General features: G+C 66.3%; 175 protein-coding genes, 8 tRNA genes and 2 pseudogenes (1 of these 185 running past the window's edge). 68 read left to right on the forward strand and 117 right to left on the reverse strand.

Annotated elements, in window-relative coordinates; genetic code table 11:
• From AC0N04_RS14220 to AC0N04_RS14250, 7 genes are all read left to right on the forward strand, one after another.
• Positions 1-636 carry the 3' portion of an ABC transporter ATP-binding protein gene (locus AC0N04_RS14220; protein ID WP_474282754.1) on the forward strand. It extends 474 nt beyond the left edge of the window, so the window shows 636 of its 1,110 coding nt (coding positions 475-1,110); its start codon lies beyond the left edge, outside the window; its stop codon occupies positions 634-636.
• A 38-nt stretch (positions 637-674) separates the two neighbouring features.
• Positions 675-1,583, forward strand: a complete 909-nt coding sequence (locus AC0N04_RS14225) for an ABC transporter permease subunit (protein WP_474282756.1) — start codon at positions 675-677, stop codon at positions 1,581-1,583.
• Positions 1,580-2,428, forward strand: a complete 849-nt coding sequence (locus tag AC0N04_RS14230; RefSeq protein WP_474282758.1) for an ABC transporter permease subunit — start codon at positions 1,580-1,582, stop codon at positions 2,426-2,428. The genes AC0N04_RS14225 and AC0N04_RS14230 overlap by 4 nt, the downstream gene beginning before the upstream one ends.
• Before the next feature lie 40 nt (positions 2,429-2,468).
• On the forward strand, positions 2,469-3,893 hold the full coding sequence (locus AC0N04_RS14235; RefSeq protein ID WP_474282760.1) for a DUF3138 family protein: 1,425 nt from the start codon (positions 2,469-2,471) through the stop codon (positions 3,891-3,893).
• Between the two features lie 129 nt (positions 3,894-4,022).
• Complete coding sequence (locus AC0N04_RS14240) at positions 4,023-5,516, forward strand: aldehyde dehydrogenase (RefSeq protein WP_474282762.1); 1,494 nt, start codon at positions 4,023-4,025, stop codon at positions 5,514-5,516.
• Positions 5,509-6,849 (forward strand): type III glutamate--ammonia ligase, encoded by a 1,341-nt coding sequence (glnT, locus tag AC0N04_RS14245; protein WP_474282764.1) that lies wholly within the window; start codon positions 5,509-5,511, stop codon positions 6,847-6,849. The genes AC0N04_RS14240 and glnT overlap by 8 nt, the downstream gene beginning before the upstream one ends.
• Positions 6,850-6,948: 99 nt before the next feature.
• On the forward strand, positions 6,949-7,806 hold the full coding sequence (locus AC0N04_RS14250; RefSeq protein WP_474283072.1) for a DMT family transporter: 858 nt from the start codon (positions 6,949-6,951) through the stop codon (positions 7,804-7,806).
• Position 7,807: 1 nt separating this feature from the next.
• Here the strand turns inward: AC0N04_RS14250 and dusA are convergent, their stop codons facing one another.
• From dusA to hemN, 4 genes are all read right to left on the reverse strand, one after another.
• Positions 7,808-8,830, reverse strand: a complete 1,023-nt coding sequence (dusA, locus tag AC0N04_RS14255; protein ID WP_474282766.1) for a tRNA dihydrouridine(20/20a) synthase DusA — start codon at positions 8,828-8,830, stop codon at positions 7,808-7,810.
• Positions 8,831-8,844: 14 nt separating this feature from the next.
• Positions 8,845-9,762, reverse strand: coding sequence for a ribosome biogenesis GTPase YlqF (gene ylqF, locus AC0N04_RS14260; protein ID WP_474282768.1), 918 nt, complete (start codon positions 9,760-9,762; stop codon positions 8,845-8,847).
• A gap of 114 nt (positions 9,763-9,876) precedes the next feature.
• On the reverse strand, positions 9,877-10,572 hold the full coding sequence (locus tag AC0N04_RS14265) for a sulfite exporter TauE/SafE family protein (RefSeq protein WP_474282770.1): 696 nt from the start codon (positions 10,570-10,572) through the stop codon (positions 9,877-9,879).
• A gap of 2 nt (positions 10,573-10,574) precedes the next feature.
• On the reverse strand, positions 10,575-11,984 hold the full coding sequence (hemN, locus tag AC0N04_RS14270; RefSeq protein WP_474283073.1) for an oxygen-independent coproporphyrinogen III oxidase: 1,410 nt from the start codon (positions 11,982-11,984) through the stop codon (positions 10,575-10,577).
• A 160-nt stretch (positions 11,985-12,144) separates the two neighbouring features.
• Between hemN and fnr the strand changes: the two genes are divergently transcribed.
• Positions 12,145-12,879: a fumarate/nitrate reduction transcriptional regulator Fnr gene (fnr, locus tag AC0N04_RS14275; protein ID WP_474282772.1), complete on the forward strand. Its 735-nt coding sequence runs from the start codon at positions 12,145-12,147 to the stop codon at positions 12,877-12,879.
• Between the two features lie 72 nt (positions 12,880-12,951).
• Here the strand turns inward: fnr and AC0N04_RS14280 are convergent, their stop codons facing one another.
• From AC0N04_RS14280 to AC0N04_RS14320, 9 genes and pseudogenes are all read right to left on the reverse strand, one after another.
• Complete coding sequence (locus tag AC0N04_RS14280) at positions 12,952-13,194, reverse strand: hypothetical protein (protein ID WP_474282774.1); 243 nt, start codon at positions 13,192-13,194, stop codon at positions 12,952-12,954.
• An 80-nt stretch (positions 13,195-13,274) separates the two neighbouring features.
• Positions 13,275-13,550, reverse strand: coding sequence for a nitrogen fixation protein FixH (locus tag AC0N04_RS14285; protein WP_474282776.1), 276 nt, complete (start codon positions 13,548-13,550; stop codon positions 13,275-13,277).
• Positions 13,551-13,570: 20 nt separating this feature from the next.
• Positions 13,571-15,058, reverse strand: coding sequence for a cytochrome c oxidase accessory protein CcoG (ccoG, locus tag AC0N04_RS14290; RefSeq protein ID WP_474282778.1), 1,488 nt, complete (start codon positions 15,056-15,058; stop codon positions 13,571-13,573).
• 14 nt (positions 15,059-15,072) lie between these two features.
• A complete protein-coding gene (gene ccoP / locus AC0N04_RS14295; protein WP_474282780.1) occupies positions 15,073-15,990 on the reverse strand; it encodes a cytochrome-c oxidase, cbb3-type subunit III in 918 nt (305 codons plus the stop codon).
• Positions 15,991-16,038: 48 nt separating this feature from the next.
• Entirely contained in the window at positions 16,039-16,212 is a 174-nt protein-coding gene (locus tag AC0N04_RS14300; RefSeq protein ID WP_474282782.1) for a cbb3-type cytochrome oxidase subunit 3, read from the reverse strand.
• A 15-nt stretch (positions 16,213-16,227) separates the two neighbouring features.
• Positions 16,228-16,851 carry a cytochrome-c oxidase, cbb3-type subunit II gene (gene ccoO, locus AC0N04_RS14305; RefSeq protein ID WP_474282784.1) on the reverse strand — a complete coding sequence of 208 codons (624 nt, stop codon included), beginning with the start codon at positions 16,849-16,851 and terminating at the stop codon, positions 16,228-16,230.
• A gap of 21 nt (positions 16,852-16,872) precedes the next feature.
• Positions 16,873-18,315, reverse strand: a complete 1,443-nt coding sequence (ccoN, locus tag AC0N04_RS14310; RefSeq protein WP_474282786.1) for a cytochrome-c oxidase, cbb3-type subunit I — start codon at positions 18,313-18,315, stop codon at positions 16,873-16,875.
• Positions 18,316-18,410: 95 nt separating this feature from the next.
• A pseudogene (gene ccoS, locus AC0N04_RS14315) lies at positions 18,411-18,545 on the reverse strand (cbb3-type cytochrome oxidase assembly protein CcoS); the annotation flags it as partial.
• An 8-nt stretch (positions 18,546-18,553) separates the two neighbouring features.
• Positions 18,554-20,683 carry a heavy metal translocating P-type ATPase gene (locus AC0N04_RS14320; RefSeq protein WP_474282788.1) on the reverse strand — a complete coding sequence of 710 codons (2,130 nt, stop codon included), beginning with the start codon at positions 20,681-20,683 and terminating at the stop codon, positions 18,554-18,556.
• 233 nt (positions 20,684-20,916) lie between these two features.
• Here AC0N04_RS14320 and AC0N04_RS14325 point away from each other — a divergent pair, with 233 nt between their 5' ends.
• Entirely contained in the window at positions 20,917-21,381 is a 465-nt protein-coding gene (locus AC0N04_RS14325; protein WP_474283074.1) for a DUF192 domain-containing protein, read from the forward strand.
• A 51-nt stretch (positions 21,382-21,432) separates the two neighbouring features.
• Here AC0N04_RS14325 and AC0N04_RS14330 read toward each other — a convergent pair whose 3' ends face one another.
• The 3 genes from AC0N04_RS14330 to AC0N04_RS14340 all read right to left on the reverse strand — a co-directional run bounded on the left by AC0N04_RS14330 (position 21,433) and on the right by AC0N04_RS14340 (position 23,770).
• A complete protein-coding gene (locus tag AC0N04_RS14330; RefSeq protein ID WP_474282790.1) occupies positions 21,433-22,014 on the reverse strand; it encodes a Fe-Mn family superoxide dismutase in 582 nt (193 codons plus the stop codon).
• An 84-nt stretch (positions 22,015-22,098) separates the two neighbouring features.
• Positions 22,099-23,466 (reverse strand): exodeoxyribonuclease VII large subunit, encoded by a 1,368-nt coding sequence (gene xseA / locus AC0N04_RS14335; RefSeq protein ID WP_474282792.1) that lies wholly within the window; start codon positions 23,464-23,466, stop codon positions 22,099-22,101.
• Positions 23,456-23,770 (reverse strand): hypothetical protein, encoded by a 315-nt coding sequence (locus tag AC0N04_RS14340; protein WP_474282794.1) that lies wholly within the window; start codon positions 23,768-23,770, stop codon positions 23,456-23,458. The genes xseA and AC0N04_RS14340 overlap by 11 nt, the downstream gene beginning before the upstream one ends.
• Here AC0N04_RS14340 and AC0N04_RS14345 point away from each other — a divergent pair.
• The 9 genes from AC0N04_RS14345 (at position 23,757) to AC0N04_RS14385 (ending at position 30,676) form a co-directional block, all read left to right on the forward strand.
• Positions 23,757-24,389: a MotA/TolQ/ExbB proton channel family protein gene (locus tag AC0N04_RS14345; RefSeq protein WP_474282795.1), complete on the forward strand. Its 633-nt coding sequence runs from the start codon at positions 23,757-23,759 to the stop codon at positions 24,387-24,389. The two genes, AC0N04_RS14340 and AC0N04_RS14345, sit on opposite strands and share 14 nt — an antisense overlap.
• A gap of 12 nt (positions 24,390-24,401) precedes the next feature.
• Entirely contained in the window at positions 24,402-24,842 is a 441-nt protein-coding gene (locus AC0N04_RS14350; RefSeq protein ID WP_474282797.1) for an ExbD/TolR family protein, read from the forward strand.
• Between the two features lie 15 nt (positions 24,843-24,857).
• Positions 24,858-25,907 carry a tetraacyldisaccharide 4'-kinase gene (lpxK, locus tag AC0N04_RS14355; protein WP_474282799.1) on the forward strand — a complete coding sequence of 350 codons (1,050 nt, stop codon included), beginning with the start codon at positions 24,858-24,860 and terminating at the stop codon, positions 25,905-25,907.
• A gap of 13 nt (positions 25,908-25,920) precedes the next feature.
• A complete protein-coding gene (locus tag AC0N04_RS14360; RefSeq protein ID WP_474283075.1) occupies positions 25,921-26,112 on the forward strand; it encodes a Trm112 family protein in 192 nt (63 codons plus the stop codon).
• Complete coding sequence (kdsB, locus tag AC0N04_RS14365; protein WP_474282801.1) at positions 26,109-26,864, forward strand: 3-deoxy-manno-octulosonate cytidylyltransferase; 756 nt, start codon at positions 26,109-26,111, stop codon at positions 26,862-26,864. The genes AC0N04_RS14360 and kdsB overlap by 4 nt, the downstream gene beginning before the upstream one ends.
• A gap of 147 nt (positions 26,865-27,011) precedes the next feature.
• Positions 27,012-27,665 carry an adenylate kinase gene (gene adk, locus AC0N04_RS14370; protein WP_474282804.1) on the forward strand — a complete coding sequence of 218 codons (654 nt, stop codon included), beginning with the start codon at positions 27,012-27,014 and terminating at the stop codon, positions 27,663-27,665.
• A gap of 185 nt (positions 27,666-27,850) precedes the next feature.
• Positions 27,851-28,609 (forward strand): 3-hydroxyacyl-CoA dehydrogenase, encoded by a 759-nt coding sequence (locus tag AC0N04_RS14375; protein ID WP_474282807.1) that lies wholly within the window; start codon positions 27,851-27,853, stop codon positions 28,607-28,609.
• Positions 28,610-28,734: 125 nt separating this feature from the next.
• Positions 28,735-28,983, forward strand: coding sequence for a hypothetical protein (locus AC0N04_RS14380; protein ID WP_474282809.1), 249 nt, complete (start codon positions 28,735-28,737; stop codon positions 28,981-28,983).
• Positions 28,984-29,158: 175 nt separating this feature from the next.
• Positions 29,159-30,676 (forward strand): tetratricopeptide repeat-containing sulfotransferase family protein, encoded by a 1,518-nt coding sequence (locus AC0N04_RS14385; protein ID WP_474282811.1) that lies wholly within the window; start codon positions 29,159-29,161, stop codon positions 30,674-30,676.
• A 198-nt stretch (positions 30,677-30,874) separates the two neighbouring features.
• Here AC0N04_RS14385 and AC0N04_RS14390 read toward each other — a convergent pair whose 3' ends face one another.
• The 11 genes from AC0N04_RS14390 to guaB all read right to left on the reverse strand — a co-directional run bounded on the left by AC0N04_RS14390 (position 30,875) and on the right by guaB (position 47,240).
• Positions 30,875-33,571 carry a TonB-dependent receptor gene (locus AC0N04_RS14390; protein ID WP_474282813.1) on the reverse strand — a complete coding sequence of 899 codons (2,697 nt, stop codon included), beginning with the start codon at positions 33,569-33,571 and terminating at the stop codon, positions 30,875-30,877.
• A gap of 266 nt (positions 33,572-33,837) precedes the next feature.
• A complete protein-coding gene (locus AC0N04_RS14395; protein ID WP_474282815.1) occupies positions 33,838-35,691 on the reverse strand; it encodes an ABC transporter ATP-binding protein in 1,854 nt (617 codons plus the stop codon).
• Between the two features lie 11 nt (positions 35,692-35,702).
• The gene (locus tag AC0N04_RS14400) at positions 35,703-37,157 is read right to left on the reverse strand and encodes an ABC transporter permease (RefSeq protein ID WP_474282817.1); all 1,455 of its coding nucleotides are present in this window, start codon (positions 37,155-37,157) and stop codon (positions 35,703-35,705) included.
• 18 nt (positions 37,158-37,175) lie between these two features.
• Positions 37,176-38,159 (reverse strand): ABC transporter permease, encoded by a 984-nt coding sequence (locus AC0N04_RS14405; protein WP_474282819.1) that lies wholly within the window; start codon positions 38,157-38,159, stop codon positions 37,176-37,178.
• Between the two features lie 19 nt (positions 38,160-38,178).
• On the reverse strand, positions 38,179-40,422 hold the full coding sequence (locus AC0N04_RS14410) for an ABC transporter substrate-binding protein (protein ID WP_474282822.1): 2,244 nt from the start codon (positions 40,420-40,422) through the stop codon (positions 38,179-38,181).
• 219 nt (positions 40,423-40,641) lie between these two features.
• Complete coding sequence (locus AC0N04_RS14415; RefSeq protein ID WP_474282824.1) at positions 40,642-41,544, reverse strand: LD-carboxypeptidase; 903 nt, start codon at positions 41,542-41,544, stop codon at positions 40,642-40,644.
• 7 nt (positions 41,545-41,551) lie between these two features.
• Positions 41,552-42,151: a tRNA adenosine(34) deaminase TadA gene (tadA, locus tag AC0N04_RS14420; protein WP_474282826.1), complete on the reverse strand. Its 600-nt coding sequence runs from the start codon at positions 42,149-42,151 to the stop codon at positions 41,552-41,554.
• Between the two features lie 43 nt (positions 42,152-42,194).
• Positions 42,195-42,779 carry a 2'-5' RNA ligase family protein gene (locus AC0N04_RS14425; RefSeq protein WP_474282828.1) on the reverse strand — a complete coding sequence of 195 codons (585 nt, stop codon included), beginning with the start codon at positions 42,777-42,779 and terminating at the stop codon, positions 42,195-42,197.
• A gap of 12 nt (positions 42,780-42,791) precedes the next feature.
• Positions 42,792-44,405, reverse strand: coding sequence for a glutamine-hydrolyzing GMP synthase (gene guaA / locus AC0N04_RS14430; protein ID WP_474282830.1), 1,614 nt, complete (start codon positions 44,403-44,405; stop codon positions 42,792-42,794).
• 14 nt (positions 44,406-44,419) lie between these two features.
• Entirely contained in the window at positions 44,420-45,757 is a 1,338-nt protein-coding gene (locus tag AC0N04_RS14435) for an MFS transporter (protein ID WP_474283076.1), read from the reverse strand.
• A 10-nt stretch (positions 45,758-45,767) separates the two neighbouring features.
• Positions 45,768-47,240 (reverse strand): IMP dehydrogenase, encoded by a 1,473-nt coding sequence (gene guaB, locus AC0N04_RS14440; RefSeq protein WP_474282833.1) that lies wholly within the window; start codon positions 47,238-47,240, stop codon positions 45,768-45,770.
• A gap of 143 nt (positions 47,241-47,383) precedes the next feature.
• On the opposite strand from guaB, the gene AC0N04_RS14445 reads away from it, so the two are divergent.
• Positions 47,384-47,887, forward strand: coding sequence for a DUF4124 domain-containing protein (locus tag AC0N04_RS14445; protein ID WP_474282835.1), 504 nt, complete (start codon positions 47,384-47,386; stop codon positions 47,885-47,887).
• 36 nt (positions 47,888-47,923) lie between these two features.
• On the opposite strand, the gene AC0N04_RS14450 is transcribed toward AC0N04_RS14445, so the two are convergent.
• Together AC0N04_RS14450 and AC0N04_RS14455 are read right to left on the reverse strand one after the other, a co-directional pair.
• Positions 47,924-48,244, reverse strand: coding sequence for an RnfH family protein (locus AC0N04_RS14450; RefSeq protein WP_474282837.1), 321 nt, complete (start codon positions 48,242-48,244; stop codon positions 47,924-47,926).
• Positions 48,231-48,686: a type II toxin-antitoxin system RatA family toxin gene (locus AC0N04_RS14455; protein WP_474282839.1), complete on the reverse strand. Its 456-nt coding sequence runs from the start codon at positions 48,684-48,686 to the stop codon at positions 48,231-48,233. The genes AC0N04_RS14450 and AC0N04_RS14455 overlap by 14 nt, the downstream gene beginning before the upstream one ends.
• 54 nt (positions 48,687-48,740) lie before the next feature.
• Between AC0N04_RS14455 and smpB the strand changes: the two genes are divergently transcribed.
• Entirely contained in the window at positions 48,741-49,208 is a 468-nt protein-coding gene (gene smpB, locus AC0N04_RS14460) for an SsrA-binding protein SmpB (protein ID WP_474282840.1), read from the forward strand.
• Complete coding sequence (gene pip / locus AC0N04_RS14465) at positions 49,205-50,170, forward strand: prolyl aminopeptidase (RefSeq protein WP_474282842.1); 966 nt, start codon at positions 49,205-49,207, stop codon at positions 50,168-50,170. The genes smpB and pip overlap by 4 nt, the downstream gene beginning before the upstream one ends.
• A 22-nt stretch (positions 50,171-50,192) precedes the next feature.
• Here pip and AC0N04_RS14470 read toward each other — a convergent pair whose 3' ends face one another.
• From AC0N04_RS14470 to AC0N04_RS14485, 4 genes are all read right to left on the reverse strand, one after another.
• Positions 50,193-51,383, reverse strand: a complete 1,191-nt coding sequence (locus AC0N04_RS14470) for a PLP-dependent transferase (RefSeq protein WP_474282844.1) — start codon at positions 51,381-51,383, stop codon at positions 50,193-50,195.
• A gap of 12 nt (positions 51,384-51,395) precedes the next feature.
• Entirely contained in the window at positions 51,396-52,790 is a 1,395-nt protein-coding gene (rimO, locus tag AC0N04_RS14475) for a 30S ribosomal protein S12 methylthiotransferase RimO (RefSeq protein ID WP_474282846.1), read from the reverse strand.
• A gap of 39 nt (positions 52,791-52,829) precedes the next feature.
• A complete protein-coding gene (phaR, locus tag AC0N04_RS14480; RefSeq protein WP_474282848.1) occupies positions 52,830-53,411 on the reverse strand; it encodes a polyhydroxyalkanoate synthesis repressor PhaR in 582 nt (193 codons plus the stop codon).
• A gap of 159 nt (positions 53,412-53,570) precedes the next feature.
• Positions 53,571-54,620: an ornithine cyclodeaminase gene (locus AC0N04_RS14485; protein ID WP_474282850.1), complete on the reverse strand. Its 1,050-nt coding sequence runs from the start codon at positions 54,618-54,620 to the stop codon at positions 53,571-53,573.
• 142 nt (positions 54,621-54,762) lie between these two features.
• Between AC0N04_RS14485 and AC0N04_RS14490 the strand changes: the two genes are divergently transcribed.
• Both AC0N04_RS14490 and AC0N04_RS14495 read left to right on the forward strand, forming a co-directional pair.
• Positions 54,763-55,194 carry an Lrp/AsnC family transcriptional regulator gene (locus tag AC0N04_RS14490; RefSeq protein WP_474282852.1) on the forward strand — a complete coding sequence of 144 codons (432 nt, stop codon included), beginning with the start codon at positions 54,763-54,765 and terminating at the stop codon, positions 55,192-55,194.
• Positions 55,195-55,284: 90 nt separating this feature from the next.
• Positions 55,285-56,556 (forward strand): sensor domain-containing diguanylate cyclase, encoded by a 1,272-nt coding sequence (locus tag AC0N04_RS14495; protein WP_474282854.1) that lies wholly within the window; start codon positions 55,285-55,287, stop codon positions 56,554-56,556.
• Between the two features lie 36 nt (positions 56,557-56,592).
• Here AC0N04_RS14495 and AC0N04_RS14500 read toward each other — a convergent pair whose 3' ends face one another.
• The 3 genes and pseudogenes from AC0N04_RS14500 to AC0N04_RS14510 form a co-directional block, all read right to left on the reverse strand.
• Positions 56,593-57,795 carry an MFS transporter gene (locus AC0N04_RS14500; protein WP_474282856.1) on the reverse strand — a complete coding sequence of 401 codons (1,203 nt, stop codon included), beginning with the start codon at positions 57,793-57,795 and terminating at the stop codon, positions 56,593-56,595.
• A 492-nt stretch (positions 57,796-58,287) separates the two neighbouring features.
• Complete coding sequence (locus AC0N04_RS14505; protein ID WP_474282858.1) at positions 58,288-59,190, reverse strand: hypothetical protein; 903 nt, start codon at positions 59,188-59,190, stop codon at positions 58,288-58,290.
• A gap of 173 nt (positions 59,191-59,363) precedes the next feature.
• Positions 59,364-59,604 (reverse strand): annotated as a pseudogene (locus tag AC0N04_RS14510) (glycine zipper 2TM domain-containing protein).
• A gap of 219 nt (positions 59,605-59,823) precedes the next feature.
• On the opposite strand from AC0N04_RS14510, the gene AC0N04_RS14515 reads away from it, so the two are divergent.
• A complete protein-coding gene (locus tag AC0N04_RS14515) occupies positions 59,824-60,138 on the forward strand; it encodes a BON domain-containing protein (protein ID WP_474282860.1) in 315 nt (104 codons plus the stop codon).
• Between the two features lie 10 nt (positions 60,139-60,148).
• Here AC0N04_RS14515 and AC0N04_RS14520 read toward each other — a convergent pair whose 3' ends face one another.
• From AC0N04_RS14520 to AC0N04_RS14535, 4 genes are all read right to left on the reverse strand, one after another.
• A complete protein-coding gene (locus AC0N04_RS14520) occupies positions 60,149-60,889 on the reverse strand; it encodes a S1 family peptidase (RefSeq protein ID WP_474282862.1) in 741 nt (246 codons plus the stop codon).
• Positions 60,890-61,025: 136 nt separating this feature from the next.
• Positions 61,026-61,102, reverse strand: a tRNA-Val gene (locus tag AC0N04_RS14525).
• A 69-nt stretch (positions 61,103-61,171) separates the two neighbouring features.
• Positions 61,172-63,448 (reverse strand): RelA/SpoT family protein, encoded by a 2,277-nt coding sequence (locus AC0N04_RS14530; protein WP_474282864.1) that lies wholly within the window; start codon positions 63,446-63,448, stop codon positions 61,172-61,174.
• Entirely contained in the window at positions 63,445-64,326 is an 882-nt protein-coding gene (locus AC0N04_RS14535) for an alpha/beta fold hydrolase (protein ID WP_474282866.1), read from the reverse strand. The genes AC0N04_RS14530 and AC0N04_RS14535 overlap by 4 nt, the downstream gene beginning before the upstream one ends.
• A 69-nt stretch (positions 64,327-64,395) precedes the next feature.
• Between AC0N04_RS14535 and AC0N04_RS14540 the strand changes: the two genes are divergently transcribed.
• Positions 64,396-65,166, forward strand: coding sequence for a 3-hydroxybutyrate dehydrogenase (locus tag AC0N04_RS14540; RefSeq protein ID WP_474282868.1), 771 nt, complete (start codon positions 64,396-64,398; stop codon positions 65,164-65,166).
• A 40-nt stretch (positions 65,167-65,206) separates the two neighbouring features.
• On the opposite strand, the gene AC0N04_RS14545 is transcribed toward AC0N04_RS14540, so the two are convergent.
• Positions 65,207-65,947 carry an SIMPL domain-containing protein gene (locus tag AC0N04_RS14545; RefSeq protein WP_474282870.1) on the reverse strand — a complete coding sequence of 247 codons (741 nt, stop codon included), beginning with the start codon at positions 65,945-65,947 and terminating at the stop codon, positions 65,207-65,209.
• A gap of 147 nt (positions 65,948-66,094) precedes the next feature.
• Here AC0N04_RS14545 and ompR point away from each other — a divergent pair, with 147 nt between their 5' ends.
• Both ompR and AC0N04_RS14555 read left to right on the forward strand, forming a co-directional pair.
• A complete protein-coding gene (ompR, locus tag AC0N04_RS14550; protein ID WP_474282872.1) occupies positions 66,095-66,832 on the forward strand; it encodes an osmolarity response regulator transcription factor OmpR in 738 nt (245 codons plus the stop codon).
• The gene (locus AC0N04_RS14555) at positions 66,829-68,160 is read left to right on the forward strand and encodes a sensor histidine kinase (RefSeq protein ID WP_474282874.1); all 1,332 of its coding nucleotides are present in this window, start codon (positions 66,829-66,831) and stop codon (positions 68,158-68,160) included. The genes ompR and AC0N04_RS14555 overlap by 4 nt, the downstream gene beginning before the upstream one ends.
• Positions 68,161-68,224: 64 nt before the next feature.
• On the opposite strand, the gene ispF is transcribed toward AC0N04_RS14555, so the two are convergent.
• Complete coding sequence (gene ispF, locus AC0N04_RS14560) at positions 68,225-68,728, reverse strand: 2-C-methyl-D-erythritol 2,4-cyclodiphosphate synthase (protein ID WP_474282876.1); 504 nt, start codon at positions 68,726-68,728, stop codon at positions 68,225-68,227.
• Positions 68,725-69,519 carry a 2-C-methyl-D-erythritol 4-phosphate cytidylyltransferase gene (ispD, locus tag AC0N04_RS14565; protein ID WP_474282878.1) on the reverse strand — a complete coding sequence of 265 codons (795 nt, stop codon included), beginning with the start codon at positions 69,517-69,519 and terminating at the stop codon, positions 68,725-68,727. Before ispD ends, ispF begins: the two co-directional genes overlap by 4 nt.
• A 79-nt stretch (positions 69,520-69,598) precedes the next feature.
• Here ispD and mfd point away from each other — a divergent pair, with 79 nt between their 5' ends.
• From mfd to AC0N04_RS14580, 3 genes are all read left to right on the forward strand, one after another.
• Complete coding sequence (gene mfd / locus AC0N04_RS14570; protein WP_474282880.1) at positions 69,599-73,090, forward strand: transcription-repair coupling factor; 3,492 nt, start codon at positions 69,599-69,601, stop codon at positions 73,088-73,090.
• 88 nt (positions 73,091-73,178) lie between these two features.
• Positions 73,179-73,889, forward strand: coding sequence for a phosphoserine phosphatase SerB (serB, locus tag AC0N04_RS14575; protein ID WP_474282882.1), 711 nt, complete (start codon positions 73,179-73,181; stop codon positions 73,887-73,889).
• 59 nt (positions 73,890-73,948) lie between these two features.
• A complete protein-coding gene (locus tag AC0N04_RS14580) occupies positions 73,949-75,052 on the forward strand; it encodes a hypothetical protein (protein ID WP_474282884.1) in 1,104 nt (367 codons plus the stop codon).
• Positions 75,053-75,076: 24 nt separating this feature from the next.
• Here AC0N04_RS14580 and hrpA read toward each other — a convergent pair whose 3' ends face one another.
• Together hrpA and AC0N04_RS14590 are read right to left on the reverse strand one after the other, a co-directional pair.
• Positions 75,077-79,000, reverse strand: a complete 3,924-nt coding sequence (gene hrpA, locus AC0N04_RS14585) for an ATP-dependent RNA helicase HrpA (RefSeq protein ID WP_474283077.1) — start codon at positions 78,998-79,000, stop codon at positions 75,077-75,079.
• 146 nt (positions 79,001-79,146) lie between these two features.
• Positions 79,147-80,247, reverse strand: coding sequence for a TIGR03790 family protein (locus AC0N04_RS14590; RefSeq protein WP_474282886.1), 1,101 nt, complete (start codon positions 80,245-80,247; stop codon positions 79,147-79,149).
• A gap of 140 nt (positions 80,248-80,387) precedes the next feature.
• Between AC0N04_RS14590 and argA the strand changes: the two genes are divergently transcribed.
• The 13 genes from argA to AC0N04_RS14655 all read left to right on the forward strand — a co-directional run bounded on the left by argA (position 80,388) and on the right by AC0N04_RS14655 (position 96,108).
• Entirely contained in the window at positions 80,388-81,728 is a 1,341-nt protein-coding gene (gene argA / locus AC0N04_RS14595) for an amino-acid N-acetyltransferase (protein ID WP_474283078.1), read from the forward strand.
• A gap of 42 nt (positions 81,729-81,770) precedes the next feature.
• Positions 81,771-82,043: an oxidative damage protection protein gene (locus AC0N04_RS14600; RefSeq protein ID WP_474282888.1), complete on the forward strand. Its 273-nt coding sequence runs from the start codon at positions 81,771-81,773 to the stop codon at positions 82,041-82,043.
• A gap of 134 nt (positions 82,044-82,177) precedes the next feature.
• A complete protein-coding gene (locus tag AC0N04_RS14605; protein WP_474282890.1) occupies positions 82,178-82,483 on the forward strand; it encodes an H-NS histone family protein in 306 nt (101 codons plus the stop codon).
• Positions 82,484-82,659: 176 nt separating this feature from the next.
• A complete protein-coding gene (gene dnaG / locus AC0N04_RS14610; RefSeq protein WP_474282892.1) occupies positions 82,660-84,540 on the forward strand; it encodes a DNA primase in 1,881 nt (626 codons plus the stop codon).
• Between the two features lie 279 nt (positions 84,541-84,819).
• Positions 84,820-87,063 carry an RNA polymerase sigma factor RpoD gene (gene rpoD, locus AC0N04_RS14615; RefSeq protein WP_474282894.1) on the forward strand — a complete coding sequence of 748 codons (2,244 nt, stop codon included), beginning with the start codon at positions 84,820-84,822 and terminating at the stop codon, positions 87,061-87,063.
• Between the two features lie 34 nt (positions 87,064-87,097).
• Positions 87,098-88,027, forward strand: a complete 930-nt coding sequence (locus tag AC0N04_RS14620; protein WP_474282896.1) for an adenylate/guanylate cyclase domain-containing protein — start codon at positions 87,098-87,100, stop codon at positions 88,025-88,027.
• A 70-nt stretch (positions 88,028-88,097) separates the two neighbouring features.
• Positions 88,098-89,210: a ferrochelatase gene (gene hemH / locus AC0N04_RS14625; protein WP_474282898.1), complete on the forward strand. Its 1,113-nt coding sequence runs from the start codon at positions 88,098-88,100 to the stop codon at positions 89,208-89,210.
• A gap of 4 nt (positions 89,211-89,214) precedes the next feature.
• Complete coding sequence (locus AC0N04_RS14630) at positions 89,215-89,661, forward strand: RNA-binding S4 domain-containing protein (protein ID WP_474282900.1); 447 nt, start codon at positions 89,215-89,217, stop codon at positions 89,659-89,661.
• A 130-nt stretch (positions 89,662-89,791) separates the two neighbouring features.
• Positions 89,792-90,328 carry a nucleotide exchange factor GrpE gene (gene grpE / locus AC0N04_RS14635; protein ID WP_474282902.1) on the forward strand — a complete coding sequence of 179 codons (537 nt, stop codon included), beginning with the start codon at positions 89,792-89,794 and terminating at the stop codon, positions 90,326-90,328.
• A 97-nt stretch (positions 90,329-90,425) separates the two neighbouring features.
• Positions 90,426-92,360 (forward strand): molecular chaperone DnaK, encoded by a 1,935-nt coding sequence (dnaK, locus tag AC0N04_RS14640; RefSeq protein WP_474282904.1) that lies wholly within the window; start codon positions 90,426-90,428, stop codon positions 92,358-92,360.
• A gap of 116 nt (positions 92,361-92,476) precedes the next feature.
• Positions 92,477-93,628: a molecular chaperone DnaJ gene (gene dnaJ / locus AC0N04_RS14645; RefSeq protein ID WP_474282906.1), complete on the forward strand. Its 1,152-nt coding sequence runs from the start codon at positions 92,477-92,479 to the stop codon at positions 93,626-93,628.
• Between the two features lie 209 nt (positions 93,629-93,837).
• Positions 93,838-95,484, forward strand: a complete 1,647-nt coding sequence (locus AC0N04_RS14650; RefSeq protein ID WP_474282908.1) for a tetratricopeptide repeat protein — start codon at positions 93,838-93,840, stop codon at positions 95,482-95,484.
• Between the two features lie 12 nt (positions 95,485-95,496).
• The gene (locus tag AC0N04_RS14655; protein WP_474282910.1) at positions 95,497-96,108 is read left to right on the forward strand and encodes a histidine kinase; all 612 of its coding nucleotides are present in this window, start codon (positions 95,497-95,499) and stop codon (positions 96,106-96,108) included.
• 6 nt (positions 96,109-96,114) lie between these two features.
• On the opposite strand, the gene AC0N04_RS14660 is transcribed toward AC0N04_RS14655, so the two are convergent.
• The 7 genes from AC0N04_RS14660 to ppsA all read right to left on the reverse strand — a co-directional run bounded on the left by AC0N04_RS14660 (position 96,115) and on the right by ppsA (position 102,914).
• Positions 96,115-97,221 (reverse strand): PA0069 family radical SAM protein, encoded by a 1,107-nt coding sequence (locus AC0N04_RS14660; RefSeq protein ID WP_474282912.1) that lies wholly within the window; start codon positions 97,219-97,221, stop codon positions 96,115-96,117.
• Positions 97,222-97,351: 130 nt separating this feature from the next.
• Complete coding sequence (gene dnaB, locus AC0N04_RS14665) at positions 97,352-98,773, reverse strand: replicative DNA helicase (RefSeq protein WP_474282914.1); 1,422 nt, start codon at positions 98,771-98,773, stop codon at positions 97,352-97,354.
• Positions 98,774-98,919: 146 nt separating this feature from the next.
• Positions 98,920-99,372: a 50S ribosomal protein L9 gene (rplI, locus tag AC0N04_RS14670; RefSeq protein WP_474282916.1), complete on the reverse strand. Its 453-nt coding sequence runs from the start codon at positions 99,370-99,372 to the stop codon at positions 98,920-98,922.
• 12 nt (positions 99,373-99,384) lie between these two features.
• On the reverse strand, positions 99,385-99,669 hold the full coding sequence (gene rpsR / locus AC0N04_RS14675; RefSeq protein ID WP_474282918.1) for a 30S ribosomal protein S18: 285 nt from the start codon (positions 99,667-99,669) through the stop codon (positions 99,385-99,387).
• A gap of 34 nt (positions 99,670-99,703) precedes the next feature.
• On the reverse strand, positions 99,704-100,006 hold the full coding sequence (gene priB / locus AC0N04_RS14680; protein WP_474282920.1) for a primosomal replication protein N: 303 nt from the start codon (positions 100,004-100,006) through the stop codon (positions 99,704-99,706).
• A gap of 37 nt (positions 100,007-100,043) precedes the next feature.
• Entirely contained in the window at positions 100,044-100,406 is a 363-nt protein-coding gene (gene rpsF, locus AC0N04_RS14685) for a 30S ribosomal protein S6 (protein ID WP_474282922.1), read from the reverse strand.
• A gap of 108 nt (positions 100,407-100,514) precedes the next feature.
• Positions 100,515-102,914, reverse strand: coding sequence for a phosphoenolpyruvate synthase (gene ppsA, locus AC0N04_RS14690; protein ID WP_474282924.1), 2,400 nt, complete (start codon positions 102,912-102,914; stop codon positions 100,515-100,517).
• Positions 102,915-103,164: 250 nt separating this feature from the next.
• Between ppsA and ppsR the strand changes: the two genes are divergently transcribed.
• Positions 103,165-103,989, forward strand: coding sequence for a posphoenolpyruvate synthetase regulatory kinase/phosphorylase PpsR (gene ppsR / locus AC0N04_RS14695; RefSeq protein WP_474282926.1), 825 nt, complete (start codon positions 103,165-103,167; stop codon positions 103,987-103,989).
• A 30-nt stretch (positions 103,990-104,019) separates the two neighbouring features.
• On the opposite strand, the gene AC0N04_RS14700 is transcribed toward ppsR, so the two are convergent.
• The 16 genes from AC0N04_RS14700 to rpsB all read right to left on the reverse strand — a co-directional run bounded on the left by AC0N04_RS14700 (position 104,020) and on the right by rpsB (position 119,092).
• Entirely contained in the window at positions 104,020-104,793 is a 774-nt protein-coding gene (locus AC0N04_RS14700; RefSeq protein WP_474282928.1) for a TrmH family RNA methyltransferase, read from the reverse strand.
• Complete coding sequence (rnhB, locus tag AC0N04_RS14705) at positions 104,790-105,419, reverse strand: ribonuclease HII (protein WP_474282930.1); 630 nt, start codon at positions 105,417-105,419, stop codon at positions 104,790-104,792. The genes AC0N04_RS14700 and rnhB overlap by 4 nt, the downstream gene beginning before the upstream one ends.
• The gene (lpxB, locus tag AC0N04_RS14710) at positions 105,388-106,509 is read right to left on the reverse strand and encodes a lipid-A-disaccharide synthase (protein WP_474282932.1); all 1,122 of its coding nucleotides are present in this window, start codon (positions 106,507-106,509) and stop codon (positions 105,388-105,390) included. The genes rnhB and lpxB overlap by 32 nt, the downstream gene beginning before the upstream one ends.
• Before the next feature lie 44 nt (positions 106,510-106,553).
• Complete coding sequence (lpxA, locus tag AC0N04_RS14715) at positions 106,554-107,348, reverse strand: acyl-ACP--UDP-N-acetylglucosamine O-acyltransferase (RefSeq protein ID WP_474282934.1); 795 nt, start codon at positions 107,346-107,348, stop codon at positions 106,554-106,556.
• 13 nt (positions 107,349-107,361) lie between these two features.
• A complete protein-coding gene (gene fabZ / locus AC0N04_RS14720; protein ID WP_474282936.1) occupies positions 107,362-107,805 on the reverse strand; it encodes a 3-hydroxyacyl-ACP dehydratase FabZ in 444 nt (147 codons plus the stop codon).
• A complete protein-coding gene (gene lpxD, locus AC0N04_RS14725) occupies positions 107,802-108,857 on the reverse strand; it encodes a UDP-3-O-(3-hydroxymyristoyl)glucosamine N-acyltransferase (RefSeq protein WP_474282938.1) in 1,056 nt (351 codons plus the stop codon). Before lpxD ends, fabZ begins: the two co-directional genes overlap by 4 nt.
• A gap of 14 nt (positions 108,858-108,871) precedes the next feature.
• Positions 108,872-109,387, reverse strand: a complete 516-nt coding sequence (locus AC0N04_RS14730; RefSeq protein WP_474282940.1) for an OmpH/Skp family outer membrane protein — start codon at positions 109,385-109,387, stop codon at positions 108,872-108,874.
• Positions 109,387-111,690, reverse strand: a complete 2,304-nt coding sequence (gene bamA, locus AC0N04_RS14735; RefSeq protein ID WP_474282942.1) for an outer membrane protein assembly factor BamA — start codon at positions 111,688-111,690, stop codon at positions 109,387-109,389. Before bamA ends, AC0N04_RS14730 begins: the two co-directional genes overlap by 1 nt.
• A gap of 8 nt (positions 111,691-111,698) precedes the next feature.
• The gene (gene rseP / locus AC0N04_RS14740) at positions 111,699-113,060 is read right to left on the reverse strand and encodes an RIP metalloprotease RseP (protein WP_474282944.1); all 1,362 of its coding nucleotides are present in this window, start codon (positions 113,058-113,060) and stop codon (positions 111,699-111,701) included.
• 13 nt (positions 113,061-113,073) lie between these two features.
• Entirely contained in the window at positions 113,074-114,261 is a 1,188-nt protein-coding gene (gene ispC / locus AC0N04_RS14745; protein WP_474282946.1) for a 1-deoxy-D-xylulose-5-phosphate reductoisomerase, read from the reverse strand.
• 40 nt (positions 114,262-114,301) lie between these two features.
• Positions 114,302-115,138 (reverse strand): phosphatidate cytidylyltransferase, encoded by an 837-nt coding sequence (locus tag AC0N04_RS14750; protein WP_474282948.1) that lies wholly within the window; start codon positions 115,136-115,138, stop codon positions 114,302-114,304.
• Between the two features lie 7 nt (positions 115,139-115,145).
• Complete coding sequence (gene uppS / locus AC0N04_RS14755; RefSeq protein ID WP_474282950.1) at positions 115,146-115,898, reverse strand: polyprenyl diphosphate synthase; 753 nt, start codon at positions 115,896-115,898, stop codon at positions 115,146-115,148.
• Positions 115,899-115,904: 6 nt separating this feature from the next.
• Complete coding sequence (gene frr / locus AC0N04_RS14760; RefSeq protein ID WP_474282952.1) at positions 115,905-116,465, reverse strand: ribosome recycling factor; 561 nt, start codon at positions 116,463-116,465, stop codon at positions 115,905-115,907.
• A 12-nt stretch (positions 116,466-116,477) separates the two neighbouring features.
• The gene (gene pyrH / locus AC0N04_RS14765; RefSeq protein WP_474282954.1) at positions 116,478-117,188 is read right to left on the reverse strand and encodes a UMP kinase; all 711 of its coding nucleotides are present in this window, start codon (positions 117,186-117,188) and stop codon (positions 116,478-116,480) included.
• Between the two features lie 97 nt (positions 117,189-117,285).
• Complete coding sequence (tsf, locus tag AC0N04_RS14770) at positions 117,286-118,212, reverse strand: translation elongation factor Ts (protein ID WP_474282957.1); 927 nt, start codon at positions 118,210-118,212, stop codon at positions 117,286-117,288.
• A gap of 133 nt (positions 118,213-118,345) precedes the next feature.
• Complete coding sequence (gene rpsB, locus AC0N04_RS14775; RefSeq protein WP_474282959.1) at positions 118,346-119,092, reverse strand: 30S ribosomal protein S2; 747 nt, start codon at positions 119,090-119,092, stop codon at positions 118,346-118,348.
• Between the two features lie 317 nt (positions 119,093-119,409).
• Between rpsB and AC0N04_RS14780 the strand changes: the two genes are divergently transcribed.
• Both AC0N04_RS14780 and AC0N04_RS14785 read left to right on the forward strand, forming a co-directional pair.
• Positions 119,410-120,705: an FAD-dependent oxidoreductase gene (locus tag AC0N04_RS14780; RefSeq protein ID WP_474282961.1), complete on the forward strand. Its 1,296-nt coding sequence runs from the start codon at positions 119,410-119,412 to the stop codon at positions 120,703-120,705.
• Positions 120,706-120,737: 32 nt separating this feature from the next.
• On the forward strand, positions 120,738-122,288 hold the full coding sequence (locus AC0N04_RS14785; RefSeq protein WP_474282963.1) for an NAD(P)H-hydrate dehydratase: 1,551 nt from the start codon (positions 120,738-120,740) through the stop codon (positions 122,286-122,288).
• A gap of 56 nt (positions 122,289-122,344) precedes the next feature.
• On the opposite strand, the gene rnr is transcribed toward AC0N04_RS14785, so the two are convergent.
• Entirely contained in the window at positions 122,345-124,612 is a 2,268-nt protein-coding gene (gene rnr / locus AC0N04_RS14790) for a ribonuclease R (RefSeq protein ID WP_474282965.1), read from the reverse strand.
• A gap of 103 nt (positions 124,613-124,715) precedes the next feature.
• Here rnr and AC0N04_RS14795 point away from each other — a divergent pair.
• Both AC0N04_RS14795 and AC0N04_RS14800 read left to right on the forward strand, forming a co-directional pair.
• Positions 124,716-124,800: transfer RNA gene (locus tag AC0N04_RS14795), tRNA-Leu, on the forward strand.
• Positions 124,801-124,982: 182 nt separating this feature from the next.
• Positions 124,983-125,067 (forward strand) — tRNA-Leu (locus tag AC0N04_RS14800).
• A 128-nt stretch (positions 125,068-125,195) separates the two neighbouring features.
• On the opposite strand, the gene AC0N04_RS14805 is transcribed toward AC0N04_RS14800, so the two are convergent.
• From AC0N04_RS14805 to AC0N04_RS14900, 20 genes are all read right to left on the reverse strand, one after another.
• A complete protein-coding gene (locus AC0N04_RS14805) occupies positions 125,196-125,717 on the reverse strand; it encodes a phosphoribosyltransferase (protein WP_474282967.1) in 522 nt (173 codons plus the stop codon).
• A gap of 48 nt (positions 125,718-125,765) precedes the next feature.
• Complete coding sequence (locus tag AC0N04_RS14810) at positions 125,766-127,103, reverse strand: adenylosuccinate synthase (RefSeq protein WP_474282969.1); 1,338 nt, start codon at positions 127,101-127,103, stop codon at positions 125,766-125,768.
• A 44-nt stretch (positions 127,104-127,147) separates the two neighbouring features.
• Positions 127,148-128,311: an ATP phosphoribosyltransferase regulatory subunit gene (locus AC0N04_RS14815; RefSeq protein ID WP_474282971.1), complete on the reverse strand. Its 1,164-nt coding sequence runs from the start codon at positions 128,309-128,311 to the stop codon at positions 127,148-127,150.
• 82 nt (positions 128,312-128,393) lie between these two features.
• Positions 128,394-128,582 carry a DUF2065 domain-containing protein gene (locus AC0N04_RS14820; RefSeq protein WP_474282973.1) on the reverse strand — a complete coding sequence of 63 codons (189 nt, stop codon included), beginning with the start codon at positions 128,580-128,582 and terminating at the stop codon, positions 128,394-128,396.
• Between the two features lie 22 nt (positions 128,583-128,604).
• Positions 128,605-129,495, reverse strand: a complete 891-nt coding sequence (gene hflC / locus AC0N04_RS14825; RefSeq protein WP_474282975.1) for a protease modulator HflC — start codon at positions 129,493-129,495, stop codon at positions 128,605-128,607.
• 24 nt (positions 129,496-129,519) lie between these two features.
• The gene (gene hflK / locus AC0N04_RS14830) at positions 129,520-130,719 is read right to left on the reverse strand and encodes an FtsH protease activity modulator HflK (RefSeq protein ID WP_474283079.1); all 1,200 of its coding nucleotides are present in this window, start codon (positions 130,717-130,719) and stop codon (positions 129,520-129,522) included.
• A 169-nt stretch (positions 130,720-130,888) separates the two neighbouring features.
• Positions 130,889-132,088, reverse strand: coding sequence for a GTPase HflX (gene hflX, locus AC0N04_RS14835; protein ID WP_474282977.1), 1,200 nt, complete (start codon positions 132,086-132,088; stop codon positions 130,889-130,891).
• 67 nt (positions 132,089-132,155) lie between these two features.
• Positions 132,156-132,398, reverse strand: a complete 243-nt coding sequence (gene hfq / locus AC0N04_RS14840; RefSeq protein WP_474282979.1) for an RNA chaperone Hfq — start codon at positions 132,396-132,398, stop codon at positions 132,156-132,158.
• A 91-nt stretch (positions 132,399-132,489) separates the two neighbouring features.
• Complete coding sequence (gene der, locus AC0N04_RS14845; RefSeq protein ID WP_474282981.1) at positions 132,490-133,824, reverse strand: ribosome biogenesis GTPase Der; 1,335 nt, start codon at positions 133,822-133,824, stop codon at positions 132,490-132,492.
• A gap of 31 nt (positions 133,825-133,855) precedes the next feature.
• A complete protein-coding gene (gene bamB / locus AC0N04_RS14850; RefSeq protein ID WP_474282983.1) occupies positions 133,856-134,998 on the reverse strand; it encodes an outer membrane protein assembly factor BamB in 1,143 nt (380 codons plus the stop codon).
• The gene (locus AC0N04_RS14855) at positions 134,995-135,669 is read right to left on the reverse strand and encodes a YfgM family protein (protein WP_474282985.1); all 675 of its coding nucleotides are present in this window, start codon (positions 135,667-135,669) and stop codon (positions 134,995-134,997) included. Before AC0N04_RS14855 ends, bamB begins: the two co-directional genes overlap by 4 nt.
• A gap of 73 nt (positions 135,670-135,742) precedes the next feature.
• Positions 135,743-137,065, reverse strand: coding sequence for a histidine--tRNA ligase (gene hisS, locus AC0N04_RS14860; protein ID WP_474282987.1), 1,323 nt, complete (start codon positions 137,063-137,065; stop codon positions 135,743-135,745).
• A gap of 54 nt (positions 137,066-137,119) precedes the next feature.
• The gene (gene ispG / locus AC0N04_RS14865) at positions 137,120-138,406 is read right to left on the reverse strand and encodes a flavodoxin-dependent (E)-4-hydroxy-3-methylbut-2-enyl-diphosphate synthase (protein WP_474282989.1); all 1,287 of its coding nucleotides are present in this window, start codon (positions 138,404-138,406) and stop codon (positions 137,120-137,122) included.
• Positions 138,407-138,413: 7 nt separating this feature from the next.
• Positions 138,414-139,301 (reverse strand): helix-turn-helix domain-containing protein, encoded by an 888-nt coding sequence (locus AC0N04_RS14870; RefSeq protein ID WP_474282991.1) that lies wholly within the window; start codon positions 139,299-139,301, stop codon positions 138,414-138,416.
• On the reverse strand, positions 139,294-140,136 hold the full coding sequence (pilW, locus tag AC0N04_RS14875; protein ID WP_474282993.1) for a type IV pilus biogenesis/stability protein PilW: 843 nt from the start codon (positions 140,134-140,136) through the stop codon (positions 139,294-139,296). The genes AC0N04_RS14870 and pilW overlap by 8 nt, the downstream gene beginning before the upstream one ends.
• Positions 140,137-140,157: 21 nt before the next feature.
• Positions 140,158-141,300: a dual-specificity RNA methyltransferase RlmN gene (rlmN, locus tag AC0N04_RS14880; RefSeq protein WP_474282995.1), complete on the reverse strand. Its 1,143-nt coding sequence runs from the start codon at positions 141,298-141,300 to the stop codon at positions 140,158-140,160.
• Between the two features lie 21 nt (positions 141,301-141,321).
• Positions 141,322-141,747 carry a nucleoside-diphosphate kinase gene (ndk, locus tag AC0N04_RS14885; protein ID WP_474282997.1) on the reverse strand — a complete coding sequence of 142 codons (426 nt, stop codon included), beginning with the start codon at positions 141,745-141,747 and terminating at the stop codon, positions 141,322-141,324.
• Positions 141,748-141,903: 156 nt separating this feature from the next.
• Entirely contained in the window at positions 141,904-143,655 is a 1,752-nt protein-coding gene (locus tag AC0N04_RS14890) for a pseudouridine synthase (protein WP_474283080.1), read from the reverse strand.
• Between the two features lie 284 nt (positions 143,656-143,939).
• Complete coding sequence (gene scpB, locus AC0N04_RS14895) at positions 143,940-144,722, reverse strand: SMC-Scp complex subunit ScpB (protein ID WP_474283081.1); 783 nt, start codon at positions 144,720-144,722, stop codon at positions 143,940-143,942.
• A 319-nt stretch (positions 144,723-145,041) separates the two neighbouring features.
• Positions 145,042-146,025 (reverse strand): RluA family pseudouridine synthase, encoded by a 984-nt coding sequence (locus AC0N04_RS14900; protein WP_474282999.1) that lies wholly within the window; start codon positions 146,023-146,025, stop codon positions 145,042-145,044.
• A 63-nt stretch (positions 146,026-146,088) separates the two neighbouring features.
• Between AC0N04_RS14900 and AC0N04_RS14905 the strand changes: the two genes are divergently transcribed.
• Positions 146,089-146,898, forward strand: a complete 810-nt coding sequence (locus AC0N04_RS14905) for an outer membrane protein assembly factor BamD (protein ID WP_474283001.1) — start codon at positions 146,089-146,091, stop codon at positions 146,896-146,898.
• Between the two features lie 10 nt (positions 146,899-146,908).
• Here AC0N04_RS14905 and AC0N04_RS14910 read toward each other — a convergent pair whose 3' ends face one another.
• On the reverse strand, positions 146,909-148,918 hold the full coding sequence (locus AC0N04_RS14910) for an ATP-dependent DNA helicase (protein ID WP_474283003.1): 2,010 nt from the start codon (positions 148,916-148,918) through the stop codon (positions 146,909-146,911).
• A gap of 105 nt (positions 148,919-149,023) precedes the next feature.
• Here AC0N04_RS14910 and AC0N04_RS14915 point away from each other — a divergent pair, with 105 nt between their 5' ends.
• Positions 149,024-149,794, forward strand: coding sequence for a PP2C family protein-serine/threonine phosphatase (locus AC0N04_RS14915; protein ID WP_474283005.1), 771 nt, complete (start codon positions 149,024-149,026; stop codon positions 149,792-149,794).
• Between the two features lie 36 nt (positions 149,795-149,830).
• Here AC0N04_RS14915 and zapE read toward each other — a convergent pair whose 3' ends face one another.
• The 4 genes from zapE to AC0N04_RS14935 form a co-directional block, all read right to left on the reverse strand.
• Positions 149,831-150,943, reverse strand: a complete 1,113-nt coding sequence (gene zapE / locus AC0N04_RS14920) for a cell division protein ZapE (RefSeq protein ID WP_474283008.1) — start codon at positions 150,941-150,943, stop codon at positions 149,831-149,833.
• A gap of 75 nt (positions 150,944-151,018) precedes the next feature.
• Complete coding sequence (gene lpdA / locus AC0N04_RS14925; RefSeq protein ID WP_474283010.1) at positions 151,019-152,461, reverse strand: dihydrolipoyl dehydrogenase; 1,443 nt, start codon at positions 152,459-152,461, stop codon at positions 151,019-151,021.
• A gap of 102 nt (positions 152,462-152,563) precedes the next feature.
• Complete coding sequence (gene odhB, locus AC0N04_RS14930) at positions 152,564-153,814, reverse strand: 2-oxoglutarate dehydrogenase complex dihydrolipoyllysine-residue succinyltransferase (protein WP_474283012.1); 1,251 nt, start codon at positions 153,812-153,814, stop codon at positions 152,564-152,566.
• A gap of 114 nt (positions 153,815-153,928) precedes the next feature.
• A complete protein-coding gene (locus tag AC0N04_RS14935; RefSeq protein WP_474283014.1) occupies positions 153,929-156,787 on the reverse strand; it encodes a 2-oxoglutarate dehydrogenase E1 component in 2,859 nt (952 codons plus the stop codon).
• A 258-nt stretch (positions 156,788-157,045) separates the two neighbouring features.
• Between AC0N04_RS14935 and AC0N04_RS14940 the strand changes: the two genes are divergently transcribed.
• Positions 157,046-157,387, forward strand: a complete 342-nt coding sequence (locus tag AC0N04_RS14940; protein ID WP_474283016.1) for a hypothetical protein — start codon at positions 157,046-157,048, stop codon at positions 157,385-157,387.
• A gap of 58 nt (positions 157,388-157,445) precedes the next feature.
• Here AC0N04_RS14940 and AC0N04_RS14945 read toward each other — a convergent pair whose 3' ends face one another.
• The 4 genes from AC0N04_RS14945 to AC0N04_RS14960 all read right to left on the reverse strand — a co-directional run bounded on the left by AC0N04_RS14945 (position 157,446) and on the right by AC0N04_RS14960 (position 161,964).
• The gene (locus tag AC0N04_RS14945) at positions 157,446-158,399 is read right to left on the reverse strand and encodes an NAD(P)H-dependent flavin oxidoreductase (protein WP_474283018.1); all 954 of its coding nucleotides are present in this window, start codon (positions 158,397-158,399) and stop codon (positions 157,446-157,448) included.
• Entirely contained in the window at positions 158,399-160,189 is a 1,791-nt protein-coding gene (locus AC0N04_RS14950) for an acyl-CoA dehydrogenase (RefSeq protein WP_474283020.1), read from the reverse strand. Before AC0N04_RS14950 ends, AC0N04_RS14945 begins: the two co-directional genes overlap by 1 nt.
• A 94-nt stretch (positions 160,190-160,283) precedes the next feature.
• Positions 160,284-161,213 (reverse strand): electron transfer flavoprotein subunit alpha/FixB family protein, encoded by a 930-nt coding sequence (locus AC0N04_RS14955; protein ID WP_474283022.1) that lies wholly within the window; start codon positions 161,211-161,213, stop codon positions 160,284-160,286.
• Between the two features lies 1 nt (position 161,214).
• Positions 161,215-161,964, reverse strand: a complete 750-nt coding sequence (locus AC0N04_RS14960; protein WP_474283024.1) for an electron transfer flavoprotein subunit beta/FixA family protein — start codon at positions 161,962-161,964, stop codon at positions 161,215-161,217.
• A 197-nt stretch (positions 161,965-162,161) separates the two neighbouring features.
• Here AC0N04_RS14960 and murI point away from each other — a divergent pair, with 197 nt between their 5' ends.
• The gene (gene murI / locus AC0N04_RS14965; protein ID WP_474283026.1) at positions 162,162-163,001 is read left to right on the forward strand and encodes a glutamate racemase; all 840 of its coding nucleotides are present in this window, start codon (positions 162,162-162,164) and stop codon (positions 162,999-163,001) included.
• 42 nt (positions 163,002-163,043) lie between these two features.
• Here murI and AC0N04_RS14970 read toward each other — a convergent pair.
• From AC0N04_RS14970 to AC0N04_RS15010, 9 genes are all read right to left on the reverse strand, one after another.
• Positions 163,044-163,132: transfer RNA gene (locus AC0N04_RS14970), tRNA-Leu, on the reverse strand.
• A gap of 91 nt (positions 163,133-163,223) precedes the next feature.
• A tRNA-Gly gene (locus AC0N04_RS14975) sits at positions 163,224-163,299 on the reverse strand.
• Positions 163,300-163,312: 13 nt separating this feature from the next.
• Positions 163,313-163,386: transfer RNA gene (locus tag AC0N04_RS14980), tRNA-Cys, on the reverse strand.
• A 75-nt stretch (positions 163,387-163,461) separates the two neighbouring features.
• Positions 163,462-163,537: transfer RNA gene (locus AC0N04_RS14985), tRNA-Gly, on the reverse strand.
• Between the two features lie 164 nt (positions 163,538-163,701).
• Positions 163,702-166,134 (reverse strand): endopeptidase La, encoded by a 2,433-nt coding sequence (gene lon, locus AC0N04_RS14990; protein ID WP_474283028.1) that lies wholly within the window; start codon positions 166,132-166,134, stop codon positions 163,702-163,704.
• Between the two features lie 97 nt (positions 166,135-166,231).
• Positions 166,232-167,500: an ATP-dependent Clp protease ATP-binding subunit ClpX gene (gene clpX, locus AC0N04_RS14995; protein WP_474283030.1), complete on the reverse strand. Its 1,269-nt coding sequence runs from the start codon at positions 167,498-167,500 to the stop codon at positions 166,232-166,234.
• A gap of 124 nt (positions 167,501-167,624) precedes the next feature.
• The gene (gene clpP, locus AC0N04_RS15000; RefSeq protein ID WP_474283032.1) at positions 167,625-168,233 is read right to left on the reverse strand and encodes an ATP-dependent Clp endopeptidase proteolytic subunit ClpP; all 609 of its coding nucleotides are present in this window, start codon (positions 168,231-168,233) and stop codon (positions 167,625-167,627) included.
• 162 nt (positions 168,234-168,395) lie between these two features.
• A complete protein-coding gene (gene tig, locus AC0N04_RS15005) occupies positions 168,396-169,703 on the reverse strand; it encodes a trigger factor (RefSeq protein WP_474283034.1) in 1,308 nt (435 codons plus the stop codon).
• A 44-nt stretch (positions 169,704-169,747) separates the two neighbouring features.
• Positions 169,748-169,834 (reverse strand) — tRNA-Leu (locus tag AC0N04_RS15010).
• Positions 169,835-170,032: 198 nt separating this feature from the next.
• Between AC0N04_RS15010 and hpnC the strand changes: the two genes are divergently transcribed.
• From hpnC to AC0N04_RS15030, 4 genes are all read left to right on the forward strand, one after another.
• A complete protein-coding gene (gene hpnC / locus AC0N04_RS15015; RefSeq protein ID WP_474283037.1) occupies positions 170,033-170,872 on the forward strand; it encodes a squalene synthase HpnC in 840 nt (279 codons plus the stop codon).
• Complete coding sequence (gene hpnD, locus AC0N04_RS15020) at positions 170,869-171,717, forward strand: presqualene diphosphate synthase HpnD (protein ID WP_474283038.1); 849 nt, start codon at positions 170,869-170,871, stop codon at positions 171,715-171,717. Before hpnC ends, hpnD begins: the two co-directional genes overlap by 4 nt.
• Positions 171,717-172,994: a hydroxysqualene dehydroxylase HpnE gene (hpnE, locus tag AC0N04_RS15025; RefSeq protein WP_474283039.1), complete on the forward strand. Its 1,278-nt coding sequence runs from the start codon at positions 171,717-171,719 to the stop codon at positions 172,992-172,994. The genes hpnD and hpnE overlap by 1 nt, the downstream gene beginning before the upstream one ends.
• A gap of 99 nt (positions 172,995-173,093) precedes the next feature.
• Positions 173,094-173,876 (forward strand): IclR family transcriptional regulator, encoded by a 783-nt coding sequence (locus AC0N04_RS15030; RefSeq protein ID WP_474283040.1) that lies wholly within the window; start codon positions 173,094-173,096, stop codon positions 173,874-173,876.
• Positions 173,877-173,966: 90 nt separating this feature from the next.
• On the opposite strand, the gene pbpG is transcribed toward AC0N04_RS15030, so the two are convergent.
• The 7 genes from pbpG to AC0N04_RS15065 all read right to left on the reverse strand — a co-directional run bounded on the left by pbpG (position 173,967) and on the right by AC0N04_RS15065 (position 183,090).
• Positions 173,967-175,058 carry a D-alanyl-D-alanine endopeptidase gene (gene pbpG / locus AC0N04_RS15035; protein WP_474283041.1) on the reverse strand — a complete coding sequence of 364 codons (1,092 nt, stop codon included), beginning with the start codon at positions 175,056-175,058 and terminating at the stop codon, positions 173,967-173,969.
• Between the two features lie 130 nt (positions 175,059-175,188).
• Complete coding sequence (locus AC0N04_RS15040) at positions 175,189-176,730, reverse strand: 2-isopropylmalate synthase (protein WP_474283042.1); 1,542 nt, start codon at positions 176,728-176,730, stop codon at positions 175,189-175,191.
• A complete protein-coding gene (gene leuA, locus AC0N04_RS15045) occupies positions 176,727-178,424 on the reverse strand; it encodes a 2-isopropylmalate synthase (RefSeq protein WP_474283082.1) in 1,698 nt (565 codons plus the stop codon). Before leuA ends, AC0N04_RS15040 begins: the two co-directional genes overlap by 4 nt.
• A 209-nt stretch (positions 178,425-178,633) precedes the next feature.
• Positions 178,634-179,464 (reverse strand): CDP-diacylglycerol--serine O-phosphatidyltransferase, encoded by an 831-nt coding sequence (gene pssA, locus AC0N04_RS15050; protein ID WP_474283043.1) that lies wholly within the window; start codon positions 179,462-179,464, stop codon positions 178,634-178,636.
• A 106-nt stretch (positions 179,465-179,570) separates the two neighbouring features.
• Positions 179,571-180,587 carry a ketol-acid reductoisomerase gene (gene ilvC / locus AC0N04_RS15055; protein WP_474283044.1) on the reverse strand — a complete coding sequence of 339 codons (1,017 nt, stop codon included), beginning with the start codon at positions 180,585-180,587 and terminating at the stop codon, positions 179,571-179,573.
• Positions 180,588-180,646: 59 nt separating this feature from the next.
• Positions 180,647-181,138, reverse strand: coding sequence for an acetolactate synthase small subunit (gene ilvN / locus AC0N04_RS15060; protein WP_474283045.1), 492 nt, complete (start codon positions 181,136-181,138; stop codon positions 180,647-180,649).
• Positions 181,139-181,302: 164 nt separating this feature from the next.
• On the reverse strand, positions 181,303-183,090 hold the full coding sequence (locus AC0N04_RS15065) for an acetolactate synthase 3 catalytic subunit (protein ID WP_474283046.1): 1,788 nt from the start codon (positions 183,088-183,090) through the stop codon (positions 181,303-181,305).
• A gap of 174 nt (positions 183,091-183,264) precedes the next feature.
• Here AC0N04_RS15065 and AC0N04_RS15070 point away from each other — a divergent pair, with 174 nt between their 5' ends.
• The 5 genes from AC0N04_RS15070 to AC0N04_RS15090 all read left to right on the forward strand — a co-directional run bounded on the left by AC0N04_RS15070 (position 183,265) and on the right by AC0N04_RS15090 (position 186,423).
• Positions 183,265-183,903: an RNA polymerase sigma factor gene (locus AC0N04_RS15070; protein WP_474283047.1), complete on the forward strand. Its 639-nt coding sequence runs from the start codon at positions 183,265-183,267 to the stop codon at positions 183,901-183,903.
• Positions 183,900-184,352, forward strand: coding sequence for a DUF3619 family protein (locus tag AC0N04_RS15075; protein WP_474283048.1), 453 nt, complete (start codon positions 183,900-183,902; stop codon positions 184,350-184,352). The genes AC0N04_RS15070 and AC0N04_RS15075 overlap by 4 nt, the downstream gene beginning before the upstream one ends.
• A 1-nt stretch (position 184,353) precedes the next feature.
• Entirely contained in the window at positions 184,354-185,124 is a 771-nt protein-coding gene (locus AC0N04_RS15080; protein ID WP_474283049.1) for a DUF3106 domain-containing protein, read from the forward strand.
• On the forward strand, positions 185,121-185,669 hold the full coding sequence (locus AC0N04_RS15085; protein ID WP_474283050.1) for an RDD family protein: 549 nt from the start codon (positions 185,121-185,123) through the stop codon (positions 185,667-185,669). The genes AC0N04_RS15080 and AC0N04_RS15085 overlap by 4 nt, the downstream gene beginning before the upstream one ends.
• Before the next feature lie 157 nt (positions 185,670-185,826).
• On the forward strand, positions 185,827-186,423 hold the full coding sequence (locus AC0N04_RS15090; RefSeq protein ID WP_474283051.1) for an LOG family protein: 597 nt from the start codon (positions 185,827-185,829) through the stop codon (positions 186,421-186,423).
• Positions 186,424-186,457: 34 nt separating this feature from the next.
• Here the strand turns inward: AC0N04_RS15090 and AC0N04_RS15095 are convergent, their stop codons facing one another.
• A complete protein-coding gene (locus AC0N04_RS15095; RefSeq protein WP_474283052.1) occupies positions 186,458-186,796 on the reverse strand; it encodes a P-II family nitrogen regulator in 339 nt (112 codons plus the stop codon).
• Between the two features lie 45 nt (positions 186,797-186,841).
• Entirely contained in the window at positions 186,842-188,545 is a 1,704-nt protein-coding gene (locus AC0N04_RS15100; protein WP_474283053.1) for an NAD+ synthase, read from the reverse strand.
• On the opposite strand from AC0N04_RS15100, the gene AC0N04_RS15105 reads away from it, so the two are divergent.
• Positions 188,544-189,731 (forward strand): GNAT family N-acetyltransferase, encoded by a 1,188-nt coding sequence (locus AC0N04_RS15105; RefSeq protein ID WP_474283054.1) that lies wholly within the window; start codon positions 188,544-188,546, stop codon positions 189,729-189,731. The two genes, AC0N04_RS15100 and AC0N04_RS15105, sit on opposite strands and share 2 nt — an antisense overlap.
• A 25-nt stretch (positions 189,732-189,756) precedes the next feature.
• Here the strand turns inward: AC0N04_RS15105 and ppa are convergent, their stop codons facing one another.
• Complete coding sequence (gene ppa / locus AC0N04_RS15110; protein ID WP_474283055.1) at positions 189,757-190,299, reverse strand: inorganic diphosphatase; 543 nt, start codon at positions 190,297-190,299, stop codon at positions 189,757-189,759.
• Between the two features lie 223 nt (positions 190,300-190,522).
• Between ppa and AC0N04_RS15115 the strand changes: the two genes are divergently transcribed.
• The 6 genes from AC0N04_RS15115 to AC0N04_RS15140 form a co-directional block, all read left to right on the forward strand.
• Complete coding sequence (locus AC0N04_RS15115; RefSeq protein ID WP_474283056.1) at positions 190,523-192,973, forward strand: sodium-translocating pyrophosphatase; 2,451 nt, start codon at positions 190,523-190,525, stop codon at positions 192,971-192,973.
• 116 nt (positions 192,974-193,089) lie between these two features.
• Positions 193,090-193,869 (forward strand): leucyl/phenylalanyl-tRNA--protein transferase, encoded by a 780-nt coding sequence (gene aat, locus AC0N04_RS15120; protein ID WP_474283057.1) that lies wholly within the window; start codon positions 193,090-193,092, stop codon positions 193,867-193,869.
• Positions 193,866-194,600 (forward strand): arginyltransferase, encoded by a 735-nt coding sequence (locus AC0N04_RS15125; protein ID WP_474283058.1) that lies wholly within the window; start codon positions 193,866-193,868, stop codon positions 194,598-194,600. Before aat ends, AC0N04_RS15125 begins: the two co-directional genes overlap by 4 nt.
• A 167-nt stretch (positions 194,601-194,767) precedes the next feature.
• Positions 194,768-195,001 carry a hypothetical protein gene (locus AC0N04_RS15130; protein WP_474283083.1) on the forward strand — a complete coding sequence of 78 codons (234 nt, stop codon included), beginning with the start codon at positions 194,768-194,770 and terminating at the stop codon, positions 194,999-195,001.
• Between the two features lie 64 nt (positions 195,002-195,065).
• Positions 195,066-195,419, forward strand: a complete 354-nt coding sequence (locus AC0N04_RS15135; protein WP_474283059.1) for an H-NS histone family protein — start codon at positions 195,066-195,068, stop codon at positions 195,417-195,419.
• Positions 195,420-195,900: 481 nt separating this feature from the next.
• Positions 195,901-197,303: Ig-like domain-containing protein (locus AC0N04_RS15140; RefSeq protein WP_474283060.1), on the forward strand; the 1,403-nt coding region annotated here is incomplete at its 3' end.

Here is a 197,303-nt window from a genome sequence, read left to right on the forward strand (position 1 = left end):
GAACCCAAGCTGCTGCTGCTGGACGAACCGCTGGGCGCGCTGGACCGCAAGCTGCGCGAGCAGACCCAGTTCGAGCTGAAGAACATCATCAAGCGCGTCGGCGTGACCTGCGTGATGGTGACGCACGACCAGGAAGAAGCAATGACCATGGCCGACCGGATCGCGGTCATGAGCGCCGGCAAGTTCCTGCAGGTCGGCCAGCCGCAGGACATCTACGAAACCCCGAGCAACCGCTTCGTGGCCGACTTCATCGGCAACGTCAACCTGTTCGACGGCACGCTCGAAGAAGACCAGCCCGACCATTGCACGATCGCATCCCCCCACGGCAGCTTCTATGTCGGCCACGGCGTGACCGGGGTCGAAGGCATGCCGATGAGCGTGGCCGTGCGCCCCGAGAAGATCGAGCTGATCCCGCGGGCGGGCGCCGGGACGGTGCCGCCGCACAACGCCTTCGTCGGCACCGTCGTCGAGCGGGCGTACTTCGGCAGCTCGTCGCTGTACCGGGTGCAGTTGGCCTCCGGCATGAAGCTCCAGGTGTCGGTGCCCAACGCCGACCGGCATGGCGACCAGATCGCGGTCGGGGCCGAGGTCATCGCCAAGATCACGCCGCTGGACATCGTGGTGCTCGCCAACTGACGGATCGGCAGGACAACTCCATGGCGCAATCCATTCCCATGTCAACCGCCGAGCGGCAGCAGCGGCGCGGCCGCCGCTTCGTGATCAGCGTGCCCTACGTCTTCCTGCTGCTGTTCTTCTCGCTGCCCTTCCTGGTGGTGCTGCGCATCAGCTTCTCGGACATGGAGGGCATCCGCTTCACCGACCTGCTGAGCTACGTCGACGGCGTGATCGATCTGAAGGTCAAGATCTCGAACTACCTGTTCCTGACATCCGATCCGCTCTACATCGAAACCTACTGGTCCTCGATCAAGTTCGCCGCGCTGAACACGGTCATCTGCCTGATCATCGGCTACCCCTTCGCCTATTTCATGGCACGCTCGCCGACCGCCTGGCGTCCGGCGCTGCTGATGCTGGTCTCGCTGCCGTTCTGGACCTCCTACCTGCTGCGGGTCTATGCATGGCGCGGCCTGCTCGACGACCACGGCATCATCAACGACGTGATCGTGGCACTGCACCTTCACGACGGGCCGGTGAAGATGATGTACACCTCGTTCTCGATGATGATCGGCATGGTCTACACCTACGTGCCCTTCATGATCCTGCCGCTGTACTCGAACCTGGTGAAGATGGATCTTCGCCTGCTCGAAGCGGCCAACGACCTCGGCGCCACGCCCTGGAAGGCCTTCTGGCTGGTGACGGTGCCGTTGTCCAAGTCCGGCATCATCGCCGGCTCGATGCTGGTGTTCATTCCCAGCCTGGGCGAGTACGTCATCCCCGAACTGCTCGGCGGACCCTCCACGCTGATGATCGGCCGCGTGCTCTGGGACGAGTTCTTCTCGAACAACGACTGGCCGATGGCATCGACGGTCGCCGTCTCGATGGTGCTGCTGATCCTCATTCCGCTGATGATCTTCAACAAGTACCAGAACGAAGCCGAGGGCCTCGACCGGGGGAGCAAATCATGAATTCACGCTTCGGCCGCGCTTGGCTGATCGCCGGATACTTCTTCCTCTACGCGCCCATCGCCTGGCTGGTCGTCTACTCGTTCAACGCCTCGAAGATGGTCTCGCTGTGGGCCGGCTTCTCGCTGCACTGGTATGCCGACATCCTTCAAGACACGGAGGTGCTCGACGCCTTCAAGCTGTCGCTCAAGCTCGCGCTGCTGACCGCCACCTCCTCGGTGATCCTGGGCACGATGGCCGGCATGGCGATGGCCAAGTACAAGGTGTTCCGGGGGCGCACGCTGTTCATCGCCCACATCAACGCGCCGCTGGTGGTGCCCGAGGTGATCACCGGCCTGTCGCTGCTGCTGTTCTTCGTCGCGCTGCAGAACCTGCATCTGCCGATCGAGAAGGGCCTGCTCACGATCTGGATCGGCCACACCTCGATCTTCGCGTCCTATGCCGCGGTGGTCATCAATTCGCGTCTGCTGGAGATGGACACCTCGCTCGAAGAGGCCGCGATGGATCTGGGCGCCCGGCCCTTCCAGGTCTTTTACCTGGTGACCTTGCCGATGATCGCCCAGGCCATGATGTCGTCCTGGTTGCTGACGCTCACCTTGTCGCTGGATGACGTCGTGACCTCGGCCTTCCTCTCCGGCCCGGGCTCGACCACGCTGCCCATCGTCATCTTCTCGCGTGCCCGTCTCGGCCTGAACCCGTCGGTCAACGTCATCGCCAGCCTGACCGTGGGCATCGTGTCGATCGGCGTGCTGGGTGCCAGCCTCTGGATGGCCCACCAGGAGCGCCGCCGCGAACGCGACCAGGCGCTCGCCTACCGCGAAGCCATGGCCGGCGCCACCGCCAGCTGATCCCCCTTTCTCACCGCAAACCATCCAACAGGAGCGCAGCATGAAGTTCACGACCCGCGGCCTAGACAAAGCCGCCTTGAGCGCGATGGCGATCGCCGTCCAACTCGCGATGGTGCCCAGCGCCCATGCGCAAAGCGCCGACGACCTGAAGAAGGAGATCGCCGACCTGAAGGCACGCGTCGAGCAACTCGAAGTCCAGGCCAAGGCGCTCGACGACGCCGGCGGCCCGATCGACAAGAGCGAGTTCTATCGCGTCAAGACCAAGGCGGAGGCCTTGGAAGATCAGAAGGCGGCCTCGGGCTTCAGCAACTTCAAGGTCAGCGCGGGTCTCGATCCCGCGTACATCTACAGCCGGGCCAAGAACACCAGTTCGTTCAGCTTCCTGAACAACTTCACCAGTTTGAACGGCAGCGGTGAGTCCTACAGCTACGACAACGGCTACTTCGGCCTGGGTTGGATCGACTTCCAGAAGGAACTCGACGGCGGCACCAAGTTCCGTCTGACGCTGGCTCCGAGCAAGTCGGCGGGTTCGCAGTACAACGTCGGCAACATCGTTCACGAGGCGTCGGCATCGATTCCACTGGCAGATGCACAGACCCGACTGATGGTTGGCCAGATGCCCGATTTCTCGGGCTATGACTCGTACTTCAGCACCACCGCTTCGAACACCACGCTGAATCAGAACCACACGATCACGCGCAACATGCTGTTCGATTACACGGCCGGTACCTTCTATACCGGCGTGGGCCTGGACTTGCTGCGCGACACCTGGGAATACAAGTTCGTGCTGGGCAACTTCAACAGCCCGCGCAACGACGTGAACAACACCAACAATTCGCACATCAAGACGCCGACGTTCATCTACAACGCCACCTACGCGCCGAGCGAGTTCTACGTTCTCGAGTTCACCGGTTACGAAGGCATGCTGCCGACCCTCAACGGCAACACCGGTCGCGTGGACCAGTTCGAGATCGACGGTTCGATGTTGCGCGGTCCCCAGAGCATGTATCTCGAATTCGTGCTGGGCCAACAGCAGAACGGCGCCTACAACGGCGGCAAGGCCAGCTGGTTCGGCACCTCGGCACAGTACGCCTACAAGTTCACGCCGAAGGTCGAAGGGTCGGCCCGGTTCGACTATCTTGCCAACTCGAAGAACGGTGGTGGCACGTACAACCTGGTCAACACCAACTATGACGCCAACGGCAATCTCCTGCAGACCGGCGACTTCATCAATGGCTTCGGCCCCGGCGACGCTGCAACGATGGGCGCCAGCTACGACCCCAACAAGGGCGCCAACCGCTCGTCGTTGGCCTTTGGCCTGAACTACAACTACGCGCTGAACGTGTCGTTCCGCGCCGAGCTGCGCTACGACATGTCGACCAAGCCGACGTTCTACTACTACAGCGACGGTTCGTATCGCAAGACCAATCAATTGTTCGGCGTGCAGACCATCGTCTCGTTCTGATCCACGCCAGGATGCGTCGGCCGCTCTCGGCAGGCGCATCACCCCCTTTGAAGCTGCTGTTTCCACCCGGGTGGCGGCAGCTTCTCTTACTTTGATTTCCGGCGGTCACCGGATGAGCGGAAACTACCCATGAATGCCCCTAGCGACACCTGGCACGGCCGTGCCCAGACCCTCCAGGCCAATGGCCGCATCCTGATCGACGGACAACGCCGCGACGCGCGATCCAGCGAGACCTTCGCCAAGCACTCGCCGATCGACGGGCGCAAGCTGGCGGACGTTGCACGAGGCGCGGCCGGCGACATCGACGCGGCCGTGAAAAGCGCCCGTGCCGCCTTCGACGACCGGCGCTGGGCCGGCAAGGCCCCGGCGCAGCGCAAGAAGATCCTGCAGCGCTTTGCCGAGAAGATCCTCGCCGCACGCGACGAACTGGCCTTGCTGGAGACGCTGGACGTCGGCAAGCCGATCCAGTATTCCCTCGCCGTCGATGTGCCCTCCACCGCCCGCTGCATTGCCTGGTATGCGGAGGCCGTCGACAAGATCTACGACGAGATCGCGCCGACCCCCGACAGCGCACTGGCGCTGATCACGCGCGAGCCGATGGGCGTGATCGGCGTGATCGTGCCCTGGAACTACCCGATGATCATGGCGGCCTGGAAGCTCGGCCCCGCCCTGGCCGCCGGCAACTCGGTGGTGCTCAAACCCAGCGAGAAGAGCCCGCTGACCGCGCTGCGCCTGGCCGAACTGGCGATCGATGCGGGTCTGCCGCCCGGCGTCCTGAACGTGGTGCCCGGTTACGGCCACGAAGCCGGCGAAGCGCTGGCGCTGCACATGGACGTGGACGCGATCGGCTTCACCGGCTCGACGCGCGTCGGTCGGCGCATGCTGGACTACGCCGGCCGCTCCAACCTGAAGCGGGTCTACAACGAGTTGGGCGGCAAGTCGGCTTTTCTGGTCTTCGACGACCACGAGGACATCGCCCGGGCCGCGCGTACCGTCGCCGGCAGCATGTTCTTCAACCAGGGCGAAAGCTGCAATGCGCCGTCGCGGGTGCTGGTGCACGACGCCATCGCCGACGAATTCGTGCGGCTGGTGGCCGCCGAAGCCCCGAAATACGCGCCCGGCGATCCGCTGGACCCGGCCACCGAGCTCGGCGCCCTGGTCGACGAGACGCAGATGAACACCGTGCTGGGCTACATCGACGCGGGCAACACCGAAGGCGCGCGCTGCGTGGCCGGCGGCCGCCGCGTGCGGACCGAGACGGGGGGCTATTACGTCGAGCCGACGGTGTTCGACGGCGTGGACAACGGCATGAAGATCGCGCGCGAAGAGATCTTCGGCCCGGTGATGGGCATCCTGCGTTTCAAGACCGAGGCCGAAGCCATCGCGCTGGCCAACAACACCAGCTACGGTCTGCAGGCCAGCGTCTGGAGCCACAACCTGAACCGCGCCCACCGGGTTGCCCGGGCGCTGCGCGCCGGCACCGTGCATGTGAACCAGTACGACGAAGACGACATCACGGTGCCGTTCGGGGGCTTCAAGCAGAGCGGCAACGGGCGCGACAAGTCGCTGCACGCCTTCGACAAGTACACCGAGTTGAAGACCACCTGGATCCGCCTTGACTGAGGCCGTCAAGAAGGCACTGGCCGAGCAAGGGGTCCACACCCTGCTCGCGCAGTTCACCGACCTCCACGGCGTGGCCAAGGGCAAGTATGTGCCCCTGGACAAGCTGGGCGAGCTCGTTGCCACCGGGGCGGGTTTTGCCGGCCCGTCGATCTGGGGCACCGCGCTGCCCCGCATCGGCCCCCGAGCCGAGTACTACGCGCGGGCCGATGCCCGGACGATCCGGCCGCTGCCGTGGATGCCCGGTTATGCGCGGGCGGTGTGCAGCGGCTTCGTCGACGGGCACCCCTTCGAGGGCTGTTCGCGCCAGGTTCTGCAACGTGCCAGCGACCGCCTGGCGGCGCGCGGCTGGCAGCTCAAGACCGGCATCGAACCCGAGTTCTTTCTGCTCAAACAGCAGGACGGGCGATGGCTGCCGGCCGACGATGCCGACCGGCTGGACAAGCCCAGCTACGACCTGAAATCGCTGCCGCGCCAGGCCGGTTTCCTGCACGCGCTGCAGTCCACGCTGCAAGCCTGGGGACTCGACGTGCTGCAGCTGGACCACGAGGACGCCCACGGCCAGTACGAGGTGAATTTCGCGTTCGACGACGCCCTGGCCAGCGCCGACCATGTGATGGGCTTCAAGCTGGCGGCGCATGCGCTGGCCGAGGCCCGCGGCATGGTGTTCTCGATGATGCCCAAGCCCTTCGCCAATCAGCCGGGCAGCGGCCTGCATTTCCACATGTCGCTGTGGGATGCGTCGGGCGCCTGCCTGTTTGAACCGGACGCCGCGGCGCGCGCCAGCGATACGCCGCTCTCGGCGCTGGGCCGCCAGTTCATCGCCGGCGTGCTGGCCCACTCGCCGGCGCTGTGCGCCCTGGCGGCGCCCACGGTCAACAGCTACAAGCGCCTCGTGGTGGGTGAATCGCTGTCCGGCACCTCCTGGGCGCCGGCCTACGTAGCGCACGGACCGAACAACCGCACCGCCGTCGTTCGCACCCTGCCCGGCCGCTTCGAGTGGCGGCTGCCCGACGCCAGCGCCAATCCCTATCTGGCCACGGCCGCCGTGATCGCAGCCGGGCTGGACGGCATCGACCGCGGCCTGGCCTTGGGCCCGGCCTGCACCGACGACCTGTTCCAGTTGCCGCTGGCGCAGATCGCTGCGCGCGGCATCCCGGTGCTGCCACAGTCGCTGGCGGAGGCCGCCGCCGCGCTCGAGGCAGACCCGGTGGTCTGCGGCGCGCTCGGTTCCACCCTGGCCAGCGAGTTCGTGCGCCTGAAGCGGGCCGAGGCGATCGCCTACGCGCGCCATGTGAGCGACTGGGAGTTGCAGCGCTATGCGGCCACGTTCTGAGCCTGCCGGTCGGCCGGCGAGGTCCGGGTGTCGTCGGGGGACGGTGGCTTGAAACACGCCCCGGTGCCCTGGCTGGCCTATGCCAGCCTGTCGGCCAGCATGGCCCTGGTCGGCAGTTATGTAGGCCTGTCGCGCCTGCTGGTGGCGAGCTTCCCCGTCTTTCTGCTGGCCTGGTTGCGTTTCGGCATCGCGGCCGTGGCGATGCTGGGCTGGGTGCGACGCCAGGCGCACGAACCAGCCCTGACGCCGCACGACCGCCGGCTGCTGTTCTGGGAGAGCTTTCTCGGCAACTTTCTGTTCTCGATCTGCATGCTGTTCGGCGTGCAGGCCACCTCCGCCGTGGCAGCGGGCGTGATCATGGCCGGCATCCCGGCCGCGGTCGCCCTGCTCTCGCGGGTGTTCCTGCACGAACAGATTCCCCGCCGGGTCGCGTGGGGCATCGTCCTTGCGGTCGCTGGCATTGCGTTGCTGTCGCTCTCGAAGACCGCCGGCGACGCCGGTCGCGGCGCGTGGTGGGGCTACCCGATGCTGGTGGTGGCGGCGTTCTGCGAGGCCGCTTACGTGGTCATCGGCAAGCGGCTCACCGCGCAGGTGTCTGCGCGGCGGATCAGCGCCTTGATCAACCTGTGGGGGCTGGCGCTGGTCACGCCGCTGGGGCTGTGGCAGGCCAGCCGCTTCGACTTTGCCCAGGTCCCCGCACCGACCTGGGCCTTGCTGCTGTTTTACGCGCTGGCAGCCAGCGTGGCCACCGTCTGGCTCTGGATGCAAGGGCTGCGCCGCGTGCCGGCCCCTCGGGCAGGCGCTTTCACGGTGCTGTTGCCGGTGACGGCTTCCGCCGTCGGCGTGGTGTTCCTGCACGAACGCATGACCGCATCGCAGGGCCTGGCGCTCGGCTTGGCCGTGCTGGGCCTGCTGCTGGCCACCTGGCCGCCACGCCTGGCCACCGCGAGCGCGTGACTCAGGCCGTCGCGGACGATGCCGTCATCGCCGTGCCGGCGGCCGCAGGCACCGCGTCCCGGGCATGGTGCCAGACCTCGCCAGCCGTCAGGCCTTTGAGGCGATGGTCGCTCCAGACCTGGCGCCAGCGCCTGGCCCCTGGCAGGCCGTTGCGCAGGCCCAGCATATGGCGGGCGATGTGCGCCCAGGGAACCTGGGCCCGCTCGAACTCGCGGGCCATGTAGGCCACCATCGCCTCCTCGACCGCCTCGCGCGACCGCGCCGGAGCCTGCGTTGCGCCGAAGAAGCGCGAGTCCCAGTCAGCCATCGACCAGGGATTGTGATAAGCCTCGCGACCGACCATCACGCCGTCCACCCGGGACAGGTGCTCGGCGATCTGATCGGCAGCCGCGATGCCGCCATTGACGACGATGGTCAGATCCGGAAAGTCGCGCTTGAGTTGCGCGGCCACCTCGTAGCGCAGCGGCGGGATCTCGCGATTCTCCTTCGGGCTCAGGCCTTTCAGCCAGGCGCTGCGGGCGTGAACGATGAAGACCTCGCACCCCGCCCGCGCGACCGTGCCGACGAAATCGCGGACGAAGCCGTAACTCTCGGACTGGTCCACGCCGATACGGTGCTTGACCGTCACCGGGATCGACACGGCGTCGCGCATCGCCTTCACGCCATCGGCCACCAGGGCCGGCTCATTCATCAGGCAGGCACCGAAGGCACCGCGCTGCACCCGCTCGCTGGGACAGCCGCAGTTGAGATTGACTTCGTCGTAGCCCCAGCGTTCGGCCAGCTTGGCGCAGGACGCCAGCTCGGCCGGCTCGCTACCGCCCAGTTGCAGCGCCAGCGGATGCTCCTCGGGATTGAAATCGAGGTGCCGGCCCTGGTCTCCGTGCAGCAAGGCGCCGGTGGTGACCATTTCGGTGTAAAGCCGGGCGTGCCGGGTCAGCAGACGGTGGAAATAGCGGCAGTGGCGATCCGTCCAATCGAGCATCGGAGCGACCGACAGGCGCCAGGGGGAGCGAGCGGTGTTCATCGGGGAAGGAGCCATCATGTGCCTCGCACGACGCGCTTGGAACGGCGTTCCGGACGCTGGGCCTGCGCCGCTTCGGCCGCCGTCTGCCACGCGGCGAATTCCATCGGTGTCTCCAAGGTGATGCGCCCCATCGCCCCGGAGCGGAAATCGTTGAGGACGATCTCGGCCGCCTTTTGGAGATGAATGCGCCCGCCCGATTGCATCGCGCCACGCTGGCGGCCGATCGCTTCCAGCAAGGCTTCGGGCACCAGGGCCGCCGCGCCACTCACGCGGTAGCGGGCTTCGAGTCGGTCGGCAGCGTGGCGCTGCAGGGACTCCAGCAGTGCCAGAGCCACTTCTTCCTCGTCGTAGGCGTTCTTGCCCACCGCGCCGCTGGCGGCAAGGTGGTAGCCACCTTGCTCGACGCTGAGCTTGGGCCACAGCATGCCCGGGGTGTCGAACAGGATCACGTCGCTGGCCAGCGCAATGCGCTGTTCGTTCTTCGTGACGCCGGCCTCGTCGCCGGTCTTGGCCGACTTCTTGCCGACCAAGGTGTTGATCAGCGTCGATTTGCCGACGTTCGGAATGCCGCAGATCAGCACCCGCAGCGGCTTGGCCATGCCGCCACGCAGCGGGGCCAGGTCACGGCAGGCGACGACCAGTTTCTGAGCCGGGGCGGTTTCGCCGGCATCCAGCGCGAGTGCACGGGTTTCCGGCAAGGCATTGAAATGTGCCAGCCACAGGGCCGTGCTGGCCGGATCGGCCAGATCTTGCTTGTTGAGCAGCTTCAACGCCGGCTTGCCCTGGGTCAGCGACGCCAGCAAGGGGTTGGAACTGGACCCGGGCAAGCGCGCGTCCAGCAGTTCGATCACCACGTCGACGCCCTGCTTCATGCGCTCGGCAATCGCCTTGCGCGTGGCATGCATGTGGCCGGGAAACCATTGAACGGACATCGGGAAGGCGCGCTGCGCGGCAAGAACAGTCCGCCATTGTCGCCGCAGCGTGGGCTGGCACGCCTCGGACGCGTCTCAAAGGGGTGCGGCCTTCTTCGGGAACCGCGGAGGGGTTCAGGTCGCGCAATAGGCCGCGACGCGCATCCACACGTCGTGGCCCAAGGCCCAGGCCGATGCACCGGCCAACGCCGCGCCCGACAAGCGAATGATCAGCACGGTGGCCCGCCCGCCCCCGCCACGCCACCGCATCCACAACGCCGACCCGCCGGCCAGCGCGAAGGACGAGGCCACCGCAAAGGCAGCCATCACCGAGGCGCCTGCCCAGGGCCCATTGGCCAGGGCGGCGACCATCAAGGCCGACTGCAGCAGGCCGCACGGCCATGCGAACCAGACACTCCCGATGGCGGCAGCGCCGACGGGACCCCGCATGCGTTGCCAGCCGTTGCCATCCGGCGCACCCAGGTGACGGTCCGTGCGGCCCAAGCTCTCAAGCCACTCCGGTTGCCGACCCTTCCAGAGCAACCACAGGCCCAGGCCCAGGGCGGCCATGTGCGCCAGGACCCAGAGCGGGCGCAGAGCGGGACTCCACTGCCCGAGTCGCGCCAGCAGCGATACGCTGGAAGCCACCACCGCCCCCGCGGCGGCATAGCCCAGCACGCGCCCCAGATGAAAGGCCCAGGCAGCGAGAAGGGGGCGCGAGCGCCCGCAGGCGCGAACCGCCGCGGTGCTTGCGGTACCGCACATCGCCACGCAATGCACCGACCCGGCCAGCCCCATCAGCAGCGCGCTGAAGATCAGGGTGAAGTTCACCCTCAGATGATGCGCGAAAACCGCTCGCGAACGCGATCCGCCTGCAAATGCTTGTCAAAAACCATGGCGATGGCCCGCACGAAGAACCAGCCCTGCGCCGTGACCTGCACGGCGCCGGCGTCCAGCGTGACCAGACCCATCTCGACATAGGGCTTGAGTTGCTCAAGTTCGTTGCGGAAGTACTCGGGCACCTTGATCAGGTGGGCAAGTTCTATCGATTCGAACTCCAGGCGGCCCTGGCACATGATCGCCATGATGACGGCGCGTCGCAGCAGGTCGTCGCGGGTCAGCGCCAAGCCTCGCACGATCGCAAACTGCCCTTGCCGCAACGCGTCGTAATACTCCGGCAGGGTCTTGGCGTTCTGGCTGTACGTCGCCCCCATGCGGCCGATGGACGACACCCCCAGCCCGATCAGGTCGCAATCGGGTTGCGTGCTGTAGCCCTGGAAGTTCCGGTGCAGTCGCCCTTGGCGCTTGGCCGCCGCCAGCGAGTCGCCCTGCAGCGCGAAATGGTCCATGCCGATGTAGGTGTAGCCATGGGAGAGAAAACCGGCGATCGCCCCGGACAGCATCGCGATACGATGGTCCGGCGGGGGCAATTGACTCGCATCGATGCGGCGCTGCGGCTTGAAGCGCTGCGGCAGGTGTGCGTACGAATACAAGGCGATGCGATCGGGTCGGAGTTCGCTGATCTGCGCCACGGTGCGGGCGAAGGAGGTCGGGGTCTGCTTCGGCAAGCCGTAGATCAGGTCGGCATTGATCGACTCGAACCCCAGTTCGCGAGCCGCGTGCATCAGATCGCGGATGCTCTCGAAGGACTGGACCCGATGGACTGCCTTCTGGACTTCGGGATCGAAATCCTGCACCCCGAAGCTGATCCGGTTGAAGCCCATCTTCCGCAAAGCCGCCAAGCGCAACGGCGAAGCGGTGCGAGGATCCACCTCGATCGAGATCTCGGCACCGGGTGCGACGCGAAAGGCCTGTTGCAGCCGCTCCATCAGTCCGGACAACTCGGCATCGCTCAGAAACGTCGGTGTCCCGCCCCCGAAGTGAATTTGCGACACCACCTGCTGGTCGCCCAGCACCTTCTCGTGAAGCCCGATCTCGATGTCGAGCGCGCTCAGATACTCGGCGGCGCGGTCATGGTGTTTGGTAATGACCTTGTTGCAGGCGCAGTAATAGCAGACCGACTCACAGAACGGGATGTGGACATAGATCGACAGCGGCTGCTTGCCCCCGACCTGGGCGCCTTCGCTGCGCTGCGTCAGCGCGCGCTGGTAATCGCCCGCTGTGAAGGCCTCCACAAAGCGATCTGCGGTCGGGTAGGAGGTGTAGCGGGGCCCGGGAACGTCAAAACGCTCCAGCAAGTCTGTGGGCAACCCGATCGGTGGTGCGGAGGCAACAAGTTCCATGGCGCGATGGTGCCAAAGTGGGGGGGCTGAGCCTTGATGTGTCTCAAGGCAGCTGGCGTTTGCGTGCCGGGAAAGACCCTGCCTCGCACGTTGTTTGAATCCTGCGACGCCGCGTGCGTGGGGCTGCCGCAAACTTTCCCCTCAAGCGATAATCGTCATCATGACTGATTCGCTGCGTGTGAAGCCTGAGGCCTTCAAGGTGGCCTGTTCCAGTTGCAACCTGCGGGAGCTGTGCTTGCCCGTGGGCTTGGGCAGGAACGATTTGGACCGGCTGGATGATCTGGTCGCAACCCGCAAGACCGTCGCCAGAGGCGATACGCTGTTCCACTCGGGGGATCCGTTCCAATCGCTGTATGCGGTCCGGACCGGCTTCTTCAAGACCTGCGTGTCGTCGGAGGACGGACGCGATCAGGTCACCGGGTTTCAGATGGCAGGCGAATTGCTGGGCCTGGACGGCATCAGCAACGACCGGCATTCCTGCGATGCGGTAGCGCTGGAAGACTCTCAGGTCTGCGTTATCCCCTACAGCCAGTTGGAGGATTTGTCGCGTGAGTTCACCGACCTCCAGCACCAATTCCACAAGATCATGAGTCGCGAGATCGTGCGCGACCACGGCGTGATGCTGTTGTTGGGCAGCATGCGTGCCGAGGAGCGGCTGGCGGCGTTCTTGTTGAATCTCACGCAACGCCTAGAAGCGCGAGGCTTTTCGGCCTCTTCGTTGATTCTGAGGATGACCCGCGAAGAGATCGGCAGCTACCTCGGCTTGAAATTGGAAACCGTCAGCCGAACCTTCTCGAAGTTTCAGGAAGATGGCTTTCTCGAAGTCAAGCAGCGCCATATCCGCATCGTTGATCAGGCCGGACTGCAGCAACTGGTCAACGGCGCGAACTGCTGACACAGACCGGACTGGATTCTGGCAGTCCGTCCGGCCCTGGCGCCGGTATCGAAGGCAAGCGAGCAGCGCTTGCTAGAGTTGAGGGGCACGCTCCTCGAAGCTGTCGGGCGGACAGGTCACCAGCAATTGCGTCAACGCGCTCGCGGTCGAGATGATCAGCCAGAAGGCGAAGAACGCAAGCGTGTAGACGGCCGTTGAACTCCACTCGATCATGGCACCGCCGAACCATTGGAGCGTGTGCGGGTCGACGACGGAAAACACCAGCATTTCCATCACTCCGGCCATCAGGAACGATGGCCACAGAACGCACAGCAAGCGTATTCCGAAGCTCGATCTGCCGACTTTCATTCAAGTCCCCCTTCCATGTCCCTGCCCGCGATGGGGGAGACCTGCATTCAGTGCTTGGATACCACGGCGTGGTTGCGTGCAAGTTCCGCCGGGGTCTGCGAATCGGTTCCGGCCTTGATGGCCGATGGCGGGGGGCCCACATCGTCGTGCAACAGCACGGGGTCCTGGCCATGCCAGGCGACGTATCCGCTGATCAAGGCGGCGATGACCACCGAGAGCGGGCCGCTGATGACCATCCACACCATCCCATAAGTCCACCATGGGCGTTGACTCTCGATGGACTCGGATCTGCTGGCAACAGGGGAAACCTGGGTATTCGACATCGTGTCAATCTCCGATTCGTTCAGCGAGGTACCAGGAAGGTGGATTTCTCCGAGACCGTCGCAGGCGTGCCATCCGTCCCCGAGGCGAGGCGCTCGACATTGAAGTGGATCTCGTGCACCCCGGACCCAACCTGCTGGCTCGATTCAAAGGGAATGCGAACTTCCAGCGTGATCCAATGGGCTTCCGCGGGCCCGACCAGAATATCTGCACTGTTGGTACGGCCGTCATCTCCCGCCACCGTGATGCCAGGCAGCCCTGCAACGGACACCTGATAGTGCTGGGCCTTCTCGGCGTTGTTCATGATTTGCAACCGGTAGACATTTTCGATGTTTCCGGCGCCGACAATGCGTGCCAGCGAGGCGCGGTCCCTGACCACGTCGACGCGGAACGGGCTCCGCAGGGTGATGCTGACCGCAAAGGCGGTGCAGATCAGCAGCAGGATGGCCGTGTACACCAAGACGCGAGGACGCAACACACGATGAAGCATCTGCTGCTTGTCGAAATGCTGCGCAAGGCCGTTCTGGGTGGCATAACGCACCAAGCCCCGCTGATAACCCATCTTGTCCATGATGCCGTCGCAGACATCAATGCAGGCGGCACAGCCGATGCACTCGTACTGGAGCCCCTTGCGAATGTCGATGCCGGTGGGGCAGACCTGCACGCACAGGCCGCAATCCACACAGGAGCCCAGATTCAATTTCGCCGGGTCGGCCTTCTTGGACCGGGCGCCGCGAGGTTCGCCCCGCTCAGTGTCGTAGCTGATGATCAGGGTGTCCTTGTCGAACATGACGCTTTGGAAGCGCGCATACGGACACATGTATTTGCAGACCTGCTCGCGCATGTAGCCTGCGTTGCCGTAGGTCGCAAAGCCATAGAACAGCACCCAGAACCATTCCCAAGGGCCAAAGCTGAGCGTGACCGCCTCGGCGGCGAGTTGCTTGATCGGCGTGTAATAGCCCACCAGCGTGAAGCCCGTCCACAGGCCGAAGAGGATCCAGCTGGCTTGCTTACCGCCCTTTCGCCACAGCTTGTTGGCAGTCCAGGGGCCTTCGTCAAGCTTCATGCGCTGAGGGCGGTCTCCCTCGAACTTGCGCTCGATCCACATGTAGATCTCGGTGTAGACCGTCTGCGGGCAGGCAAAGCCACACCACAGTCGCCCCGCCACGGCCGTGAACAAGAACAAGCCGTAGGCCGAGATCATCAGCAGCGCTGACAAATAGATCAGGTCTTGCGGATACAAGACCAACCCGAAAATATAGAAGCGCCTTGAAATCAGGTCGAACAACACCGCCTGCCGACCATTCCAAGTCAGCCAAGGGACGCTGTAAAACAAAACCTGGGTGAACCAGACCAGCGCCCAGCGCCATTTGGCGAACACGCCCGATACCGCACGGGCGTAAATCTTCTTCTGCTTCTGATAGAGCGATACCAGCGCCTCAACGCTGTCGTCGTCCGGAGGAGATTGGTGGATCGGAGTCGACTGAATAGGGGCGGGGGTATCGCTCATGCTGCCAATTTACCTTACTGAGCGGCGACCTTTGTGCTGTGGGACAAATTCCAGACGTAGGCGACCAGCACCTTCAATTGTTCCGGCGTGAACCGAGCACCTTGAGGCGGCATCACGTTGGTTTTGCCATTGTTGACCATCGCCGTGATGGCATCTTCGCCGAAGCCATGCAACCAGATGTTGTCGGTCAGGTTGGGGGCACCGATCGCATGATTGCCCTTGCCGTCGGCGCCATGGCAGGCCGCGCAGGCTGCAAACTTGGGCTTGCCCAATTCCGCCGCGACCGAACTGTGCGCCGCGCCCGACAAGCTCAACACGTAGTTGGCCACGTTGTGCACGTCATCCGCCGTCCCGACCGCCGGCGCCATCACCGGCATGACACCCGTGCGCCCATTGAGAATGGTGGTCTCGATATAGGCCGGGCTGCCATCGCCACCGAGCCAGTCGTTGTCGGTCAGGTTGGGGAAGCCCTTGCTGCCGCGGGCATCCGATCCATGGCATTGCGCGCAGGTATTGACGAACAGACGCTCACCGATGGCCATGGCCTGCGGGTTCTTGGCCAACTGCTCGGCGGTCAGATTTGCAAATCCGGCATACACCGGCGCCATCGCCGCGCGGGCCTTGTCTTGTTCGGCTTGCCATTGACCATCCTCGCTCCACTTCAGGACCCCAGGGTTGCTTCCCAGGCCCGGGAACAGGAACAGATAGACGGCGGAAAAGACCACGGTCAGCACGAACAACCCCATCCACCAGCGTGGCAACGGGTTGTTCATCTCCCTCAGGTCTTCATCCCAGACGTGGCCAGTGCTGTTGTCGGTGGCCACCACATGCTGGCGACTCCCGAAGATCAGCAAGGCCAGGCAGGCGATCAGGCCCACGATGACAACGGTGGCCACGAAGATGGACCAGCCGCTGTTGAAAAAGTCACTCATGTCGTTCTCCAGTCGGTCGGGAGCAGATCCGGTCCGCTCCCGTACACATCACTTCCGTTCGGAAAGCTCCACAGACTGCTCGTCATCGAGGAATGGCAGCTGGGCCGCTTCATCGAAGGCCGCCTTGCGATGGGCCGCCCAAGTCCACCCGATCAGGCCGATGAACATCATCAGCGAAACCAGGGTGATCAGGCTGCGCGCCACGTTGATGTCGAAATCCATGGCCAGCCTCGTTTCTTACTTGCGGGCGGTGCCCAGCACCTGGAGGTAAGCGATCAACGCATCCAGTTCGGTCTTGCCCTTGAGTTGCTCCGGCGCATCCGCGATCTCCTGATCCGTGTACGGCACGCCCACCTTGCGCAACGCGCGCATCTTGGGCTGGATGTCGTCCGGGTTCAGCTTGGCGTCCTTGAGCCACGGAAAGGCCGGCATGTTCGATTCCGGAACCAGATCACGAGGGTTGTTCAAGTGAATGCGGTGCCACTCATCGCTGTAGCGACCGCCCACCCGCGCCAGATCAGGACCGGTTCGCTTGCTCCCCCACTGGAACGGGTGGTCATAGACCGACTCTCCCGCCACCGAATAGGCTCCGTACCGCAAGGTCTCGGCGCGGAAAGGACGAATCATCTGGGAGTGGCAGGTGTAGCAGCCTTCCCGGGTGTAGATGTCGCGGCCCGTCTGCTGCAAGGCGGTGTAAGGCTTCCAGCCAGGAATGGGCTCGGTCGTCGAGTGCTGGAAGAACAGCGGCACGATTTCGACGATGCCACCGATGGCGACGGTGATCAAGATCAGCACGATCATCAGAAAGTTGCTGGTCTCGATCCGTTCGTGACCGCGAGGGGCGTGTTGTTGTGTAGCCATTTTTCTACTCCTCGTCCTGACTCAGGCGTGTGCCAGGGCCGTGGGAATCGGCACCGGCGTGATGCGGCCATTGGCCATGGTCTTGGCGACGTTCCAGGCCATGATCAGCATGCCGGTCAGGTAGAGGATCCCCCCCAACACGCGGATAACGTAGAACGGGTAGGTCGCCTTGACGCTTTCGACGAAGCTGTAGACCAGCGTGCCGTCAGGATTGACCGCGCGCCACATCAAGCCCTGCATCACGCCGGCAATCCACATCGATGCGATGTACAGCACGATGCCGATGGTGGCGATCCAGAAATGCAATTCGATGGCCCGGATGCTGTACATGCTCTTGCGACCGAACATCCGCGGAATCAGGTGATAAAGCGCACCGATCGTGACCATGCCCACCCAACCCAGCGCGCCGGAGTGAACGTGACCCACCGTCCAGTCGGTGTAGTGCGACAGCGCGTTCACCGTCTTGATGGCCATCATCGGGCCTTCGAAGGTCGACATGCCGTAGAACGACAACGACACGATCAGGAACTTCAGGATCGGGTCGTCACGCAGTTTGTGCCACGCACCCGACAGCGTCATGATGCCGTTGATCATGCCGCCCCAGCTCGGCGCCAGCAGCACCAGCGAGAAGATCATGCCCACCGATTGCACCCAATCCGGCAGCGCGGTGTAGTGCAGGTGATGGGGACCGGCCCACATGTAGGTGAAGATCAGCGCCCAAAAGTGGACGATCGACAGGCGATACGAATACACCGGGCGCTCGGCCTGCTTGGGGATGTAGTAGTACATGATCCCCAGGAAGCCGGCCGTCAGGAAGAAGCCCACTGCGTTGTGGCCGTACCACCACTGCACCATGGCGTCCTGGACGCCCGCGTAGGCGGAGTAGCTCTTCCACAGCGTGACCGGAATTTCAGCGCTATTGACGATGTGCAGCAACGCCACGGCGATGATGAAGGCGCCGAAGAACCAGTTGGCCACGTAGATGTGGCGCACCTTGCGGATCCCGATCGTGCCGAAGAACACCACCGCGTAGGCCACCCAAACAATAGCGATCAGGATGTCGATCGGCCACTCGAGCTCAGCGTATTCCTTGGCGGTGTTGATCCCCAGCGGCAGCGTGATGACGGCCGAAATGATGACCAAGTTCCAGCCGAGGAAGGTGAACCACGCCAGCTTGGGCAGGAACAACGCCGTCTGGCAGGTGCGCTGCACGACGTGATAGCTGGTGGCAAAAAGTGCCGAGCCCCCGAACGCGAAGATCACCGCGTTGGTGTGCAAAGGCCGCAGACGGCTGTAGGTGATGTACGGAATGCCCATGTTGAGCTCGGGCCAGGCCAGCTCAGACGCAATCCATACCCCCACCAGCATCCCGACGATGCCGTACACCACAGCGGCAATGGCAAACCATCGCACCACGGCATCTGTATAAACCGGCTGTTGGGCCGGCACGGAACTTGTTGCCATCGAAGGCCTCCTCTTCTTAAGACTCGGAAACACTAATCACGCGATTGTTTTTGAACTGGCAACGCCTTCGCTTGATCGGCGTCAACCGGTTCCGGATCCTGTTGCAGGATTCGCTCACCCTCTCGTTCCAGGTCGTCGAACTGACCCCGGTGCAGGGCCCACCCAAAAACCGCGATGATGGTCAATACCAACACGGCGGACAGCGGAATCAGCAGATAAAGAATGTCCATGATGGCCGTCAGCGCGACAGTCGAAGTGAATTGCCGACGACGATCAACGAGCTGAGCGCCATCCCCAGTCCGGCAGCCCAGGGCGGCAGGTGACCGGTCAATGCCAGCGGAATACACGCGCTGTTGTAGGCGGCAGCCCAGATGAAGTTCTGCCGGATGACGCGCAGCGTCCGGCGCGACAGCTGACGCGCCAACACGATGTCGCCGAGGCGGTTCGACGCAATCACCGCGTCGGCATGGACCCGCGAAACCAAGGCGCCCTGCCCCATCGCGAACGACACGTCGGCACGGGCCAGCACCGGCGCATCGTTCACGCCGTCGCCCACCATGCCCACCACATCGCCGCGCGCCTGCGCGGTCGCCAGCGCCGCCAACTTATCCTGAGGCAGGGCGTCGCCAACGGCGTCCGGGATCCCGATGCGCTGACCCAGACGGGTGACCCGCCTCGCCGCATCGCCGGACACCAAACCCAGGGACAAGCCCTCGTCGCGAAGCGCCCTGATCGCCTCCTGGGCGCCTTCCCGAAGGCGTTCCTGCAAGCCGAATTGCAGCAGAACCTGACCGCGAGGCCCGAAACAGACCTCGGCCTCGTCCGCATCGCCGGCAGGTCCCTCCAGACCATCGCGGACCCAGGCCGCCGAGCCCAGTCGCCAGACCCGTCCGTCTGCATCCTGCCCCTGCAGACCCCGCCCTGCGAGTTCCTGCACCTGATGCCATGCTGGCGCCTCGATGCCTTGCGAGTCGGGCGGTGCCGCCGCAACCAGCGCCTGCGACAGCGGGTGGGTGGACCACCGCGCCAAGGCCAACGCCGCCCGGATATCCGCCCGCTGGGGTTCCCCGCCATCGATGCCCCGAGTAGACACCCAGGCCAAACGGTCTTCCGTCAACGTTCCCGTCTTGTCCAGCAACAGACGGTTCATCCGGGCCATGGCCTCCAACGCATCCAGGCGCTGGAGCACCACGCCGCGCCGCGCCAGCGCGGCCGTCGCGGCCACCAGGGCCGAAGGCACGGCCAGCGACAGCGCGCACGGGCAGGTGACAATCAGGACCGACACCGCGACCCAGACCGCCCGCGACGGATCGATCACCGACCACGCGGCAGCGGCCCCGGCCGCCAGCACCAGCACGGCCCAGAGAAACGGGCCCGCCCAGGCATCGGCGCGCCTTGCCATCGCAGGGCGCTGGCTCAAGGCATCCCGCATCAGCGCCACGATGGCCTCGTAGCGGGTGTCGGCCCCGACGCGCAGCACGCGCATCACCACCGGATCTCCCAGGTTGATACTGCCCCCCACCAACTCGTCGCCGACCTGGCGCAACACCGGCCGCGACTCGCCCGTCAGCAAGGATTCATCGACGCGCGTACTCCCTTGCACCAAGGTTCCATCGGCGGGGAACGAGGCTCCGAGAGCCACGGCGACCCGATCCCCCGCCCTGAGGCGCTGAACGCTCACCACCTCCACCGAACCGCCATCCGACAGCCGCCGTGCCGTCTCGGGCATGCCCGCCAGGCTCTTTTCCAAAGCCTCGGCCGCCCGGTGGCGTGCGGCCATTTCGAGAAAGCGCCCTGCCAGCAGGAAGCTGATGAACATGGTGAACGAGTCGAAATAGACCTCGCTGCCAAACAGGCTGTTCGGCGCGAACGTGGCGCCGGAACTGGCGATGAAGGTCACGCCCAGGCCCAGGGCGACCGGAACGTCCATGCCGATGCGACGACTCCGCACGCTGTGCCAGGCATTTCGGAAAATCGTGCTTGCCGAGAAGATCAGCACGGGCAGCGAGACCAGCCAACTGCCCCAGTTCAACAATTGGCGCAGATCCGGCGCCAATTCGGCGCCTGAGGTGACGTAGCTGGGCGTTGCGAACATCATCACCTGCATGGCGCAGAAGCTGGCGACGAACAGACGCCACAGCGCCGTTCGACGCTCCTTGCGGCGCATTTCCCGAGCGGGTGCGGCGGCGTCGGGGACGGCGTCGTAGCCCGCGGATCGCACGGCTCGTACCAGCGCAGAGGCCGACGTCCTCGCCGGGTCCCAGCGCACGCGTGCACGCTGGCCAGCCGCATTGACCTGGGCCTCCAGCACGCCGTCCACGCCGCACAGGGCCGACTCGATCAAGCCGGCACAGGCGGCGCAGTACATGCCGGACACCAGGAAGGCCGATTCGCCCTGTCGCTGCCCCCCGGCGACTCCAGGAACCGGGTGAACGATTGCTGCGCCACCGGATCGTCAAGAACGTCCAGTTCCGCCCCGCCGGCGATGGCGGGGGCAGCGGAAACGGCGGAGGAAGCGTTCATCAGGCGGGCAAGACAACCTTGTCGACCGCCAAAGGGGCCGCGACGTTCGATAATCTAGCGTCACCCCGGTGCAACGTCATGACATTTATCAAGAATCAACCCTGTTTCCAATGGCTGGGCGCGATCCTGGCCCTTCTGTGCACAGTCCATGCTGCCCAGGCTCAGACGGAGCCGCAGCATTTGCCGACGATCACACTCTCGGCGGGCTTCTACAACATCACGGCCGAGGTCGCGACGACGGAAACGGAGCGGGAAATCGGGCTGATGTTCCGCCGACAGATGCCGGCTCAGAACGGCATGTTGTTCGTGTTCGAGGCGCCCGCCACGCAATGCTTCTGGATGAAGAACACCTTGATTCCCTTGTCCGCGGCCTTCATCGACGAACAGGGCACCGTCGTGAACATCGAGGACATGGCGCCGCAGACAGAAACCGGACATTGTTCGGCACGCCCGGTTCGATTCGTGCTGGAAATGAATCAGGGCTGGTTTGCCAAACGCGGCATGAAGGCCGGCTTCAAACTCTCGGGCGCGCCGTTTCGCTGAAAAAATAAAGGCCGGCATGGCCGGCCTTTTCAATGCCGCGCAAAAACGCAATCAGGCGAAATTGGCCTCGGCAAAACGCCAGTTGACCAACGAGTTCAGGAAGGTTTCGACAAACCGCGGACGCAGATTGCGGTGGTCGATGTAATAGGCATGTTCCCAGACGTCGATGGTCAGCAAGGCCTTGTCGGCGGTGGTCAAGGGCGTCCCTGCCGCGCCCATGTTGACGATGTCGACGCTGCCATCCGCCTTCTTCACGAGCCAAGTCCAGCCCGAGCCAAAGTTGCCCACCGCGCTCTTGGTGAACGCGTCCTTGAATGCCGCATAGGAACCCCACTTCGCCTGAATGGCCGACGCCAGGGCACCACTGGGCTCACCACCGCCGTCCTTCTTCAGGCAATTCCAGAAAAAGGTGTGGTTCCAGATCTGCGCCGCGTTGTTATAGATACCGCCGCTCGATTTGCGGACAATATCTTCCAGCGACAACTCGGCGAATTCCGTGCCGCCGATCAGGTTGTTCAGGTTGGTGACGTAAGCGTTGTGGTGCTTGCCATGGTGGTATTCCAGCGTCTCGCGGCTCATGTGGGGCGCGAGATCGTCCAGGCCGAAGGGCAGCGCAGGCAGCGTGTGGGTCATGCAGGTTCCTTTCGAGGTGAGATCAGCAAAGCATTCGATCGGCCTGGGGCCGAGCTTGCCGAGCTATTGTAGGCACCGGGTCATTCACCCAGTGCGGTCATGGGCGCCCTGGTCCTGCCCGGCTCCGCTGTGGGCCGGCCGCTTCAAACGGGTCGCGGAGATCGTGGCGTCGGCCTCCGAATCCGCCCAGACCGCGCGCACGGCCTGCCCGACGGCCAGCGACCGAGCCGACACCACAGGCTGGCCGTCCGAGGTCTCGACCCATGCATAGCCGCGCGCCAGCACCCGCCGTGGATCCAAGGCCTCCAGCCGGCGTTGTTGCCCCAGGACCAGTGCGCGCTGACGCTCCAGGCTCGCGTGAGCCCATTGCTTCAAGCGCATGCCCTGGTGCTGCTGGCTCTGAGCGGCCAGGCGCAGGGCTTGCCACAGCGCCGCCTGATGCCGCTCGCGCAGCGACGCCAAGCGTGCCGACTGGGTTCCGACCAGGTGGGCCGGCCGTTGCAGGTGCAGGCTCAGCAGGTCGAGCCGCTGCACGGCGCCCTCCAGGCGTCGGGTCACGGTCCGCCGCATCACACCGAATCGCTCCTGAAGCGCGAGCCACAAGGCCTCTCGCGCTGGCGCCACCAACTCGGCCGCCGCCGTCGGGGTGGCGGCGCGCAAGTCGGCCGCCAGATCGGCCAAGGTCACGTCCGTCTCATGGCCGACACCGCACACCACCGGTAGCGACGAAGCGGCCACCGCCCGCACCACGCGTTCGTCGTTGAATGCCCACAAATCCTCCAACGAGCCGCCGCCACGGCACAGGATCAGCACGTCCGCCCGGGGCGCCTGCTGGGCCGCCGCCAGCGCCGCCACCAGCGCTGCCGGCGCCTCGGCGCCTTGCACCGCACTGGGGTAGAACTGCACGGCCACGTGCGGCGCCCGGCGTTGCAAGGCGGTCAGCACGTCATGGAGCGCCGCCCCGGCTGCCGAGGTGATCACGCCGATGCAGCCCGGGTAGGCGGGAAGCGCCCGCTTGCGCGACGCGTCGAACAAGCCCTGGGATTCCAGTCGGGCACGCAGTCGCAGAAACTCCTCGTACAGGCTGCCAACGCCCACCGTCTGCAGCGCTTCCACCACCATCTGCAACTCGCCGCGGGACTCGTAGACCGCCAACCGGCCCCTCAACTCGACCTGCTGCCCGTCCCTCGGCAGGAAGGTCAGCATCTGGGCCGCGCGGCGGAACATCGCGCAGCGCAGCGCCGCACCGGTCTGAGCATCCTTCAGCGTGAAATAGCAGTGGCCGCTGGCTGCCCGGGTGAAGCCGGACAACTCGCCGCGCACGGTGACCGCCGCAAAGCGCGCCGCCAAGGCGTCCGTGACGGCCAGCAGCAATCCCGCGACAGTCCAGACCTGTGCCGCAACCGCCAGCGGCCCGTCGCGCCGAGCCGCGCCGGGGCCGTCATCCGCCATGGCCGCTCACAGATGCCCACATCGAGGCCACCGTCCACAGGCACAAACCCGGAGCTGTCACCAAATCGAAATGATGTGACATGTCGTTGATTTCATTTACTTTTTTGCCGCTGTTTTTTTCATCACCGTAAGCCGGGCCGCGCCAATGCACGCTTTGCGGGGCTTCAGGGCCGGGTTGCCCACAAAGTTTTCCACAGCCTTTGTGGATCGCGATGCCGTGACACAGACCCGCCATCGCTTCGGTCCATAATCGCGCGTCCCACGCATCCGGCCAAAGGCCAGAGGATTCTTTGCTGTCGATCATACAAGCCGCCGGTTGGCCGATCTGGCCCCTGATCCTGTGCTCCGTTGCCGCCCTGGCCCTGGTTTTCGAGCGACTCACGGCGCTGCGCCGAGCCCGGGTCGCTCCCGATGGCCTTGTCGACGAAGTGATTGCCGTCAGCCGCCAAGGCCTTCCTTCGGCCGATACCTTGGCCAAGTTGGCCGGTAACTCGATGCTCGGAGCGGTGCTGGCATCGGGTTTGAAGCTGGTCTCGCTGGACCCGCGGTGTCCCGAGCCGATGTTGCGCCAAGCGTTCGAGAGTGCCGGGCGCAGCGCCGCACACCGACTCGAGCGCTACTTGAACGCGATCGCGACCATCGCGTCTGCGGCGCCGCTGCTGGGTCTGCTGGGCACGGTGATCGGCATGATCGAGATCTTCGGCTCGCAAAGCACCGGCAGCGTGGCCAATCCGGCCCTGCTGGCACACGGCATTTCGGTGGCACTCTACAACACGGCCTTCGGCCTGATCGTCGCGATCCCGTCGCTGATGAGCTATCGCTTTTTCCGTGGTCGGGTCAACGACTACCTGCACGACATGGAACAAGGCTCGGAGCGGGTGCTGCAACACCTGCTGCGCCTGCCCGTTCGCCAACCCGGTTGAATCGGATCGGCCATGAATTTCCGCCACCCGCCGAGCGAGGAACCTGAGATCAACCTGATCCCGTTCATCGACGTTCTTCTCGTCGTGTTGATTTTTTTGATGCTGTCGACCACCTACTCCCGGTTCACCGAATTGCAGGTGACGTTGCCGGTGGCCAATGCCGACGGGTCGAAGGAGCGGCCAGCCGAGATCATCGTGTCGGTGGCCGCCGATGGCCGTTACGCGATCGACGGCCAACCGATCGATGGCCGCAACGTGGATCTGCTGACCGCGGCACTGCAACAGGCTGCCAGCCAGCGAAAAGACCCGTTCGTCATCATTTCGGCGGACGGCACGACCACTCACCAGTCGGTCATCAACGTGCTGGATGCCGCGCGCCGGGCCGGCTTGGTGCGCGTGACCTTCGCCGCCCAGGCGGGCAGCGGTGGCGGTAGCGCGGCACCCACGCGCTGAATCGCTCCGCCGGCAATGCCTCTTGCCGACCGGCTCTCGGCCGCATTGCAATCCCAGTGGTGGCAGAGCCGTCCGCGCTGGCCCGCTCAGTTGCTGAGGCCGCTGGCGCTGCTGGTACAGGTACTGAGCCGGTGGCATCGCTGGCGACAGTCTGGACCGCAGCGCCATACCGTCCTCTCGGTACCGGTGATCGTGGTCGGCAACCTGATCGTCGGCGGCGCAGGCAAGACACCCACGGCGATCGCGCTGCTGCAATGGCTGCAGTCTCAAGGCTGGCATCCGGGCCTCGTCTCGCGCGGCTACGGCCGCCTGAGCGACCAGCCGCTGGACGTGGACCGGGGCGTTTGCGCGCGTGCCGGCGGTGACGAGCCGCTGCTGATTCACCTGCGCACCGGGGTGCCGGTGCGCGTGGGACGGGATCGCCTGCAAGTCGCCAAGGACTTGGTGGTCTCCCATCCCGAGGTCGATATCCTGGTGTCGGACGACGGGCTGCAGCACTGGCGCCTGCCGCGGGACCTGCAGATCCTGGTCTTCGATCACCGCGGAACAGGCAATGGCCTGACCTTGCCGGCCGGGCCGCTGCGCCAGCCGCTGCCCGGCCAAGTGCCTCCTCGATCGCTGGTGCTCTACAACGCCGACCGACCCAGCACCCCGCTGCCCGGCAGCGTCGCCCGCCGCGGCCTGGCGGGCGCCCAGTCGCTGCAGGACTGGTGGTCCGGCGGCTCGCCGTCCGCCGCCGTCTTGCGCGATCTGGCGGCTCGTTCGCAAGCCGCGCCCTTGCTCGCCGCCGCCGGCATGGCAGAGCCGGAACGATTCTTCTCGATGCTGGAAACAGCCGGGGTGCGCATCGCCCGCCTGCCGCTGCCCGACCATGCCGACTTTGCCGAACAGCCCTGGCCGGCCGGCACGCCCGAGTTGCTGCTGACGGAGAAGGATGCGGTCAAGCTGATCCCCCGACAGGTCGGCGGCACCCGCATCTGGGTGGTGACGCTAGACTTCCGGCTTCCCCCCGACTTCACCGACGCGCTGACGCGTGCGCTCCCGCGCCGTTCCCCTGTGCAATGAGACCCCCATGACCATGGATCATCGACTGCTAGAGATGCTGGTGTGCCCCCTGTGCAAGAGCGCGCTACGGCTGCGGCGCGACGAAGCGCAGCGACCGGTTGAATTGGTCTGCGTGGCCGATCGCTTGGCCTTTCCGGTGCGCGATGGCATCCCGGTGATGCTGGAACACGAGGCACGCAGCCTGGATGCCGAGGAAGAGGCGTGAGCTTTTCGGTGCTGATCCCAGCGCGCATGGCGTCCACCCGCCTGCCGGACAAGCCGCTGGCCGATCTGGGCGGACAGCCGATGGTGGTGCGTGTCGCACAGCGCGCGCGCCTCGCCGGCGCCCGGCAGGTGATCGTGGCCACCGATGACGAGCGCGTCCGCCGGGCCTGCGCCGCCCACAACGTGCCCGCCCTGCTCACCCGTAGCACCCATGTCAGCGGCAGCGACCGGCTGGCCGAAGCCTGCGAGCAACTGGGGCTGGACGGCGACGACATTGTCGTCAACGTGCAAGGCGACGAACCCTTGATCGAGCCGGACCTGATCAGTGCCTGTGCTGCACTGTTGCAGGCCCATCCGGATTGCTCGGTGGCGACCGCAGCCCATGCCATCGAAGCCGTGGCGGATTTTCAGAATCCCAACGTGGTCAAGCTGGTGATGGACCAGTCGGGCCGCGCGTTGTATTTCAGCCGGGCCCCCATCCCGTGGTGGCGCGACGGTTCGCGCGAAGGCCAGGCCGCGCTGCCGCCAGTGAGCGCGTGGCGACACGTCGGCCTGTATGCCTACCGTGCCGCGACCTTGAGACGCTTTCCGATGCTGCCGCCGGCGCCGCTTGAACAGGTCGAATCGCTGGAACAACTGCGCTTCCTGTGGCATGGCGAGCGCATCGTGGTTCACCGTGCCGACCACGCGCCGGCCCCGGGCGTGGATACCCCCGAAGACCTGGCCCGCGTGCGATCGTTTTTCACCGGGTAAGCCCGGTGCACCCTGCGCTCGCCGTCAGGCTCGCGCAGGGGATCGCATGCTATGCTGGACCAAACCCTGTGCAGGCACCGGCGGCGTCGCCGTGGCCTCCACGGCTGCCTGTGGCAGCCACCCAAAATCACATCAAAGAGGCAACCCATGCGACTGATCCTGTTGGGCGCCCCCGGCGCCGGCAAAGGCACCCAGGCCACCTTCATCTGCCAGAAATTCGGCATCCCGCAGATTTCCACCGGCGACATGCTGCGCGCCGCCGTCAAGGCGGGCACCGAGCTGGGCCTGGCGGCCAAAAAGGTGATGGACGCCGGCGGGCTGGTGAGCGACGACATCATCATCGGCCTGGTCAAGGAACGCATTGCGCAGCCCGATTGCGCCAACGGGTTCCTGTTCGACGGCTTTCCACGCACCATTCCGCAGGCCGAGGCGATGAAGTCCGCCGGCGTCAAGCTGGACCTGGTGCTCGAGATCGACGTGCCCGACGAGGCCATCATCGAGCGCATGAGCGGCCGCCGGGTTCACGTGGCGTCGGGTCGCACCTATCACGTCAAGTTCAACCCGCCCAAGGTGGCCGGCAAGGACGACGTGACCGGCGAAGACCTGATCCAGCGCAAGGACGACGACGAGGCCACTGTCCGGACCCGCCTGGAGGTCTATCACAGCCAGACCCGGCCGCTGGTCGACTACTACGGTCAGTGGGCGGCGACCGGCGACGCGCTGGCGCCGAAGTACCGCAAGATCTCGGGCCAGGGCAAGGTCGAGGACATCACCGCACGGGCGATGGACGCGCTGCGCTGACCGAGGCGATGCTGCGCCACCGGGGCCGCCATGGGCGGCCCTTTTTGTTGTCGCCGCAGGTGGGCAGGCGCCTGCTGAAGCCGGTGGCATCGTTCCCGCACCTCAGGTTTTCCGCAAGCGCCCTGACCGCCAAGCTGTCGGACAATTGACGTTTACGTCAACGTCAATCCTTACGGAGAACTCTCATGGATATCGCAGGCAAGGTCTTCATCGTCACCGGCGGCGCCTCTGGCCTGGGCGAAGGCACAGCGCGCATGCTGGCCGCAAACGGCGGCAAGGTGGTGGTCGCCGATCTGCAAGCCGACAAGGGCGAGGCCCTGGCGCGTGAACTGGGTGGCGTGTTCGTGCGCTGCGACGTCAGCAGCGAGGCCGACGGCCGTGCCGTCGTGGCTGCCGCCACAGCGCTGGGCAAACTCGCCGGCCTGGTGAACTGCGCCGGCATCGCGCCCGCCGCCAAGACCGTGGGCAAGGAGGGTCCGCACCCGCTGGACGCCTACACCAAGGTGATCATGGTGAACCTGGTCGGCAGCTTCAACATGATCCGCCTGGCGGCCGACGCCATGTGCCGGAACGAACCGGAAGCGACCGGCGAGCGTGGCGTGCTGATCAGCACCGCCAGCGTGGCCGCCTACGACGGCCAGATTGGCCAGGCCGCGTATGCGGCCAGCAAGGGCGGCGTGGTCGGCATGACGCTGCCGATCGCACGCGATCTGGCGCGCAACGGCATCCGCAACATGACGATCGCGCCCGGCATCTTCGGCACCCCGATGCTGTTCTCGATGCCGCAGGAGGTACAGGACGCGCTGGCCGCGGGCGTGCCCTTCCCCAGCCGCCTGGGCAAACCCGAGGACTACGCCAAGCTGGTGCACCAGATCATCACCAACGACATGCTCAATGGCGAGGTGATCCGCCTCGACGGCGCGATCCGGCTGGCGCCAAAATAAACCACCGCCTCAGGCGCCGAACCGAGGCCGTGCCTGGCATTCTTCGGGCTGCAACGGTGACCATCCTCCCGATGGTTCGCCTTGCGGCGGTCCCCTTGTGTCACGTGGATAGGAGTCGAGAGTTCATGAAGCGTCACCCCCTGCTCGCAACCATTGCGCTGGTCCTCGTCGCCGGATGCGCCGCCGCGCCGCCTGCTCCATCTGCCGCTGCCGCATCGCGGCCTGTCTGCACGCGGGAATACGGCGTCGGGACCATGCTTCCGAAAAGCCATTGCGACACTGCAGCGACCGAAGCGGAACGCCAGCAGATGATCGACACCTTGCAAAGGCAGATGCCACCAGGCGGCAACAAGGCAACAGGCGCCGGCGGCTAAGTTCGGGCCACCGTGCTGCCGTGCGCTGTTCGGGCCAGGCATGTGCGTCTCCAACGCCGAGGCTCGTCCGGATTCGGATCCGTGCGGCCTCGATGCCGGCCTGTCGAGGTGGCCCGCTCGAGTCGCTCGGGGCCCTGCTTGCCATCGGAATCCATCGCTCCGTCAACTGATGTCCATGTCGCGCGACCCTCCCCGGAATTTCACTGGCCGCAACATCGCTGCAGCCACCTCGATCACGCTCGATGCGTTGCGGAATCGGGCCGATGCCTTGCTTCGAGCGCACCGCTATCAGGAGGCGATCCCCGCGTATCGCGAGCTGCTGGCCGCGTCTCCGCGCTTTGCCGACGGCTGGTACAACTTGGCCTATCTGCTCCAGATCGCGGGGCAGTTCGCCGATGCCATCTCGTGCTACGAGCGCGCCATCGATCTGGGGGTCGAGCGTCCCGAGGACGCATGGCGGAACAAGGCACTGATGCTCGTGGAGCACCTTGCCAGGCCCGGGGACGCGGAACAGGCGCTGCGCGCAGCGCTGCAATGCAACGATCGGTTCGTCCCCGCGTGGGTGGATCTGGGCCGGGTCGCCGAGCAAACGGGGCGACGCGATGAGGCCCGCATCGCCTATGAACGCGCACTGTCCGTCGACCCGTCGAACGCGCTGGCGCTGTCGCACCTGGCCAATGTCACCAAGGTCACCGCTGCCGACGATCCGCTCTTAGCTCGCTTGCGCAGTGCCGTGGCGGATCCGCGGCTTGCGGCCGCCGATCTGGCTGCGCTGGGCTTTGCGCTGGGCAAGTCCCTGGACGAAGCGGGAGCCTATGACGAGGCTTTTGTTGCCTACTCACGGGCAAATCAAGCCAGCCGATCGACCGGTGGCCCCGGCTGGCGCGGCTACGACCGATCTGCATGGGAGAACTGGACACGAGGTTTGCCAGAGTGGTTCCGTGGCGATGACGGGCCTGTGCCGACTGCTGCCGACGAGCCGCAGCTGATCTTCATCTGCGGCATGTTTCGCTCCGGGTCCACGCTTGCAGAAACCATTCTCTCGAGTCATCCGCAGATCACCGCCGCCGGTGAGCTGGATCTCATTCCTCGCATCGGTCGCGATCTGTGGGCCCGCGTCAGCGCGGGAGGGTCTCCTCGGGATGCACAGCACCTGGCCGATGCGCGCGAGTACTACCTGCGTTCCGTCCGCACACTCTATCCCGGTGCGCGCGTGGTCACGGACAAACGTCCGGACAACTTCCTGCATGTGGGCTTGATCAGGCGCTTGTTTCCGGCCGCCAAGATCATTCACACCCTGCGCGACCCGCTCGACACCTGTCTGTCGGTGTTCTTCACCCACTTCGATGTGTCGCAAACCTATGCCACCGATCTGCGCGACATCGGGCACTGGTATCGGCTCTACGAAGACCTGATGGCGGCGTGGAAGGCCCAGCACGGGTCGAACATCCTGGACGTGGGTTACGAAGCGCTGATCAGCGATCCACAACAACAGATTGCCCGACTTCTGAATTTCATCGGGCTCGACTGGGACGATGCCTGCATGGATTTCCATCAGGCAAAGCGCTCGGTCCAGACGCCCAGCGTCTGGCAGGTCAGACAGCCCCTCTATTCGAGCTCATGCGGTCGCTGGCGAAACTACCGTTCGCACATCGATCCGCTCGTCTCGGCCCTGGGGCGGCAGAGCGCCTAGCGACGGCTCACGCCACCGCCTTCGTTCGGTCATCGCGCCGCGGCGGTGCGACGCCACGATGGCCCTCTCGCCTCACCCACCCAAGGCGCGTTACACACCTCCGAGGTCAGCGAAAAAATGGCCTGCCGTCGGAAACGGCAGGCCATCTTGCGCGGGCATCGCAGCGGACCTCACGGCCGCTGCGCGCCACGACGCTGCTTAGAACGAGTAGGTGCCGCGAGCGTAGTACGAGCGGCCGATCGGGTCGGTGTAACGCGGGTCGTAGCCCTGCTGGAACGTCACCCCCTGGTTCGACGCCGGCGGGTTGGTGTCAAACAGGTTGCGCACACCCACCGTCAGCGAAATACCCTTCTTGGGTGCCCAGGTTCCATACAGATCCCAGAGCGAATAATCGCTGACCGTGTGTCCCAGGAACGCCGCCTTGACCTGGCTCGGATCGTTCTGATCCAGATAGCCCGACTTGTAGCGATTGACCAGTCCGACGGTCCAGACATCGCGCGTGAACGACATGTTCAGCGTGTGCTGCCAGCGGAAGACCGGGCTCGAGCCCGAGAACACGCCGGCGTTTTGCAGCCACTTGCCACCTTCCTCCTGCTGGTACTCGTACTGGGCGACGTAGGTGCCGTTCAGGTCGATGTTGACCACGCCGCCACCCAGGCGCTGGTGATGCGACACGTTCAGGTCGACGCCGTTCGTGTTGGTGCCGCCCAGATTGCTCTTGGTGTCGGTGATGTAGCCGCAGGACACCCCGGGGCAGTCGCGTCCGCTGACCGACAGCGTGCCATCCGGGTTGCGCACGAACAGCCCGGCGTACTTGGTCGGGTCATTGAAGATCAGCGACTCGTCCAGCGCGTTGATCTGATGCTGCAACCGGACCCACCACAGGTCGATGCTGGCGCTCGTGCCGGCCGCCGGCTCGACGACGAAGCCCAAGGTGAAGGTCTTGGATTTTTCCGGCTTCAGGTTCGGATTGCCACCCTGTTGAAGCATGAACTGCGTGTTGCAGTATTTCGCGTCGGCCGGATTCAGGGGCGTACCGTCCTTGCAGAGCACCGGATCGTTCCACGAGTTCGCCGTGTTGGTGTAGGTGACCGGCGCATTCAGTTCATACAGCGACGGAGCACGGAAGCCGGTGCTGTACGCGCTGCGGATCAGCAACTGCTTCATCGGCTGGAAGCGCATCGAGACCTTCGGGTTGATCGTGTTGCCGAAGTCGCTGTAGTGGTCGTCCCGGACCGCACCGGTAAATTCCAGCGTCTTGGTCACCGGGACGTTCAACTCGGTGTAGGCGGCATAGATGTCGCGCGAACCCTTGCTATCCGTCGCCGGGTCGAAACCGGTGCTCGACACGACCAAGGACGCGAAGGCCGCGTTGGCCACATCCGAGAACTTCTCGTGGCGGACTTCCGCGCCGACGGCCAGGGCCGACGAGCGCCCGGAACCGAACCAATCGCCCACCTCGCGGCTGGCGTGGCCGCTGACGGAATAGGTCTCGCCCTTGGCGGTCTGCAAGCGGCCGGAGACCTCGGCGGCCTTGATGAAGGCCACGCTGGTCGCGTCCGGCTGATCGGTGAACGGATTGAACGCGCCGCTGGCGGCACCGCTGTAGATCGTGTTGTCATTCAGGTAGCCCCCGGTGACACCGTCGTCGATCTTGTTCTGGTTGTAGGCCATGGCGGCGCTGTAGTCCCAGGCGCCGAGCGTGCCCTCCAGCGTGGCCAGCAGGCGCTGCTGCGTGTTGGTGGTTTCGCCCTGGCGCGGGCCACCAGGCACCGAGCGCCAGTAGGCGTAGATCGGCTGGGTCGGGTCCAGCGTCGCCGACGGCGATGGGGTGATGCCGGCACCCGGGTAGTACTGCGTGCCCGGATTCACGGTCAGGCCGGCGTACGGCACCGGCGCGATGACGGTATCGACCACGTCGCGCGTGATGAAGTACTGCAGGCCCGCCTGGTGGTTGTCGTTGATCCGGAAGGTGCCCTTCAGCATCGCCGAGGTGCGCTCCGACTTGGGCACCATGTCGACCCACTTCGTGTAGTCGTAGCGGCAGGTCGAACCATCACCGGACGGGAACAGGAACGGATTCGAGTTGCAGTTCGGGCCCGCCGTGTTGGCAGTGTTGTAGGTGCCCGTCGTATCGGCCCAGAAGTAATTCGCCGGGAACGTGTTGAACGACGACTTCTTGACGCCGAGGGCCGGGATGTTGCCGCTCGCGCCGAACGGGCGCTGCGACGACGACAACTCTTCCTGCTTCTGGACGTCCAGGAAGCCCATCACGTTGTAGCCCTGGCTGCCGAGGTCACCGAAGCCGAAGCCGACGTTCCCGTTGTAGGACTTGCCGCCGGGGTGCTGCGGCGACTCCGCCTGCAGCGTGATCTGCCCGCCCTTCAGGGTTTTCTTCGTGATGAAGTTGATCACGCCGCCGATCGCGTCGGTGCCGTAGAGCGACGAGGCGCCGTCACGCAGCACCTCCACCCGCTCCAGCGCGGCGAACGGGATCATGTTCAAGTCAGGGGCGGAACCGTCGATCGCGTTGTCCGCGACCCGGTAGCCGTCCAGCAGGACCAGCGTCTTGTTCGCGCCCAGGCCGCGCATGTCGGCAAAGGCCGCACCACCGGTTCCGGCGCCCACCGACTGGCTGGTGCCCTGCGACGACTGGCTGGTCGAAAGCATCTGCATGATCTGCTCGACGCTGGTGACGCCCTGGTCCTTGAGCTCATCCAGCTTGTAGACCGTGACCGGCACCGCGGTCTCGGCGTTGATGCGCTTGATCGCAGACCCGGTGATTTCAATGCGCTGCGCGTCCGGCGTCTGCGCATCCTGCGCCATGGCCGGAGCGCTCATCGCTCCGCCGATAGCGAGCAGCACGCCAATGCTGATCTTGGTTCTCTTGAACATGTGGACTCCTGTTGCGAAGAAAGGTGATGGATAGACCCCACTTCCTAGCAAGCGGCATACCGCTCTTGTGAAACGGTGATGAAGCTGCCGGAACTGTTGTGTTTTTGATTGTCAACGAAGGTTGCACGAGGGGCCCTGCGGGAAACCCTTTCGGCAAAAAGACTGTTGCGTACACGCCGCGCCGCGCAACACCCTCCCCCCAGGATGAGGGCGCACGCAGGCTCGCGCAGCCCGCGAACGGGCTGCTGCACGCAGGGCAGCACCCCTCAGGCCGTGGGCACCAGCAGCCTGGGAACGGCTTCGATCAAGCGCTGGGTGTAGGCGTCACGCGGACGGTTGAGCACGTCGGCGCAGGCGCCCTGCTCCACGATCTTGCCGGCCCGCATCACGGCCACGTGATCGGCGATGTACTCGACCACGCCGATGTTGTGGGTGATGAACAGGTAGGCCATGCCGGTCTCCGCTTGGAGATCACGCAGCAGATTCAGGATCTGGGCCTGGACCGACACGTCCAGCGCGGAGGTGGGCTCGTCGCACACGATCAGCCTGGGCTGCACCGCCAGGGCGCGGGCGATCGCGATGCGCTGGCGCTGGCCGCCCGAGAACTCGTGGGGATAGCGCTCCAGCGCGTCCTGCCGCAACCCCACCTGATCGGCGAGCCGCTCCAGCCGTTGGCGCCGCTCGGCGGCTCCGAGTTCGGGTTGCAGCGCCAGCACGCCCTCTTCGAGAATGTCGAAGACGCGCATGCGCGGGTTCAACGAGGCGAACGGATCCTGGAAGATGATCTGGATCTCGCGCCGTGCACGCTGCAGCGCCTCGCCGCCGAGTTCGAACAGATTCTGCCCGTTGAGCAAGGCCCGGCCTTCGAGCGTCGCCTGGCCACGCAGCAACTGGACGATGGCCTTGCCGCTGGTGGTCTTGCCGCAGCCCGATTCGCCGACCAGGGCCAGCGTCTGGCCGCTGGCGACCTGAAAGGACACGCCGTCGACCGCGTCGAAATAGCCATGAGTCCGCTGCAGCACGCCCTTGCGGATCGGAAAGCGCACCCGCAGTCCGGACACGTCGAGCAGTGGCGGTGCATTCGAGGCGGCCGCATCTCGCTGCGGGCCAGGTGCCGTCGCGGCCGCGGCCGCGGCGGCCGCCGCAGGCGCCCTGGCCTCGTGCCCCGGCGCATGCAGCACGCAACGCACCGCACGGGTGCTGGACTGCGCCCACAAATCGGGCAAGGTGGTGGCGCATTCGGGCAAGGCCTTGTCGCAGCGCGGTGCGAACCGGCAGCCGTGGAAGGTCTGGGTCAGCGGGGGCACGGTCCCCGCGATGGCGGTCAGCGCCTGGCCGCGCCGGGTGGCGTCGGGCAAGGCTCGCAGCAAGGCCTGGGCATAGGGATGCTTCGGCGCGGCGAAGAACTCCGCGGCCGGTGCCACTTCGATGATCTGGCCGGCATACATCAGCGCCACACGATGCGCCATGCCCGAGACCACCGCCAGATCGTGCGTGATCAGCAGCAGGCCCAGGCCGTGTTCGGCCTGCAGCTGTTTGAGCAAGTCCAGCACCTGCGCCTGGATGGTCACGTCCAGCGCGGTCGTGGGTTCGTCGGCGACGAGGTAGTCGGGCTCGGCCGCCAGCGTCATCGCAATCATCACGCGCTGCTTCTGGCCGCCGCTCATGCGGAACGGGTAATCGTCGAAGCGGCGCTCGGGCTCGGGGATGCCCACCTTGCGCAACCAGTCGATCGCCTTGGCGCGAGCCGCCGCACCGCGCAAGTCGGTGTGGGTCTCGATCGCCTCGATCATTTGCCGGCCGACCTTCATCACCGGGTTCAGACTGGTCGAGGGCTCCTGGAAAATCATGCCGATGCGCCCGCCGCGCACCGCCCGCATGCGCGACTCGGGCAGGGCCAGCACGTCTTCGCCGTCGACCAGGATGTCACCGGAGGCGATGTGGCCGTTGTCGGGCAGCAGACGCATCAGCGCCAGCGCCGTCATGCTCTTGCCGCAGCCGGATTCGCCGACCAGCGCGAAGGTCTCGCCCCGCTGCAAGGTCAGCCGCATGCCGTCGATGGCGCGCACCAGGCCGGCGTCGGCATCGAGCTCGACCTTGATGTCCTTGATTTCAAGCATGGGTCGCGTCCTCAGGCAGGCTTCTTCTTGGGCGTGGCCAGGCGCGGCCGGAAGCTGCGCACCCGCGGGTCGAACGCATCCCGCACACCGTCGGCGAACAAATTGGCCGCCAGCACCAGCGTGACCATGAAGGCGAAGGCCGCCGCGAACGACCACCAGACCACCGGGTCGAGGCTCATCTCGGACCGTGCCAAGTTGATCATGCCGCCGAAGCTGTTCATCGACGGATCGACCCCCACGCCCACGTAGGACAACACCGCTTCGTAGAGGATCAGCGACGAGAAGTCGAGCACCGTGACGATCAGCATCAGGTGCGCCACGTTCGGGAAAATGTGTCGCGCCATGATGCGCCACGGGCTGACGCCAAAGGCGTTGGCGGCCTGCACGTATTCAAGCTCGCGAAGCTTCAGCGTTTCGCCCCGCAGCAGGCGGCACAGGCCCGCCCAGCCGGTCAGTCCCAGCACGGCGCACAGCAGGAACAGCTTCAGGTCGGCGCGTTCGGCGCCGGTTTCGAACATGTCGGCGTGCTTGTCGAGATAGACCTGCACCATCAACACGCAGGCCGCGATCAGCAGCACGTTGGGAATCGAGGACAGCACGGTGTAGAGGTACTGGATGAGTTCATCGACCCAGCCCCGGAAGTAACCCGCCATGATGCCCAGCACCACGGCCAGCGGCAGCGTGGCGACGGTGGCCAGCGTGCCGATGACGAAGGCCGTGCGGATGCTCTTGAGGGCCTGGTAGAGCACGTCGTTGCCGGTGCGGTCGGTGCCCAGCACGTGGTAGTGGGTCATCAGCGACGCCGCCACCCCGCCCAGCAGCGCCAGCGCACCGAACGCGGCCAGGCCGGCGCGCCAGGGCGTCGCGGTCTCGCCCCGCCACACCCGGCCGGCCATGGCACGCAAAGGCATCGCTTGCTGGCGGGCCAGCAGCGCGACCAGCGCCGCCGCGGCCACCAGGCTGGCCAGGACGCCGCCCAGCCCGCCCACGGCCGCCCGCCGGGCCACGTCGGCAGCCCATTGATGCGCGGGATCGCTGAGCTGCGCGCCGCCGAACTTCAGCCGCGGCGCGGTGCGCGTGGTGATGCCGTTGATCGTCACCGAATCCTTGGTGAAGCTCACGTAGGCCAACGGCCGGGAGTAGGTGGTCTCGCGCGAGGCCACCAGCGTGGCCAGCAAGGTGTCGAGCACCGAGCGGGTGCGGGTGTCGTAGGCCACCGGCGCGTTGGCCGGGGCCCCTGGCGCCGGCGGCAGCACGCTGCGGTAGTGCAGGCTGTCCAGCAGCGTGACCAGCAGGCACGCCGTCAGCACGACGCTGGAGGCCAGCGCCGCCGGGTCGGTGAAGACCTTGCGCCAGTTGCCGCGCAGACCGCGGTTGCTGCGCACGTAGAGTCCGTAGCCCACCAGCGCGGCGAGCAGCAGCCAGACGGTGACGTCCGTCCAGAGATAAACGATTTTCGGCATCATGGAAGAGGTGGCTCCGCGTCAGCCCAGGCGCACGCGCGGGTCGGCCCAGGTGTAGGCCAGGTCGATCACGACGTAGGTCGCGATGTAGAGCAGCGAGCCGAGAAAGACCATGGTCCGGACGATGGCGAAGTCCTGCTTGCTGATCGCCTCGATCACGTAGGCGCCCAGTCCCGGCAATCCGAAGAAGCTTTCGAACACCAGGCTGCCCATGAACACATAGGGCAGGTACGACCCGGCACTGGTGATGATCGGGATCAGCGCATTGCGCAGCACATGCCGCGCCAGCACCACGAACTCGGCGAGCCCCTTGGCGCGGGCCGTGCGGACGTAGTCCTTGTTCAGTTCTTCGAGCAGCATCGCGCGGTACAGCCTCGCCTCACCGCCGACACGCGCCACCAGCGACAGCACGATCGGCAGGATCAGGAACTTCACCGCGTCCAAGCCCGACGCGTAGCCCGAAATCGGCGCCAGCCTCAGCACCCGGGAGAACACGAACTGGCCCACGATGATGTAGAAGAGGCTGGAGATCGACAGCATCACCACGCACAGCACCACGCCCCAGAAGTCGAGCTTGGTGTGGCGGAACATCACCAGCAGCACCGCGAACAGGGTCGAGAAGATGACCTGCACGACGAACAGCGGCAAGGCCAGTTGCATGCTGACCTTCATCCGCGCGCTCACTTCGTCGCCGATGTCGCCCGCGCTCTCCGAATCGGCGCGGCCGAAGTTCAGCGTGAACAGCGACACCGAGCGGTCCCAGAAGATCGTGTCGGTGAAACGCTCGCTGCCCTGCTTGGCATCGTTGACGTAGAGCGGCTTGTCGTAGCCCCGCTCGGCCTTCCACTTCTCGATCAGTTGTTGGGTCACATGCTTGCCGCCGATGTTCAGGCGCGCCATGTCGTCGGGCGTGTTGACCGTGAAGAACAAATAGAAGGTCAGCAGGTTCACGCCCAGGAGGATCAGTGCGCCGTACAGCACGCGGCGGACGAAGTAAGACAGCATCTCCGAAGTCCTTTCGCGCTCAGGCCAGCACTTCGCCGCGGGCGTTGGTGCGCTCGCGGCGGCGCAGGCTGCGCACACCCATCACGACCAGCCCCAGCACCAGCAGCGCCCCCACCACGATCGGCCACCAGATCGGGCGGTTCCAGGCCTTCTGCGCGGCAACGCGGGCGGGAATGTCCAGCCGCAGATAGCGGCCGCGGTCCTTGATCAGCACCGCCGGCTTGGAGTTCTTGACCCAGCCTTGCACCGCCGCCGACGAATACGGGAAGAAGCCGAAGCTGAGCGGCGCGTCCTCGCGCTGGATCTGCGTCATCTTGTCCAGGATGGCCTGCTTCTCCGGGCCGTTGTCCAGCGACTGCATCTTGACGAACAGCTTGTCGAACTCCGGGTTCTGGAAGTTCGAGGTGTTCTCGCCGTCGGAAATGCTCTTGGAGTTCGGGCCGTAGAACAAGGTCATGTAGTTCTCGGCGTCGGGGTAGTCGGCCAGCCAGCCGGTCCAGAAGATCTGGTGCTTGCCCTTGCGCACCTTGTCCTGGAACTGGTTGTTGTCGGTGGCACGCACTTCCAGCTGGATGTTGAGCTTGGCGAATTGCCGCACCATCCAGTCGATCTCGGGCTTGCGCTCCGGCGTGGGCGGCGCGTAGTAGTCGTAGTTCAGCACCAGCGGACGGCCGGTCTTGGCGTCGCGGCCATTGGGATAGCCGGCCTCGGCCAGCAGTTCCTTGGCTTCGGCGATCGACCGCCGCACCACCTGCCCGTTGACGATCTTGTGGGTCACCGGATTGACACCGGCCAGCGTGCCCTCGCGCGAGCCGAAGATGCCGGGCGGGATCAGGCTCATTGCCGCAATGCCGCCCTTCTTGGGAAAGACCTTGGAATACTCCTCCCAGTCGATCGCGATGTCGATCGCCTGGCGCAGCTTGCGGTTGCGCTCCTGCCGCTCCGGCGTGTCGCCCTTGCCGATCACCGGGTCGAGCATGTTGAAGCCGATCCAGTAACTGTTGACGTCCGAGTATTTCTTGAGCTGGAAGCCCTTCTCGGTGTATTCCTTGCGGATCTCGTCGGAATCTTGCATCGACACCAGGTAGTCGATGCCGGTGTCCATGCGCTCGAAAACCTCGATGTCGTAGTAGCCCTGGCGGAACTTGGCCTTCTGCGGCACGCCCTCTCGCTCGACGGTGGAGACGATCTTGTCGATGAACGGGGTCTTCTTGCCGCAGTCGTCCAGCAAGCCGGCCGCCTTGTCCTCGGGCATGCCGTGGCAGGGATAGGGCTCGCCGCGGTAGTTCGGGTTGCGCTCCATCACGATGCGCCGGTCCTGGATGTACTCGGTCATCATGTAGGGACCGGTGCCCACCGGCCAGTTGTCCAGGCTCAGGCCCGCGGCGGCCATGCCGGGCTGGGCGTAGAAGGCATCGGCTTCCCAAGGCACCGGGGCCAGGAAGGCCAGCGTCATCCAGTAGCTCCACTGCGGGTACTTGCCCTTGATACGGATGCGCAGCAGGTGGGGGTCGGGTGCGGTGGCGCCCTCCAGCGGCCAGCGCCGGAAGTCGAGGAAGGGCTTGTCCTGGCTGGCTGGGTCCAGGCCCGCGCGCAGCTTGGCGTCCTCCGCCTTGATCAGCTTGCCGTAGTCCTTCAGCCCCAGGACGTACTCGGAAAAGATGCCGAAGATCGGCGTCGTGATGCGGGTGGTGGCGTGGCGCTTGATCGCATAGACGAAGTCGTCGGCCACCATCTCGCGGGTGCCCGTGTGTTCGAAGTCCAGCGGCGTGCGGCGCTTGCCGAGTTCACCGGGCGCCATGTGGTGGTAGTAGTAATGGCCGTTGGCATCCTTGGCAAAGGCCGGATGCGGCTGGTACATCACCCCTTTCTTGATCGGGATGTCGTACACGCTCTCGGCGATCTGCTCGGCCGGGGCGTCGTCCGGCAGCACCTTGCCGTTCTTGTCGAGGTACTTGGGCTTGACCACGGCGGCGGCCGTCTTGGGCACCAGCGTGTAGGGCCGCTTCAGATAGTGGTAGCCATAGAGCGGCTCGTAGATCTGGTAGACGTAGGGCGTGTCCTGATCCCAGTACGACGCCGTCGGGTCCAGATGCCGCGGCGTGTTCTCGATGATCGAGGTGTAGAGCGTGTTGGTGGCCGCCGAGCCTTCGGGCCACGGGCTGTTGTTGCAGGCGCTCAGCGCCAGCAGCGACAGGACGCCCAGACACGCCAGCACGCATCGTCCTGCCCAGCGGCGCAGCGCCGTGACCCCACCAACCATTCGGCTATCCCCCGAGATGCGCTGCCTGCCGCGCGGATAGGCTCAGACAGCGAAGAAAACAAAACCGCCCGCCGCAACCCCGGCTTGTAACCGGGGCCGGGCGAGGCGCATGGGCGCGGATTCTATGCGCAGGGTTTGCGTGTTCAACCTAGGGTTTGCGCACCAGCTTCTGGTGTTGACAGCGAATTGAACGCCGAGTTCAACCGCGCGCCATCAGAATCACCAGCCGATGAGCACATCCCGTGCCTGAACCAGCAAATGGACCTTGCGGCCCAGGGGCATCGTGACCTTGGTCGGCACATGACCGAACGGCAGGCCGGTGAGCAGCGGCACGCGCGTCACGCCTCGCAGGTGGGCCACCATGGCCTTCAGGTCGTAGCCCCGGTCCATCGGCGACTTGCGCCAATCGCTCAGCGCGCCCAGCACCACCGCCTTCTGGGCACCGAGCACACCGGCCTGGTGCAGTTGCAGCAGCATGCGCTCGACGCGGTAGGGATGTTCGTTGACGTCCTCCACGAACAGGATGCCACCCTTCACCTTGGGCCAGTGCGGCGTGCCCAGCAGCGAGCACAGCACCGTCAGGTTGCCGCCCCACAGCAGGCCCTTGCAGTCCAATCCGTCGAAGCCCGCCTCGGTGCGAAAGCCGATCGCCTCCAGGTCGCCGCGCATGGCCTCGACGAAACAGTCCGGCGTGACCGGATCGAGTTCGTCGCGACCGAAGTCGTCGGCCGCATGCGGGCCGCACCAGGATTCGGCCCCGGTATGCGCCAGCAAGCCCATCTGCAATGCGGTCAGGTCGCTGTAGCCGACCCAGCGCGTGCCGTGGTCGACGCTGCGGGCCAGCAGCTTCCAGTCGATCTGATCGAGCAGGCGGGTCAGGCCGTAGCCGCCGCGGGTGGCCATCGCGATCGAGGGCGCCGCGGCAGCGACACGGTGGATCGCCGCCAGCCGGGTCGCGTCGTCGCCGCCGAAGCGCTGGTGCTTGGCCAGCGCGGCTTCGTCCAGGCTCGCGTCGAAGCCCAGGCTCTTGAGGCGACGCACGGCCAGGCGCAGCGGGGCGGCCTTCAGCAGCAGGCCCGAAGGCGTGTAGGCGATGAGACCGATGGGAGGGTGGCTGGGCATGGTCGATTCAAAGAGGGGGTGAAAGGTCCAGGGGCAGGGGCAGTTGGACTTCGGTCGCTTCGCCAGCGGGGATGGCCGGGTCGTCCTCGTCCGGTGCGGACGCCGGCGCCATGGCGGCCGCCGCGGCGCGATCGGCGCGGTGCTGCGCGCGCCGCTCGGCGAAGAACTCGCGCAGCACGCGGCCGCAGGCATCGGCCATCAGACCGCCCTGCACCTCGGTGTGATGGTTCAGCTGCGGCTGCTGGAAGAGATCGAGCACCGAGCCAGCCGCGCCGGTCTTCGGATCGGCGGCACCGAACACCACGCGCTTGAAGCGGGCGTGCATCAAGGCCATCGCACACATCGCGCAGGGCTCCAGCGTGACGAACAGCTCGCATTCGGGCAGACGGTAGTTCTCCAGCAGCTGTGAGGCATGGCGCAGCGCGACCAGCTCGGCGTGAGCGGTCGGGTCGTGGGTGGTGATCGGGCGGTTATAGCCGGTCGCGATCACCTGGCCTTCGCGAATGATCACCGCGCCCACCGGCACTTCACCGGCCAGCCAGGCGTTGTGGGCCTGGTCCAGCGCGATGCGCATCGCGTGCTCGTCTTGCGGGGTCCAGTCAGGCATCAAAAGGCTCGGTCATGCACTCGGACCGCACTGTAGCGGCACGTTAGGCCCGCAACGGCCACCGGGCCAGGTGCAGATGCTTGTGCTGGCCGATCAGGCTGTGGACCAGCACCAGTTCGCGCACCGTCCACGACACCGGCGCAATGGCCTGCCGGGGCACCCGCAGGTCGTCGTACAGCAGTGTGACGTGCGGCGTGAAGCGGCCTTCGGCCCGGTTCCCCAGGCCGGCCTTCTTCACCGCCGTGCTCAGCATGTGCTGGAAGGACATCAGCGCCGCCAGGCCGTGCTCGCCGCGCAGCACCAGCGGGCGATGCCGCCCGCCGCCGGAAAAGCTCTCGACCTGGTCGAAGCTCACCTCGAAGGCCGGCGCGTCCAAGCCCGCTGCCACGGCGCACGCCGCGTCGACCAGGCTCGGCGACAGTCCGGCGAAGTCACCCACGTGGTACAGCGTGATGTGCAGACGATGGGCTTCCAGCGGACGGCCCCTCAAGCGATGCTGGCTGCGCAAGTCGCGCGCCAACGCCTCGATGGCGGCCGCCGTGGCCGGGTCCGGCAACAGCGCGAAGAACAAGCGGTCACAAGGCTGCGGCGGCGCCTCTACCCCTTCCAGCGACAGTTGCTCAGGCACGGCGACGCCTCCTCATTCCCACTCGATGGTCGCAGGCGGTTTGCTCGACACGTCGTAGGTCACGCGGTTGATGCCGCGGACTTCGTTGATGATGCGGCCCGACACCTTCTTCAGCAAGGCATAGGGCAGCTCGGCCCAGTCGGCGGTCATGAAGTCGCTGGTCTGCACCGCACGCAGTGCCACCACGTAGTCGTAGGTGCGGCCGTCGCCCATCACACCCACGCTCTTGACCGGCAGGAACACGGTGAAGGCCTGGCTGGTCAGGTCGTACCAGGTCTTGCCGGTGTGCTCGTCCACCGTCTTGCGCAACTCTTCGATGAAGATGTGGTCGGCGCGGCGCAGCAAGTCGGCGTACTGCGGCTTGACCTCGCCCAGGATGCGCACGCCCAGGCCCGGTCCGGGGAACGGGTGGCGGTAGACCATGTCGTGCGGCAGGCCCAGGGCCACGCCCAGCTCGCGCACTTCATCTTTGAACAACTCGCGCAGCGGCTCCAGCAGCTTCAGGCCCAGCTGCTCGGGCAGACCGCCGACGTTGTGGTGGCTCTTGATCGTCGTGGCCTTCTTGGTCTTGGTGCCGCCGCTCTCGACCACGTCGGGGTAGATCGTGCCCTGGGCCAGGAAGGTCGCACCCTGGTGCCCACCCTCACCCGCCTTGAGCTTGGCCGCCTCGGCCTTGAAGACATCGACGAACAGGCCGCCGATGATCTTGCGCTTCTTCTCGGGGTCGGTCACGCCGGCCAGCTGGCCCAGGAACAGTTCGCTGGCGTCGACACGGATGACCTTGGCATGCAGGCGTCCGGCGAACATCTCCATCACCATGTCGCCTTCGTTCAGGCGCAGCAGGCCGTGGTCGACGAACACGCAGGTGAGCTGGTCGCCGATCGCACGATGGATCAGCGCCGCGGCCACCGACGAATCGACGCCCCCCGACAGGCCCAGGATGACCTCCTCGTCGCCGACCTGCTCGCGGATCTTCGCGACGGCCTCGTCGATGTAGTTGCCCATGATCCAGTCGCCGGCGCAGCCGCTGATCTCGCGCACGAAGCGCGTCAGCATCGCCGCGCCCTGCAGCGTGTGGGTCACCTCGGGATGGAACTGCACCGCGTAGTAGCGCTTGTCTTCGTTGGCCATGCCGGCGATCGGGCAACTGGGCGTGCTGGCCATCAGCTTGAAGCCCGGCGGCAGCGCCGTGACCTTGTCGCCGTGGCTCATCCACACCTTGAGCATGCCGTGGCCCTCGGCGGTGTCGAAGTCCTGGATGCCGTCGAGCAGCCTGGTGTGGCCGTGGGCGCGCACCTCGGCGTAGCCGAACTCGCGGTGGTCGCTCCACTCGACGGTGCCGCCCAGCTGCACCGCCATCGTCTGCATGCCGTAGCAGATGCCCAGCACCGGCACGCCCGCGTCCCACACCGCCTGCGGCGCGCGCAGCTGGTGGTCTTCGTAGGTGCTGGCGTGGCTGCCCGAGAGGATGATGCCCTTGCAACCTTGGGCCAGGAAGCCGCGGATGAACTCGTCCGAGACGTCGTTCGGATGGATCTCGCAGTACACATGCGCCTCGCGCACGCGCCGGGCGATGAGCTGGGTGACTTGCGAGCCGAAATCGAGGATCAGGATCTTGTCGTGCATGAGCGTGCGGAGCGTCAGGCCACGGCGCCGGCGGCGGCGCTGGGCGGGGTGGAAGGATGGTGACGGAAATGGCGGATGGCCAGCGCCGCCGCCAGCGCCTGCAGGCCGGCGCAGAAATAGTACGGCGCACCGATGCGCCAGTCGCCATGAGGCAGGTGGCCGACCCAGACCAGCAGCGTCGGACCGATCATCGGCGCCAGCACCGCCATCATGCTGTTGAGCGCCGACAGCGCGCCCATGATCTGGCCCTGCGAGCGATCGTCCGCGGCATTCGAGACCAGGCTCTGCATCGACGACGACGCGGCGAAGCCCAGGATGTTCATGAAGATCACCGCATACATCATCCAGCCCGCGGTGGCCGCACCCCACGCCAGATAACACAGCGACGACGAGATCAGGCCCAGCACCGCCAAGCGGCGCACCGGCCACAGCTTGAGCAGGTGGCGCATCAGGCCGCCTTGCACGATGACCGACATCAGGCCCACGGCGGCCAGCGATTCGGCGTTCTCCAGCGGCCCCCAGCCGAACTTCATCTGGGTGTAGAGCACCCAGGTACTCTGCAGCATGAACTGCGACAGCCCCGCCAGCGCGATCACGTAGACCAGCGTGCCGATCGCGCGCAGGGCACCGAGCTTGCGCATCGCCGCCACTGGATGGGCGCTGCGCCAGTCGATCGCGTGACGGCGCTCGGGCGGCAGCGACTCCGGCAGCACGAAGAAGCCATAAAGCCAGTTGGTCAGCGCCAGGCCGCCGGCGACGAAGAACGGCAGGTGCAGGTTGATCTTGCCCAGGAAGCCGCCCGTCAGCGGCCCGAGGATGAAACCCAGGCCGAACATCGCGCCCAGCATGCCGAAGTTCCTGGCCCGTTGCTCGGGCGGCGTCACGTCGGCCACGTAGGCATTGGCCACTGCGATGTTCGATTGCAGCAGGCCCGCCACCAGGCGCACCGCCACCAGCATCCACAGCGCGGTGGCCATCGCCGTCACGAGAAAGCTCAGTGCCAGCCCCGAGAAGCCCAGCAGCAGCACCGGCCGCCGTCCGAACCGGTCGGACAGCGCGCCCATCACCGGCGAACCGACGAAGTTGGCCAGCCCGAAGGCGACCGCCACCAACCGGAATGCCTGGGCCTGCTCGGTCTGGCTGTGCGTGAACGTGCCCACCAATGCCGGCAGCACCGGAATGATCAGGCCGATCGAGATCATGTCGATCAGCACCGTCAGCATGATGAAGGGCATCGCCGCGGCGCGCCGCCGGGGAGCGGGAGCGGTGGCCTGGGCGTCGGCGATGGGCATGAGGGGGTATTTCAGAACGACGGCGCCCGGCCGGAGCCGGGCGCACGCCGAGGGGGACAGGGCAGCGAGGTCATTCCGCCCGGTAGTTCGGCGCTTCCTTGGTGATCTGCACGTCGTGCACGTGGCTCTCGCGGATGCCCGCCGACGTGATTTCGACGAACTCGGCGCGCTCGCGCATGTCGTCGATGGTTGCGCAACCGCAGTAGCCCATCGACGCCTTCAGCCCGCCGGCCATCTGGTAGACGATGGAGATCATCGACCCCTTGTACGGCACCCGACCCTCGATGCCTTCGGGCACCAGTTTGTCGGCGTTGGGGTTGGCGGTCTCGTCGTTTTCCTGGAAATAGCGGTCGGCGGAGCCGTCCTTCATCGCGCCGATCGACCCCATGCCGCGGTAGCCCTTGTAGCTGCGGCCCTGGTAGAGGAAGACCTCGCCGGGCGACTCCTCGGTACCGGCGAACATGCCGCCCATCATCACCGTGCTGGCGCCGGCGGCGATCGCCTTGGCGATGTCGCCCGAGTAGCGGACGCCACCATCGGCGATCAGCGGCACGCCGCTGCCGCGCAGCGCGGTGGCCACGTTGTCGATCGCGGTGATCTGGGGTACGCCGACGCCGGCCACGATGCGGGTGGTGCAGATCGAGCCCGGGCCGATGCCAACCTTGACGCCGTCGGCGCCGGCCTCGACCAGCGCCAGCGCCGCCGCGCCGGTGGCGATGTTGCCGCCGATCACCTCGACCTGCGGGTAATTCTTCTTGACCCAGCGCACCCGCTCGATCACGCCGGCGCTGTGGCCATGCGCGGTGTCCACCACCAGCGCGTCGACGCCGGCACGCACCAGCAGTTCGACCCGCTCTTCGGTGCCCTCGCCCACGCCCACCGCCGCGCCCACGCGCAGCTTGCCCTGGGCATCGCGCGCCGCATTCGGGAAACTGGTCTGCTTGGTGATGTCCTTCACCGTGAACAGGCCGCGCAGCTCGGACGCTTCATTCAGCACCAGCACGCGTTCGAGCTTGTGCTGGTGCATCAAGGCCTTGGCCTCGGCCAGCGAGGCGCCTTCCTTGACCGTGACCAGACGCTCGCGCGGGGTCATGATCTCGCTGACCGGCGCATCGAGGCGGGTCTCGAATCGCAGGTCGCGGCCGGTGACGATGCCCACCACGCGGCCCTCGTCGACCACCGGGAAACCCGAGATGCCATGCGCGCGGGACAACTCGATCACATCGCGGACCCGAGCACCCGGCGCGATCGTGATCGGATCCTTCAGCAGGCCCGATTCATAGCGTTTGACCCGCGCGACTTCGGCCGCCTGCTGCTTGGGGCTGAGGTTCTTGTGCACGATGCCGATGCCACCCTCCTGGGCGATCGCGATCGCCAGTCGGGCTTCGGTCACGGTGTCCATCGCCGCGGAGACCAGCGGCAGATTGAGCACGATGTTGCGGGACAGCCGGGTGACCAGCGAGGTGTCGCGCGGCAACACCTGGGAGAACGCGGGCACCAACAACACGTCGTCGAAGGTGAGCGCTTTGCCTAGTAGGCGCATGGGGAAAGCTCCAGACGCAAAAGCGGATTATACGGAAGCCTCGCCTTGGCTTCGGCGGGCCCCGGCGCTCGACCCTCGACATACACTCGGCGCTCGCAGCCTGAGCCTGGTTTGCCTCCTCGCCACTCACTTCAAGCCGCCCCATGATCCGTCCGCGCCCCCTCTCGATCGCCCTGCTCTTCTGCTTGCTGGCCGGCCCTGCGCTGGCCCAGAGCAACATCTGGAAGTGGCGCGATGCCCAGGGCGGCTACCACGTCAGCGACCAGCCGCCGCCGGCCGGTGTGCCCGCGGCCAGCATCGTGGCGCAGCCCGGCGGCCAGGCCATCGTGGTGCTGCCCACCGAGGCGCCGGCCAGCGCCGCCTCGGCCGGCGACGGCACCGACAGCGCGCTCGAAGCCCGCAGGCGCAAGCTCCAGGCCGACAAGAAGGCCGCCGAGGCAGCTCGCCAACAGGCCCAAAAGGCCCAGGACGATGCCCGCCGGGCCGATGCCTGCCAGCGCGCGCAAGGCGACTTGAAGATGCTGGAAAGCGGTGCGCGCGTCGCCCGCCCCAATCCCGCGACCGGCGAACGCGAATTCCTCGACGACCAGGGCCGGATCAACGAGATCAACCGCGCCCGGGCCGCCGTCAACGACAACTGCCGCTAGGTACCCGAAGGGCCCTGCGGCATCCGCGCCGCCACGTCAACGGCGCAGTTGCCGCTCGCTGGCCTTGCGGTACCGCTGGCGGCGGGCCTCTTTCGGGTCGACCCGCAGGCCGCGCCAGACTTCCACCCGATCCGCTTCGCGCAGCACCGTCTCCAGCGGCTTGGCCTTGGTCCAGATGCCTGCGGACAGCGTGTCGTCGATGGCCAGGCCATGGCGCTGCAGCAGGCCGGACGCCCTCAGCGCGTCGGCCAGCGTGCTGCCCGGCGGCAGTTCGAGATCGACCGTGTCGACCTGCCGCGGGCCGGGGCTGTAGGCCACCTGCACTCGGATCAGGGCCGCGCGCTCAGCGTTCGCCATAGACCTGCTCCGCTCGCTTGACGAAGGAATCGACGAAGGTGTTGGCCACGCGGTCGAACACCGGGCTGAGCACGGTCTCGAGGGCGCGGCTCGAAAAGGCGTAGCGCAGGTCGAACTCGATCTTGCAGGCCACCGGGGCGTCCGGCACGCCGGCACCCAGCGGCAGGAAATCCCAGGTCCCGTCGAGCTCGGAGAACGGCCCGTCGACCAGCGCCATGTGCAGTTGCCGATCGGGCTGATGGCTGTTGCGGGTGGTGAACGCGTGGCGCACGCCGGCGTAGGCCAGGTGGATGCGGGCGGTCATGCCGGCTTCGTCGCGCTCGATGACTTCCGCCCGCTCGCACCAGGGCAGAAAGTCCGGGTAGGTGGCCACATCGGTCACGAGGCGGTACATCTCGGCAGGCGAATACCACAGCAGGACGGACTTCTTGACGTGCTTCATACAATGCGATGATTTTAAGGGCCGCCCTGCGGTCCGGCCCGAGAGCCTGCCCGCATGTCTGCCCTGATCGCCGAAAACCGCCGCGCCCGCTTCGAATACCACATCGAGGAGCAGTACGAGGCCGGCATGGTGCTGGAAGGCTGGGAGGTCAAGGCGATCCGGGCCGGCCAGGTCCAGCTGACCGACGGCTACGTCGTGATCCGCGACGGCGAGCTCTACCTGATCGGCTGCCGCATCAACGCGCTGGGCTCGGCCTCGACCCATGTCCACCCCGAGGCGGACCGCACCAAGAAGCTGCTGATGAGCAAGGAGCAGATCCGCCGCCTGATCGGCAAGGTCGAGCAGCGCGGCTTCACGCTGGTGCCGCTGAACCTGCACTACAAGGGCGGCCGCGTCAAGGCGGAGATCGCGCTGGCCAAGGGCAAGGCCGAGCACGACAAGCGCCACACCGAGAAGAAGCGCGACTGGGACCGCGAACGCGGACGCCTGATGCGCCACAAGGTCTCCGGGCCCAAGGCATGACCAGCCTGTCCGACGTGCTGTACCCGCCGCTGGCGCCCTTGCGCAGCGGCCACCTGGCCGTGGACGGACTCCACTCGCTGTACTGGGAAAGCTGCGGCAACCCCCAGGGCATCCCCGTGGTGTTCCTGCACGGCGGCCCCGGCGCCGGCATCGCACCCAACAGCCGGCGCTTCTTCGACCCGGCCAGGTACCACGTCGTGCTGTTCGACCAGCGCGGCTCGGGCCAATCGACCCCGTTGGGCGAGTGCCGCGACAACACCACCGACCTGTTGATCGGCGACATCGAGCGCCTGCGCGCGTTGCTGGGCATCGAGCGCTGGCTGGTGTTCGGCGGCTCCTGGGGTTCGACGCTGTCGCTGGCCTATGCCCAGGCCCACCCCGAGCGCTGCCTGGGCCTGGTGCTGCGCGGGATCTGGCTGGTCAGCGACGCCGAGATCGACTGGTGGCTCTACGGCATCCGCAACTTCTTTCCGCGCGAGTGGGAAGCCTTTGCAGCCCATGTGCCGGAGGCCGAGCGCGGCGACCTGCTGGCGGCCTACGCGGCCCGCCTGGGCAGCGACGATCCGGCGATCTACGCCCCCGCGGCGCGGGCCTGGAGCCGATACGAGGGCTCGTGCCTGCAACTTCGCAACGACCCGGCGACGGCCGACGCCTTCGGCGACGACGCCGTGGCGCTGGGCGTGGGCCGGCTGGAGGCGCATTACTTCCGGCACAAGGCCTTTCTCTCGCCCGGCCAATTGCTCGGCGCGATGCCCCGCATCGCCCACCTGCCCGGCTTCATCGTGCACGGCCGCTACGACGTGATCTGCCCGGTGCGCTACGCCTTCGCGCTGGCCGATGCCTGGCCGGGGGTGCGCCTGAGCATCGTCGACGACGCAGGGCACTCCTCGTACGAACCAGGCATCGCCGCGGAGCTGGTGCGGGCGACCGACCGGTTCGCCGCCACCGGCCGCTTCGACTGACGCCGCGGCGTCTGCCGTTCGCTCAACCCAGCCGGGCCAGTCCGGCCGCCAGATCGGCGATCAGGTCGTCCACCGCTTCCAGGCCGATGCACAGGCGCACCAGCACGCCGGCGTAGCCCGTACCCAGGCTGCGCATCGCGCCGGCCTGGTAGGGCACGGCCAGGCTCACCGGGCCGCCCCAGCTCCAGCCGATGCGGAAGCAGCGCAGGCCGTCGACGAAGGCATCGGCCTGCGCGGCCGAGAAGCGCGGGTCCAGTTCCAGCGTCAGCAAGCCCGCGGCGGCGCTGCTGATCGCCGCCCAGTGGGCATGGCCGGGCGAGCCTGCCAGCGCCGGGTGCAGGACCTGCCGGATCTGCGGCTGCCGGGAGGCCCAGGTGGCGATGCGCCGCGCCGCCGCGTCCTGCGCGTGGTAGCGCAGCGGCAGGCTGGGCAGCGAGCGCAGCAGCGCCTCGGCATCGTTGGCGCCCACGCCCAGGCCCAGGCGGCTGTGGGTCCAGGCCAGCGTCTCGTACAGCGCATCGTCGCGGCAGGCGATCGAGCCCATCAGCACATCACCGCCGCCCGAGGGGTACTTGGTCAGCGCGTGGAGGGTCAGGTCCACGCTCTGGCCGCCTGGCAACTCGAACGGGTTGAAGGCCAGCCCGGCCCCCCAGGTGTTGTCCAGCGCGATCGTGGCCTGCGGCGCCCGCTCGCGGATGCAGGCGATCAAGGCCGGCAGGTCCGGGAACTCCAGGGTCACCGAGCCGGGCGCCTCCAGCCAGACCAGCTTGACGTCCGGCGTCAGCAGCGCTGCCAGCGCGGCCGGCTGCATCGCGTCGTAGACGCTGTGCGTCACGCCCCAGCCGGCCATCTCGTGGCGGGCGAAATCCTTGCTCGGGTGGTAGACGTTGTCGGGCAGCAGCATCCGGTCGCCAGCCTTCAGCAGCGCCATGTTCACCACGGTCAGCGCACTCAGGCCGCTGGGTGCCAGCAGCACATGGCGGGCATGCTCCAGCGTCGCCAGCCGGGCCTCCAGCGTGAAGGTGGTGGGCGTGCCGTGCAGGCCGTAGGTGTAGGCGCTCTTGTCGACCCAGCGGCGGCGGCGCAATTCGGCCACCGACGGGAAATACACCGTCGAGGCCTTGTGCACCCCGACCGCCGGCGATTCGAAATCGGCCGGCGCGACATAGGGGTGGTGGATCAGCGCGGTCGCGGTGCGGTCATCGTCCTTCATGACCGGTTTGTATCAGATGGGCTCGCCGACCAGGTCGTGCCCTTCCGCCGCGACGATGCGCGCCCGCGCGAACTCGCCGACGCGCAGCTGGGTCGAGGCCTTGGCCGGCGGCAGCAGGCGCACAGTGCCGTCGATCTCCGGTGCGTCGGCATAGCTGCGCCCCACGCCGCCACGGCGGCCGAGCGCCGGCGCGCTGTCGACCAGCACCTGCATCGTCGCGCCGATGCGGCGACGCAGGCGCGCCACGGACACCTCCTCGGCCACCGCCATGAAGCGCGCCCGGCGCTCCTCGCGCAGCGCATCGGGCAAGGCCCCGGGCAGTTCATTGGCGGTCGCCCCAGCGACCGGCGAGTAGGCGAAGCAGCCGGCGCGGTCGATCTGCGCCTCCTTCAGGAAGTCCAGCAGGTAGGCGAACTCTTGCTCGGTCTCGCCCGGAAAGCCGGCGATGAAGGTCGAGCGCACGACGACCTCCGGGCACAGCTCGCGCCAGCGCTGGATGCGCTCCAGGTTGCGTTCGCCGCTGGCCGGCCGCTTCATGCGCTTGAGCACGTCGGGGTGGGCATGCTGGAAGGGCACGTCCAGGTAGGGCAGCACCAGGCCTTCGGCCATCAGCGGGATCACCTCGTCCACGTGCGGGTACGGGTAGACGTAATGCAGGCGCACCCAGGCGCCGTGCTGGCGCGCGAGTTCGCCGAGCTTGGCCACCAGGTCCAGCATGCGGGTTCTGACCGGCTGGCCGTCCCAGAAGCCGGTGCGGTATTTCAGGTCCACGCCGTAGGCCGAGGTGTCCTGGCTGACCACCAGCAACTCCTTCACGCCGCCCTCGAACAGCGCCCTCGCCTCGCCCAGCACCTCGCCTACCGGACGCGAGACCAGGTCGCCGCGCAGGCTGGGGATGATGCAGAAGGTGCAGCGGTGGTTGCAGCCTTCGCTGATCTTCAGATAGGCGTAGTGCTTGGGCGTCAGCTTGATGCCGGCCGCGGGTACCAGGTCGACGAACGGATCGTGCGGCTTGGGCACGTGCTGGTGCACCGCGTCCATCACCTCCTGCGTGGCGTGCGGCCCGGTGACCGCCAGCACCTTGGGATGGGCCTGGCGCACCATGTTCTCGCCGCCCTCGGCCTGGCGCGCGCCCAGGCAGCCGGTGACGATGACCTTGCCGTTCTCGGCCAGCGCCTCGCCGATCGCGTCCAGGCTTTCGCGCACCGCATCGTCGATGAAGCCGCAGGTGTTGACGATCACCAGGTCGGCACCCTGATAGGTCTTGCTAGTGCGGTAGCCCTCGGCGGAAAGCTGGGTGAGGATCAACTCGGAATCGGTCAGCGCCTTGGGGCAGCCGAGGGAGACAAAGCCGATCGTGGGCGTGGCAGGCGAGGCGGCGGCCTCGCGAAGAGCGTCAAGGGTCATGGGCAGGATTGTCGCAAACCCCGCTTCACCCTGCGGGCCTCACTTGCTGGCCGGCGGCACCGGAAAGCCGGGGAACAGGCCGCCGGCCTGTTTGTGCATCTGCTCCTGCATCTGCATGAACAGGTTCTTCGACTGTTCCAGGTAGTTGCCCATCAAGCCCTGCATGGCCGGCGCCTGACTGCCCATGAACTGGGTCCACATCTCGGGCGTGAAGGCCTTGGGGTCGTACAGGCCGCGGGCCTGCTCGGTCAGGCGCGACTGCATGTCGACGAAGGTCTGCAGATTCTTTTCCAGGTACGAGCCCATCATGCCCTGCATCGCGTGACCGTAGAAGCGGATGATCTGCGACAGCATCTGCGACGAGAACATCGGCATGCCGCCGGTCTCCTCCTCCAGGATGATCTGCAGCAGGATGCTGCGGGTCAGGTCCTCGCCGGTCTTGGCGTCGCGCACCTCGAACTCCAGGCCGTCGAGCACCATCTTCTTGACGTCCGCCAACGTGATGTAGCAACTCGCGTTGGTGTCGTAAAGCCGCCGGTTGGGGTACTTCTTCAGCTTGCGCGGGGCGCCGGTCGGGGTGGGAGGGGCGGCTTCGGCAGGCGCTCGGCGGGTCGATGGCATCAGCAAGGGCTCCTCGGGATACGGCGGGGGGAATGGCCACCCGATTCTACGGGCCGCCCCCAGGCCGCCTGCACCGGGCTTGCCCTGCCAGGCAGGCCTCACGCCGGGTCGCGCCGCGGCGGCCTGCGCCCGGGCCCGACCCAGCCGCCGGCCGCACCGTCACGCCACCCGCCGCAGTGCGGCACGGAGCGCGCCGCCACGGGTCAGGCGGAACAAGTCCTTGGGGTCGTCGCCACGGGGCACCAGGTCCACGTCCTGGCCGATGTCCAGTTCGGTGGCCAGGGTGTGCAGCAGGCGCAGCGCGGAGTAGTCCTCCAGCGCGAAGCCCACCGAGTCGAACACCGTGACCTGCTCGTCGCGCTGCCGGCCCGCGACCGTGCCGCTCAGCACCCGCCAGAGCTCGACGACCGGAAAGTCGGCCGGCATCTGCTGCAGATCGCCTTCGATCCGGGTCTGGGGCTCGTACTCGACGAACACCTGTGCGATGCGCAGCACCTCGGGGTGCAATTCGGTCTTGCCGGGACAGTCGCCGCCGACCGCGTTGAGGTGCATGCCGGGCTCGATCAGGTCAGGGGTCAGGATCGCGGCGCGCGACTTGTCGGCGGTGACGGTGGTGACGATGTCGGCCCCGCGGACCGCGTCGGCCACCGACGCCGCGCGGACGACCCGCAACGCGGGAAAGGCCGCCAGGTTGCGCTGCAGCTTGTCGGTCGCCGCCGGATCGATGTCGAACACCCGAACCTCGTCGATGCCCAGCAGGTGGTGGAACGCCACGGCCTGGAACTCGCTCTGCGCGCCGTTGCCGATCAACGCCATGCGGCTCGCACCCGGTCGCGCCAGCGCCCGGGCGGCCACGGCCGAGGTGGCGGCGGTACGCAACGCCGTGGTCAAGGTCAGTTCGGACAGCAGCAAGGGGTAGCCGGTGTCGACCTCGGCCAGCACCCCGAAGGCCATCACCGTATAGAGGCCGCGCGCCGTGTTGCTCGGATGGCCGTTGACGTACTTGAAGGCGTAACGCCGGGCATCCGCCACCGGCATCAGCTCGATCACCCCGACCGAGGAGTGGCTGGCCACCCGCGCCGACTTCTCGAACTCCTCCCAGCGCTGGAAATCAGCATGGATCGTGTCGGCCAGGCGGGACAGAAATACGGGCACGCCGACCTCCTGGAGCAGGCGGGACAGGGCGGGAACGTCGACAAAACGGGTCATGAAGCGCTTTCCTGGGCTGTCGACGACGCAGAAGGCGGCCGTCGCTGCCCCACAGTCTCGTCAGGGCCGGCGCCAAGAGGAAGCCCAAGATTCGATCAAAAAGATCGGTATGCTGATCACATAGATACATGTAGATGGCAATATGACCACTTTGGATGACACCGACCGCGCGTTGATCGCGCTGCTGCGCGACGACGCACGCAGCCCGGTCGCGCGCCTGGCGCAGACCTTGAAGGTGGCGCGGGGCACGGTGCAGAACCGCCTCGCCCGCCTCGAACGCGAGGGCGTGATCGTGGGCTACACGGTGCGCCTCAAGCCACAGGTGGAGGCGCACCGCATCCGGGCCTGGATGACGATCGCGGTCGAAGGCAACCGTGGCACCGAGGTGCTGGCGCAACTCCGGGGCCACCCCAACGTGGTCGCCCTGCACTCCACCAACGGCCGCTGGGACTTCGTCGCCGAGTTGCAGGCCGAGACGCTGGAGGCGTTCGATCGCGTGCTGGGCAGCATCCGGCTCGTCGATGGCATCGCCAGCACCGAAACCAGCCTGCTGCTGTCCACCCACAAGCTGTAGCCCGGCGGGCTCGCATCACGTACGATGCGACGCTTCGCCGGTGCGCGGGCACTGCAAGCCCCTGCACCGAGCCCACCGGAGCTTGACACCGTGCCCCACCTCATCGATGCCACGGCCTTGAGTCCCTCGGCAGCCTGGCTGGACAGTCTGCCGGCCAGCGTCGTCGTGATCCTCGACGGCAAGGTGCAATACGCCAACCGTGCGGCGCTGACGCTGATGAACGCGGCCCAGCCGAGCGACCTGATCGGGCGGCCCGTGCCGGAGTTCATCCACCCGCTGGACCTGCACCGCGTGCTGGCCCGCATCCAGCGGGCCGAGAGCGGCGACGTCACCAATCCGCCGACCGAATTCCGGGCCTACAGTTGCAGCGGGCAGTCGTTGGTGCTGGCCATGACCAGCAACCATGTCCAGATCGGCGATCGCGGCGCCGTGCTGGCCGCGTTCCTCGACATGACCGAACGGGCAGCGATGGAAGCCCGGCTGCAGGAAACCGACCAGAACTTCCAGCGCATCATGAACACGATGCAGGACGTGTTCTACCGCACCGATGCGCAGGGCATCACCCGCTACGTCTGCCCGGCCGTCAAGAACGTGCTGGGCTACAGCGCCGAAGAGATCATCGGCCTGCCGGCCGCGGCGTTCTACCCGGACCAGAGCGAACGCGACGCCCTGGTGGCCGCCATCAAATCGAATGGGTTCGTGCACGACTTCCCCGGCCGCATGCGACGCAAGGACGGCCGCATCATCGACATCTCGATCAGCACCCATGCGCTGCGCGACGAACAAGGCCAGTACGCGGGGGTCGAGGGCATCTGGCGCGACATCACGCAGCGCAAGACGATGGAGCGCGAGCTGGAGCGGCTGGCCACGCGCGATCACCTCACCGGCCTGCCCAACCGCCGGCGCATCCTCGAAACGCTGGAGCACGCCCTCAAGCGGCGCGGCGGCCGACGCGACCTGCCGCCGTTTTGCGCCCTGGTGCTCGACCTCGACCATTTCAAGCGCGTCAACGACACCCACGGGCACACCGCCGGCGACGCCGCGCTGTGCCAGATCGTGCGGCTGGTGGAAACCCACAGCCGGGCCAGCGACAACTTCGGCCGCCTGGGCGGGGAGGAGTTCCTGCTGGTGCTGGACGATTCGGACCTGGCCGCGGCGCGGGACGTGGCCGAGCGCGTGCGCAGCGCCGTGGCCAGCACCCCGATCACGCTGGCACCCGACCTGCAGGTGACCCTGACCTTGAGCATCGGCATCACCTGCTGGCAGCACACCGACGGCCGCTCGGCCGACGTGCTGGAGCGCGCCGACCGTGCGCTCTACCAGGCCAAGCGCCAAGGCCGCAACACCGTCTGCCTGGGCTGATCGCCAGGCGCGCCGCGCAGGCCGCCGCCGATCCGGTCATTCCGGGGTGTCGCGGCTGTAGTACAGCAGCGCCAGGGTCGGAAAGGCCACGCCGACGACCGACACCGCCAGCCAGCCCCCGTGCAGAAAGGCCGCGCTGGCCACGCCCGAGCCCAGCGCGCCGCCCGCGAAGAAGGTGGCCATGTAGAGCCCGTTCATGCGGCTGCGCGCGTTCGCGCCGAGCGCGTAGATGCTGCGCTGGCCCAGCACCAGGTTGGCCTGCACGCCAATGTCGAGCACGATGCCGGCCACCAGCAGCAGCACGATCGACCCGGTCTCGCCGCCGACCCAGGCCAGCGCCAACGAGCCCGCCACCAGGCTCATGGCCACGCCGGTGGCGGCATGCGTGCGGCCCCGGTCGGCCAGGCGTCCGGCCACCGGGGCCGCCAGCGCACCTGCGGCCCCGGCCAGCGTGAACCAGGCGATGCCGCGCGCATCCAGTCCGAAGCGCGGCCCGCTCAGCAGCAGCGGCACCGCCGTCCAGAACAGGCTGAACGACGCGAACAGCGCTGCCTGGTAGAGCGCGCGTCGTCGCAACAGCGGCGTCTCTCGCCACAAGCCGCCCAGCGACCGGATCAGCGAGGCATAGCTGTGCTCGGCCTGTGGCCGTCGCTGCGGCAGCAGGCGCCACAGCACGCCGACCAGCAGCAGCATCAGCACGCAGGACGCGGCGAACACGGTCCGCCAGCCCCAGCTGCCGGCCACGAGGCTGGACACCGGTCGGGCCAGCATGATGCCCAGCAGCAGCCCGCTCATCACGTTGCCCACGACCCGCCCACGACTGGCATCGGGAGAAAAGTAGGCCGCGATCGGCACCAGCATCTGCACCGCGACCGAGCCGATGCCCGTCAGCAGGGACGCCAGCAGGAACCACGCCGGCGAACGCGCCTGCGAGGCCAGCGCCAGCGCCAGCGCGCCGCCGCTGAGGGTGACCACGACCAGCCGCCGGTTCTCCACCAGATCGCCCAGCGGCACCAGCAGCAGCAGACCGGTGCAGTAGCCGATCTGGGTCAGCGTGACGATCAGGCTGGCGAGCGAGGTGCCGAGCCCGATGTCGGGCGAGATCAGCCGGATGATCGGCTGTGCGTAATACAGGTTGGCGGCGATCAGGCCGCAGGCCGTGGCCATCAGCAGGACCATGCCCCCTGCCAGGCCGGCGGACGGCGAAGTCAAGGTGACGGCATCGGGGGATCGGCTCATGGGACGTCTGACGGAGTGGCGGCGCGCACATCATCCCTGCTTTCGCATGGCAGGGTGGCAGGCCGGGTTTCACCGGCCCGCACGCCCCTCGGACAAGCCGCGCCCCGGCCTCAGCGGCAGGTCAGGAGCGTTCAGGGTCCAGGGGCGCGCCCTGCGCTCGGAGCCGGTTGTCCGGTGCCGCACACGGACCGACGAGGAATCGCCTCGCCCCGTGGGCGCAGCCCCCCGGCGAGCTACAAGACTTCCCCGGCGCTACCGTTAAGGGTTCCGGGTGAGCCAGAACGACCCGATCGGCAGTCGCCCGCGTGACCTTCCGAGCCAGGAGAACGCCGATGTCATCGAGGCGTCCTGACCACCCATGGCTCGCAGACCACCCTGTGCAACCGCCACCGTTCGCTCGACCCGCAGCGGTGCCGTTGGTTGCGGCTGAGCCTGGATCACCTGGTCGACCCCGACCTGGCAGCGACCCAGGAAGCGCGGAGCGGCGCGGACTCAGTTCGGGCCATCGCCAGGGCGACTGCCGCGGCGATCATCGCGGGGGTCGCCGCGTTGCCTGTCTGGGCCGGGATCCTGGCGGTTGTCGCGCCGCTGCGCAGCCCCCGCCGGACCCTCGCCGTGCGGATTGGCCGCGGGAGGCGCATAGCCTTCGCGCCCACGGATCGGCTGGGGCATCGGCGCGCGGTGGCCGGGCGCCTCGCTACGCTGCGGCGAGAGGATGTTCGGGCGATCACCAGGCAACTGGGGTTGCGAGGGGGCCGGCTGGTCGCGCAAGTGCTCGCGCTGCTGCGTCTGCAGATGCTCTCGCTGCTGCTCGCGCTGCGGCGCGGTGACGTCGCGCGGCTGGTAGCGGTAGCGCTGGGCCCGAATCGTGCGCTGCTGATCCAGCTGCTGGGGATAGCGCTCGCCGCTGAACTGGCGCTGGTAGAGCGGCAACGGCGCCGGGGCCGGCACCGCGCGGCGATCCCAACGATCCCAGCCGCGCCGTTGCTGCGCCCAGCCCGGGCCGAAGTGCGTGTCCCACCGCGGCGGCGCATCGACACGCCAGCCGCGGAAATAGCCTGGCGGCCGGCGGTAGTACCGCACCGGCACGCGCAGCAGGAACAAGGGCACGCTCTCGGGCGGCTCATACAGCCATGGGCCGTTGTACCAAGTGCTCTGGTACCAGCCATCGTCACGAAAGACCCAGTACAGGCCGTCGTAGAAGAAGTAGTTGGCGTCGGCATTCGGGTCGTAATAGACCGGATAGCCCGGCACCCGGACCAGCCGGGGATACGCCGGCATGTTGATGCCAATGCTGACGCCGGGTAACGCGACGCCGATGCCGACGCTGATCTGGGCCTGGGCGGCCCCCAACGGACTCAGCAACAAGGTCAGGGCGATCAAGGAATAGCGCATGGTGATGGCTCCTGGATGGAAGTGGAGGGATTGAAAGTCAGTGGGCCGCGACACCGAAGGCAGGGTGTTGACCCATCTCAGTCTGCGCTCAACCGTCCGCAATTTCTGTGCGCCCGGCCGCCCGCCGCCATGGATGCCCTCTTCACCGCAGCCTGGCAGGTGGCGCGCGGGGCTCACCGGTGCTTGGGATCGACCTGGCTGCCGAGCACGCCGCCGACCGCCGCGCCACCGACCGCGCCCGCGGCGCTGCCACCGGTCAGCACCGAGCCCGCGACGCCCGATGATCGCGCCGGTGGCTGTGTTCTGGTCGCGTCGAGACATCTCCCCGCAAGCCACCACGGACAGGGCAGCCAGCGAGAGAGCGACAAGGGTCGTGACAGGGTGCGATTTCCTGAAAAGTGAAGGAACGGAGATAACTGATTCCCGGGAGGGATGTCGTCGTCCGCATGTTCTTTGTAGTCTTCGCAACCAGCGACGGTCTGTGCGCCGACGCACCGAGACGACGCTGCGTGCGACAGCGCACCAACTCGATGTGCTCGGAGGCGGACGATGCAGGGTCCGTCAACAGGTGACGTCGATTGACCTCACCACGGGCTCGTCGAGCACAACATGCCGTGCGCAAGGAGAACTCCCATGACGTGTCGCAACACCCTCATCGCCTCGCTGTTCACGGCGCTCGTCCCGGGCACCACGGGCTGCGCCGTCAGCCGTGGGCAGGAAAGCGTCGGCGCCTACGTCGACGACGCCAGCATCACCACGGCGCTGAAAGGGCGGTACCTGGACAACAAGGACGTGGATGCCTCCAGCATCGGCGTCGAGACCTTGAACGGCACCGTGATGCTTTCCGGCTTCGCCAAGACCAGCGACGAGAAGCGCATCGCCGGAGAAATTGCCTGGAAGGTCAATGGCGTGCACCGGGTCAAGAACCAGATCGTCGTGCGTCCTTGAGACGACCGTATCAGGCCCGGGCGCGCTCGGGCTCCTCGGTCAGCGTCAGCAGGATGTCGGCATACCAGGCGCAGTTCAGGCCCAGCGACTCGTCGAGATTCAGGTCGCGCGTGCGCATGTCCATGCGCGACGAATGAACGCCCAGCAATTTCCACGGCAAAGACGGATCGCCGTCGTCACAGCGCATCACCACCGGGGCGCCGCTCGTGCCACGGTGGGTTCGTGCGTCGGTCAGGAAGTAGCCTTGGCCCTGGAATCGCAACCCGAACGACGACGCGATCGTGGCCCCGCGGACCACCGGCAGGTGGTGCAGAGCGTCATGAAACCCGAGGGGAAAGCCGACGATCAACAGCGCGCCGCCGACCTCCACCTCTTGCAACGAGCCCTGCAGATGGGCCGGCGAGAAACACGCGATCGCCGCGTCGGCCGGCATCGCGGCGCGATCGATCTCGATCACCGCCACGTCGATGTCGCCTCCGCTGTCCTTGCCTTCGCGCCAGGCGCTTCGGGCGTTCCGGTACAGCAGCACCGACAGCGCCGTCGAGCGGGTCAGGTTGCTCGCATCGGTGTGCAGTTCGATCTCGATGCGATCGGGAAAGTGCTTGCTCGGCGCGTCGATCAGCACATGCCGGCTGGTCACGAAAAACAGCCGCTGGTCGCGCTCGAAGAAGAAACCGCTGGCGCCGGTCAGCATCTGCGACCCAAGGAAGGTGGACACCCGCGCAGTCGTCAGCAGCAGACTCTCGATCATGGCCGAAAGGTACCACCGGAGCGGCCGAGCGCCCCGTGCGATGGCGCACAAACGGCGCCCGCCCCTGTCGCCCACCAGGCGCGGCCCGGAAAGCGAAAAGCCCGACACGATGAATACCGTGTCGGGCTTGGCAATCTGGTAGGCGCGATTGGATTCGAACCAACGACCCCCACCATGTCAAGGTGGTGCTCTAACCAACTGAGCTACGCGCCTGCTGAGCCTTCTACTATAGCATGATTTCGAATATTGTCTCCAGGCCGGCTGCCCAGGCGGCGCGCGCGGTCACTTTCGCCGCGCGTTGCGCACGCCGGCCACGTTGCCCACCTGCTTGAGCACGGCGCGCAGTCGCGAGGCCTCGGCCACCTCGACGGTGAAGGTCATCCACGCGGTCTTTCCGCCGCCGTCGCGCACCGACTGGGTGTGCACGCCCACGACGTTCATGCGCTCTTTCGAGAACACCTCGGTGATGTCGCGCAGCAGGCCTGGGCGATCACCCGCCTCGATCAGCACATCCACCGGGTAGACCGGTGCGTCGGACCCCTGGGACGGCACACCCCAGGTGACCGGGATCACGCGCTCGGGCAGGCGCTGCGCCATGTGGCGAAAGTTCTGGCAATCGGCCCGGTGCACGGCCACGCCCTTGCCGCGGGTGACGAAGCCGCCGATCGCGTCGGGCGGCGCTGGACGGCAGCAACGGGCCAGGCTGGTCAACAGGCTCTCGACCCCGACCACCAGCACGCCGCCGCGTGCGTTGTCGCCGCTGCGGGCGCGCCGCAGCGTGGGCATTTCGTCGACCTCGGCAGGCGGCTCGGGCGGCCGCAGCAATTGCTCGATGTTGCGCAGCGAATATTCGTCCTTGCCCACCACTTCGAACAGCGCATCGGCATCGCGAAAGCCCAGCCGCGACGCCAGGTCATCGAGCTTGATCGCGGTACGGCCTTCGCGCTGCAGCAGTTTTTCGACCTGCTCGCGGCCGCGGGCGATGGTCCCGGCCTGGGCCTGCGCATTGAACCAGGCCCGCACCTTGGCGCGGGCCCGCGGACTCTTCAGGAAGCCCAGTTCCGGGTTCAGCCAGTCCAGCGATGGCCCGCCCTCCTTCGCGGCCGTCACCTCCACGGTCTGCCCGTTGCTCAGCGCGGTGGACAGCGGAACGAGCACGCCGTCGACGCGCGCGCCCCGGCAGCGGTGGCCCAGGTCGGTGTGCAGCGCGTAGGCGAAGTCGACCGGTGTCGCACCCGCGGTCAGCTCGATCACCGTGGCCTGCGGCGTGAAAACGTAGATGCGGTCGTCGAAGCCGCCGCCTGGCGACGCGGCCTCGGCGCTCTGGCCGGCAAAGTCCCGCTCCCAGGCCAGCAGTTGGCGCAGCACCGCCTTGCGCGCCTCGGCGACGCGCTCCTCGAACTCGCCCGCGGCGCTGACGCCGGCGTAACCCTTGGTGCCCGCCTCCTTGTAGGCCCAGTGCGCGGCCACGCCGTATTCCGCATGGTCATGCATCGCCTGGGTCCGGATCTGCACTTCCACCGCGCGCCCGTCGTCGTCGAGCACGACGGTGTGCAGGGATCGGTAGCCGTTCGGCTTGGGGCGCGCGATGTAGTCGTCGAACTCGTTGTCCACCGGCCGGTAGCGCTCGTGGACGCGCGACAGCGCGGCGTAGCAGGCCGGCACGTCGGCAACGATCACGCGCAACGCACGCAAGTCCAGCACCTGCTGGAAATCGAGGTGCTTGCCCTGCATCTTCTTCCAGATGCTGTAGAGGTGCTTGGGCCGGCCATGCACCAGCGCCGCCACGCCGTGGGCGCGCAGATCGTCGGCCATCTGCTGGCGCACTGCCTCGACCCCGGCCTCCCGCTCGACACGACGCTCGGCCAGCAGGCCGGCGATGCGCCGGTATTCGTCGGGTTGCAGGAAACGGAAGGCGAGGTCTTCCATCTCCCACTTGATCTGCCAGATGCCCAGCCGATTGGCCAGCGGCGCGAACACCTGGCGGGACTCGGCGGCCAGCGCCAGCGGGCAGGACTGGCGGGCGGCGGCGTACCAGCGCAGCGTCTGCAGCCGCGAGGCCAGCCGCAGCAGCACCACCCGCAGGTCGCGCGAGAAAGCCAGCAGCATCTTGCGCACGCGCTCGGTCTGCTGGGCCTGCAATTCCTGCTCGACCTGCGCTTCGCGCGCGGCACGCTGGATCTGCACCAGCTTGCGCGTCAGCGTGACCAGGCTCGCATAGGAGGGGCCGAAGGCCTTGCTCACGACCTCCTCAGGGCGCTGCAGGTAGTCGCCCGCGTAGACCAGATAGGCCGCGGCCTGCAGGCTGGGCGCACCGCCGATGGCTCTCAGGATCTCGGCCACGCCGGCCGCATGGCTCAGCGCCTCCTCGCCGGTATCGAGCCGCCGCTCCGCCAGCAGCGGTTCGGCGAAGGTGCGCGCCCGCTCCAGGGCCCGCTCCTCGTCGTCCGCGGTCGTGCGCCGGTCGCCCGCCATGCCGGGGGCCGGCTCGGCCGCCATCTGCCCCGCGAGCGTCACGATGGGCGCGGCGGGTTCCTCAACCTCGATCAGGCTCTTCATGGCTGAAGCAGGAACTCCTGCACCACCGCGATCTGATCGGCCTGGACCAGGGTCGGGGCATGGCCGACGCCGGCGAATTCGTGCAGCCGGGCGTGGGGGCCACGCCGGGTCATCTCAAGCGCGGTGGCGGCCGACAACAGGTCGGACTCGGCGCCGCGCAGCAACAGCGTGGGACTGGCCACACGGTCATAGGCCGCCCAGGTCGAGGCCTCGCCAGCAGCGGCGGCCTCGGGCGTGATGGCCCGGAACGGCACCGCGATCGCCGGATCGTAATGGGGCTTGAAGCCATCGCCATCGGACAGCAACTGCGGTCGCGTCAGCGCCAGCCACTGCTCGCGGCTGTGCGGTCCGAAGCTCTGCGAGATGCTCCACAGCGCATCGGCCGCCTCGTCCAGCGTGCGCCAGTGCGCCGGCACCCCCAGGTACTGGCCGATGCGCTGCAGCGACGCATATTCGATCTTCGGCCCGACATCGTTGAGCACCAGGCGGCTCAGCGGCGAACCGGGCAAGGATGCGAGCACCAGGCCGATCAGCCCGCCCATCGACGTGCCCACCCAATGCAGCTCGCGGGCATCCAGCCGCGCCAGCAGCGTGACCATGTCGGCCACGTAGGCCGGAATCGCGTAGCCCGCCGGGTTGGCGAGCCAGTCCGAACGGCCCCGACCCACGACGTCCGGACAGACCACGCGAAAGTCGCCCTGCAGCGAACGCGCCAGGGTGTCGAAATCGCGCCCCTGGCGCGACAGCCCGTGGGCGCAGACCACCACGCGGTCGTTCGCCGGATCGCCCCACTCGACGTAGGCCATGCGGTGCAAGCCGGCCGCGCCAAGGCATTGCACGTCATGCAGGCGCGGGGAGGAACTCAAGGTGGTGGGCATGGTGGACGAATGGAACGCGGTCGGGCACCGCACATAATCCACTGTAGCAACCCCACAGGAGATTTCAGCATGCTGAGAGGTAAAACCGCCGTGGTCACCGGCTCCACCAGCGGTATCGGACTGGGCATCGCCAAGGCGCTGGCGGCACAGGGCGCGAACCTGATGCTCAACGGCTTTGGCGAGGTGGACGCGGCCAAGGCCGAAGTGGCGGCACTGGGCGGCCGGGTCAGCTACCACGGCGCCGACATGGGCAAGCCGGCCGAGATCGAGGCCATGGTCAAAGCCTGCGAGGCCGAGTTCGGCGCTCTCGACATCCTGGTCAACAACGCCGGCATTCAATACGTGGCCGCGGTGGAGGAGTTCCCGATCGAGCGTTGGGACGCGATCATCTCGATCAACCTGAGCTCGGCGTTTCATTCGATCCGGGCCGCCCTGCCCGGCATGAAGGCCCGCAACTGGGGCCGCATCCTGAACGTGGCTTCGGTCCATGGCCTGGTGGCCTCGGCGCAGAAGTCGGCCTATGTGGCGGCCAAGCACGGCTTGATCGGCCTGACCAAGACCGTCGCGCTGGAAACGGCGACCACCGGTGTGACGGTGAACGCGATCTGCCCGGGCTGGGTGTTGACGCCGCTGGTCCAGAAGCAGGTCGATGCGCGTGCCGCGGCGGATGGCGTGAGCCAGGAGGAAGCCAAACGCCAGCTGCTGGCCGAAAAGCAGCCCTCGCTGCAGTTCACGACGCCGGAAGAACTGGGCGGCCTGGCGCTGTTCCTGTGCTCGCCGGCGGCCGACAACGTGCGCGGCGCGTCGATCAACATGGACGGCGGCTGGGTCGCCCAGTGACCCGGCGCAGCTGACCCGGGCGCGGCCGCGCCGGGCCGGGTCACTGCATCTGGATGCTGCCGCTGACGGTCGCCGTGACCGAGCCCTTGCCGGCCTCGACCGGCAGCGGTGCCGCGTCGGCCAGGCGGGCCATGGCCATCACGCCGGCCGGCGCCGGGCCGCCGACGGCACCGGAATCCACCGCCACCGACAGCTCGCGAACCTGGTAGCCGGCATAGCCGAACTGCCGGGCGTCGTCGCTCGCACGTGCCCGGAAGCGCTGGATCGCCTGGTGGGTGACCTCGGACTCCACCGTCTCGCGCGCCTCGCGCGACAGGCTGTAGCCCACCCGAGCGACGCTCATCGTACCGATCCGACCGGCCAGTTGGCCGATCGCCGCCATGTCGCGCCCCTGCACCACCAGTTCGGCACTGCCTTGCCAGGCGCCAATGACGCCTTTGGCGTTGTAGCGCGGATAGATCGAGAAGCCCCCGGTCTGCACCTCGACCTGGCCAGGGCGGGCCTGTCGGCGGGCTTCGCCCAGTGCCACGTCCAGCGCCTGTTTGAGCTGGGCCTGCACCGACGCGGCATCGGCGCCGTCGCGGTTGGCGGTCAAGGTCAGCGTCATCCAGTCCTGTGGCACTTCCACGGTGGCGCTGGCGCGCAGGTTCAGCACGCCTTGCGGCGGTGGCAGCTCCGCCGCCCCGCAGGACGCGGCGAAAGCGCCCGACAAGATGACCATCGCCAGCCGGTGACGGCCCGGCGCCCAGCGCCTGACGGCATTCGAAAAAGGAAGGTTCATGGCAGCTACAACGCGCTTGGCGGGCATTTCGCCGACGATGTTGCAACTTCGGGGCAGGGGCAACAGAGGTAACACAATGCAAAATAGATCGGTCGACCCCGCCTCGACCCCCGCACAATCGGCGTTGTTACAAATTTTGGGCTCGCCATGAACACCACCGCCGCCACCCGTCCGGACCGCATCGTCGTCGTCGACGACGATGCCCGCATCCGCGACCTGCTCCGCCGCTACCTCACGCAGGAAGGCTTCGAGGTGCTGCTCGCCGAGGACGCCAAGGCGCTGAACCGCGTGCTGACGCGCGAGACCGTGGACATGATCATCCTCGACCTGATGCTGCCCGGCGAGGACGGCCTGTCGATCTGTCGACGTCTGCGCGCCGCGAGCGACCCGACGCCCATCATCATGCTCACGGCCAAGGTCGAGGATGTCGACCGCATCGTCGGCCTGGAGGTCGGTGCCGACGATTACCTGCCCAAGCCCTTCAACCCGCGCGAACTGCTGGCCCGCATCCACGCCGTGCTGCGCCGCCGGCCGGCCCAGGAAGCGCCGGGCGCACCGGCCCGCGACGGCGAGGTGGTGAACTTCGGTCCGTTCGAGTTCGACCTGTCGCTGCGCCGCCTGACCCGCGACGGCGAGCCGATCACGCTGACCACCGGCGAGTTCTCGATGCTCAAGGCCCTGGTCCGCCATCCGCGCCAGCCGCTGTCGCGCGACAAGCTCGCACAGCTGGCCCGCGGCCGCGAATTCGAGCCCTTCGACCGCAGCCTGGACGTGCAGGTGTCGCGCCTGCGCAAGATGATCGAGGCCGATCCGTCGAACCCGGTCTACATCCAGACGGTATGGGGCGTGGGCTACGTGTTCGTACCCGGTGAAGGAGCGCCTTGAGTTCGCGACCCTCGTTCTCGCTGAATCTCTTCTGGCGCACCTTCTTCCTGCTGGGGGTGCTGCTGACCTGCGGCATCTTCGCCTGGGTCATCACGCTGCAGCAGCTCGAATTCGAACCGCGGGCGGTGCAGGCGGCCCAGCAGATCGCCAGCCTGGTGAACCTGTCGCGAGCGGCGCTGCGCTACTCCGACGGCATCAACCGCATCGCCGTGATCAAGACCATGAGCGACAAGGAGGCGGTGCGGGTCATCCACCGCCAGCCGGCCGACGCGTGGGAGCCCTTCGAGACCGACCGCTTCACCCGCCGGGTGGCCGACGATCTGCGTCACCGCCTGGGCAGCGACACCATCATCGCGCGCAGCGTGAACGGGCAGGCCGCGCTGTGGGTCGGCTTCAACATCGACCACGATCCCTACTGGATGCAGGCCGAATACGCGCGCCTTCAGCCGCTGACGCCGGGGACCTGGTTCGTCTGGGTCGGCATCGCGCTGCTCGCGACCGTGCTGGGCTCGGTGGCGGTGGCGCGCCTGATCAACCGCCCGCTGCAGCAGCTGTCGTTTGCGGCCAGCCGGATCCGCGAGGGCGAATACGATTCGCGGCTCGATGAGACCACGCTGACCAGCGAGATCCGGGCCGTCAACATGGGCTTCAACCGGATGGCCCGCGAACTGGCCAAGGTCGAGGAGGAGCGCGCGGTGATGCTGGCCGGTATCTCGCACGACCTGCGCACGCCGCTGGCGCGGCTGCGCCTGGAGGCCGAAATCAGCGTCGAAGACGAGGAGGCGCGCCGCAACATGGCGCTGGACATCGACCAGCTCGACAACATCATCGACAAGTTCATGGATTACGCCCGGCCCGGCGAGACCCGCACCGAGCCGGTCGACGTCGCCCGGGTGATCGAGCGCGAAGCCAGCGCGTTCCGCGGTACCGGCCACCTGAAGATCCAGGTCCACCTGCCCAAGGTGCTGATCGTCGAGGGCGACGACACCGACCTCGGCCGGATCTTCGCCAACCTGTTCGAGAACGCGCGCCGCTACGGCCGATCCCAGGACACCGGCGTGGCCCGGGTGGTGGTGAGCCATGTGCAGACCAGCGACGCGGTGATCGTCAGCGTGCGCGACCACGGCCCGGGCGTGCCGGCCGACATGCTGGCGCAGTTGACCACGCCGTTCTTCCGCGGCGATGCCGCGCGCACCTCGGCCACCGGCGCCGGCCTGGGCCTGGCGATCGTCAACCGGGCGCTGCAGCGCATCGGCGGCGCCCTGCGCCTGGCCAACGCCCAGACCGGCGGTCTGATCGCCCATGTGCGCCTGAAGCGGGCCCACTGAGAGCCGTCCAGGTCCGGCCGGACGCTTCGGCCCGAACGGCCTGGGTGCGACCTTCCCGGCCGCGTCAGGCGCGAGCGCGCGCGAGCAGGCAGACCGCGCGCGCCTCGATCGCGCGCCCCTCGCCCACCGGGCCCATTTTCTCGGCCGTCTTGGCTTTCACGTTGACGCAAGCCGGGTCCAGCGCCAGCGCCTGCGCGATGCGCAGCACCATCGCCGGGATGTGGGGCGCCATCTTCGGCGCCTGGGCGACGATGGTCGCATCGACGTTGACCACGCCCCAGCCGGCCTCGCGCACCCGGCGGGCCGCTTCGGCGAGCAGCCGGTGCGAGTCGGCGCCCGCGAATTCGGCCGAGGTGTCAGGAAAATGGCGGCCGATGTCGCCCAGCCCGGCGGCGCCCAGCAAGGCATCGGTCAGGGCATGCAACAGCGCATCGGCATCGGAATGGCCGAGCAGCCCATGGGTGTGGGGGATGGTGACGCCGCCCAACACGAGCGGCCTCCCGATCACCAGGGCATGGGTGTCCCAGCCCTCGCCCACCCTCAGGGCCGGCCAGGTGGATTCCGTCATCTCGGGGAACCTCCTTCGGTTGGACGATGCCCCGGCGCAAGGTCTCGCGCCGGCCCAGGGGTCCGCGACGCGCCGGCTCGCCCGGCGGTGACCAGCAGACGCTCGGCCAAGGCGAAATCGCCAGGCCAGGTGAGCTTGAAATTCTCGTAGTCGCCGCGTACCAGCCGCGGTCGATGCCCCAGCAACTCGATGGCGCGGGCCTCGTCGGTCACCAGATCACCGGCCAAGGCCAGCGCCGATGCCAGCATGCCGAGACGAAACATCTGCGGCGTCTGAGCGGCCCACTTGCCGGTACGGTCCACGGTCGCGGCCACCCGGCCCTCCTCCTCGGCCTTCAGCGTGTCGGCCAAAGGCAGCGCCAGCAGGCCCCCGATCTCGTCGTCGGCACAGGCGTCGATCAGGCGATCGACCCACTCGGGACGGATCAGGCAGCGCGCGGCGTCGTGCACCAGCACCCAGTCGTCGGCTTGAACGCCGCGCCCGCGCAAGGCCTCGAGTCCGGCGGCGACGGTCTCGGCACGGCACGCGCCGCCGGTCCGCGCCACCCAGGCCCGGTCCCCGGTGAACCCGGGTGCCTGCGCCTCGAAACGGTCATCGTCGGGCGACAGCACCACCAGCGTCGCGGCCAGGCGCTCGACGCTCGCCAGCGCCGCCACGGTATGCGCGACGACGCTCCGGCCGGCGATCGTCTCGTACTGCTTCGGGCCCTGCGTGCCGGCCCGGGTGCCGGTGCCGGCGCAAGGCACCAGGGCGAAGAAGCGGGGTTCGGCCCCGGTGGAAGTGGTGGTCATCGGGTCGATTCTAAAATCCGGGCTCGCAACGCCCCCGAGTCTCGGCTCCGGGGCGTGTTGTCATTGTCAGCGACTCCCCATGCACCTGCCTTCGATCGCCCCCGGCAAACGATTCACCCTGCCCCGCCCGACCGGTTCGGCGGACGCCCTGCTGCTCGCCCGCCACGCCCAGGCGCTCACGGCCAGGAAGGAGTTGCTCGGCATCGTCACCGCCGATCCGGCCGACACCCAGCGCCTGGCGGATGAGCTGCCCTTCTTCGCGCCCGGACTGCGCGTGGCGGTGTTCCCCGACTGGGAAACCCTGCCCTACGACACCTTCAGCCCGCACCAGGACCTGATCTCCGAGCGACAGGCGACGCTGTGGCGCATCCACCAGGGCGATGTGGACGTGGTGCTGCTGCCCGCCACCACGGCGCTGACCCGCCTGGCGCCCCCCGGCTTCCTCGCCGGCACCACGTTCTCGTTCAAGCACAAGACCCGGCTCGACGAGGCCGCGCTGAAGCGCCAGCTTACGCTGGCCGGCTACAGCCATGTGAGCCAGGTGGTGTCGCCGGGCGAATATGCGGTCCGCGGCGGCCTGATCGACCTGTTCCCGATGGGCTCGCAGGTGCCCTACCGGGTCGACCTGTTCGACAACGAGATCGATTCGATCCGCACCTTCGACCCCGACAGCCAGCGCAGCCTCTACCCGGTGCCCGAGGTCCAGTTGCTGCCCGGCCGCGAATTCCCGATGGACGAGGCCGCGCGCACCCGGTTCCGCCAACGCTGGCGCGAGCGGCTGGAAGGCGACCCGACCAAGAGCCGGATCTACAAGGACATCGCGCAAGGCATCGCCACCGCGGGCATCGAATATTTCCTGCCGCTGTTCTTCGACGAGACCGCGACCATCTTCGACTACCTTGGCGAGAACGCCTCGCTGGTGCTGCACGGCGAGGTCGACGACGCGCTGCAGCACTTCGCCGCCGACACGCGCGAGCGCCACCGCTTCCTGCAGCACGACCCGGACCGGCCCATCCTGCCGCCCGAGGCGATTTACCTCAAGCCCGACGAATTCTTCGCCCGCAGCAGTGCCCACGCCACGCTGGTGATACGCGGCGACGCCTCGGTGGGGGCCGACCCGGCGTCCGCCAGCGCCGTCTCCTGGGCTCGCCCGCTGCCCGACATTTCGGCCGACCGCGGCAGCACGGAGCCGCTGGCGGCGCTCGAACGACATCTGGACACCACGCCCTACCGCGTGCTGCTGGTGGCCGAGAGCGAAGGGCGGCGCGAAAGCCTGCTCGAGCTGCTGCGCGACCACCGGATCGAGGTGCCCAGCGTCGCGACGCTGGCCGAGTTTGAAACCGGGCACGACAAGGTGGCGATCACCGCCGCCCCGCTGGCGTCGGGCTTTTTCTGGTTCGAGCCGGCAGACGGAGGCGGCGGCACGGCGATCCAGTTCCTGACCGAGACCGAGCTGTTCGCCGCGGCCCCCACGGCACGCCGCCGGCACCGCAAGCAGGAGCAGACCAGCAACGTCGACGCGCTGATCAAGGACTTGTCCGAGCTGAAGATCAGCGACCCGGTCGTCCACGCGGCCCACGGCATCGGCCGCTACCAGGGGCTGATCCACATCGACCTGGGCGATGGCCCTTCGGAATTCCTGCACCTGGAGTACGCCGACAAGGCCACGCTCTACGTGCCGGTGGCCCAGCTGCACCTGATCAGCCGCTACACCGGCGTCAGCGCCGAGGAAGCGCCGCTGCACAAGCTGGGCTCGCCGCAGTGGGACAAGGCCAAGCGCAAGGCCGCCGAGCAGGTGCGCGACACCGCGGCGGAACTGCTCAACCTCTACGCGCTGCGCGCGGCGCGCGAGGGCATGGCGCACCGCTACTCGGCGCACGACTACGAGGCCTTTGCCGCCAGCTTCGGCTTCGAGGAGACGGCCGACCAGCGGGCCGCCATCCACGCGGTGATCCAGGACATGGTCAGTCCCAAGCCGATGGACCGGCTGGTCTGCGGCGACGTGGGCTTCGGCAAGACCGAGGTGGCCTTGCGCGCCGCGTTCATCTCGGTGATCGGCGGCAAGCAGGTCGCGATCCTGGCCCCCACCACCTTGCTGGCCGAGCAGCACTACCAGACCATCGTCGACCGCTTCGGCAAGTGGCCGGTGAAGGTCGCGGAGCTGTCGCGCTTTCGCACCGCCAAGGAGGTCAAGGCGGCGCTGGAAGGCATCGAGGCCGGCACCATCGACATCGTCGTGGGCACCCACAAGCTGCTCAGCAAGGACGTCAAGTTCAAGCGCCTGGGCCTGCTGGTGATCGACGAGGAACACCGCTTCGGCGTGCGCCACAAGGAGGCGATCAAGGCGATGCGCGCCGAGGTCGACGTGCTCACGCTCACGGCGACGCCGATTCCGCGCACGCTGGGCATGGCGCTCGAAGGCCTGCGCGACCTCAGCGTCATCGCCACCGCGCCGCAGCGACGCCTGGCCATCAAGACCTTCGTGCGCAACGAGGGCAAGAGCGTGATCCGCGAGGCGGTGCTGCGCGAATTGAAGCGCGGCGGACAGGTCTACTTCCTGCACAACGAGGTCGAGACGATCCAGAACCGCAAGCAGGCGCTGGCGGAGCTGATCCCGGAGGCGCGCATCGCCGTGGCCCACGGCCAGATGCCCGAGCGCGAGCTGGAACACGTGATGCGTGATTTCACCGCCCAGCGCTTCAACCTGCTGCTGTGCTCGACCATCATCGAGACCGGCATCGACGTGGCCAGCGCCAACACCATCGTCATCGCCCGGGCCGACAAGTTCGGCCTGGCCCAGTTGCACCAGCTGCGCGGCCGCGTGGGCCGCAGCCACCACCAGGCCTATGCCTACCTGCTGGTACCCGATGTGGAAGGCCTGACCAAGCAGGCCGCGCAGCGCCTGGAGGCGATCCAGGAGATGGAAGAACTGGGCTCGGGCTTCTACCTGGCGATGCACGACCTGGAGATCCGCGGCGCCGGCGAGGTGCTGGGCGATCACCAGAGCGGCAACATGATGGAGGTCGGCTTCCAGCTTTACAACGAGATGCTGGCCGAAGCCGTGCGCGCGCTGAAGAACGGCGAGGAGCCCGACCTGCTGAGCCCCCAGTCGGCCGTGTTCGGCGCCACCACCGAGATCAACCTGCACGCGCCCGCGCTGCTGCCCGACGCCTATTGCGGCGACGTGCACACCCGGCTGAACTTCTACAAGCGCCTGTCCAGCGCCGACACGCCGGACGAGCTCGATCGCCTGCTGGAAGAAGTGACCGACCGTTTCGGCAAACTGCCGCCCCAGGGTCAGACCCTGTTCGACACCCACCGCCTGCGCATCCAGGCCAAGGCCTATGGCGTGCTGAAGATCGACGCCCATTCGAAGCTGATGAGCATCACCTTCAAGCCGGGGGCCCCGGTGGACACGCAGAAGATCATCGAACTGGTGCAGCGCAACCGCCACGTGAAGCTGGCCGGCAACGACAAGCTGCGGATCGAGCGCGAGATGGCCGAGCCGCGCGAACGGGCGCACTACCTGCGCGACATCCTGCGCTCGCTGGGACAGCCGGTGTCGGCCTGAACGCGGGCGGCCCGGGCGCCCGCGTGGTGGCTGGCCGCGCGGGCCGGCGACATGCCGTCCTCGCATTTGTCGCGGACAATCCCGCGACATGACTGCCTCTGAATTCGCGCCCGGTCTGTTCGTTCGCGGCCTGACGCCTCCGCTCACGCTGGCTGACTACAAGCTGGTCGCCTTCGACATGGACTCCACGCTGATCAACATCGAATGCGTGGACGAGATCGCCGATGCGGCCGGCCGCAAGGCCGAGGTGGCCGCCATCACCGAAGCGGCGATGCGCGGCGAGATCGCCGACTACAAGGACAGCCTGCGGCGCCGCGTGGCGCTGCTGCGCGGCGTGCCGGTCGCGGCGCTGGAAGAGGTGTACGCGCGCCACCTGCAGCTCAACCCGGGCGTCGAGGCCTTTGTGCAGGCCTGCCGGCAGGCGGGGCTCAAGACGCTGCTGGTTTCGGGCGGCTTCACGTTCTTCAGCGAGCGGGTGCGGCAGCGACTGGGACTCGACTTCGCGCGCGCCAACGTGCTGGAGCTGGTGGACGGCCGCTTGACCGGCCGGCTGGTCGACCGCCCTTGGGGCGACATCGTCGACGGTGCGGAGAAGCGGCGCGTGCTGCTCGAAGTCTGCGAGCTGATGGGCATCGAGCCGGCCCAGGCCATCGCCGTGGGCGACGGCGCCAACGACCTGCCGATGATGGGCGTGGCCGGGCTGTCGATCGCCTTTCACGGCAAGCCGGCGGTGCGCGAGCAGGCCATGCTGTCGATCGAGCGCGGCGGCATGGACCAGGCGCTGAAGGTGCTGCGCTGAGCTGAGCCGGCCACCGGCCCGGCTCAAGGCCGGCCGGGGATGTGCCGATAGCGCAGGGCATGACCCGCGTACACGTGATCCATCCTTCGTCGCCGGTGCGTGAGTCGCACCTTGCCCTGCTGCAGGCCTGCGGATGGTGGGTCAGCGAGGCCGGCAGCCGCCACGGCGCCCTGGACCACCTGGCCGGCCCCGCGGCGCACCGGTTCGGCGACCTGGTGCTGGTCGACCTGAGCGACTGGGCCGTTCCGGGCACCGCCCTGATCCGGTCGTTGCGCCGGCAACTCGCCAGCCCGCTGCCCGTGGTGGCCGTGCTGCCGGACGGGCCGGCGGCCGAGCAGGCGGCCGAGGCCGCGCGCCGCGCCGGAGCCAATCTGCTGCTGCCGGCATCGACCCCGCCTCACCAACTCCTGGCGGCGATCAGCCTGATGACCGGTCAGGCCTTGCCGGCACTGCTGCCATGGCTGTCGAGCACCGACCCGCTGCCGCAGACGCTGGGACAGATCTGGCAGCACTCGCTGGACCTGCTGGCCCTGCCCGACCACGCCGCAGCCACCGTGGTATCGGCCCGCCGTGTGTTCGAACTGTTGCTGTCGCGCCGCGAAGACGATTCTGCGACCGACGCCGCGCTGGCGCTGACGGCGCTGGCCGGTGGGCCGGTGCCGCTGCAGCGCTGGGCCCGGGCCCACCATCCGACGGCGGTGGGCTTGGCAGCGCCGGCAGAGTCGCTTGCCCAGCCGCTGACCCGCCGCACCCTGGTGGTCGACGCCGGAGGTCAGTGCTACGGCCTGCCGCTCGATGCCGATGCCGTGCCTTCGTGCTGGTGGACCGACAGCGGCACGGCGGCCGACACCCCACCCGGGCTGCCGCTGGTCCGGTTGCTGGGCATCAGCGGCTTTCGCCGCCTGCTGGCGACCGACCGCGCCACCGTGGTGCTGCGCGACGCGCTGGACCCGTCGGCGCCCGACCTGGAGATCCGGGTCGACGAGGTGATCGGCCCGCAGAGCCTGCTCGTCGAGCCGGTGTCCGACCTGATGCGCCGCGCCAGCGGCTGCTGCGGGCTGAGCCGGACGCGCGAGGGCCAGCCCGTGCTGGTGCTCGACGCCGCCAGCCTGCGACGCCAGCTCGTGCGCTACCAGCAGCAAGGACTCGCCGCGCCGCGCTGACGTCCCCCGGCCACCGCCGCGGGCTCAGCCCGACAACTGCTGCCAGACCTTCTCGAGCCGCTTGACCGACACCGGCTGCGGCGTCCGGAGTTCCTGCGCGAACAGGCTGATGCGCAGTTCTTCCAATTGCCAGCGGAAGTCGTCCAGACGCGCATCGGCCTGCCCCTTCAGCTCGGCCACGCGACGCAGGTAGCGCTGCTCCAGCGGCCGCAGCTCGGCCAGGCGCTGCGCGTCGCGGGCCGGATCGGCGCGCAGCTTGTCCAAGCGCATCACCACGCCCTTGAGGTAGCGCGGGTAGTGCTGCAACTGGGTCCAGGGCGCGGCCACCACGAAACGCTTGGGCACCAGCCGCTGCAACTGGGCCTGGATGTCCTCGGCCACGTCCTTGGGCGCCTTGCTGTCCTTGAGCTTGCGCGTGGCGGCCGCGTAGTCCACCAGCACCACGCCTGCCAGCCGCGCCACCTCCTGCGCGATCAGGTTCAGCCGCGTGCGCCCTTCGTCGAGGCGTTTGGCGAACGCGAACGCATCCTGCGGCAGCGGCTCCTGCAGGAAGGCACGGTCCAGCGCGACCTCGATGATCTGGTCGCGCAACTCCTCGGCCGTGCCCAGCGGCATGTAGGCCACCGCCATCCGGGTCAGATCGGGAATGTTCTTTTCCAGGTACTTCAGCGGTTCCTTGATCTGCAAGGCCACTAGGCGGCGCAGACCGGCGCGGTGGCGGGCCGCAGCCACGTCGGGCTCGTCGAAGACCTCGATCTCGACGTGGGCGCCACGGTCGATCAGGGCCGGAAAGCCGATCAAGGTCTGCCCCGCTTTGCGGATTTCCATCAGCTCGGGCAGTTCGCCGAAGGTCCAGGCGGTGTAGCGCTGGGCGACAGTGTCGACCGGCGAGGTCGCTGGCGCCTTCACCGCGGCCACCACCCCTTTGGTCGGGGACGGTGCCGGGATCGCGTCCGCTGCCGGGGCGGGCGCGGCCTGCATCTTCAGCGAGGCCAAGGCCTGGAAGGCCGAGCGCGCCTGGCCGCCCAGTTCGGCCTTGAGCGCGGCGAGTTGCCGGCCCATGCCCAGTTGGCGGCCGTGCTCATCGACCACGCGGAAGTTCATGAAAAGATGCGGCGGCAATTGCTCCAGCTTGAAGTCGTTGCGCTGCACCGCCACCTGGGTGTGCTCGCGCACCGCCTTGAGCAGCACGTCGACCAGGTTGCCCTGGCCGAAGGGCACGGTTTCGCAGAACCCTGCCACGTAATCGGGCAGCGGCACCAGGCGCGAACGCGGGCGCTGGTGCAGGCTCTTCACCAGCGCCAGCACCTTGGGCGCCAGCATGCCGGGCACCAGCCAGTCGCAGCGCTCTTCGCTGACCTGGTTCAAGGCGTAAATGGGCACCGTCACCGTCACGCCGTCCTTCGCATCGCCGGGGTCGTGCAGGTAGCTGACGCTGCAATCAACACCGCCGAGCCGGATGGTCTTGGGGAACGCCGCGGTGGTGATGCCGGCCGCCTCGTGGCGCATCAACTCGTCGCGCGTCAGGTGCAGCAGCCTGGGCTGGCGCCTGACTTCGTCGCGGTACCAGCGCTCGAACGACGCGCCGCTGACCACGTCCTTGGGCAGTTGCTGGTCGTAGTAGGCGTGGATCAGCTCGTCGTCCACCAGCACGTCCTGGCGGCGCGACTTGTGCTCCAGCTCTTCCACCTGCGCCATCATCTTGCGGTTGTGGGCCAGGAAGGGCAGCCGGGTCTCCCACTCGCCGTTCACCAGCGCCTCGCGGATGAAGATTTCGCGTGCCGCCGCCATGTCCACGCGGCCGAAGTTCACACGCCGGTTGGCGTAGATGACGATGCCGTAGAGCGTGGCCCGCTCCAGGGCGATGACCTCGGCGGCCTTCTTCTCCCAGTGGGGCTCCAGCAGCTGGGTCTTGAGCAGATGGCCCGCGATCTGGGGGATCCACTGCGGCTCGATGGCGGCCAGGCCGCGGCCGAACAGGCGCGTGGTGTCCACCAGTTCGGCGGCCACCAGCCAGCGGCCGGGCTTCTTGCTCAGATGGGCGCCCGGATGGCGCCAGAACTTGATGCCGCGCGCGCCCAGGTACCAGTCCTCGTCGTCGCTCTTGAGGCCGATGTTGCCCAGCAGGCCGGCCAGCATGGCCATGTGGATCTGTTCGTAGGTCGCCGGGCTGCCGTTCAGGCGCCAACCATGCTCGGCCACCACGGTGTGCAACTGGGTGTGGATGTCGCGCCATTCGCGCACCCGGCGCGGGTTGACGAAGCTGTCGCGCAGGCGCTGCTCCTGCTGGCGATTGGAAAGTTTGTGAGACGGATGACTTTCACCCCCACGGCCCGGCTCGCAGGCTGGGCCGGCTGCGGGGGTCCGGCTGTGCGCAGGCACAGACTGCTCCTGCCCGCTCCGCCCTCGGCCCTCCTCGATCCATTGCCAGAGTTTGAGATAGCCCATGAACTCCGAGCGCTCGTCGTCGAACTTCTTGTGCTTCTCGTCGGCGGCCTGCTGCGCGTCGAGCGGGCGGTCGCGCACGTCCTGGCCGGTCAGCGCCGAGGCGATGATCAGCACCTCGTTCAGGCTCTGCCGGTCGCGCGCTTCCAGGATCATGCGCCCGACACGCGGGTCCAACGGCAGGCGGGACAGCTCCTGGCCGATGGGCGTGAGTTCGTTGTCGTCGTCCACCGCGCCCAGTTCGCCCAGCAGTGCGTAGCCATCGGCGATGGCTTTCCTCGGCGGCGCTTCCAGGAACGGGAAATCCTCCACCTGGCCCAGGCCCAGCGCCTTCATCCGCAGGATCACGCCGGCCAGCGACGAGCGCAGGATCTCGGGATCGGTGAATCGCGGCCGGCCGGCGAAATCCTGCTCGCCGTACAAGCGGATGCAGATGCCATTGGCCACCCGGCCGCAGCGGCCGGCGCGCTGGTTGGCGGCCGCCTGGCTGATCGGCTCGATCTGCAGCTGCTCGACCTTGTTTCGATAGCTATAGCGCTTGACGCGCGCCAGGCCGGCATCGATCACGTAGCGGATGCCCGGCACCGTCAGCGAGGTCTCGGCCACATTGGTGGCCAGCACGATGCGCCGGCCGTTGCCGGCCTCGAACACGCGGTCCTGCTCCTGCTGGCTGAGGCGGGCGAACAGCGGCAGGATCTCGGGCTGCGGACCGCCGCGGTGCTGTTGCGCCAGGTGCTTGCGCAGATGGTCGGCGGCTTCGCGGATCTCGCGCTCGCCGGGCAGAAAGACCAGGATGTCACCCGAGCCTTCGCGCCAGAGTTCGTCCACAGCGTCGGCGATGGCGTCGTTCTGATCGAAGGTCTTGCTTTCCTCGAAGGCCCGGAAGCGCTGCTCGACCGGGAAGGTTCGCCCGCTGACCATCAGCACTGGCGCAGGCCCTGTCGCCGAGGCGAAGTGCCGGGCGAAGCGGTCGGCATCGATGGTGGCCGAGGTGACGATGATCTTCAGGTCCGGCCGCCGCGGCAGGATCTGGCGCAGGTAGCCGAGCAGGAAATCGATGTTGAGGCTGCGCTCGTGGGCCTCGTCGATGATCAGCGTGTCGTAGGCCTTGAGCAGCGGGTCGGTCTGGGTCTCGGCGAGCAGGATGCCGTCGGTCATCAGCTTGACGCTGGCGCCCGGCTGCAGCCGGTCCTGAAAGCGCACCTTGTAGCCCACCACCTCGCCCAGCGGCGTGCCCAGTTCCTCGGCGATGCGCTTGGCCACCGAGCTGGCGGCGATGCGCCGCGGCTGGGTGTGGCCGATCAACCCGGTGCCACCGGCGCCCCGGCCGCGGCCCAGGGCCAGGGCCAGCTTGGGCAGTTGCGTGGTCTTGCCGGAGCCGGTCTCGCCGCAGACGATGACCACCGGGTGCTCGCGCAAGGCTTGGGCGATCTCGTCGCGGCGGGCCGAGACCGGCAGCGATTCGGGAAAGCGGATCGGCGGCACCGGCGTGGCGGCCGGCATCCGGCCGGAGGCCGCGGCCTGGCGCGGCGGGCGGGACGGGCAACGCTCGGCGTGCGGCGGTTCGGTGGGAGTGCGGGGATCGGATTCGGTCACAGGGGCGCGATTATCGGGCTTGGCCGTCGCGCGGCCGCCGCCCTCCGGCGTCCTCAGCGTCCGGCGAAGGGCGCCGCCAGCGGTTCACCGACGAACAGGCCCTGGGCCGGCCACTGCACGCTGCGCCAATAGGCTTCGATCGCCGTGGCCCCTTGCAGGTAGTTCAGCAACAGCACCTGCGGATGCGGAAACTTCTGCAGGTGGTTGCAGGGCTCGCTGACCGTGCCGTAGCTGGCGGTGGCGCCGGCCGAGATCCAGTCCAGCACGGTGCTTTGACCGCCACTGCCGTCCAGCACGCCGCCGAACGAGGTCAGGTGGTCGGCCAGCGCGCCGGGCAGAAAGCCCAGGCGGTCCAGGTCCTTGAGCGTGGCCGCCCCGGTCTGGTAGGCGATGAGGCGGCGGTAGGAACCGGGCGGAACCGCCGGCTCGGTCACGCGCACGATCGTCAGGCCGCTGGTGCCGACCGCGCCAGCGGGCGGGTAGAGCAGGCTGCGCACGTTGCGCGCCGCATCGGCGGTGCTGACGAAGACCGCCTCGCTGGTCGGACCGAACAGGCGCCCCAGTGTCGCGTCCGACGCCACGCCGCGGTCGATCATCCGGCGGGCTTCGTCCTCGCTGCGCGCCGCCAGCAAGATAGCTGGCCGCAGGCCGGCCTGGGTCCACGGCAGGTCGACCGGGTTGTTGAACAACGGCGAATCGGTGCCCGGCCCGCAGGAGTTGGCGCAGACCGCCGGCTCGAATCCCAGCGTCACCGCCGAGGTGATGGACTGGCACGCCACCGCGAAGGGCTCGCGCCACGCCAGTGCGAGCGCCTGGATGTCGGCGCCGAAGAAGGCCGCGATCTGCTCGCGCAGCGTCTTCAGTTCCATCTCGGTCAGGCGCGGCCGGCGCGGCAACTGCAGTCGCAACACCTGCCGCTCGCTCAGGCCGCGCCGGTGCTGCTCGTAGGCCCCGACGGCGACCGAGTACGGGTCGTCGGTGTTGATCACCAGGCCCAGTTGCCCGGCCTGCAGATGCCCGGCGATGCGCGGCACCGCCACCGCGACCGGCAGCGGCAGCGCCGCGACCTCGCCCGCCTGGCCGGCCAACGGCGCGACCAGGGCGGCCAGCAGCGCCAGGGTGACCCTTCGGTCGATCGCAGGCTTCATCGTCATGCGGGCCAGTGTAGGCAGGGCGGACGGGCGCGCTCATCGGGATCCCCTCCAGGCTTCACGCTGCAGGCTTCGCGCCTGGGAGCGGCCCGGCGCGCTCGTGCCGCCCGCGGCTGGCCCTGCGGCACAATCCGGGCGTCATGATGGATCTCGTCTTTCCCCATACCTTCGTGCCGTGGTTCCGCTCGGTGGCGCCGCACATCCATGCCTACCGGGGCAAGACCTTCGTGGTGGGCATTGCCGGCGAGTTGATTGCGGCCGGCAAGCTGAACAACTTCGCGCAGGACATGGCCATCCTGCATGCGATGGGCGTGCGGCTGGTGCTGGTGCACGGCTTTCGCCCACAGGTCAACGAGCAGTTGACGGCCAAGGGCCACACCTCGCGCTTCTCGCATGGCCGCCGCATCACCGACAGCGTGGCGCTGGATTGCGCCCAGGAGGCGGCGGGCCAGCTTCGTTTCGAGATCGAGGCGGCCTTCTCGCAGGGCTTGCCCAACACGCCGATGGCCAACTCGACGGTGCGGGTCGTGTCCGGCAACTTCCTCACCGCGCGGCCGGTCGGCATCGTCGACGGGGTCGATTTCCTGTCCAGCGGTGTCGTGCGCAAGGTCGACGCCGCGGCGATCCGCCGGGCGATCGACATCGGCGCGCTGGTGCTGCTGTCGCCTTTCGGCTTTTCGCCGACCGGCGAAGCCTTCAATCTGTCGATGGAAGACGTCGCCACCGCCACCGCGGTGGCGCTGCAGGCCGACAAGCTGCTGTTCCTGACCGAAACGGCCGGTATCGCGGAACAGCCCGGCGTGGCCGACAGCCCGATCGACACCGAACTGGCGCTCGCCGACGCCGAGCGGCTGCTCGCGACGCTTCCCGCACCGACCCAGCCGACCGACACCGCGTTCTATCTCCAGCATTGCGTCGCAGCCTGCCGTGGCGGCGTGGAACGCTCGCACATCCTTCCGTTTGCCACCGATGGTGCCTTGCTGATGGAGGTGTTCACCCACGACGGCATCGGCACCATGGTCGTGGACGAAAAACTCGAAAGCCTGCGCGAGGCGGATTCGGACGACGTCGGCGGCATATTGCAGCTGATCGAGCCGTTCGAGCGCGACGGCACCCTGGTCAAACGCGGCCGCACCGAAATCGAGCGCGACATCGCCAACTACACGGTGATCGAGCACGACGGCGTGATCTTCGGCTGTGCCGCGCTCTACCCTTATCCCGAAGCGAGAACCGGCGAAATGGCGGCCTTGACGGTCTCGCCGCAGGTTCAAGGCCAGGGTGACGGCGACAAGATACTCAAGCGCGTCGAGCAGCGAGCCCGTGCGATGGGATTGGAAACCATTTTCGTGCTCACGACGCGCACGATGCACTGGTTCATCAAGCGAGGATTCAGCGCGGTGGATGCCGACTGGCTTCCCGAGGCACGCAAGCGAAAATACAACTGGGACCGGCGCTCGCAGGTGCTGGTCAAGAAACTCGGCTGAGCCCGATGTTCCCGACCTTCTGAAACTTTTAACGGAGCAAGCATGGCACGCACGATTCAATGCAGCTATCTGAAGAAGGAGGCCGAAGGCCTCGATTTCTCGCCCTACCCGGGCGAACTGGGCAAGCGAATCTACGACCACATCAGCAAGGAAGCCTTCGAACTCTGGAAAAAGCACCAGACCATGCTGGTGAACGAAAATCGGCTGAACCTGGCCGATGCGAGGGCGCGCCAGTATCTGGCCCGGCAGATGGAACAATTCCTGTTCGGCGGCAGTGCCGACCAACCCACTGGATTTGTACCGCCGGCGGCCTGAGCGGCCGGCCGAAAATATTCCTCTCTCCCGCGGCCGATCGGCCGCGGCCTGTCCGGCTGCATCCGGTATACGCCACAAGGCCAGTTCAGGTATCATGCGCCTGCCCCTGGGGTATTTGAATGGAGTTGTCTGCTATGCCCACGATTCAAGAACTGCTGGCCCAAAAGGCCGCGCTCGAAAAGCAAATTGCCGAAGCGCAGCGCAGCGCGCGTGCTGATGCCATCGCCAAGGTCAAGGCCTTGATGGCCGAATATGGCTTGACGGCCACCGATCTCGCCGGCAAGGCCGCTCCCGCGGCAAAACCCGAAGGCGGCAAGAAAGTCGCGGCCAAATACCGCGATCCGGCGACCGGCCAGAGTTGGACCGGCCGTGGCCTGAAGCCCAAGTGGCTGCAAGCGGCCATCGAATCCGGCAAATCGCTGAGCGATTTCGCGCTCTGAGCGTCGCAGCGGTGGCCAGTGACGGCCGTCGCTGCAAGGAGAGCCGGTCACGCCATGGCGGCCCGTGACGGCACCTGGCCGTGCGAAAATGAAGACTATCGTCGGGGCAGCCACCGCTGCCCCGAGCTCTTTCCGGGACGCGTTTGGAGCCGCCCGCCTGCTCTAGACTGCGTCCCGTGATCCCCTCAGGCTTTATCCAGGAACTGCTGACCCGCACCGACATCGTCGACGTGGTGGGACGGCACGTGGAACTCAAGCGGGCCGGTCTCAACTACATGGGGCTGTGCCCCTTCCACGGCGAAAAGTCACCGAGCTTTTCGGTCAGCCCGAGCAAGCAGTTCTATTACTGCTTTGGCTGCCATGCCAGTGGCGACGCGATCCGCTTCCTGACCGAACACCTGGGCCTCAGCTTCCACGAAGCCGTCACCGACCTGGCACGCTCGGCCGGCCTGGTCGTCCCGGAAGACGAGGCCTCTCCGGCCGAGCGCGCCCTGGTGCAGCAGCAGCGCGAACACCAGGCGACGCTGACCGACGTGCTGGAGCGTGCAGCCGACCACTTCCGCAAGGAACTCAAGGCCAGCCCGCGCGCCGTGGCTTATCTGAAAGGACGTGGACTGACCGGCGAGGTGGCGCTGCGCTTCGGCCTCGGCTATGCGCCGGAGGGCTGGCGCACGCTGGCCAGCGTGTTTCCCCGTTACGACGATCCGCTCCTTGCCGAATCCGGCATGGTGATCGTGCAAGGCGAGGACGGTGCCGAGCAAAAGCGCTACGACCGCTTTCGCGACCGCATCATGTTTCCGATCCGCAGCGTCAAGGGCGACACCATCGCCTTCGGTGGTCGGGTGCTGGACAAGGGCGAGCCCAAATATCTGAATTCGCCCGAGACGCCCGTCTTCGTCAAGGGCCGGGAACTCTACGGCTTGTTCGAGGCCCGCACCGGCATGCGCGAGAAGGGCTACGCACTGGTGACCGAAGGCTACATGGACGTGGTGGCACTGGCGCAGCTGGGCTTTCCGAATGCCGTCGCCACGCTGGGCACGGCCTGCACGGCCGAACACGTGCACAAACTGCTGCGCTTCACCGACCAGGTGGTGTTCAGTTTCGATGGCGACGCCGCTGGCCGCCGTGCCGCCGGGCGGGCGCTGGAAGCGTCGCTGCCCCACGCCAGCGACACGCGCAGCTTCCGCTTCCTGTTCCTGCCTGCAGAACACGACCCGGACAGCTACATCCGCGAATTCGGCAAGGAAGGCTTTGAGGCCTGCGTGCGCCACGCCGTGCCCTTGTCCAGGCAACTGGTCGAGCAGGCCTCGGCGGACTGCGACCTGGCAACCGCCGAGGGCCGTGCCCGCATGTTGTCCCAGGCTCGGCCGCTGTGGGCCGCGCTGCCGGAAGGCGCACTGCGCCTGCAATTGCTGTCCGAACTGGCGCGCCTGGGCAGCCTGCCCAGCACCGAGTTGAGCGCGTTATGGCAATCGCAGGAGGCCACGCCGCATCCGCGCGGCGACAGTGCCGCCGACCCCGCCCACGCGACCTCGCCTCGATCCCGTGATGGCGCCGCGACCGGCCAGCGCCGTTTTGGCCGCGCGCCCCCCAGTCCGGTGGCATCGGGGCGGCGCCTGCCGCCCAAGCGGCCGGAGGACCGCGTGGTGCAACTGCTGTTCAGCCAGCCGGGCTGGTGGGACCGCCTCACGGCCACCGAGCACGAGCTTCTGCATGGGTTGCCTGCCCCGCACGGCCCGGCCATCGCCTGGCTGGAGCGCGATCTCGCGGAACACGGCGCGCGCCCCTGGGCCGTGCTGCGCGAAGCCCTGTCGCACGACGATGGCCTGCCACCCGACAGCCGGCGGCTGGCCGACGGTGATGCCGAGCCGGACGCCAGCGAGGACGATCTGCATTCGGCGGTCGGCCGGTTGCGGGTCGGCGAACTGAACCGCCGCCTGGAGGCACTGGCAACGCAGCCCGAGCTGGACCTGCCGGCCTATCGTGCCTTGACTGACGAGCGCAACGGCCTCAATGCCCGGCTCCAGGCCCTGGCGCAGCGCACGCCGAGCGAGTGATCCGGGTATAATCCGATCTTTCAGCGGCAAGAGTGACAGCAGCACCTCCGGACCCGGCCACCCGCGACACGGGAAACACCAGGCCCCCTTCCCCGCAAGGGCTGCATCGATTGACGGTCACGCCAACTTGTCCGCCTGCGCTGTTCCGGTGTGGATTCCGGAACGCGTCGTGTCATCGCCAGACGCATGTCCTGCCCTTCGTTTTGGGGTGGCAGTCGCGTGATGTCGGGCTCTTGATGACGATTGCCGGGCCCCCAGGGCTCCTCACCGAGACACCGCATGACCGCCAAGAAAACCGCCGCTGCTCCGAAGCCCGCCGCCAAGCCCGCCGCTGCCCCCTCCGCAACGAACAAGCCGACGGCCGGCAAGTCAGCCGCGTCCAAGGCCGCCGCGGTCGCTGACGAGGCCAAGAAGGCGCAGCTGCCGGTGGCCGACGACGGCAAGGCCAAGCGCGGTCGCAAGCCCAAGGTGGAAGCGGTCGAAAAGACCTCCAAGAAGAAGGCCGAGGTGCTGGAAGACGACCTGATCGACGTCGAGGCCGAACTGGAGGTCGAGGCCGAGGTGATCGAGTCGGTCGACGAAGGCGGCGACAAGCCCAAGGCCAAGCCGCTGCGCATGAAGGTCAGCCGCGCCAAGGAGCGCGCACTGATGCGCGAGTTCGGCCTGGACGAGACCGCGCTGACCGAGGAAGAGGTCGCCAAGCGCCGTCAGGAGCTCAAGACGCTCATCAAGATGGGCAAGACGCGCGGTTACCTGACGCACCAGGAGATCAACGACCACCTGCCCGAGAAGCTGGTCAACGAGGAGATCCTCGAGGCCATCATCTCGATGCTCAACGACATGGGCATCGCGGTCTACGAGCAGGCACCCGACGCCGCCACGCTGCTGATCGCCGGCGGTGCCACCGCCGCGGCGACCGAGGAAGAGGCCGAGGAAGCCGCCGAGGCGGCGCTGTCGACGGTCGACTCCGAATTCGGCCGCACCACCGACCCGGTGCGCATGTACATGCGCGAGATGGGCTCGGTCGAACTGTTGACGCGCGAAGGCGAGATCGAGATCGCCAAGCGCATCGAAGGCGGCCTGCAGGCGATGATGCTGGCCATCTCGGCCTCGCCCACCACGATCGCCGAGATCCTGGCCATGGCCGATCGGATCGCCGCCGGTGAACAGCAGATCTCCGAAGTGGTCGACGGCTTCGTCGCCGCCGACGAAGCGGACGACTATGTCGCCGAGGAAGATTTCGACGAGTTCGACGAGGAAGACGACGACGACGGCAACGGCGGCTCAAAGGCCCTGACCAAGAAGCTGGAAGAGCTCAAGAGCCAGGCGCTGATCAAGTTCGCCGACCTGCGCACCCATTTCGACAAGATGCGCAAGGCCTTCGAAAAGGAAGGCTACAAGTCCTCGTCCTACAACAAGGCGCAGGGCGCGATCAGCCAGGATCTGATGACGATCCGCTTCACGGTCAAGACGATCGAGAAGCTGTGCGACATCCTGCGCTCGCAGGTCGACGACGTGCGCCGCTACGAGCGCGAGATCCGCAAGATCGTGGTCGACAAATGCGGGATGCCGCAGGACCATTTCATCAAGACCTTCCCGCCCAATGCCTTGAACCTGAAGTGGGCCGAGAAGGAAATCGCACTGGGCAAGAACTACAGCGCGATCATGGGTCGCAACCTGCCGGCGATCCAGGAACTGCAGCAGAAGCTGATCGACCTGCAGGCGCGCGCCGTGGTGCCGGTGGAAGACCTCAAGGACATCAACAAGCGCATGAACGAGGGCGAGAAGTCCTCGCGCGATGCGAAGAAGGAGATGATCGAGGCCAACCTGCGCCTGGTGATCTCGATCGCCAAGAAGTACACCAACCGCGGCCTGCAGTTCCTCGACCTGATCCAGGAAGGCAACATCGGCCTGATGAAGGCGGTCGACAAGTTCGAATACCGCCGCGGCTACAAGTTCTCGACCTACGCCACCTGGTGGATCCGTCAGGCCATCACCCGCTCGATCGCCGACCAGGCGCGCACCATCCGCATCCCGGTGCACATGATCGAGACGATCAACAAGATGAACCGTCTGAGCCGGCAGCATCTGCAGGAGTTCGGCTTCGAGCCGGACGCCCCGACGCTGGCCGAGAAGATGGAGATGCCCGAGGACAAGATCCGCAAGATCATGAAGATCGCCAAGGAGCCGATCTCCATGGAAACCCCGATCGGCGACGACGACGACAGCCACCTGGGCGACTTCATCGAGGACACCAACAACACCGCGCCGATCGAGGCCGCGATGCAGGCCGGCCTGCGCGACGTGGTCAAGGACATCCTCGACAGCCTGACGCCGCGCGAGGCCAAGGTGCTGCGCATGCGCTTCGGCATCGAGATGTCCACCGACCACACGCTGGAGGAAGTGGGCAAGCAGTTCGACGTGACGCGCGAGCGCATCCGCCAGATCGAGGCCAAGGCCATCCGCAAGCTCAAGCACCCGAGCCGTTCGGACAAGTTGCGCACCTACCTCGACAACATCTGATCGCCAGGCGGCGCGACGCTACACTCGGTGACGCATGGCCACCATCAAGCGTCGCGTCGTCCTGTTCGCCGATCTGCGCGGCAGCACCGCTCTCTACGAAACACTGGGCAACGCGCAGGCGACGACGCTGGTCACGCGCTCGATCACGGCCCTGGCGCGCCGGGTTCCGGCTGCCGGAGGGCAATTGGTCAAGACGCTGGGCGATGGCTTGATGGCGGTGTTCCCCAACGTGCGCTCGGCAGTCATGGCCTCGGTCGCGATGCACGAAGCCCTGCTGCAGGACACGGCCTGGGCACCGACCGGACATGATCACGAAGCCGAGGCGGTCGCGCGCCTGCAGCTCCAGGTGGCCATCGCCGCCGGCGAGGTGGTCGAGGTGGGGGGCGACTGCTTCGGCGACGCGGTCAATGTCGCTGCCCGGCTGCTCGACCATGCCGGCGACAACGAGACGCTGATCAGCCGCGAGGTCTTCGACGACTTGCCCTGGGAAGCGCGGACCCGCTTCCGCCATCTGGACAAGGTCCACCTGCGCGGACGCGCCGAACCGTGCGACGTGTACTTGTTGGCGGGCCGCGATGCGGACACGGCCGTCACCCAGTTGGAATCCCGTGTCGCGCTGACCGAGCCCAGCGGGATCCGCCTGGTCTGGAACCACGAAACCAGCGAATTCGGACGTGACCAGTTGCCGGTGGTGCTCGGCCGCAGCGTCACGGCGACGCTGCGAATCGACGACAACCGCGTCTCGCGCGCCCACGCCCGGATCGACATGATGGGCGGCGCGCTGCAGCTCACCGACCTGAGCATCAATGGCAGCTTCGTCCGGTTCGCGGGCGACGACGAAGTCCTCAGCTTGCGCCGCGGCGCATGCACCCTGCATGGCAGCGGTTGGCTGGGATTGGGAGGATCGCCCGAGAATCCCAAGACGCCAATCGTTGAATTCACCGTGTTGGCGGGTAGCCCGTGAACAGCACCCAGACGACCTCTGACCCGCTCCGTTGCAGCGGTGGTGGCCAAATCCCCTTTTGATGGATCGCATGCGCTTTCGCCCTGAACCAGCCTTCTCCCACGCCGGCCATGCCGATGCCGCCGCGGTCGACCTCAGCCTCACTGGCGTGCTGCTGGTCAACCTGGGCACGCCCGACGCTCCGACCCCGGCCGCACTGCGGCGCTATCTCGCGGAATTCCTCAGCGATCCCCGGGTGGTCGAAATTCCGGCGGCGCTGTGGCAGCTCATCCTCCACGGCATCATCCTGCGGGTCCGGCCCTCCAAGTCCGCCGCCAAGTACGCCAAAGTCTGGATGACCGAGGGCTCGCCGCTGCTGGTGTGGATGCGCCGTCAGGCGCAGGGCCTGCAGCAGCGCCTGATCGAGCAAGGCGCCGCGGTGCGCGTGCTGCCGGCAATGCGCTACGGGCGACCCTCGATCGCATCGGCGCTGGATGCGTTTCGGGCCCAGGGCGTCACGCGCGTGCTGGTGCTGCCGGCCTACCCGCAGTATTCGGGCGCCACCACGGCCAGCAGTTTTGACGCCGTCGCGGCCTGGGGCACCCGGGCCCGGTTCGTGCCGGAGCTGCGCTTCATTCATCAGTACCACGACGACCCGGACCACATCGCGGCCTTGGCCGGCAGCGTGCGCAGCCACTGGGCGCGCGAAGGCCGCGCCGGTGTGCTGCTGATGAGCTTTCACGGCATGCCGGCGCGCACCTTGCATCTGGGCGACCCCTACCACTGCCAATGCCACAAGACGGCGCGCCTGCTCGCCGAGGCCTTGGGTCTGGGACCGCAGGACTACCGGGTCAGCTTTCAGAGCCGTTTCGGCAAGGCCAAGTGGCTGGAGCCCTCGACCGAACCGACGCTCAAGGCCCTGGCGGCGGCCGGCGTGGAGCGGGTCGACGTGATCTGCCCCGGTTTCTCCGCCGATTGCCTGGAGACGCTGGAAGAGATCAACATGGAAGGTCGCGAGGCTTTTCTGGGCGCCGGCGGCAAGGCTTTCCACTACATCGCCTGTCTCAACGATTCGCCCGAGGGCCTCGAAGCGCTGACCCGCCTCGTGCTGAAACATCTGGCCGGTTGGCCCGTCACCGCCCTGCCCCCGGCCGAACGCTCGGCCAGCCGTCAGCGAGCCCTCGCGATGGGCGCGCCGGTCTGACACGGTGAGCGCCTCCGAGAACCTGCCGGCGGGCGGTCCACGCGTGGCCGCCGGCCCGGTCCGCCTGGACAAATGGCTGTGGGCCGCGCGGCTGTTCAAGACCCGTGCGCTGGCGGTCGATGCGATCGGCAAGCACCGCATCGAGATCAACGGCCAGTCCGTCAAGCCGGCGCGCGAGGTGCGTGTCGGCGACACCTTGAGCCTTCGCGAGCCCGGCCACCCGCCGCGGGTGCTGCGCGTGCTGCTGCTGAGCGACGTGCGCGGTCCGGCGCCTCAGGCGCAACAGCTCTACCAGGAGACACCGGAGAGCCTGGCAGCTCGCGAGCAGGCGCGCGAGGCACGGCGCCAGGGCGTGGAGCCCGCCCAGACGCTCGAACAGGGTCGCCCCACCAAGCGCGACCGCCGGCAATGGGCCGACTGGAACCGTTGGAGCGCCAGCGCCGACGACTGAGGCCGTGTCGCCGCGCGCAGCGCTGCGTGCGGGATCGACACAAATTCGGCGCCCCCTCTTGAAATCACCACCGCGAGCCCCAAGTGCCGGCCGATGCCGGAACAGGCCGGCACGCCAACCAGACCATCCCATGAGCCAGAACGACCCGAACACGCCCCCGCAGCCCACGGACACCCCGTCAAACGACACCGCCGCAGCGGACGCTTCGGCCACGCTGGAGGCCCGCCTGGCGGATCTGGAAGCCCGCCACGCCGAGGTCTCGGACGCCTACCTGCGGGCCAAGGCCGAAGGCGAGAACATCCGCCGCCGTGCCGACGAGGAAATCAGCAAGGCGCGCAAGTTTTCTCTGGAATCCTTCGCCGAGGCGCTGCTGCCGGTGAAGGACAGCCTGGAAGCGGCGATCGCGCTGCCCGACGCCCCGGTGGAAAAGGTGCTCGAAGGCGTGCACATCACACTGCGCCAGCTGGCCCAGGCACTGGAGCGCAACAAGGTGCTGGAGATCAATCCGCCCGCCGGCACGCGCTTCGACCCGCACCAGCACCAGGCCATCAGCATGGTGCCCGCCGATCAGGACGCCAACACCGTGGTGGCCGTGCTGCAAAAGGGCTACCTGATCGCCGAGCGGGTGCTGCGCCCGGCGCTGGTCACCGTCGCCGCCCCCAAATGATCGGTTCCAGGCGGTTTCGTGCGGCACAAGGCCTTGAAACCCCCTGAAACACAACCAAATCCAGAACAACCGGACATTCCTTCAGGAGCATACGAACATGGGAAAAATCATTGGTATTGACCTCGGCACCACCAACTCGTGCGTGGCCATCATGGAAGGCAACACCACCAAGGTGATCGAGAACTCGGAAGGTGCACGCACCACGCCGTCCATCATTGCGTACCAGGAAGACGGCGAAGTGCTGGTCGGCGCCTCGGCCAAGCGCCAGGCCGTCACCAACCCGCGCAACACCGTGTACGCCGCCAAGCGCCTGATCGGCCGCAAGTTCACCGAGAAGGAAGTGCAGAAGGACATCGACCTGATGCCCTACACGATCGCTGCTGCCGACAATGGCGATGCCTGGATCGAGGTGCGCGGCAAGAAGCTCGCGCCGCCGCAGGTCAGCGCCGAAGTGCTGCGCAAGATGAAGAAGACCGCCGAGGACTACCTGGGCGAAGAAGTGACCGAAGCCGTCATCACCGTCCCGGCCTACTTCAACGACAGCCAGCGCCAGGCGACCAAGGACGCTGGCCGCATCGCCGGCCTGGACGTCAAGCGCATCATCAACGAGCCCACCGCCGCGGCCCTGGCCTTCGGCCTGGACAAGCACGGCAAGGGCGACCGCAAGATCGCCGTGTTCGACCTGGGTGGCGGCACCTTCGACATCTCCATCATCGAGATCGCCGATGTCGACGGCGAAAAGCAGTTCGAAGTGCTGTCGACCAACGGCGACACCTTCCTGGGCGGCGAAGACTTCGACCAGCGCGTGATCGACTACATCGTCACCGAGTTCAAGAAGGAGCAAGGCGTCGACCTGACCAAGGACGTGCTGGCCCTGCAGCGCCTGAAGGAAGCGGCCGAAAAGGCCAAGATCGAACTCTCGAACAGCACGCAGACCGACGTCAACCTGCCCTACATCACGGCCGACGCCTCGGGGCCGAAGCACCTGAACATCAAGCTGACCCGCGCCAAGCTGGAAAGCCTGGTCGACGAGTTGATCGAGCGCACGATGGCCCCCTGCCACACCGCCATCAAGGATGCCGGCGTCAAGGTCAGCGACATCGACGACGTGATCCTGGTCGGCGGCATGACCCGCATGCCCAAGGTGCAGGAGAAGGTCAAGGAGTTGTTCGGCAAGGAGCCGCGCAAGGACGTCAACCCTGACGAAGCGGTCGCCGTCGGTGCGGCCATCCAGGGCCAGGTGCTGGGCGGCGAGCGCAAGGACGTGCTGCTGCTGGACGTCACCCCGCTGTCGCTGGGCATCGAGACCCTGGGCGGCGTGATGACCAAGATGATCAAGAAGAACACCACGATCCCGACCAAGTTCTCGCAGGTGTTCTCGACGGCCGACGACAACCAGCCGGCCGTCACCATCAAGGTCTACCAGGGCGAGCGTGAACTGGCCGTGGGCAACAAGAGCCTGGGCGAGTTCAACCTCGAAGGCATCCCGCCGGCCCCGCGCGGCCTGCCGCAGATCGAGGTGAGCTTCGACATCGACGCCAATGGCATCCTGCACGTGGGCGCCAAGGACAAGGGCACCGGCAAGGAAAACAAGATCACGATCAAGGCCAACTCAGGTCTGTCGGAAGACGAGATCCAGAAGATGGTCAAGGACGCGGAGCTCAACGCTGCCGAAGACGCCAAGAAGCTGGAACTGGTCCAGGCCCGCAACCAGGCCGACGCGATGATCCACTCGGTCAAGAAGAGCCTGAGCGAGCATGGTGACAAGCTGGAGGCCGGCGAGAAGGAAAAGATCGAGGCCGCGCTGAAGGACGCTGAAGAGGCGATCAAGGGCGAGGACAAGGCCACCATCGATGCCAAGACCGAAGCCCTGATGACCGCCAGCCAGAAGCTGGGCGAGAAGCTCTACGCCGAACAGCAAGCCGCCGCGGCGGGCGCTGCCGGCGCCGAGAGTGCCGCCAGCGCAGCGCCGGAAGCCGGACCGGCCGACGACAACGTGGTCGACGCCGAATTCAAGGAAGTCAAGAAGTGATCTTCCTGCGTCACGGCGGGCACCCCATGCCGCCGTGATGACGCGCCGCGCTCGGGGGGTTGGATCCGTTCAACCTCTCAGCGCGGCGGTTTTGCTTCACGAGCTCGAGAGATTCCATGGCAAAGCGCGACTATTACGAGATCCTCGGCGTTCCCAAGAACGCCTCCGAGGACGACATCAAGAAGGCCTACCGCAAGCTGGCCATGAAGCACCACCCGGACCGCAACCAGGGTGACGGAAGCAAGGCGGCCGAGGAGCGGTTCAAGGAGGCCAAAGAGGCCTACGAGATGCTGTCCGATGCGAACAAGCGGGCGGCCTACGATCAGCACGGCCATGCCGGCGTGGACCCGAATGCGGGAATGCGCGGCGGCCCCGGCGCCGAGGGGTTCGGCGGCTTCGCCGAGGCCTTCGGCGACATCTTCGGCGACATCTTCGGCGGCCAGAACGGCGGCGGCGGTCGCCGTGGCGGTGGCGGCCAGCAGATCTATCGCGGCAGCGACCTCAGCTACGCGATGGAGATCACGCTCGAAGAAGCCGCACTGGGCAAGGACAGCCAGATCCGCATTCCCAGCTGGGACGCCTGCGACACCTGCGGCGGCAGCGGCGCCAAGCCCGGCACCAAGGCCAAGACCTGTGGCACCTGCAACGGCAGCGGCACCGTGCACATGCGCCAGGGCTTCTTCAGCATCCAGCAGAGCTGCCCGCACTGCCAGGGCACGGGCAAGATCATCCCCGAGCCCTGCACCACCTGCGGCGGCGCCGGCAAGATCAAGCGCCAGAAGACGCTGGAGGTCAAGATTCCGGCCGGCATCAACGAAGGCATGCGCATCCGCTCGGCCGGCAACGGCGAGCCCGGCACCAATGGTGGGCCGCCCGGCGACCTGTACATCGAGATCCGCATCAAGCAGCACGACATCTTCGAGCGCGATGGCGACGACCTGCACTGCACCATCCCGGTCGGCATGGTCACGGCGGCACTGGGCGGATCGATCGAAGTGCCGACCTTGACCAGCAAGCTGGAGATCGAGTTGCCCGAGGGAACCCAGCATGGCAAGACCTTCCGCCTGCGCGGCAAGGGCATCAAGGGCATCCGTTCGACCTATCCGGGCGACCTGTACTGCCATGTCACCGTGGAGACCCCGGTCAAGCTGACCGAGCATCAGCGCAAGCTGCTGAAGGAGCTCGACGAATCGCTCAAGAAGGGCGGTGACAAGCATTCGCCCAATGCCAAGAGCTGGACGGACCGGGTCAAGGATTTGTTCAAGTAAGCGCGTCCCGCCGGTCTCGAAATCAGCAGGCCCACCCGTGCGTGGGCCTGCGCTCTTTGGGGCGCTGCTCAAGCTTTGGGCAGATCGGCCGAAACTGTGGTGAAGACAACCGCCGGCAGCAACTTGGCTGGCGAATGCCCTGAGTTGCCGTGCCGCCATTCCCCTGTCGGCACGTCAATGCCCTGCAATTCAGCCGCAGACGAGTGCCCATGGCCATCATCCAGACCCCCTATTCGAGCCTGCATGCCCTGATCATCGACGACATGTCGGTGCAGCAGACCACCTTGCGCGGCCAGTTGACGTCTCTGGGCATCGGCAAGATCGATTCGGCCACCACCGCCGACGACGCCCTGCGCCTGATCCGCAGCCGCCCCTACGGGCTGATCCTGTGCGACTACAACCTGAACCATCGAACCGACGGCCAGCAGCTTTTTGAACACCTGCGCGACCTCGACCTGTTGCCTGCCGACTGCCTGTTCTTCATGATCACGGCCGAGAGCGGCTACGGCTCGGTCGCGTCGGCCACCGAACACAAACCCGACGCCTACCTGCTCAAGCCGATCACCGCGGTCGACATCGGTGACCGCCTGAAACTCATGCTGGAGAAGCGGCAGGTGCTGCAGCGCGTCAGCCAATGCCAGCGCCGAGGCGATCTGGCCGGCGCGGTGAGCGAATGCGACGCCTTGCTGGCCCGCAAGGATCGCTGGTTCATGCAGGCCCTGCAGTTGAAAGGCCAGACCCTGCTGCAACTGGGCCGTCACGAGGACGCCAAAGCGGTCTACCGACAGGCGCTCGAGGCCCGGTCCGACCTGATCTGGGCCCAACTGGGCTTGGCGCGGGCCCACAAGGCCGCCGGCCAGTTCGAGGAGGCCAAGATGATCGCCAACGACATCATCCACTCGAAGGACGGCGACAAGCATGTGGCCGCCTACGACGTGATGGCCGAGGCGCTGGAGGCTCAGGGCGATCCCGAAGGGGCGCTTTGGGTGCTGCGCGATGCGGCCACCGTGGTGCCGTCGGCGCGCCGCCACCGGCTGGTCGGTGAAAGCGCCTACCGCAACGGCGACCTCGACACCGCCAAGGAAAGCTTTCTCAAGGTCACCAAGAGCACGGGCAATTCGGTGACGGCGCAGGCCCAGGACACGCTCAGCCTGGCCCAGACCCTGGTCGACCGGCACGAGACCAACGAAGCGCTGGCCCTGTTGGGCGATGGTCCGAGCGCCCATCGCAACAACCCGCAATTCGAACAGGTGTCGTTGGCGATCCGCGCCCAGGCCCAGGCCATCGCCGGCGACGCCGATGGCGCCCAGCAGACCTTGCGCCGCGCCCGCGAGACCATGCGCAAGGCCAAGGCCGACTTCGGCACCATCGCGCTGGCCAAGGCGGAACTGGTCACCGGGCATGAAGCAGCCGGGTTGGCGCTGCTCGAGAAGGCGGTCAGTGCCGACCACGAGAACCCGAGGGTTCGTCAGTTGATCGGCAAGGCGCTGCGCGACACCGGGCACGAGGACAAGATGGCGCAGGTCATCGATGCCGCCGCGGCCGGGCTGGAATCGCGGGTGAAGGAGGCCAAAGCCTTGTTCCGTGACAGCCGCATCGACGAGGCGCTGGCGACGATCGAGGCCGCTGTGCAGGACTACCCCGAAAACACCGGCGTGCTGCTTCAGGCGGCGCAGATGAACTGCCTGTCGCTGCGGCTGAAAAAGGCGCTCAACGCCACGGTGGTCGAGCGGGTGCAGCTCTACCTGACCCGTCTTGAAAAACTGATGCCGGCCAATGACCGGGTCACCCAGATGCAACGCTATTTCCGCGAGACGCTGGGGGCCCTGAGCCGCCCCAGCAGCGCTGCGGCGTGAGGACGGCACGCCATGAGTCCGGCCCTGATGGCACTCGTGGTGCACGACCTGAAGAATGAACTCGGTGCACTGGAAGCCACCCTGGCGACGTTGGCGACCCGAGCCGAAACCGCCGCAGCGGCCAGCGCCCATCGCCAATGCGCCGAGTTGCGCCAGCGCTTCATTCAGTTTCTGACCCTGTACGGCCCGGACGCCGAATTGCGCGTCCATGCGAGCGACGAATCCCCTTTGGCGTTGCTGTTGAGCTTGCTCGAGCGCGGCCGGGTGTTGCACCCCGACCTCCACTTGGAAGCGGTCGGCCTCGAAGCCGCGCCTGCGTTCTGGTATTTCGACGCCCGCCTGGTTCGCCTGGCGCTGGATGCCGCCTTGCACAATGCGGGCCGCTTCGCGCAGAAGACGATCACGCTGCAGGCGCTGGAACTGGACGGTTTTCTGGTTCTTCGCATCGACGATGACGGCCCCGGTCCGGGGGCGGTCGACCCGCAGGCCCTCCATGCCACCGGCCTGGGCACGGCACTGTGCGAGGCCGTTGGCCATGCCCACCACTGCGGCCCGCGGCAGGGCCGGGCCCGGCTGTTGCCGCGCCCGGGTGGCGGCGCCCGCTTCGAGCTCTGGCTGGCCTGATTCCGGCTAGAACAGACTGATCTGGGCGTCTGCCGGACCACCGGCCACCGGCTGGCGCCGCGGCGGCCGAAAACGAGTCAGGTCGAGGGCTGGCCGATCGGTGTGCAAACCCAGGCGCCGCGTGCTGGTCGCGAACCGCTGACGGATCAGATCGGCCCAGACGCCTTGGCCGGTCATGCGCGTCCCGAACCGGGCATCGTTGTCCTTGCCCTGCCGCAGGTCGCGGATGCGCGCCATCACGCGACGCGCGCGATCGGGAAAGTGCTGCTCCAGCCACTGCTGGAACAAGGGGTTCACTTCCCAGGGCAGGCGCAACACGATGGAAAAGGCGCTGCTCGCGCCGGCCTGCGCCGCGGCGGCAAGGATGCGCTCGATCTCGGGCTCGTTGATGAACGGAATCACCGGCGACACGCTCACCCCCACCGGCACGCCGGCATCGGACAGCGTGCGGATGGTCTGCAGCCGCCGCGCCGGCGATGTCGCCCTCGGCTCCAGGATACGGGCCAGCGCGGGGTCCAGCGTGGTCAGCGAAATGAACACCTGCGCCATGCCCTCCCTGGCCATCGGCGCGATCAGGTCCAGGTCGCGCTCGACACCCGCCGACTTGGTGATGATGGAAAACGCGTGTCGGCAACCCGCCAACACCTCGATCACACCGCGGGTGATGCGCAAACGCCGTTCAATCGGCTGGTACGCATCGGTCACCGATCCGATGTTGAGCGACTTCGGCACGTAGCTCGCGCGCGCCAGCGTGTCGCGCAAGCGCTCGGCCGCATTGATCTTGGCGACGATCCGGGTCTCGAAATCCAGTCCGGGCGACAGGTTCAGATAGCTGTGGGTCGGCCGCGCGTAGCAGTAGATGCAGCCGTGCTCGCAGCCCCGGTACGGGTTGATCGAGAGATCGAAGCGGATGTCGGGCGAATCGTTGCCGCTGACGATCGAGGCGACCCGTTCTTCGATCACCTGGGTCCCCGTCGACAGCGATGAGGACCGGACCTCCTGTTGGACACCGCCCCAGCCGTCATCCACCGCCTCGCGCTGGTCAACGCTGAATCGATGGGGGATGACCCAACTCGTGCCGCGTCCCCGCAACGCCTCCGCGGGAGCCGTCATGGATCCGGAAGGCGACGTGAGGGGGAGGCAAGGCATACTGTATTTTCATACAGTTCGCTATCCTCCGCAAGCGACGACACCTTGCCCTGTCGGAGGCCGGACCGCCGAGACACGGCCGGATCAGGAGCCCTCAGTATTCACCGCCCATATGGGCATCCGGCGCCAGGTTGTCGAACCGGGTCAGCGGTTTCAGGAAGGCCAGGTGCAACGCACCCACCGGGCCGTTACGCTGTTTGCCGATGATGATCTCGGCGGTCCCCGGCACCTTGGAGTCTTCGCGGTTGTAGTAGTCGTCGCGATAGATGAACATGATGACGTCGGCGTCCTGCTCGATGGCGCCCGACTCGCGCAGATCGCTCATCATCGGCCGCTTGTCGGTGCGCGTCTCGACGCTTCGGTTGAGCTGCGACAGCGCGATCACCGGGCAGTTCAGTTCCTTGGCCAGCGCCTTCAAGCCACGCGAGATCTCCGAAATCTCGGTCGCACGGTTCTCGCCCGACGCATTGCCGCTGCCGCTCATCAACTGCAGGTAGTCGATCACGATCAGGCCGAGCTTGCCGCATTGGCGTGCCTGGCGCCGCGCCCGGGCGCGCAGTTCGGCCGGGTTCAGCGCCGGGGTCTCGTCGATGTAGATCGACGACTTCGACAGCTTGTCCACCGCCTCGGTCAGCCGCCCCCAATCGTCGTCGCGCAGCTTGCCGGTGCGCAGGCCGGATTGGTCGATCCGGCCGAGCGAGCCCACCATCCGCAACGCCAGTTGCGAGGCGCCCATTTCCATCGAGAACACCACCACCGGCAGGCCTTCGTTCACCGCCACGTTCTCGGCGATGTTCAGCGCGAAGGCGGTTTTGCCCATCGAGGGCCGAGCGGCGAGGATGATCAGATCGCCGCCCTGCAGACCGGCCGTCATCCGGTCGAGTTCGAAGAAACCGGTGCGCACGCCGGTGACGTCCTCGGCGCCGTTCTCGGCCAGCTCCGTGACGCGGTCGATCAACTGCATCACCAGGGTGTCCATGCCCTGGAAACCCTGTTTGGTGCGCTGCCCTTCCTCGCCGATCTTGAAGATCTTGCCTTCGGCCTCGTCCAGGATCTGCGAGACCTGCTTGCCCTGCGGATTGAAGGCCTGGGTGGCGATGTCGTCGCTGGCGGCGATCAGCTTGCGCAGGATCGCCCGCTCGCGGACGATCTCGGCATAGCGGCGCAGATTCGCTGCGCTGGGCACGCTTTGCGCCAGCGCGTTGAGATAGGCCAGCCCACCGCATTCGGCCGCCTTGCCCAGGTTCTGCAGCTGCTCGAAGACGGTGATCACGTCGGCGGGCTTGGACTGACCGATCAGCGTACCGACCGCACCGAAGATCATGCGGTGCTCGTAACGGTAGAAGTCGTCCTCCTTCAGCACGTCGGCGGCACGGTCCCAGGCACCGTTGTCCAGCATCAGGCCGCCCAGCACGCTTTGCTCGGCTTCGATCGAGTGCGGCGGGACGCGCAGGCGTGCGACCTCCTCGTCTCGGGGAGCACTGCGCGGATCGTGGGCGTCGAAGATCGTGGACATCTGGGAATGATAGGGTCCAGGCCTCCGCGGAGCTGTGGACAAGCCTGTGGATTTCGCGGGGAATGACGGTGAAGATCCACGCCACGCCAGAATGACAAAGGCCGGTTCGAGAACCGGCCTTGTTCAGTGACGAGGGATCGCGACGATCAGTCGGTCTCGCCCACCACCTTGACGGTGATCTCGACCACCACGTCGGTGTGGGCCGCGACGCTGACCGGGAACTCGCCCACGGCCTTCAGCGGGCCGTGCGGCATGCGCACCTGAGCCTTCGCGATCTGGAAGCCTTGCTTGGCCAGCGCGTCCGCCACGTCGTGGTTCGTGACCGAACCGAACAGGCGGCCGTCGACGCCCGCCTTCTGGCTGACCGTGACCGTCAGGCCGGCGAGCTTCTCGCCCACAGCTGTGGCAGCGGCCAACTTCTCGGCGGCCACCTTCTCGAGTTCGGCGCGGCGAACTTCGAATTCCTTGATCGCGGCCTCGGTGGCGCGGCGGGCGCGCTTGGTCGGGATCAGGAAGTTGCGGGCGTAGCCGTCCTTGACCTTGACGATGTCGCCCAGGTTGCCCAGGTTCGCCACTTTGTCCAGCAGGATGATTTGCATGGTGGTGGCTCCTTAGACGCGGTGCATGTCGCTGTACGGCAGCATCGCCAGGAAGCGCGAGCGCTTGATGGCCGTGGTGAGCTGACGCTGGAAGAAGGCGCGCGTGCCGGTCAGGCGGGCGGGCGTGATCTTGCCGTTTTCACCGATGAAATCGCGCAGCAGATCCACGTCCTTGTAGTCGATGTGCTCGACGCCGGTGACGGTGAAGCGGCAGAACTTCTTGCGGCGGAACAGCAGCGATTGCTGGTTGCGCTTGGGACGGCGGTCCTTGGAAAATCTTGACTTGGGCGGGGGCATGTCTATGACCTCTGAAAAATAGCGAATCCGGTGATCAAACAGATGCGGGTTCGGTCGGCACGATCTCGTTGACGTGAAACACAAGACCCTTGCCATTGCGGGTGGCGGCCAGGAATCCGGCAAAGCTGCACGGTGTTCCGAGCGCCAACGCGTTGGCGGTCTTGGTGACGGCCCCGATCGCCACCGCCTTGATCTCCAGGGAGACCTTGCGCGGCAGGCCGTCTTCGCTGACCTCGGACTCGTGCTTGAGCTTCAAGTCCAGGGCCGGCAAGCCGGCGGGGGTGTAACGCATCGCACCACGCTCGACCATCTGGGCAGCAAGAACCAAGCGGTTCATCGCAACGCCCCGTCAGGCCGGGCTGAACCCTCGTAACTCAGGCCGTGGTCTCCTGGGCGGCCTTGCGGGCCTCTTCCTTTTCGACCGACTTCATCATGACGGACGGGCCGGTTTCGGCCTTGTCCACCTTGACGGTCAGGTGACGCAGCACGGCGTCGTTGAACCGGAAGCCGGTCTCGAGTTCGCCCAGCACGGCGCTGGAGCACTCGATGTTCAGGCACAGGTAGTGGGCCTTGGCGAGCTTCTGGATCATGTAGGCCAGCTGACGGCGGCCCCAGTCTTCCACCCGATGGACCTTGCCACCGCCATTGGTGATCAGGGTCTTGTAGCGCTCCAGCATGGCCGGAACCTGTTCGCTTTGATCCGGATGGATCAGCAGAACGATTTCATAGTGACGCATGAATACTCCTTTGGGATTCCAAAATCGGAAGCCGCCCTGCGCGTCAGCGATGCAGGTGCGGCAAGGGGAATCGAAAATTATAGCAGGACTCGCCCGAACGTCGGTGTATCAGCGCTTGGCTGCCAACCGCGTCCAGGTCTCGATGACGGAATCCGGATTCAACGAGATCGAGACGATGCCCTCGGCCGCCAGCCACTCGGCGAAGTCCGGATGATCGCTGGGGCCCTGGCCGCAGATGCCGATGTACTTGCCCGTCGCGCGGCAGGCTGCGATGGCACGCGAGATCAAGGCCTTGACGGCCGGATCGCGTTCGTCGAAGTCTGCCGCCAACTGCTCCAGCCCCGAATCGCGATCCAGCCCCAGCGTCAGCTGGGTCAGGTCGTTGGAGCCGATCGACATGCCGTCGAAATGCGCCAGGAACTGGTCGGCGAGCAAGGCGTTGCTGGGCACCTCGCACATCATGATCAGCCGCAATCCGTCCTGGCCCCGCTTCAGGCCGCGGGCCGCCAGCAAGGCTTCGACCCGTTCGGCCTGGCGCACCGTGCGCACGAAGGGGACCATGATCTCGACGTTGGTCAGCCCCATGTCGTTGCGAACGCGCTTCAGGGCCTCGCACTCCATGCCGAAGGCGTCGGTGAACTCGCCGCTGATATAGCGCGAGGCGCCGCGGAAACCCAGCATCGGATTTTCTTCGTCGGGCTCGTAGCGCGAGCCGCCGATCAGCTTCTTGTACTCGTTGGACTTGAAGTCCGACAAGCGGACGATGACCGGCTTGGGCCAGAACGCGGCGGCGATGGTGGCCACGCCCTCGGCCACCTTGTCGACGTAGAAGGCCCGTGGCGACGCGTGGCCACGGGCCACCGATTCCACTGCCTTTTTCAGGTCCGGGTCGACATTCGGATAGTCGAGGATGGCCTTGGGGTGGACGCCGATGTTGTTGTTGATGATGAACTCCAGTCGCGCCAGACCGACGCCGGAGTTCGGGATCTGCGCGAAATTGAAGGCCAGCTGCGGGTTGCCGACGTTCATCATGATCTTCACCGGGCAATACGGCATCTCGCCGCGCGCCACCTCGCTGACCTCGGTCTCCAGCAAGCCGTCGTAGACGAAGCCGGTATCGCCCTCCGAGCACACGACGGTCACCAGTTGGCCATCCACCAGCTTGTCGGTGGCATCGCCACAGCCGACCACCGCCGGAATCCCCAGCTCACGCGCGATGATGGCGGCGTGGCAGGTGCGTCCACCGCGGTTGGTGACGATGGCGCTGGCGCGCTTCATCACCGGCTCCCAGTTCGGATCGGTCATGTCGGTGACCAACACGTCACCCGGCTGGACCCGGTCCATCTCGGCGATCGAACTGACCAGCCGGACCGGACCGGTGCCGATCTTCTGGCCGATCGCACGCCCTTCGGCCAGCACGGTGCTGTGGCCCTTCAGCTTGTAGCGATGCTCGACCTGCCCCTCGGCCTGGCTGCGGACCGTTTCCGGCCGTGCCTGAAGGATGTAGAGCTTGCCGTCGACGCCATCCTTGCCCCATTCGATGTCCATCGGCCGGCCATAGTGCTTCTCGATGACCAGCGCATATCGGGCCAGTTCGACCACGTCGGCGTCGTTCAGCGAGTAGCGGTTGCGCTGCTCGGGCGGCGTGTCGACGGTGCGCACCAGCTTGCCGCTGGCCGCCTTTTCTTCGGGCGAGGCGAACTCCATGCGAATCAGCTTGGAGCCCAGGCTGCGCCGGATGACCGGGAACTTGCCCGCCTCCAGCGCCGGCTTGTGCACGTAGAACTCGTCGGGGTTGACGGCGCCCTGCACCACCGTCTCGCCCAGGCCATAGCTGGAGGTGATGAACACCACGTCCTTGAAGCCCGACTCGGTGTCGATCGTGAACATCACGCCCGCCGCACCGACATCCGAGCGGACCATGCGCTGCACGCCGGCCGACAAGGCCACCTCGGCATGGGTGAAGCCCTTGTGCACGCGGTAGCTGATGGCCCGGTCGTTGTAGAGCGAGGCGAAGACCTCCTTCATCTTGTGCAGCACCTCGTCGATGCCATGCACATTGAGAAAGGTCTCCTGCTGACCGGCGAACGAGGCGTCCGGCAGGTCTTCCGCCGTGGCGGACGAGCGCACCGCCCACGTGGCATCGGGCGCATCGCCCGCCACGCGGGCATATTCGGCACGCACCGCGGCGTCCAGTGCCGGCGGGAACGGCGCATCGATCAGCCATTGCCGGATCTCCGCACCGGCTTCGGCCAGCGCCCGAACATCGTCGGTGTCCAGCGCGTCGAGGCGGGCGTTGATCTTGTCCGTCAGACCGCCATGACTCAGGAACTCACGGAAGGCGTGGGCCGTGGTGGCGAAGCCACCGGGCACCCGCACGCCCGAGGCGGCCAATTGACTGATCATCTCGCCGAGGCTGGCATTCTTGCCGCCAACGACCTCGACGTCGGTCATTCTCAGTTGTTCAAACGGGACGACCAGGGCGGCCGCCAGATGGGTTGCAGACATGGGAAAGCTCCTTGATGACAAAAATCCGGTGGCGTCACCCTTGCCGCAGCCCTTGCCTGCGCTGCCCTGCATTGGAATTCGAGTGGTGGGCAGCGCGAAGACATGGAGCGGAGCCCGGACAAATCTTGTCGGCGGGCGAAAAGAAGACGCAATGGTCCGCATTCTACGGACGGATTGCCTATCATCGACAGGACTTTGTCTCCGCAAAGCCGTGCTGAAAATTCCACTCTGAGCGCCCTGGCGAGTCCCCATGCCCAATCGCACCGTATTCTTTGTTTCGGACGGCACCGGTATCACCGCCGAAACCTTCGGCAACTCCATCCTGGCCCAGTTTTCGGCCAAACCCAGGCACGTGCGGCGGCCTTTCATCGACACCCTGGAGAAGGCCGACCGCGTGGTGTCCGAGATCAACGCCACGGCCGAGGCCGAAGGCCGGCGGCCGATCGTCTTCATCACGCTGGCCAACACGGCGGTTCGCGAGGTCCTGACGGACGCGTCCTGCAAGGCCTTGGTGCTGGACATGTTCAAGTCCTTCGTCGAGCCCCTGGAAGAAGAGTTCGGCCTGAAGTCGAACCACCGGGTCGGCCGCTTCTCGGACGCGGCCAAGAGCGAGGAATATCACGACCGCATCGAGGCGATCAACTTCTCGCTCGCCCACGACGATGGCCAATCCGCCAAGAACCTGGAAGCCGCGGACGTGATCCTGGTCGGCGTCAGCCGCAGCGGCAAGACGCCGACCTCGCTCTATCTGGCGATGCAGCACGGCATCAAGGCGGCCAATTACCCGCTGATCCCGGAAGACTTCGAGCGAGGCCACCTGCCGTCGACCCTGTCGCCGCACAAGCGCAAATGCTTCGGGCTGACCATCGACCCCGCGCGCCTGAGCCAGATCCGCAACGAACGCCGCCCTGACAGCCGGTACGCCTCGATCGAGAACTGCCGCCACGAGGTGCACGAGGCCGAAAGCATGATGAAGCGCAGCGGCATTTCGTGGCTCAGCTCGACCCACAAGTCGATCGAGGAAATCGCGACCACCATCTTGCGCGACATCCGCCCGGACCGCCTGATCTACTGAGGCGGACGGCGGCCGGACGCGAGACGGCCGTCAGCGGCCGCGGCAGCTCTCGTAGAGGCAGATCGCAGCCGCGGCCGCCACGTTCAGCGACTCCTCGCCTCCGGGCTGTGGAATCCTGACGGTCTGGGTGCAGCGCCGCAGCAAGGTGTCGCCCACGCCCTGCCCTTCGTGCCCGAAGACCCAGGCGCAGGGGAACGGCAACGGACCCCGCCCGAGCACGCTGCCGGCGTGGGAACTGGTGGCCAGCATCGGCACCGTCATCGCCGTCAATGCCTCCGGCGACAGGCCCTCGTTCAGATCCAGTCCGAAATGGGCCCCCATGCCGGCACGCAGCACCTTGGGCGACCAGAGCGCTGCCGTGCCCTTGAGGGCCAGCACCTGCCGCACCCCGAAGGCCGCTGCGCTGCGCAGGATGCTGCCGACGTTGCCGGCGTCCTGCAGGCGGTCGAGCACCACGCTGAGCGCCGCAGGCGCGATGGGCGGCGGCGCCGGCAAGCTCAGCGTCGCACCGATCCGGGCGGGGGATTCCAGCGTGCTGAGCGACACCCACAAGGCATCGGGCAGGCACACGACGCGGCGCGCCCGATCGGCCCAGCCCCGCCAGTCGACCCGCGTCTGCCAGGCCGATTCGGCCACCACCATCTCGTCCAGCGACCACCCCCGGGTCCGTGCCGCGTCCACCAGGTGATCGCCTTCCAGCCACACCGAGCCGAGCTTCCGGTAGGCAGAGGGATCGGCGGTCAGCTTGCGAATGCGCTGCAGCAGCGGGTTGTCCCGCGAGGTGATCAATTCGGGTGGACTCATGCCGAGCGCCCCAGCACCTGGCGCACCGGGCCGAAACTTCGACGATGCACCGGTGCCGCACCGTGCGTGCGCAAGGCGGCCAGATGATCGGGGGTGGGATAGCCCTTGTGGGTCGCAAAACCGTACTGCGGCCACGCCGCGTGCAGTTGAAGACACAGGCGATCGCGATGGACCTTCGCCAGGATCGATGCGGCCGAGATCGCAGGCACCTTGGTGTCGCCCTTGACGATCGCTTCGCCCGGCACCCTCAGCATCGGCAGCCGGTTGCCGTCCACCACCACCTTGGCCGGCGGCAGCCGCAGGCCTTCGACCGCGCGGCGCATCGCCAGCATCGTCGCCTGCAGGATGTTCAATCGGTCGATTTCGTCGACGCTGGCCTCGGCAATGCAACAGCACAGCGCCTTGGCGCGGATCTCGTCGAACAAGGCCTCGCGCCGGCGCGCGGTCAGTTGCTTGGAGTCCCTCAGCCCGGCGATCGGATGCAGGTCGTCCAGGATCACGGCCGCGGCCACCACCGGCCCGGCCAGCGGGCCGCGGCCGGCTTCGTCGACACCCGCCATCAGGCCCGGTGCGTCGAATCGCAGGGCGATCTGCTCAGGCACGTCCAATGACTTTCGCGATCGCATGGCTGGCTTTCTGCGCGGTGTCCTGCCGCAGGCGGAGATGAAGATCGGCGAACCGCCGCTGCAAGGCCTGGCGACGCGGCGCGTCGTACAGCCAGGCCAGCGCTTCGCGCGCGATGGCCTGCGGCGTGGCCGCGTCCTGGATCAGTTCCGGCACGACAAACTCGCGCTCCAGGATGTTGGGCAGCCCGAACCAGGGCAGGTACGCCTTGCCGCGCATCAGGCGATAGTTCAGCGCATTCATCTTGTAGACGATGACCATCGGACGCTTGAACAGCGCCGCCTCCAGCGTGGCCGTCCCGCTGGCGATCAAGCTCAGGTCGCAGGCAGCGAGCGCCTCGTGCGAGCGTCCCTCCAGCCATTGCAGCTCCAGACCGGGCGCGTGCCGGGCGGCAAGGTCGAGCAACAGGGGACGCAAGCCCGGCGCCACCGGCAGCACGAACTTGAGCCCGGGCCGCTCTTTGCCCAGCAGCACGGCGGCCTGCAGCAGCGCCGGAGCGACGTGCTGGATCTCGCTGCGCCGGCTGCCGGGCAGCAGCGCGATCACGGTATCGGATTCCGAGAGGCCCAGAACCTTTCGATGGGGCCCGGCGGGCACCTCCAGCGGAATCTGATCGGCCAGCGGGTGGCCGACGTAGCTCGCCTGGACCCCGTGCCTGTCGAGCAGCTCGGGCTCGAACGGAAACAGGCACAGCACATGATCGGCCGCCGCCGCCAGCGTCCGCACCCGCTCGCCGCGCCAGGCCCAGATCGACGGGCAGACGAAATGCACCGTGCGCAGGCCGGCGGCGCGCAAGCGGGTCTCGAGCGCGAAGTTGAAGTCCGGCGCATCGACGCCGATGAACACGTCGGGGCGCTGCGCCAGCAGCCGCTTCGCCAGACGATGCCGGATCCCCAGCAATTCCGGCAGGTGGCGCAAGGCGTCCAGGTAGCCGAACACCGACAGCTTGCTGCTGGGCCACCAGGCATCGAAACCCTGCGAACACATCCTCGGGCCGCCGATGCCGCCGGCCTGCAGGTCAGGCCAGCGCTGCGCCAACCCCTGCAGCAGCAGGCCCGCCAGCAGATCGCCTGAGGCTTCTCCGGCGACCATCGCCAAACGGGGTGCCGGAGCCACCATGGACCGGGCCGCGACGCTCAGCGCACCAGGCCGCGCCGGGCGGTGGAGATGAAGTCGAGCATCACGGCGACATCGGCATCCGCATCCGCATCGGGCTGCTGGCCTCGCAAGGTACCGATCGCGTCCACGGCCTGGCCGAGCGTCAGCGACTCACGATACAAGAGCTTGTGCATCTGCCGGATCACCGCGATGCGTTCTGGGCTGAAACCCCGCCGCTTCAGACCCGTGAGGTTCACCGCCCGCACGGCCAACGGATTGCCATCGACCGTCATGTAGGGCGGGACGTCCTGCGCCACATGGCCCTGGAACCCCACCATCGCGTGGGCACCGATCTTGACGAACTGGTGGACCCCGGTCAGCCCGCCGATCACGGCCCAATCGCCCACATGGACATGCCCGGCCAGCGTGGCGTTGTTGGCCAGCACCGTGTGGTCACCCAGGCGTACATCGTGGGCGATGTGCACGTAGGCCATGATCCAGTTGTCGGAACCGATGCGCGTCACGCCCTCTTCCTTGAGCGTACCGGTGTTGAACGTACAGAACTCCCGCACCGTATTGCGATCACCGATGGACAGTTCGGTGGGCTCGCCGGCATAGCTCATGTCCTGCGGCACCGCGCCGATCGAGCTGAACTGGAAGAACCGGTTGTCGCGTCCGATGGTCGTGCGTCCCTGGACCACGCAATGCGGCCCGATCGTCGTCCCCGCAGCGATGCGGACCTCGGGGCCGATCAAGGCATAGGCGCCGACCGTGACGCTGTCATCGAGCTCGGCACCCGCCTCGACGATGGCGGTGGGGTGGATTCTGGTCATGCGCGCCGGAAGATCAATCGATCTTGCGCATCGTGCACATCAGCTCGGCCTCCACCGCCAGTTCGGTGCCGACGGTGGCCCGTGCGTGGTACTTGTAGATGCCCGACTTGGCGCGCAGCAGCCGCGCCTCGATCAGCAACTGGTCCCCCGGCTCGACCGGGCGCTTGAACCGGGCGCCGTCGATGCCTGCAAAGTAAACCACCATGTCATCGCCCGGATCCTGCTCCATCGACGCGAAGGACAGCAATGCCGCGGCCTGGGCCATGGCTTCGAGCATCAGCACGCCCGGCATCACTGGCCGGTGGGGGAAATGCCCCATGAAAAACGGCTCGTTGATGGTGACGTTCTTCAACGCCAGGACGCGCTGGTTCTTTTCCAGCTCCAGCACCCGATCGACGAGCAGGAATGGGTAGCGATGCGGCAACCGCTTCAGGATCTGGTGGATGTCCATCGTCATGGCGTGATCTTCTTCTCGAGTGCGCGAAGCCGGCTTCGCAAGGTGTGCAACTGACGCAGCGTGGCCGCGTTCTTTTCCCAGCTCGCATTGTCATCGATCGGAAACACGCCGCTGTATTGACCGGGCTTGAGGATGGAGCTCATCACGCAACTGGCTGCCGACACATGGACGTGATCGGCGATCTCCAGGTGCCCCAGGATCATCGCGGCACCGCCAAAGGTGCAGTGCGCGCCGATGCGCGCGCTGCCTGCCACCCCGACGCAACCGGCCATTGCGGTGTGGCGGCCGATGTGCACGTTGTGGGCGATCTGGATCAGGTTGTCGAGCTTGACCCCGTCCTCGATCACGGTGTCGTCCAGGGCGCCCCGATCGATGCAGGTGTTGGCGCCGATGTCCACGTCGTCGCCGATGCGCACGGCGCCCAGCTGTTCGATCTTTTCCCAGCGCCCTTCAAACGGTGCGAAGCCGAAACCGTCGGCACCGATCACCGCGCCGCTGTGCACGGTGCCTCGCTGACCGATTCGACAGTCCCGCCCGAAGCTCACCCGTGCCGCGAAGCGCGTGTACGCGCCCACCACGGCGCCAGCGCCGACATGGCCGTGCGAACCGATGACGGCCCCCTCGCCGATATGGACGTCATCCTCGATCACCGTCATCGGCCCGACGCTGGCGGACGGATGGATCGTCACGCGCTGGCCGATCACGGCGCTGGGATGGATGCCCGCATCGACCTTGCGGCCCCGGTGCGCCACCCACCAGCGCGTCAGGCGTGCGTAGTACAGGTAGGGGTCGGCGGTCACGATCGCGGCACCGCAGCGCGCCAACGCGGCGTCGCGAAATTCCTCGCGCACGATCACGCACCCTGCCTGGCTGGCCGCCAGCTGCGATTGCAGCCTGGCCTGAGCCAGGAAGCTGATCGCGTTCACATCGGCATGCGCCAGAGAGGCAATGCGCTGAACGCGGCGTTCGCCGTCCCCGTGCAGTGAACCGCCGAGAGCCTCGACCAGATCCAGCAAGCGCACGCCAGCGGTCGAACCCCCGAGCGAGGTCATGGTCGCCGAGCCATTCACTTGCCGGCGTTGAGCGCGTCGATCACCTTGTTGGTGATGTCTACCTTCGGCCCGGCGAAGACAACCTCTTGCAGGATCAGATCGTATTTCTCGGTCTCGAAGATCTGCTTGATGACCTTGCTCGCCCGCTCGCTGACCGCCGCGAGTTCCTCGTTCTTGCGCTGGTTCAGGTCTTCCAGCAAGGCCCGGCGCTTGCGCTCGAAATCGACCTGCTGCTCGCCCAGATCACGCTGGCGGCGGGTGCGCTCGGCTTCCGACAGCGTCAGGCCGTCCTTCTCGAGCTTGTCGAACGCGGCACGCAGCTTGGTACCGGTGTCGTTCAGGTCGGCCTCGCGCTTCTTGAACTCCGCTTCCAGCTTGGCCTGCGCAGCCTTGGCGGGAGCGGACTCGCGCAACACGCGTTCGCCGTTGACATAGCCGATCTTCAATTCCTGGGCCTGGGCTTGTGTGACGCAAAAGGTCAAGCTCAGCGCCGCAGCGGCCACCAGGGATTTCATGAGCGAGGTCATCATCAGAAAGCCGTTCCGATCTGAAACTGGAAGCGTTGGATTTTATCGCCTGGGAAGGCGCGCCATGGGATCCCGTAGCTCAGCTTGAACGGCCCGACCGGCGACACCCAGCTCAGCCCCAGGCCGTAGGAGGCCCGCAACTGGGTCAGGTCCATCGACTGCCCGGTGCGCCACACGTTGCCGGCATCGGCGAACGCGAAGATGCGCAAGGATTTGTCGTTACCCGTTCCCGGCACCGGGAAATACAGCTCGGAGTTCAAGTTCAAGCGCTTCGGACCGCCATCGAATGCCCCCGTGATGTCGACACCGCCGAACGAACCTTGCTCGAAAGCCCGCACCGAACCCAGGCCGCCGCCATAGAAGTTCTTGAAGATCGGATAGGGCTTGCCTTCGAGGCCATAGCCCAGCCCGACCTCGCCGTTCAGGCCCAGCGTCAGCTTGTGCGGCAACTCGAAATACTGCTGATACTGCCCGTTCACCCGCGCGTAGCGGACCTGGCCCAGCAAGCTGAAATCGATGTTCAAGCGCTGGTAGCGTCCACGGGTGGGCACCATCGGGTTGTCGCGCTCTTCGCGCGCCCAGCCGATCGTCAGCGGGATCGCGACGCTGTGGGAGCCGAAGGTCTCGGCGTAGGTGTAATAGCTGTTGGGCACCCCCGCCGACGTCCCGATGATGGTTTCCTCCGCACCCACGCCGAAGAACACGGTGTCGAACTCGGTGAACGGCACCCCGAACTTGATCGCCGCCCCCGGCGTCGCAAGCTGATAGGTGTCGCCCAGGCTGTTCAACGGCTTGGACGTGCGGTAGTAGAGGTCGATGGCGCGGGAAATCCCGTCGTCGGTGAAATAGGGGTCGACCGTGCTCACCACCAGGTTGCGCTGAGACTTGCTGGTGTTGACTTCCAGGCCCAGGTAATTGCCGGTCCCGAAGACGTTTTCCTTTCGGATCGAGCCCGAGAGGGAGATCTTGTCAGCGCTCGAAAAGCCGGCAGCCAGCGACAGGCTGCCGGTCGGCTTCTCGGTGACGTTGATCACCAGGTCGACCTGGTCCGGTGCCCCCGGCACTTCATTGGTGTCGATGGAGACATCGGTGAAGAAACCCAGGCGCTCGACGCGATCGCGCGACAGCTTGATCTTCGCGCCGTCGTACCAAGCCGATTCGAACTGCCGGAATTCCCGCCGGATCACCTCGTCGCGGGTCACCGTGTTGCCGGCCACGTTGACGCGCCTGACGTAGACACGCTGCCCGGGACTGCACTGGAACACGACCACCACCTGACCGGTCTTGCGGTCGATCTCGGTGCGGGGCTCGACACGCGCAAAGGCATAGCCGAAGGTGCCGTACAAGTCGGTGAACTGCTTGGCCGTCGCGGTGACCTCGTCGCCCCGATACCCCTGGCCCGGCTTCACCAGCACACGATTGCGGAAATCGCCCTCACGGCCCAGGAAGTCGCCTTCAAGCTTGACGCCGGTGACGGTATACGGTTGCCCTTCGTCGATGGTGATCGCGATGCTGATGTTCTGCTTGTCGGGCGAGATCGTGACCTGGGTCGACTTGATGTCGAACTCCAGATAGCCACGGTTCAGATAGTAGGAGCGGATCTTCTCCAGGTCGGCGTTCAGCTTGGTGCGCGCATAGCGATCGGACTTGGTGTACCAGGTCAGCCAGCCGCCGGTGGTCAGATCCATCAGGTCGAGCAAGGTCGACTCGGACACCGCCTTGGCACCGATGATGTGGATGTCGCGAATCTTCGCCACGTCGCCCTCGACGACGTTGAACGCGATGTTGACCCGGTTGCGCTCGACCGGTGTCACGGTCGTGACGACCTCGGCACCGTACAGGCTCTTGGAAAGGTACTGGCGCTTGATTTCCTGTTCCGCACGATCCAGCACGGCCTTGTCGTAGGGCATGCCTTCACCGATGCCGTTCTCCTTCAGGGCCTTGAGCAAGGTGTCCTTGTCGAACTCCTTCAGGCCGGTGAAGCTCACGGTCGCCACCAGCGCGCGCTCGTTGACCACCACCACCACCACCTTGCCATCGAGATCGATGCGCACATCGGTGAACAAACCCGTGGCGAACAACGAGCGCAGCGCGGCTGCACCCTTGTCGTCGGTATAGGTGTCGCCGACACGAAAGGGCAGCGCGGCAAAAACGCTGCCGGGATCGCCGCGCTGCAGGCCTTCGACCCGGATATCGCTGATCGTGAAGGGCTCGGCCGCCCATGCAGGAACACCCAGCGAAGCGGCCAGCAGCGCCACACAGGCGGGCACCGGGCGCAGCAGGCTCGAAAGAAAGGAAGATGGCATTGGAGGTGTCACTGCAGGCCCAGCAATCGGGCCACGTCATTGGAAAGGGCGATGGACATCATCAGCAAGAGCAGGAAGGCTCCGCCGCGCTGCAGCCATTTCAGCCACAGGTCCGAGACCGGTCGACCGGTCGCGCCCTCGAAAAGATAATACATCAGGTGTCCGCCATCGAGCATCGGCAGCGGCAGCAGGTTCAGCACCCCCAGGCTCACGCTGACCATGGCCAGAAAGTCCAGGTAATCGCTCAACCCGTGCCTGGCGGACTGCCCGGCATAGTCGGCGATGGTCAGCGGTCCGCTGAGGTTGCGCAGCGAGGCCTGGCCGACAACCATCCGCCCCATCATGCGCAAGCTCAGCACGGCGGTGTCCCACACGCGCCGCGCGCCGCGGGCCAGCCCATCCACCGGTCCCAGGCGGACCTTGACCATCTCGAAAGGACGCCCCAGGTAGGCGTCGATACGGCCGACGGACCGCCCCCCGTCGTCGACCTGTCGGGGCCGGACCTCCAGCGTCATGGCCCGCCCGTCGCGATCGATCTGCCAGTGCATCACGGTCCCTGGCGCCGTCTGCCGGATGCGCTCTCGCAACTGCGGCGCATCGGCGACCGCCAAGCCATCCACCGACAGCACCTTGTCGCCCTTGCGCAGCCCGGCCCGGTCTGCCGGCCCGCCCGCCTCGATCTCGCCCAGCACCGGGTCACTGTAGGGGCCGCCCAGGCCGATCTGACGCATCGTCTGCGCATTCAGATCCTGGGTGTCAAGGCGATCCAGCGGCAGCGTGACGACGCGTTGGTGTTCCGCCCGGGCATCGCTGACCTGAAGCTGCAGCGCCTGATGATCGACCGCCGCCTGGGTGATCTGCCAGCGCAGCGCGTTCAGCGACGCGACGTCCTGCCAGGCGCCGTCCCCCTCGGCGACGGCCGTCACCCAGTCGCCGGACCGCATCCCGGCCTGGTCGGCCAGACTGCCGGGCAGCGGTGCCGCCAGCAGCGCCCGCGGCTCTTCGATGCCCACCCAGTTGGCAGCGGCATACAGCAGCACACCGAGGATCAGATTGGCCAGCGGTCCTGCCGAGACGACCATCGCCCGTCGGCTCAGCGGCTGGGCATCGAACGCCCTCGCGCGCTGGTCTGCGGGCACCGGCCCTTCCCGCCCGTCCAGCATGCGCACGTAACCGCCCAGCGGCAATGCCGAGAGCGTGAATTCGGTGGCCTCGGCCGACGCTTGCCGCCGCCAGACCACCGGCCCGAAGCCGATCGAGAACCGCAGCACGCGAATGCCGCACGCGCGTGCCACCCGGTAATGACCCCACTCGTGCACCGCGATCAGCACGCCCAGCGTCAGCAAGAAAGCCAGGATCGTGGTCACCATGCGTGCCCCTTGCTCAGCGCCCCATCGAGCGAGTCAAATCGACCGCCGCACGTCGCGCTTCGGCGTCCAGCGCCAGCAAGGCGTCCACCGACGCATGGGCGTCGAGCACCGGCACGACCCGTTCGAGCGTGGCGGCGTTGATCCGGTGGATCGCATCGAAGCCGATCCGCCCCTCCAGGAAGGCGGCCACCGCCTCTTCATTGGCCGCATTCAGCACCGCCGTGCTGCCATGCGGACCCCGCAGGGCATCCCAGGCCAGGAACAGTCCGGGGAATCGGTCCGGGTCGGGCGCCTCGAAGCTCAGCGCCGACAGTTGCCGGAAGTCCAGCGCCGCAGCCCCCGACGCGATGCGTTCCGGGAACGACAAACCATACGCGATCGGGACCCGCATGTCCGGCGTCCCCAGTTGCGCCAGCACCGACTGGTCGCGACAGACCACCATCGAGTGAACGATGCTTTGCGGATGGATCACGACCTCGATCTGCTCGGGCGCCAGATCGAACAGCCAGCGGGCCTCGATCACCTCCAGGGCCTTGTTCATCATCGTGGCCGAGTCGACCGAGATCTTGCGTCCCATGACCCAGTTCGGATGGGCACAGGCCTCGTCCGGGGTGACGCCGGCCAAGGAGGCCGGATCGCGCTGCCGAAACGGCCCCCCCGACGCGGTCAGCACGATGTGATCGATGCGGCGCGCCCAGGTGCTTCGATCCTCCGGCAGACACTGGAAGATCGCCGAATGCTCGCTGTCGATCGGCAACAGCGAGGCCCCCCCCTGCTCCACCGCCGCCATGAATTGCGCGCCGCCGACCACCAGCGCTTCCTTGTTCGCCAGCAGCAGGCGTTTGCCGGCCCTCGCGGCGGCCATGCAGGGCGGCAGTCCCGCCGCACCGACGATCGCGGCCATGACCGTATCGACCTCCGGATGCGCTGCGAGCTCCACCAGCGCGGCCGGCCCGTCCAGCACCTCGGTACGGCAGCCGGCCTCGCGCAGGCGCCGGCGCAACTCGCGGGCCGCCGCCGGATCGGACATCGCTGCCCAGCGGGGACTCCACTGCACACACTGGGCCGCCAGTTCCGGCACGCGCTGGTGGCCGGTCAGCGCCACGACGTCGAAGCGATCCGGATGGCGGCCCACCACGTCGAGCGTGCTGGTGCCGATCGAACCGGTGGCCCCGAGGATGCACAAGCGTTGACGATTCATGGCAGGCATTTTTCAGGAAAAGGAGACCGTGCGGGCAGCATTACATGGACGCCAGCGCCATCACGGCCGGCAACACCGGCAACAGCGCGTCCACGCGGTCGAGCACGCCGCCGTGGCCGGGCAGCAAGCCGCTGGAATCCTTGGCGCCGACCGCCCGCTTGGCCAGCGACTCGACCAGGTCTCCGGTCACGCTCAAGGCACACAAAAAGACCAGCGCCAGCGCCAGGCCGGCCCAGCCCAGGCGCAGTTGCAGGACTCGAAACAGGCTGCCCTCGGGATCGGCACCGGCATGCGCGGCGCTCAGCCAGACCGCTGCCAGGACGAACACGCCGGCCATGCCCGACCAGACCCCTTCCCAGCTCTTGCCCGGGCTGATGGCGGGCGCCAGCTTGTGCCGACCGAAGCGCCGGCCGCCGAAGTAGGCGGCGATGTCGGCCATCCACACCACAGCCAGCGCAGACAAGATGAACTCCAGGCCGCGCGCGCGCGCAGCGGCCATGGCGAGCCACGCGGCGCACAGCACCAGCACGCCGATCAGCAGGCGCAGCGAACGCTTCAACGCAGGCCACGCAGCCGGCCCGCGCTGCAAGGCCTGCCCGCCACCAAGAACCCAGCACGCGGTGGTGATCCACCAGGTTGCGGCCGGCGCATGGCGAGCCCACCCCGACCACCAGGCTACAGCGCACAACAACGCAACCCCGCCCCCCAGCGCCAGGGCCGACGGCAGACGCAACCCGTTCAGCCGGCCCCATTCCCAGCCAGCGGCACCGATCATCACCAGCGTCAGCAACCCGAACGGCAACGGGTTGTCGGACCACAACGCCGGCAGCAGTACGGCCAGCATCGCGAGCGCGGTCATCACCCGCTGCAGCAGCATCGCGAATTCAGGCCGAAGCCCCGCCGGATGCCGACGCAGTGCCAGCGGGGACGTTCACGCCACCGAAGCGCCGATCGCGCGCCGCATAAACGGCCAAGGCCTTGTCCATTTCGACTTCATCGAAGTCGGGCCACAGGCAATCGGTGAAATGGAACTCGGCGTAGGCCAGTTGCCACAGCAGAAAATTGCTCACGCGGACCTCGCCGCCGGTTCGGATGAACAGGTCGGGGTCCGGCGTGTGGGCCATCGCCATGTAGCTGCCCAACCGATCTTCCGTCACCTGTTCCGCCGTCAGGCCATCGGCGATGGCTCGCTGGCAGGCCTGGACGATGTCCCAGCGTCCACCGTAATTGAACGCGACGGTCAGCGTCAGACCGGGGTTGCTCTTCGTGCGCTCCTCGGCTTCGCGCCAGGCATTACGGACCTTGTCGGACACCGCGGAGCGGTCGCCGGCGATCCGGATCCGAACCCCTTGGCTCGCCAGCCCGGCCAGGTACTTGGCCACGCCGACCAGCACCAGGTTCATCAGGCCGGAAACCTCTTCCTCGGGGCGCTTCCAGTTCTCGGACGAAAACGCATAGACCGTCAGGTACTCGACACCGCGCTTCTGGCTGTGCTCGATCACGCGGATCAGCGCCTCCATGCCGAACTTGTGTCCGAAGATCCGAGGCATGAAGCGTTTACGGGCCCAGCGGCCGTTGCCATCCATCACGATGGCCACGTGCCGCGGCACGCTGGCCGCCGGCTGAGAGTCGGACATCAAGCCTCAGACCGCCAGAATGTCGGCTTCCTTGCCCTGCACCAGCCGGTCGATCTCGGCAATGGTGCGGTCGGTCAGCTTCTGGACATCGTCCTGCGCACGGCGCTCGTCGTCTTCCGACACGGCCTTGTCCTTCAGCAGTTTTTTCAGGTGCTCGTTGGCATCGCGCCGCAGGTTGCGCACCGCCACCTTGGCGTCTTCACCGGTGTGTCGAACCACCTTGGTCAAGTCTTTGCGCCGCTCCTCGGACAACGCCGGCATCGGCACGCGGATCAGATCGCCCTGCGACGACGGGTTCAGTCCGAGATCCGACTCGCGGATGGCCTTCTCGATCTTCGCGCCCATGCCCTTTTCCCAGGGCTGCACGCTGATGGTGCGGGCGTCGAGCAGATTGACGTTCGCCACCTGGCTGATCGGCACCATCGAACCGTAGTAGTCGACATGCACCTGATCCAGGATGCCAGGGTGGGCGCGGCCCGTGCGGATCTTCTGCAACTCGCCTTTCAGCGCCTCGATGGACTTGGCCATCTTGGTCTCGGCGGTTTTCTTGATATCGGCAATCGTCATTCCTGAAACTCCTCAGACATGCACCAAGGTGCCCTCGTCCTCACCCAGCACGACGCGCTTGAGCGCACCCGGCTTGAAGATCGAAAACACCTTGATCGGCAGCTTCTGATCGCGGCAGAGCGCAAACGCGGTGGCATCGAGCACCTGCAGATTCTTCGCAATCGCCTCGTCGAAGCTGATGCGGTCGTAGCGGGTCGCGTGGGGATCCTTTTTCGGATCGGCGCTGTACACCCCGTCGACCTTGGTCGCCTTGAGCACGACCTCGGCACCGATCTCTGCACCCCGCAGCGCTGCCGCCGTGTCGGTGGTGAAGAACGGGTTGCCGGTGCCGGCGGCGAAGATCACGACCTTGCCTTCTTCCAGGTACTGCAGCGCCTTGGGCCGCACATAAGGCTCGACGACCTGCTCGATCGAGATCGCCGACATGACGCGAGCCGTCATGCCCTCCTGGCGCATGGTGTCAGCCAAGGCCAGCGAATTCATCACCGTGGCCAGCATGCCCATGTAATCCGCCGTCGCCCGGTCCATCCCGACCGAGCCCCCGGCCACGCCGCGAAAGATGTTGCCGCCGCCGATCACCACCGCCACCTCGCACCCCAACCGGGTCACCTCCTGCACCTCGCGCACCATGCGAACGATGGTGGCGCGGTTGATGCCGTAGGCGTCGTCGCCCATCAGGGCTTCGCCGGAAAGTTTGAGCAGGATGCGCTTGTACGCCGGCATGCAGGGGTCCTTGGACAGTGGGTGGCAGCAACGGGTTGAAAGTGTAAGCGGCGGCGCTGCCAGACAGCCCCGCCGCTCCGGGAACGGCAAGAAAGCTTTACGCTCCCTTCGCAGCGGCGACCTGCGCAGCCACTTCGGCCGCAAAGTCGTCGACCTTCTTCTCGATGCCCTCGCCCACGACGTAGAGCGCGAAGCCCTTGACGTTGGTCTGGCTCGCCTTGAGCATCTGCTCGACGGTCTGCTTACCGTCAGCCGCCTTCACGAAGACCTGGTTGAACAGCGAGACTTCCTTCAGGTACTTCTGGACACCACCCTCGATGCGCTTGGCCACGATCTCGGCCGATTGCACCGGCTTGCCTTCGGCCTGGGCCTTGGCAGCATCTTCCGCCGCCTTGGCCGCAGCGACCGAGCGCTCGCGCTCGACCAGGTCGGCGGGCACGTCGGCCGAGGTCAGCGCCACCGGCTTCATCGCGGCGATGTGCATGGCCACGTCCTTGGCCGCCACAGCGTCGCCCTCGAACTCGACGACCACGCCGATGCGGGTGCCATGCAGATAGCCGGCCAGCGGACCGCCGTTGGCCCAGCGCTTGAAGCGGCGGAACGACATGTTCTCGCCGATCTTGCCGATCAGGCCTTTGCGCACGTCTTCCAAAGTCGGGCCGAAGCCGTCCTGCTCGTAGCCCAGTGCGCCCAGCGCCTCGAGGTCGGCCGGACCGTGCTTGGCCACCAGTTCGGCCGCCGCCTTGGCCAGCGCCAGGAAGCTGTCGTTCTTGGTGACGAAGTCGGTCTCGCAATTCACTTCGATCAGAGCGCCGGTAGCGCCGTCGATGAAACTGGCGACCACGCCTTCCGCGGTCACGCGCGAGGCCGCCTTGCCGGCCTTGGTGCCCAGCTTGACGCGCAACAACTCTTCGGCCTTGACCATGTCGCCTTCGGCTTCGGTCAGGGCCTTCTTGCACTCCATCATCGGGGCATCGGTTTTGCCGCGCAGTTCGGCGACCATGCTGGCGGTGATTGCAGCCATCGTATTTCTCTCCGTTGCTTGCGACGCCGGATGCATCATCCGGCGCCCTGGGTAGGGTAAATCTTCGGGTCTCGTGAAAAAGGGGCTGTCACAGCCCCTCGGTCACTGGCGCACGCGGCGCCGTCTCCAGGACTCAGGCCTGCTCGTTGACTTCGACGAACTCGTCGCCATCGGCCGCCACCGCCTGGACCAGGTCGTGACCGGCGTTGGCCTTGCCTTCCAGCACCGCGTCGGCAACCGCCTTGGCATACAGCGCCACAGCCTTGGCCGAATCGTCGTTGCCCGGAATGATGTAGTCCACGCCTTCGGGCGAGTGGTTGGTATCGACCACGCCGATCACCGGAATGCCCAGCTTCTTGGCTTCGGCCACCGCGATCTTGTGGAAGCCCACGTCGATCACGAACATCGCGTCCGGCAGCGCGTTCATGTCCTGGATGCCGCCGATGTCCTTCTCGAGCTTGGCCAGCTCGCGGTCGAACAGCAGCGCTTCCTTCTTGATGCGCAGTTCGGTGCCCGAATCCTTCTGGGCCTGCATGTCCTTGAGCTTCTTCAACGATCCCTTGACGGTCTTGAAGTTGGTCAGCATGCCGCCGAGCCAACGCTGGTCCACATAGGGCATTCCGGCTCGCTGGGATTCAAGCGCGACGACTTCACGTGCCTGGCGCTTGGTGCCGACGATCAGGATGGTGCCGCGCTTGGCCGAGAGCTGCCGCACGAACTTCATCGCTTCCTCGAACTTCGGCAGCGTCTTTTCGAGGTTGATGATGTGGATCTTGTTGCGGTGCCCATAGATGTACGGTGCCATCTTGGGATTCCAGAAGCGGGTTTGGTGGCCGAAGTGCACACCGGCTTCCAGCATTTCGCGCATTGAAACGGACATAGGTTCTCCGAAGGTTGGGTCTAGAATCCCGACACACATCGCAATGCGGTTTACACCTTGTAAACAGCAGCATCGCAACACCTTTTGATGTCGGGTTCGCGGATCGGATCAGGGGCTTGAAGGGTGCCCTGCAGCAAGGCACACCACCACGAGCCGCCCGTTCCGGCTGATCTGGATGCCTGGCGATGAAATCACCACCCGGTCATGCAGATAAACCCGCAAATTATAGCAGGACGGCACGTGCCGCCCCAAGCCACTTCCTGGACTCGGTCCCACGCCTCGGCGCGCGCATCCTTGCGTCCGGGAGCCCGCTGACCATGCGCATCGCTGTGATCGGCGCCGGCATCCACGGCGTCACGACGGCCTATGAATTGGCCACCGAAGGCCACCAGGTCACCGTGCTGGAACGTCAGGGCAGCATCGCCTCGCAGGGCAGCTTCGCCGGTGCCGGGCTGATCTCGCCGGCCTACCTGGGCGCCTGGAGTCGGCCCGGCCTGTCGGCACCTTCGCTGGCCCCCTGGTCGGGCTCGGACAGCCCCCGGCGATGGCGCCTGCCCACCCCCGCCCGTCTGCACTGGCTCTGGCGATGGCGGCAGGCGGCCCGCGCCGGCCGCATCGAGTCGTTTCGCCAGTCGCTCCATGAACTCGCCCGGCACAGCCAGGAGCGCCTGGATGCGTTGAGCCGCTCGCTCAAGCTGGACTACGAGCAGCAGACGGGACAACTGGTGTTGCTGCGCAAGCAGCGCGATCTGGACCGCATGGCACCGGGCCTGCGCTGGCTGGAGCAGGCCGGCGAAGCGCACCAGATCCTGGACGGCAAGGCAGCGCGCCAGTTCGAGCCCGCACTGAACGCCGACACACCGTTGCAGGCGGCGATCTACCTGCCCGGCGCCCGCGCGGTGAACGAACGCCAGTTGGCCCACCTGCTCAAGGACGCATCGCTGCGCCTGGGGGTCTCGTACCGCCTTTACCGCGAAGTGCTCGGCATCGTCCCCGGTCAGCCGCTGCGCATACTCAGCCGCAGTGCCGAACCGCACGCGGCGCCGCGCGGACCGTCGTCGGCCGTGCCCGACCAGGACGAGTTCGACGCGGTGGTCCTGTGCGCCGGACTCGCCGCCCCCGCGCTGCTGCCTGGCCTGGGCAAGACGCTGCCGCTGGCAAGCGTGCAATGCCACTCCATCACCGCCCCGGCGCGCCTGCTCGAGGCGACGCCGGAACCGGGGCCGCGCACCACCGTGCTGGACGAACGCCACCAGGTCAGCATCACCCGCCTGGGCCAGCGCATCCGCGTCAGCGGTGCGCTGCGATTGGACGGCGACGGGCAACGCGCCGAGCCGGCGGCACTCGCCACGCTGTACAAAGTCATGGACGACTGGTTTCCCGGCGCAGCCCGGACCTCGCGGGCGATCGAATGGCGCGGCCCCCGCCCGACCACCGTCGACGGCCTGCCGGTGATCGGCCGCAGCGACGTCGCCGGCGTCTGGCTGAACCTCGGCCATGGGGTGACCGCCTGGGCCCTCGCCTGCGGCGCGGCGCGGCTGCTGGCCGATCAGATGGCGGCACGCGCGCCCGCGGTCGATCCCGCGTCGGTGGCGCCGGACCGACTGCGCTAAGCTGAGCCCATCCTGCTTTGATGGCGATCCGGATGTCTCCCTCGACACTGCAACAGGTTGACGCCAGCGACGGCTTGTCGCTGCACGACAGCGCCGCCTCGCGCGCGCTCGAGGCGGCCGCCCAGGCTCGCGTGCCTGCCTTTGCGCTGATGGCCCGTGCCGGCGCCGAGGCGGCACGGCTCACGTTGGCGCGTTTCCCGCAGGCCGGCCGCATCTGGGTCGCCTGCGGCCCCGGCAACAACGGCGGTGACGGGCTGGTGGCGGCCACCCTGCTTCAAGCGGCCGGCCGGTCGGTTCATGTCTCGTGGACCGGCGATGCCGTGCGCATGCCGGCGGACGCCCGCCAGGCTCTGGGTGCGGCACAGGCGGCCGGTGTGGTGGTCCATGACGGCCCTCCCCCACCTGGGTCCTGCGATCTGATCATCGATGCGCTGCTGGGCCTGGGCCAGATCCGCGCGCCCGCGGGCGGCGTGGCGGAGGCGATTCGGCATATCTCCGGCATGACGTCGCCAGTGCTGTCGCTGGATCTCCCGACCGGCCTGTGCGCCGACACCGGGCGCCGCTGGGGCGAGCCGCTGGTCCGGGCGACCGCCACCTTGTCGCTTCTGACGCTCAAGCCAGGGCTGCTGATGGCCGATGGCCGGGACGCCGCCGGCGAGCTCTGGTTCTCCGACCTGGGCGTGGCCGGGCTGGATCTCGGCGCAGACCGCGTCGCGACGGCGCGCCTGGCCGGGGTGACCGACGCGCGACGCCTGTTGCCGCCCCGGTCGCACGCCAGCCACAAGGGGCGCCATGGCGACGTGTGGATCATCGGCGGCGCCGTGGGCATGTCGGGCGCCGTGCGCCTGGCGGGCCGCGCCGCCTTGGCAGCCGGGGCCGGGCGGGTTCACGTCTGCCCTCTGGACGACACCGCGTGCGACGACGACGGCGCGCCGGAACTGATGTTTCGCGCCCGGAGCGCCTGGCGCTCCGACTCGACGTGGTCCACGGCCACCGTGGTGTGCGGCTGCGGCGGCGGACCGTCGATCGGCTCGACCCTGCCGGCCCTGTTGCACCATGCCGGCCGCCTGGTGCTGGACGCCGACGCACTGAATGCGCTGGCCGCCGACCCGATGCTGGCGGCCCTGACGAGCGCGCGCGGCCGCGCCGGTCGAGCCACCGTAATCACCCCGCATCCGCAGGAGGCCGCCCGTCTGCTGGCCTGCGATACGACGCAGGTCCAGGCGGACCGCCTGGCCAGTGCGCAAACGCTGGCCGATCGATTTCAAGCGGTGGTGGTGCTGAAGGGTTCCGGCACCGTGGTGGCTGCCCCGCGCCGGCGCCCGACGATCAATTCCAGTGGCAACGGTCGTCTGGCCACGGCAGGTACCGGCGACGTGCTGGCGGGCTGGCTAGGCGGCCTGTGGGCAGCCTCGGCCGAGGCGCCGCCGACGCTGGAGGGTGCCTTCGCCGCGGCGCTGGCTGCCGCCTGGCTGCACGGCCGCGCCGCCGAGATGGACACCCGGACGGGCGCACAGGCACTGGCCTTGCCGGCCTCGCAACTGATCCAGGCCATGCAGCACACGGCCGCCGGGCTGGCTTGAACCCGGCGTTCCACCATGCGGGCCCGCGCGCTCAGGCGCCTTGGATGGCGCCACCGTCAACGCTTGAGCCGGTCCTTGCCCGCTTTGGGCGCGGCCTGCGCCGGCCGCCGCGCGCCTGAGTCCGCCGCTTTGCCCTTGGAGGGCCTGGCCGGCTTGACCTCCGCCTTGCTCGGGCGAGATGACTTGCCGGCCCGCGCGGCACGCGCTGCGCGTTTCTGGTCGCGATCATCGGCCTCGACCTCGGCCAAGGCTTCGCGTGCCGTTCCTGCCTTGCGCGAGGCCAGGTCAGTCGATCGGCCGCGTGCCGGTGGCCGTGCCACCTCGCCCTCGCGCACGATGCGGAAATCGATCCGGCGGCTGTCGAGATCGACCCGGCTGACCTGGATGCGCACACGGGCACCGATCGCATAACGGATGCCGGTGCGTTCGCCGCGCAGTTCCTGACGGGCCTCGTCGAAGCGGAAATACTCGCCGCCCAATTCGGTGATGTGCACCAGGCCTTCGACATACAGCGAATCCAGCGTCACGAACAGGCCGAAAGCGGTGACGGCACTGACCGTGCCACCGAACTCCTCGCCCAGGCGCTCCCGCATGTAGCGACATTTCAGCCAGGCCTCGACATCGCGCGAAGCCTCGTCGGCCCGCCGTTCGTTGGCACTGCAGTGCGCGCCCGCCAGTTCCCAGCGCTCGAGTTCGGCGATCTGGGGCTTGGCGCTGCGGCCCGCCCTGCGGAGTTTGGGGAACTCGGTCACCTCGCCGCTGGAAAGGTGGTAGCGGCGCGACAGGAGAATGGCCTTGATCGCACGGTGCACCAGCAGGTCCGGATAGCGGCGGATCGGGCTCGTGAAATGCGTGTACGCCTCATAAGCCAAACCGAAGTGGCCGCTGTTGGCGGGCGTGTAGATGGCCTGCTGCATCGAGCGCAGCAGCATGGTGTGAATCTGCTGTGCGTCGGGCCGGTCCTTGGTGGCCGTGGCGATGGCCTGGAACTCGGCCGGCCGGGGCTCGTCGCTGATCGCCAGGCCCAAGCCCAGCGCCTTCAGGTAGTTTTGCAGTGTCACCCGCTTTTCAGGTGTCGGGCCTTCGTGGACCCGGAACAGCGAGGGATGTTCGGCCACGTTGATGAAGTCCGCGGCGCAGACGTTGGCCGCGAGCATCGCCTCCTCGATCAACCGGTGGGCGTCGGTGCGCACGCGCGGAACGATCTTCTCGATGCGCCCGTTGTCGTCGCAGACGATCTGGGTTTCGGTGGTCTCGAAGTCCACCGCCCCCCGCCGCGCCCGGGCCTTGAGCAAGGCCCGATAGACCTCGTGCAGGTCCAGCAGGTGCGGCATCAGGTCGCGCCGCCTGCTGGCCTCGGGGCCTCGGGTGTTGGCCAGTGCCGCCGCCACCTCGGTGTAGGTCAGGCGGGCCTGGGAGCAGATCACCGCCGGATAGAACTGGTAGGCCTGCATCTCGCCATCGGCGGCGATCAGCATGTCGCACACCACGGCCAGGCGATCGACCTCGGGATTCAACGAACACAAGCCGTTGGAGAGCTTCTCCGGCAGCATCGGGATCACGCGGCGCGGGAAATAGACCGACGTGGCCCGCTCGTAGGCGTCCTGGTCGATCGCCTCGCCCGGCTTCACGTAATGGCTGACGTCTGCAATCGCCACCAGCAGACGCCAACCCTTCGAAGCGGCCTTGCCGCGCCCGGTGGTATGGGGCTCGCAATAGACCGCGTCGTCGAAATCGCGCGCGTCTTCGCCGTCGATCGTCACCAACGGCACGTCGCGCAGGTCGATGCGATGCTTCAGATCGGAGGCCCTCACCCGATCCGGCAGGGCGGCCGCCTGGGCCAGCGTCTCGGGCGAGAACCGGTGCGGCACCTCGTATTTGCGGACTGCGATCTCGATTTCCATGCCGGGATCGTCGATCTCGCCCAGAACTTCGGTCACCCGGCCCACGGGCTGCGAATACATCGACGGCGGCTCGGTCAATTCGACCGCCACCACCTGCCCGGCGACGCCGTTGGCGATCGCGTTCTTCGGCACCAGGATGTCCTGGCCGACACGCCGGTCTTCCGGTGCGACCAGCCAGACGCCGTTCTCGTTGAGCAGGCGGCCGATGATCGGTGCCTTGCGCCGTTCGAGGATATCGATCACGCGGCCCTCGGCGCGCCCCTTGCGGTCAAAGCGGATGACGCGAGCCCGCACCCGGTCTCGGTGCATCACGCTGCGCATTTCCTGCGCCGACAGGTACAGATCCGGTTCGCCGTCGTCGCGGTGGACAAACCCATGGCCATCGCGGTGGCCGATCACGACCCCCTCCACATCGGCCATCAATGCGCCTGCAGCGGCGCCGCTTTGGGTCTCAGTTTTAGTTTTGATGATAAGATCCTATCTTTCGCTTGGGGCCATTGGGTTCGCGAGCGAAAGCCGAGCGGCCCAGGTGGCGGAATTGGTAGACGCACTAGTTTCAGGTACTAGCGCTGAGAGGCGTGGAGGTTCGAGTCCTCTCCTGGGCACCAAGCATAGCGAAGGCCAGCACGAAAGTGCTGGCCTTTTTGCTTGTCGGCACAGGCCCTCATGCGATCGGTCGGCAGGGCATGGGCGCTGCATGCCCATGAAAATTTTTCGCAGAATATTTTTTGAGCGTTAACTTCATGCTAAAGTCTATGGCTTCGCTGATGTTGAAAAACTTCAGCGACAGGCCCAGGTGGCGGAATTGGTAGACGCACTAGTTTCAGGTACTAGCGCTGAGAGGCGTGGAGGTTCGAGTCCTCTCCTGGGCACCAAGCATGACGAAGGCCAGCACGAAAGTGCTGGCCTTTTGCATTGGTGCGTGCGGTCTTGCGGCATCACAAACCCCGGCCGCACGAGCCGCCGGGAACGACAGGCTCGGCGGCGCCTCGTGGACGTCGGATCACACCGAGAATTTCTTGGCCAAACCGTCGGGGCGGAGATTGTCGTAGTCCTCAAAGGGCTGGTGAATCCACGGGCTCGTGGCCAAGGCCTCGACGTAGTAGTCAGGCGTGTAGCTCGACACTGCCTTCGTCCAGATCACCGCCGAGCGCAACTCGGTGATGGCCGGAATGCCGCGTAAGCGCTCGACGACGGCCTTCAGCGTGACGCCGGAATCCGACAAGTCGTCGACCAGCAGAACCCGGCCCGCCAGCTCGCCCTTGGGCAGGGTGATGTACTTGGCCATGTCCAGACGACCCTGGATCGTGCCGGCATCGGCCCGGTAGGAACTGGTCGACATGATCGCCAGCGGCTTGTCGAAGACCCGCGACAACACGTCGCCGGGCCGCATGCCGCCGCGCGCCAGGCACAGGATCTGATCAAACTGCCAGCCCGAGTTGTGCACCTTGAGCGCGAGGCGCTCGATCAGCATGTGGTACTCGTCCCAGGACACGTACAGGTGCTTGCCATCATCGGTGAGCATGCGATCTCCAGACTTCAGTGGGGTGTGCAGATGGGCAGGCGGACCGCCTCAGCCCAGGTACGGGTGGCGCAGCAGAATGGTGTGATCCCGGTCCGGGCCAGTCGACACCATGTCGATCGGCGCACCGATGAAGTCTTGCACCCGCTCAAGATAGCGACGTGCGTTCAGCGGCAGGCGGCCCCACTCGGTGATGCCATACGTGCTGCCCTCCCATCCAGGGAAGCTCTCGTAAATCGGCTCGCAGGCCTCGATCTCGTCGGCATCCAGCGGAAGAATGTCCAACAGCTGCCCTGCCAGGCGATAGCCGGTGCAGACCTTGATCTCCTCCAGGCCATCCAGCACGTCCAGCTTGGTGATGCACAGGCCGGAGATGCCGTTGATGATGATCGACCGCTTGAGGGCCGCGGCGTCCAGCCAGCCGCAGCGGCGCGCGCGCCCGGTCACGGTGCCCCGCTCCTGACCGACCGTGGACAGGTGGTGACCCACCGTGCCGTCGGCCAGGATGTCCAGTTCAGTCGGAAACGGACCCGAGCCGACACGCGTGGTGTAGGCCTTGGTGATGCCCAGGATGTAGTGCAGCATGGCCGGCCCCACGCCGGAACCCGCCGCCGCATTGCCCGCCACGCAATTGCTGGACGTGACGAACGGATAGGTGCCGTGATCGATGTCGAGCAGCGTGCCCTGGGCACCCTCGAACAACAGGTTGGCCCCGGCCTTGTGGGCGCGGTGGATCATGTAGCCGACGTCGGCCATCATCGGCCGCAGCACCTCGGCCATCTTCATCGCCTGCTCGAAGATCGGCTCGAATGCGAGGGGCTGAGACTTCAGGTAACCCGCCAGGGCGAAGTTGTGCAGTTCGAGCAAGTCGCGCAGCTTGGCCGCGAAGCGCTCAGGGTGCTTGAGGTCCTGGACCCGCAGCGCCCGGCGGGCGACCTTGTCCTCGTAGGCCGGCCCGATCCCCTTGCCGGTGGTGCCGATCTTGCCCACCCCGCTGCTCTCGCGCAGCGCCTCGCGGGCCCGGTCGACCTCCACGTGGAACGGCAGGATCAGCGGGCACGATTCGCTGATGAACAGCCGCGAGCGCACCTCCAGGCCAATGCCTTCCAGCCGCTCGATCTCGGACAGCAGATGGGTCGGATCGACCACCACGCCGTTACCGATGTAGCAGGCCACGTCGTCGCGCATGATGCCCGACGGGATCAACTGCAGCGCCGTCTTGACCCCCTTGATCACCAACGTATGGCCGGCGTTGTGGCCGCCCTGAAACCGCACGACGCCTTGCGCGTGATCGGTCAGCCAGTCGACCACCTTGCCCTTGCCTTCGTCGCCCCACTGGGTTCCGACGACCACGACGTTGTGGCCGCGCACGATGTTGCCTTGTTGCATGGCGATGTGAATTGCAATTGATGTGATCGAAACGGCCGGCACGCTCACAGCGCGCGCATCAGCCATCGCCCGCCGACCTCGACCAACTCGCGGTCGCAGTCGAATTCCTGGGTTTCGTGCTCGTGGCCGGGCAGGATGCAGACCACCGTCTCGCCCTCGGCGCGCAGCCGCCGGATGGCGGCACGCAGCCCGGCATCCTCCCCCCAGGGGGCCCGAATGGCAGCACGGGGCGCCGCTGCCGCGGCGACCTCGGCCAGGCCCTTCAGGTCCAGGCTGAACCCCACGGCCGGGCGATTGCGCCCGAACACCGCGCCCACTTCGTCATAGCGTCCGCCACGCGCCAGCGCATCGGTCGAGCCGGCGCCATAGATCGCGAAGCGCACACCGCTGTAGTAGGCATAACCGCCCATGTCGGCCAGGTCGAAGCCCAGGCGAACCGCCGGATAGGCCTGACGCACATGCCCTGCCAACCAGGCCAGATCCTTCAAGGCGGCAACGATCGGCGCGCGCTGCGGCAGACGCCCGGCGGCCAGGTCCAACACCTCGTCGCCCCCGTACAGGTCCAGCAGTGCCGACAATCCGTCGCGGGTCTCGGGCAGGCACTGTCGCGCCAGGTCCCGCACGGCGCTGGCGTCCTTGGCGGTCAGCGCCGCCACCACATCGGTCAGCACCGATCCCTCGATGGACGCCCCGGCCAGCACGGAGCGCACGACCCGGGCATCGCCCAGGTCCAGGGTGATGTCGCGCACGCCGGCCGCCTGGAGTCCATCGAGCGCCAACTCCAGCACCTCGAGGTCGGCTTCCAGGCCCGCGTGACCGTAGATCTCCGCACCGAATTGCAGCGGCTCGCGCGTGGCCCGCAAGCCTGCAGGCCGGGTATGCAACACGGGGCCGCAATAACACAGCCGGGTCACGCCGGACCGGTTCAGCAGATGGGCATCGATGCGCGCCACCTGCGGCGTGGTGTCGGCTCGCACGCCCAGCGTCCGGCCACTCAGTTGATCGACCAGCTTGAACGTCTTGAGATCGAGTTCGCGGCCAGTGCCCGACAGGAGCGACTCGAGGTGCTCCAGCAAGGGCGGCATGACCAACTCAAAGCCGTAGCGGCGCGCCAGATCGAGCCACTGCCGGCGCGATTCCTCGATGCGTCGGGCCTCGGCGGGCAGGACATCGGCGATGTGCTCTGGCAACAGCCACGCAGAGGACATGAAAATGCGATGGGGTTAAAAACGGCATTGTACCCGCGGGCAACGACGGCCGGCAGCGGCGTGGCCCGGACATCACCGGGATTCAGCGCTGAAAGAGGATCAGCAGGCAAAGTCCCAGCAGCATGCTGGACAGACCCAGAAAGCGAATCTGACCGTCGCTGAGTTGGGTCGCACGCAGAAACAGCTCGCGCCAGTTTTTCGGACTGACGAAGGGCAGCAGGCCCTCGATCACCAGCATCAGCGCCAGCGCTGACAACAAAAGCTCGCTCATCGCGCCACCGGTGTCGCAGGCGTCATTTCTTGCGCGGCGCCGCGGGTGCTGCACCACCTTGCATGGCCTGGAAGAATTCCGAACTGGGGTCGACCACCATCACGTCCGATTTGCTGCGGAAGCTGGCCCGATAGGCCTCCAGGCTGCGGTAGAACTTGGCGAACTGAGGGTCCCGCCCAAACGCGTCGGCGTACAGGGCCGAGGCCTTGGCATCGCCCTCACCCTTGATCTTCTGGGCATCGCGATAAGCCTCGGCAATGATCACCTCGCGCTGCCGGTCGGCATCGGCACGGATCTTTTCGCCGGACGCCTGCCCCTCGGAACGCAGCTCGTTGGCCACCTGCTTGCGCTCGGACTCCATGCGGCGATACACCGCGTCCGTGATGCTCGCGACGAAGTCCACCCGCTTGATCCGGACGTCCAGAATCTCGATCCCGAACGACTTGGCCTCGGCACTCAGGCGCGTGCGTACGTCCTTCATGATCTGATCCCGCTCGGTGGCCAGCACGCCGCCGACGGTGCGCTTGGTCACCTCTTCGTTGAACGCGGCCTGGACGATCGGGCTGAGCCTGGTTTCAAGGTTGCGGATGTCGGTGCCGTTGTTGCGAATGAACTGCCGCGGCTCGGTGATGCGCCACTTCACCAACCAGTCGATCACCAGACTCTTCTTCTCGGCAGTGAAGATCGGCCGCGACTCCGGGCTGTCCAGCGTCTGGATGCGTCGGTCCAGATAGACGACGTTCTGGAACGGCGCCGGCAGCTTGAACTTCAGCCCGGGTTCGCTGATGACCTCCTTGATCTCGCCCAACGAGTAGATCACCGCCACCTTGCGCTGATCGACCACGAACAGCGTCGACGAGGCCAGCAAAAGGGCGAGCAGCACGCCGCCCAGGATCAATGCGATTCGATTCATGTCTGACTCTTGTTCTTGCGCGGCTCAGCGGCCCTCGCGGTCTCGGCCGCGCGCATTGTCGCGGGAGCGCCCGTCCAGCGCCGGCAGGTCGGTGGTCGGCGCAGGTGCCGCCGGCGCCGGCACGGCCGCCGCGCCGGCCACCGCACCAGGGGCAGCGCCCGCGCTGGCCGACTGCTGCAGAAGCTTGTCCAGCGGCAGATAAAGCAGGTTCGATCCGTTGCGGGTGTCCGTCATCACCTTGGTGACGTTGCTGAACACCTCGCGCATGGTGTCGATGTAGAGCCTGTCATGGGTCACCCCGGGCGCCTTCTTGTATTCGGCATACACGGCGTTGAAGCGCTGCGCGTCGCCCTCGGCCTGGGCCACCACCCGGCTCTTGTAGCCCTGGGCCTCCTCGCGCAGACGCGCCGCCGTGCCCTGGGCCTTCGGGATCACATCGCTGGCATAAGCCTGACCTTCGTTCTTGAAGCGGTCGCGGTCTGCCCCCGCCTTGAACGCATCGTCGAACGCCGCCTGCACCTGCTCCGGCACCTGCACGTTCTGGAGGTTCACATTGACGACGACGACGCCGGCGTTGAGGCGATCGAGCTGCGCCTGGATCGACTTGACCAGATCGGCGGCGATCGCGTCGCGCTGTTCGTACAGCACCGAATCGACCTTGCTGCGGCCGACGATCTCCCGCACCGCCGACTCCGCAGCCTGAACCACCGCAGCCTCGGTGTTGGCGTTCTCGAACAGGAAGGCGCGCGCGTCCTTCAGCCGGTACTGGACCGTGAAACGGATGTCGACGATGTTCTCGTCCTGCGTCAGCATCGACGAATCGCGCAGTCCTGTCGCCTGGACCACGCTGCTGCCCCCAATTTCAACCGAGCGCAATTGGGTGACCGGCACGATCTCCTGCTGCTGGATCGGATACGGCAACCGGTACTGGATCCCGGCGTCCACCGTGCGGCTGTACTTGCCGAAGGTGGTGACCACCGCCTGAAACCCTTCCTGCACGATGAACACGCCGCTGCCCGCCCAGATCAGCAAGACCGCGCCGGCAATCAGGCCCACCCCGATGCCGGCGCCCTTCATGTCCGGTGCAGGCCCGCCGCCATCCTGACCCGAAGGCGGCGGCGGACTGCCCGGCTTGGCGCCGAAAAGTCCCGAGAGCTTGCGGTTGAAATCGCGCCAAAGCTCGTCCAGGTCCGGCGGGCCGTCGTTGCGACCGTTGCTCAACATCCGGCCGCCAACCGTGGCCCGGCGCAGGCCGGCGCCGATCAGCGCGGCCAAGGACGCGGATAAGGCCGCGAGCCGGCTCACCGGACCGGGTACCTCAGAGGGAAAATGTTGCATGGTCAAAGGCAGAAAGGAATCTTCGTTCGACAGCTCGGGGCGTCGGCCAACAGCTTCATGGTAACGGCGGGACAGGGCTGCCATCCGGCAGCGTCGCGACGGCGCCGTCCGTCGCGGCCACCTCGGGAGGGGCCGCAAATTCCGCCACCACCTGGCGCAGCACGTCCAAGCCCTCACCCGTCAGCGCGCTGACAAATACCCGAGGGACCCGCAGGTTGGGCCCCAGTTCGAGCTGGTCCCGCAACTCGCGAGGCCGCTGGCTGGCTTCCATGCGGTCGAGCTTGTTGTAGACCAGCACCTGCGGCACCGTATCGGCACCGATCTCGGCCAACACGCGCTCGACCTCGATGCGCTGCTCCATCATCAGCGGGCTGGACGCATCGATCACGTGCAGCAGCAGATCGGCATCGGCCGCCTCCTGCAGCGTCGCCCGGAAGGCCTCCACCAGCTTGTGAGGCAGATCGCGGATGAATCCCACCGTGTCGGACAGCGAGACCGACCGGCCGGCTTCGCCGAGATAGAGCGACCGCGTGGTGGTGTCCAGCGTGGCAAACAACTGGTCGGCGGCATAGGCGCGGGCCTTGACCAAGGCATTGAACAGGGTCGATTTGCCCGCATTGGTGTAACCCACCAGCGACACCCGGAAGGTGCCGCTGCGCTCGCGGGCCTTGCGCTGGGTGCCGCGCTGGCGCTTGACCTTTTCGAGGCGTTCTTTGACCGACTTGATGCGGTCGCCGATCATGCGTCGGTCGAGCTCGATCTGGGCTTCGCCCGGGCCGCCCCGATGCCCGACACCGCCGCGCTGGCGCTCCAGGTGGCTCCAGCGACGCACCAATCGGGTGGACAGGTATTGGAGTTGGGCCAACTCCACCTGGAGCTTGCCTTCATGGCTCTTGGCCCGCGCCGCGAAGATCTCCAGGATCAGCGCGGTACGGTCAGCCACCGGCACGCCGATGTGGCGCTCCAGATTGCGTTGCTGAGCGGGCGACAGCGCCTGATCGAAGATCACGCCGTGAGCCCCGTGGGCCTGCACCAGTAGCTTGATCTCGTCGGCCTTGCCCGAACCGACGAACAGAGCCGGATCCGGAGCGCGGCGCTTGGCGGTCACCCGGGCGACCGCCTCGTCGCCCGCGGACTCGGCCAGCAGCGCCAGTTCGTCCAAGGTCGGGTCGAACGACGAACCAGGGCCCAGGTCCACGCCCACCAGCACCGCACGGGCCCGCTCGTCCAGGGTCGGTGCTGCAGCGGTGCTCAAGACAGGACGAAGTGGAAGGAAAGAAGAAAGGGCGCCCACCTGACCGGTCGGCGCCAGGCGGCGGCGGTCAGTTGCCTTCGCCCGGTTCGGCGACGTGGAAGTTCACCGCCCGACCCGGCACGACCGTGGAAATGGCGTGCTTGTAGACCATCTGGGTGACGGTATTGCGCAGCAGCACCACGTACTGGTCGAAGGACTCGATATGGCCTTGCAGCTTGATGCCGTTGACCAGGTAGATCGAGACCGGGACATGCTCCTTGCGCAGCAGGTTCAGGAAGGGGTCTTGCAGGAGTTGCCCTTTGTTGCTCACGATATGCTCCGTGTTGGAAGAGGAGGAAAGCCATCACCTTAACACAGGGTTGGCCCGAATGAGACGCGCGGGGGGAATGCGCTCCAGGGGGTCAGCGTTCCTGGTCGGCGAACGGGTTCTGCGACAGCTTCATGTCGATGCGCAGCGGCGTGCCGACCAGCTTGAAATGCTCCCGGAATCGCCCTTCGAGGTAGCGCTTGTAGGCGGCCGACACGTGCTCCAGCGAATTGCCGTGGATCACGATGATGGGTGGATTCATTCCACCCTGGTGGGCGTAGCGCAGCTTGGGGCGGAAGGTTCCCGCCCGCTGGGGCTGCTGGTGTTCGACCGCCTCGTGCAGCAAGCGGGTCAGCACCGGCGTCGGCATCTTGCAGGTGGCCGATGCATGCGCGTCGCCAATCGCCTTCCACAGCGGGTCCAGCCCCTGGCGCTTGAGCGCCGATATGTTGACGATCGGCGCGAATTTCAGGAAGGCCAGGCGTTGTTCGATCGAGCGATCAAGCATCTGGCGTTGGTAGCTGTCGATCGCGTCCCACTTGTTGATCGCGATCACCACCGCCCGGCCCGACTCCAGCACGTAGCCGGCGATGTGGGCGTCCTGCTCGCTGACGCCCTGAGTGGCGTCGACCATCAGCACCACCACGTTGGCGTCGGCGATGGCCTGCAGGGTCTTGACCACCGAGAACTTCTCGATCGCCTCGAACACCTTGCCCTTGCGGCGCAGCCCGGCGGTGTCGATCAATTCGTAGCGCCGGCCCTGCCGCTCGAACGGCACATGGATGGCATCGCGCGTGGTGCCCGGCATGTCGAAGGCGATCAGGCGCTCCTCGCCCAGCCAGGTGTTGATCAGCGTCGACTTGCCGACATTCGGTCGGCCCGCCACCGCCAGCCGGATCGGCTTGTCGCCGGGATCCTGGTCGTCGTCCGGGTCTTCCGGGAAATCGGCCAGCGCCGCCTCCAGCAGGCTGCGGATGCCCTGCCCGTGCGCGGACGAAATCGGGTGCGGCTCGCCCAGACCCAGCTCGTGGAATTCGGCCAGCAGCGGCGACTCCTGCATGCCTTCGGCCTTGTTGACCGCCAGGATCACGTGCTTGTTGGCCTGGCGCAGGAAGCGACCGATGTCGGCATCCTGCCCGGACACGCCGCTGCGCACATCCGTGACGAAGATCACCACGTCGGCTTCGGCCACGGCCTGACGCGTCTGACGCGCCATTTCCTTGACGATGCCGGTCGTGCTGTCGGGCTCGAAACCGCCCGTGTCGATGACGATGAATTCGCGGCTCCCCAGGCGGCCGTCACCATAGTGCCGGTCGCGGGTCAGCCCGGCGAAATCGGCCACGATCGCATCGCGGCTCTTGGTCAACCGGTTGAACAGGGTCGACTTGCCCACGTTGGGGCGGCCGACAAGGGCGATGACAGGTTTCAAGCTCAGCCTTGGAAATCAGAACAGCCCGCCGTCACTTGGGACGGAAGGCATGCAAGCCGCCGCGGGCGGTGACCACCAGCAGCGTGGTGCCGGTCAGCGCCGGCTGGGCGACCACGCGCGCGCCGTCGGTCGGCAGGCGCAGCATCGGCTTGCCCGTCGTCCGGGCGAGGAAATGAACCTGGCCTTCGAAGTCGCCGAACACGACCGCCGGGCCATAGGCGGCCGGCGGACTCAGATCGCGGTTCAGCAAGAGGTCGCTGTTCCACACCAGCTCGCCATTCGACCGACGGCGTGCCGCGAGCCGGTCGCTGGCGTCGGCACTGAACAGGTAGTCGCCGTCGCCGCCGACGGCCTGGATGCCGCCGCCGTTCTGGCTCCAGACCAGCTTCGCGGTGGCCGCATTCACGCAGGCCACGGCATTCTGGAACGAGCGGACGCAGACGCTGTCGCCCTGTCGCGCCACCGGACCGACGAGGTCCGCCAGGCGCTCGACCTCGTTGGTGCCGCGCGGCGAAGTCACCGCCACATCCCAGCGCACCGTTCCGGCGGTCGGGTCCACGCCCAGCAGGCGCGTGCCCTGCCCGACCAGCAGCGTGTCGTGCCATGCCGCCAGCACGCCCGTCTGGGCCAGCAGCAGCGCGTCGCCAGGGCGCTTCAGCGTCCACAGGCGGTGACCGTCCTGGGCATCGAAAGCCTGCACGACGCGGTCGACGCCGACGACGAACACCCGTTCGCCCGCCACCAGCGGCGCGGTCACGACCCGGCTGCCCAGCGTGGTGCGCCAGATCACCTTGCCGCCGTCCAGCGTGACGAGTTCGTTCTTTCGCGTGACGACAGCGTCGTAGCGCCCGTCGCTGCCGACGCCGGCCGCGATGCGCTCGCCCACGTTGGCGCGCCAGATCTCGGCACCGGAAGCGGCGTTCAATGCGATCACCGTGCCGTCATCGGACGCCACGTCGAAGCGGTCGGGATGCACCGGCACCGCCAGCGCAAAGCTGACGTCGCCGATCCGCTTCGACCAGACCGGGTGAACGCTCAGCGCCGGCACCACGGTTTCCAGCTTGGCCGGCTTCGGCTTGTCCGCGGCGCAGGCCGCGAGCAACAGTGCCAAAGCTGCCAGCGCCGTCAGACCCAGGTGCCGCACGCCGGACCGGCCATGCCCCGCCGCGCTCACTGGGTCACCTCGGCGGCGGTCGCGGCCGGGCTCGGCGACAGGCCCAGCGTGTTCAGCTTGGCCTCGATCACGCGGCGGTAGTCGAGCTGCTCGTCCATCGCCTTCCAGGCGGCGAGCCAGGCCTTGCCGGCCTCGGCCTTCTTGCCTTGCGCCAGGAACACGTCGCCTCGGCGGTCCTCGGCCAACGCGGCGTCTTCGGGCGTCGTCACGGCATCCAGTTGCTTGAGCGCCGCAGCGTAGTCCTTCTTGTCCAGCAACACCCCGGCCAGCCGCAGGTGCGCCAGCGAACGATAGCTGTCGTCGGCAGCATGGTCGGCCACCCAGCCGAGGCTGGCCGATGCCGCGTCCGTCTGGCCCTTGGTCGCCTGCACGCGAGCCGCCAGCAGCCCGCCCTGGGCTGCATAGGTGGTCCGGCCGAACCGGTCCTTCAAATCATTGAAGATGCGCCCGGCGCGGTCGGCGTCCCCGGCCTGGGCCGACCGGTCCAGCTCCTCGAACATGGCCGCGGCACCCACCGCCTGCTTGCCCTGCCACCAATTCCAGCCGTTCCAGGCGGCAAAGCCGGCCAGAACCAGGGTCAACCCCCAGGTGATCAGGTTGCCGTACTGCTTCCAGAACAGCTTCAACTCGTCGAGTTGTTCCTGTTCTTGGAGATCGAGATTCGTTGCCATGGAGAACGGCCTGCCGCCAAGCAGGCAATTTGCTGTCGTGGGCCCGCGCAGGCGGCGGGCGGGAAAGGCGGGATTATGCGTCCCGCGCCGAGGTCTTCAGGCTGCCGGCCCAGTCGGCCGCGCGGGCCAGCGACTGGCGAACCTGCGCAGCTGCCGGGTCGCGCAGCGACTTGACGCTGAGCTGCCCGTCTGCAAGCTCGTCCGCCCCGAAGACCAGCGCGAACTGCGCGCCGCTGGCATCGGCCTTCTTGAACTGCGACTTGATGCTGCCGCCGCCGGCATGCATCTGCACCGCGACACCGGCCGTTCGCAGCACTTCCAGCGTGGCCAGCGCCTGCGGCAGCGCGGACGCATCGGGGATCACGGCATAGGCGTCGGGCGCCGCCGAAGGCACCGGCAAACCCAGCTCCTGGATCAGCAGCAGCAGCCGCTCGATGCCCAGACCGAACCCGATGGCGGGGGTGGGCTTGCCACCGAGTTGCTCGAACAGACCGTCGTAGCGGCCGCCGCCGCACACCGTGCCTTGCGAGCCCAGGTGATCGGTCACCCACTCGAACACGGTCAGGTTGTAGTAGTCCATGCCGCGCACCAGCCGCGGATTGACCCGGTAGGCCAGGCCTGCGGCATCCAGCGCCGCGCGCACGGCCGCCAGATGCGCCAGGCTCTCGGCGCCGAGAAAATCCATCAGCTGCGGCGCGGCCTCGATCAGGTCCTGCAGCGCCGGATTCTTGCTGTCCAGGATGCGCAGCGGGTTGCTGTGCAGGCGACGGCGGGCATCGTCATCGAGCTGGTCGCTCCGGGCTTCGAAGTACGCAATCAGCGCCGCTCGGTGCGCGGCGCGTTCGGCCGGCTGACCCAGGCTGTTGAGCTCCAGCCGGACATGCTTGCCCTCGATCAGGCCGAGCTCCTTCCACAGGCGGCGCACCAGCAGGATCTGCTCGGCATCGACGTCCGGCCCGGCAAAACCCAGGGCCTCGACATCGAGCTGATGGAACTGCCGGTAGCGACCCTTCTGCGGCCGCTCGTGGCGGAACATCGCCCCGAGCGTCCACAGGCGCAGCGGACCGTTGTACAGCGCGTTGTGCTCGACCATCGCCCGCACGATGCCGGCAGTGGCCTCGGGCCGCAACGTCAGGGAATCGCCGTTCATCGCATCGACGAAGGAGTACATCTCCTTTTCGACGATGTCGGTCACCTCGCCCAGCCCGCGCACGAAAAGCGGCGTGGGCTCGACGATCGGCGTCAGGATGTACTGGTAGCCGTAGCGCGCCAGCACCGAACGCACGCTGGTCTCGAACCACTGCCAGAGCGCGGAATCGGGGAGTTTGTCCTTGCGCGGGACGCCGCCCGGCAGGATGTCGTTCATGCCTTTGACGGCCTTGAGGGGTTCGGTCATGGTGTCACAGTCACGGCAGCGGCTCCGGGGCCGCCGCGGGTTGCCGGCGCCCAGTCAGGCGGCGGTCGCGCCGAAGCGCTTTTCGATGTAGCTCTCGACGAGCGCGTGGAACTCGGCGGCGATGTTGTCGCCCCGCAGCGTCAGCGCCTTTTCGCCGTCGATGAAGACCGGCGCGGCCGGCGCCTCGCCGGTCCCGGGCAGGCTGATGCCGATGTCGGCATGCTTGCTCTCTCCGGGGCCGTTGACGATGCAGCCCATCACGGCCACCTTCATCTGCTCCACGCCGGGATACTTGTCGCGCCAGACCGGCATCTGGGCGCGCAGGAAGTCGTCAATCTGCTTGGCCAGTTCCTGGAACGTGGTGCTGGTGGTGCGCCCGCACCCCGGGCACGCGGTGACGCTGGGATTGAAGCTGCGCAAGCCCAGCGACTGAAGGATTTCCAGCGCCACCACGACCTCCTGGGTGCGGGCCTCGCCGGGTTGCGGGGTCAGGGAGACGCGGATCGTGTCGCCGATGCCCTGCTGCAGCAGCAAGGACAGCGCCGTGGCCGACGCCACCGTGCCCTTGGTGCCCATGCCGGCCTCGGTCAGGCCGAGGTGCAATGCGTAATCGCAGCGCGCGGCCAGCGCCTGGTAGACCGACACCAGATCCTGCACCCCGCTGACCTTGCAGCTGATGATGATCTGGTTCGGGTCCATGCCGTATTCGCGCGCCTGCGCGGCGGACTGCAGCGCCGACTGCACCAGCGCCTGGTACATGACCTGCTTCGCGTCCCAGGGCTCGGTGCGGCGCGAGTTGTCGTCCATCATCTGAGCCAGCAGTTCCTGGTCCAGGCTGCCCCAGTTGACGCCGATGCGCACCGGCTTGTCGTAACGGCAGGCAATCTCGATCATCTGTCCGAACTGGCGGTCGCGCTTCTCGCCCTTGCCCACGTTGCCGGGGTTGATGCGGTACTTGGACAGCGCCTGGGCGCAGGCGGGATGCTCGCTGAGCAATCGGTGGCCGTTGTAGTGGAAATCGCCGATCAGCGGCACCGACACGCCCATGCGGTCGAGGTGGTCACGGATGTGCGGCACCGCGGCCGCGGCCTCGGGCGTGTTCACCGTGATGCGCACCATCTCGCTGCCCGCGATGGCCAGTTCCTTGACCTGGATCGCCGTCTCGATCACGTCGACGGTGTCGGTGTTGGTCATCGCCTGCACGCGGACCGGCGCGTCCCCGCCGACAGTCACCACCTGCCCGTCCCATGCAACGCGCGCCTGGCGGCTGCGGCGGGCCATCGGCAGCGCGGCGGCAATCGGATCGTCGGCAGCGCCGCTGGCAGAGAAGGTGTCTATCATGACGGAGTTACTTGAGTTCCAGGCGCGCGATGTTGTCGCGCGTATAAGGGGTCAGATCCAAGGGCTGGCCCTTGAAGCTGAGCGTCGTGCCCCCGGCGTTGCCAATCTTGACATGCAGCGGCAAGGCCCCGCCAAGGTCGATGGTTTCCCCCGGATGCAACGTTCGCGAGAGCAGGCTCTGACCACTGGCGTCCGTCACGTCAACCCAGGACTCGGACGCCGCCGCCACGCGCAGAAGATGAGCGGGAGCGGCAGCCATCGGTGCCGGGGTCGACGCAGGCACCGCGGCGACGCTTGCGTCCGCGACCGCGGGGGTGGCCACCGGGGCCACGTCGGTCGACGCACTCGACGCCGTCGCCTGCACCGCCGGCGCGACCACGGTCGCGGCCGCACCCGAGGCCTGCGCAGAGGCTGGCCCTGCGGTCGTCACCGCAACGCGGGCGCCGCCGGCAAATCCCCAGAGCCGCCAGCCCGCCGGTAGCCACCACATCGCGGCAGCGGCCACCAGCAGCAGACCCACGATGGTCAGGGCCCAGGGACCGATGCCCGGCAACGTCAAGATGTCATGGCGGGCGCCGCGCTCCCGAAAAGGCGTATTGAGCCCGGCGTGGACCTGATCCAGGGTGTGCTGGCCCGCCGTGGGCAGCCGGGCCAGGATCGGCCCCGGATCGATCTTCAGCGCGCGGCAAGCCGCCTGCGCCAACGCCCGGACAAAGGTCGGACCCTGCAGTTCGTCGTGGCGATCGGCTTCCAGCGCGTCCAGCTTGCGCTGGCTGACCTTCAGCATCGTTGCCAGGGCCGCGATATGCAGCCCCTGCGCCTGCCGGGCGGCACGCAGCATGGCCCCGGCGGTCTGCAGGGGCTGGGTGTCCGTCGACGGCTTGTCTTCACTCATCGAACTGGCCCTTTTCATACAGCAAGGCCTCGGGGGACTTCGGGAACCGCCGGATCAGTTGGCCGGCCAGTTCCTGCTCGGCCGCGCGCTGGCCTGACCGGTGTTCGATGCGCAGGGCCAGCCACAAGGTCTGGGCGCTGATCTGGTCGTTGTTGGCATTGACGCGCCGGATGTAGAAGCGCGCCCGCTCGTACTGACCCTGGCGGTACAGCACCTCGGACAGGTTGACGGCGGTGGTCGGGTCGGCAGGCGCCAGCTCGTAGGCCTTCGACAGCGTGTGCTCGGCGAGATCCCACTGCCGGTTGCGCGCCTGGCACACGCCTCGCGCCAGCAGCGTTCTCTGGGCTTCGCGGTAACCCGGCTGCGCCAGGGCCGCCGCGAAGCGCGCATCGGCCAGATCGAAACGCTTTTGCTGGCAAAGGAACCAGCCGTAGTTGTGCAGGGTGTCCGGATCGTTGGGGTTCAGTTGCAAGGCGCGCTGGAAGCTCTCTTCGGCCAGCTGATTGCGCCCCAGCGCCGCGTAGATCAGGCCGCGCAGGTTGTGGGCGGTCACCCGGTTCGGGTCGGCCGCCAGGGTTTGCTTGATTTCGTCGAGCGCGTTGTTGTTCTCGCCGCGGCCGAAATACAGGCCCGCCAGCTCCATGTGAATCTGAGCCCGCCGATCGGCGCTGGTCTGGTCCGAGGCCGTGGTGTCGTCGGGATGGGTCGAGCCGCCCGCCCCCGCCGTTCCGGCGCAGCCGGTCAGCGCCGACAGGCCGCCGAGCACCAGGCAGACGGCGAGCGCGTGCCGGACACGACATCCCAGCCCCCGGCGAGAAGAACAAGGTCCGTGCATGTAGGTCGCTCCGGGCTGCGCTCAGACAGCCGATAGGGGTTGATCGGGATCGGCCGGGACGATGCGAACCGGCGCACGCGTCATGCGTTGCACGACCCGGGTGCGATCCTGCACCTCGCCGGCGAGTTGCCCGCAGGCGGCGTCGATATCGTCACCTCGCGTCTTTCGCACGGTCGTCACCAGCCCCGCGTCTTGCAGCACCTTGGCAAAGCCCAGCACCCGCTCACGCGGCGACCGGTGCAACCCGGACGCGGGGAACGGATTGAACGGGATCAGGTTGATCTTGCACGGCACGCCATGCTCGCCCTGCACCAGATCCAGCAGACGCCGGGCATGGGCGTCGCTGTCGTTGACGCCGTCGAGCATGCAGTACTCGAAGGTGATGAAGTCGCGCGGCGCGGCCTGCAGGTAGCGGCGGCAGGCGGCCATCAACTCGTGCAACGGGTATTTGCGGTTCAGCGGCACCAGTTCGTCGCGCAACGCGTCATCGGGTGCATGCAAAGAGACGGCCAGCGCCACCGGGCAGTCGTCGCGCAGCCGGTCGATCATCGGCACCACGCCGGAGGTGGAGACCGTGACCCGCCGCCGCGACAGGCCATAGCCATGGTCGTCGAGCATCGCGCGCAACGCCGGCACCAGGGCCGCGTAGTTCTGCAGGGGCTCGCCCATGCCCATCATCACGACGTTGGAGATCACCCGCTCCGAAGGCTGGCCGTGGCGGGCCCGCAGAACGTGTTCTGCATGCCAAAGCTGTGCCAGGATCTCGCCCGTTGCGAGATTGCGCGAAAAACCCTGGTGCCCGGTGGAGCAGAAGCGGCAGCCGACGGCGCAGCCGGCCTGGGACGACACGCAGAGCGTGCCGCGATCGTCCTCGGGGATGAACACGGTTTCCACCGCATCGCCCGCACCGACGTCGAACAGCCACTTGATCGTGCCGTCGGTCGACACATGCTCGGAGATGACCGGCAGGCCCCGGATCTCGGCCGCCAGCGCCAGCTTGTCGCGCAGCGATTTCGCCAGGTCGGTCATCGCACCGAAATCCGACGCGCCGCGCTGATGGATCCAGCGAAACAATTGGGTGGCGCGGAAGCGCTTCTCTCCCAGGCCTTCGCAAAAGGCGCTCAGGCCGTTCAGATCGAAGTCGAGCAGGTTGACCTTGCTCATGCGCGCACCACCCCGTCGCCCTCAGCGGGCGTAGACGTTCATGCCCGGGAAGAAGAACGCGATCTCGGCGGCCGCGGTTTCCGCCGCGTCGGAGCCGTGCACCGCGTTGGCATCGATGCTGTCGGCGAAATCGGCGCGGATCGTGCCCTTCTCGGCCTTCTTCGGATCGGTGGCGCCCATCAGGTCACGGTTCTTGGCGATCGCGTTCTCGCCTTCCAGGCACTGGATCATGACCGGGCCGGAAATCATGAACTCCACCAGGTCCTTGAAGAACGGGCGTGCCTTGTGCACTGCGTAGAACTGCTCGGCATCGGCACGCGACAGGTGCACCAGCTTGGCAGCGGCGATCTTCAGGCCGGCGCCTTCGAAGCGCGAGTAGATCTGGCCGATCACGTTCTTGGCGACGGCATCGGGTTTGATGATGGAGAGAGTACGTTCGATGGCCATGTTGGCTTCCTTGTAGAAAGTGTCGCCCCGACCCGCGGAGCGGTGAATGCAAAGCTTGTGATTTTAGCGCCCTGGCAGGTGCCGCCGGCCTCGCCCGGCGCCAAGTGACGCGCCCCTCGGCCCGCAGCCGGTGGCAGCCGCGGCGAGGCCCTCGCCTCAGCGCCCGCCCCGGCGGCCTCCGCCACCGCCACGCCCCTGGGACTTGCGGGTGAATGCGTTGGCGCCGATGTAGCCGACCGAGGTCTGCATCGGATCGGGCTGGGCCGCATTGCCGCCGCCGCCCTTGTGCGGCTTGCCTGCCTTGCCGCCACGTCCACCGCCACCGCCGCCGCCGCCACCGAACCCGCGGTCTCCCTGGACGAAACGCTTGTCGTAGGTTTGCTGCAAGGGGTTGGGAATCGGGCCATTCTCGTAGTCGGCCTCGCGCGACACGGCCCGTTCGCGCTGGATGGCGCGCTTGTCGAAGGTCTGCTGGAGCGGGTTGGGGATGCGGGTCGGATCGCCCGGCTCGCGCCATTCCATGCCCGAGCGATCCTCGCGTGGCGCGCGGGCGGATTCGTTCTGGGGTTTGCGGGGCTTTTGACCGCGGTCGCCTCGCTCGTTGTCCCGACGCGGCTCACCCGGACGATCCTGTCGCTCGCCGCCACGATTCGGCGCCCCCCCTTGGCGAGGGCCCTGGTCACCACGTTGCGGCGCCGGGGCGCGCGCGTCGCGCCGCCCGTCGCCAGCGCCCTTGGCCCGCGGCACCTGCTGGGCGTCGGTCAGCCGGCGCAAGGCTTTCACGTCGTCCTCGCCCAGGTCGACCCAGGCACCTCGCTTGAGTCCGCGCGGCAGCACCACGCAGCCGTAGCGGATCCGGATCAGGCGGCTGACGGTCAGGCCAACCGCATCGAACAGGCGCCGAACCTCGCGGTTGCGGCCCTCGGCGATGACCACCCGGTACCAGCGGTTGACGCCCTCGCCGCCACCGTCCTCGATCGCCTTGAACGCCGCGGCCTGGCCGTCGATCACGACGCCGGCCAGCAACTGCTCGCGCGCCGGCTTTTCCAGCGTGCCCAGGACACGCACCGCGTATTCGCGTTCGATGCCGAAGCGCGGATGCATCAGCTTGTTGGCCAGATCACCGGAATTGGTGAACAGCAACAGGCCCTCGGTGTTGATGTCCAGGCGACCGACCGACTGCCACTTGCCCTGCCCCAGGCGGGGCAACTTGCGGAACACCGTGGGGCGTTGTTGCGGATCGTCCAGCGTCACCACCTCGCCGACCGGCTTGTGGTACGCGATGACGCGCGGCGGCGGCGGTGCGATCCGCACCCGGACCGGCTTGCCGTCAATGGCGATGCGGTCGCCGAACGAGATGCGCATTCCCACGTGGGCCACCTCGTCGTTCACGCTGACCCGGCCCTCCTCGATCATCTGCTCCATGTCACGGCGCGAACCGACCCCGGACTGGGCGAGCACCTTGTGCAGCTTCGGCGCATCGCTGTCCGGCGCCAGCACCCGTTTGTCATCGAGCACTTCGGCGTCGTTCCCGGTGGCCGGCGCACCGGCCACCGCCTCGACCTCGTCGGCCGCGGCCTCCTCGCCTGCCGGGTCGGCGTCGAACTCGCCCGCCATCACGCTGGCGAACAGGGCGCCGGTGTCGGGCGCCGGCACTGCCGGCGTCGGCGCAACATCGGGCGCGACGCTCTCGTCGACCGCCACATCCCCGTCGCCTCGCGCGCTGCCGCGACGGCCGCGCCGCCGGTTGCGCCCGCGACGCCCATCGCCCTGGCCCGGCCCAGCCTCGGCCCCTTGATCGGGTCGATCGGGTCGGTTCGGCGACGACGTCGACACGGCGGCACTGTCGTCAGCAGCGGGATGCTGCGGTGGACTCTGCACAGCGGCAGAAGCCGCCCCGGCGTTCATCTCGGCCAAGGCCGGAGAAGCCTCCCGGGATGATTCGACCGCCTGCGGCACGGGCTCCTGCGTCCGTTCACCCCCGTCGCCCGCTTCGGACGCCTTGACGCGCGGCTTGCGGGGCGCCCGAGCCGCTTTGGCGGGCACCGCCTCGCCGGCGTCAGCGCCCGGGCTGGCGGCGTCCGGACCGGCCGCCTCGGGCGCCGCCTTGCGTGTGCGCGTCCGCTTGACGGGTGCGGCGGCCTCGGCGGGCGCGCCGTCCGGATGTTCTGGGGAATCGTTGACGTCGGTGTTCATACGTTGGGCAGGTTCGTCGGCACGGCGGCCGCAGGCATGATCCCGGGCTCGGGGGCCACGAGGGGTGACAAGGTCGGTTCCGTCGAGCCAAGCGCCGACGGAGGAGAGGATTCGCTGCCCACGGGCTCCGGCAGCGTGACGAGGTCGGGCGCCGACTCGCGTGGCGGCTCGGATGATTCGTCGTCGTCCGAATCCAGGGGCAGCGGCGCCTGCCCGCTCAGCAGGTCGGTCTGCTCGGACGCCAGCGCCGACAGCATCTCGGCCGGCCCCGCGCTGTCGAGCACCGGCAGGCGATCCAGGCTGGGCAAGCCAAGGTCGTCGAGGAACTGGCGCGTCGTTGCATACAGCGAAGGCCGCCCGGGCCCATCGCGATGGCCGATGGCCTCGATCCAGTTTCGGTCTTCGAGCTGCTTGATGATCTGACTCGACACGACCACGCCGCGAATATCTTCGATGTCGCCCCGGGTCACCGGCTGCCGGTAGGCAATGATGGCCAAGGTTTCCATCACCGCCCGCGAATAACGCGGCGGCTTCTCGGGATTGAGCCGATCCAGATATTCGCGCATCTCCGGCCGGCTCTGAAAGCGCCAGCCCGTGGCCAGCGCCACCAGTTCAACGCCCTTGCCTTGCCAATCGCGACCGATGTCATCCAGCAGTTGGCGCAGGGTATCGGTTCCGACCTGGTCGTCGAACAGAACCCTCATGTCGCGCAGCGGCAAGGGCTGGGTGGCGCAGATGAGCGCGGTCTCTAGAACGCGCTTGGCATTCTGTGTATTCATGGACAACGTGTCGCAAAGCCGCCCAGGTCATGGCAGCGGCCAAATTCAGCAGGCCCGACAGGGGCACGGCACGCATGACGAAGGTCGATGCGCCGACCATGCGCTGGCCCGGGCGAAAAACCTCAGGGTGGTCTCTGGTTCCGTTGCGGGATCTGCCCGGCACGCTGCCTGCGGCCGGAACGGGAACTGCCCTGCGGCGTACTTCCCGTGGCTTGGCCGGCTCACCCGGCGAAGCGATACCCATCAAGGGCCGGCCTTCCGGCCTGGTGTGGCATTGTAGACCGGTTCGCGCAACGCCGGTGAAACGCGGCGCGGCTCGTCACAGGGACACCACAGCGCGCCAGGCCGACGCGAAATCCGGCGGCGGCTCGGCATGAAACAGCATCGGTTGCCGGCTGACCGGATGCTGCAGGCCCAGTTCAGTAGCATGCAGGGCCTGGCGCACCATGCCCAGCGCCTGCGCGCCACCGTACAAGGCATCGGCGACCAGCGGATGGCCGCGAGCGGCAAGATGGACGCGGATCTGGTGCGTACGCCCGGTATGGAGCGCACACCGAACGGCACTGATACCGTCACGAAACGCGACCCGCTCGACATCGGTCCGCGCGGGCTTGCCGGACGGCGTGACGGCCATGCGAATCCGAACGGTCGGGTCCCGGCCCACCGGCGCATCGACGCTGAACGGAGCCGCACCGACGTCGCCATGCACCAAGGCCAGATAGCGGCGGCGTACGTCGCGCGCCGCGATGTCGCACACCAGCGCGGTCACCGCCGCCAAGCTGCGCCCCACCACCATCAGGCCAGAGGTGTCCTTGTCGAGTCGGTGGACGATGCCGGCCCGCGGCAGGGCGGCCGCGCGGCGATCATGCGCCAGCAGGCCATTGAGCAAGGTGCCGGACCAGTTGCCGGCGGCCGGATGCACCACCAGCCCGGCGGGCTTGTTGACCACCAGCATGTGCTCGTCCTCGTAGACCAGATCCAGCGCCATCGCCTGCGGCAGGAACGCGCGGCTTTCGGCGGTGGGCACCAGCGTGACGACCAAACGCTGTCCGGCACGCACCTTGCGCGAGGCCGTCACCGCCGCCTGGCCATCGAGTTGAACCTGGCCTTGCTCCACCAGGCCTTGCAGGTGGTTGCGCGAAAACTCGGGCGCCACGCCGGTCAAGGCCTTGTCGAGCCGAAGCCCGTGCTCGCCCAGCGTCACGACGTGCTCGCGCTTCTCGTAGTCGGGTTCGAGATCGCCGCCATCCGACAGCGCGCCGACGGCCGGGGCCAGCGGATCGACCAAAGGGGAGCCCCCCATATAATCCTTCGATTGATGCAGACCCTGCGTGAAGCCGAACGCCGGCGGCGCCCCTTGCGACACATGACCACAACTTCTCATTCGCGCCTTGCGGCGCGGGCTTTCGCGGTTTTCGCCCTCGCGATCCTGGCCGCGTGCAGTTCGACGCCCAAGGCCGACGATCCGAAGGTGTCCGCCGAGAAATTGTATGCAGATGCCAAGGATGACCTCAGCTCGGGCAACTGGGACAACGCGGTCAAGTCCCTCGAACGGGTCGAAGGGCGTGCCGCCGGCACCCTGCTGGCTCAGCAGGCGCAGTTGGACAAGGCCTACGCCTACTGGAAGAGCGGCGAGAAGGCGCAGGCCCTGTCGACGCTGGATCGCTTCATCAAGGTCAACCCGTCCAGCCCGGGCTTCGACTACGCGCTGTACCTGCGCGGCGTGGTGAATTTCAACGACAACCTGGGTCTGTTCGGCTACCTGTCCGGGCAAAGCCTGTCGGAACGCGACCAGCAGGCGTCGCGGGACGCCTACCAGTCGTTCAAGCAGTTGGTGGAACAGTACCCGGATTCGAAGTACGCGCCGGACGCCCGCGTGCGCATGGACTACATCGTCAATGCGCTGGCGGAGTACGAGGTCCACGTGGCGCGCTACTACCTGCGCCGCGGCGCCTACGTGGCGGCTGCCAACCGCGCCCAGCATGCCGTCCAGGGCTACCCGCAGACGCCTGCCAGTGAAGAAGCGCTCTTCATCATGGCCCAGGCCTACGACAAGCTGGGCCTGGTCCCGCTGCGCGACGACGCCGAACGCGTGCTGAAGCTCAACTTCCCCCACAGCCGCTTCCTGGCCAACGGGCTGCAGCGACGCGCCAAGCCCTGGTGGCAGCTGTGGTGATGACGCCGCGCTAGGCTGCGGCGTCCGGGTGCTCTGCCGCCAGCTGGCGTAGCCACCCGAGCGCCTGCTCGCCGTTGTCCAGGACGCTCATCGGTGGCAGAGCCGCCAGCAGGCGGGCGCCGTAGCGAGCCTGTCGCAAGCGGGTGTCGCAGATCACAAGCAAGCCCTTGTCCGATTCGGTGCGGATCAACCGGCCCGCGCCCTGCTTGAGCGCGATCGCCGCCTCGGCGACGAAATAGTCGTTGAACGCGTCCCGGCCGTGCGACTTCAATTGCTTGACGCGCGCTTCCACCAGCGGGTCGTTGGGTGGCGGGAACGGCAGCTTGTCGATGATCACGCACTGCAGCGCGTCGCCAGGCACGTCGACGCCCTCCCAAAAACTGTGCGAACCCAGCAGCGCGCTGCGGCCCGCCTGAAAGCGCTCCAGCAAGGTCCGCTTGGCCGCGCTGCCTTGCACCAGCAACGCCAGATCGCTGCCCAGACTCGCCAACTCGGCCTCCATCGCCGCCGCCACCACGCGCAAGGCGCGCAAGGTCGTCGTCAGCACGAAGGTGCGGCCCCGCAGCGCCGCAGCGCAGTGCGCGGCGGCGCGCCCGACCATGGTCAGGTGCGCCTCGTCGTTGGGCGCCGGAAACCGCGGCGGCACGTAGACCCGGGCGTGGGCCGGATAGTCGAACGGACTGCCGACCCGCAGCTTGCGTGCGTCGTCGAGGCCGGCCGCCTCGCTGAACCAGCTCAGCGAGGCGTCGTCGCCCAGCGTGGCCGACGTGAAGATCCAGGCTCGCGCGGCCGCCGCCCGCTGCTCGCCCATCATCGCGCGGATGTCCAGCGGCGATTCGACCAACCGGGCCTGGTAGGGTGTCAGATCGACCCAGCGCACGCGGTCGGCACCGGCGGCCACCTGAAATCGAACGCATGCGGCCCCCAGTTCGCGCGCACGAGCCTGCAGACGGACGAAGTCGGGCGAGGCCTCCAGCACGCCTTCCAGCGCTTCGGCCGCCAGGCGAAGCCTCTCGGCCAGCCGGTCCAGCGGCGCACCCAGGGCATCGTCGCGAACCACGTCGTCCCAGCGACGCTTCAATGCCGCCTTGACGTCAACGAGTTCCCCGGCGGCCGCCAGCCGCAGATCGCGTGCCGCCAGATCGCAGGCTGACGAGAGTTCCGCCCACGGCGCCAGTCCCCTGGCCTGCTGCAGGCCGGCAGCCAGCAGATCGCGCGCGAAATCAACGACCTGTCCGGTGCCCAGGGTCTGACCGAGGAACTGGATCCCGGCCTCGACCATCTGATGGGCCTCATCGAACACGGCCACGTCGACCGTGGGCAGCAATTCGGCCACCCCGCTGTCGCGCAACGCCAGGTCGGCAAAAAAGAGGTGGTGGTTGACCACCACGATGTCGGCCGCCATCGCGTCCCGGCGGGCTTTCATCAGGTGGCAGGCGCTGAACTCGGGGCACTCGCCACCCAGGCAGTTGTCGCGCGTCGACGTGACCATCGGAATCAATTCGGAGCGCTCGTCCAGCCCCTCGAGCTCGCCGATGTCGCCGCTGCTCGTCGCCTGCGCCCAGACTTCGATCCGCGCCAGTGCCCGCACGGCGCGGCGGTCCGCCAACAGCGCGTCGTCGCGGGCCTGCGTCAGTCGGTGACGGCAGAGATAGCTGGCCCGGCCCTTGAGCAAGGCCACGCTGGCCGGCAGCGAGAGCGCCTCGCGCAATCGTGGCAGATCCCGAAAGAAGAGCTGATCCTGAAGATTCTTGGTGGCCGTGCTGACCAGCGTGCGGCAGCCCGACAGCAGCACCGGGACCAGGTAGGCAAAGGTCTTGCCGACACCGGTCCCCGCCTCGGCCACCAGCGCAGCGCGATCGTGGATCGCATGGGCCACGGCTTCGGCCATCGTCAATTGCACGTCGCGCGGGCGATAGCCGGGTTCGGCTCGGGCCAGCGGGCCATCGTCCGCGAAGGCCAGGCTCACGGCCCGCGCCAGGTCGTCGACATCGGGCGAAGAAATCGAATCGGCGACCAAGTCAGGCACGCCTCGGTGGCGCGATCCGGTGCCGTGGGGATGAATGCAGGATCTCGGACATCGATTGACGCGACGGTGGCAACGCGACAGTTTATATTGCAGCCCATGCGCTCACGCACCGACCCAGGCTTTCGTATCACCGCCGCCACCGGCCTGCACAGGGGCGATCGCGCCTATCAGCAGGACCAGGTGGAAATCGTTCCCCACCCGCAGGTCGCCGGCTGCGCATTGGGCTTGGTGGCCGATGGCATGGGCGGCAAGAGCGGGGGCCGCACGGCCGCCGACCAGGTGGTGATGACGGCGCGCCAGGTCTTCGATCGCTTCAATCCGGCCGAAGATGCCCCCGAGCCGATGCTGCAGCAACTGGTCATCGAATCGCATCTGATGATCAAGCTGACCGCCATCACCGCCGACGAGGAGCCGCACAGTACCCTGGCCGCGTTTCTCGTGTTGCCGGACCGCACCGGCTACACGGTGCATGCCGGCGATTCGCGCGTCTATCACTTCCGCGGCGCTGAACTGGTGCGGCGGACCATCGACCACTCCTACGTGCAGCGGCTGATCGACGAAGGCAAGCTCACCGAGGCCCAGGCGAATTCGCATCCGCAATCCAACCTGCTCACCGGCTGCCTCGGCACCCAACAGGACCCGCCCGTGACGCTGCAGCGCATCGACAGGTTGGAGGTGGGCGACTCGCTGCTGGCCTGCTCGGATGGCTTGTGGCACTACCTCAGCACCAAGGAAATGGGGACCATCGTCAACGCACTGTCGCCGCGCGAAGCCAGCGAAATGCTGATCAGCAAGGCGCGCCAGCGTGCGCGCGGCACCGGCGACAACCTCTCGCTCGCGCTGGTTCGGTTCGAGTCGCTGACCTGAGAGACCGCACCGGCGGCGTGGCCGGCTCAGGTCAGGTCAGGTCAGCGAGGTGTCGACATCGCGCCGCGCCAGCGCCAGGAATTCGGCGGACTGCATCTCGTGCAGCCGCGACACGGTCCGCGGAAATTCGTGGGCCAGCGGGCCTTCCGTATAGAGCCGCTCCGCAGGCACTTCGGCCGACATGATCAGCTTGACCCTGCGGTCGTACAGCACATCGACCAGCCAGGTGAAGCGCCTGGCCTCCGACGCCATGCGCACCGGCATGTGCGGCACCCCCGACAACAGCACGGTGTGGAACTGGCTGGCGAGTTCCAGGTAATCGTTCTGCGATCGAGGTCCGCCGCACAAGGTCTGAAAGTCGAACCAGACCACGCCACCGGCGCGGCGCCGGGCCCGCAGCTCACGGTGTTCGATGTGCAGCACCGGTGACTCTTCGCTCGCCTCGGAAAGGTCGTTGAACACCCGCTCCATCGCGGCATCGGCCTCGGCCCCCAGGGGTGTGTGATAGAGCAGGACATGAGCCAGCGAGCGCTGACGGTAATCCATTCCGTTGTCGACGTTGATGACCTCGAGCTTTTCCTTCAACAACTCGATCGCCGGCAGGATGCGGTCGCGGTGCAAGCCGTTCGGATAGAGCTGATCCGGATGGAAGTTCGAGGTCGTGACGATCGACACCCGGTTGTTGAACAAGGCCGCCAACAGCCGATGAAGAATCATCGCGTCGGTGACGTCGGCCACGTGGAATTCGTCGAAGCAGATCAGTCGGAAGCGCCGCGCGATGCGTCGACCCAGTTCGTCCAGCGGGTTCGCGATGCCCTTGAGGTCCTGCAGTTCGCGGTGCACCTCGCGCATAAATTCGTGGAAGTGCAGCCGCGTCTTGCGCGTCAGCGGCACGGCCTGGAAGAACGCGTCCATCAGGAAGCTCTTGCCCCTCCCCACCCCGCCGTACATATAGACCCCGCGCGGAATCGGCGGGCGCACCAGCATCTTGGTCACGGCGTTGGAGCGGCGGGCCTTGTAATCGGCCCATTCGTCCTGGCAGCGCTGCAGCGCAGCCACGGCGCGCAACTGCGCCGGGTCGCTCTGGTAGCCGCGCTCGGCCAGCAGCTGGCGGTAACGCGCGGTGACGGACGTGTCAGATGGATGCATGGCTTAGAGATCGCAGCGACGGGCGGGCAGGCGCGGCGCCCAGGCCGGCCTGTCGCCCGCTGCGACCGCGCGGCGTCAGAAGTTGAGCGTCCGCTTGTCGACCGCCAAGGCGGCTTCCTTGGTCGACTCGGACAGCGACGGGTGCGCGTGGCAGATGCGTGCGATGTCCTCGGCCGAGGCCTTGAACTCCATCGCCATCACCGCTTCGGCGATCAGCTCCGACGCCATCGGCCCGATGACGTGAACGCCCAGAACCTCGTCGGTCTTGGCGTCGGCCAGGATCTTCACGAAGCCGGTGGTGTCGCCCAGCGCGCGCGCCCGTCCGTTGGCCAGGAACGGGAACTGGCCGGCCTTGTAGGCCACGCCGTCGGCCTTGAGCTGCTGCTCGGTCCGGCCGACCCAGGCGATCTCGGGGCTGGTGTAGATGACCCAAGGAATGGTGTTGAAGTTCACGTGGCCATGCTGGCCCGCGATGCGCTCGGCCACCGCGACGCCCTCTTCCTCGGCCTTGTGCGCCAGCATCGGGCCGCGCACCACGTCACCCACCGCCCAGACGTTGGGCAGATTGGTTCGGCAGTCGCCGTCGACCACCACGGCGCCGCGCTCGTCGAGCTGCAGTCCCACCGCCTCCGGGTTCAGCCCGTGGGTGTTGGCGACACGGCCGATCGAGACGATCAGCTTGTCCACCGCCAGTTCCTGGGCGTCGCCCTTCGCGTTGGTGTAGGACACCTTGACACCCGTCTTGCCGGACTTGACCTCGGCGATCTTCACGCCCAGTTCGATCTTCAGGCCTTGCTTGCCGAAGGCCTTCAGCGCTTCCTTGGCCACGCCCTCGTCCGCCGCGCCCAGGAAGGTGGGCAGCGCTTCGAGAATGACGACTTCGGCCCCGAGGCGGCGCCAGACCGAGCCCATCTCCAGGCCGATCACGCCTGAGCCGATCACGCCCAGCTTCTTGGGCACGGCGCCCGAAGTTGCCCCGATGCGCAGCGCGCCGTCGTTCGACAGGATGCGCTCTTCGTCGAAGGGGGCCCCCGGCAGCGCGCGCGGGCTGGAGCCGGTGGCGACGATGACGTGCTTCGCGCTGACCGTCTCCTCGGACGCGCCGGCCACCTTGATCTCGTACGCCCCGTCCTTGGCCGCCGCGAACGAGCCGCGGCCATGGAAGAAGCTGACCTTGTTCTTCTTGAACAGATAGAGGATGCCGTCGTTGTTCTGCTTCACGACGCCATCCTTGCGCGCGACCATCTTGGCCACGTCCATCTTCAGGTCCTTGGCACTGATGCCATGGTCGGCGAAGTGAAGGTTGGCATGCTCGAAGTGCTCGCTGGACTGCAGCAGCGCCTTCGACGGAATGCAGCCGACGTTGGTGCAGGTGCCGCCCGGCGCAGGTCCGCCGGCAGCGTTCTTCCACTCGTCGATGCAGGCGGTGTTGAAGCCCAGCTGGGCCGCACGGATGGCGGCGATGTAGCCGCCGGGGCCGCCGCCGATGACGACGACGTCGAATTGCTTGGTACTCATGGGATGTCCTTGCGCAACCAAGGGGACGCCGCGGAGCCGGCTCTGCCGGGCCGCTGGCGGCGCCCCTTTGAGGGGGAGCGGCGACAGCCGCTCGGGGGTGGGTCAAATATCGAACAGGAGGCGGGATGGGTCTTCCAGGGCTTCCTTCATCGCCACCAGGCCCAGCACGGCTTCCCGGCCGTCGATGATGCGGTGGTCGTACGACATCGCCAGGTAGTTGATCGGACGCACCACCACCTGACCGTTCTCGACCACGGCGCGGTCCTTGGTGGCGTGCACGCCCAGGATGGCCGACTGCGGCGGGTTGATGATGGGCGTCGACAGCATCGAGCCGAAGGTGCCGCCATTCGAGATCGAGAACGTGCCCCCGGTCAGGTCTTCGATGCCCAGCTTGCCGTCCTTGGCCTTCTGGCCGAACTCGGCGATCTTCTTCTCGATCTCGGCGAAGGTCATCTGGTCGGCATTGCGCAGAATCGGCACGACCAGGCCACGCGGCGAACCGACCGCGATGCCGATGTCGAAATAGCCGTGATACACGATGTCGGTGCCGTCGACCGAGGCGTTGATCACCGGGAACTTCTTCAGCGCATGCACCGCGGCTTTGACGAAGAAGCTCATGAAGCCGAGCTTGACGCCGTGCTCCTTCTCGAACTTCTCCTGGAACTTCTTGCGCATCTCCATCAGCGGCGCCATGTTCACTTCGTTGAACGTGGTCAGGATCGCATTGGTGGCCTGAGATTGCAGAAGCCGCTCGGCCACGCGGGCCCGCAAGCGCGACATCGGCACGCGCTGCTCCGGGCGGTCGCCCAAGCTCTGGGCCACCGGTGCCGCCACGGCCGGGAGCGGCTTGGCCACCGCCGCGGCCACGGGCGCCGCCACCGGCGCCGCGGGCTTGGCCGCCCCCGCGGCCACCGCCCCCAGCACGTCGCCCTTGGTCACGCGGCCATCCTTGCCGGTGCCCGCCACCGAACCCGCCGCCAGTTGGTTGTCGGCCATCAGCTTGGCCGCGGCCGGCATCGCCACGCCTGATTTGTCGGGGCTTGCCGCAGCCGGCGCGGCAACCGGTGCCGCTGCCGCCGCCACCACGGCCGGTGCCGCGACGCCCGCCTTGCCCTCGGTATCGATCTGGGCGATCAGCTGATCCGCCACCACGGTGGCACCGTCGGCCTGGACCAGGGCCGACAGCACGCCAGCGGCCGGTGCAGGCACTTCCAGCACGACCTTGTCGGTCTCGATCTCGATCAGGATCTCATCCATCGCCACGGCGTCGCCGGGCTTCTTCTTCCATTGCAGCAAGGTGGCTTCCGCCACCGATTCGGACAGCTGCGGAACTTTGACTTCTACGATTGCCATTTTTGATTCTCTCTCGATGCTTCAGACGCATCGCGCGCTCACCGCCGCGCTGAACCGCCCGCGAAGGGGCGTGTTCGAGCCAGGCTGGCGGCGCGGCCCGCGTCCGCAAGTGCGTTATTTGGACAGAACGAAACCCTTGAGCTTGCCGAAGGCCTGATCCAGCAAGGCCTTTTGCTGCTCCTGGTGCAAGTGCGCATAACCCACCGCCGGCGATGCCGAGGCCGGCCGGCCGGCATAGCCCAGCTTCTGGCCTTCGAGCATGTTCTCGTGGATGTAGTGCTGCACGAAGAACCAGGCGCCCTGGTTCTGCGGCTCGTCCTGGCACCAGACGATTTCAGCGGCATTCGGATAGCGCTTGATCTCGTTGGCGAAGGCCTTGTGCGGGAACGGATAGAGCTGCTCGACCCGGATGATCGCGACGTCGCTCGACTTCTTTTCCTCGCGCTTCTTGACCAGGTCGTAGTACACCTTGCCGGAGCAAGCCACCACCCGCTTGACCTTGGCCGCCTCGATCTCGCCATTGAGTTCGGGGATGACGGTGCGGAAGTCGCTCTTGGTGAATTCAGACAGCGGCGAGGTCGCATCCTTGTTCCGCAGCAGCGACTTCGGCGTCATGATCACCAGCGGCTTGCGGAACATGCGCACCATCTGACGGCGCAGCAGGTGGAAGATCTGGCTGGCCGTGGTCGGCTGCACGATCTGCATGTTGTTGTCGGCGGCCAACTGCATGAAGCGCTCCAGGCGCGCCGAGCTGTGCTCCGGGCCTTGGCCTTCATAGCCATGCGGCAGCATCAGCACCAGGCCATTGGCACGACCCCACTTCACCTCGCCCGAGGCGATGAACTGGTCGATCACGACCTGGGCGCCGTTGACGAAGTCGCCGAACTGCCCCTCCCAGATCGTCAGCGTGTTCGGATCGGAGCCGGCATAGCCGTACTCGAAGCCCAGCACCGCCTCTTCCGAGAGGATGGAGTCGATCACCACGAAAGGAGCCTGGCCGTCGGCCACGTTCTGCAAGGGGATGTAGGTGCCTTCGTCGAACTTCTCGCGATTCTGGTCATGCAGCACCGCGTGCCGATGCACGAAGGTGCCGCGGCCGCAGTCCTCGCCCGACAGGCGCACCGGATAACCCGAGGCCACCAGCGACGCATACGCCAGGTGCTCGCCCATGCCCCAGTCGACGTTGATCTCGCCCCGCCCCATCGCGGCGCGGTCGGCAATGACCTTCTCCACCAACGGGTGCAGCTTGAAGTTGGACGGCACGCTCGTGACGCGCTCGGCCAGGCGCTTGACCTCGGCCAAGGGCAAGGCGGTGTCGGCCGCGTCGGTCCACTTCTTGCCGAGGTAGGGCGACCAGTCGACCGCGTACTTGCTCTTGAAGTTGGTCAGCACCGGGTCCACCGTGTGCTTGCCCGCATCCATCGCGGCACGGAAAGCCTTGACCATGTCGTCAGGCCCTTCCGGCGGGAGCACGCCCTGGGCGACCAGCTTGTCGCCGAAGAGCTTGCGCGTGCCGGGATGCTTGGCGATCGTCTTGTACATCAGCGGCTGGGTCAGCGCCGGCGTGTCCTGCTCGTTGTGGCCCAGCTTGCGGAAGCAGATGATGTCGACGACGACATCCTTCTTGAACTGCTGGCGATAGTCCATGGCCAGCTGGGTGCACCAGACCACCGCGTCCGGATCGTCGGCGTTGACGTGCAGTACCGGTGCCTCGATCATCTTGACGACGTCGGAGCAATACAGCGTCGAACGGGTGTCGCGCGGATCGGAGGTGGTGAAGCCGATCTGGTTGTTGATCACCAGATGCACCGTGCCGCCGGTGTAGTAGCCGCGGGTCTGCGCCAGGGCCAGCGTTTCCATCACCACGCCCTGGCCGGCAAACGCGGCGTCGCCATGGACCAGCACCGGCAGGACTTGCGAGCCTTCGAGGTCCCCGCGCCGATCCATCCGCGCCTTGACCGAGCCTTCCACCACCGGATTGACGATCTCGAGGTGCGACGGGTTGAACGACAGGCTCAGGTGCACCGGCCCCCCGGCGGTCGACACGTCGCTGGAGAAGCCCTGGTGGTACTTCACGTCCCCAGCCGGCAGGGCCTCGGGTGCCGTGTGATCGAATTCGGCGAACAAATCCTTGGGCATCTTGCCCAGCGTGTTGACCAGCACGTTCAGCCGGCCCCGGTGGGCCATGCCGATCACGATCTCCTGCACGCCCTTTTCACCGGCACGCTGCACCAATTCGTCCATCGAGGCGATGAAGCTCTCGCCGCCTTCGAGCGAGAAGCGCTTCTGCCCGACGTACTTGGTGTGCAGGTACCGCTCGAGCCCCTCGGCCGCGGTCAGGCGGTCCAGGATGTGCCGGCGCTTTTCCGCCGTGAAGGTCGGCTTGCTGCGGGCACTCTCCAGGCGCTCCTGCCACCAGCGCTTTTCGGTCGGATCGGTGCAGTGCATGAACTCTGCCCCCACCGAGCCGCAATAGGTTTCGCGCAAGGCCAGCATGATCTCGCGCAGAGTCATGTTCTCGGCCTTGCTGAAATAGGTGTTCGCGGCGCTGAACGTGATGTCCATGTCGGACTCGCTCAGGTCGTAGAACGCCGGCTCCAATTCGGGAATCTTGGGGCGCTCAGTGCGCTTGAGCGGATCCAGGTCGGCCCAGCGGGACCCCAGGAAGCGGTACGCCGCGATCAGCGACTGCACATGCACCTGCTTGCGCGCCACCGCGAGATCGGTGGAACTGGCCTTGACGGCAAAGGCGTTCGACTTCGCACGCTGGGCGAACGATTCGATCACCGGGGCATGGGCGACATCGCGATGGTCCGTGCCATCGGTCGCAGGCACGTTCTGCAGCGCATCGAAGTACGCGCGCCACGTGTCGGGGACGGAGCCCGGGTTGTCGAGGTAGGCCTCATACATCTCTTCGACGTAGGGCGCATTGCCTCCGAACAGGTACGAATTCGACCTGTATTGCTGCATCATTTCCGCTCACCTTTCGCCCTGGTTTCCAGAGCTTCGATGGGTTTAACAACCTTCCGCGGCCCGGCTTCACCGGTAGGCGGATCGCGACCCGCCTTGCTGCTTTGTCTGACCAACCAGCAAGGGGACACAGAAGGACCTGCATGTCACAACGGGCACTTTAGCACCGTTGCCACATCTTCCAACGCCGGCTATTGGACGCCTCGAATCCTTTACTTTCCTGACAATCCGCCACCCGGCCGGCATCAGAATCCGGCACGCATGAAAGAAGATGCCGTCGCCGCCCGAGTGATCCTGCTGCGTGCCGACGCCCCGGCCATGCCCGCGCCCGGAGCCGCCTGCACGGGCTGCGGCGTGTGCTGCGTGGCCGAACCGTGCCCGCTGGGGATGATCGTCAGCCGCCGTCGGCAGGGACGCTGCCGGGCACTGTGGTGGGAACCGGAACCGGGTCGGTATCGCTGCGCATTGGTGAGCCGGCCCGAGCGCGTGCTGCGGGGCCTGCCGGCGCGGATGGCGCCATGGATCAGCGCGCTGGCGCGTCGCTGGATCGCGACGTCCTCCGGCTGCGACGCCTGGCTCGAGACCCGGCCCCGTCGGCGCTGAAGCCTTGCGTCGTCAGGACGCAAGGCCGTTCTCGATATCGCGGAGTTACCGCGGCAGCCTAAAGAGCCAGACGCCGTCGCGCCGCGTCGTACTCCTGCCTCAGCCGGGCGATCAACGCCGCGGCAGGAACGACCTGATCGACCGCAGCGATGCCTTGGCCGCAGCCCCAGATGTCCTTCCAGGCCTTCTTGGCGTCTCCGCCGAAATTCATCTTCGACGGATCGCTCTCGGGCAAATGATCCGGATCCAGGCCGGCGGCCCGAATGGACGGCTTCAGATAGTTGCCATGCACCCCGGTGAAGAGGTTGCTGTAGACGATGTCGTCACTCGTGCCGTCGACGATGGCCTGCTTGTAGGCGTCTATCGCACGGGCCTCATCGGTGGCGATGAAGGCTGAACCGATGTAGGCGAAGTCGGCCCCCATGGCCTGGGCCGCCAGCACCGCCCCCCCCGTGGCGATGGCGCCGGACAAGGCCAGCGGTCCGTCGAACCACTGGCGGATCTCCTGGACCAGCGCGAACGGACTCTTGGTGCCGGCATGGCCGCCCGCCCCTGCGGCGACCGCCACGAGACCATCGGCCCCTTTGTCGATCGCCTTGTGCGCAAAGGCGTTGTTGATGATGTCGTGCATCACCACCCCGCCCCAGGCATGCACCGCATCGTTGACATCGGTGCGAGCCCCCAGCGAGGTGATGACGATGGGCACCTTGTACTTGGCGCAGACGTCCAGATCGTGTTCCAGCCGGTCATTGCTCTTGTGGACGATCTGGTTGATCGCGAAGGGCGCGGCCGGTTGGTTCGGATGGGCGCGGTCGTGTGCCGCCAAGGCCTCGGTGATCTCGGCCAGCCAGTCGTCAAGCTGCGACGCCGGACGGGCATTGAGCGCCGGCATCGACCCCACCACCCCCGACGTGCACTGGGCAATCACCAGCGCCGGGTTCGAGATGATGAACAGCGGCGAGCCGATGACCGGAAATGGAATGTGCGCGAGGGCACCCGGCAACCGGGACATCAGAAGGCCTCCAGAGCCATGTCGAGGACGCCTGCCGCCCCCTCAACGATGCTATCGCGCAGGCCTGGGGCACGGGTCAGCAGATGGTCGGCATAGAAGCGTGCGGTGGCGATCTTGGCCCGCATGAAGGCGTCATCTTCGCCGGCGGCCAGCCGTTCTTGCGCAACCAGCAGGGCGCGGCCCATCTGCCAGCCGGCCATCAGATTGCCGGCCAGCAGCAAGTAGTTCACGCTGCCGGCAAACACCGCGTTCGGAGAGGCCTTGGTCTGGCCGGCCACGAAGTCGACGACGTCGACGAAGGCGGCACGCGCCGCACCGAGCCGCAGTGCCATCGCCGTGGCGGCTTCCGTGCCGCTGGCGTTCAGCGCGGCCTCGGTGGCCTGGATCTGGGCGGCGATCGCCTTGGCGGTGGTGCCGCCATCGCGGGAGGTCTTGCGCCCCACCAGGTCGTTGGCCTGAATCGCGGTCGTGCCTTCGTAGATGGTCAGGATCTTGGCGTCGCGGTAGAGCTGGGCCGCGCCGGTTTCCTCGATGAAACCCATGCCGCCGTGCACCTGCACGCCCAGCGAAGTCACTTCCAGACTCATCTCGGTGGCATAGCCCTTGACCAGCGGCACCATGAATTCGTAGAACGCCTGGTTCTGCCGGCGCACCTCGGCATCCGGATGATGGTGGGACGCGTCATAGGCGGCTGCGGCCACCAGCGCCATGGCGCGACACCCTTCGGTCACGGCGCGCATCGTCATGAGCATCCGTCGCACGTCGGGGTGGTGGATGATGGCCGCCGACCCCGCCACCGAACCGTCCACGGGCCGCGACTGCACGCGATCCCGCGCAAACGCCACCGCGCGCTGATAGGCCCGATCGGCCACCGCGATCCCCTGGACGCCGACGCCGAACCGAGCGGCGTTCATCATCACGAACATGTATTCGAGACCGCGGTTCTCCTGGCCGACGAGGTATCCGATGGCACCGCCGTTGTCGCCGTACTGCAGCACGGCGGTAGGACTGGCCTTGATGCCCATCTTGTGCTCGATGCTGACGCAGTGCACATCGTTGCGTGCGCCAAGCGAGCCGTCCGGGTTGACCAGGAACTTGGGGCAGATGAACAGCGAAATGCCCTTCACGCCCTCGGGTGCGCCGCTGACGCGTGCCAACACGAGGTGGACGAGGTTCTCGGCCATGTCGTGTTCGCCCCAGGTGATGAATATCTTGGTGCCGAAGAGCTTGTAACTGCCATCGGCCTGCGGCTCTGCCCGGCTGCGCACCATCGACAAATCCGAGCCCGCCTGCGGCTCGGTCAGGTTCATCGTGCCGGTCCAGGTGCCGTCGATCATCTTGGGAATGAAGGTCGACTGCTGCTCCGGTGTGCCAGCGGTCAACAGCGCCTCGATCGCGCCGTCGGTCAACAGCGGACACAGCGCAAAGCTGAGGTTGGCCGAATTGACCATCTCCTGGCAGGCCGCGTGAATCAATTTGGGCAGCCCCTGGCCGCCAAACTCCACCGGGTGGCTCAGACCTTGCCAGCCGCCTGCGGTGTATTGCTGGAACGCCTCCTTGAAGCCTGGCGTGGCGGTGACCTTGCCGTCGCTAAAGGCCGAGGGGTTCACGTCGCCCGCGCGGTTGAGCGGTCCGATCACGCCCTCGTTGAGCTTCGCACACTCCTCCAGCACCGCCTGGGCGGTGTCGAAGCCGGCGTCCTCGAAGCCCGGCAACGACGCGACGGCCTCGATGTTCGCCAACGCCTTCATGGCGAACAGCATGTCCTTCACGGGTGCTCGGTAGGTCATGGTCTTGTCTCCGGAAATTTCAAAAGAAGAAAGAGCGCCGCCAGGGCGCCCTTTCCGGACGAGGCGCCGCCCAGGCTGCGCCAAGCACCCGGGGTCACAACTGGCTGACGAGTTCCGGCACGGCGGTGAACAGATCCGCCTCCAGCCCGTAGTCGGCGACGCTGAAGATCGGCGCTTCGGGATCCTTGTTGATCGCCACGATCACCTTGGAGTCCTTCATGCCGGCCAGGTGCTGAATCGCCCCCGAGATGCCGCAGGCGATGTAAAGGCTGGGCGCGACGATCTTGCCTGTCTGGCCCACCTGCCAGTCATTGGGCGCGTAGCCGGCATCCACCGCGGCACGGCTGGCACCCAGCGCGGCGCCCAGTTTGTCGGCCAGCGGCGTCAGCACTTCATTGAACTTGTCGCTGCTGCCCATGGCCCGCCCGCCCGAGACGATGATCTTCGCAGCGGTGAGTTCGGGCCGGTCGCTCTTGGCAATCTCACGGCCGACGAAGCTGACCTTGGCGCTGGCCGCCGCGGCGGGAACCGCCTCCACGGCAGCGCTCCCACCCGCGCCAGCCGCATCGAATCCGGTGGTGCGCACCGTGATCACCTTGACGGCATCGGCGCTCTGCACCGTGGCGATGGCGTTGCCCGCGTAGATCGGACGCTCGAAGGTGTCAGCCGAAATCACCTTGGAGATTTCGCTGATCTGCGCCACGTCGAGTCGCGCGGCGACACGCGGAGCGACGTTCTTGCCGGCGGCGGTGGCCGGGAACAAAAGATGGCTGTAATTGGCCGCGACGGCCAGCACTTGCGCGGCAACGTTCTCGGCCAAGCCCTGGCCAAGCCCCGCATCGTCGGCGTGCAGCACCTTGGTGACTCCGGCGATCTGTGCCGCCGCGGCGACAACGGCACCGGCGTTGTGGCCCGCGACCAGCACGTGCACCTCGGCGCCACATTGAGCCGCCGCGGTGACGGTGTTGAGCGTCGCACCCTTGAGGTGGACGTTGTCGTGTTCAGCAATGACGAGGATGGGCATCTCAGATCACCTTGGCTTCGTTCTTCAATTTGGCCACCAGGGTGGCGACATCCGGGACCTTCACGCCAGCACCGCGCACCGGCGGCTCCGAGACCTTGAGGGTCCTCAGGCGCGGCGCCACGTCCACGCCCAGATCGGCCGGCTTGACGATGTCCAGCGTCTTCTTCTTGGCCTTCATGATGTTGGGCAAGGTGACGTAACGCGGTTCGTTCAGGCGCAGGTCGGTGGTCACCACCGCCGGCAGGCTGAGCTTCAAGGTCTCCATGCCGCCGTCGACTTCGCGCATGACGGTCACCTCACCGTCGGCCACCTCGACCTTGGAGGCGAAGGTGGCTTGCGGCAGGTCGGCCAGCGCGGCCAGCATCTGGCCGGTCTGGTTGCAGTCGTCGTCGATGGCCTGCTTGCCCAGGATCACCAACCCGGGCTGCTCCTTGTCGACCAAGGCCTTCAGCAGCTTGGCGACCGCCAGCGGCTGCAACTCGGCGTCGGTCTCGACCAGGATCGCGCGGTCGGCACCGATGGCCATCGCTGTGCGCAAGGTCTCCTGGCACTGCACGACACCACATGACACGGCGATCACCTCCGTGACCACGCCCTTTTCCTTCAAGCGCACCGCCTCTTCGACGGCGATCTCGTCAAAGGGGTTCATGCTCATCTTGACGTTGGCGATGTCCACCCCTGTGCCGTCGGACTTCACGCGAACCTTCACGTTGTAGTCGACGACGCGCTTGACGGGAACCAGTACCTTCATGTCGCGTTGCTCCTGTTGTGTCACTCATGGCGATTGACGTTAACGTCAATCGCCGCATTCTAGTGGGCGATGGCCGGCTCGAAGCTGACTCGGCAGGCCGCGCAGCGCCGGACGCCACCGATCGGCAGCATCCGACAATGGATAAATAGAACGACCGTGCTATTTTAAGCTGAAACAGGCTCGCGCGTCGACTCTCTTTGCAAGCCATCGACGGCAGGCCGAGTAGACTCGCCGCCGATATGAGTTCACCAAGACACGGCACACCGCTCATCGGCGTTTTCGACTCCGGCCTCGGCGGACTGTCGGTCTTGAAGGCCCTTCACCAGCAAAGCGCATCGACGCCCTTGCTCTATGTCGCGGACTCCGGCCACGCGCCCTACGGAGAGCGCGATCTGGCGCATGTCGTGGATCGATCGCTCAAGATCACCCGCCACCTCGTCGAGCAAGGTGCCCGGACCGTGGTGGTGGCCTGCAACACCGCCACGGCCGCCGCCATCGACACCTTGCGCCAGCACTTCAGCGGATTGGTGTTGGTGGGTGTCGAACCTGCGATCAAGCCGGCCGCGGCACTCAGCGAAAACAAGCGCATCGGGGTGATGGCGACACCATCCACGCTGGCCAGCAAGCGCTTCGCGACGCTGGTCGAACGATACGCGCCCGCTTGCGAAGTGCTGCGCGTTCCCTGTCCAGGTCTGGTCGCGGCCATCGAGCAAGGCGACGCGGCCAAGGCCGACATTGAATCGCTGCTGGACCGCTTCTGCCAACCCTTGATGGCATCGCAATCCGATACCGTGGTGTTGGGCTGCACCCACTACCCGTTCGTGCGCGATGCCATTGCTCGACGCCTCGGATCGCAGGTCCAACTCCTGGACACGTCCGATGCGGTGGCGCGCCACGCGCTGGCCCTGCACGGCGCCACAGCCGCGACGGGCGAACCGCCTCTTCGCCTGCAAACCACCGGCGACCCTCAGGTGCTGGAACGATTCGCCCGCACCCGCCTGGGCCTGAACGCGTCGATCGAGACGTTGAGCCTCTGAGCGCGCCGCCGCCCCGCCCTGGCGACATGCCGAACCCGGCGGTGGTGCCCAGAACGGGGCTCGAACCCGTATGCCCTGTGAGGGGCGGCGGATTTTAAGTCCGCTGCGTCTACCAATTTCGCCATCCGGGCGGGCAGGCGGATTATCGCGTCGCTGGGTAGCCGCCCCTGAGCGGCAGGCACAAAAAAGGCTGCCGTGCAGAACACGGCAGCCTTTTTGAACTGGAGCGGGAAACGAGGCTCGAACTCGCGACCTCAACCTTGGCAAGGTTGCGCTCTACCAACTGAGCTATTCCCGCAGATCTGGCAGCTTGGAGGCGCGATCCAGAGTCGAACTGGACTAGACGGATTTGCAATCCGTTGCATAACCGCTTTGCTATCGCGCCGCCGCGTCACCAACTTCGTATTGCCATCAGGGGCCGTGATGAAAAAGGGAAGCCTGAGCTTCCCTCTTGGGCATCTGGAGCGGGAAACGAGGCTCGAACTCGCGACCTCAACCTTGGCAAGGTTGCGCTCTACCAACTGAGCTATTCCCGCACGGCTCCTGACGGAACACATTCGCCGCTTGCGCGCTTGGTGTCGCTCGGCATGAACGCTTGTTGAAGTCATTCATGCCGAAGCAGCGAAGCTCTTATTATAGGCAGATTTTGGTCAACTTGGCGAGCCCGAGATTTTTTTTCGACAAGCCCACCATCCTCCTGTCAATGCGTGATCGCGTCCACCCCACCGACCGGAGGCGCAGCCGTGACCTCAGCCTTGACGGAGGAAGCGGTGACCGCCGGTTCCTCATCCGGAAGGGGCGACGGCACCGCCTCCAAGGCCACCTCAAGCACCTTGTCGATCCACCGCACCGGCACGATCTCCAATTGGCTCTTCACGTTGTCCGGAATGTCTTGGAGATCCTTGACGTTGTCTTCCGGAATCATTACCAATTTGATGCCACCGCGTGCCGCGGCCAACAGCTTTTCCTTCAATCCGCCGATGGCGGTGACTTCACCACGCAACGTGATTTCACCGGTCATCGCCACATGGGCTTTGACCGGAATGCCCGTCAGCGCAGACACGAAGGCCGTGGTCATGGCCGCGCCAGCACTCGGCCCATCCTTGGGCGTGGCGCCGTCCGGCACGTGGATGTGCACATCGCGCTTCTCGAAGGCCTCATCCTTGATGCCCAGGCGACGAGCCCGGCTGCGCACCACGGTACGCGCCGCTTCGACGGACTCCTTCATCACGTCGCCCAACGAGCCGGTGCGAATGATGTTGCCCTTGCCGGGCATCGCTGTGGCCTCGATGGTCAGCAGATCGCCACCGACCTCGGTCCACGCCAGGCCGACGACCTGACCCACTTGATTGGCCTTCTCCGCACGTCCGAAGTCATACTTGCGTACGCCCAGGAAGTCGTTCAGGTTCTCGTCCGTCACCACGACCTTGTCGGCGTAGGTCTTGAGCTGGATGCCCTTGACCACCTTGCGGCAGATCTTGGAGATTTCGCGCTCGAGCGACCGCACGCCGGCCTCGCGGGTGTAGTAGCGAATGATGCCGCGGATCGCGGATTCGGCGATGTCCATCTCGCCGTCCTTCAGGCCGTTGTTCTTCTCCTGTTTCGGGCAGAGGTACTTCTGTGCAATATGAAGCTTCTCGTCTTCCGTGTAGCCTGCCAGGCGAATGACTTCCATCCGATCCAGCAAGGCCGGCGGAATGTTCATCGAGTTCGAGGTGGCCACGAACATCACGTCCGACAGATCGAAATCGACCTCGATGTAATGGTCACCGAAAGTGTGGTTCTGCTCGGGATCGAGCACCTCCAGCAAGGCCGACGACGGGTCTCCTCGGAAATCCATGCCCAGCTTGTCGATTTCGTCGAGCAGGAACAGCGGATTGCGCGTGCCGACCTTGGCAAGGCTTTGCAGCACCTTACCCGGCATCGAGCCGATGTAGGTCCGACGATGGCCGCGAATTTCGGCCTCGTCACGCACCCCGCCCAGCGCCATGCGGACGAATTTGCGCCCGGTCGCGCGCGCCACCGACTGGCCAAGCGAAGTCTTGCCCACACCCGGGGGGCCCACCAGACACAGGATGGGCGCCTTGACCTTCTCGACCCGTTGTTGCACCGCGAGGTATTCGAGGATACGGTCCTTGACCTTGTCGAGGCCGTAATGATCTTCGTTCAGCACCTCCTCGGCGTTGCCGAGATCGTGCTTGATCTTGGTCTTCTTGGACCACGGCAAGGCGATCAGCGTGTCGAGGTAGTTGCGCACCACCGTCGCCTCGGCTGACATCGGCGACATCAGCTTCAACTTCTTCAATTCGGCGTCGGCCTTCTTGCGCGCCTCCTTGGGCATGCGTGCTGCCTTGATCTTCTTTTCCAGTTCTTCCAGGTCGGCGCCTTCTTCGCCGTCGCCCAGTTCCTTCTGGATCGCCTTGACCTGCTCGTTCAGGTAGTACTCGCGCTGGCTCTTCTCCATTTGGCGCTTGACGCGACCCCGGATGCGCTTTTCGACCTGCAGGATGTCGACCTCATGCTCCAGTTGCTCCAGCAGCTTTTCGAGTCGCTTGGCGACGTCGAACAAGTCGAGTACCGATTGCTTGGCTTCGAGCTTCAGCGGCAGATGGGCCGCGATGGTGTCGGCCAAGCGACCCGGATCGTCGATGCCGGCGATCGAGGTCAAGATCTCGGGCGGGATCTTCTTGTTCAACTTGACGTACTGGTCGAATTGTTGGGTGACCGCACGGCGCAAGGCCTCGCCTTCGGACGAGGTCTCACCGGCCGGTTCCACGGGAATCAGATCGGCAACGAAATACTCGTCGTTGTCGGTAATGCTCGTGATATTGGCGCGCTGCACCCCTTCGACCAGCACTTTCACGGTGCCGTCGGGAAGCTTCAGCATCTGCAGGATGCTCGACACACAGCCGACGTCGAACATGTCGTCGGCCTTAGGTTCGTCCTTGCCGGCGGCTTTCTGGGCCACCAGCATGATCTGGCGGCCGGCTTCCATCGCGGCTTCCAGGGCCTTGATGGACTTCGGCCGCCCGACGAACAACGGGATGACCATGTGGGGGAAGACCACCACATCGCGTAGCGGGAGCAGCGGAAGGCTGATGGGTTCCGAAGGAAGAATGGGATGACCTGACATGGAATGCCTCACTTTCTCGTGCCCACATGGGGCCCGAGCGGTTGATTGCAAGGAGCCTGGCGCATCAGGGTGGCCGGCTGGGAGTGGGCAGTGAGGATCAGGCGCTCGCCTTGGCCTGCTCGCGGTAGACCAGCAGCGGTTTGCCGCCTTCGTCGATGATGTGGTCGTCCACCACGACCTTGGCGACCCCGTCCAGGGTCGGCAGGTCGAACATGGTGTCGATCAAGGCCTGTTCCATGATCGATCTCAGACCCCGGGCTCCGGTTTTGCGGGCCAGCGCCTTCTTCGCGATGGCGGCCAAGGCCGATGGCCGGATTTCCAACTCGACGCCATCCATCGAGAACAGCTTCTGATACTGCTTGACCAGCGCATTCTTCGGTTCGACCAGGATCTGCACCAACGCATCCTCGGTCAGTTCACCCAGCGTGGCCACCACCGGCAGACGGCCCACCAGTTCAGGAATCAAGCCGAAGCGAACCAGATCTTCGGGCTCGGCGTTGCGGAACACCTCTGAGACCCGCTTCTCGGACTTGCTGTGGACCGTGGCGCCAAAGCCGATACCTGACTTCTCGGTCCGGTTTTGAATCACCTTTTCCAAACCATCGAAGGCCCCGCCGCAAATGAACAGGATGTTGGTCGTGTCGATTTGCAGAAAGTCTTGGTTCGGATGCTTGCGGCCGCCCTGCGGGGGGACCGAGGCCATCGTGCCCTCGACCAGCTTCAGCAACGCTTGCTGCACGCCCTCGCCCGACACGTCACGGGTGATTGAAGGGTTCTCTGACTTACGGGTGATCTTGTCGATTTCGTCGATATAGACGATGCCCCGCTGTGCGCGTTCGACATCGTAGTTGCAGTTCTGAAGCAGCTTCTGGATGATGTTCTCGACGTCCTCGCCCACATAACCGGCCTCGGTCAGCGTGGTGGCGTCGGCGATCACGAACGGAACGTTCAGCAGCCGCGCCAAGGTCTGCGCCAGCAAGGTCTTGCCGGACCCGGTCGGGCCGATCAGCAGAATGTTGCTTTTGGAGAGTTCGACCTCGTCCTTGGCGCCCCCCAGGTGCTTCAAGCGCTTGTAGTGGTTGTAGACCGCCACCGAAAGAATCCGCTTGGCGGGTTCCTGGCCGATCACGTATTGATCGAGGCTGGCCTTGATCTCGGCCGGAACCGGAAGGTCGGACTTCAGCGTCTTGGTAGCGCCCGCCTCGGCCGGAACCTCGTCACGGATGATGTCGTTGCACAGTTCGATGCACTCATCGCAGATGAAGACCGAAGGCCCCGCAATGAGCTTCTTGACCTCGTGCTGGCTCTTTCCGCAGAACGAGCAGTAGAGGACTTTTTCGCCGGAGGCGCCTTTCTTGTCGGGCATGGAGATTCGAGCCTGGGCTGTGCAGTGAAGAGCGTGAGCGAATGATAGAACAATTGGATTCCAGCATCGGGCACCGGAAAAGGGGCGAAAACACCCTGATAAAGACCGCCCACCGGCGGGGGCATCAGCCTCGCTTGTCCAGCACCTGGTCGATCAGTCCATAGGTCTGCGCCTCGGCGGCCGACATGTAGTAATCCCGCTCGGTGTCCGCCTGGATTTTCTCCAGCGGCTGCCCCGAACGCTCGGCCAGGATGCGATTGAGCTGCTCGCGCGTCTTGAGGATTTCCCGCGCATGGATCTCGATGTCGGACGCCTGCCCCTGCGCACCGCCCAGCGGCTGGTGGATCATGATTTTGCTGTTGGGTAGCGAGAAGCGTTTGCCCTTGGCACCGGCCGCCAACAAGAATGCCCCCATGCTCGCAGCCATGCCGATGCACAGCGTCGACACATCGGGCTTGATGAACTGCATGGTGTCGAAGATCGACATGCCGGCACTGACACTGCCACCCGGCGAGTTGATATAGAAGGAGATGTCCTTGTCCGGGTTTTCGCTCTCAAGGAACAGCAACTGGGCCACCACCACGTTGGCGCTCTGGTCATTGACCGGGCCGACCAGGAAAATGATGCGCTCGCGCAGCAGGCGCGAGTAGATGTCGTAGGCCCGCTCGCCGCGGCCGGACTGTTCGATGACCATCGGGACCATGCCCAGGGCCTGTGTATCGGTTGCACTCATGGAAGTCCTTGTGGCGAAGAAATGCTGAAGTTGCTGGCGCTCATTATGTCGCTGGCCCGCATGCCCGGGACGCGCAGAAAAAAGCCCGGCCGCATCGGTCGGGCTCTGAGGTGATCGCAGATCCTGGCGGGGCGCCCCGGCGCCCTCCTGCGCGAGGAACGATCAGGCCGTCATCAGTTCATCGAAGGGCAGGATCTTGTCGGTGACCTTGGCACGCGCGAGCACGTACTCGGTGACGTTGTTCTCGATCACCACCGCCTCGACTTCGGCCATGCGTTGGCGATCCGACAGGTACCAGCGCACCACGTCAGCCGGCTTTTCATAACTCTGAGCCATCTCTTCGATGTGGGCCTGCAACTGTTCGGGCTTGGCCTGAAGATTGTTCGCGCGCACCAATTCGGCCACCACCAAGCCCAGACGGACCCGCTTCTCGGCTTGCGGGGTGAAGATCTCGGCGGGAATCGCCGCGTTCTCCGCGTCCTTGACACCACGTTGCTTCAGGTCGGCACGGGCGCCTTCGATCAGGCGTTCGACCTCGGACTCGACCAGGGACTTGGGCAGGTCCAGTTCAGCTGCCTTGACCAGCGCGTCCATCACCGCGCCCTTGTTGCGAGCCAGCACACGGAACTTGACCTCGCGCTCCAGGTTCTTCTTGACGTCCGCACGCAGGCCTTCGACGGTGCCGTCGGGAATCCCGAGCGCCTTGGCAAACTCGGCATTGACTTCGGGCAAGTGCTGGGCTTCGATCTTCTTCATCGTCACCAGGAAATCAGCCTCCTTGCCGGCCACGTCCTTGCCGTGGTAGTCGGCCGGGAACTGAAGCGGGAAGGTCTTGGAGTCACCCACCTTCATGCCGCGCACCGCGGTGTCGAACTGCTCCAACATCTGGCCTTCGCCGACCAGGAACTGGAACGCCTCGGCCTTTCCGCCGGCGAAGGTCTCGCCATCGATCTTGCCTTCGAAGTCGATGGTCACGCGGTCGCCCGCCTGAGCACCCTCTGCCGCCGGGCGCTGGGCGAAGGTGCGGCGCTGCTTGCGCAGGATTTCGACGGTTTTGTCGATCGCCGCATCGTCCACCTCCGCAGCGACACGGTCCACCTCCGCCGTCGAAAGGTCGCCCAGCTGTACTTCGGGATAGACCTCGAACGTGGCATCGAAGGCGATCGTGCCCTCGGGGGCCTCGTCCTTCTGGGTGATGTTCGGGGTGCCGGCCACCCGCAACTGCGCTTCGTTGGCGGCCAGTGCAAAGGCTTGCCCGAGCTTGTCGTTCATGACCTCGTATTGGACCGAGTAGCCGTAGCGCTGGCTGACGACCGACATCGGCACCTTGCCAGGACGAAATCCGTCCGCCTTCACCGTGCGGGCCAGCTTCTTGAGCCGCGTTTCGATTTCCGAGTTGATCTCGGTGGCCGCCAGCGTCAGCGTGATGCGGCGTTCGAGTTTTTCGAGGGTTTCAACATTCACTGCCATGGTGCGAACTCTGTAGTTTCGGGGTCTCAAATCGTGATCGGGACTGGTGCGCGGGGCCGGACTCGAACCGGCACGCCCGTGAAGGCGTCAGGACCTAAACCTGGTGCGTCTACCAATTTCGCCACCCGCGCGCGGCCGATCACGGCATCCATCCGGCGCCATTGCCGCACGGACCTTCCTGAACTGGTGGATCGGAGACAGCCGCCCGCAGGAAGCCGCCTCCCGGCGAACCGGTAAATTCTCAATTCTATCCGTAGCGCCAGCCTCCCTGAAGCGCGACGTCGGATCGGGACGGCGCAAAGCAACGCAGGCATGGACAATCGCGCACCGTGAGCGTCGAACACTACGAGAACTTTCCTGTTGCTTCCTGGCTGTGCCCGGCCCGATTGCGCCCGCCCATCATCGCCATCTACCATTTCGCTCGCACGGCCGACGATCTGGCGGACGAAGGAGACCTGCCACCGCCTGAGCGTCTGGCCCTGCTCGCAGACTATCGCCGCGATCTTGCGCGGGTCACATCAGGCGAATCGCCCTCACCCCGATGGTCAGGCGTATTCGAGCCGCTCCGGTCCGCGGTCCGCGCGTTCAGCTTGCCGCCCCGGCTGCTGGACGAGCTGCTGGATGCGTTCATGCAGGACGTCGGCAATCCGCTCTACCCCGACCGCGACCGTCTGCTGGACTATTGCCGTCGATCGGCAAACCCCATAGGGCGACTGCTGTTGCATCTCTACGGCATTGACGATCCGGCCGCACTGGCCCAGTCGGACGCCATCTGCAGCGCTCTTCAACTGATCAACTTTTGGCAGGACTTCAGCGTCGATCATCCCCGCGGCCGTTGCTACCTGCCGCAGGACATGGCGCAGCGGCACGGTGTCGACCTCGACGCGTTGCTGCACGGTAAGGCGGCAGGGGCGCCGGAACGCGCGCTGCTGGCGACCCTGTGCCAGTGGACTGCCGACTTGATGCAGGAAGGCGCGCCCCTGGTTCGGCGGCTTCCTGGCCGGGTGGGTTGGGAATTACGGCTGGTGGTGCAGGGCGGATTGCGTATCCTGGAGAAAATCGAGGCCATGAATCCCGCGTCCTTCACCTACCGCCCGACGCTCGGGGCGCTCGACCTGCCACCGATGTTGTGGCGCGCCCTGCGCATGCCCGCGGGCCGAGCAAGATGACCCCTCAGCAATACGTCCAAGACAAGGCGGCCGCCAGCGGCTCATCTTTCTACTATGCCTTCTTGTTCCTTCCGCCGCAGCGCCGGGCTGCGATCACGGCGTTCTATGCCTTCTGCCGCGAGGTCGACGATGTCGTCGACGAGGTGCAGGACGCACAGGTCGCCGCGTCCAAACTGGCATGGTGGCGAGGCGAGGTGGCGCAAGCCTTTGCGGCTCGGCCCAGCCACCCGGTCACCCAGGCACTTTGGCCGCTGGCCCAGGAGTTCGACATCCAGGCCAAGCACCTGCTCGCGGTCATCGAAGGCTGCCAGACCGACCTGGATCAAAACCGCTTTCTCGATTTCGGGGCTCTTCAGCGATATTGCCATCTGGTGGCCGGCGTCGTCGGCGAGGTGGCGGCGAACATCTTTGGCCGGAGCCAAGCGCAGACTCTGGACTATGCCCACCGCCTCGGGCTGGCCATGCAACTGACGAACATCATTCGCGATGTGGGCGACGATGCCCGTCGCGGACGCATCTACCTGCCGATGGATGAAATGCAGCGCTTCAACGTCAAGGCCAGCACGATCCTCAAGCGCGATGCACCCTGGGGCTACAGTGCCGACTTCCAGGCCTTGATGCGATTCCAGGCCGAGCGGACCCATCGCTTGTACGACGAGGCGATGGACCTGCTACCTGATGCGGACCGGGTGGCACAGAAGCCGGGTTTGATGATGGCCAATATCTATCGAACCTTGCTGCGAGAGATCGAGGCCGACGGGTTCCAGGTTCTGCACCAGCGCACCTCGTTGACGCCCCTGAGAAAGCTCTGGATCGCCGCGCGCACCCATTGGCAAGGTCGCTGATGAGTTCACCGTCCTGCCGAGTCGCGGTGATCGGGGCCGGCTGGGCGGGTTTGTCCGCCGCCGTGCAGGCAACCTCCATGGGCCATGCCGTCACGCTGTTCGAGATGGCGCACCAGGCCGGCGGCCGTGCCCGGACCCTACCCCACGCAGGACAACCGCTGGACAATGGCCAGCACATCCTGATCGGAGCCTACCGCGACACCCTGGCCTTGATGCGACGCGTGGGCGTCGATCCGGAAGCCGTGTTGCACCGCGCCCCGCTGGCGTTCGTATTCCCGGACGGCAGCGGCCTGCGCCTGCCGCCCGGACCGGCCGTGCCGGCGTTTGTTCGTGGCGTGCTGGGATGGTCCGGCGTACCGCTCGCCGACCGCTTGCGGCTGCTTTGGTTGGCGGCTCGGTGGCGGATGCAAGGGTTTCGCTGCGACGCCCGTTGGACGGTCAGCCAGTTGGCCCAGACCTGCCCGAAGTCCCTTTTTGATGGCCTGATCGAGCCTCTCTGCCTCGCTGCCCTGAACACCCCTGCCCGGCAGGCCAGCGGGCAGGTCCTGCTCAACGTGTTGCAGGATGCGCTGTTTGTCGGCGCGGGAGCATCCGATCTCCTGCTGCCTCGAATGCCGCTGAACGAACTGTTGCCGCTGCCGGCGCTGCAGTGGCTTCAACGCCACGGGACGGTATGGCGGCCGGGCGTTCGGGTCCACGCACTGAGCCGGCATGAGCAGGGTTGGCAGGCGGATGGGGAAACCTTCGACCATCTGGTGCTGGCCTGCTCGGCTGCCGAAGCCTCGCGGCTGATGGCACCGCATGCGCCGACTTGGGCCGCCCGCGCTGCCGCGCTACGTTACGAACCCATCGTGACGGTGTGGCTGGAGGCGCCCCAGGCGCGATGGCCGGAACCCATGATGGCGTTCCCGGCCGGCCCTGCAACGGGACACGACCCCGCTCAGTTTGGCTTCGACTTGGGGCAACTCGGTGCCAGGGCGGGCCTGTTTGCCATGGTCGTCAGCGGCGCTGCCCAATGGGTCGAACAAGGGCGACGGGCGATCGCCGACGCGGTCGTCACCCAATGGCATCGGCACTTCGGCCACCAGCCTCCGGTCGACGTGGCCGCGATTCGAATCGAACAGCGGGCGACGTTTTCCTGCACGCCGGCCATGCTCCGCCCGGACGGCGCACCGCTGCCCGGCATTTCCGTTGCAGGAGACTACATCGCGGGCCGCTATCCGGCCACGCTGGAAGGCGCCGTGCGCTCCGGTTTGGCGGCCGTCGCCACCCTGTGAATCGATTGATCCCGCAGACCCGGCGTCGCCATTGAGGTCGCAGTGCCCGGAAACGATTTCGCCATGTAAAAATGCATTCCAAACGACCACGAGATCACCATGGCCCGCAAAGACGCACAGACTCCCAGCATCCAGGTGCTTGCTCGCGCCTTCGCGCTTCTTGACGAACTGGCCGCCCAGCAAGATCCCGTCGCGCTCAAGGATTTGAGCGAACGAACCGGCTTGCATCCGTCCACGGCGCACCGGATTCTCAACGATCTGGCCGCCGGCCGACTCGTGGACCGCCCCGAGGCGGGCAGTTATCGCCTGGGCATGCGCCTGCTGGAGTTGGGCAACCTGGTCAAGGCCAGGCTGGATGTCCGCGACGCGGCTTTGGCGCCGATGCGCGAATTGCACAAGCTCACGCATCAGCCCGTCAATCTGTCGGTGCGCCAGGGCGACGAGATCGTCTATATCGAACGCGCCTACAGCGAACGCTCGGGCATGCAGGTGGTGCGGGCGATTGGCGGACGGGCTCCGCTGCACCTGACCTCGGTGGGCAAGTTGTTCCTGGCGTTCGACGACCCGCAGCGCGTGCGCAGCTACGCCACCCGAACCGGGCTGACCGGACACACGCGCAACAGCCTCACCGACCTCCCCTCGCTGGAGCGCGAGTTGCTGCGCGTCAAACGCGAAGCGCTGGCGCGCGACGACGAGGAACTCGAACTCGGCGTACGGTGCATGGCCGCCGGCATCTTCGACGACCAGGGCAAATTGGTGGCAGGGTTGTCGGTTTCAGCCCCTGCCGACCGCCTGGAAGAGTCGTGGCTGGAGAGGGTCAAGGCGACCGCGGCGCAGATCTCGGCGGCATTGGGACACCGCGGGCCGGTGCCGGCCGCCTGAACGACCAAGGGCATCGGCAGCCCGGGGGGGGGGGGGGGGGGCCAGCGCAACCGATGGCGCCTCAACGAGGCGCTGCGTGCTGCGTCAAAATCAGCCGGCCGTGGACCGGATCCCGTGCGCAGCAGCCTGAGGCTGACCAGTCAGCAGCCATTTGCGGATGCGCTCGGCATCGCCGATACGGGAATATTTTCCTGCCGAATCCAGCAACACCATGATGAGCTTGCGGCCGGCGAGCTTCGCCTGCATCACCATGCATTGCCCCGCCTCGGTGATGTAGCCGGTCTTCTGCAGGCCGATGTTCCATTCCGGGCTTCGCACCAACTGGTTGGTCGTGTGGAACTCCATGGGTCGGTGGCCGACTTCCACTTCGTACTGCGGCGAGGTCGTCAGTTCACGGATCAACGGCACCTTGTACGCCGCCTTGACCAGCGTGGCCAGATCGCGCGCACTGGACTGGTTCTGGCTGGACAGGCCCGTCGGCTCGACATACCGGGTGTCGTTCATGCCCAGCGACTTTGCCTTCGCATTCATCGCGCTCACGAAGGCGGTCAACCCGCCCGGGTAGTAACGCCCCAAGGCATGAGCCGCGCGGTTTTCAGACGACATCAGCGCCAGATGGAGCATCTCACCGCGGGTCAACTGGGTCCCGACCCTCAAGCGAGATCGGCTGAACTTCTCGGTATCGACGTCGTCCTGCGCCACCGTCAGCGTCTCATCCATCGGAAGATTCGCTTCGTTGACCACCATCGCCGTCATCAACTTCGTGATCGAGGCAATCGGCAGAACGGCATCGGAGTTCTTGTTCAACAGAACTTCGTTCGTGTCTTGGTCCAGCACGTAGGCGACGCTGGACTTCAGTGCCAACGGATCCTGAGTGTTGTGCAGGCCCGCCATCTGCCCGAACGACACCTTGGCCGGCTCTGCATCCGCATGGACGACCGGATGGACGGCTGCCTTCGACGGATGCACCTTCGTCCGATGAGTCGCCGCCACCGCGTGATGAGCATGACTCGACTTGCCGGTTGATTTGCCGGCTTTGCCCTTGTGCGACTTGGCCTTGGCATGGTGTGCGTGGGTCGTATGCTCAGCCGCATTCTGCGTTTGCGCGTGAGCCACGTTGACGAGCGCGCCGGCAACGACGAGCGCCAACCCCAGCGATCCGACTCGAGTCAATACATTCATTTTGGGTGTCACCATGTTGGCCCTACGACAGATGCCTGAGTCTATTTGAAACAAAAAAGACATGCAAGATCAAAAGCTTGCATGTCTTTCCTAAAGTGCCAGATACCGATCGTTCGGATCTGGCTCCCGGTCACCCCTGGGCTACGACCCGATCCACGCTGCCATGCAGCTTGTTCAACGCCGCCAGATAGGCTTTGGCCGACGCGACAACGATATCCGGGTCCGAACCGACCCCATTGACGATTCGTCCACCATGCTGAAGACGGAACGTCACCTCGCCCTGGGATTCTGTGCTTCCCGAGGTGATGGCGTTGACCGAATAGAGCAGCATTTCTGCGCCACTTTGAACATGAGCCTCGATGGCTTTGAGGCTGGCGTCCACCGGTCCGTTGCCATCGCTTTGACTGCTCACCTCACGCTCGCCGATCAGGAATGTGACTTGCGCCTGGGGCCGCTCGCCCGTTTCCGAATGCTGGTTCAGCGCGATCAGACGATAGTGCTCATGCTCTGCCGAGACACTCTCGTCGCCGACGAGCGCGATGATGTCTTCGTCGAAGATTTCGCTCTTGCGATCGGCCAAATCCTTGAACCGGGCGAACGCGGCATTGATCTCGGCTTCGGACTCGAGTTCGATGCCCAGTTCCTGCAGGCGCTGCTTGAACGCGTTGCGGCCCGACAGCTTGCCCAGCACGATCTTGTTGGCAGCCCAGCCCACGTCTTCGGCACGCATGATCTCGTAGGTATCGCGAGCCTTGAGCACACCATCCTGATGAATGCCGGAGGCGTGTGCGAACGCATTCGCCCCAACCACTGCCTTGTTCGGCTGGATGACGAATCCGGTGGTCTGACTGACCATGCGTGAGGCCGGAACGATCTGCGTGGCATCCACCCCGACGTCGAGCTTGAAATAGTCGCGCCGGGTGCGCAAGGCCATCACGACTTCTTCCAGCGAACAATTGCCGGCCCGCTCGCCCAAGCCATTGATGGTGCATTCGACCTGGCGCGCACCGCCGATCTTGACGCCGGCCAGCGAGTTGGCCACCGCCATGCCCAGATCGTTGTGGCAGTGCACCGACCAGATCGCCTTGTCGGCGTTCGGGATGCGCTCGCGCAAGTCCTTGATGAAGTTGCCGTAGAGTTCGGGAATGGCATAACCCACGGTGTCGGGCAGGTTGATGGTCGTGGCACCTTCCGCGATCACGGCCTCGATGACCCGGCACAAAAAGTCGGGGTCGGAGCGGTAGCCATCCTCGGGAGAGAACTCGATGTCGCCGCACAGGTTGCGCGCAAAGCGCACCGCCAGCCTGGCCTGCTCGAAGACCTGATCGGGCGTCATGCGCAGCTTCTTCTCCATGTGCAGCGCACTGGTGGCTATGAAGGTGTGGATGCGGCTGCGCGCAGCGCCGGCCAAGGCCTCGGCGGCACGCGACAGGTCGCGGTCGTTGGCCCGCGCCAGCGAGCAGACGGTCGCATCCTTGATGTGGCTGGCAATGGTCTTGACCGCTTCGAAATCGCCGTTCGAAGCGGCGGCGAAACCCGCCTCGATCACATCGACCTTCAGTCGCTCCAGTTGCCGCGCAATGCGCAGCTTCTCGTCTCGCGTCATCGAGGCACCCGGAGACTGCTCGCCGTCGCGCAGGGTGGTGTCGAAAATGATCAGTTTGTCGCTCATGCGAAAGTCTCCTCGGCGAATGTATCGGATGAATGGGCAGAAGGGCCTTGCAGTGCCCGGTTCAGCCCGCTGAGCGCGGCCTTCATGGAGGCATGAACCAGATTGCCGTCCATGCCGACGCCGAACAAGGTACGCCCCGCCACCCTCATCTCAAGATAGGCGACGGCGCGGGCCTGCGCACCGCCGCTCAAGGCATGTTCATGGTAATCGAGCACGTCGATCTCTTGTCCGATGGCGGTCTGCAGACCGGCCACGAAAGCCGCCAGCGGACCATTGCCTTGCCCGTCCACATGGTAGATCCCCCGTACTGTGTTGACGTTTGCCCGGACGCGCACTTGGCCGTCGGCGAGTTCGCCGGACCGGACCATGTCCAGCACCGGTTCGGGTCGAACATAGACCTGCTGGAACAAGGCCCACAGATCGGCCGCCGTCATTTCCCGACCTTGCACGTCCGTGACCCCCTGCACCACTTGACTGAATTCGATTTGAAGCCGCCGCGGCAACTCCAGTCCATACTCTGCTTCCAACAGGTAGGCGATGCCGCCCTTGCCGGACTGGCTGTTGATCCGGATCACCGCCTCGTAGCTGCGCCCCAGGTCCTTGGGGTCGATGGGCAGGTAGGGCATGTCCCAGATATCACCCTCGCGGCGTGCCGCAAGAGCCTTCTTGATGGCGTCCTGGTGCGAACCAGAAAACGAGGTGTAGACCAGATCCCCGACATAAGGGTGGCGCGGCGACACCGGCAGCTGGTTGCAGTGTTCGACGGTCCGGCGGATCGCGTCGATGTCTGAAAAGTCCAGTCCCGGCAACACGCCTTGGGTATAAAGATTCAGCGCGATGTTCACCAGATCCACGTTGCCGGTGCGCTCGCCATTGCCGAACAGGCAGCCTTCGATGCGATCGGCTCCCGCCATCAGCGCGAATTCGCCCGCGGCGGTACCGGTGCCACGATCGTTGTGAGGATGCACTGACAGCACGATGGCCTCGCGACGGGCCAGGTTCCGATGCATCCATTCGACCATGTCAGCAAAGATGTTGGGGGTGGAGTGCTCGACGGTGGACGGCAGGTTGACGATGCACTTGTGCTGCGCAGTGGGTTGCCAGACCTCGGTCACGGCATCGACCACACGCTTGCTGAACGCGAGCTCGGTGCCGGAAAACATTTCGGGCGAGTACTCGAAAGTCCACTGCGTGCCCGTTTGCTCGGCGGCCAAATCGCGGATCAGACGTGCGTGCTCGGTCGCCAAGTCGACGATGCCGCCTTCGTCCAAGCCCAGCACCACGCGACGCATCACGGGCGCCGTGGCGTTGTAGAAGTGCACGATGGCCCGAGGGACGCCGCGCAGTGCCTCAAAGGTGCGGCGAATCAGCGGCGCTCGGGCCTGCGTCAGCACCTGGACGGTGACATCAGCAGGAATGCCATCTTGCTCGACGAGTTGGCGCACGAAGTCGAAATCGGCTTGGGAGGCACTGGGAAAGCCGACCTCGATCTCTTTGAACCCGATCTGCACCAAGGTATCGAACATGCGCCGCTTGCGCACCGGATCCATGGGCTCGATCAGCGCCTGATTGCCGTCGCGCAGGTCGACGCTGCACCACTGCGGCGCACGCGTCAGTTGGACGTCCGGCCAACGGCGGTGAGGCAGGGACACCGGCGCAAATGCACGGTACTTGGTGGCAGGGTTCTTGAGCATGGACATCGGGCGCATCTCCGGGAGGTGTGAGGTGCACGCAGCCGGAAAGAAAACGGCCCGCTGCGTGACGCTGGCGGGCCGTGGATCCGAATGGAATGACTGGAAATTCTACAGACGTGTTCGATCGGCGGCCCGCTCGGTGGCTAGGGGCAGCGCTAGCAAGGCGAAGCAGGCTTGCAAGATCATGATTTCAATATAACACGCCAGGATCAATGCAGGCCGCGCTCGTCGGGCTCATCGGTCGACGTGGAGATGACGCTCACAGGTCGGCCATGGGATTTGCGCCACCCATAGACTGCATAACCCGACAAACCGTAAACCCCAAAAATCGCGAAGAGCACGATGGGCGGATGGATCGTGATCGCAGCGATGGCCAACGCGATCAACACCGTCACGACGAAAGGCACCGTGCGTTTGAGGTTGACGTCCTTGAAGCTATAGAACGGCACATTCGTCACCATGGTCAGTCCCGCATAGAGGACCACGACAAACGTCAACCAAGCCAGCGGCATCGAGGTCGACACATCCCTGAAGCCGGCGTCATCCAGGACCCAGATGAAACCGATCACCAGCGCGGCGGCGGCCGGACTGGGCAAGCCTTGGAAGAAGCGCTTGTCGACGATCCCTATATTCGTATTGAACCGGGCCAGGCGCAATGCTGCGCACGCGCAGTAGACAAACGCCGCCACCCAGCCGGCTTTGCCCAGGCCTTTCAGCGCCCACTCGTACACGATCAGGGCCGGCGCCGCGCCAAAGCTGACCATGTCCGACAGGCTGTCCATCTGCTCGCCGAACGCACTCTGGGTGTTGGTCATCCGGGCCACGCGACCATCGAGGCTGTCCAGCAGCATGGCCCAGAAAACGCCGTACGCGGATTGTTCGAAACGGCCATTCATGGCCATGACGATCGCGTAGAAGCCACCAAACAGCGCTCCCAGCGTGAACAGGTTGGGCAGGATGTAGATGCCCTTGCGGCGCGGCCGTGGGGTCTCGGTCAACTCGAGATCGTCATCGTGCAGCTCGGGATCGGGTCGGGTCATGGGCCTTCAGGCGTTGCAATCATGGGGCCGGAGGATACATCAGGCCATGCAACGAAAAGGGCCGCTCGACGGCGGCCCCACTCGCAACAAAAGCTGGGCGATGGCCTCAGTTACGGCTCTTGTCCACCAGCTTGTTGGCCTTGATCCAGGGCATCATCGCGCGCAGCTTCTCGCCGACGATCTCGATCTGGTGTTCTTCGGTCAAGCGACGGCGCGAGATCAACGTCGGCGCGCCGGCCTTGTTCTCGAGGATGAAGCTCTTGGCATATTCACCGGTCTGGATGTCCTTCAGGCACTGTTGCATGGCCTTCTTGGTCTCAGCCGTCACGACCTTGGGGCCGGTGACATATTCGCCGTATTCGGCGTTGTTCGAGATCGAGTAGTTCATGTTGGCGATGCCGCCTTCGTAGATCAGGTCCACGATGAGCTTGAGTTCATGCAGGCACTCGAAGTAGGCCATTTCCGGCGCGTAACCGGCTTCGACCAGCGTCTCGAAACCTGCTTTGATCAACTCCACCGTGCCGCCACACAGCACGGCTTGCTCGCCAAACAGGTCAGTCTCGGTTTCTTCGCGGAAATTGGTCTCGATGATGCCAGCCTTGCCGCCGCCGTTGGCCACGGCGTAGCTCAGCGCCAGGTCACGGGCCTTGCCAGTCTTGTCCTGGTACACGGCCACCAGATGAGGCACGCCGCCGCCTTGACGGTAGGTGTTGCGAACGGTGTGGCCCGGCGCCTTGGGAGCGACCATCCACACATCCAGGTCGGCCCGCGGTTGGACCTGACCGTAATGCACATTGAAACCATGCGCGAAGACCAGCGAAGCGCCGGACTTGATGTTGGGCTCGACCTCGTTGCGGTACACGTCGGCGATCTGCTCGTCCGGCAGCAGGATCATGACCACGTCGGCGGCCTTGACCGCATCGGCGATCTCGGCCACCTTCAGGCCGGCGCCTTCGGCTTTGCCCCAGGAAGCACCGCTCTTGCGCAGGCCCACGGTGACCTTGACACCCGAGTCGTTCAGATTCTGGGCATGGGCATGACCTTGCGATCCGTAGCCGATGATGGTGACGTTCTTGCCCTTGATCAGGGAGAGGTCGGCGTCCTTGTCGTAATAGACCTTCATGGGATTCTCTCTAGCAGTGAGTTCAGGTTCAGGCGGGAAGGGATTGTGATCGAAGCCGATCAGACACGCAAAATGCGCTCGCCGCGCCCGATCCCGCTGGAGCCGGTGCGTACGGTTTCAAGAATGGCGGCGCGATCGATGCCTTCAATGAAGGCGTCGAGCTTGCCGGCATCGCCGGTCAGTTCGATGGTGTAGCTCTTCTCGGTGACATCGATGATGCGGCCGCGAAAGATGTCGGCCATGCGCTTCATTTCCTCGCGCTCCTTGCCGACCGCGCGCACCTTGATCAGCATGAGTTCGCGCTCGGTGTAGTGGCCCTCCGTCAAGTCCACCACCTTCACCACGTCCACCAGCCTGTTCAGATGTTTGGTGATCTGCTCGATCACCTCGTCAGACCCGGTCGTGACGATGGTCATGCGCGACAACGACGCATCTTCGGTGGGCGCCACCGTCAGACTTTCGATGTTGTAGCCGCGGGCCGAGAACAGCGCCACCACGCGGGACAATGCGCCGGGCTCGTTCTCGAGCAGCACGGCAATGATGTGTTTCATGGCTATCTCCTGGTGCGCTCTTCAGACCGGCAGCGGTAACCGCCGGGCCTTGGCCGCACCCTTCGAATCCGTCAGTTGAATATGTGTCTTGTACCGTTCAGCGGTTTCGGGCTTGCGCAAGCCGCGCCGGCGGTAACCGGCACACCTGGCAAGCCATCGACGGCTTACAAGTCTTCAGACCCCAGCAGCATCTCGCTGATGCCCTTGCCCGCTTTGACCATGGGCCAGACGTTCTCGGTGCGGTCAGTGCGCACGTCCAAGAACACGGTGCGATCCTTCAAGCGGATCAGCTCCTTGAGCGCCGGCTCCACCTCGGAAGGCTTGTCGATCTTCAAGCCAATGTGGCCATAAGCTTCGGCCAGCTTGACGAAATCGGGCAGCGCATCCATGTAGCTGTGCGAGTAGCGGCCCTGATAGTCCAGTTCCTGCCACTGTCGCACCATGCCCAGATAGCGGTTGTTGAGCGAGATGATCTTCACCGGCGTCTTGTACTGCTGGCAGGTGGAGAGTTCCTGGATGCACATCTGGATCGACCCCTCACCGGTGATGCAGAACACGTCCGCATCGGGCTTGGCCAGCTTGATGCCCATGGCATAGGGCAGACCAACGCCCATCGTGCCCAGGCCGCCAGAGTTGATCCAACGACGAGGTTCATCGAAGCGGTAATACTGCGCCGCCCACATCTGGTGCTGACCGACGTCGGAGGTGACATAGCTGTCGGTTCCGCGCGTCAGTTCCCACAGGGTCTGAACCACCTGCTGAGGCTTGATCACGTCGTCGCTGAGCTTGAACTTCAAGCAGTCCTGCTTGCGCCACTCGTTGATCTGGCCCCACCACTGCGACAAGGTGCCCGCATCAACGCGCTGCTGCGCTTCGCGAACCTGCCCGATCAGTTCCTGCAACACATCCTTGACGTCACCGACGATGGGAATATCGACCTTGACGCGCTTGGAGATGGACGAAGGATCGATGTCGATGTGGACGATCTTGCGCTCCACCGACGCGAAGTGCTTGGGGTTGCCAATCACACGGTCGTCGAATCGGGCACCGACCGCCAGCAGGACGTCGCAGTGCTGCATCGTCATGTTGGCCTCGTAGGTGCCATGCATGCCCAGCATGCCCAGGAACTTCGGATCCGACGCCGGTGTCGCCCCCAGGCCCATCAGCGTGTTGGTGACCGGGTAACCCAGCAGGTCGCACAGTTCGCGCAACTCGGCCGACGCGTTCCCCAGGATCACACCGCCACCGGTGTAGATGTAGGGGCGCTTGGCGTTCAGCAGCAACTGCACGGCTTTGCGGATCTGGCCGCCATGTCCCTTCTTCACCGGGTTGTAGGAGCGCATCTCCACATGGTCCGGGTAGTGGAACGGCGTGGTCTTGAGCGAGACGTCCTTGGGAACGTCGACCACCACGGGGCCGGGCCTGCCGGTGCGGGCAATGTGAAAGGCCTTCTTCAGCGTGATGGCCAGATCGCGCACGTCCTTGACCAGGAAATTGTGCTTGACCACCGGGCGCGTGATGCCCACGGTGTCACACTCCTGGAAGGCGTCCAGTCCGATCGCGGGCGTAGGCACTTGGCCGGTGATGATCACCATCGGGATCGAATCCATGTACGCGGTAGCGATACCGGTCACGGCATTCGTCACCCCCGGTCCGGAGGTGACCAGGGCCACGCCCACATCGCCAGTTGCGCGCGCATAACCATCGGCAGCGTGCACCGCCGCCTGCTCATGGCGCACCAAGACGTGTTGGATCGTGTCCTGCTTGTACAGGGCATCGTAGATGTAAAGCACCGATCCACCCGGGTAGCCCCAGATGAACTTGACGTTCTCGGCCTGCAGGCAGCGAACGAGGATCTCCGAGCCGTTCGGCTCCTGAGCGGTGGCGGAGGGGGAAGAATTGTGCGGTTGCGCCAAAGCGGCGCGCTTGACTTCCGCGGCAGACATGTCCATTTCGAACCTCTGTGAATTTCTCTGACGAAAAACCTTCGGTGCCTCTTCTCGCGCCCTCGTGAGGCGGAATCAAGACCTGCGCGATCAACAACTGCCGTCACCCGCGGTCGGGGCGGCCTGAGACCATTCGCAAATTGTGCGAAGCAGCATTATTACATCGTTGCCGCACCAGCCATGAGACGGCGAAGTTCGAATGCCATAATTCCGCCGTCCTTCATCAGATCCGGCAAACGGACCGCCAAGACTTTGGCCACCGACAAAGAACTATCCGACTTCCTCAAGGGCATCGAAAAGCGCGCGTTCAAGCGCACGGTGTACACCGTGAGAAGCGAGGATGCCGCGCTGGACATCGTCCAGGACACCATGATCCGGCTGGCCGAAAAGTATGCTGATCGGCCAGCGGCAGAACTGCCTCTGCTGTTCCAGCGCATCCTGTCGAACGCCACCATGGACTGGTTCCGGCGGCAAAAGGTGCGCAATGCCGTGATGCAGAACATGTCCGATTTCGAAGGATCGGATGAGGAAGGCGACTTCGATCTGCTTGAAACGCTCGAGACCATGGAAGGGTCGCTGGGTGCCGAAAGCGCTGCCGACACCTATGGCAGGGAACAAATTTTGCTAGTTATTGAGCAGGAAGTGGCACAACTGCCGGGGCGTCAACGCGAAGCCTTTCTGCTGCGTTACTGGGAGGAACTGGACGTCGCCGAGACGGCTGCCGTGATGGGCTGCTCGGAAGGGAGTGTGAAGACGCATTGCTCCCGCGCGGTGCACGCACTGGCCAAGTCGCTCAAAGCCAAGGGAATCGCGCCATGAAAACACCTGCCAACGTCTTTGCACATGACACGGCTTCCAGTTTGGAGGCCCGCTTTGGCCTGCGTGTCGCAGCCGCCCTGACCCGCCACGTCGACGCGGCGGACCCGGACATCCGCGAGCGCCTGCGTTTCGCCCGCGAGCAAGCCCTTGAGCGGGTGCGCGCACAGCGCCGCGCGGTTGCGACCGCAGGCGGTCAGGCGATCGTGATTGGCATGAGCCCGTCGGGTGCTGCGGTGCTGGGCAGCCATCCTGCATGGTGGACCCGTCTGGCCTCGCTGGTGCCGCTGGCTGTCTTGGTCGGCGGATTGTTTTTGATCGACCAGTCGCTGGATCGCGCACAGATCAACGCTGCTGCCGATGTCGACAGTGCTTTGCTGGCAGACGATTTGCCGCCGGCGGCCTACAGCGATCCGGGTTTTGTCGAATTTCTGAAGAATCCACGGGACTGACGTGCGATCCATTCAGCCCACACCGAACCGGAAACTGATTGCGGCGATCCTGTGGTTTGTCCTGGCCTGGGGTAGCCTCTGGAGTTCAGGTGTTGTTGCAGCCGAACCCAAGACGGCAGCCAGCCCTGCCTGGGCCCGGTTGACGCCTCAGCAACAGGCGGCCCTGGCCCCACTGGCCGACGAATGGCAGCAACTGCCACCCGAACGCCGTCAGAAATGGCTGGAGATTGCTGCTCGCTTCCCGTCCATGCCGCCAGACCAACAAACCCGCCTGCAGCGACGGATGAGCGACTGGGCGAAGTTGTCGCCGCGGCAACGCGGGCAAGCGCGTCTGAATTTTCAGCAGGCTCGTCAAGTTCCCAGTCAGGACCGCCGCGCCCAATGGGAGGCCTATCAAGCGCTTCCCAAAGAGCGTCGCGAAGCCCTGGCCCGTGAAGCGGCACATCCTGCGCATGCCTCATCAGCCCCGGCACGCGTCATGCGCGGCGCCCCCCTGGGCGAGCAAGCTCGAAAGTCCAACATCGTCCGTCCCCCTAGCGTGCAGCGCCCACGCTCGGTCGCCCCTACGCTGGTGCAAAACGGTCCCGGGGCGACCACCAATCTCGTCACCGTGAAGCCACATCCTCCGCTGCACCAACGCAGCGGAAAACTCAAGATCAACGTGGAACCCACGATGGTGGACAGGATCACCCTGCTGCCCAAGCCAGCGGCACCACCGGCCGCCCATCCAGCGCCCGCGCCGCTGCCACGCCGTCCGGCGTCCGCACCTTGAGCACGGCCGACAGCACTTCGGGTGCGCCCCCCGTTCAGACCCCGAGCCTGGCCCGTCGGCTTGCCTGCTTTGTTTATGAGGGCGTGCTGCTGTTTGGCGTGCTGATGATCACGGGCTATCTTTATTCAGCGCTGACCCAGATGCACCATGCCATGCAGGGGCGACTGGGCCTGCAACTGTTCCTCTTCGTCGTGCTGGCCATTTACTTCACCTGGTTCTGGTCGCGGGGTGGGCAAACGGTGGCCATGCGCGCTTGGCATATCCGCTTGGTTGACGTCAGGGGCGAACCGGTCTCTCAGCCCCGCGCTTTTGCGCGCTACCTGCTCGCATGGCTGTGGTTTGTTCCGGCGTTGCTCACGCTGTGGTGGCTAGGAAGTACTGACTGGGGCACGGCGTTTGTCGTCTTGGGAGCCGGTATCCTGGGATTTGCGCTGCTCTCGCGTTTGCACGCCCAACGCCAGTTCTGGCACGATGCCCTCTGCGGTACGCGATTGATCACCTGGCGATCTAAAACACCTCGCCAAGAAGTGGATCCGCGCGGCTGATTGCCAGATTGATATCAGCGGCGGCCGGCCCCAACCAAGCGGGGCCAGACAAGCCGGGCATCACTGCGGACATCGACCTGGTCAGCCCACCCGATTCGGTTCTCTTGTCCTGCTGGTTCTGCGTCGACATCAAGACCGATACACCACCTCGCGCGCCATGAAAGCCTCTGCCCGCCTGTCTGTCTGCGTTTACTGCGGTTCCCGCCACGGCGCAAATCCCGAATTCACCGCCGCGGCGCGTGACATAGGACGCCAGATCGGACAACGGGGGTGGCGCCTGATCTATGGTGGTGGAAACGTCGGCTTGATGGGCGAAGTGGCCGATGCCGCGCTTGGCGCAGGCGGCGAAGTCGTCGGCGTGATTCCTGAACGACTCGTGCAAAAGGAAGTTGCGCATCTCGGACTGACCGAATTGCGGGTCGTGCGAACCATGCACGAACGCAAACGGGCGATGGCCGAGATGGCCGACGCCTTTCTTGCACTGCCGGGCGGCATCGGCACCCTTGAAGAACTGTTCGAGGTCTGGACTTGGCGGCACATCGGCTACCACGCCCGGCCGATCGGACTTTTGGACACGCAACGCTATTACAGCCCGCTGATGACCTTCCTAGACCGCGGCTGCCACGAGGGTTTCATGGACAACCGTCAGATGAAGATGCTGACTGTGCACGAGGACCCCACCACCGTGCTGGACCAGTTGGCTGCTGCCGTACAGGCCGGCCACGGCAACGACGTCGGCTTCCAGTTCATCTGAAACTGGCGGACTCCGACCTCCGCCAGTCTCGTCGTCAAACAGCGGATTCGTCGGTTTCGCCGGTACGGATGCGAACGACTTGCTCGACCGACGTGACGAAGATCTTGCCATCCCCGATCTTGCCGGTCTTGGCTGCCTTGACGATCGCCTCGATCGCACGGTCGACGTCACTGTCCTTGACGACCACCTCGACCTTCACCTTGGGCAGGAAATCCACCACATACTCGGCCCCGCGATAGAGCTCGGTGTGCCCTTTCTGGCGACCGAAGCCCTTGACTTCGGTGACGGTCAAGCCCGATACGCCGACTTCAGCCAAGCCCTCGCGAACCTCTTCCAGCTTGAACGGTTTGATGATGGCAGTGATTTGCTTCATGGGGAACTCCGGCTAGAACGAGGGATACAGCGAGCGAAGCCGAATTTAAGCACGGAACTTCGACGTGATCGGATACCTCCAGTCGCGCCCGAAGCCTCGGTGGGTGATGCGAATGCCCACAGGCGACTGACGTCGCTTGTATTCGTTGATCTTGATGAGCCTCGTGACCCGTTCGACGTCCGCGCGCGAGAACCCTGCAGCCACGATGTCTTCCAGTCCCTGGTCGTCCTCCATGTACCGCGCCAGAATCGCATCGAGGATCTCGTAAGGCGGCAGGCTGTCCTGGTCCGTCTGGTCCGGACGAAGTTCGGCCGATGGTGCTCGGGTGATGATGCGCTCCGGAATCACCGGGCCGACGGATCCATCGGCCCGGAGGCTCGGTTGCCGGTTCTTCCACTCGCACAACCGGTACACCCAGGTCTTGGCCACGTCCTTGACGACGGCAAAGCCGCCCGCCATGTCGCCGTAGAGCGTGCAGTAGCCCGTGGCCATTTCGCTCTTGTTGCCGGTCGTCAACACGATGGCGCCGGTCTTGTTCGACAAAGCCATCAGCAAGGTGCCTCGAACTCGAGCCTGGATGTTTTCCTCGGTGGCGTCTTCCGGCAAGCCGGCAAACTGGTCTGCGAGCGCACCCCTGAAAGCATCGAACATCGGGCTGATATCGATCTCGTCGTAGCGCACGCCCAGTCGCTCGACCATGTCGCGTGCGTCCAGCCAGGATATTTCTGCCGTGTAACGTGACGGCATCATCACTGCGCGAACACGGTCTGCCCCCAGCGCGTCGACCGCCAGCGCCAGCACCAGGGCGGAATCCACACCACCGGACAAACCGATGATCGCCCCCGGAAACCCATTCTTGCCCAAGTAGTCGCGTACGCCCATCACCAGTGCGGACCATACCTCGGCTTCGGGCCCCGGCAGCGACGCCAATTCGCCGCTGACCGAGCCATCCGCGGCCACCGTCACCATCCAAGTGCTTGCCTCGAAACTGGGGGCCCGCGCTTGAACCCGGCCGTCTCGGTCGACTGCAAACGAGGCTCCGTCGAACACGACCTCGTCCTGCCCCCCGACCAGATGTGTATACAGCAACGGCAGTTGCAGCGAACGGGCTCGGGACGCCATGCGCGATTCGCGTTCAAGTTGTTTGCCAACGTGGAACGGAGACGCGTTGAGCACGCACAGCACTTGCGCTCCGGCAGCTTGCGCCGCGAGAGCCGGCTCATCGAACCAGGCATCCTCGCAGATCAGCACGCCAAAACGCAGGCCTGCCACCTCGAACACCACGGCAGCCCCGCCTGCGTCGCGCCCCGAGGTGAAATATCGGCGCTCGTCGAAAACTTGGTAATTGGGAAGTTCGCGCTTGAAATAGGTGGCCAGGCGATGGCCTCCTACCAGCACGGTGGCCGCATTGAAACATCGCGGCAGGGACAAAGACTTCGACCTAACATCGTCTCCATGTCCAACCGTTTGCTGCGGATGCCCCACCACCAGATGCAAGCCATCGCAGTCGGCCAAGCGCCGCGCCAGATCATCGAGGGCCTGCTCGCAGGCCTGCATGAAGGCCGGCCTCAGGAGCAGGTCTTCGGGAGGATACCCCGTCAGCGCCAGCTCGGGTGCCAGCGCGACGAGCGCGCCCTGGGCATGGGCCGCTCGTGCGGCTTCCTCGATCAAGCGAACATTGCCCGGCAGGTCTCCCACCGTGGCATTGATCTGCATGAGCGCTACCTGGACGCGAGCCGAGCTTGACATGGACGCTACCGAAGACGAAGCGAACGATTATCACATCGCGGTCCTTGAAGACCCCGCCCTCGTCCCAGCCGCCGAATGGAATGCCCTGCTCGCGGCCAGCCCGATGCCGACGCCCTTCATGCGGCACGAGTACCTGCTGGCACTGCACCGATCTGGCAGCGCAGTCGCGGAGAGCGGCTGGACACCTCAGTTCATCGCGGTACGCCATTCGGGGCACCTGGTGGCTGCCGCGCTGGCCTACCGGAAGAGCCACTCCTACGGTGAATACGTGTTCGACTGGGCCTGGGCTGACGCCTACGAGCGCCATGGTCTCGCCTATTACCCGAAGCTGTTGAGCGCCGTCCCGTTCACGCCGGTGCCGGGCAGCCGACTGCTGGCGACGAGCGACGCAGGCCGGCGCCAGTTGCTGAAGGCCCTGCGGGCACTGGCTCAGCACACGGGCCTCTCCTCCGCTCACCTGCTGTTCATGGACTCAGCGGACGCGACGGCGGCACAGGCGGAAGGCTGGATGCTGCGCAGCGGCGTGCAATTCCACTGGACCCAAAACGTCGACGCGCCCCATGCCAGCTTCGACGACATGCTGGCCCGCATGCAGCGCGACAAGCGCAAAAAAATCCAGCAGGACAGGCGCAAGGTATCCGAGGCCGGCGTCAAGTTCACCAGTGCCGTGGGGCGCGAGATCACCGAAGTCCAGTGGGACTATTTCTATCGATGTTATGTCCAGACCTACCGTGCCCACGGATCCACGCCCTACCTGGCGCGCTCGTTTTTCCGCGAAGTCGCCAGCGCCCTGCCGGACCATTGGCTGCTATTCACCGCTTGGAAAGAGGGACGGCCGGTGGCCTGTTCCCTGGTGGCCATCGACCGCAGCCAAGGTGTCGCATGGGGTCGCTACTGGGGAGCGACCGAAGCGATTCCCTGCCTGCACTTCGAAGCCTGCTACTACCAACCCCTGAAATGGTGCATCGAGCAGCGATTCCTGCGCTTCGAAGGCGGGGCCCAGGGCGAACACAAGATGGCGCGCGGTCTGCTGCCGGTGAACACCTTGTCGGCCCACTGGCTGGCCCACCCGCAGTTTGCACGGGCCATCGAGGACTTTCTAGCGCGGGAAGGCGCCGGGGTAGATGCCTACCTGGACGAACTGCGGGAGCGCAATCCATTCCGTGACGGGGCACAGAGCCGCTAGCTCGCCTTCGTGCCCGCCTCGCCCCTCAGGCGCCGGTCTTGGTCGACTGGTAGTTCTTCAGTCCGTCGACCACTTCCTGCATCGCCGACTCAGGCCCCTCCCAGCCGGTCACCTTGACCCACTTGCCGGCCTCCAGGTCCTTGTAGTGCTCGAAGAAGTGCTGGATCGCCTTCAGACGCATTTGGTTGATGTCGTCGGGCTTGTTCCAGTGCGAGTAGATCGGGCAGACCTTGGTGATGGGCACTGCCAGTAGTTTGGCATCGACCCCCGCTTCATCCTCCATCTTCAGTACACCCAGGGGACGACAGGTAACGACGACGCCGGGGGTCAACGCATAAGGCGTGATCACCAGGACATCCACCGGATCGCCATCGTCCGACAAGGTGTCGGGGATGTAGCCGTAGTTGCACGGGTAGTGCATCGCCGTGGTCATGAAACGGTCGACGAACATGGCGCCGCTGGCCTTGTCGACCTCGTATTTGATCGGGTCGGCGTTCATCGGAATCTCGATGATGACGTTGAACTCTTCAGGCGCCTTGGCGCCGGCTGGAACGTTGTGCAGGCTCATGCTGGTCTCGGTGAGAAGGTGGTACGGGAACAGCCGGATTCTACGGAAGCCCCTTGCCTCGCCCTGACATGCTCACTTCGTTGACACACCGCAGGAAAACACCATGCCGACGCATCGGGCCATCCCTTAGCATGGCCCGGCGATCTGGGATGGGCCCGCGATGGGTGCTGACCTCCCGGGCGCCGATCGAACAACGGGGCTGTGAGCGGAAGGAGAAACCTTGATGTCCACCAACATGGCGCTTTATGCGGCGCTGGCGTGCGGTCTGTTAGCCGTCGTCTACGGTTTTGTGCAGAGAAGCTGGATCCTCAGCCAGGACGCGGGCAACGCCCGCATGCAGGAGATATCCGGAGCGATCCAGCAAGGGGCGGCCGCCTACCTGGCCCGCCAATACCGCACCATCGCGATGGTCGGTGTCGTGCTGGCCGTCCTGATCGGCTTGTTCCTGGACGGCAAGACGGCGGCCGGCTTCGTGCTGGGCGCCTTCCTGTCGGGGGCTTGTGGCTTCATCGGCATGAACGTGTCGGTCAAGGCCAACGTGCGCACCGCACAGGCGGCGACGCGTGGAATCGGGCCGGCGCTGAACGTCGCTTTCAAAGGGGGCGCCATCACCGGCATGCTGGTGGTGGGCTTGGGGCTGTTGGGCGTGGGTGTCTTTTTCCTGCTCATCACCGGGGGCGCCTCGCCTGACGCTGAGACCGGCCTGTCGCACACGCTGAAGCCGTTGCTGGGCTTTGCGTTCGGTTCCTCGCTGATCTCCATCTTCGCGCGCCTGGGCGGCGGCATCTTCACCAAAGGGGCCGACGTGGGCGCCGATCTGGTGGGCAAGGTCGAGGCGGGCATTCCCGAAGACGACCCACGCAATCCGGCGGTGATCGCCGACAACGTCGGCGACAATGTCGGCGACTGCGCTGGCATGGCCGCCGACCTGTTCGAAACCTATGCGGTGACTTTGATCGCCACCATGTCGCTGGGCGCCCTGATGGTGGCCAGCGCCCCGATGGCAGCCGTCGTCTACCCGTTGATGCTGGGCGGGGTGTCCATCATCGCCTCCATCGTCGGTTGTTCGTTCGTCAAGGCATCGCCGGGCATGAAGAACGTGATGCCAGCGCTGTACAAGGGCTTGGCAGTGGCCGGCGTGCTGTCGCTGATCGCTTTTTACTTCGTCACGATGTGGTTCTTTCCGCAGGCCCTGACGCTCGCCTCGGGGGCGTCGGTATCGGCGGGAGCCTTGTTCGGCGCCTGCGCTGTCGGACTGGTGCTGACCGCCGCGCTGGTCTGGGTCACCGAGTACTACACCGGTACGCAGTACGGGCCTGTCCAGCACATCGCCCAGGCCTCCACCACGGGCCACGGCACGAACATCATCGCGGGTTTGGGCGTCTCCATGCGCTCCACCGCCTGGCCCGTGATCTTCGTGAGCATCGCGATCCTGGTGGCCTACGGCCTGGCCGGGCTCTATGGCATCGCCATTGCCGCGACCGCGATGCTCAGCATGGCCGGTATCGTCGTTGCGCTGGACGCCTATGGCCCGATCACCGACAACGCCGGCGGCATTGCCGAGATGGCCGAACTGCCGGCGAGCGTCCGCGACATCACCGACCCGCTGGATGCGGTGGGCAACACCACCAAAGCGGTCACCAAGGGCTACGCGATCGGTTCAGCCGGCCTGGCAGCACTGGTGCTGTTCGCCGACTACACCCACTCGCTTGAAGCCCGGGGCATGCACGTGGACTTCAACCTGAGCGATCCGAAGGTGATCGTGGGCCTGTTCATCGGTGGGCTGATCCCTTACCTGTTCGGCGCCATGGCCATGGAGGCCGTCGGCCGCGCCGCCGGCTCGGTGGTGGTGGAAGTACGCCGACAGTTTGCCGAGATCAAGGGCATCATGGAAGGCACGGCCAAGCCGGAATACGGCAAGGCGGTCGACATGCTGACCACGGCCGCGATCAAAGAGATGGTCGTTCCGTCGCTGCTGCCCGTGGTGGTGCCGATCATCGTCGGCATGACCCTGGGAGCTGCCGCTCTGGGCGGGCTGCTGATGGGGACGATCGTCACCGGCCTGTTTGTCGCGATCTCGATGTGCACCGGCGGCGGCGCGTGGGACAACGCCAAGAAATACATCGAAGACGGCCACCATGGTGGCAAAGGCAGCGAAGCCCACAAAGCCGCGGTGACGGGGGACACGGTGGGCGATCCGTACAAGGACACCGCCGGGCCGGCAGTGAATCCGCTGATCAAGATCATCAATATCGTCGCCTTGCTGATCGTGCCGCTGCTGCCGATGGCAGCCTCGTCGAGCCCGCAAGCGATGTCGGCGGCCACGAGCCATGCCGCCGCGTCGGCTGCCAGCGCAAGCGTCGCTGCCGACGATGCGATCAAGATCTTCTTCGCCGTGGGTTCCGCAGCCCTGCCGGAGGGCGTCGCCGACAGTCTGAGCAAACTGGCCGATGCGGCCAAGGCAGGCCAGGGCAAGTTGGTGGTCAGTGGCTTTCACGACGCCTCGGGCGATCCGACCAAGAACGCCGAGTTGGCCAAGCAGCGTGCACAGGCGGTGCGCGACGCGCTGATCGCCGACGGGGTTGCCCAGGACCACATCGAATTGATGAAACCAGAACAAGTCAACGCGGGGGCCGAGGCCGACGCGCGCCGGGTGGACGTCAAGCTGATGTGAGATCCAGGGCGGCACACCATGCCGTCACACCCTGCCACTCCTAAGGCCGCCGAATGGCGGCCTTTTTCATGCCGGCAGGCAACACCCCAGCTGCGCGCAACGTATGCTGAGAACCCATGCGACTGACTTGGCTGGACGACGACACGCCGTTTCCTCCGACGGCGTTGGCGCTGGATGAATTCACGGACGCACCGGGCCTGCTTGCGGCCGGTGGCGGGCTGAGCGTGGAGCGTCTTCTGGCGGCTTACCAGCGCGGTATCTTTCCCTGGTACGCCGAAGGCCAACCGATACTCTGGTGGAGTCCCGATCCGCGGATGGTTCTTCCCGTCGCAGACTTCAAGCTCTCGCGATCATTGCGCAAAACTTTGAGGCGCTTCATCGCCACACCCGGATGCGAGATCCGCTTCGACCATGACTTCGAGGCCGTTGTGAATCTTTGCGCGCAGACGCCTCGGCAAGGACAACATGGCACCTGGATCCTGCCGGAGATGGTGACTGCCTACACCCGTCTGCACCGCGCCGGCCACGCCCACAGCGTCGAGACCTGGGTGGACCGGCAATTGGTTGGTGGCCTGTATCTGGTCAACCTCGGACGCATGGTTTTTGGCGAATCGATGTTTGCTCGCCAAACAGACGCTTCCAAGATTGCATTGGCCGCGCTGGTGGCCTTCTGTCGCACCCATGGCATTCGACTGATCGACTGCCAGCAGCAGACCGCCCACTTGGCCACCCTGGGCGCGCGACCGGTCGCACGTGAGCCTTTTGAGGCCCATCTTCGCGCAACCACCGTACTGCCCGCACCGGACTGCTGGACCTATGATGCAGCGTACTGGGAACAGTTGCTTGACCGAGAGGCTTCACCGCCCGACGCCGCACCCATGCAGGCCGATCCGTGACCCACCCCAAAGAGCTTCCATTCGCGTCGCTCCAGTTCTATACGACGGCGCCCTATTCCTGCAGTTACCTGCCAGACCGTCTGGCGCGCTCGCAGGTGGCCACGCCCGGACATGTGATCCATGCGGAGATCTATTCCGCGCTGGTGGCCACCGGATTCAGACGCAGCGGCCTCTTCACCTACCGTCCGCTCTGCGATGGCTGCCAAGCCTGCCAGCCGTTGAGAGTGCCGGTCGCACGGTTCAAGCCTTCCCGCAGTCAGCGGCGCGCCTGGGCGGCGCACGCCTCGCTCAAGGCCCGCGTGATGCGTTTGGGCTTTGTGGCTGAACACTACGAGTTATACCTGCGCTACCAAGCCGGTCGCCATGCCGGCGGCGGCATGGACCACGACAGCGTGGACCAATACAGCCAGTTCCTGCTGCAAAGTCGTGTCAATTCTCGATTGATCGAGTTCCGCGAACCTGCACCCGACAACGGCCCCGGGGTGCTGCGCATCGTCGCCATCGTCGACGTGCTTGACGATGGTCTGTCTGCCGTCTACACCTTCTATGATCCGGCGGTCAAGGCCAGCTATGGCACTTGGTGCGTGCTCTGGCAGATCGAACAAGCTCGACAGCTCAAACTGCCTCATCTGTACCTTGGCTACTGGATCGCCGACAGCCCCAAGATGGCCTACAAGGTGCAGTTCCGCCCCTGTCAACTGCGGCGCAACAACGTCTGGCAAGACGCCTGATGGGGTGTCGGCCAGCGAAAGGCTGCCTGCGTCAGGCACCGGCAGAACGCTCCGGGCGGCCTCTGCGGCCTCACGAATGTCCCTTCGTGGGATAATGACAGGCTAATGCTACGCGCCACGCGCAAGATGGCGTGCCTATTCGATGACCTGATATCAAGGAGCTCATTCTGGCCAAGGACGATCCCAAGACTGCCATCGACGCCGGTGGCTTGAGGTACCGCTCCAAAGTAGCGGGTTCACCTTTTTCCGCAACGGGCGCCTTCGGTGCCGCCACCATGTCGTGTTTTCTCTGCGGAAAGCACCGGCCACGTGCCCAACTGAAATCACGCAAGCTCCTGGGCAAGGCCCAAGCAGTTTGCTCGCCTTCGTGCAAGGAACTGGATCAGGCCTCTCAAGCCTGATCCCAAGGGCCCGCGACCCAAGGATTGCGGGCCCTTGTTGCGTCTGGCGCCCCGGAACCGAATCATGCCCTCGGCGTTCCTGTCCAAGTCCCCGCCAGGAAACCTGCCGGAGGACCTTCCCTTTGACGGTTTGACCGCGCACACGACCCAAGGTCCCCGCGCCTTGAGTCGTCGTGAGCGAGCCGCAATCATCCACAGAATTCAGGCTTTGATGGAATTCTGGGGTATCACTCCTCAGGATTTGTTAATCGATGAACAAGACCCGGTGATCGCGGCACCGTCGTCACGTCCTGTCAAATATCGTCACCCCGTTTCGGGAGAAACCTGGGATGGCCAAGGCCCGCACCCCGATTGGCTACGTCAGGCGCTTCTCCGCGAAGGCCTGCGTCTGGACGAACTCAAGCCCGCAGCCGGTTGACATAGGCCGGCAACGATCGAGAGTCCTCGATCGGCACGGTTGACGGTCGGTGTCGCAGGAGGCAGCGACATGGGCCAGTCGCTTGGGGCCGATGCCCGTTTGAGCCCGCCACGCCGACAACATTGGCATGCTAAATCATGCATTTTTGCGTGACGCACGTCACGTTTCGGCGTCACTCTTCTGCGCGAAGTCGTTTTAATCGGAGCTACACGCACGAGTCGGACCTCAGATTCTCCGCCGAGCAGTCGATAAGCGCTGGATCAGACATCACTCGTCCAACCACCAGATCGCATCTTTGATTTACGGCTTCATCGCAGGCTCGAATCGACACGTTATGTTACATTTTTAACGAAGTCAACAGTGACAGGATGCACGATCTCAGCCCATTTATGCATGGATAGGCGGAGTCACTCGTCTCCTTGTCGACGCCTCCTGTTACTCTTGTTGCAGTTTTGATCGCTTTCTTCCCGGGAGACTCCGCATGACCACCAAAGGACCCAGTGTCAAGGCGCCGGCCGTTCATCGCCACAGCGCCGCGCCCGGGCCACAGCCTGCAGCAGACGTCGCAATGCAGGCCGCGTTGGCCAAAGGCTTTGCGGTCAACCGGCGCTTGGTTGGCACGGTCTCGCTGCTTCAAGGTGAAGCCATGGTCCGCGGGAAGGACGGCTTGTTTCATGCGTTGAAGCCCGGTGACGTACTGCACAAGGGTGATGTGGTGCTCACCTCGCAGGACGGCATCGTTCAGGTGATCGCTCCTCATGGGCAGACGGACATCGACAAGGTCATCGCATCTTTGAATCGGGGCGATGCCGAGACCGCAGCGGCAGCAGGCCCTGGCGACAGCCCTCTTGAGCCTGGCTTGCGCGTTGGTCGAGTTACCGAGTCCGTCCAGCCGGCCAGTTTTGAGCAGAATCCTAACGAGCCTTCGGCTCGACCGAATTTTCAGTTGTACGACGGCGCCCACCAGACCAATTCCGTCGGTGCATTGAGCGCCCCTTCGGTAACCTTTCCCGCCGACGTCAACCACGATGGCCGGCTCAATCGGACCGAAATCAATGGTAACGGCGCGCTCCAAATCCATGTCGGTTTGCCCGCCAATGCCGCAACGGGCGACACGATCACGCTTCAGATCGGCGCGATCACACAAACCCATTTGATTACCCTTGCCGATATCCAGGCCCAAGGCTGGAATACCAGCATCCCGACACCGGCGGACGGCTCCACCATAGCGGCCACGGCGACCTTGTCCGATTCGAACGGCACCGTGTCGCCTCCTGGAACGGCAAGCACCACCGTCGACACCTCGCCTCCGCCGCTGACCGCCCGGCTCGACCCGGGGTCGGACACCGGCACCCACGGTGATGGCATCACCAGTGACACCACGCCCACCATCAGCGGCACCGGGGAAATTGGCGACACAATCCAAGTCAAGTTTCCCGCCACAGGCGAGGTCCTGACGACCACCGTGGGTGGCGACGGCACCTGGAGCGTGACGCCGACGCAATCACTTCCGAACGGCACCAGCGGTACGGTTCAGATCACAGAAACCGATCCAGCAGGTAACACGACCGGCGGTACCGTTCCCATCACGATCGATACGGGCGCACCCGCCGCGCCATCGGTCGCTCTCACCGCCGACGCCAACAACGACGGCTTCATCAACGCCGCCGAGCAGGCCGCACAAGTGGCTGGCCACGACGCGGTCTCGATCGGCCTGCCCGCCGGCGCCCAGGTCGGTGACACGCTGACCATCACCGACGGCGTCACTCCGCAGACCCATGTGCTGACTGCCGCCGACCTCACGGCCGGCGTCTACGTCACCTCGTTCGCCGAGCCGGCTCAAGGATCGACCCTCACCGTCAGTGCCACGCTGACCGATGCCGC

The sequence above is a fragment of the Ideonella sp. sgz306126 genome (assembly GCF_056032705.1).

Coding starts and splice junctions, on each gene's coding strand:
- AC0N04_RS14940 (WP_474283016.1), top strand. CDS start 157,046: ATGAAAGAAGATGCCGTCGCCGCCCGAGTGATCCTGCTGCGTGCCGAC.
- AC0N04_RS15105 (WP_474283054.1), top strand. CDS start 188,544: ATGGACGCTACCGAAGACGAAGCGAACGATTATCACATCGCGGTCCTT.
- rnhB (WP_474282930.1), bottom strand. CDS start 105,419: ATGCGATCGCGAAAGTCATTGGACGTGCCTGAGCAGATCGCCCTGCGA.
- pssA (WP_474283043.1), bottom strand. CDS start 179,464: ATGACCCGACCCGATCCCGAGCTGCACGATGACGATCTCGAGTTGACC.
- xseA (WP_474282792.1), bottom strand. CDS start 23,466: ATGGCGGATGACGGCCCCGGCGCGGCTCGGCGCGACGGGCCGCTGGCG.
- ccoN (WP_474282786.1), bottom strand. CDS start 18,315: ATGGCAACAAGTTCCGTGCCGGCCCAACAGCCGGTTTATACAGATGCC.
- AC0N04_RS14485 (WP_474282850.1), bottom strand. CDS start 54,620: ATGACCCGTTTTGTCGACGTTCCCGCCCTGTCCCGCCTGCTCCAGGAG.
- AC0N04_RS14750 (WP_474282948.1), bottom strand. CDS start 115,138: ATGCTGCTGCAGCGGGTGATGACCGCGCTCGCGATGCTGGCCGTACTG.
- frr (WP_474282952.1), bottom strand. CDS start 116,465: ATGACGATTGCCGATATCAAGAAAACCGCCGAGACCAAGATGGCCAAG.
- fnr (WP_474282772.1), top strand. CDS start 12,145: ATGACTGATTCGCTGCGTGTGAAGCCTGAGGCCTTCAAGGTGGCCTGT.
- AC0N04_RS15040 (WP_474283042.1), bottom strand. CDS start 176,730: ATGAGCGACAAACTGATCATTTTCGACACCACCCTGCGCGACGGCGAG.
- hpnE (WP_474283039.1), top strand. CDS start 171,717: ATGAGTTCACCGTCCTGCCGAGTCGCGGTGATCGGGGCCGGCTGGGCG.
- pip (WP_474282842.1), top strand. CDS start 49,205: ATGACCAGCCTGTCCGACGTGCTGTACCCGCCGCTGGCGCCCTTGCGC.
- AC0N04_RS14700 (WP_474282928.1), bottom strand. CDS start 104,793: ATGAGTCCACCCGAATTGATCACCTCGCGGGACAACCCGCTGCTGCAG.
- scpB (WP_474283081.1), bottom strand. CDS start 144,722: ATGAATACACAGAATGCCAAGCGCGTTCTAGAGACCGCGCTCATCTGC.
- AC0N04_RS14500 (WP_474282856.1), bottom strand. CDS start 57,795: ATGAGCCGATCCCCCGATGCCGTCACCTTGACTTCGCCGTCCGCCGGC.
- AC0N04_RS14300 (WP_474282782.1), bottom strand. CDS start 16,212: ATGGATTTCGACATCAACGTGGCGCGCAGCCTGATCACCCTGGTTTCG.
- clpP (WP_474283032.1), bottom strand. CDS start 168,233: ATGAGTGCAACCGATACACAGGCCCTGGGCATGGTCCCGATGGTCATC.
- AC0N04_RS14855 (WP_474282985.1), bottom strand. CDS start 135,669: ATGGCAACGAATCTCGATCTCCAAGAACAGGAACAACTCGACGAGTTG.
- hpnD (WP_474283038.1), top strand. CDS start 170,869: ATGACCCCTCAGCAATACGTCCAAGACAAGGCGGCCGCCAGCGGCTCA.
- AC0N04_RS15075 (WP_474283048.1), top strand. CDS start 183,900: ATGAAAACACCTGCCAACGTCTTTGCACATGACACGGCTTCCAGTTTG.
- tig (WP_474283034.1), bottom strand. CDS start 169,703: ATGGCAGTGAATGTTGAAACCCTCGAAAAACTCGAACGCCGCATCACG.
- AC0N04_RS14785 (WP_474282963.1), top strand. CDS start 120,738: ATGTCTCCCTCGACACTGCAACAGGTTGACGCCAGCGACGGCTTGTCG.
- phaR (WP_474282848.1), bottom strand. CDS start 53,411: ATGCCATCGACCCGCCGAGCGCCTGCCGAAGCCGCCCCTCCCACCCCG.
- lpxK (WP_474282799.1), top strand. CDS start 24,858: ATGCCTCTTGCCGACCGGCTCTCGGCCGCATTGCAATCCCAGTGGTGG.
- AC0N04_RS14400 (WP_474282817.1), bottom strand. CDS start 37,157: ATGATGCCGAAAATCGTTTATCTCTGGACGGACGTCACCGTCTGGCTG.
- rlmN (WP_474282995.1), bottom strand. CDS start 141,300: ATGAGCAAGGTCAACCTGCTCGACTTCGATCTGAACGGCCTGAGCGCC.
- AC0N04_RS14330 (WP_474282790.1), bottom strand. CDS start 22,014: ATGACCCACACGCTGCCTGCGCTGCCCTTCGGCCTGGACGATCTCGCG.
- AC0N04_RS15030 (WP_474283040.1), top strand. CDS start 173,094: ATGGCCCGCAAAGACGCACAGACTCCCAGCATCCAGGTGCTTGCTCGC.
- tsf (WP_474282957.1), bottom strand. CDS start 118,212: ATGGCTGCAATCACCGCCAGCATGGTCGCCGAACTGCGCGGCAAAACC.
- AC0N04_RS14375 (WP_474282807.1), top strand. CDS start 27,851: ATGGATATCGCAGGCAAGGTCTTCATCGTCACCGGCGGCGCCTCTGGC.
- adk (WP_474282804.1), top strand. CDS start 27,012: ATGCGACTGATCCTGTTGGGCGCCCCCGGCGCCGGCAAAGGCACCCAG.
- AC0N04_RS14385 (WP_474282811.1), top strand. CDS start 29,159: ATGTCGCGCGACCCTCCCCGGAATTTCACTGGCCGCAACATCGCTGCA.
- dnaB (WP_474282914.1), bottom strand. CDS start 98,773: ATGTCCACGATCTTCGACGCCCACGATCCGCGCAGTGCTCCCCGAGAC.
- clpX (WP_474283030.1), bottom strand. CDS start 167,500: ATGCCCGACAAGAAAGGCGCCTCCGGCGAAAAAGTCCTCTACTGCTCG.
- serB (WP_474282882.1), top strand. CDS start 73,179: ATGACTGCCTCTGAATTCGCGCCCGGTCTGTTCGTTCGCGGCCTGACG.
- AC0N04_RS14415 (WP_474282824.1), bottom strand. CDS start 41,544: ATGCCCAGCCACCCTCCCATCGGTCTCATCGCCTACACGCCTTCGGGC.
- mfd (WP_474282880.1), top strand. CDS start 69,599: ATGCACCTGCCTTCGATCGCCCCCGGCAAACGATTCACCCTGCCCCGC.
- rpoD (WP_474282894.1), top strand. CDS start 84,820: ATGACCGCCAAGAAAACCGCCGCTGCTCCGAAGCCCGCCGCCAAGCCC.
- AC0N04_RS14600 (WP_474282888.1), top strand. CDS start 81,771: ATGGCACGCACGATTCAATGCAGCTATCTGAAGAAGGAGGCCGAAGGC.
- AC0N04_RS14390 (WP_474282813.1), bottom strand. CDS start 33,571: ATGTTCAAGAGAACCAAGATCAGCATTGGCGTGCTGCTCGCTATCGGC.
- AC0N04_RS14890 (WP_474283080.1), bottom strand. CDS start 143,655: ATGAACGCCGGGGCGGCTTCTGCCGCTGTGCAGAGTCCACCGCAGCAT.
- dnaJ (WP_474282906.1), top strand. CDS start 92,477: ATGGCAAAGCGCGACTATTACGAGATCCTCGGCGTTCCCAAGAACGCC.
- AC0N04_RS14240 (WP_474282762.1), top strand. CDS start 4,023: ATGAATGCCCCTAGCGACACCTGGCACGGCCGTGCCCAGACCCTCCAG.
- rnr (WP_474282965.1), bottom strand. CDS start 124,612: ATGGCCGATGTGGAGGGGGTCGTGATCGGCCACCGCGATGGCCATGGG.
- lpxB (WP_474282932.1), bottom strand. CDS start 106,509: ATGGTCGCCGGAGAAGCCTCAGGCGATCTGCTGGCGGGCCTGCTGCTG.
- ilvC (WP_474283044.1), bottom strand. CDS start 180,587: ATGAAGGTCTATTACGACAAGGACGCCGACCTCTCCCTGATCAAGGGC.
- ccoG (WP_474282778.1), bottom strand. CDS start 15,058: ATGAGCGATACCCCCGCCCCTATTCAGTCGACTCCGATCCACCAATCT.
- ilvN (WP_474283045.1), bottom strand. CDS start 181,138: ATGAAACACATCATTGCCGTGCTGCTCGAGAACGAGCCCGGCGCATTG.
- AC0N04_RS14530 (WP_474282864.1), bottom strand. CDS start 63,448: ATGAAGAGCCTGATCGAGGTTGAGGAACCCGCCGCGCCCATCGTGACG.
- lpxD (WP_474282938.1), bottom strand. CDS start 108,857: ATGACCTCGCTCGGGGGTTCGACCGCTGGCGTGCGCTTGCTGGATCTG.
- AC0N04_RS15115 (WP_474283056.1), top strand. CDS start 190,523: ATGTCCACCAACATGGCGCTTTATGCGGCGCTGGCGTGCGGTCTGTTA.
- hflK (WP_474283079.1), bottom strand. CDS start 130,719: ATGTTGAGCAACGGTCGCAACGACGGCCCGCCGGACCTGGACGAGCTT.
- AC0N04_RS14580 (WP_474282884.1), top strand. CDS start 73,949: ATGACCCGCGTACACGTGATCCATCCTTCGTCGCCGGTGCGTGAGTCG.
- AC0N04_RS14660 (WP_474282912.1), bottom strand. CDS start 97,221: ATGACGGCTCCCGCGGAGGCGTTGCGGGGACGCGGCACGAGTTGGGTC.
- ylqF (WP_474282768.1), bottom strand. CDS start 9,762: ATGTCCGTTCAATGGTTTCCCGGCCACATGCATGCCACGCGCAAGGCG.
- rseP (WP_474282944.1), bottom strand. CDS start 113,060: ATGGTGACCACGATCCTGGCTTTCTTGCTGACGCTGGGCGTGCTGATC.
- AC0N04_RS14655 (WP_474282910.1), top strand. CDS start 95,497: ATGAGTCCGGCCCTGATGGCACTCGTGGTGCACGACCTGAAGAATGAA.
- hemN (WP_474283073.1), bottom strand. CDS start 11,984: ATGGAACTTGTTGCCTCCGCACCACCGATCGGGTTGCCCACAGACTTG.
- ispF (WP_474282876.1), bottom strand. CDS start 68,728: ATGACGGAATCCACCTGGCCGGCCCTGAGGGTGGGCGAGGGCTGGGAC.
- rpsB (WP_474282959.1), bottom strand. CDS start 119,092: ATGTCCGTTTCAATGCGCGAAATGCTGGAAGCCGGTGTGCACTTCGGC.
- rpsR (WP_474282918.1), bottom strand. CDS start 99,669: ATGCCCCCGCCCAAGTCAAGATTTTCCAAGGACCGCCGTCCCAAGCGC.
- AC0N04_RS14250 (WP_474283072.1), top strand. CDS start 6,949: ATGGCCCTGGTCGGCAGTTATGTAGGCCTGTCGCGCCTGCTGGTGGCG.
- AC0N04_RS14730 (WP_474282940.1), bottom strand. CDS start 109,387: ATGATGACCTCGCTCATGAAATCCCTGGTGGCCGCTGCGGCGCTGAGC.
- lon (WP_474283028.1), bottom strand. CDS start 166,134: ATGTCAGGTCATCCCATTCTTCCTTCGGAACCCATCAGCCTTCCGCTG.
- priB (WP_474282920.1), bottom strand. CDS start 100,006: ATGAACCGCTTGGTTCTTGCTGCCCAGATGGTCGAGCGTGGTGCGATG.
- AC0N04_RS15065 (WP_474283046.1), bottom strand. CDS start 183,090: ATGGACATGTCTGCCGCGGAAGTCAAGCGCGCCGCTTTGGCGCAACCG.
- AC0N04_RS14320 (WP_474282788.1), bottom strand. CDS start 20,683: ATGTACTGCGCCGCCTGTGCCGGCTTGATCGAGTCGGCCCTGTGCGGC.
- leuA (WP_474283082.1), bottom strand. CDS start 178,424: ATGCTCAAGAACCCTGCCACCAAGTACCGTGCATTTGCGCCGGTGTCC.
- AC0N04_RS14935 (WP_474283014.1), bottom strand. CDS start 156,787: ATGATGCAGCAATACAGGTCGAATTCGTACCTGTTCGGAGGCAATGCG.
- AC0N04_RS14235 (WP_474282760.1), top strand. CDS start 2,469: ATGAAGTTCACGACCCGCGGCCTAGACAAAGCCGCCTTGAGCGCGATG.
- rplI (WP_474282916.1), bottom strand. CDS start 99,372: ATGCAAATCATCCTGCTGGACAAAGTGGCGAACCTGGGCAACCTGGGC.
- AC0N04_RS14620 (WP_474282896.1), top strand. CDS start 87,098: ATGGCCACCATCAAGCGTCGCGTCGTCCTGTTCGCCGATCTGCGCGGC.
- AC0N04_RS14405 (WP_474282819.1), bottom strand. CDS start 38,159: ATGCTGTCTTACTTCGTCCGCCGCGTGCTGTACGGCGCACTGATCCTC.
- pilW (WP_474282993.1), bottom strand. CDS start 140,136: ATGCACGGACCTTGTTCTTCTCGCCGGGGGCTGGGATGTCGTGTCCGG.
- AC0N04_RS14395 (WP_474282815.1), bottom strand. CDS start 35,691: ATGCTTGAAATCAAGGACATCAAGGTCGAGCTCGATGCCGACGCCGGC.
- AC0N04_RS14340 (WP_474282794.1), bottom strand. CDS start 23,770: ATGATCGACAGCAAAGAATCCTCTGGCCTTTGGCCGGATGCGTGGGAC.
- AC0N04_RS14225 (WP_474282756.1), top strand. CDS start 675: ATGTCAACCGCCGAGCGGCAGCAGCGGCGCGGCCGCCGCTTCGTGATC.
- AC0N04_RS14805 (WP_474282967.1), bottom strand. CDS start 125,717: ATGCTCACCGATGATGGCAAGCACCTGTACGTGTCCTGGGACGAGTAC.
- AC0N04_RS14325 (WP_474283074.1), top strand. CDS start 20,917: ATGACATTTATCAAGAATCAACCCTGTTTCCAATGGCTGGGCGCGATC.
- AC0N04_RS14540 (WP_474282868.1), top strand. CDS start 64,396: ATGCTGAGAGGTAAAACCGCCGTGGTCACCGGCTCCACCAGCGGTATC.
- AC0N04_RS14350 (WP_474282797.1), top strand. CDS start 24,402: ATGAATTTCCGCCACCCGCCGAGCGAGGAACCTGAGATCAACCTGATC.
- argA (WP_474283078.1), top strand. CDS start 80,388: ATGGATCTCGTCTTTCCCCATACCTTCGTGCCGTGGTTCCGCTCGGTG.
- fabZ (WP_474282936.1), bottom strand. CDS start 107,805: ATGACGATGGACATCCACCAGATCCTGAAGCGGTTGCCGCATCGCTAC.
- AC0N04_RS14360 (WP_474283075.1), top strand. CDS start 25,921: ATGGATCATCGACTGCTAGAGATGCTGGTGTGCCCCCTGTGCAAGAGC.
- AC0N04_RS14955 (WP_474283022.1), bottom strand. CDS start 161,213: ATGCCCATCCTCGTCATTGCTGAACACGACAACGTCCACCTCAAGGGT.
- pyrH (WP_474282954.1), bottom strand. CDS start 117,188: ATGCCGGCGTACAAGCGCATCCTGCTCAAACTTTCCGGCGAAGCCCTG.
- rimO (WP_474282846.1), bottom strand. CDS start 52,790: ATGACCCTTGACGCTCTTCGCGAGGCCGCCGCCTCGCCTGCCACGCCC.
- AC0N04_RS14450 (WP_474282837.1), bottom strand. CDS start 48,244: ATGGCGAACGCTGAGCGCGCGGCCCTGATCCGAGTGCAGGTGGCCTAC.
- hisS (WP_474282987.1), bottom strand. CDS start 137,065: ATGACCGAACCCCTCAAGGCCGTCAAAGGCATGAACGACATCCTGCCG.
- AC0N04_RS14820 (WP_474282973.1), bottom strand. CDS start 128,582: ATGAGCGAGCTTTTGTTGTCAGCGCTGGCGCTGATGCTGGTGATCGAG.
- ndk (WP_474282997.1), bottom strand. CDS start 141,747: ATGGCCATCGAACGTACTCTCTCCATCATCAAACCCGATGCCGTCGCC.
- AC0N04_RS15095 (WP_474283052.1), bottom strand. CDS start 186,796: ATGAAGCAAATCACTGCCATCATCAAACCGTTCAAGCTGGAAGAGGTT.
- AC0N04_RS15090 (WP_474283051.1), top strand. CDS start 185,827: ATGAAAGCCTCTGCCCGCCTGTCTGTCTGCGTTTACTGCGGTTCCCGC.
- AC0N04_RS14520 (WP_474282862.1), bottom strand. CDS start 60,889: ATGATCGAGAGTCTGCTGCTGACGACTGCGCGGGTGTCCACCTTCCTT.
- lpdA (WP_474283010.1), bottom strand. CDS start 152,461: ATGAGTACCAAGCAATTCGACGTCGTCGTCATCGGCGGCGGCCCCGGC.
- AC0N04_RS14905 (WP_474283001.1), top strand. CDS start 146,089: ATGACCACAACTTCTCATTCGCGCCTTGCGGCGCGGGCTTTCGCGGTT.
- AC0N04_RS14810 (WP_474282969.1), bottom strand. CDS start 127,103: ATGCAACAAGGCAACATCGTGCGCGGCCACAACGTCGTGGTCGTCGGA.
- AC0N04_RS14815 (WP_474282971.1), bottom strand. CDS start 128,311: ATGTCCTCTGCGTGGCTGTTGCCAGAGCACATCGCCGATGTCCTGCCC.
- ccoO (WP_474282784.1), bottom strand. CDS start 16,851: ATGGCTACACAACAACACGCCCCTCGCGGTCACGAACGGATCGAGACC.
- AC0N04_RS14900 (WP_474282999.1), bottom strand. CDS start 146,025: ATGGGGGGCTCCCCTTTGGTCGATCCGCTGGCCCCGGCCGTCGGCGCG.
- uppS (WP_474282950.1), bottom strand. CDS start 115,898: ATGTCCGACTCTCAGCCGGCGGCCAGCGTGCCGCGGCACGTGGCCATC.
- ompR (WP_474282872.1), top strand. CDS start 66,095: ATGAACACCACCGCCGCCACCCGTCCGGACCGCATCGTCGTCGTCGAC.
- AC0N04_RS14870 (WP_474282991.1), bottom strand. CDS start 139,301: ATGAGTGAAGACAAGCCGTCGACGGACACCCAGCCCCTGCAGACCGCC.
- ispD (WP_474282878.1), bottom strand. CDS start 69,519: ATGACCACCACTTCCACCGGGGCCGAACCCCGCTTCTTCGCCCTGGTG.
- AC0N04_RS14285 (WP_474282776.1), bottom strand. CDS start 13,550: ATGTCGAATACCCAGGTTTCCCCTGTTGCCAGCAGATCCGAGTCCATC.
- AC0N04_RS15100 (WP_474283053.1), bottom strand. CDS start 188,545: ATGTCAAGCTCGGCTCGCGTCCAGGTAGCGCTCATGCAGATCAATGCC.
- AC0N04_RS14650 (WP_474282908.1), top strand. CDS start 93,838: ATGGCCATCATCCAGACCCCCTATTCGAGCCTGCATGCCCTGATCATC.
- AC0N04_RS14445 (WP_474282835.1), top strand. CDS start 47,384: ATGATCCGTCCGCGCCCCCTCTCGATCGCCCTGCTCTTCTGCTTGCTG.
- AC0N04_RS14590 (WP_474282886.1), bottom strand. CDS start 80,247: ATGACGATGAAGCCTGCGATCGACCGAAGGGTCACCCTGGCGCTGCTG.
- AC0N04_RS14535 (WP_474282866.1), bottom strand. CDS start 64,326: ATGCCCACCACCTTGAGTTCCTCCCCGCGCCTGCATGACGTGCAATGC.
- odhB (WP_474283012.1), bottom strand. CDS start 153,814: ATGGCAATCGTAGAAGTCAAAGTTCCGCAGCTGTCCGAATCGGTGGCG.
- AC0N04_RS14605 (WP_474282890.1), top strand. CDS start 82,178: ATGCCCACGATTCAAGAACTGCTGGCCCAAAAGGCCGCGCTCGAAAAG.
- pbpG (WP_474283041.1), bottom strand. CDS start 175,058: ATGAATGTATTGACTCGAGTCGGATCGCTGGGGTTGGCGCTCGTCGTT.
- guaB (WP_474282833.1), bottom strand. CDS start 47,240: ATGCGCCTACTAGGCAAAGCGCTCACCTTCGACGACGTGTTGTTGGTG.
- hemH (WP_474282898.1), top strand. CDS start 88,098: ATGCGCTTTCGCCCTGAACCAGCCTTCTCCCACGCCGGCCATGCCGAT.
- ispC (WP_474282946.1), bottom strand. CDS start 114,261: ATGAATCGTCAACGCTTGTGCATCCTCGGGGCCACCGGTTCGATCGGC.
- AC0N04_RS14915 (WP_474283005.1), top strand. CDS start 149,024: ATGCGCTCACGCACCGACCCAGGCTTTCGTATCACCGCCGCCACCGGC.
- AC0N04_RS15070 (WP_474283047.1), top strand. CDS start 183,265: ATGAGACGGCGAAGTTCGAATGCCATAATTCCGCCGTCCTTCATCAGA.
- AC0N04_RS14960 (WP_474283024.1), bottom strand. CDS start 161,964: ATGAAGGTACTGGTTCCCGTCAAGCGCGTCGTCGACTACAACGTGAAG.
- hrpA (WP_474283077.1), bottom strand. CDS start 79,000: ATGCCGGCCGCCACGCCGGTGCCGCCGATCCGCTTTCCCGAATCGCTG.
- aat (WP_474283057.1), top strand. CDS start 193,090: ATGCGACTGACTTGGCTGGACGACGACACGCCGTTTCCTCCGACGGCG.
- hflC (WP_474282975.1), bottom strand. CDS start 129,495: ATGAATCGAATCGCATTGATCCTGGGCGGCGTGCTGCTCGCCCTTTTG.
- AC0N04_RS14470 (WP_474282844.1), bottom strand. CDS start 51,383: ATGAAGGACGATGACCGCACCGCGACCGCGCTGATCCACCACCCCTAT.
- dnaK (WP_474282904.1), top strand. CDS start 90,426: ATGGGAAAAATCATTGGTATTGACCTCGGCACCACCAACTCGTGCGTG.
- ccoP (WP_474282780.1), bottom strand. CDS start 15,990: ATGAGTGACTTTTTCAACAGCGGCTGGTCCATCTTCGTGGCCACCGTT.
- rpsF (WP_474282922.1), bottom strand. CDS start 100,406: ATGCGTCACTATGAAATCGTTCTGCTGATCCATCCGGATCAAAGCGAA.
- AC0N04_RS14230 (WP_474282758.1), top strand. CDS start 1,580: ATGAATTCACGCTTCGGCCGCGCTTGGCTGATCGCCGGATACTTCTTC.
- AC0N04_RS14490 (WP_474282852.1), top strand. CDS start 54,763: ATGACCACTTTGGATGACACCGACCGCGCGTTGATCGCGCTGCTGCGC.
- AC0N04_RS14515 (WP_474282860.1), top strand. CDS start 59,824: ATGACGTGTCGCAACACCCTCATCGCCTCGCTGTTCACGGCGCTCGTC.
- ppa (WP_474283055.1), bottom strand. CDS start 190,299: ATGAGCCTGCACAACGTTCCAGCCGGCGCCAAGGCGCCTGAAGAGTTC.
- grpE (WP_474282902.1), top strand. CDS start 89,792: ATGAGCCAGAACGACCCGAACACGCCCCCGCAGCCCACGGACACCCCG.
- AC0N04_RS15135 (WP_474283059.1), top strand. CDS start 195,066: ATGCCCTCGGCGTTCCTGTCCAAGTCCCCGCCAGGAAACCTGCCGGAG.
- bamA (WP_474282942.1), bottom strand. CDS start 111,690: ATGCCATCTTCCTTTCTTTCGAGCCTGCTGCGCCCGGTGCCCGCCTGT.
- lpxA (WP_474282934.1), bottom strand. CDS start 107,348: ATGACCAGAATCCACCCCACCGCCATCGTCGAGGCGGGTGCCGAGCTC.
- tadA (WP_474282826.1), bottom strand. CDS start 42,151: ATGCCTGACTGGACCCCGCAAGACGAGCACGCGATGCGCATCGCGCTG.
- ispG (WP_474282989.1), bottom strand. CDS start 138,406: ATGATAGACACCTTCTCTGCCAGCGGCGCTGCCGACGATCCGATTGCC.
- guaA (WP_474282830.1), bottom strand. CDS start 44,405: ATGCACGACAAGATCCTGATCCTCGATTTCGGCTCGCAAGTCACCCAG.
- AC0N04_RS14945 (WP_474283018.1), bottom strand. CDS start 158,399: ATGTCCCGGTTGCCGGGTGCCCTCGCGCACATTCCATTTCCGGTCATC.
- AC0N04_RS14455 (WP_474282839.1), bottom strand. CDS start 48,686: ATGAAGCACGTCAAGAAGTCCGTCCTGCTGTGGTATTCGCCTGCCGAG.
- AC0N04_RS14950 (WP_474283020.1), bottom strand. CDS start 160,189: ATGACCTACCGAGCACCCGTGAAGGACATGCTGTTCGCCATGAAGGCG.
- ppsR (WP_474282926.1), top strand. CDS start 103,165: ATGCCCAATCGCACCGTATTCTTTGTTTCGGACGGCACCGGTATCACC.
- smpB (WP_474282840.1), top strand. CDS start 48,741: ATGTCTGCCCTGATCGCCGAAAACCGCCGCGCCCGCTTCGAATACCAC.
- zapE (WP_474283008.1), bottom strand. CDS start 150,943: ATGCATCCATCTGACACGTCCGTCACCGCGCGTTACCGCCAGCTGCTG.
- AC0N04_RS14780 (WP_474282961.1), top strand. CDS start 119,410: ATGCGCATCGCTGTGATCGGCGCCGGCATCCACGGCGTCACGACGGCC.
- dusA (WP_474282766.1), bottom strand. CDS start 8,830: ATGAACACCGCTCGCTCCCCCTGGCGCCTGTCGGTCGCTCCGATGCTC.
- ppsA (WP_474282924.1), bottom strand. CDS start 102,914: ATGTCTGCAACCCATCTGGCGGCCGCCCTGGTCGTCCCGTTTGAACAA.
- AC0N04_RS14380 (WP_474282809.1), top strand. CDS start 28,735: ATGAAGCGTCACCCCCTGCTCGCAACCATTGCGCTGGTCCTCGTCGCC.
- AC0N04_RS14410 (WP_474282822.1), bottom strand. CDS start 40,422: ATGGTTGGTGGGGTCACGGCGCTGCGCCGCTGGGCAGGACGATGCGTG.
- AC0N04_RS14505 (WP_474282858.1), bottom strand. CDS start 59,190: ATGCGCTATTCCTTGATCGCCCTGACCTTGTTGCTGAGTCCGTTGGGG.
- AC0N04_RS14545 (WP_474282870.1), bottom strand. CDS start 65,947: ATGAACCTTCCTTTTTCGAATGCCGTCAGGCGCTGGGCGCCGGGCCGT.